We start from the raw sequence: 230,686 nt of genomic DNA, 5'->3' as shown, positions 1-230,686 counted from the left end.
GAAGCCGCCAGGATCTGCCGGCAGAAAGACGCCGACAACGCCAATGCCCCCGGTGATGCGCACGGACTGAATCAGCCGATTCAGAGTCATGGCGGGATCTTCGGTGCCCTGTGGATCGTGGGCCTGATAGCCCACGCATTCACAACCACGGTCCGCGCCGATACCCTTGGTCTGGTCCAGTACGAACTGAACCGGGTCCGTTTTTGAGTCATCAACGGCGATCGCGCCGATCTGCTCGGCGAGGGCCAGCCGGTCCGGGCGTCGGTCCACAACCCAGACTTTACTTGCGCCCTTGATCGTGGCAGATAGGGCGGCCATGAGCCCGACCGGACCCGCACCGTAAATCACCACTGTGTCACCGGGGATTACGCCGGCCATTTCGGTAGCGTGGTAGCCGGTAGGGAAGATGTCCGACAGCATCACATAATCGTTTTGCTTTTCTATGGCGTCTTCACCCAGGCGCAGGCAGTTATTGTCGCCGTAGGGCACACGCAGCATTTGGGCCTGCCCGCCGGGATACGGACCCATTCCCGCGAAGCCGTAAGCGGCGCCCGCGCCGACCGGGTCCGGTTGAGTGGTCATGCAATAGTTGGTGAAACCGCGTTCGCAATTCTTGCAAAACCCGCAGGAAATATTGAACGGCAACACGACGAGTTCGCCCACTTTGACCTTGTCGACGCCGTTACCGACCTCGATGACCTCGCCCATGTTCTCGTGACCAAACGTGCGTCCCACCTCGAAATCGGTGCGTCCCTCGTACATGTGCAAATCTGAACCGCAAATATTTGTCGCCGTAATGCGTACCAGAACGTCAGTGGGACGTTCGATCTTGGCATCCGGAACATCTTCAACCTTGACCGAGTTGGGCCCCTTGTAAACGACTGCCTTCATTTCTCTTCACTCCCTGAATTTCATGACCGTGAACACGGACGGTCCGTCTTCACTTTCGGAGGTGTTCAATCGATGATTGTCCGGACAGTCTTAGACCGCGCGGAAAGTCTGCATGGCTTTTGTCTATCACGATCGCGCGTGACCCGCCACTGTGCGTTCGTGCGGGGTGGCCGGCAGTGCGTTGGCCGGATCAAGAGAACCCGACTCGGCCAGAGGCGCGCATCAGGAGAAAGCAGACAGCGTCACGGAATATCGAGCTGTCGCTTGTCTCGAGGGCCGATACCCGTCCCTTCAAAGATCCACTCGGTGACGGCCTCGCCAGCGCCGTCGGCACGCAGAGCAGTGCGTTCGCGGACGCTCTCAGGAGCGACGCAGACGCGCTCCCCGGCACCTATTGGGATGGTGCTGCTGATCCGGCCCTACTCGGCCTCGCCACTGGCGGCCTTGCCTTTTCAAACGTTCGAGAGAACGCAAACAGCGTAATCTTCGACGCCCTCATCAGTTCTGGCACACGCAACCCCGGCGGCGACAGATTCGCCGACTCAGAGAATTATTTTGGGCCATCTTCGATCTACACGTGTTTCACGTGTGGTCATCAAATCTGCCTCTGAAGCGATCACCGAGTGGACCTACGTGAACGCTGATTGCGCATCGGATCTTGTCGCTACCCTGACCGATGGGGCGAAGTTCTATCCAGTGGCTGAATTCAACGGATGACAGTGGCCCGCTAGTTCCGAACGAAAGTCACAATGTCCTGGCATCTGGGCATCGCAACTAGTCATCCGTCGCCGGACTTTCGAGGCGGGAGAGGAGGGCTGCGAGCGCTCGGGCGATATCCATCGCGATGGATATCGCGGCGCCCATCGACGTCGCCGAAGTGGAGTCCTTTCTGTCGTCAAGCTCGGCCATGAGGGACGCAAGCGCATCCGCGGCGGCGGCGTGGGCCGTCAGATCCGTATTTCCCGCATCCCAATCACGCAGCGCCGCAGCCATCGCGTCAAGCGCCAGGCTCACCGACGGGCGCAAGTCCTCTCTCAGTTCCACCTTGATCGGGGTGCCCCACACTGCCCCGGCCAATACCTCCGTGAGATCCCTCACGTGAAAGGCGATGGTTTCGAGCGCGGCCAGGTCCTCGTAGTCGGCGCTCAGGTCTCGGTGGCGGTGGATTCGAGCCCGCGGATTGACTTTGCGGCTTTCGTCGGCTTGCTGCAGCGCAGTGCGCAGCCCGCTGGAAAGGTTGATGAGCAAGTCTTTGCGCGACGCCCAGCCGTCCCGCTCCGGTGGCCAGTGCTCGGCGAGGGCTTCGGCGACCTCGGATAGGTGATCGGCCAGCGCTGAGCGATAGTTCGAGAGCTTCTGGCCCACGCCATTGAGGTTCAGCGCGGGAAAGACCAACATGTTGACCAGGAGCCCGATGACGATGCCGAGGCTGATTTGCACGATATAACCGATGGAGTAGGAGTCCGCGTCGGGGCCGCCCACTATCAGCACGAACAAAACCGTCACCGGTATGTATTCGCGGTTGTTGCCGAACCATCCTGTCGCGGCGATCAGCGCGCCGATGCCGACGGCGACCGAAATCGTCACCACGTTCGGCTGGCTGAGAACGAGCACAGCCGCGGCCAGCACAATTCCGACTGCGAGACTGCCGAGGGTCTGCAGAGCATTCCGAACCGAACCCATGAGCGTGGGATACATGCTCACGAGGGCGCCGAGCGGTGCGTAGTAGGGGTAATTGTCGGCGACCCCGGGCAAGTGCGGAGCGATTGACCATGAAATGCCGACGGCTACTGCGGCTTTGCCGGCCTGCAACATGCGCGACCTGGTTATCTGCGATTTCAGCTGCCACGCCGTGTGTGTAACTGATGCCAGCGTGGTGCCTGTCATTATAGTTCCATTCAATCACGGTGCCCACCGGGCGTATGTTGCTTCGTTACGGTACTGACCGAACCGGAGAATTTCCCGGCAATGCACTCCGTTCGAGTTGCCCGGTCATCGTTGTAGGTCGGTTGACAACAAATATCTGCGAATTCTCGAACCGCACCGCTCAGCTCGCCCCCAGCACGGGAGAATGAGCCCGTGACCGCACCGAAAGAAACGGCCCCGCAGCTTTCGGCATCCGTCGGAACCTCCTACGGCCCGACGATTCAGAGTGCGCACTCTGTCGCCTACATCGAGATTTTCTTCGACCTCATCTCCATCCGCGCGCTCACCCAGCTCTCCCGGCATCTCCTTGACAACCAGTCGTTGATCGGTTGCCCTTGAATCCGCCGTGCTCGAGCTCGCTTCTGGTGGATTTGGATCTACACGACCTGGGCGACCAACTGGCTCGACCCGGTGCGATTGCCCGTACGCGGCGCGATCATCGGCCTCGTGATGAGTCCGTCCGTCTAGGAGTCGTTCGGTGACCGGGGCGCTGGTCTTAACCGTCTCCTATGTCACCTTGCAGCTCGAACGCACCGGGTTCGTGTTGCTGGCGGTCGCCCGGCACGACAGGGCGCTGCATCACACCTACCTGCGGATATTCGTCTGGATCCCGGTCGCCGGGAACTTGTGGAGTATCGGTGCCCTTCGTCCGCTCGAATGGCGACTACCGCTCTGGGGCATCGCCCTGGCCACCGAATACCTCTCCGCCAGCCTGAGTGTCGGCGCGCCCGGTCTGGGAAAATCCAACGCAGACGACTGGGACATCGCCGGCGCCCACATCGCCGAGCGGAGCGCCCTATGAGTAATCCTCGCCCTCGGGGAGTCCTTCCTCTTCACCCGTTTCGCATTCATCGACCAGGACATATGACGTGACGGCGTCCTCGGCCTGCTCGTCGCCTTCGTCACCGCCGTCACCATGAGGTGGCTGTACTTGGATCACGGCGAGCGCGTCGGGAGCAGGGCCATCGCGTCGGTATCGAAGCCCGGCTGACTCGCCCGACTCGCCTACACGTATGTGTACGCGATCATCATCGCGGGGATTGTGCTGAGCTCCGCAGTCGACAAGAAAAGGGTGAAGCATAGGAACCGCACTCGCGAGAGCAGTCCCGCCCGCCCGCGCGTCCATCTGGCTTTGTCGAGCCCCGGGTTTGGTGAAGGCCCGGTTAGACCCGTCCATGCCGGTCCAATCCGCGAGACGATCGCAAGTATCAGGAAAAGCTACGACCTCCTCGACGTCATGCAGCCCTCAGACAACGAAGAGCGTCAGTGGAACATTCACGCCGAAACCGTTCCGGAGCTCTGCCACGCCCCGAAACGGCTACTCGATTCGCAGTCTCAAGTGAAGACGCTCACGCCACCTGGACCAACCAACAGCCCCACGACGATGAGCACAATACCCCAGAGAATCTGGCGTCGAAATAGCGCGACAATGCCTGCAATAACGAGGACTACCGCAATGATCCAGAGAATTGTTGCCATGGTGCTGCTCCATTTCATTCAGCGCCGACGGGCCGTACGCCCACAGCGGTTTTCGATCTGTTAAAGCGAACGTACCCCTGCTCGATCTCTGACCCATGTGTTTTATCCAGCATGTCTTGGAGGTGAGACTCTGTCATCATCTGTTAGCGGCCATGCGAAACGACCAAGAGAACCCAGGCACGGTCACGTCCCGCTGAGTGGTGGAGTTTCTTAACACCGTGCGGGACGTGACCTAACGGCTAGCGCTTGGTGGCGTCGTCACGTCCCAGAGTCTCGTCAGCAGGTTGATCTGGCAGTAACCCGAGGACGCGCGCCCGGCGGTAGAAGGTCGCTCCGGACATTCTAAGATCGAGCGCGACCTGCGCCGCTGTCTCTCCACCGTTTATGAGCCGGTGGGCGTTTCGGATTTGACTGTCGGTAATGAGTCTCGGTCGCCCGCCCAGATTTTTTCCGGCGGCGCGGCGCTTGATGATCGAGTCGACTACGCGCTCTCGCTTGATTTCGTGTTCCATTTGACCGGGCGCCGCCATGATCGTGAACAGCATGGACCCCATCGGTGTCGCGGTGTCGACGTCGTCGCCGCCCAGGTTGAGCGCCCTCAAGCCGGCACCGCGGGCGCGGAGCTCTTCGGCGAAAGCGAGCATGTTCTGCGTCGATCGCCCGAGCCGGTCCAGAGCCGTGATGACGAGAGTGTCGCCCGCCTCGAGGGCGTCAAGCGCGCGATCGAAGCAGGGCCGCGATGTGCGAGCTCCTGAGATCCCATGGTCGACGTAGACGTCATCACGCCGGACGCCAGCGGCGAGGATATCGACTTGCTGTCGGTCGGTGGATTGCTGACGCGTCGATACGCGCGCGTAGCCGATCAGTTGGCCCTGCCCCCATTGAGTGGACACCCCACAAAAGAGAATGTTCACATGGGAAAGACACGCAGGGAGTTCACTCCTGGGTACAAAGACGAGGCCGTAAAGCTCGTGATCAACACCGGCAGGGCGATAGCGAACGTGGCCCGCGAGCTCGGCATCAACGAGGCATCGCTGGGCCGGTGGGTCAGCACATTCAAGGCCCACAACGACACCGCTGGTCTGATTCGCCTTGACAAATTCAGCGAACATGATTGGCTCGTGTTACGTGACAATTTCCGGCACAGAGTTCGACCGTGAAAGGAGGTGGCCCGTGAGCCACCATGCCGTGATCAACCCCGCCACAGGCGAGACCATCAAGACGTACCCCCAGATTTCGAGTGATGAACTCGAGCAAGTCATCGCAACGGCGGATGAGGCTCACTACGGCTGGTCTCGGAACTCTTCCGTCGACGAGCGAGCCGCACTCCTGCGGAAGGTCGGCGAATTGCATGCGGAACGCCGCGATCAACTGGCGGCCGCAATCGTGCGCGAGATGGGCAAGCCCGTCGATCAAGCGCTCGGCGAGGTCGACTATGCCGCCAACATTTACCGGTACTACGCCGACAACGCGCAGGAATTTCTGAAGGACGAACCAATCACCCTGCTCGGCGGAGAGGGTTCCGCGTTCATGCGCTCCAGTTCTGTGGGTGTGCTCATTGGCGTCATGCCGTGGAATTTCCCGTACTACCAGGTTGCGCGCTTCGCTGCACCGAACCTCATGACGGGCAACACGATCATCCTCAAGCATGCGTCGCAGTGCCCGGAGTCGGCCGCAGCGATTGAACAAATCTTTCACGACGCAGGCTTCCCGGTCGGCGCCTATACCAATGTGTACGCGGACAGCGAGCAGGTCGCCACGATCATCGCCGACCCGCGGGTACAGGGCGTCTCCCTCACCGGTTCGGAGGGCGCCGGCGCGGCCGTTGCTGAGGTCGCCGGTCGCCACCTCAAGAAGGTCGTGCTGGAGCTGGGCGGGTCAGACCCGTTCATTCTGCTGAGCACCGACGACATGGCCGCCGCAGTGGATGCCGCCGTCGCCGGTCGCCTTCGCAATGGCGGACAGGCCTGCGACGCCGCCAAACGATTCATCGTGATCGATGGACTTTACGATGAGTTCACGGAGAAGTTCACCGCCGCTATCCTGGCGAACTCACCCAGCGACCCGACCGTCCCCGGGGCAGACTACGGCCCTCTCTCGTCGCTTGCTGCAGCCGAGCATCTTGAGGAGCAGGTAGAGCGCGCAGTCGCGCAGGGAGCGACCCTGGCGAGCACAGGTAAGCGGTCGGGTACCTTCTACCCAGCGACGGTGCTCACCGACGTAACGCGAGACAACGACACGTACCACGAGGAGTTTTTCGGGCCCGTAGCATTCGTCTACCGGGCAGCCTCAGAAAATGAAGCTGTCGCCCTCGCAAACGACACTCCCTTTGGGCTGGGCTCCTATCTGTTCACGACCGATCCCGAGCAGGCCCTTCGGGTCGCCGACCGCATCGAAGCTGGCATGGTGTTCGTCAACCTCGTCGATGCCGGCAGCGCAGAGCTACCGTTCGGCGGAGTGAAAAGAAGCGGCTTCGGGCGCGAACTCGGACGCTTCGGTGCCAGCGAGTTCGTGAACAAGAAACTCATTCGCATCGGCTGACACATAGACGAAATCCTCAGCCGACGCGGTAAAGACCGTTCAGTTGCCGATAGGGCCGTGTGCCGACCCAAACGCGACCCTTCAGCTAGTGAGTCCGTACAATGCTGCCGTCTTCGTACTCGAAGAGAATCTCTCCACCTTCTGGGCCAAACGGCATATCTAGGCAAAATTGATGTGTGAGCCACGCGAGATGGTGTCTACTGTGTTGTGTGGTGCTAGATGCTGCGGTGGTCGCGGACGGCGAGTTCCAGGGCTTCGAGGCCGGGTGCGAGGGCGGCATCCACTGCCATCGGGTCGGTGATATTGAGTTGCTGCATCTCGCGACGACCCTCTGGTGCGGTGTTGATTTCGTGCTCGCCGGCCTCGAGGGCAGTAATCAGGTCAGTGATGACGTCGCCGAGTGGTCGGCGTCCCCAACCGAGTTCAGCGCCAGCGGTCTGTGAGGTCATCATCGCGGTGTCGGTTGCGCCGGGGTACACGGTCGCAACATGCATGCCCGTTCCGGTCAACTCGCGGCGGAGTGACTCGCCGAACTGTGAAATACCCGATTTCGTTGCCGCATAGACCGAATAGAACGGCATTCCCACGAGCGCAATCCGGCTGGAAATGTTCAAAATGATGCTCCCGCTCCCCGTCGCGCTCTGTCGAAGCGCGGGCAGCAGGGTCTTGGTTAAGAGAATCGGGGCGGTGAGATTCAGATCGATCATCGAGTGGACGTCCGCATTGCTGGTCAATTCGAGCCGGCCCGCCCGCACATTCCCGGCATTATTGACGAGGAGGTCGACGGTGCTCCACGAAGCGACTGCGTGCGCGATTCGTTCAACAACGCCGCTCTGAGTGAGGTCCTCGACGAGGATCTCAGTGGTTCCGCCTTCGGCGGCAACGAGACGTGCGGTTTCGGTCAATGTAGCGAGCTGGCGCCCAACTAAAAGGAGGTGTCCTCCTCGTCGTCCGAATTCGAGCGCAAATGCCCGACCAATGCCCTGCCCGGCGCCCGTGATGATTCCGCGTCGGTTGTTGAGATTCAGACTGTTCAGGTACATCAGGCACGGTCGAAAGCGGTGGATTTCACGGCCGCCGACATGGCCGCCTGGAATCACGGATGGCAACCACTCCGTAAGGAACGGGTCTCGGCACGCGGCGCTGAAGTTCCGGATCCTGGAAGGCGGCGGTTATGGCATTGACATCAGCCAGTGTCGGCGCCTGCAAAATCAGCCGATCGGTACTGAGTTTGATCTTGTCCATTTTTCCACACGATCGGTTGACCATGCCGCCGATTTAGGAACCCGTTTGCGGTCTGTTCGACATCGCAGTACCTGAGGCGTCAGGCGCTGATGTCATCCCATTCGAGCGGGGTCGTCGTTCCCGACTCCCAATCCCGTCGCAAAATTGCGTAGCCGAAGGAGGCCATGGGGACGCGACCAGCAACCGGCCACCCGTCGCGGTAGCAAGCTTCCTGAATGAAGCCGGCACGTACGAAGGTCTTTCGCATCGCGATGTTGTCGGAGCGGGTGTTTCCCTCGAAGCGATTGACCTCGGGCATCGACGAGAAGACGTGAGTCGTCAGCGCGTTGAGGACCGGCGACCCGAGGCTGCGCCGGCGATATTTGGTTGCCAGACGCAGATCGAACAGCGGCGCTCCGTCGGTCAGGTCATCGAGAACCGCGTATCCGACGCGGCCCAGCGTGTCGACGTTGATCCAGAAACCGGCGTGGTCCGGCCCCTCGAAGCGTCCCCCAGAAATTCGATCCTCGACCTCGCCAATAGTCAGTCTGCCGCCGCCGTGGAACGGAAAATCGTTTTCTGTCAGGAAGCGAATCAGCTCATCCCGGTCCCCCGGCAGATTCATGGGGACCAGGTCAATTTCCATGGAACGAGCCTATCGGCAGACATCAGGCGGCAGACGAAGCTCCTACGCACAGCGAGCGGTGCCCCGGAGCAACGCCTTTAAGGCTTACTCACGATCTACTGAAGCAGCTTCTCGAAAACGATATTGACAGGGGTGAACCCCTCTGCCTCGAAGAATCCATGAGCGTGCGTGTTGAAGTGCCAAGAATCAAGGCGGAGCGTCGTAACGGCCAATTCGCCAGCGAGTTTCACGGCAGCGTGCATGAGCTGTCGACCTACACCGCCGGATTGTTGCTCCAACTCGACAGCGATGTGGTGGATGTACAGGATCGAGGAAGCCACCTTGAACGGGTTGGCAGCACGAGTGGCGTGTTCGGCGAGGAGATAGCCGACCGCGACATGGGCATCCGTTTCTGCGAGGAGGATATGACTGCCATCTGAAAAGCGGGCGCGAAAGTAATCGTGCAATGCGTCGCCGGATGGTTCGACGAACAAGTCCGGTCGGCCAGCCGCATGCATCTTCTGAATACCGAGCCCCAGCCGTACCAAGGCGACCAAGTCACGCCCCGTTGCGGGCCGAACGGTCGTTGGCGGCGGGTACCTGCTGCTCGCGTTCCAAGCAGGCGACGAGCCACGGCACCTGGCGCACGCCTATGGCCACGACATCGATCTCATGGCGTATCGGTTGCCGCCTGATCGCATCGTCGACCTGTTGGCCGCGGCGGGACTGGCCGTGCAGAGTCAGCTCGTACGCGCTCCGGACCAATCGGAGAAAACCCCCCAAGTCTTCCTCCTGGCACGCAAACACTAATTTATAACGTTCTTAGGCCGCTGAGTCAGTACGCGCAGGAAGTGTCGGAGGTCGTCGATGAGGAGTTCTGGCTCTTCGAGGGCGGCGAAGTGGCCGCCGCGGTCTTCGATGTCGGTCCAGCGCACGATTGTGTTGGCTTGAGTCGATTCTGGGCGATGCCGACGTCGTGAGCGAATTGGGTCGCAGCTGTCGGGTCTCCGGAGTTCGCTGGCGCGGCACCCCAAGAGTTCTGGGCGTAGCCGACATACGCGGACGAGCCCCACTACCGGTGAACCAGTACAGCGAGGCGTTTGCCAGGATCCACTCGCGTCCGAGGATCTCATCGGGCAGCGTCTCGACCGGCCAGGTCCAAGCCCGGAATTTGTCGAGCATCCAGGCCAACTGTGCAACTGGTGAGTCGGTTAGGGCTATGCCGAGGAGACCGGGCCGGGTTGATTGGATGGCGATGTAGCCGCACTCGTCGTTCATGAACGTGCCGACGCGCTTCAGCCGGTCCTGGTCAAGCTGGCTCATCGCATTCCGCGCCGTGTTGACGATCTGGCCCGGGAAGCTAATGCTCCGCTGACGTGAACGCCGATCACCCGGTCGGGTGCTACGCGGGCGCTTTCTGGGGAGATGGTGGCGCCGAGGTCACCGCCATGGGCCGCGAAGTTCTCGTAGCCGGCGCAAGAAGAAGTAGCTGCGGGCCGTGGCGGCCAGAATGCATTCAAACATGGTGCGGCCTTTGAGATGTTCGGCAACAAGAACCTGAAAGGACTGAACGTCGTGCCATTGCAACGAGAGACAGCGCGTAATAGAGGTTGTCTACCAAGACTGCAGAACCGGATGCCCGCAGGCAAAAGAGCCGCGCAGGCCATTTCAGAGCAGTTGCTCCCGCTGGCCCCGTAGCTGTTGTCGCGGGGTTGGTCGTGACGCCAAGGGCACCAGCTCGTCGATCCGGTCGAGGATCTCCGACGCAGCACCATATCGGTCGCGGGCAGCTGCGGCGACGGCCCCCAATGCCGCGTGCTCCTAGGATGGGGGCATGAAGACGGTTGCGGTGTACAGCACCAAGGGCGGGGTCGGCAAAACAACGGCAGCCGTCAATCTGGCCTGGGAGGCGTCTCGGGAGTGCCGGGTACTGCTCTGGGATCTCGACCCGCAGGGTGCCTCAACCTATGTGCTCAATGTAAAGCCGAGGGTCAAGGGCGGCGTGAACTCCCTCATTCGAGGGAAGACCGAGATGGATGCCGCGATCCGATCGACCGTCTACGAAAATCTCGCCGTACTGCCAGCAGACGAAACTTACCGAGATTTGGATCTGGTCCTGGACGCGGCGAAGAAGTCCACGCACCGTATTGCCAAGGCGCTTGAATCGGTCGCAAGAGAATATGACGTCGTGATCCTGGACTGCCCGCCCGGGGAATCCCGTGTCGCCGAGAACGCGCTGCACGCCGCCGACCTCGTCGTTTTGCCCCTCGTTCCGTCGCCGCTCTCGCTTCGGTCACTGGCCCAAGTCAACGAGATCATCGCGGATTCCGACAGTCCCCCCAAGGTCTTTGCATTCCTGTCGATGGTGGACCGCCGCAAACTTTCGCACCGCGCTGCTGCCGAGAATCTGCCGCGTGAATATCCGCAGGTGATCGACCTCGTGGTCCCCGCGACCGTTGTGATCGAGCGGATGGGTTCAGAGCGCGCCCCGGTCGGATCGTACGCTCCCGACACCGAGGCGGCCCGCGTGTTCGCGGAACTTTGGGAGTATGTTCGCACCTCGTCCAAGGTCAAACGGGCAGCACCGTCAAAATTGCGTGCGCGCTAACATCACAGCCACGCGCGCATCGAGATGCTCTCGTGCAGCGCCGAATGTATGAATCGCCGTGCACATCGCCGTGTAATCAGCACTGTGGAGAAACGGCGGACTGCCGCGACCTAGGGGAGGTGCGCAGATGGCCCAGACTGAGACGAAAAAACAACGTCCGTTTCGACCAATAGTATGCACAAGCAAGCCAAGAAGGCCTTAGTACGCGCCGAGAAATCGGTGCAGGCCGCCCGCGAAGCCGTCGCCCACGCCAGCGCGAAGTTGCGCAAAGAGGCGCAGGCCTTGTCGAAGCAGACGCAGAAGTTAGCGACGAAACAGGAAAAAGCAGCAGGCAAGCTTGCCGCCGCCACAGAAAAAGCCGGGCACAGGCCTCGACCATAAAGAAATCGAACCGTCCGGCCCTGCCGACACCAGCGCCGGTCCGTCCCACAAAGTTGCGGCGCAGACTCTGACCGAGCAACGCGGACATCCGCGGGGCTTCAGCGGGACGAACGGTTCCTGTCACCGAGAACAGGACCATATCCTCGGCGATCAAGGTAATCCGCGGGTGAACTGCACCCGATGAATCGCTGAGGATTTCTTAGCCGCGAACCGCGGTCGCGCACCCTGACATTACGCCTCGTGCAGGGCTGTGTATGGCGCTGGGCGTCGTTCGGCGCGCAGCTGGGACCGCGCTGCGTGTTCAACGAGCACGGGAATGAAGTCCCGGATGGGCTTATCGTCGAGCGAGGCGTGGCACGCCGACACGACGGATTTGACCCGACCCGTCGGAAGATCGGCGTACCTGACCTCGAGCCGACGCACCACATCGTCGACCGCATTCTTCTCCTGCTTTGAGTCCATATCTCATTGTGACCGTCTTTCCATGTCGATTCGAACCAGATCCATCCCCTAAAAGGGGTGAAGAACCTCAATGGCGTTGAATAGCCTGCGGCCCCAGGGGGTGCAATCTACTTCAAGGGTCATCGCCCTACGGCTCCACCGATAGCCAGGCATTGTCCGGCTCGTACCGACCGCGCGCAGCTCGAGTATTCTCGAGCTGACGAGGAGTTCTTCGGTCTAGAGGCCTGCGTTCTCTCGAAATAGCTGGACTGACTTCGGCCTGTTTCGCGGCAATGAACGTTAAATAAACGTGCGTGCGTCAAATCTCACCGCGAACGGCCATCGCGACCCGGCGCCTTTCCGAGATCAAGCAGGGCCGAAATTCTAAAAGACCGCCCGAATGTCGTCAAGAGTGCACGTTGACTCTTAGAAAACCTCCGCGTAACTATATTCATTGCTGACGATTTTCAATCGCGTTAACAGCTTGCACCGCATCGGCGCGAATGGCGTCGGGATGCCCGACTTCGAGAAAGCCTGGGTCGCAGCCCACGACACTCCTGGCTGCGCCGGCACGTTCCTGTGTGAATATTCGGTCTTCACGCTGTTGGTCATTGACGAGTAGCCGCTGGACTGGCCAGCGGAATCGAAACGCGACGCGCTGCTGGGTCGACGCGCTTCTGCACTCAGTATCAGCAGAAGGGCTGACACCAGCGCCTCCGCCCCGGAGTTCATACAGACGCGATCATGGGCCGGGCCATCCACAACACGGTCTGCGTGGTAACCCGCCCTCTCCTCTCGAGCCGCCTTGAAATAGACCCAGCCGCACCCAGCGACCCGGTGGCCCTGTGGCCCTGTGGCCCTGTGGCCCTGTGGCCCGAAAATATGCACCCGCTCCGCCGCCACCCAGACCGGGGAGAGCCATGGTCCTTTTCCCCTAGGACCAACGTTCATCGCGACCACGACGACCGCGAAAGCTGCGACGACCGTTGCAGTCCCCAGCGAGCGACAACACCATCAGACGTGAGTCCGCTCAAGCGCTCCGGGGGGCTGCCCGCAAGGGCGCGCGCACGGGAGTCGCCCACAAACCGGCCAGTCGTACCGCTCGAAGGGCGGTGAAAAGTTCGGCCGCCTGCACGGGTTTGGCTACGGAACGCCCGGTCATTTCGGTTATACGCCCCAGTCGGTGAAGTACCGTATTTCGGTGGCAATGAAGTTGCTTGCCGCACTCGGCGGTCGAACCGTCGGTGGTGAACCAGCATTCAAGCGTGTCCAGAAGCACGCGCGCATCGTCTGGATCAAGGTCAGCCAGCCCGCCGAGAACGCCATCGCGGAGTTCGGCAGCGTATGCGGGTTGAGACACGAGAATGGTATCGATCGGGGCCGCGCCGTAGAGATGCACTCCCACCGCGGCGGGGGCGATGCAACGCATGGCCAAAAGCGCTTGTCGCACCGCGACAGGCGCGCGCTCGAGGGCTTGTATCGGCAGGCTCACCCCGATTCGTGAACTGACGGTTCCGACCAGTGCGTGCGCGGCGGCTGAAGGGTGCGCACCCGCCACACTTCCGAGCAGGCCCAGATACTCACCTTTCCACGGAGCCCAGGCGGAGCTGACCCCCATCCCCCGCAGTCGGTCGGTTATGGCGGGAATTGGGTCATCATCTGAGTGCCGCATCTCAACGGCAAGAACGACGAAGGTTGCCTCCTTGGGAAGGCCAAGAGCACGAACCGCTCGACCGGCATCCCCCGAGAACTCGCCTTCCAGAATCGCGAGCAGCACGACGTTCTTGCTCTGCTGGTCTTTGCGTTCCCGTTCGTCGACGACCTCTCGGTACGTCTCCGCGGCGGCGTTCGAGTACCGGTCGATAATGCCCCATACTCCGGATGACGCGGTGAGCAGCGCTGTTGCGTGTTCGGGCGTCGTCGCCTTCGCCATCAACGCGTCCCACAGGTGCAGACCGGCAAGCCGGTATGCGTGCAGGAGACTCGCCATGGGGATGCCGTGCTCCGCTTTCACGCGGCCGGCATGGCGGGGTGCGGCGAGCGAGTCGTTGATGCCGAGCAGGCACTGCAGGATCGACTCGAGGTTGTCATGCACGATACCTTCGAGCACACCGGCGCCGAGCACGCTCTCGGCGTAGTCGTGCTCGCCGTTGATGATCTGGGCAACGATGCTGTCTGATAACTCGCCGACCGAGTCGATCATGCCCGAGAAGAGCTCGCGAGCGCCGTCCACCATGACATCCTGGGTCGGCATGCTCTGCGGCGCTTCATTGCGTTCCATTTGCACAGTGTAATCCGGTGACTCTTCCGTTTGGTTGTGCGGCCGCACAATGCACAGTTCCGAAATCGCGGCGGCGGCCCATCGCTATCGCTGACGGTGGAGCCGAGACTAGCCTGACACCGCAACCCGGAATCCGGGTCGCCGTCAGGCAACAATCAAAGGAGATTGATGACTACCACCGATCCGATGTCGAGGACACAGCCCATTCGGGCCCTCGACCAGCAGCAGCGCGACCAACTCGACGCCGCCATCATCGAGCTGGCCTCGGGTGCCAAGCGCTGGGCCAGCACCCCACTTTCCGAACGAGCCGCATTACTGGGAGCTGTGCACGCAGCCATGACGGGGGCCGCTCAGGAATGGGCGGAGACTGCCGCTGCGATCAAGGGACTAGACCCGTCATCGCAGCTCGTCGGGGAAGAGTGGATCTCCGGCCCGTATGCCAGCCTTTCAGGCGCCGGTACCCTCGCTCAGTCCATCGCAGCCCTCGCTGCGGGGAGGAGCCCCCTTGCCAGCAGCCGCTTCGGAACGGCCCCCGGCGGTCGCGTCATCGTCCCGGTACTTCCGACCAACGGGTACGAGTGGTTGCTGCTGCACGGATTCAGCGCTGAGATCTGGATGGCTCCTGGCCGCTCTCCCGAGGAGGTACGGGCCAGCGCTGGCCTCGGTGAGCTCACGCCGACAACGTCGGGCGGAGTGGGACTCGTGCTCGGCGCCGGCAATATCACGTCGATTCCGCCGCTCGACGTGCTGTACGAGATCGTCGCGAACAACCGGTCGGTGCTGCTCAAACTCAACCCGGTCATGGCTGGAATGAAATCCGTTTTCGATAAGGCTCTCGCCCCCCTGATCAAAATCGGAGTGCTTCGTATCGTGCAGGGCGCCGGCGACGTCGGTGCGTATCTCACGCAGCACGATGGCATCGCGCACGTGCACATCACCGGGAGTGCGGCAACACACGATGCCATCGTCTGGGGAACGGGTGCGGATGCCGCGAGCCGCAAAGCAACGGGCACCCCGTTACTAGGCAAACCGATCACCAGCGAACTCGGCGGAGTATCGCCCATCATTGTGCTTCCGAGCGCATGGACGAAGCGTGACCTGCGCTATCAGGCCGAGCACGTCGTTACTCAGCGCCTGCACAACGGCGGATACAACTGCATTGCCGGCCAAGTGGTTGTCGTCAGCAGCAACTGGCCCCAGAAGAAAGCGTTCCTCGCCGCACTCCGACGGGCACTGGCGGCAGCACCTCAACGCCCCGCCTGGTACCCCGGCAGCGATGGGCGCATGAGAGCCGCATCGGCCGCGTATCCGACCGCCGAGCGGATGGGTCAAGACGGCTGCCGCCTGCTGATCGATGTCACAGCCGAAGACGACGCATCGAACGTGATCACCACGGAATATTTCTCCCCGGTGCTGGGCGTTGTCGAAGTGCCGGGCACGGGGCAAGCCTTCCTCGACGCCGCCGTCACGCTGGCCAATGACGAGTTCGTCGGCACCCTCGGTGCGAATCTCATTGTCGAGCCCAAGGTCATCCGGCAGCTCGGAACCGGGTTCCTCGAGTCCATTGCACGCCTGCGCTACGGCACGATCGCCATCAATGCGTGGACCGGCCTCGGCTTCCTCACAGCAACCGCGTCGTGGGGCGCCTTCCCCGGTGCCACCATCGACAACGTGCAGAGTGGCATTGGAACCGTGCACAACGCCCTGCTCATCGATCGGCCCGAGCGCACGATCGTTCGCGGCCCGTTCCGGCCGTTTCCGCGATCGTTCGCACACGGAGAATTCACTCTGTTCCCGAAGCCGCCGTGGTTCGTGCAGGCGCGTTCCGCCGCGACGACCGGACGTCGTCTCGCGGGCTTCGCGGCCAAGCCGTCATGGCTGAAGATGCCCGCCATCTTCCTGGCGGCATTCCGGGCCTGACCCTCCGGTCATCCCGCACGCTCCCCCACACTCATCCCCAGCCAGAAGGCGAGCCGCCGTGTTCACCAGTCCCTTTCCCGACGTCGAAATCCCCAATCTCAGCGTCTTTGAACACCTCTTCGGTTCACTCGAAGTCGCATCCGCGAACCACATTGCCCTGGTCGACGGGGCGACCCGTGAGACCACCACGTACGGCGAGTTGGTGCGCCAGATCGAAGCAGTTGCGGGGGCACTCGCCGCTCGTGGCATCGGTGTGGGTAGCGTCGTGGCGCTGCATTCCCCGAACCGACCCGCTTTCGCCGTGGCGTTCCATGGCATTCTGCGAGCTGGCGCCACGGCGACGACCGTCAACGCACTGTCGACGGCCGGTGAGATGGCCACGCAGCTGGCCGACTCCAGAGCGGTAGCCATCATCGCAGCGGATATGCTGTTCGCCGTCTCTGCGGAAGCCGGCGATCTCGCCGGTGTGGCAGCAGACCACATCATCAGCATCGGTGAGGTCAGCGGGAGCACGAGTCTGGCCGACCTGATCGCGGAGGCGCATCCCGCGCCCGAGGTATATTTCGATCCGGCAACGCACCTGGCTGTGCTGCCATACAGTTCGGGCACGACGGGCAAGGCCAAGGGCGTCATGCTCACCCACCGCAATCTCGTGGCCAATGTTGCGCAGTCGGCACCCATCATCGGCGTGAGCGCCGATGATCGCGTTCTGGCTGTGCTGCCGTTCTTCCACATCTACGGCATGACGGTGTTGCTCAACATCTCTCTGGCACAACGAAGCACCCTCGTGACCATGGCACGATTCGATCTGACTGATTTCCTCAGTCTCATCCAGTCCGAGCGCATCACCTACGTCTTCATCGCTCCTCCCATCGCGGTGGCGCTTGCGAAGCATCCGCTGGTGAGCGAATTCGACCTGTCGAGCCTGCGCACGGTGTTCTCAGGGGCGGCGCCCCTGGACGGCATCGTCGGCGGCGCTGTTGCCGAGCGGCTGAACTGCGAGGTTCTCCAAGGCTATGGAATGACCGAGATGAGTCCGGTATCGCATGCTTCACCCCGAGGTCGAACCGATATTCCCCTGAACTCGGTCGGTCTGACGGTGCCAAACTTGCAGTGCCGTATCGTTGACCCGCTCACCGGAGACGACATCGAGATCCCGGCCGTGGGCGTGAGTGAGCCCGGCGAATTGCTGTGCCGCGGCCCGAACATCATGGTGGGCTACCTCGGAAACGATGAAGCAACCCGGGCGACCATCGACGCCGACGGTTTTCTGCACACCGGCGATATCGCAACGGTGAGCGCCGAGGGGTACGTGACTGTCGTTGACCGACTCAAAGAGCTCATCAAATACAAGGGATATCAGGTCGCGCCCGCAGAGCTTGAGTCGTTGTTGCTGGGGCATCCCCAAATCGCCGATGCCGCAGTCATCGGTGTGATCGACGCGGATGGTGAAGAGGTGCCGAAAGCATTCCTGAGACTGCAACCGGAGGCCACGCTCACCGGGGAGGACATCATGATGTGGGTCGCCGATCGGGTAGCCCCGCATAAGAAGGTTCGACAGGTGGAAATGATCGACTTCATCCCGAAGTCGGCGTCAGGCAAGATCCTGCGCAAGGATCTGCGGTCAAAAGGAGCGCTCGTATGAATACCAACACTGAAGAATTCGACTACATCGTCGTCGGTGCCGGATCGGCCGGAGCAGCTGTCGCAGCTCGACTCACCGAAGACGCGAGCATCTCCGTTCTGCTGCTCGAAGCCGGTGGTGTCGACGATAAGCAGGAAATCGTCATCCCGGCCGCGTTCCCGAAGCTGTTCAAGTCCGATGCCGACTGGAACTACCAGACCGAGCCGCAGGCCGAGCTAACGGGGAGGTCGATCTACTGGCCACGTGGCAAGGTGCTCGGCGGCTCATCCTCCCTGAACGCCATGATGTGGGTGCGCGGATTCGCTGCCGACTATGACAACTGGGCAAGGCTCGCCGGGGACGGCTGGTCGTACGAGGCGCTCCTGCCGTATTTCCGCAAGGCGGAGGCAGTGGAGGGCAACAGCGATCCCGACCAGGGCACGGACGGCGCGAATTCGATCTCGCACCAACGCAGCCCTCGATCGCATACCGCAACCTTTCTTGTGGCTGCCGCCGAGGTCGGAATGCCCCTCGTCGCGCCGAACTCGGCAAACCCGGAAGGGGTCAGTCAAACGATGGTGAGCCAGCGTGGCGGCATGCGGCACAACACGTCGGCCGCCTACCTTGCGCCGGCAGCCGAGCGCTCCAACCTGGTCGTTCGCACCGGGGCACACGCCACTCGCGTGCTGTTCGACGGAACCCGCGCTGTCGGTGTCGAGTACCTCAGCGAGGGCACCCCGACCTCGGTCTTCGCGCGCCGCGAGATCGTGCTGAGCGGCGGAGCGGTGAACACACCGCAGTTGCTCATGCTGTCGGGCATCGGCGATGCGACGCACCTCCGCTCCCTCGGAATCACCGTGCTCGTCGATGCTCCCGAGGTCGGATTGAACATGCGCGACCACCTGTTCGCGGCGCTGGCAGTCGAGACCGACGATGACACCCTCTTCGGTGCCGAGACCGAGGAGCAGCTCAACGACTTCGTCTCGCAGCAGCGCGGCATGCTCACCTCCAACGTTGCGGAGGCGTACGGTTTCGTCAAGACCGACCCATCGCTCGCCTTCCCCGACATCGAGGTGCTCTTCGCCGCCGTGCCGTATATCGGTGAGGGGCTCGTGGCCGCGCCGCGGCACGGCGTCAGTGTCGGCGCTATTCTGCTGCGGCCCAAGAGCCTCGGAACCGTGCGACTCGCCTCCGCCGATCCGCTCGCGAAACCGCTGATCGATCCGAATTACCTGAGCGATCCGAACGGAGAAGATCGTGACACCTTGCTCGCGGGCCTCGGCGTGTGCGAGCGTATTCTTGCCGCCACGGCGTTCGCTCCAACGCGGACTGACGGCAAGTTCATCCAACCCGCCGGGTCGGATGCTCAGACCGCGGCCGAGCGTGATGCCACGGTGATCAATGAGTTCTCGCAGACGCTCTACCACCCGACGAGCACCGCTCGCATGGGATCGGATGCTGGATCGGTGGTCGACCCGGAGTTGCGTGTGCGCGGCGTGCAGGGACTTCGCATCGCCGACGCGTCGATCATGCCGGAGATCATCCGGGGGCACACGAATGCTCCATCCATCATCATCGGAGAGAAGGCGGCCGATCTGCTGCGCGCATCGGTGCCGACCAGAGTGGAAGCGGCTTCAGTTCATTGAGGTGAGTCCGGCGGCGAGGATCGCGCGGCAGCGCGCATCCTCCCGGCGCGGGATCACGGTCGCGGCGAGAGTCTCCCTCGCGACCGGCGGTGGCGCGAATGAGAGGCTGGTCAGCGATGTTTGCGAACAGATTGGGCTTCATCCGCACGCATTCCGTTCCCTGTTCCCTACCGATGATGTGCTGTTGGATGCGGTGAATGATCTCCTCGTTGAGGAGTGTGCGCAACGACTTCGAGGTGGGGTTTCGGCGTTCACCCCAAAAGGTGATGGTGTGATTCTCGACACCTGGGAGCGATCCTTTGAAGCTTGGCTTCTCGACGGGTATACCGAGTCGAACTTCTCCGAGTCCCCCTATATCACCAGAACACTGCCTGCGCTGCTATAGCAGGTCAGCGAAAGGCGGTCGTAGTCGAGTAAAACCGCGAGGTGGCAACGATGATGCCTGTCCAGATCGGAAGCGTGCATTTATCGCGCCCCGCCATGCGCTCGCTACTTTCCGGTGGCATCGGGCCCGTGACCCTCCGGTGGATTGCTTGACTCCAGAATCGCGCTCTTGCGCCGTCCCCAGCGGATGAAAAGCCCCAGAGCCACGACGATCCCAACCACAACGAGAACCTGAACCTCTCCGGGTCCGCATCCCGCCTGGCCGCAGCCCGGGCGTTCACCTCGTCATAGTGGGCCTCGTAGTAGCGGTTGTAATACTCGCGCACCTTCTCGCAATTCTCCGCCACCCATCGCTGCTGATACTCACGCCGCCCCTCGCGATTCTCCGCCACCCATCGCTTCACCCGCTCCCTCCCCCTCGCACGCACCTCCGCCTCACGATGCCGACGCGCAGCGGCCCGACGGATCGAATCCCGATTGAGCTCCCGGGCCCGGTCAAGGTGTTCCGAGCGCCAGAGACGATTTAGCTCACGGATCCTGTCGCGGTTCGCCGCCACATACTGCCGCCGCCGCTCCGCCGCATCATCAACAGACGGATGCTCCGCCAGCGACTTCTGCGCGCCGGCGGCTTCCTCAGACGGGACGTTCCTGATCGCGTCTACTCGGCAGACGGCGGCGGAGCCAGCTCGATGACCAACGCAAGCAGTTCAGAGCGATGCGCCGTCGGATTCGTGATCACACGCCCGACCACGACGCGCAGCCGCTCGGCATCCTCGTCTCCGATCCCGGCGACGGGCTCCAGGCAATACGCGATGTCATTCTGGAGGTTGTGGCCGTCATCGTCGACGGCGATCTTCGGATAGTAGAACAATGCAGCGAGCGCGGTGCGGCTGAGCAGGTCGTCGAACTGCTCCTGCGGAATCGTCTTAGTGAAGCCTCCTGAGGCGGTCGTGTGTGAGCCAATCATGCCGCTACCAGGAGGTACGCTGGCCGTGACTGGCTGGGCCGTCAACTGCGCCTCGACGCGAGCATCGGCTCGTCTATGCGCTCCATGTCGACGTTTTCGGCGAACAGGACCTTCGCCATTCGACGGCGCGCCACACTTTCACGAACTCGCACCGATACCAACCGCATCAGGCTGACGGGCCCGACCCCAAGAAACTTGAGAGTGTTCCAGACAAACAGCAGCACGAGGAGGTTCAGCCAACCGGGACCACCGGCTTCGAGCAGGTCCGCGCAGTACGCCGCTGCGATCGCATACAGAGCGGCAAGCAGCATCGCCGGCACGCCCCACTTGAGACCACGCCGGGTGTGGATGGCGTTGGTCACAATGTTGGTCGGCATGAACCGACGCAGGAAGTAGTAGCTGCGGGCGAGGACGCCCACAATGAATTCGAACACGATCCAGCCCTTCAGATGTTCGGCAACAAGAACCTGAAAGGACTGAAAGTCATGCCATCGCAACAAGCGGCGGCGCGTTTTAGAGGTTGCCCACTAATACTGTAGAACCGGATGCCCGCGTGCGAAAGTATCGCGCGTGCACCTTCAGAGCGGATGCTTGCCCCGCTCCCCTCCGCTCACACGGTCGAGCCCAGCCGCCCAACGGTATTCTGGACACCATGACGGGCGAGCGAACGTATCCGGTGCTTCCGTGCCCCGATCTGGACAGTGGTTTGGATTTCTACCGGGCTCTGGGCTTCGAGGCCACGTACTCCCAACGCCGACCCTATCCCTGCGCCGTCGTCGCCCGCAGCGACCCGCAGATCCACCTTTCGGCGATCGACGGATTTGATGCCTCTGCCTCGTATGCGAGTGTCATCATCACGGTGCCCGAGCCGGACGAGTTGTATGAGGCATTTTCCGCTGGGCTCCGCGCACACTACGGGAAAATTCCGATGAAAGGGATCCCTCGCATCCTGCCGATCCGGCGATAAGCGGGGACAGCCACGGCGTTCTGCGTCGTCGGCGTTGGGGGCAACTGGCTCCGGTTCTACCGAACGGGTGCAACAGTGGATGAACTGCCGGCCGGCCGGGGTCGGTCTCAGGCAAGTGATCGACGTGGCCGCTCGGCAGGGCGACGCACGCGGCGATGAACGTCAGGCCATCTCCGTCCTCGACGCTGGACTCACCCGCCTCGCGGATGCGCCCGCGATCGAACGCTTTGACGCGCTCCTCTACCCCGCTGAGCTGTGCATGCGGATAGATCAAGTTAGCGCGGCCGACCTGGCCCAGGCGGCGGACCGTCTCCGCGATCATGCTTTGGGCGCGGAAGCCGAGCAGCAATTGGCGCGACTTCGGGAATCGCTCGACTGACCACCGGGTGCGCCCGGCTGGTCCTAGGGCGTGTCTCCCAATGCCCATTATTGTCCGGAGGACAACTCCGCCGCGGTAGGTCAGCCGCTCTCCGCCGAGGCGTGGTGTCCGCGGGCTCCCGGGCACCTCGGGGAACATGGGCGAGTCGCCGCTTTGACCTGGGCCAGGAGAAGAGCCAGCGGGCGCAGGTTACCCTGTTCGGATCAGCCGGCTGGTCGCAGCAGGCGCGGAGACTGCCGGATCGGTCAGAAGTGCTTCGGCGCGAGGGAAGCTTATGACCGGCCCATCAGGGCGTATCCCTAACGATGTTAGGTTCCGTCGTCTCAGCTTCTGCTTGGGACTCAAAAAGCCAGGGACCGGGAGCGAAAGCTCCCGACCCCTGGCCGGTTTCGGTGAGGCGGTTTTAGTTGTCGGCGTTGACTTCGCCGTCGACCTTCAGGTCGATGTCGGCGTCGGCGCCCTCGGCTGAGGCAGTGGCGTCAGTCGTTCCCTCAGCCGAAGACTTCGCGTCGAGGCTTGACTGGATCTGTTCGGTGACCTTCTGAATCTCCGGTCCGTAGCCGCCCTCGAGCGCGGAGGCCAGGAGGGCCTCGGCCGCAGCGGCCTGCTCGGCTGCGGGGAGTGCCTGCTGCTCGGCGAGGTCTGCCGTGAGCGCTTCGGGAAGCTGGGCGAGTAGGGCCGGGTTCTTGGAGATCGTGGTGGCAATCTTCTCGGGCGCACTCGCGGCATCCGTTCCCTGCGCGGCGTCAACGGCCAACAGGCCACGCAAGGCTGCAGCGAGCGGATGTGCCGGGTCCTTCTGGATCTCCTCGGCCAGCTTCTGGATGTCCACGCCGTAGCCGCCCTCGAGCGCGGTGATCTCGATCTTGTCGGCAGCGGCCGTCTGCGCGGCGGTCGCGGCGCTCTGGTCGGCAGTGGCGGCGTTGAGCGCGGTCAGGTCGGCCTGCAGGTTCGCCGGGAGGCTCTCGAAGAGGTCCGGGTGGCTCGCGAGCGTGTCAGAGACCTGCTTCGTGGTCTCTGCGTTGTTGGCGCCCTGGAGGTCGGCGCGCAGCTCCTTGGTCAGCGAGGCGAGCCCGTCGTGGCCCGCGTGGGAGCTCGTGCTCGACGTGTTGTCCGCGGTCAGCGGGGTGGCGTTCGCTCCCGCGACGCCGAGACCGAGAAGTGAGCCGACGGTCATCACGGTGACCGCGCCGACGGCGATGCGCTTTCGGGCTGGCGAGCCGAAGGCCGTGGAGGTGTTGTTCGAAGTCATATGTGGATCCTTTCGATTACTTGCGGTAGTCCGACGAATGCCGGACCAGCCACACTTGGGCACGGCCCGAGCCTAGGTTTCGGCCGTGCCGCGAAACTCCGTGGAGGCTGACCGGTGAGGGAATCACGTGTTCCCGGGAGTTGGTTCGATTCGGCGATATCGCTCTGATCAGCATAATAGATACTGAATCAGAAGTTTCTATCCGTCGGATAAGAGTCTTCCCCGAGACCGCTGGGCGCCCGGACGGTCGGTCGCGGCCCGGCGATGCCGTGGCATTTCGGGCGAGCCCCATCCCGGGAGACCGCTTGAGAGGCGGGAGCAAGACTGATCTTGCTCCCGCTTCTCAAGGGTGCTCAAAAGACAAGCAATAATCATTTCGGTACTGGTATTAGGAGACACGCCCTAGTCGTCGACGACGGCGAGCCCTTCGCGGGTCGGGGTAGCGAGAACGTTGCGCATCGACTGCACCTGAACTGGCGAGTGCCCAATCCAATCCCCCTGTTCTCCCACCACCTCCACCGGCTCGCGGGTGCGGGTGCGGGAGGACTGAGTCGGATTGCCGGGGAATTTCTGATCCGCCACATTGGGGTCATCCTCGAGGGCCCCTTCGGTACAACGAAGTAGAACCGTCCCCGGCCTTCCCCGACGGCCAAGTCAGCCCCCCAAGTTGCGGCGTCAAGCGTCGCCGTCAGATAGACAAGGTTCGTCTGCCTCCCGGCTTCGAAGTTCGAGTCGCGACCGGGAACCAACAGATCCGCGACCGCCAAGTCCGCTTTGGTCCCGTGCAACAGGACACCGAGTTCGTAGTCCTCTGATGGTTTGGGCTCGCTGGCCATAGTCACCCCTAACTCGAGTGTTGCGACGTTGGCTAGAAGACGCCACGCTAAACCGGGGCCAAATCAACTTGCTATATCCCGTACTCCGAGATGGACGGTAGTAAACGCCTTAGTCGGTGAGTTTGAACACTTTGGACAATTGGTCAATGGTGAATTGATTCCGAAGCTTGCAGGCGCTGTTCTGGTTGGCAAACAAGCCGACTTGCCAGTGAGCCTGCTCTAACGCCACGGTTCCGATCCACATGACCGGAACGACGTACTCGGCGGAATGAATTCCCTCACCGCCTGAGGGGTGGCGGTACGTTCCTTGCAACTCCAGCGATCGGAAAGCTTGATCAGTCCCCTCGACATTGAGAACTGCCTCATCCGCTGACTGCACGCGTCCTTGGACGATGCCAACGCCGACGTACCCGCGTTGTGGGACGTGGACAAACACTCGACCTCCTTCGGGAAGGCCCCTGAGGGTTCTGGAATACCAGTCGCCTCCGCCTGCGGAAACGAAACCGTATTTGCGCGCGTCGTCCCATGTTCGCGAGTCCCCCTCGACACCAAAGGAGACGTACCAGTCATTCCCATTCCAGCTGGCTTTGGTTGATTTGCCTTGAGCAGTGCCTGGTGCAGTAGCGGGGGCGGCCCCGTCAATGAGCCATGTTCGCGCCAGATGCGGGGCGCATCGCGCGCCTGCAAGTGTCGGAGCGCACGCTGCCCGATTCGGGCACCGGGCTGGCCGAGTGGTGGGAGGGGCACGGCACCAACGATGGCAGCTGGGCCGCAACCACCTACCGTGATCTGATCGAGCGGGCCGGGCCTGCCGGTGAACGCCATGCGACGACGATCGCCCTCTCCCTCGATTTGAGCGCGGCGTCTCGGCAGGTGCGCACGCAGGGGGGCGGCATGCGCGGCGCAGCGACCGTGCTGCGCCAGGAAATGACAGCCCTGACCGGAGCGCTGCGCGCGGCGGACCTCACGGTCGGCGGCTGGCTCACCGCCGACGAGCTCGCTGTGGTTTTACGAACCGCCTACGACCCCGCCGTTGGTATCGATCTGGAGCGGCATCCGCTGGTGGGGCGGTCGCTGGCCACGGCCGGGCCAGTCGCGGTCGCCGAGAGCTGGGATCACCTCCGCACGAACAGCGCGTTTCACGCGGTGCTGTGGATCAGCGAATGGCCCCGGTCGCAGGTTTTCCCCGGGTTTCTGTCGCCGCTGGTCTTCACGAACGGCATCCTGCGCACGGTGTCGCTGCATTACCTGCCTGTTCGCGCCGACCAGGCCGCGCGCGACCTGCGCAAGAAGAAGACCGAGCTGATCAGCGACGCGCACCAACGCACCCGTATCGGCCAAATAGAGGATGCCTCCGCCACCGCCGAATACGATGACCTCCTGCACCAGGAGGCCGATCTCACCGCCGGCCACGGAGTGCTGCGCACGACCGGACTCATCTGCGTGACCGCACCCACGGTCGATGAGCTCGACGCCGCGGTGGCGTCGATCGAGCAGGCCGCCATTCAGGCCTCGTGCGAAACGCGCCGGCTCGTTGGTCAGCAGGCGCAGGCGTTTACGTCTGCGGCGCTGCCGTTGTGCCGGAGCGTGTGAGCGACACATGGCTTCGAGCGGCTGGATGCCAGCATCTACGATGCCCTGCAACGGTTTGCGGCTTACTTGGACGCAATAGTGACTCGCATGGACTCGTCACTCATCCTCGGATAAACATGGCAAAGGCCCGGGTGGTACTAATTGGAAGCTGACCAGTCGACACGCTGGTTTGAACTGACCATGAAGTCAACTTCCACCCAGTGGCGGCGATTTTGGCGAGCGCGGATTCCCATTCAACGTTGCGCCCAACCATTCCCATCGGTTCCGTGAAATCTTCCAGTATCCACTTGATGCCTCCATCCCTCAAATCAATAAAGGTTGGCGCGTAAAATGACTGCCCTTCGTCCCACGCCTGCTGGGCGTCCAGCGAGATCTTCTCAAGAGCACTGGGAGTTTCCTCGGTCATTGGAGATCCTTTCGATAAAGCGGATTGACTTCGCTGTCCATACTCGTCGCCCCGTCGATGGCTTCGACCAAAGATCTCAGTATCCTCGCAGACGCACGGCACGGGGCTGCCCCCTGGTCGTGATCAGAGGCCGTCGCGCAGCCATACTCAGTCGGGCATGACGCCTCTCACTTAACTGAGTCATCGCATTTTCCGGCCGCGTAACGCTTTGCGCACCTCCACATCAAAGCAAGACGTGATGGGAGCGACGCATGGCTGGGTACGAATCAAAGAACCGCGCATCTCGATGGATCAGTGTGGCCTTCCTGCAAGGAGCTGAGGCCGACGTGGTGCTCGCCATGATCGACCGAAGTGGAGCATCCGCTGCGTTCGACTACCTGCAGCCCCGGGACATGGGCGAGGCCACGACCGATGCCGCCCTCGAAAAAAGGTACGTCTACGACGACGTCCCGGCCGGCCGAACCGACCACACCATCGTGCACGACGGCTCGCCGTATGCTCTGACCTACAGCAGGACGTACAGGTACGTTTCACTGCTGCGGTGGCATCCACTTGAATCTGAAGTGCAGCCAACCCGCCCGGGTTCCCGTCAAAGCGACAACTGGGCCGCCCCGCGGTCAACGCGTCAGACCGAGCGAACGCTCACGCTGTGAAAGACACCGCAACCGAGCGGATGCACACGGCCGCGTTGGTCGAGCCGCGCGGCGAGCTGCGCCGCGACCGTCGCGCCCGGCGGCGAGAGGCCGCCAAAATCGAAGCGGATGCGCAGAAGGCCACGACCCTCGCCGCCCGTACGCGGTGGCACGCCGAGCGGGATGAAGCGCGATCGGGCGCCTACCTACCCAGATCGGGCGAACTCGGCCCGGCCCAACTGCGAACGCCCGGACGACTCAAACTGCCCAAGCACCAGGACACCACGGCGACGCTGTCCGGCCACTATCCGTTTCTCGCCGAGGCCGGACTCGGTTCGGCGGGCGTCTTCGTCGGGAAAGATCTCTACTCGGGCGGATCCTTCGTCTACGACCCATGGGTGCTCTACCAACAGGGCATGATCACCGCGCCGAACATCGTGCTGGCCGGCATCGTCGGCTCCGGCAAGTCCTCGCTGGCGAAGTCGCTCTACACCCGCTCGCTCCCCTTCGGCCGACGCGTCTACGTGCCGGGCGACCCGAAGGGCGAGCACACCGCCGTCGCCGAAGCCGTCGGCGGCAAGGCGATCATCCTGGGCCACGGCCTGCGCAACCGGCTCAACCCCCTCGACGAGGGCCACCGGGCAGCATCCGTTTCGGACGCCGAGTGGTCCGCGCAGCTGGCCGCCCGCCGTCGTGACCTGATCGGTGCTCTCGCCGAGACCGTGCTCGATCGTCCGCTCAGCCCGCTTGAGCACACGGCCATTGACCTCGCCCTGGCCGATGCGGTGCGGAGCGCCGATGTGCCGATCCTGCCGATGGTGGTCGATCGCATCCTCTCCCCCAACCCCGAGGACGACGAGGGCCGCCTGGCCGCGGACGGACGCCTCGTCGGCCACGCGCTGCGCCGACTTGTGGCCGGCGACCTCGCCGGACTCTTCGACGGACCCTCCACCGTGCGCTTCGACCCGTCGCTGCCGATGGTGTCGCTCGACCTGTCGCGAGTGGCCGAGAACTCGACGCTCATCTCCGTACTGATGACGTGCTCCTCGGCGTGGATGGAATCCGCCCTCGCCGACCCGGCCGGCGGCCAGCGCTGGGTCATCTACGAAGAGGCCTGGCGGCTGATGGCGTATCCGGCGCTGCTGCGCCGAATGGATGCCCAGTGGCGGCTCGCCCGGCACTTCGGCATCGCCAACATGCTCATCTTCCACAAGCTCAGCGACCTCGACAACGTCGGCGACTCCGGATCCGCCATGCGCGCCCTCGCATCATCACTGTTGGCCAACGCGGAAACCCGCATCGTTTATCGCCAGGAGACGGACCAGCTCGGGTCCACGGCGAGTGCGCTGGGGCTGAGCCGCACCGAGCAAAAGCTACTACCCGCGCTCGGCACCGGGCAGGGGCTCTGGCGGGTGAAGGATCGCAGTTTTGTGGTGCAGCATCAACTGCATCCCGACGAGCGCGCGGCGTTTGATACGACGGCGCGAATGACGTCGGGCCAATAGCCCCCACAGTATTCGCCTGTACTCATCCAACTAATCGGGCCCCGACTGTACCGCCAAGCATTTTCTAAACTGGCGTAAGGGCCGTCGGCCTCCAACGCTAAGGTCACTCTCATTTTAAGGTGAACGTCGGGTGGACAAAGCAGTGCCGAAAAGCGAGAGCAACATCCCAGCATCCGTCAGCAATCGGGATCGAACGGGCCCGGAGTGCATTTGGTCTGCCGGGATGTCACACCGAATGACGGGGCCCCCGCCACCCCGAGCCATAGCTAGCTCGATTTGTTCGAGCCTGACGCGGTTCGATGGCTCGTGGCCGCAATAGTGAGGCATACGCCGGCGGAAATAGCGACACCAACGCCGACCCACCAGTCATCCGCCCGAGACTGCCACGCGGAGATAAGGCTGAAAATAGCCATCACGGCTAAAACTCCTCCCAGTATCCAAAGCACGAGCCTGAGAGGGCGCGGAATTGTTCCATTCATGTGTTGAACCTTTCAGTTTTCCAGCCTTATTCGATCATAGGCACCAGAGAGAGATGAGCCACTTGTACATGACACCCAGCCCAGCCTTGAGACCTCCCGCAGCGGCGATGACGCCTCCGACTGGTCCGCTAAAGAGCGCAGCCACACCTCCCGCTGCTGCGACCAGAGTGCCAATAGCGATCTCGCCCTCAGCGTACTTGTTGAGGTACCAGCAGAAGTCACGAGTCGATGTGGCAGCGCGAGCGGAAACCGTGTCAGAGTCCGAATTACCCTCGACCTGTGATTGTCCCGTGAAGTTCAAATCGGCTGGATCGATTTTCACCCCATTTGTCCAGGAAGTCATCGTGGCATCGGTGTGATACGCGATCTCCACAGTCGATATCTGTGCGCCATCCGTATCAAAATACGCTCCGAGGAATGAACGCACCTCCGTCTGAGGAGAATCAAGACCAACAGAAACGAAAGAGACCACACCGGGGATCGACCATCCCTCGACGTCTGTGGGGTCCAGCACATACGTGCTGGCGGCTTGGTCCGGAAGATCGGCCTCCAGCAGCAATGCAGACGCCTGGGAATCGGTGAGAGTGACCTGTTCACTGGACATAGGTGATACTTCCGCGGCGTTAGCGGGAGACGCGCCAAACGCTGCGAAAAGGCTTCCTAATGCAATTGCAGTCATCAATCCTTGGGACTTGCGTTTCTTCTTCTGCGTCATAGTCATGAAATTACGCTACTGCGCCAAATTGGATATAACAACCCAATTTGGTATCGACATGGGGGCTCGGTTTTTCCCGTTGTCAATCCCTGAGATTGTCCCACTTTTCAACGGAAAGCCGCGCGTTCTACATACCGCTGATCTTTTATTCACAACTACGGATGGAATAGTTTTCCTCACCCAGAATATCGGCCTCGCTGAATGTAAACAATTCTATGGACAATCATCGAAACACTGTTGATAACGAGGTTACCATCGCACGTCCCGATGACTGATCAAACGAAGAATCCAACTAATCCAAACCGCCAGGCGGATATCGGCTATCACGGGATATCCACCTCTGTGAGAGGATGCGGATTTGCCTCAGGGTCCAGCTCTGATGCTGAAGATAGGCGAATACAAAATACGTGGCCAGAGCCATCGAACACTTAGGCGACTCCGGGTCCGCCATGCGCGCACTCACGTCATCGCTGTTGCCCAACGCGGAAAACCCTCATCGTCTACCGGCAGGAACCGGACCAGCTCGGATCCCATGCGAACGCACTTGGGATGAGCCGAACCGAGCAGAAACTCCTGCCAGCCCTCGTCACCAGTCAGGGGTCGTGGCGGGTGAAGGATCGCAGCCTTGTGGTGCAGCACCACCTGCATCCTGATGAGATGGTGGCCATTGAAACAACGGCGCGAATGACCGCACGGCGATAGCTGCACACCTGATATCTGAAGGAGCAAGTCTGGCGATGGAAGGATATGCGCATGACGCTCGCGTCACTGACCGAAAAGTGCAATGCGACGTACCTGCCGGGCTTCGCGGCCGAGTCTTTCGGGCGACCGCGTCGTCCTCCACGCGACGGTCATCAACGCCGATCCGGGCCTGAAATTCTAAGCAGATGACCTCCCAGCGACCGCAGACCGACCTCGGCGACGAGCTCACCAACCTCGGTATTGGACTCCTGATCGGTGCGGCAGTGTTGGCCCTGCTACTTCGTGGCTCGGGTGCTGTCGCGGCCTGGCAACTGGGACCGCGCAGCCCACCGGCGGAGCGGAGACCGGGCTCGCCGTGCTTCTGCACCCAGACAACCCGGCAGCAGCGCTGCGGGCACCAAATCTGAATCCGGTCGCCTTTTGGGCGACGATGATCTTGCTGGTGGGGCTGGCATCAGCTTTGGCATTTGTGTTGTGGCGGATATTCAGAGGCGTCACGAAGAAGGTCGACCCGTTCCGCATCGCTGGCATAGCGACCCGTGCCGAAGTCGCATGTGCCGCGTCGCATGCGGCCATCATGAAACGCGCTGCGCACCTTCGACCGTCGCTCGCGAAGGCTGATCCGAGCGATGTTGGGTATCGCATCGGGCGATCACGCAACACTGCGGTTTGGGCGAGCGTAGAGGACTCGATCCTGGTGATCGGCCCGCCGCGCTCCGGCAAAGGCGCGCACATTGTGATCAACGCCATCCTCGATGCGCCAGGCCCAGTCGTGACCACCTCCACCCGCCCCGACAACCTCACCACCACGCTGCGCGCACGGCAACGGATCGGACCGGTAGCGGTCTTTGATCCGCAGTAACTGGCGGCGGGGGTGCCGGTAGGACTGCGGTGGTCGCCCATTCGTGGGTGTGAGGATCCGCTCACGGCGATGATCCGCGCGGCCGGTCTCGCTGCCGGAACCGGACTGGCCGCGGGCGGCGTCGACGGCGGCGGATTCTGGGAAGCCAAAACCCGCACTGCACTGCAGTCGATGCTGCACGCTGCCGCGCTCGACCGCTGCTCTCCGGCGGACCTCTTTCGTTGGACCCTCGACCCGGCCGCCGCCCACGACGCCGTCTCCATTCTGTTGAGCACTCCCGCAGCGGCCACCGGCTGGGGCGACTCTCTCCGGGCCACGCTCGAGGCCGACCCGCGCACGCGCGACTCCATCTGGCAGGGCGTTTCACTTTCGCTCGGTGCCTTGGCTGACCCACGCGTATTGGATTCCGTCTCCCCGCCGGAGGGCGAGGAGTTCGACCCCGAAGCGTTTCTGAGTAGCAACGGCACCCTCTACCTACTGGCCACCGGCGCCGGCTCGAACAACTCAGCCGCTCTCGTGTCGGCGTTCGTCGAAGACCTCGTCGAGACTGCTCGCCGTATCGCTGCCCGGAGTGCGGGCGCACGGTTAGACCCGCCGCTGCTGCTCGCCCTCGACGAGATCGGCAACCTTGCGCCACTCCCCTCGCTCCCCACTCTCATGGCCGAAGGCGGTGGCACCGGGATCACCACCATGCCCGTGCTGCAGTCGCTCGCTCAGGCCCGCACGAAGTGGAGCGACAACGCCGCTGGCACCATCTGGGACTCGTCGATCGTCAAAATCGTGCTGGGCGGCGGCTCCAACTCCCGGGACCTGCACGACCTCTCGACCCTGATCGGCGACCGTGACGAGACGACGGACTCGACGACCATCGGCGACCGCGGTTCACGCTCATCGCAGCGCGCGATCCGCCGTGTCCCGATCATGCCGCCCGACACCATCCGCACCCTGCCCTTCGGCACCGGCCTGATAATGCTCCGCGCCGCCCCGCCGATCATCGCGAGGCTTCAGATGTGGACCGCCCGCCCCGAGTCCAAGGCGCTGCGGGCGAATCGCGAGGAGATCGAGGGGCTGATGCGCGTCCCCGCCGCCGATCCCGAGGAGCCGTCCCGCCCAGACGATTGATCCGGCCGCGCTGGTCCGACTCAGACTAAAGCTAACGATCATTGATGCAGTCAATCCGATCCGCGGCTAGCGCCCTGGCGACCGCGCAATGAGACAGAAAACCAACAAACAGTGTCGTTATTGAGCTCGGTGCTGGGCGACGACTACGTGGGTAGGACCTTTCCGCCGAGGTTGACGACCGCGCCACTATTGACGAAGACGCGTTCGACGAGAAGCGAGCCGTTGTCGGGAAGTGGAGGCAATATGCCGGTGCGTGGATCGGGATGATCCCGACTAGATGCCGCCCAGGTGAGACGCCCAATAACTGCATCAGCATTGGAAACCCACCAAAACGAGCCATCAAATACGACCTGGAGCATATCGCCAATATCGATGCTGCTCACGGATGGCGTTATTGATTTTCGGAAAAGGGAGCTGACTGTCGGTGTCCCAGCCGCCATGAGATCGGCTGCGTAGCCGGAGGACGTCCCGTAAAGGCGGTCACCGTTCTTGTGCGGCAGGCCGATTGGTAAGTGCGACATCCAGACAGGATTCGAGTTCATGCGGATCAGCCTACTGAGGCCACCGGTGGCAAAGCCGATCGGGCCACCTGTAGGTCCATCGGGAAACGACTCGGATGGTAGCCATGGCGCGAAACCGGGACCCGCAGGTTTCGTATGGCGCACCTCATAGTGAGCGCGGACGACTACGGTCCGCCCCAATCACAGGAGGTCAAGTCCCATGGCATTTCACACCCAGCAATCGCTGTCCGGTTTCATCGCTTCAGACCCTCAGCAGTCGGTCACAGAGAACGGCGACACCCGCTTCTACGTGCGCGTAGGGCAGCCGCACTTCCGCCACGAATGCACTGGAAGCTTCACCGCGCTCGAGCCAACGTTCCACGACCTCGCCGCCTACCGCGCCACCGCCGACCGGGCTCTTACCCGCTTCGCCAAAGGCGACAGTTTTGTCGCCGAAGGGTACGTGCGCACCTTCCAGGTCGAACGCGACGGCGAAACCATCCAACGCGAGGAGTTCGTCGCCAAGAAAATCGGCCACGACCTCGCACGCACCAACTATCAGGTCGACCGCACCCATCGCACAGGCTCGGACACCGAGGTCGAGCACGAGGCGGAAGCGGCTCACACTGGATCCAGGCGGTGAACCAGCAATGTCGGAGTCACTCGTCGAATGGGCATCCGGCGATCACGACGACGCCTCCTGGGACGACCTCGACGCGCACATTGCGGAGCCGCCACATCCGATCAACTGGAACCTGCTCAGCGCCGATAACGCTGAGGCCGAATGGATCGAACTCAACCACTGGGTGAACTGGCTGAGACGCACCTACGGGTTGCCGGCATCCGTCGTGCCGCCGTTCTGGCATCGGCACCCCGAACTCGTCTGGGAACTCTCCGCACTGCACCTGCACTGGCTCGGCGCCTATGACCCTGATCAGCACGGCTCGGCTCCGTTCGGTTGGCATCGCGACTTCGCGGATGCCCGCCAGCGGCTCCGCGACTGGGTCGCGATGTCGGGCACACGTCTGGAACGCGACCGACACACTCGACAGACGGCGTGGCCCGGGGAACCGCCTGCAAACGCCATCAAGGATGTCGTGATCGGCGATCGCGACGAGGACTTCGTGCAGTTCGTCGTCGACGATGTCACGCGTCGCCGTGATGCCGAGGCATCGCTCTACTCTCGCGGTTAATCTAGTTGATATCGCCAAGCCTTGGCTCTTGCGAAGGGCGCAAAGGCCCTGCGTCGCTGTCGCAGTTGACGCACCTGAGCGCGACTGATCAAAGGGCAGGGTAAACGCGACACTCTCGGGCTCGTGACCCGCAGAACCCAGTATTCGTGCGGACGCGCCCGCTCAGCGTCCGGCTTACGGAACGGCGGGATACAGCGGAGCGGGCGCGCTGAGGAAGGTCTCGCCGTGTAGTTTCGCAGAGGGCCGTGCGGTTCTTTGGGCGGCCGCGGCCCGGTTAGTCGTCTTCGGGTGACGCAGCGAACGCCGTCTTGGTGGAGGAGTACCAGTCCATTGATCGTTTTGGGTGCTTCCAACGATCTTTCATATCCTTGTGCGCTTGCTCGTGGGTGGTGTCTCCGGCCTTGACGGCGTCTTTGAGGTGGCGGTCCTGGGCCTTGATTACCTCATCAGCAGTATTGCCGTGCAACGGTTCTTCGCACGGGCCGCCCAGCTGGCGGCAGGTCATTGTTTTCATCGACTCGAATCCTAACTGTGAACGCGTTGCCCCGTTTGAGGTTTGCTACCTGTATAACGATGCAACGCCAGCAAGTGTGACCGCTGACAACGGGTTCGATTGTTGCAGGCGGCCGGTCAGCCCCGCTGTCCTCCTGCGTCGCGGCGGATGAGGTGTTCCAAAACGGCCGGATCGGCGCGGAAATCGATCCGAGACACAACCCCGCCGACGACCCTGAAATCAAACGCGACCCGCGGCGAGCCACGATGAAACCAGGCCGCGCCCGGGCGGCCGTCGATGAACACCGGCAACGCGGCTTTGGCCGCGCCGTTGAACATCGTCGCGACGGCGCTCCGTCCTTCTATCCGGGTGGGGGTTCCCGCCGAGATCGCCGCTTCATCACCGGCAACCACTACTCCCGGCGCCAGCAGGGCCAAGAGCTGCTCAAAATCGCCCTGTCGTGCGGCGGCGAGGAACGCGTCCACGACTTCCCAGTCAGCTCGGCGGCGCTGCACGCCCTGCGGGCGGACCTTGCTACGCGCTCTCGAGGCGAGCTTGCGGGCGGCGGCGGGAGTGGTGCTGAGGATCGCGGCGATCGTGGAGAAATCAAAGCTGAAGCTGTCGTGGAGCACGAACGCGACCCGCTCGCTGGGCGTGAGGCGGTCCAAGACCACCTGGAGCGCAATGCCAACCGTGTCGGCCAGGGCAAATGCATCGGCGGGATCTTCAATCAGCGAAGGGAAAGCCATGTCGTCGACCAGGATCGGTTTCGGGGCGCGCAGCCTGTCCAAACAGAGCCGCGTGGTCACCGTGGTCAGCCAGCCGGGCAGGTTGTCAATGACAGCCTCGGTGGAGTGAAGGCGCAGCCAGGTTCGCTGGACGATGTCTTCGGCCTCTGCGTTGTCCCGCAGGATCCGCCCGGCAATACGCAACAACCGGGGGCGCTCCCGCTCGAAAGCTGCAGTCTCGTCCATCCGCGTCACGCTTCCTTCCGGGGTCTCATACTATGGGTGACGTGCGGGCTGCGCCCGGTGTGACAGAGAGGTAGCGGAGATTCCGATGACGTCGATTGATGAAATCATTGCCGCGTTGGGTGGCTGGCGAGGCGACATGCTGGCCCGCATTCGCGGCTTGATCCTTGAGGCCGAACCGAACGTGGTCGAAGAGACCAAATGGAAGAAGACGACAAACCCGCTCGGCGTGCCGACCTGGAGCCTCGATGGGCTCATCTGCACCGGGGAGACCTACAAGGACAAGGTCAAACTCACCTTCGCGAAAGGCGCCTCGCTCGACGACGCGGATGAACTCTTCAACGCCAGCCAGACCGCCAGAGTGAGGCGAGCCATCGACCTACACGAGGGCGACAAGATAAACGCCACAGCATTCCAAGCGCTCGTCCGCGCAGCGGCAGCGCTCAACAAGTCATAGACGAGCGCACCCCGATCCTCGTTGGCTGCCCACGTGGATCGCTGTGATCGACCGGAAGAGGTTCCTCTCTGACACGACCTCAGGGCATTGGGCAGTTATATGGATCAGCGCTAGATCTGTCGCATTGGTCGTCCCCCTTGCGGACAGCATATTTGGCGACGGCGACCGCGATTCCTGGCTGGTTTTATTGACTCGGCCCGCGCAGGAGCCTTGAACTTAGTACGTCTTGGATCGAGTCCTCCGGATGTTCGTAGGTGTGCCGATCGGCGTGTTCGATCACCATGATGTTGGACATTGTCGCCAATCGTTGCGGACCTTGCCAGAGAAGATCATCGCCCTTTTGAATCTTGGCTTTGGCAGGGAGAATCTGGAGAAGGGTGAAGCGATCGAGCGGGATGTGCACGAGTGGAGCGGAGAGAAGGTGAAGTCCTGGCTCCCGAATGTTTTCTCGGATCGGAACGATTGGGCAGTCGGAGGTTACAAGGACTGGATCGTCAAATCGGAACAGATGCCAAGGGCGTTCGAAGAGCTTTTTTGAAGCGTCGAACACAAGATTCCTAAACCAGCCGACGTGAGCGTTCCGTGGTTGGGAGCCCTCCGGTACATAATAAGCGAGCGTTTCTGCCCATTTGCTATCTATTTCTTCATCGGTCCAGCCCAATACCCGGATCTCATCGCGCAGGCGGTTTACCGACGATTCGTCTAGAGACGATCGAAGGCTGTTCATTTGCGCCTCCAAAAAGCCGCGGGATCGTGGGGTCCTGAGATACTGTGCGCTCACCCACAAGGAGAGTCGCTGGCGCGATCTGTCGTTAAGGGGCCAACGACGAGCTGTGAGAACCTCGTTCAGTGCCCGAGCCGCGTCTGACTCGATTCGGCCGAGAATGTCTTCAAAGCCGTCCAATTCGACCCCATGCTTGTCATCGATTGTGTAGAGATCCTTGATGACCGTTGCATGCCGTACTGGTACCAGTAAGCCTCGCTGCGTGTTCATCGACCATTCGCGGACCATTCGTTCTCCGTCTGCAAAGCGACGCAGATAGAACTGCGGGACCACGTGATGGGCGTGCTTGGCTGCCACTGAACAAAACTACCGAGCAGCGTCCCGATCCTGAGACTTAGCGCGCAATCTCAATGAGGGTCTGGAGCGCTTCACATCGAAAGGTTCCCTTGCGGGCACTTCCGCGAGATACCGCGCCGTCGGCGGATTCAGCCGTTCGGGCGCCCGTCAGCCGTTGCGCTTTCGGGCGTTGGCTGCACTGTTGCTAACTGTAGTTTCTATGAGGTTCTCGCATTTAACTCACGCCGTGCTGGTTCACAAAGTCCATAGGAACTACAGCTGATCGGACTCAATATTGGGTTCCACGTAACGAGCAGCTAATCCGAGGTTGTCCCGCGAGCCACTCGTGTCCACTATCTGCACGGCATGATTCATGTCCGGAGAGCTGCTCATGATCGAGTCGAGCAGCTTCGCTTCTTCCGGAGAGACGAGAACCGCCAGCGCTTTCCCATGCCGGGTAAGAGTGATGCGTTCGTGCCCGTAAACGACTTCGTTGACAAGATTCGACAAATCCGCGCGAGCTTGAGTAACAGGAACTTCTTTCATCATCGTCTCGCATTCTGTACAAAATGTACATTCTTGGATTTAGACTAATCCGTACATTTTGTACATCTCAAGCGTAAGGGGAACCATGACGAATGCCCAAGCAGCTTTGCGGGCTCGCTACGTCCAATTCTGGATCGCGGCGACAGTGTCGGCGCTCGGCGACGGCGTGCGAGTTGCAGTTCTTCCGCTCTTGGCAGCATCAAGCACTCGGGATCCTGTGGCCATTGCCATCGTGACTGCGGCAGGTTTCTTGCCATGGCCTGTCCTTGGACTGCTCGGAGGAGCCGTATCGGACCGTTTCGACCGGCGCCGACTGATGTGGATAGTCAACGCCACTCGGGCCTTGATCGTCGCCGCAGCCAGCGTGAACCTTCTCTCAGAAAGGACACTTCCCATTGCAGCGCTCGCGATTCTCGCATTCACGCTCGGAACGGCCGAAACCGTGTACGACAACGCAGCCGTCGGATTCCTCCCCCAGCTGCTCCCGACCGAGCTGCTCCCGATTGGGAATTCGCGCCTATTCACGAGCCAACTCAGCGCCACACAGCTCGTAGGGCCACCCTTGGGAGGCCTTCTCTTCGCCCTCGGTGCAGGCATCCCCCTCGCACTGGACTCGATCAGCTTCGCCCTCAGCGCCCTACTCATTGCCTTTATGCCGCGCACGCCGCCGGGAGTACCTCACGTGCGGAAGAATCTTCGGCGCGACATCGCCGAAGGGCTCACCTGGCTCTGGCGCAATCCCACGCTCCAAGCCATGGCATTCATCACCACCGCTCTCGGCGCCATCAGCGGCGCACTCCTGGCCATGCTCGTGATCTACGCACGCCAGCAGCTACACCTGACGAGTTTCGGTTACGGCCTCCTCCTTGGAGCGTTCGCGATTGGCAGTGTCAGCGGCGCTCTGGCCGCCCCACGCGTCATGCGCCGATGGCCTCTTCCTCAGGTCTTAGCCGGAACTGTTCTTGTTGCCACCGTCATCTTTGCTTGCCTGGCAGCAACCTCGAACTCCATCGTCGCCGCGTTGCTACTCGCCGCTTTAGGAGTCGCCGTGAGCACCTGGAATATCGCCTCGGTCACCACACGACAACGCATCGTTCCCAACCGACTCCTCGGTCGCGTGAGTAGCGCCTACCGAGCCAGCGCCCTCACCTTCACTACGCTCGGAGCACTAGGGGCAGGGGTTCTCACTGCAACAACATCTGTTGCGGCAACCTTTTGGGCGTGCTCTGCCCTAGCGCTCGTGGGACTCGGTATGGGCGCACGAGGACTCATAAAAATTCACGATGACAACTGAAAATCCTTCGCTCCCCGGGAGCGACCAGCATTCTTCACTCGCCATTGTTCGCTCGTTGTGACCATTCACAGATCGAAAAAGGTGCCCGTAAGAGGCTCGGCTTTCGGACACGACTGTCGTAACCAGTCCCGGTCAATAGAATTGCGTTTGTCCTGCGCCGGCCGGACCGGTCAAGCCCCGTGAGGAACCATGACATCTGACAACCGCCTCGAATTCGATCTCGCCACTATTTTTACGGCCCGAGATCGCGACGATATGGAACCCACCATCCGGGCCCTACTCACAATCCTCGACGAGTATCCCGAGGAACCGTCGGTGCTGTACGAGGTTGGCGGCGCATACGACACTGCTGGCCAAGAAGAAGCAGCCCTCGGCTACTACGAGCATGCGCTCGGCAACGGTCTCCACGGCGACATGCTGCGCAAATGCTATCTCCAGTACGGAAGTACCCTCCGCAATCTCGGCAGGATCAACGCTTCAGTCGCTGTCTTCGCTCGTGCCCGAACCGAGTTCCCCGACTCCGAATCGCTGGCGATCTTTGAGGCACTCACTCTTCACGCGGCAGGCCGCCCGAGTGCGGCCTTGGGGTACGTGCTTGAATTAATCGCGGACCGCTTCCAGTCTGAGGAAGTCACGCGTTACGACGCGGCGATCCGCGGTAATGCCGCGTACCTCATTGCCCTCGACTCCCCGGATACTTCGGATGTGACGAAAGCCCAGTAGAGGTTCCCCTTCTGGGCTTCGCAGAAATGAGAAAATTGGATCATGACTGTGGGAACCGGCGATTTCGAGTTGACCATGGACGAACTGCGAGTCGTGGCACGCTTTGTGGTGGAGGCAGCAGAGGAAGTGCTTCCGGTGTTTGAGGCCGCCCATCCAGATGACCCTCGGCCACGCGCGGCCGTCGACGCTGCGTGGGAGTTTGTCAACGGCGCAAAAAGGACCAACCTGCAGCGTGTCACAGCTTCAGACGCACACCGCGCCGCACAAGAAACCGCCACCGAATCAGGACGACTTGCCGCGCGCACCGCGGGCGACGCCGCAGCCGCCGCCTACCTGCACCCAATTGCGAAAGCCACTCAGGTCAGTCACATCCTGCGCGGTCCCGCAAGTGCAGCGCGTATCGCTGAGTTGGTCGCGGGTGACAATCCCGAGGTTGGCGACAACTTCGTTGAGCGAGCCAAAAACCACGCCACCCCAGGCCTGATTGATGTTCTCAGCCGTTATCCAAACGCACCAACGGGAAAGAGTCGCGTCGATCACCTTATGAGCAAGTTGGACTCCAAGCTACGCAAATCCCGCTGAGGGTTCCGCGAGCGGACACCTTACGGATACTCCTGGACGTCGACGAGCCAGCCCTCCAGTGAGCGTCGGTGTTGCTCGGGCGGTAGGACAGCAAACTCTTCGACGTCAGGTTCGGCGTCCTCATCGATGCGCAGCCGAACGCCCTGAGCCGGGGCCAACATCGCTGTATTCGCAACTGGCACGATCTCGATCATGTATCGAGAGGGCAAAGTCCCCAGGAACGCACCATTACCGAGGTCGCGGCCAACCATCGGCCACTCGTCGCCGTCCGCCGGCATGATCGATTCGGGCGGCGCGCCGTGGCCGGGCCGACGTAGCGACCGACGCTCGATGACGTCCTGCGTGACCGCGTGCACTGCAAGGACCCTGCCGCGCACACGATCGGTGAACTCTTCCTCATGGTGCGACTCCATCGCGTCCACCGTGGCCATGAGTTCCGGTCCGAGCATGTCAGCGAGACCAGCAGGCGGCGTTCGCGTCTCGATACCGAAGTCCACCCCATCGCCGATGGCAAAAGCATCGCCGCAGCACGCCCATTCCCATTCCGTCAGCCACACGCGCGTCATAACCCCACGCTAGCCCAACGCCCAAACAGCGACTCGGCCTGCGCTTTAAGGGATCCACGACCGGAACGTTGCAGCTGTCTCGCTCAGGGTTCCCCCGAGAAACAGTTCAAAACGGGGTTTGGGCAATTGCGGCAGTGTGGCACCGGGACGGAGTTGTGGGAATGTTGACCAATGGGGGAATCTAGTGCTGGGTGTCGACAGCGAAGCACTGGTTCAGGTCGTTCACGGTGAGCGCCCGTGGAGCAGTCGGCTCGATGATGGCGGCGACTCTGGTTTCCAGGGCGCTGGGCTTTGCGAAGGCCATTCTACTGGTGGCCGCCATCGGCGGAACAAGTACGGCCGTCGCTGGTCAAACGTTTGAAATCGCGAACTCGGCGCCGACCTATCTGTTCGCCTTGATCGCCGGCGGCGTCCTCGGCGCCGTACTTGTTCCCCAGATCGTTCGGAACCTGCACGCTGGCCCCGCGGGTCAGGAAGACACTGACCGCCTTCTGACGATCATCCTTATCGGCGGGGCTGGCGCCACGGTCGTTCTTACCTTGTGTGCGCCGGGCATCGTCTGGATCTACGCCACGACGTGGTCCGCGCCGTGGCTAGGGCTTGCTACGTCGATGGCGTATTGGTGCCTGCCGCAAATTTTCTTTCTCATCGCCTTCGCCGTCTTGTCGCAGGTGTTGAACGCGCGCGGCGTGTTCGGTGCCCCAGCCTGGGCACCTGCAATCTCGAACGTCTTTGGCATCGGCGGCATCCTGGTGTTCCTCGTCGCTTTGCCCTCCGGACTGGGTGACGCTGGCTCGTGGACCCCACTGATGGTCGCGGTCCTCAGCGGGGCCGCGACCTTGGCCATCGCCGTCCAGTCCCTTTTGTTGCTGATTCCGCTGCGTTGCATCGGTTTCCGTCTGCGCTTCCGATGGGGCTTTGCCGGTCTCGGCCACATGTCCTCGCTGGCCGGCTGGACTCTGGGCGGGGTGTTTGCCAGTCAAGTGGCCTACCTGGTGACGGCGAACGTAGCCAGCAGCGCCGGAGAGTCACTCAACCAATTAGGCATCGACGGGCCAAGCCTGAACTCCCTCTCGATCGCATACCTGCTAATACTTCTGCCCCATGGAATTGTGACCGTGTCATTGACCACGGCCCTCTATACACGCATGAGCGGGGCGGCCGCACGCAACAACTTCGTTGAAGTCGAGTCCCTCTCCAATCTCGCGCTCCGACCTGTCGCGTATGTGTCACTCGCCGCCGCGGCAGTTTTCGTCGCTGTCGGGCCGATTCTGACTGAGGCGATCTTCGGCACGCCCCTCATCGGCCACGTCTTGCAGGTGCTGGCGGTCGGCCTCGTCGGCTTCAGCCAGGCCTACGTCCTCAACCGGACATCTTTCACGCTGCAAGACGCCCGAGGCCCGTTCATCACACAACTCACCATCGCCGTGCTATCTGCAGCCGGTGCGCTGGCAGCGGCGATCCTGCTGCCCCCGCAGCTGACCGTGATCGGAATCGCCGCCGGCATCTCGATCGCAAACATTGCCGGATGGTCGACAGCTCACGTCCTACTCCGACGAACTTTCCGAAAACGCGGACACGAACCCGACTCCGAGCCGGCCGCGGTGTGGGGTCTGACCCGGCTCTTGGCCACGGCAATGATCAGCGCCGCAGCCGGGCTGGCCACGACGACGATCATCGGCACGCCAGCCAGCTTCATCGGACACGCCCTGCTTTTCCTCCTTGCATCCTCGATCGTCAGCGGGGTGTTTGTCGGGATCAGTTGGCTCTTGGGCGACCGTACAATCAAAGATCTCCGGCGGTAGCCGCAGCAAGAACTGTTTCCGCGATCCGACCGCCATTCTCAGATGCGTAAGCTTCCATCGGGAATCCCGTTGAGGGTTCCCCTCTCGAAGACGAGCGATTGCTCTTAGCCCCCGATTTGAACGAAAGTACGCAAAGGAGTCGGGCTGAAGTCACTTCCTTCGACGAAGCCCAGGGATTCGTAGAATGCGCGCTGGCCAGATTCGTCATCGGTTAGAAGTACCTTCTGTCGAACGTGGACGTAGCGCTCCAGGACCTTTTCTACCAGGGCCTTGCCGAGGCCGGCGCGTTGTTGACTGGGGCTCACAAGGATGTCTTGGAGATAACAAATAGTGCTGTCGTCGGAGACGACGCGGGCCAATCCCACAAGTTCGCCGTCCGCGTTCCTCGCCGTCAGGACGTACGACGACTGCTCCAGCGCACGGACAAGGGCATCTGGGTCGCTCGCGTACGCCGTCCACCCGACGCTTGAATAGAGACCAACGAGATCATGTCGCAGGAGGTGCTTCGACTCGGAAAAGGTAAAGGTGGGCATGGGACATGCTGTCACACGTCTATGCGGGCCCAAGCAATGTCCCGCTGACGGTTCGTGATGGGGCGTGCAGACTCCCCGTATCCCCCCTGTGCGCGCTCTTCTGTTGCGCGTCGTCGGCGCATGCCCCGGCCGGGTAGGCCGGACCGTAGACTCACACTGTACGAGCTGGCGATTGGCAGAGTCGCCAAGCACAGCCGTGACCGAAGGAGGGGGTGCTCTTGCGTCGATCTGGTCGCTTTCCTAGGGCGTGGACATTAGCCGTGGCTGCATCTATGGCGTCCGTCTGCGTATCTCTCACTGGATGCGCGTCGACGACGGGCGCGGATTCGGCGAGCCTGGATTCGATCGCCGAGCTCGCGAGAGCTGTTGGTATCACTCCTGAACTCGTGTACACGACTGAGGTGGACGGCTACGATCTCGCACCGCAGTCGGTCGGGCCGGGTGCTGCAGACGGGATGTCGGCTACCTGGTTCAACAGCAGCACGGGTGCGATGCTGACCATCCGTAGCGATTCCGGGGAACTCACGGAAGCGTCGTGTGCTGCGACACCCCTTTGGGATACGCCCGGCGGAGCGGTGACGTGTGCCAATGAGGATGGCGTCTGGCATCGGTCGGCTGGAGGCATCCACGAGTACGTCGCGGTGCGAGACGGTGCGCTGATCTGGGTATCCGGAATGAACGACGCGTCGCCAGCGAATCTTCTGACAGCCGCGAAGAAAGTGCACGTGCCATCGGATGCGGAACTCGAACTGCTCTTCTCCGACGTTCCCAAGACCCCGGGCGAACCGGTGGAGCGCGGAGACCTACCTGAGGATGGCGACGGTGCGCCGATCGATCCGACCGGGCCGGGTGGTTAGTTCCACTCCGCCGAATGCGGCCGCTTGCCGGGCCGCTCCTCATATCTCTAGCCCTAATCCTCGTGGCCGGCGAGGCGCCGTCTGAGCTCTAAGTTCTCACCCTGCGCCTTGGCCAGCGCGAGTTGGAGCTGGCTCAGTTCCCTCCGGTAGGCCTCGCGTTCGGATTTCAGCCGGGCCGAAAGACCGCAAGGCAGCGGACGTGCTGGGGCGCTCGTCCGCTCCCGGCGCGGTTACGCGGAGGAGGTGTTTGCTTCGAAGCTGTTCGATACCGGCGTCACCCCTGATGACATCCGACCAAACCAGCGCCGCCCTCGGCATTAAGCGGGACGTTCACCGGACGGTAAACCGCGACAGTCGGCATCGCTTGTCGACGCTCTTTGAAAAGTACACCGTGGGCGTTATTGTCCTGCTTCTCGAATACTAAGTGACCACGTGGGCGCGGAGTGTCAGATGGGAACGGCTTTGGGCCGAGGTGACGTTCGCGTTCGGTTTCACGTCAGATCGTCCCGGTGGGGGTTCCCGTTGCGGGCGACTTGCTCAGCGAATCGACTTGAGCGGAATTACGCTTCAACGCGCCCGCTGGTCGTCCGGCTTTCGGGCACATCGAATGAATCGGAGGGCCCCATTCTCGGACTATGGCCACAGCGGGTGTGCGGAGTGCTTCAGGTCGAACATGGCGCTTACCCCGCCGAGGGCAGCGACGCTAACCAGGTGTTGATATCCGGTCCCAATATTGTGGCTTCAGTAGGAGCAAGCAGCACCCCCTCAGAGAGCGCGTTTAACGAGGGGCTGGCTGACCGCACCGGCCGCGAGTCCCCGCTCCGGGCTAGTACCCGGGAGGTGAGTTCAGGAAGTCGGATCCGCTCGGGCCCGGTGATGGTCTTGACGACCGAACCCGGCGCATTGAGGGCCGTGTCCACAAGGACCTTTGCGACAGCGTCAGCAGCGATCGGCTGAATGAGCCAGTCCTGGACAAGCACTTCGCTGTCCAGAAAGGAGACTGCCGAGGGGTTTGTCGCGAATTCATACCACTGCGTGGACTTCACGATGGTCGACTGAATTGGGCCCGCTGCAACAATTTCTTCTTGTGCGCGCTTTGCCGCGTAGTAGGGGAAATCGTCAAAAACGGGGTCTTCCACTCCGGCGATGGATAGAAACACCAGGTGGCCTACTCTTTGAGTGACACAATTCTTTACAACGTTCTGAGTCGCAGTGGTGAGCGCCTCGTGCAGTCCCATCATGGCGTCCTGGGGGAACGTATTGGAGGCGTCGATCACCACATCGACTCCGCGCAGTGCATCACTTAGTCCCTTGCCGGAGATTAGATCTACGCCAGCCGAACGGGACACTTCAACCACGGAAATGCCCTTCTTCGCAAGTAGGTTTACCGTGCGCGTGCCGGCGGTTCCGGTAGCTCCCAACACTGCGATCTTCATAAAATTGGACCAACTTTCACGTTCTTATTCTCAACGAATTCGTTCAGATTCTTGCTGCTGACTGCGTCGACACCTTGGACGAGATCTGTGATCGAAACGGCGGCTAAGCTATGTCGCCACGCCTGCTCGGCCGTCCACATCGCGGCCGCAATGGCACACGATCCACTCGCGCGAATCTCGGCAGAATGCGGTTGAAACAACCCGTCGCACCGTATTTCCGTGCATCGGAATATCGGTCCACCGCCTTCGAGCGCTTCAACGACGTCAGCAAGAGTGATCTCAGATGCGGGACGTGACAACGTAAATCCTCCGGCCGATCCGGGCATCGAAATCAGCAAGCCGTGCCGTGTCAGAGCCTGGAGATGTTTATTCAAGTAGGTCGGCGAGAGGCCATAGACCTCCGCCAAGGTCGAATTTGCGACAGGGTGATCTTCGGTCAATCGTTCCAAGACGACAAGGCAATGCGCGGCCCACTCGACCCCTTTTGGAAGCTGCATGATGTCGAGCCTATCAACCTGGACATTTTATATCCAGATTGAAGCAGGTCGATGCAAGGGGTTCACTCTTCAGTGAACCGTTCCTTCTCTCGGGCGCTGTCGGCGTGATCGCGGCCCTCGCACGGCCTTCGCCGCAGCCCGATTGATCCACGGCGGCGTCAGCATCGGGCCAACAACGATTCGGATTCGCAGAATCCAAGTCCCGTAGACGGTTCGGCTTACGGGCAGTGACCAAGCCGATTCAGGTCGCTGACTCCGGTCGAATTCCTCACCTGCGACGAGCTAGCCGTCGCGCGTTCCTCGTTTGCGTCCCAGCATCTGTCGCCACCGATAAGTTGGCAGCCGTGAGTATCTTCCTTGTCGGAGGCGGCCCGGACACCGCTACTTCCTCCGAGATATTTGACCAGTTTGTTGACGAGGTACTTGAGCGAGGAGCGACGAGACACCGGGTTCCGAAAATCGTCGTCGTTATCTTTGACGAGGGAGGAAGCGCGACGCACTTTCTACCGGCCTACACAGCACCGCTCGAAAGCCGCATGCCGTGCGAAATCCGACCAGTGTTGGTCTGCCGTGACAAACAGGTGGAATCGGCCAGCTTCGATGACGTCGATGCGATCCTTGTCGCAGGCGGCCCGACACCCGCCTATTTGAATGCTCTCCAGACATCGATCGACGCGATCGCGAGGGCGATCGTACAAGGAGCGTCCTACATCGGGTTTTCGGCGGGCGCGATGATCGCACCGAAGGTGGCCTTGATTGGGGGGTACACGATGAATGGAACAGAAGTCTGCACCGAAGAATGGGCGGAAGGGCTCGCGGAGATAACGCTGAAGGCTGGCCTTGGCGTGGTCCCATTCACGGTCGACGTTCACGCAGCCCAGGCCGGAACCCTCGGTCGCGCACTCTCCGTAGTCGTCAATGGTCTCGCTGATCGGGTCGTTGCCATTGACGAGAACACGGCGGTTGTCACAACGCTCCACGATCCTGCCAGCATCAGGATCGTCGGGGGTGGCAATGCGTGGACGTTCGAAGCATCTGATGGGCAAGTCACAAGTTCGATTCGGAGGGCGAATTAATCTCGTCCAGTGGCGGTACCTTTTCCGACGGGTTCCGCGCCCGTAAGGGGTTCCTCTCTGACACGGCCTCAGGGCATTGGGCAGTTATATGGATCAGCGCTAGATCTGTCGCATTGGTCGTCCGGCTTGCGGAACGGCGGAGCAGCGCGCGCGTAACGACAGAATCTGTTTACCCAGTGTCGGAGGTGTGCTGGCCGGGTTCATGGAACGGGTGAGCGAGAAGACTGGAGCGCGCGGCGACTTCCGCGTCGAGAGCAAAATCTTCTTTTCACCGCGTCACGGGCAGGCGTCGCTCAGCTTCATGGCCGCGAGCGGACTCGCCGAGCTATCGCGGGCGATAGGTAAAGTACGGGCGATGCTGCTTCATCATGAACACTGCGAGTCAAGTGTTGATTCTGAGCCCGTGACCATCGCAATCCTGCTAACGCCACGCGGTCGCTCCGGAGGCCACTGGGACACAACTGTGATCCGGTTGCGGGACTAATCAACGCTGGACGCGGCCGAAAAGGCTGGCTATCGGGGATTCGTGGCGGCAGGTTCACTGGTGCTGCCGACTGGTGTCTGCCGGTGAACGCTCACTATCCGTCCACCACCGTGGCCGCTGTCGCGCCCGCAAAATCGATGGTCATCGACTGGAAGAACCCCGGGAAGAAAATCCCCGACGGGCGTGGCTTCAACGAGCTGTCGGTTGCCGTCGTCACCGAGCCGCGATAACCAAGGGCTGCCGCACCTGAATTCTCGAGAAGTTGCGCCGGCGTCGGCCCAGTTCGGGGTGCTGGGTACGGTGCCGGCAATCCATCAGTCGTGCTGCCATGGCGCGCAGCCGCGACATGAAACACCGATGCATAGACCCACGAAATCATCCATGCTTCCGCCAGGACCGCAGGCGGATCGACACGCAGCGACGTCGCTTCGAGCCCCTGCTTCCGGGGTGGATACGGCCGCGCGAGATATGTGACCAACGGACGGTCGAAAATGACGATGGATTTGCCGGGGCCAAAGCTACTCAGGGGAACTTCTCCGTCTTCACCGGGTCCGGGACCCGTCATCAGTTCTAGGCGCACGTCATCCCGTGTCCGGATTGCGAGGCCGTGCTTCAACTTGTTATGGGCCGCGTTTACAGTCAACTCGTTGTCTGTAAGGAGCTGCGCTGCCCGCAGTACCCAAGCCCACGCCACCCCAAACGCCTCAATATCAGCCGCACTCTGCACCGATTTAGGTGGAAGGAACGCTTTTGCAAATGCACCGACGTCTGAGTTCATCGCGGCTGCCAGCTCATCTGTCACCTCATGAAGGCCAATAGGGCCGTCGGTGAGAGTGGCCCAAGTGCAAGCAGCGTCCCCGGTTCGAGGCCTTGCGACGACCACCGCGTGAAGCATTCGGATAAGCGCTTCTGCTGCATGGTGGCGAACCGAAACAGAATCGAGTGCCACTTGGAGGTCTCGGTCGCTGTCCCCGTGCTCCAAGATATTCGCCAGCTCCAGATCGCCAAGCGCCTTGAGAAACCCAACCGCGTCACCGGCAGTGACCTCGTTCTGCTCGCTGCTTGCACTGAGAAGTGCCGATATTCGCGCGGAGAAGTAGGCCAGCGGACGTGCCTGAAAGAACTCGTCATCAAGGATCTTTGCCTGCTCGGATGTGAGGGCTGACCCGCCCGGGATGATGTGCAACATGCACCTGATTATCCCGTCAGAGAGCCACCGAGTCGACAAAGCAGTCGCACACCGCTTGCTCGTCACAGTAGATAATGACTTCACCGCCGGCCACCAGCTCGCGGATCGCTCCGGAGAGCAGCTGTCTCTCCCGTTCTGCACCGCGGACGACGCATCGACGCGTAATAACCACAACGAAACCTAGTCGATCCATCTCCAAGACATCACGGTCCGATTCCCGGACGGGGTTCCCGTTTGGAGCATGGCGGAGCTCGCTTGCGGCTCGCCCGTTTCGTATAAGCGAGCGCAACGAGCATCGGCACCGGGACAGCGTTCAGCGGTCTTGCCCCGTGCGTCGGCGGCTCACCCGCCGGAAAGAGCGGACACCTCCGACGATGGCGGCGAGCCCGCCGATCATTCCGCCTATGACCGCGCCCTGGGCCATTCCGCCCAAGAACCCCTCGCCTGGGGTCACCTCGAGCGATGGCGTGGGCAGCATCGGCTCCCCCGTGAGTACCGTGTAGGTCATCGCGGCGAAGGTCAGCACCATCGCGACGCCGTAGATCATGATGCCGACCATTGTCGATCGGGCGCCAGCGTTCTCGGCGAGCTTCTGGAGGTTGACGTTCCGCCGACTCGCATACCACAAGGCCGCGACCGACGGCACGACGGTCACGACCAGCAGGACAACCGGCAGGAGAATGAGCCCGAAAAGTGAGGCGACGAGGGCTGCCAAGAGTCCGACGTAGAGCCCGGCCGTCAGTCCGAAGGCACTCGACTCCATTGACACGGCGCGTTCGCGTTCGTCGCCATATGCCGGGCTGTCGAGGTCCATGACCCGCTCTGTCCATCGGTCCAGCAAGTTTCGTCTGCGCGTCATGTGTCAGCTCCTGTCTCGTTCGTGAAAAGTTCTTCGACGGTCCCACCCAGGGCACGGGCGATCCGCAACGCGAGATACACAGATGGGGCATAGTCGCCTTGTTCAACGGCGATGATGGTCTGCCGGCTCACGTTCACCTGCTCGGCGAGCTCGGCTTGGGTGATCCGCCGCTCCTTGCGGCGCTCCCGCACCGGGTTCGCCGTGGCGGAAGCGGAATCGTGGGGACACATACACATATGTTAAGGATCATTGACATCTAATGTCAAGTATCATTGTCATCTGGGTGCGCTGCGGGAGAGCGTTTTTCGACGCTGGTCGCGCTAGACGCTCCAACAGATAGCCGCGCTCACGGTTGCCCTTCCGAGTCGCAACCGGACGCCGTCCTCGATATTTTCAAGCGACGGCGTGGGGATGTGTCCAGCCGGAGATCACCCCATAATGTCAACGTCGCCTTGACGGTAGGCTGAATGTCAATGTATCCTTGACGCATGAACTCGTTGACAAAGATTCGCACTGCGCGAACCGCCCTCTGGGCCCTCTTGGCTTTTGGCATCTGCTTGGTATTGTTTGCGACGTTCATAGGCGCTGGGCTCCCCAGTTTCATCGTGGGCGTAGCTGGTTGGATCGCTCTAATTGCTGGCCTAATTGGACTCGTCTCATTTTTCATCCAGAAGTCCAAAGCAGCTTCGCGATCGGATTCCTGGCGCCCAGCGGACGACGACGAACGATGACCGGAGCAGCCGACGCTGCCTTGTCGGTACAGTTGTCCAAAATTGCAGCCGACAGAGGAGTAGCCCTCAGTAACCGTGACGAGGATCAATCCCCTGACTTCCTATTGCACTCGGTCACTGTCTTCGGGGACCTGGCACGCGTTGCTGCGCAGCTGCAATCTGAAGCCGTGGCATCAGCCCAGGAATCGGGACTGAGTTGGGCGAAGATTGGCAAAGCCCTAGGAACGTCCCGGCAGGCAGCTCAGCAGCGTTTCGATAGCCGTCGCAACACCCCCGTTGCTAACACCGAAGCCACTCGGATTGTGGGTCCAGTATCGCGCGCCGAGGAAGTCGACCACATAAACGCGGCTGGGCGACGGGGCTGGAAGTTAGTCCGGTCCCTGCACGGCGAACATGTTCTCGAACGGGATGAAGGCTCATGGGAGGTCGCACGCGTCTCCATCTTTTCACCGCGCGCTTTACCCTCGGCCGCCGACGGATGGGAGGCCGCCTCGACTCGGTTCCCTGACTGTTTCTATATTCGGCAGCAGGGTCGCTAAACGGACTCTCTCTTTTTCCGTGCCGTACCCGTCCCGTAGCAGGTTCGGCTTACGAAGACCTCAGGACTCTGCCATTGTCAAAGAATGGACTGGCCCACAACTGAACCCATTGCTTCTGTGCGACTTTTGTTGGAACCGCTGTCGGTGGAGCATGCGCCTTCGATGATCGAGGTTCTGGCCGACCCTGCGCTCTATGAATACACCGGCGGAGAAATACCGTCTCTGACGGTGTTGGAAAAACGCTATGCCGCGCAGGCCGTTGGGCACTCTGATGATGGTTCGCAGTGGTGGTTGAACTGGGTTGTCACACAGCTAGACTCCGGGAAGCCGGTGGGATTTGTACAGGCAACCGTCGAAGACGATGGGTCGAGTCTCGTGGCTGACATCGCTTGGGTCATTTCACCCGACTGGCAAGGGCAAGGAATCGCTTCTGAGGCCGCTCAAGCGATGATCGCCTGGTTGCGATCAAACGAAGTCTGCCGCCTCACAGCGCACATTCATCCCGATCATCAGGCCTCCATGAAGGTGGCGCAAAATCAAGCCTTACACGCGACCTCATCGAAGAAGGATGGTGAAACTCGCTGGGAATCCCAGCAACCCTAGAGCGCCCGTTAGGGGTTCCTCTGTGACACAGCGTCGGCGAAATCGGCCGACGGGTGCTGTGGCCCTAAATCTGTGTCGTTCAGCGTCCCTCCTATGGAACGTGGGACGGACCTCTTGGGACGGATCGCGGGAGCCACGTTGAACTTTTCGCAGTTGGCTTGGGTCGCAGTTTGCGCTGTGGTTGACCACGATCGGGGTAATTTGTTCTAGTGATGCTGGATCACGGTCGCGGATGTCCCGAGACCTGTCCACTGTTCGTGTCCGCCTCGCCCATATTTGCGGTGATTTCTCGCAAGGCTGCTATGTGCGCCCGGTAGGCCTTCCGGCCCTTCGTGGTGAGGGCGAGAGAAGTCCGCATGTGGGAATCAATGACGGTCTTTGTGATGTTGACGTAGCCCGCTTCACCCAGCGGCTTCACGTGCTTGCTGAGAACGGAATCGCTGACACCCAGCAGATCACGGATGATGGAAAAGTCCGCGCTCTCGACGGCCGACAGCGCGGCCGTTATGCGCAGCCTGTTGGGTGCATGGATCACTTCATCGAATGCCGCGCGCATCGTTACGTTCCTACTGCTGTGCGATGAAGATCTCGCTCCCACCACCAGGGAACCGCAATCATCACCAGTGGCACTGCGATCGCCAACCCCACGACGGCCCAGAAGTAGTCTGTGTACGTTCCAATGAGGATTCCGGCGATCGGGACCAGCACCATCACGCCGACAAGGATCAGTCGCCCTGCAAGATGCTGACCTGGCTGGGCCAGGAGGCGGCGAACTCCAGCACGCTCGAAGAGCCAGGCCGAAACGATTATGGCAATGAACGCGACGACTGCAACGACGAATGACACCTCTTGTGGGAGTAAAACGGCGGCGGTAATCGCGCCACTGGCTAGTCCGACGATGGCGATGGATGGCCTGATCGAGCGGGCGCGCCGCCGCATGGCACCTTCTGCTGCTTGAGCGGATGCTAATGCATCGCCTGCAGAGATTGGGACCTGTTCTTCGTTTTGCATCGTGACTCCACTTTCCACTTTCTGCTTCGGACTTTCCTTTACGGAAAACCTAGCACTTTCCGCAACGGAAAGCGCACTGCGGGATCAGAGTCTCGATGGTCTCCCGCACCTTGTGCTTCACTATTAATTCCTGATGGGCCCGACGATCAACGTCCTGTAGTGCCCGTGGAAAACGGCTGTCCGCTCCAAAAGCTTTAGTGTCCCGCCGAGGGTTCGGCTTGCGGCAGAACTTTTATCCAGCTTTCACGATACAGGCCAGCGTAATTCCCCATTATTATTCTGCGCCCATGACATCCAAGGTCCTTCGGGGTCATTTAAAGCGCGTAGAAGTTGTCCGCGATGCCGGCCGCTCGGGGTGCGCTGGGGGTCGACCGCGGGCGCGGCTCAGGGAAGAGGCTCCAGCGCGCGAATGACGAGTAGATAGTCTGACTAAATAGTGACACTATGTAGTTATGCGTGCAGCGTTGGAGGAGAAAGTCATGGGCGCCAAACAGTGGTCAAGCGATTGGATGCGGGCAGCCCTCGGCCTGTGCGTGCTGCGCACTCTCGCCGCCGGCCCGACCTACGGGTACGCCATCGCGGCCGCGCTGGAAGAGAACGGATTTGGCACGATCAAAGGCGGCACGCTGTATCCGTTGCTGACTCGCTATGAAGTGGCCGGCTGGATCGCTGTCGAGTGGCGGGTCGGCGCCGGCGGCCCCGAGCGGAAATATCTGTCGCTGACAGATACCGGACGCGACGAGTTGACAACCCAGACCGCCAACTGGCGCGATTTTACGGGCACGGTCCTGGCGCACCTCGACAACACACCCACAAGCAGCACCGCACTGACCACGGAGACGGCTAAATCATGACGACCAGCAATATTCGCGACGCACACGACCGCGACACCGAAAACGAGAAGTGGTTGGAAGGCCTGACCATCGAGCTGCGCCTGCTCGACGTCAATGGAACGCGGATCGGCGACGCCGTGGCGACCGCGCGCGAGTTTCTGGCCGACTCCGGGGCACTAGCGGAAGAATCTTTCGGCAGCGCTCGTTACTACGCCGCGGAGCTGAGCCTTCCGGCAACCGCAGATGCCGCAAAAGGGGTGTGGGGTGCCACCCTGCGCAGCGGGCTTGGCCTGCTCGGGCTGATGGCGCTCATAGAGACGGTCGTTCCGCTCAGGCATCAGACAGACGTGACATTCGGGCTCGGGGTGGTTCTGATTACGATCGCAGTGCTCGCGATAATTGCGTTCCTGCCACGAATCCTCCCCATCATAATCGTCCGGATAGTTTCGCACGGGAAGGGCAGAGCGTTCATTGAGGGGGCGGCAGTTGGGCTTGTCACTACGCTGGTTTTTGTGCTGTTATCCCTGTGGTCAGCGGACCGGATCGTGTTCAGTGTTCCCGCGCTACCGGTCTTCATTGCGGCGGTCGTGCTACTCATCGCCCCGCCTCTGTGGGCCCAGTTTCACCACTCCTATCAGGCTGACCCCATCGTGCCACCCGGCTCCGCGCCGGCCGACACGCCACGGATATCTATCGGCGTCCGGCTATTTCTGGTCGCCACCAACTGGTTGCTCGTCATCGTGAGTGTCATCCTCTGCGCCCTGGAGCTGTTCATGGACACCCTAGCTCGCTGAAACCCGGCGGGGGTGTCCCTAAACAACACGGAATCGTGTAATCCCAACTCGCTACAGGCCGAGGCGGGTGGGCAACGACAGAGTCCAAGGTGTGTCCAATCAGCGCGGTCGAGCGCATCGTGTGCCACACGCGTCGCGGTCGTGATGCGGCGGCTTGAGATCACAAGGAGAACGCGTGGTCCCGTGAGGGATTCCCTGTGCGGGTGTGGAACTCGACCGGCAGCGTCGCAAGAATCCCCGAGCGAGGAAGTAGAAGCAACGCACGGCGTTCACCTCCATCCCGATGAGAGTCCGGAATTCCTCGAATCAGTCTGCGCGGCCCACGGCTTCCGCCGCGTCTATGAAGGCTAACCAGAGACCGCGCAGCGCCTCCCTCTGCGCATGACCGGTCGCCGTGAGCTCATAGACCTTGCGGGCAGGACCAGACTCGCTTTGCTCCCACCGGGCGGCGATTGCTCCTTCGTCCTCGAGTCGGACGAGCGCGGGATACAGTTGCGCGCCTTTGATGGGTTGCAGTCCGGCGGATGCGAGCGATTGAGATATGCCGTATCCGTGGCGTGGTGCGACCGAGAGAACGTTGAGAATGAGCATCGGAAGGGAGGCGCGCTGCCAGGCGGCGGTGCTCATCGCTGCTGCACCCACGGTCGGCGGCTCCAACCTACGAGAGGGGTGACTATGGAACTGAGCAAGAGCAGACTCGCGATGGGGATCGTCAGATTACCCCAGCTCTGCGCAGTGACGACCAGGGCGGTGCCGACGAGGGGCGATCCGGTACCGGCAAGGATCCACAGCCACCAGAGACGTAACCGTGACGTTCGATCGGCGTCGGCAATGTCACGAGCCAACACCAGCGGGTGCCCGTATTCCTCATAAGCTAATTTGTCACTGACGGCCAGAGACTGCTGGATTTCCGAGACATGGCCACGCGCGATGTCTGCTGGTACGAATCGCGCGCGAAGGCCACCCCGCAGGCGTCGCAGCCAGTCAGAGTCGTCCCAACTCGTGCGGAGAACCTGGCGCTGCATCCGGCTCGCCCGCACCAGTATGACGATGCCCGGGGCGATGAGTGCCAGGCCCAAGATCGGGACGGGCACCGCGCGGGCCACGATGTGATCGTTGCCCAGAGCAACTGCGGAGGCGATGCCGGCCAGGGCAATGACGCCTGCCGTCACGAGCACACCCGTCATTGCGACGGATCGTCCCGCCGAGAAGAATGCACGAGCGGCAATCCAGCCCATGAACGGAACTGCGACGCTGACCGCCACCAGGAGGTGCGCAATGTTGAGGTCAGCAGACCAACCACTGCGAAGAGCAAGAAGCAACACCGAGACAACGCCCATGCCGAGCAAGGTGCCGCCAGCGTCTCTCACGGCGTGGTGCGGACCCCCGCCTTCAGATGTTCGCACCGCTTCAGCGGTGGTAGCAAGTTCGAGAACATCTTCCGCTGCGAGCGTGGGGGCATCGCCGAAAAGATGGGCCGCGGGTAGATCTGCTTCCCGGACCGCGTTGAGCAGCTCGCGCTCGCGCTCGTCGAGGGCAATGGCAGGCACATGCTTGCCCGCCATCGACGCTCGATAGCGCGTCACCCACGCCTGGTCGGTCTCAGGCCAGATATCTCTATTCCTCATGATCAAGCATCCTCTATCTAGATCGCAACTGTATCTAGATACAAGCACACTCATCAGAGTGACTGCAAGCCTGCGCGAGCTCCAGCGTCCCGCCTGGGGTTCCCGTGTGACACTATGTCGGCGCACTCGGCCGCCGGGTGGTTTGGCCTCATATCTGTCGCAGTGGGCGTCCGGCGTTCGGGCGCGACAGCTCGGCGTGCTGCGCAGATACTTCTCTAGCTACCGGTCCGGGGAGAATGCAGCCTGAGGGCGGAAACGGTGGCCATTGTGGCGCCGACAAAGATCGGAGCCACGCTGACCGCACCGAATGCCACTGCGTTGAAAGGACTCATTCCAGTGGCATTGGCCGGAGAATATACGATTCGTCCGGTTGCCGCCCACGTTACAGCCCACGCCACGACCGCGATAATGACGATGCCGGCAGTCAGTCCAACAAGCGGCCGGTGCCATCCGATGGCGACCGCGAGTGCACCGACGATAGCGCTCATGGCCAAAGTCAGAGGGTTGATCGTGAGGTTGCTCGGGAACGGAGCGGTCACCGCCAGGACAGTGACGTAGTAGGTCAACACTCCCATCACGATGCCAAGAGCCAGCGACACAACCGTCTTGAGAAAAGTGCTTCGTATTCCCATCATCTCAGCGGGAACCTCGGATGAAACCATAATGCCCTCCCCATTTCAGTAGCCTCACCAGTATCCCGGATCTCACAAGGCGTTGCCCATTCGGTACTAGAGCGGGACGTGTCGATCGAGTGACCAGAGAGCCCAATTGATGTGCGGAACCTGCGTGCAATAGTTCGGTTAGGCGTAGCTCTCCGGGCGCGTTCGGCGTCGGACTTGGTGAGCGTAAACCTGGCCCCGTCTGACGTGGCCCTAGGCTGTGACTGGGGGCGCGAGCATCCGTTCTTGAGGAATTTCTACGGGCAAGAGCACGGGGCGAATCATGGAATACATCGAAAGTCGCGTCATCAATGCATCGAGGGCGACGATTGCGAGCATTCTCGCCGATATTCGCCGCCTGCCGGAATGGAATCCCGCGATACTTTCTGTCACAGCGGTCGATCCGGTTGCGCTGCTTGGCAAGCACTATCCGATTCGAGCCAAACTGCCTGGTTCACCCACGATCACTTACGAACAGGTGTCTACGGATTGCGTCGTCTGGCGCCTGGACGGACTACAGGCGCATGAAACCGGGACCTGGAAACTCGTTTCAGTTGCTGATCACAAGACCGAGGTGACCCACACCATCACTCACAGCGGAGCAGTCTTTCGCATGCTTGCCGGTGCCTTTCGGACTGTGCCCGGTCTGAGGCTCGATCGTTTGCAGCGCCGAGCAGAAAAGGCTCAGGAGCGCACCAGATCACGGGACGTGAACGATCGTCCCGACGTTTCGGGTTGATTGCTTCAACGGCCTTCATGCGAGCAGGTACACCGTGCATGTAAGTGAATTCGGCCCCTCAGACGGACCTCCGGTGCTTCTGTTACACGGTGGCGGAGTAGCAGGGTGGATGTGGACCTCGCTTCGACGAACCCTCGAAGCGACGTACAAAGTAGTCGTGCCCGATCTTCCGGGCCATGGTCACAGTGCCGATGAGCCGTATCAATCCCACACCGAGACGGCAAACGCTCTCAGCCAGTTACTGGTGCGTGGCGGTTCGAATCCCACGGCAGTCATCGGATTCTCCTTGGGCGCACAGCTCACCATCGAACTCGCATCTCAGTACCCCGAACTCGTAGATCGCGTGATGATAGTCAGCGCCCAGGCAAAAGCGATGCCCTTTGCCGGGCTCACCCTTCGCGCACTCGGGGCCGCTGCACCCTTAGCGCAAAATCGCAGGTTCGCCCGACTTCAGGCCCGGGAGTTGTTTGTACCGGCAGAGTTGATGGAAGAGTACATCGACACGAGTGCTCACATCACCAAAACCACCTTGCTCGCCGCAGTCGGTGACAACATGCGATTCGCGGTACCGCCAACGTGGTCAGAGTTTCACGGTCAAGCATTCGTAATGGTCGGCAGCCGGGAGCGCGCCCTGATGCGTGACTCCGCCAAGATCATTCACGCGGCCCTGCCTAGCAGCGACATGGAAATTGTCCCTGGCCGTGGCCATGGAATACCACTGGAATGCCCAGACTGGTTCAACCCTCGCGTTGCCGCTTGGCTTGCACTGCAGTAGCTGCATCCAGTGCACAGAATCGTGCTCCCGACCGCTTCTTCGTCGCGGACCACTAACCGTGGGGCCGCAGAACAGCATCGCTAAGAGACGGGGTCGCGTCCCTGTCCCGTAGGGGGTTCCGGCTACGGACGCCTGTGTGCCAGGCCGTGACGGGTACGCTGAGCGGTAAGAGAAGTGCGTGAGGGGGCATGGTGCTGCAAGAACTTTACATGATTTGCCATTTTGCGCTCGTTGTTGCCAGCCCGCATCTGACGTTGGGTCATCAGGTTTTCGTCATCATGGTCGCCGTCGGAATTCTCTTGAGCCTCGCCGTGATCGTGGCCCTGTTGGTTTTCGTTGTGGCGCGGGAATTCGACCTGCGCGCGTCGTCCACGAAAAGCGGGGGAGCTCCGCCGCGTTCGCACTTCACACCACAAATAACGCGATGTGGCAGAGGCACTCCTATGCCGCGCGCGCCCACAAGTCAGACGCCCGTCGCCTGACCCTTGATGGAGCACGTCGATTCATCGTGCACCTCTCTTTTGGTAGTCGGCCGGCAGATACAACTGTGCGCCGCTATCTGTAGGAGAAGTAATGCTAGCGACATCAAAAGAGCCGCGACTAGATCCACACCGGAACGTGCACGCGAGGCGAACGCAAGAATTTTTGACGCGCGCCTGGTGGAAACTTAATGACCTCGCAGCTGCGATGTATGTCGGGGCAGCCTCGCTGATCGGCTTCGAAGCTCTTGCGCTGATTCTCGTATTCACCACCGCTTGGCCAATTGCCATCCCTATCGTTGTCGGGCTGCTGGCGCTGCTTTTCTTCGCCCGCCGATTTCTCGTCCGGGTCTGGTGCCTGATCCTGCCGGCTCGGTCTGGAAGCAAAAATCCCGGACCATAGTCCGACGGGAATCGAATCGAATCTGAGAATTTAGCCTCTTTGTGAATTGGCCTCAGAATGCCGTCCCGCAAGGGGTTCCCCTACTGCGACACCTCACTTGGGCGGCGCGAGCTTCTGCAGGACTGCGGCAGGGCCGGGCCTGACAGTACGGTCGGGCTCGGCGTAGTGCGCCTTCGCCGTCGAGGTGGACGTGTGCCCGAGCATGTCGGCCGTTGCCTGCATGCCGAGCTCGTTGGCAAGCAACGTCGCGCCCGTGCGGCGAAACGAATGCGGAGTGATGTCCATCCCCTCGAGCCCGGCATTCCGCAGCATTCCCCTGAAGGTGCGCCTCACGTTGTACGGCGTCAGCGGGGTGTTGTTTCGGGAGAAGAACAGCAGGTGCTCTGGGTCGTCGGGATCGAGCAGCGCCAGTCGCTGGCGAATCACGTCGGCCGCGAACTCCGGCACGGGGATGATCCGATTCGACTCGTGCGTCTTGGGGTGCTCCTGGCGGTGCACGGCGGCCCCCTTATGAACGACGATCGTTCCGCTCACGCTCACCTGCGGCGGATCAGCATTCAGGTCGACGTCGCATCGTCGAAACGCGAGCACCTCGCCGATGCGCGTCGCCGTACCGAGCATCACCTCGATGATGTCGCGCACCTGGCCGTCGGGCCGAGGCCCCATCCTGCCCTCTTGCGAGCGCCACTCGCGCGCCGCGAGTCGGATGGCGGCTATCTGCTCTGTCGTCAGCGCCTTCGGGGGTATGCGGAGGCTTCTTCATGCGCGAGGCCTCTGTGACGGGATTGCGTGCAATGATCTCTCGTCGAACGGCGAAGGCCATGATCATGCCCAGGATCGTGCGTGAGCGCTTCGCCTGGGTGTACGACTTCTCGCGCTGCTGCTTGAGATAGCGCTCAACCCGGCCGACACTCACCTCTCGAATGGTGAAGTGCTCGAAAAAGGGCAGCACCAGTGTTCCCAGTTGACGCTGATACGTCTCTTTGGTGCCTTGAGAACGGTCAACGTCGTGCTCGACGTCGTCGAGCCAGGCGGCGGCGAGCAACGGGAACGGCGACCCTGCGTTCAGAGCGTCGTCGAGTCCACCGGCACGCATCCGTGCGGCCAGGTCGACCTTGAGCGCGGCTTGCGCAGCGTTTCGACTCGAGCTGGTCGTAGTGACCTTGCGAGTCTGGCCGTCCCAATCACGAAAGACGGTCACGGCTCGAAACACGCCGGGGTTGACCTTGCGAATTCTGATCGTGCCACCCGTGCTGATGGGTGTGCGTGGTCGCCCCGCCATTAGAGATCGGATCCGAGAGCGCGGCGAAACCGATCCGGCTCACGAAGACTCTCGAGCCAGCTGAGAACATCAGATACGTGGTAACGAATCTCCCGTCCGACGCGAAAGCCGGTCGGTCCGCGGCCATCATTACGGAGATCGTAGATTGCTTGCACGTGCACGCCGAGATAGTCGGCGAGCTCGCTCGTCGTGAGTACAGGCTCGAGACCGAGCCGAGAGAGGGTGTGAGTGTCCATAACCCACAGGTGGGCGAGGCCGATCCAGAGCACTCGAACTCGGGCGTGCACCTCCATCAGAGGTGGCTGTGAGGGGTCAGAATTTTTGAATAAACGGATAATAAACGGATACTTCATCAAGTCTTGCTCCTATGGTGAGAACAAGAAACCCTGATCAAACGATGTTTCGAGTAGGGCGGCCGGGACTTGAACCCGGGACCGACGGATTATGAGTCCGCTGCTCTAACCAGCTGAGCTACCGCCCCAAAAGGCACAACCAACGATTGTACCAACGCATACTACTCGGGCGACTGCGACGAGGCCCCATTGGGGACCAGATCGCTCACCGGCTCCCCACGATACAGGCATTCGAATGTGTTCAACGTTCGCTTGATGTCGTGCGCGGCAATGAGCTTGAGTGACTCTCGCTTGAGCTCCGCCAGGCGATCCGGCGGCGCGGTGAGAACCACGGTCAGCTTGTCGGCCAGATCCTGCGCGTCGCTCGGCTTGAATAGGTACCCGTTCGCCTCATCGTGCACGAGGTGCGGCAGCGCCATGGCATCCGCCGCGACAATGGGCAGTCCGGAGGCCATCGCCTCCATCGTGGCGATACTCTGCAGCTCGGCGACAGAGGGCATGGCAAACACCGTGGCGCGCGAATAGGCGGCGCGCAGCTCGTCATCCGTCACGTAACCGGTGAACGTGACACGCGAGCGGATGCCGAGAGTGTCGGCCAGGTGCTCCAGGTTGCGTTTCTGATCGCCCCCGCCGACGATTTCAATTTGAGCATCGAGATCGGCGGACAGCAGCGCTGCAGCCTGAAGTAGGACGTCGATCTGCTTCTCACCGGTGACGCGACCGACGAAGAGGATGCGGTTCTCGGTGCGCGGCTCAAAATTCGGTGCGTAGTTGTCGGCATCGATCCCGCAGGAGATGGCGTAGACCCCGGTGAGGCCGGTGTATTTCTCAAGAAACTGGGCGGCGCGGCGGGTCGGAGTCGTGACCGCTGCGGCGCGCCCGAAGGTGCGGCGGGCTGCCCGCCACGCGGCCTTGATGACTCGATCCTGCAAACCGACCGGAACGAGGGAGAACTTCACCATGTTCTCCGGCATGAAGTGGTTGGTGCCAACCAAGCGGATGTTGCGCTTCGCCGCCTCGATGGACACGCCACGCCCCACGTTGATGTGCGACTGAAAGTGCACGACATCGGGGTGGAACGAATCGAGAATGCGCCGGCTTTCGCCGCGAATCAGCCAAGGCAGGGCGAATCGCAGCCAGTCGTGCGGGTACCAGCGCCAGCTGTGCAGGCGATGCACCACCATGGGCTGGCCCTCGTGCATCTCAGTCCAGCTGCCGTGCTTGCGCGACGCGGCCGGCGCCATAATCTGCACTTCGTGGCCGCGGGCGACGAGGCCAGCAGCGAGCCGCTCGGCAAATCGTGCCGCACCGTTCACATCGGGTGCAAACGTGTCGGCCGCAATGAGCACGCGAATCCGAGGTTTCTCGGTCGGCGCATCCGTCGCGCTCTCGGGCGCATCGCCCGGAGTCGGGCTGCTCAGCAAGTCGGTCGAATCTGACAAGTGGAGTGGTCCCTACGTTGTTGGGCCGGGGATCATCGTCCGGCAGGATATCTCGGGTGCGCGCGGCAAGAAATGACGCTGCGCACTCGAACCCTATTCTAAACCGTGCCACCCGCGCGGCGCCCCGCACCGTGGCGGCCGAAATTCGCAGGAGGTCAGCGATCGAGTTGTGGGTGGTAGCGCGCGAGCAGGAAGACGCCCCAAATGGCGATCGCGCCGGCAACGACGAAGGCGATTGCGGCTGCGGGTGGGGCTTGGCTGGCTTCACCCAACACAACGATTCCGATTCCCACCGCGACGAGCGGGTCGACGACGGTGAGCCCGGCAATGACCAGATCGGGCGGTCCGGACGCGTAGGCGTTCTGCACGAAGTAGGCCCCGAGCGCTGCGGCCAACAGCAGACCGAGCACACAGGTGAGGGTCAGCCACTCGAAGTTGCCGTGCTGGGTGCGGTTGATCACGACCTTGGCGAGGGTGGCGACGAATCCGTACAGCACACCGGCGCCGAGAATATAAAAGATCGCCTGGGACCGTCGGCGCAGAAACCCAAAGGCGAGCCCAAAGGCCAGCAGTACGGCCGCAAGCACGAAGAGGATGGTCACCAGGTTTTGGTCGGTGACCGGCTTGTCGACTGCGGTGAACGCGGCAACGGTGACGAACAGGCCGACCCCGCCCACGCACATCGAGATGGCGATAATGCTGACCCGATTGAGTTTGACTTTGCTGACTCTCGCGTTCAGCACGGCGGTGATCACGAGGGCGACTGCCCCGAGCGGCTGCACGACGATGATGGGGGCGAAGGCGAGGCTGGTCAGTTGGAACACGATGGCCAGGCCGAGCATGAGCGAACCGAATACCCACGACGGCCGAGCCAGCAGCAGGGTCAGCTGGCGTACGTTGAGTCCGCCGGTGACCTCTTCGGTGCGCGCCTCGACTTTGGTGACGCCGCGGTGCTGGAATTGAGCGCCGAGGGAGAGAAAAACCGCACCGACCAAGGCCAGCGGAATTCCGATGGCCTGACGTGGATCGATAGCGATTTCTGTCGCCAGATCGGTTAGGTCAGAGGTCACTTGATGACCCTATCGACAAGCTTGCCGATATTCTGGAGAAATGGCCGTACGCGCGATAGTAATTTCAGGTGACCCCGTTCTCCACTCCCCCGCAGCTCCCGTCGTCGATTTCGACGATAATTTGCGCGAATTGGTTCGAGACATGTTCGAGACGATGGATGCCGCGCCGGGGGTCGGTCTCGCCGCCACTCAGGTGGGGGTTGGGCTGCGCATTTTCACCTACAGCTACCAGGACGACGACGAGGTATCGTGGCGCGGCGTTGCAATCAACCCCGAACTGTGGATCACGCCGGTGTCGGCCGAGCCCGTCGATGACGAAGATGTCGACGAAGACGAAGGCTGCCTGTCATTTCCGGGCGAGCGTTTTCCCCTGAAGCGATCCCAGTCCGCCATTCTGCGGGCCGTTGATGCCGAGCAGCAACCCTTTGAGATTCGAGCTGATGGCTGGCTCGCCCGCATCTTCCAGCACGAATACGACCACCTCGACGGCACGCTCTATGTGGATCGCCTGGAGCACGTCTATGCGAAAATGGCGGCCAAGGTCGAACGCAAGAAGAGTTGGGGCGTGCCCGGCCTGAGCTGGACCCCCGGCATCGACGACCTCGAGGGCTAGCTAGATCAGCGCGCGCAGCCCCGCGGCGACCAGCGCCGCCACGATCACGACGACGATGAACGGCGTTTTGATCGCAAGCAGCCCGGCCGCCACGATCACGGCGGGAATGCGAGCGTCCACGGTGAGTGCCTGCCCGCTGCCGAGCGTCTGCACGGCAATCAGCGCCGCCAGCAGCGCCACCGTCAGCAGGTCGGCGATGCGCGACGGCGTGGGCTTCTGCAACAGGGCCGGCGGCACGAGATAGCCGGCCAGCTTGAGCGCGAGCACGGCGATGGAAGCCGCAATAATGATCTGCCACAGGGTCATGAGCGCAACTTCGTTCGAGCGGATGCCCCGCCGGGCACGGTCGGCCCGCCCAGCCAGTTGAACAGTCCGACCACGACCGCCACGAGGGCGGCGACCAGCACGGGCAGACCCGGCATGAGCACGGGGGTGAGCGTGGCGGCGACGACCGCAGCCGCGACGGCCACCGCGACCGCCTGCATCCGCTTGAGGCGGGGCCAGAGCAGGCCGACAAACGCGGCCGCTGCTGCAGCGTCGAGCCCGTATGCCCGGGTATCGCCGAGGGCATCGCCGATCAGTGCGCCGATCAGGGTGGTCGCGTTCCAGCCTATGAAGACCGCCAGGCCGGTGACCCAGAAGCCGACCCGGCGGCTGTGCGGTGTCGGCTGGGCGAGAGCGACCGCGGTGGATTCGTCAATGGTGATCCACCCGGCGGCCAGGCGTTTCCAGAGGCCGGCGCCGACGATCGGCGCGGTACGCATGCCGTAGATGCCATTGCGCACACCGAGCAGCGCTGCGCTCGCGATGGCTGCCGGGCCGGCGGCGACCCCACCGGCAGCGAGCACGCCGATGAGGGCGAATTGGGAGCCCCCGGAGAACATGACGATGCTAATGAAACTGGTCTGCCAGATGTCGAGCCCCGCGGCGACCGAAAGTGCACCGAACGACACCCCATAGGCAGCGGTCGCGAGCCCCACGGCCAGACCTTCACGAACGGCCAGGCGTTGCTGGCGTGTCTCGTCGTCGGGGTGGGACGCAGGCACGGTGAGGAGGGGTGCCGGGGTCACCGGGTGAGGTCGACGCCGTGCACGCCGTTGTGAAAGCGCAGTGACGGGAACACAGCCGAAACCGAGAAACCCAGACCAGGCACCGTTCCGGCGTTGAACACGCCGCCGAACAGCTGGGCGCGCTCCCGCATCTGCGTGATGCCGGGGCCGGCAATGCTCTCGCTGAGGGCTTTGAGGTCGTCCTCGATCGTGTACGGGGTGCGTGCGGCTTGCTCGCCGGAATCCTTGCCGTCCCGACGGGCTGCAGCACGGATGCCGTCGTCGTCGACGAGCAGCTGCAGGCCGTCGCGGGTCCAGGTGAACGACACGCGAGCTTCGGTACCGACGCCGCCGTGCTTGAGCGCGTTGGAGAGGGCACTCTGCAGAATGCGGAAGATGGCGAGCTCGGCGCCCGCCTTGAGTGCGAAGCGTTCGCCCGATTCGATGAAACTCACCACGAGCCCGGCGTCGCGCATCACCCGAAACAGGTCACGGGTCGACTGCGGGCCGGGCTGGAGCGCGCCGACGGTCTCGCCCTCGCGCACGATGGTCAGCACGCGGCGCATGTCGGCGAGAGCCACCCGGCCGTCATCGACGAGCGCCGTGGCAGCGCGCACAGCCGTCGACGGGTCGCTCTCGGCGGTGTAGCGGGCACCCTCGGCGCGGGTGATAAGGCGGGCGATGGTGAGCACGGCGCCATCCTGCAGCTCGCGGATGATGGCTAAGCGTCCCTGCTGCTCGGCGAGCGAGAGCTCCAGTTCGATGCGCACGCGTTCGGCGGCATTGCGGTCGAACAGTACCCGGCGTGAGCGAATTAGCGAGATGGCCCACAGCACGAGCAGCGCCCCGGAGAGTACGCCGAGTGCTGGTACCAGAAGTTGCGAGAAATCCACTGCTGACCGCCGTCTCGTGTGCCAAGCCCGGCGCACTGTCGAAATTGGAAGAACCTTTTTTGTCGGAACAAAACGAACCGACAAAAAAGGCCACCCGGGGTGGAGCCCTGAGTGGCCTTTCGCTCCCCGACTTGGACTCGAACCAAGAACCTGCGCATTAACAGTGCGCTGCTCTGCCAATTGAGCTATCGAGGAATGCTTGAACAGCGTTGCTACTTTACCAAGGTTTCTTGCCTGTCCCAAACCACGTCGACTGCCGATCGGCTCTGACGTGCCCGATTTGCCAGTTCAAAGGCCCTGCATCGCCCGAAAGGTGGGCCGCTTGCAACAAATGAGCAGTCTGACGCGCCAAAAGCCGGTCGGGCGTGTCGGGCCGGCCGCGACCGATCGCGCATCAAGCGGATGCGATCGGTCGCGACCGGCGATCAGCTCGCGGCTGCGGCATCCGTTTCATCGTCGCTGGCGGTGGCTGCGGCGGTGTCGGTTGCAGCGCTTGCGGGATGCTGCAGGGCGGCGGCGAGTCCGCGCACGTAGGGATGCCACGGGTCTCGAAAGACGTCGTCGATGGTGCCGAGGCCGACGAGCACGCCCTGATGCATGACACCGATGCGGTTGGCCACCCGCTGCAGCACGGCCAGGTCGTGACTGATGACGAGAGCCGAGAACGACCGTTCCTGCTGTAATTCGCTGATCAGGTCGATAACCGCGTCGCGCACCAGTACGTCAACGCCTGCTGTGGGCTCATCAGCGATCAACAGCGCCGGACCGAACACGAGCGCACGGGCCAGCGCCACACGCTGTCGCTGGCCGCTGGAGAGCTCGTAAGGGTATTGCCCTAGAACCGTCAGGGGCAGGCGCACCGCGTCGATCATGGTGGCCACCTGGGCGCCGAGGGCGCGACGGTTGTAGCGTCGATCGCGTTCCAGCACGGGCTCAGCGACGATCTCGGCCACCGTCATGGTCGACGGCAGAGTATCGGCAGCGTCCTGGGCCAGCAGCCCGACCCCGAACGTGAGCCGGGCCAGCTTGCGCTTGCTGATGCGGCGCAGGCCGAACCCCAGCACGGTCGCGTCTCCCCCGGTGATCTGCGGACGGATGCCGGTCACGTCGCTCACAAAAGCGTCACCGGAGAGCACCCGGGCCACGGTGCTCTTGCCGGAACCGCTCTCGCCGAGCAGCCCCACCACCTCACCGGGCTCGATGCGCAGGGTGAACCCGTGCACCGCGACAAACGCCGGGCTGGCACCGTGGGGTGGGTATTCGATGGTCAGATCGCTGGTCTGGATTGGGGGAACGGATGCCGCGCCATGCCTCATGCGGGCTATCCCGCCGCCCGCAGAATGCGGAGTTCGTTCCGGCGCAGCGCCTGGGCAGCCGGATCCGGAACCGGCAGCGAGGCGAGGAGACGCTGGGTGTAGGCATCCTTCGGGGCACCGAGCACCTCAGCACCAGTACCTTCCTCGACCAGTTTCCCCTTATACAGCACGGCAATGCGGTCGGCGAGAATGTCGACGACCGCGAGGTCGTGGCTAATGAACAGGGCTGCGAAGCCGAACTCCTTCTGCAGTTCGGCGAAGAGCTCGAGCACCTTGGCCTGCACCGACACGTCGAGCGCGCTGGTGGGCTCGTCGGCGATCAGCAGACTCGGTTCCAGCGCGAGGCCGCGGGCGAGGCTGGCACGCTGGCGCTGACCACCGCTGAGCTCGTGCGGGTATCGGTCGCCGTAGGCGCGCGGAAGCTGCACCGCCTCGAGCAGTTCGTTGACCCGCTTACGGGCGGCCCCGGCGTTGGCGGCGCGCCCGTGCACGACGAGTGGTTCGGCGACGCACTCGGCGATCGTGAGAAGCGGGTTGAAGCTTGACGCCGGGTCTTGAAAGACGAAGCCGATGTCGCTGCGCACCTTCTTGAAGGCGCGTTCCTTGAATCCGTTCATCTCGTGCCCGAGCACACTCAGGGAACCATCAGTCACCCGGGTGAGTCCGGCCATGGCACGGCCAATCGTGGTCTTGCCCGATCCGCTCTCGCCGACCAGACCGAGCACTTCGCCAGAGCGGATGACGAAACTCACGCCGTCGACGGCGGTGAAACCGGGTTTCCCCAACCGGCCCGGGTACTGGATCTTCAGGTTGTCGGCCACGACGACCGGGGGTTCGGCTGCCCAGCCGGGTTCGCGGGCCAGAGCGCGCTGGGTCGCGCGAATGGTGCCCTGGCCGACGTGGGGCACCGAGCCGAGCAGTCGCTTGGTGTAGTCGTGTCGCGGTGTTGAGAAGAGCTCGTGCACAGGCGCCTCCTCCACGATCTTGCCCTCGTACATGACGACGACGCGGTCGGCGAGGTCAGCGACGACGCCCATGTTGTGCGTGATGAGCACGATGGCGGTGCCGAATTCATCGCGGCAACGGCGCAGCAGGTCGAGGATCTCGGCCTGCACCGTCACATCCAACGCGGTGGTCGGTTCGTCGGCCACGATCAGCCCAGGGTCGAGCACGAGTGCCATGGCGATAACCACGCGCTGCTTCTGGCCGCCAGAGAACTGGTGCGGGTAGTAGTCGACACGGCTCTGCGGGTCGGGGATGCCGACGCGGCCGAGAATCTCAATGGCCTTCGCGCGGGCTTCCTTGCGGCTGAACTCACCGTGGGCGCGAATACCCTCGGCGATCTGCCAACCGACGGTGAACACGGGGTTCAGGGCGGTAGACGGCTCCTGGAACACCATGGAAACATCCGTTCCCCGCAGTTGGCGCAACTTTTGCTTGCTCACCGCGAGAACGTCGTTGGAATCAGAACCGTCCTTGCTGCTGAGGATGACGGCACCGTGCGCGGTTGCCGTTTCTGGCAGCAACCCGAGGATGGTCTTGGCCGTGACGCTCTTGCCGCTGCCGCTCTCCCCCACGATGGCGAGAATCTCGCCCGGAGCAACCCGCAGGGTCACCCCGTCGACTGCTTTGACGGCACCACCGTCGGTGGCAAACGTCACATTGAGGTTGTCGATGCGAACGACGTTGGGAAGGGACTGAGCGCTCATTATTTGGCCTCAAATGGGTCGTCGTTCGGGTGCGGGTTGTCGGCTGGAGCGTCGGGTTCGAGCCCCTCGATTCCTCCGGGGCCGGCGGACAGGGTTCCACCGGCAACAACGCTCGTTGCGGCGACGACGGCGGCGGTTTTGCCGGGAGCACGTCGACTGCGCAGGCGCGGGTCGGCGAGGTCGTTGAGGCTTTCACCCACGAGGGTGATGCCGAGAACCACGAGCACAATTGCCAGACCTGGGAACAGGCTGGTCCACCAGATGCCGCTGGTCACGTCGGAGAGTGACTTGTTCAGGTCATAGCCCCACTCGGCGGCCGACGACGGTTCGATGCCGAAGCCGATGAAGCCGAGTCCCGCGAGGGTCAAGAGTGCCTCAGAGGCATTGAGCGTGAAGATCAGCGGCAGGGTGCGGGTGGCATTACGCAGTACGTGACGGAACATGATACGCCCGTTGCTGGCACCGAGAACGCGGGCCGACTCCACGTAGGCTTCCGCCTTGATGCGCACTGTCTCAGCGCGAATCACCCGGAAGTACTGCGGGATGAAGACCACGGTGATCGAGATCGCGGCGGCGAAAATTCCGCCCCACAGACCGGATCGGCCACCGGAGATGACAATGCCCATTACAATTGCGAGCAGCAGGGCTGGAAAGGCATAGACGGCGTCGCAGATGACCACGAGTACCCGGTCGAGCCAGCCGCCGAAGTAGCCGGAGACGAGACCCAGGGCCACGCCGGCGAAAATCGACAGCACGACAGCGATGACCATCACGGTGATCGCGGTCTGCGACCCCCAGATGACACGGGAGAGCACGTCGTAACCACCGACGGTGGTGCCCAGCAAGTGAGCGCCGCCCGGTGACTGCTGGGCGCCGAAGGTTCCGTTCTCATCGCGGAGCTGGCTAAAGCCATAAGGCGCCAGGAGCGGGGCGAAGATCGCGGTCAGGATGAAGATTCCAGTGATCACGAGGCCGACGACGAGCATGCCTCGTTGCAGCCCAACGCTCTGCCGGAGCTGGTGCACGACGGGCAGTCGTGTCCACAGTGGAGCTTTGGGGGCGTGGGTGGTTTCAGTGAGCGTTGTCATGGTCAGTACCTCACTCGCGGGTCGATGAGCGCGGCGATGATGTCCACGATGAAGTTGGACAGGGCCACGATCACGGCGAGAAGGGCAACGATTCCCTGCACCGCTACGAAGTCACGGGCCTTGATGAATTCGATGAGCATGAAACCCAGGCCCTTCCATTCGAAGGTGGTTTCGGTCAGCACGGCTCCGCCCAACAACAGCGCCACCTGCAATCCGATGACGGTGATGATCGGAATCAGCGCGGGCCGATAGGCGTGCTTGCTGACCAGACGGAATTCATTCACTCCCCGGGAGCGAGCGGCATTGACGTAGTCCGTGCCGAGGGTTCCGATGACGTTGGTGCGCACGAGTCGCAGGAACACTCCGGCCGTCAGGAGTCCGAGCGCTAACGCGGGAAGCACGGCGTGCAGCAGAACGTCACCCAGTACGGCGGGATCGCCCGTCTTGATTGCGTCGATCAGATAGATACCGGTCTTGTCCGGAAGAAACTGCATCTGCAATTCGGAACCGACGGTGGCTCGGCCGGCAACGGGTAAGGCCTTGAGCCAAACCGCGAAGACGAGCTTGAGAAGTAGCCCGGCGAAAAATACCGGGGTGGCGTAGCAGAGGATGGCGAACACGCGGAGAAAGGCATCCGGTGCTTTGTCGCGCCAGTACGCAGCGACCATACCGAGTGGGATTCCGACGATGAAGGCTACGATGAGCGCGTAGAACACGAGCTCGGCCGTCGCGGATCCGTAGGTGAGCAGGACTTCAGACACGGGACGATTCGTGCTGATGGTCGTGCCGAAGTTGCCGGTGAAGACCTGGCCGAGGTATTCGAAGTATTGAATAATAATCGGTCGGTCGTAGCCGGCCTCGTGAATGAGTACGGCAAGCTGATCCGGACCGAGCTTGCCGCCGAGGGCGGCGGTGATCGGGTCTCCGGTCGTACGCATGAGCCAGAACACCATCGACACCAGGATGAAAATGGTGGGGAAGATGAGCAGGAAGCGTATGAGAAGGTAACGGCCTATTCCACCGCCCGGGCTGGATTTCTTCTTGGGAACACGCCCGGCCGCCGGTACGGGCGGCTTCATCGCCACAGTGGTCATTACTACCTCACAATTGCAAAAAGAATCGGGGGCATCCAGCGATCGTGTCGCTGAACACCCCCGGTGATCAAACTAGAAAAAACTCTAGTCGCTGTACGGTCTAGCCCTTAGCCAGCGCGCCGTAACGGAACTTGAAGGAAGCATCAAGTGTGTCCCCGGTTCCGGTGATGTCTGTTCCGGTGACGGCAACCTGGGCGCCCTGAAGAAGCGGCACGGTCGAGAGCTGCGCCGCAACCTTGTCCTGGATCTCCTCGATGAGAGCGGTACGCTCTGCGGCGTCGGTGGTGACGGCCTGCTTCTGGATCAGGGCAGTAACGTCGGCGTCGTCGTAGTGGTTCTTGAGGAAGTTGCCCTCGGCGAAGAACGGGGCCAGGTAGTTGTCAGCGTCGGAGTAGTCCGGAAACCAGCCGAGCTGGTAAGCGGGGTACACGTCTGCTACGCGGTCCTTGGAGTACTGCACCCACTCGGTCGACTGCAGGCTGACCGTGAACAGACCGGAGGCATCCAGCTGGTCTTTGATCAGCGCATATTCGTCGCTCGAGCCGGGGCCGTAGTGGTCGGCGTTGTACTGAAGGTTGAGTGCGATCGGCGTGGTCACGCCGGCTGCGGCGAGGTCAGCCTTGGCCTTTTCGACGTCCGGCCCGCCCTGGCCGTCTCCGTAAAGACCCTTGAGCGATTCGGTGGCACCGGTCATTCCGGCGGGAACGTAGGAGTACAGCGGGGTGTAGGTGCCCTTGTAAACCTGATCGGCGAGCTCGGCGCGATCAACAACGTCGGCGACTGCGGCACGAACGGCGAGGGCCTTGGCCGGGTCGGCGTCAGCGGTTGTCGTGCCGAAAGGCTGCGTATTGAAGTTGAAGGTGATGTAGCGGATTTCTCCACCGGGGCCGTCAACGACCTTGACAGCGTCGTTGCCTCGCAAGTCGTCAATGTCGGTCGAGGAAAGGCTGCGCCATGCGACGTCGATGTTGCCTTCCTGCACGTCGAGCTTCAGATTCGAAGCGTCGGTGTAGTACTTGACGTTGATGACATCTGTCTTGGCAGCGCCAAGCAGACCTTCGTAGCCCTCGTACGCCTTGTAGGAGAGGAGGTTGTTGAAGTCGTAGCTCGTCAGCACGTACTGGCCGGCAAAGGCCTCAGCGGCAACGATGTCATCGTCGGAGGTGACCTCCGTTGCGGAGAAGGAGTCCTCATCCACGATCACGCCAGCGGGGCTGGATAGAATTTGCGGCCAGATCTGGTCGTTACCGGCCTTGAGCGTGAAGACGACGGTCGTGTCATCCACAGCAGCAGTGCTGTCGAGGTTGTAGAGCAGCGACGACGGGCCGGTATCGGCCGCGATCGCCAGCTGGCGGTCGAAGCTGAACTTGACGTCCGAGGCGGTGAGTGCGTTGCCGTTGGCCCATTTAAGGTCGGGCTTGAGGGTGACGGTGTATTCCGTGGGCGCTGTGAACTCGGCGCTGACGGCGATGTCGGGTTCGACATCCGCTGTTCCGAATTTGCTGCTCATGAGGAATGGGAAGACCTGGGTCTGCACCGAAAAAGAGCCGTTGTCATAGGAGCCGGCCGGGTCGAGCGTGGTTACCTTGTCGGTCGTGCCGATCGTGATCGGGCCGCCGGTGGCCGCCGGGGTGGTGTTACCGCCGGACGCGCAGCCGGAAAGAACCAGTGCGGCGACCGCGAGTCCGGTTGTGGCAACGAGAGCACGCTTGCCGTTGGTGAATGCGGATGTCATATCCGTCGTCCTCTTCCTGTAGAAGTCTCATGAACCGGAACACCCAAAAAATGGGCATAACTTTTCATTGCTGTTAGGTAAGAATTAGCACAGAATTCGCAGGTAGCCACGCTCAGCCGCAGCTTCTTTACATATCTGCAACAAAGTCGGGCTCATATGTTGCAGTCTGAAATTCAGTGCTCAGATGTTGCTTCGAGTGTGCGCGCCAGCGGGCGTGCTAGTCGTCGCGAAGGGCTCGGCGCTCGGCCTCGACCCGCACGAGTTCACGCTGGAGGGTGCGGTACATCTCGGTGTCGTCGGCATCCGCTCGCTGCAGGCGACCGAGTAATTCGGCTTTGAGCCTCAGTAGGTCCTTGTCGATGAGCACGATCGTGATGTCGCGCACGTAGCGGGCGACGTCTTTCTCAGTGCGCTCGGGCAGGTTCGCCATGGCGAGTTCCTGCACGAGGTTCTTGAAACCGTCCGGCACCTCGGCGACGACCCGCTCGAGCCAGTCCGCCGCCTCGAAGTGCGACAGACTCGCGGCAATCGCATCGCGAACGACCGCGAGGGAGGTATTCGCGAAGGAGGTCTGCACCGCACTGTCGAGAATGTCCCGGCCGATCAGCGTGGGTCGCTGCAGCATGGCCATGAGGCCGTCGCGTTCGAGCCTCGTGACCGGATCGGTGGGCAGTTCGACCAGCGAGAACGGACGTTCCGGCACGACTTCGATCACGCCGCCGTGCCGGGGCGCGTTCGGCCCGCCGCTCGCCGATGCGCGTGCGCCGGACTGGGCGTTCGTCACCGCTTTGGCGACGTCGCCCATGTCGACGCCGAGCATGCGGGAGAGTTCCCGGGTGTAACCGGGTCGCAGCACCGGGTCGCGAATCTCGCCGACGACGGGGGCGGCGGCGCGCAGGGCGGCCGTTCGGCCCTCGACGGTGTCGAGGTTGTACTGGGAGAGAATCTGTCGAATCATGAACTCGAACATGGGCTTCTTCGAGTCGACCAGGCGACGCACGGCATCATCACCGCGCTGCAGGCGCAGGTCGCAGGGGTCGAGGCCTTCCGGCCCCACGGCCACGTAGGTCTGGGCGGAGAAGCGCTGTTCCTCGCTGAAGGCGCGCATGGCGGCTTTTTGACCGGCGGCATCCGGGTCGAAGGTGAAGACGACCTCGCCGACGCCCGAGTCGTCACCGAGCACGCGGCGCAGCACCTTGATGTGGTCAACGCCGAACGACGTGCCGCAGGTTGCGACGGCCGTGGTGATGCCGGCCAGGTGGCAGGCCATGACGTCGGTGTAGCCCTCGACCACGACCACCTGGTGGCTGCGGGAAATGTCACGCTTGGCGAGGTCGAGTCCGTAGAGCACCTGGGCCTTGTGGTACACCGGCGACTCCGGGGTGTTGAGGTATTTCGGGCCTTTATCGTCGTCGAGCAGTTTGCGGGCGCCGAAGCCGATGGTCTGCCCGGTGATGTCGCGAATGGGCCAGACCAGGCGGCCCCGAAAGCGGTCGTAGATGCCGCTGGATCCCTCGCGGCTCGAGACCAGGCCGGCGAGGGTGAGCTCGTCGGTGGTGAAACCTCGACCGCGCAGGTGGTTGGTCAGTTCGTCCCAGCTCTTCGGAGCGAAGCCGACTCCGAACCGGGTCGCCGCTGCGGCATCGAAGCCGCGCTGGCCGAGGAAGGCCCGGCCGACCTCGGCACCGGCGCTGCCGAGCTGTTCGATGAAGAAATCGGATGCCGCCTGGTTGGCAGCGAGCAGGCGGGCACGGTTGCCGTGGTCGGGGGCAGCGCCGGAGCCGTCTTCGTAGTGCAGGTCGAGGCCGACCCGGCCGGCCAGGCGTTCGACGGCTTCGCTGAAGCTGACATGGTCCATCTTCTGCAGAAAGGAATAGACGTCGCCGCTCTCGCCGCAGCCGAAGCAGTGGTAGAAACCGACCTGCGGGCGCACGTGAAAGCTGGGGCTGCGTTCGTCGTGGAAGGGGCAGAGGCCCTTCATCGAGCCGACACCGGCAGACTTCAGGGTGACGTAGTCACCGATGATGTCGGCGATATTGGTGCGGGCCTTGACCTCTTCGATGTCACTTTGTCGAATAAGTCCAGCCATATATAAATTCTATCTTCTTGGTCTGACAGGGTGCGTTGCTGGCGCCGGGCCCATGTTGTGACCCTGGGCCCAGTTTATAAACTGGGCCCAGGGACGGGGCCCGGGCCCCGTCCACAGTAAAGGCGGGGCAGGGGCGGGGCTAGCCCTGGACCAGGCGCTCGTACCAAGCCAGGGCGGATTGGTCGGTCAGGCTTGCCACCTGGTCGACGATGACACGCTTGCGGGCGGCATCGTCGGCGGCAGCGTGCCAGTCCTCGCGGAAGCCGGGGTCGAGGTGTTCGTCACCGGAGTGGTGCAGAGTCTGGGCGAGCAGGGTGAGTACCTGACGCTGCTGCACGTAGATGGGCTTGCGGGTGTTGCGGGTCATGACGAAGGCCGCGACGATGCCCTTGAGTACCGCGATTTCGGCCTGGATCTCGCGGGGCACGATTACATTGGCCCCGAAGCGCAGCATGTTCGCGCCCGGGTGCGCCTCCTTGGTGGCATGCACGGCGGCACCGCTGAACCGACCGATGAGCTGGCTCGTGAGGTTCTTGAGGTGGCCCTGGTCGCGGCGCCCGGCCGTCCACGAGTCCATCCAGACATCGAGCGAGTCGAGCCGGTTGAACGCCGTCGCGAGGTCGTCTGCACTGGTTTCGTCGCCGATCCATTCCGACATGGTCGCAAGGAGTTCGTCGTGGTCGGTGCGGCTGCTCAGGGCAGCGACGTCGACGTAGCCGTTGACAATGGCATCCTCGAAGTCGTGCACGCTGTAGGCAATGTCATCGGAGAGGTCCATTACCTGCGCTTCGATGCAGAGCTGGCGGTCGGGGGCTCCCGCGCGCAGCCACTCGAACGCGGCAATGTCGTCCTGGTAGAACCCGAACTTGGCACGCCCGCTCGGGTCATAGACCGAGGAACCCTCCGGCCAGGGGTACTTGCAGCTGGCGTCGAGGCTCGCCCGGGTGAGGTTGAGTCCATAGCTGTGACCGTCGGGCCCGAATACCTTAGGCTCGAGCCGGGTGAGCAGGCGCAGGGTCTGGGCATTTCCCTCGAACCCGCCGATGTCTTCCGACCACAGGCTGAGTGCCTTCTCACCGTTGTGGCCAAAGGGCGGATGCCCGATGTCGTGCGCCAGGCAGGCGGTATCGACGATGTCGGGGTCGACGTTCAGACGCGAGGCAATCTCCCGCCCCACCTGGGCGACCTCGAGCGAGTGAGTCAGCCGGTTGCGGGCAAAGTCGAGCCCCGCCGTGGGGCTGAGCACCTGCGTCTTGGCCGCGAGGCGGCGCAGGGCGCTCGAGTGCAGTAAGCGTGCCCGGTCGCGGGCAAAGTCGCTGCGCCTGGAGTAGTGCTCTTCGGGAAACCAACGGGCCTCGTCGTTCTCGCTGTATCCGTTTGAGTTAGCCACCGCTGGTGTCCCCTTCGCCCTCGGTCAAATTCACTCGCTCCGCACCGAAAAGATCCTGCGATTCGAGCCAGCGCTCCGGCAGAGACGGCTTCTTCGGTGTTCCCGCCCGACCGCGCGGGCCCTCGACATCTGCTCCCGGGTAGGGCAACGAGGCGTCAAGGGTGCCGAGCAGGTCGTCGAGCTGCGCGAGGGACTGCACCATGGCCAGGCTGGCCCGCAGGTCACCGCCCACCGGGTAGCCCTTGAAGTACCAGGCAACGTGCTTGCGAATGTCGCGGCAGGCGCGGTCTTCGCTGTCGAAGTATTCGGTGAGGAGTTCGGCGTGGCGGCGGAACGCGTTGATGACCTGGCCGAGGCCGGGTTCGGCCTTGAGTTCCTGCCCGCGGAAGGCCGCGGCAAGATCGCCGAACAGCCACGGTCGGCCGAGACAGCCGCGCCCGACGACGACGCCGTCGCATCCGGTCTCGCGCACCATGCGCAGGGCGTCATCGGCTGACCAAATGTCGCCGTTGCCGAGCACCGGTACGTCGCTGATGGCGTTCTTGAGCTTCTCGATGGCCGACCAGTCGGCGTGGCCGGAGTAGAACTCCGCAGCCGTTCGACCGTGCAGCGCGATGGAGGCGACGCCGGCTCCGGCGGCAGCCTTACCGGCCTCGATGTAGGTGAGGTGGTCGGCGTCGATGCCCTTGCGCATTTTCACGGTCAACGGAACCGCGCCGGCGGCGGTGACGGCGGCTTCGACGATCTGACGAAACAGGCCGATCTTCCACGGCAGGGCCGCTCCCCCGCCCTTACGGGTGACCTTGGGCACCGGACAGCCGAAGTTGAGGTCGATGTGATCGGCGCGGTCTTCGGCGACGAGCATGGTCACCGCTTCGGAGACGGTCTTAGGGTCAACGCCGTAAAGCTGAATGGAGCGGGTGGTTTCACTCTCGTGGTGTGTGATCAGCCGCATCGTCTCGGCGTTGCGTTCAACGAGCGCGCGTGAGGTGATCATTTCGCTGACGAACAGTCCGGCGCCGTATTCGCGGCAGAGCCTGCGGAACGCCGTATTGGTGATGCCGGCCATTGGAGCGAGCACCACGGGCACGTCGAGCGTGAGCGGTCCGATTCGCAGCGGTCCGGTCGGCGCCACCTGGTCGACAGGTGGACCGACAGTGCGGGTGGGTGAGGTCATGTTGCGTCAATTCTCCCAGAAAGCGAGGCATGCTTCGAATCGTTGGTGGAACGGATGCCGCAGCCCACGCAGAAACGCAGCTGCCGCGCCTGGTGACCAGGCCTGCGGCAGCTGCGTTCGTGTTGAAATGAGTTCAGATTAGCTGCAGCAGCCGCCACCGCAGCAGGAGCCGGCGGCCTCGTCGGTCGCAGCGGGGGCGCCCAGGAGCTCAATGGTGGGACGGCCGGCAGCGTCGGTGAAGACGGGCGGCGTGGTGGCGATGGTGTCAGTCATGAGTTATCTCCTGAATCAATTGGGTGGATCGGTGAAAGTCTTACCTGTCAGGCTACGCGATGCGGCTGGGTATCGCTGCTACGCGGAAGCAGCGCCGGTGGAAGTATTCGTGGAAGCATCCTTCGAACGATCGGCGCGAGCCTGGTCGAGGGCCTGGGCGAACGCCGTCGGGTCCTGCGCGCCCGAGATACCGTAGCGGCCGTCGATGACGAAGAACGGAACGCCCTGGATGCCGTAGGCACCGGCCTGCGTGACGTCCGCTTTGACCGCGGCGAGGTGCTCGTTGGCGGTCAGTGACCGCACGACGTCGGCCCGGTCGAGTCCGATCTCCGCGGCCAGGTCGGCGAGGTCTTCGACCCGGCCCACATGGCGGCCGTCGATGAAGTAGGCCTTGAGCAGGCGTTCCATCATGTCGAGCTGGCGGCCGTGCGCTTTGGCGTAGTGCAGCAATTCGTGCGAGATGACGGTGTTGGTCTGGTGCACCGAGTCCCAGTCGTAGTCGAGGCCGACGCTCGCGGCGATCTCTGTGACGTTGGCGAGCATCTGCTTCACCTGATCGGCCGGCATCCCCTTGTGTTGGCTGAGATAGTCGACCGTGTTTCCGACAAAATCGACCGGGGTGTCGGGTGAGAGCTCGAAGCTGTGGTACTCAACCTCGACGGCGCCGTCGAACTGGGCCGCTCCGGCTTCAAACTTGCGTTTGCCGATGTAACACCAGGGGCACTGCACATCGCTCCAGATATCGACCTTGATCGGGTCGGAGCTCGTGGGGGCAGAAATGTCGGTAGTAGTTGTGTCAGTCACACTCGGGCCAACGGGGCCCTGCGCTCGTGTATTCCCCGCAGGGAATATTGGCAGGCGGCATTCAGGACGTTGGGGCGTCGACCGCTCCGCCGTAGCGTCGGTTGCGCGAGGCGTACAGTTCGACTGCTCGCCACAGGTCGACCCGGGTGAAGTCCGGCCACAAGGTGTCGAGAAAGACCATCTCGGCGTAGGCGCTCTGCCAGAGCAGAAAGTTGCTCGTGCGTTGCTCCCCCGAGCTGCGCACGAACAGGTCTACGTCGGGGAGTTCGGGCACATAGAGCTGCTTCGCGATGGCCTTCTCGGTGATGCCAGATGGCTTCAGCCTGCCGGCGGCGACGTCCTCGGCCAGCGCTCGCACGGCATCCGCTATTTCGGTGCGTCCGCCGTAATTCACGCACATGGTGAGGGTGAGTACGTCGTTGCCGGCAGTCAGTTTCTCGGCGAATTGCAGTTCGTTGATGACGGATGCCCACAGCTTCGGCTTGCGCCCCGCCCACCGAATTCGCACGCCCCACTCGTTGAGCTGATCGCGGCGGCGATGCAGGACGTCACGGTTGAAGCCCATGAGAAAACGCACCTCCTCGGGTGAGCGCTTCCAGTTCTCGGTGGAGAAGGCGTAGACGCTGAGGTGTTTGACGCCGATCTGGATGGCGCCGGCCACGACGTCGAGCAGGGCGGCCTCGCCGGCTTTGTGCCCCTCGATGCGGGTGAGGCCCTGGCCATTGGCCCAGCGGCCGTTGCCGTCCATGACGACGGCGACGTGCTCGGGCACGACCTTGCGGGCCAGATCGGGCGGGTAGAGGCCGGTCCAGTCGAGCGGTTTGAATGGAACGGAATCTTTGTGCGTGGCACCCTTGAAGCCGAACAGGCTCGCCATCATCGGGCGACGTGTTCCAGCGAGCGAAGCCCGCGGCCCAGGTGCCACTGCGTGTAGGCGGCTACGACGCCGGCCGCCTGGCTTTGGGTACGTTCGGGGCTCGCGCTCGCGTGTTCCCAGTCGCCGGTGAGCAGAGCGCTGAGCAGGGCGATCGTCGCAGCGTCGAGCCGGGGCGAACCGGGAGGGGCGCAGTCATCGCAGACGAGGCCGCCCATCTGCACGACCATGGCACTGTGTTGCCCCCCGATGCCGAGTTCGCCGAGGGCGCCGCAGCGGGCACAGTCCTGAAAGCTCGGCGCCCAGCCTGCCATCGACACGGCGCGCAAGAGATAGGAGTTGAGGGTGAGGTGGGAGCCGTGTTCCTGGCGGGACAACGATCGCAGGGCGCCGACCAACAGCAGGTACTGCTGCAGGGACCCCTCGGATTCGGTGAGTTTGTCGGCGGTTTCGACCATGACGCTCGCGGCGGTGTAACTGCCGTAGTCGGCGGTGATCAGGGCGCCGTAGGAGCCGAGCGACTCGGCCTGGGTGACGATGTCGAGGCTTCGGCCCTCGTAGAGCTGCACGTCGGCGACCATGAACGGTTCGAGCCGGGCGCCGAATTTGGACCCGGTACGCCGCACGCCCTTGGCGACAGCGCGCACCTTGCCGTGCGCTCGGGTGAGCATGGTGACGATGCGGTCGGCTTCACCCAGCTTGTGGGTGCGCAGCACGACGGCTTCATCTCGGTAGACAGGCACAGGTAATTATCCCACCCGGTTGCTGTAAGAACGGTCACGGCTGACCTCCCCTACAAAACGGATGCTCATTTAGCCCTGAAATTTTGTCACTAGTCTGCCCTGGCTCTGGTTTTTCGGGCCGGACGGGGGGACACTTAAGGACACTTAGTCCCCGTGGTATGGAGGTTTTCATGAAACCAGTCCAGGGCAGCCTGCCCGACATTATGCCCGTGCTCTCACGCGGCAAACACCGCACTCCGAAGAGCGGCGGCTGCTTCATGGAATTCGCCTCCTACCTCGCCGGCGAGTCCTGGAGTGACCACCCCGCCTGCACCCACCCGGTGCTCGCCTCGCTTGCTCGCATGGTCAATGACTGCAGTTCCGACGACGCCAGGTCGCGGCTCGCGCTGCTGATTCCGTCAGTCATCGGGCTGACCGGTTCCGATAAGCGCGTTGAGGTTGCTGTTGCCCTGCGCGCCGGGTGCGAAGCCCTTCCAGTGGCGAGTCTGGAACGCCAGCGCGCGCTCGCGGTGGGCGTGCTGACCTGCGAGCGGAACACATCCGGTCTTGATCTGGCGTTGGCCGAGCGGATGCGCCCGCTCATTCGGGCCGCTCTCGATGAAGCACCGGATGCCGAACGTTGGGCGCGTGACTTCATCGGAGGTGTGCATTCCTGGTCGCACACCAAGTTCACTCCGCGCACCGCCGACACGATTATTCGCGTTGCGGTGCAGGGTATCGGTGAGGCCTGCATTGCCGACCCGGACGCCCGGCTGTACACCCTGTTGGACCACGCGATCAACGATTGCCGCGCCCTGCTCGGTGCACGTAGCACGGATCGCGCGATGCACCTGCCCGCCCTGGCCTGATCAGGGCAACCGATCACACTAACCCCTGCACAGACCAACACCAGGCCGCACCCGGATGGTGCAACGAAAGCCCAGAACCGAACTGACGGTTCTGGGCTTTCGTGTTGGTGCGAAAAGTGGATGCTGCTAAACGGCGGCCAGCTCCAGGTCGCTGACCTCGGCCCGGATGCCCCGGTTGACCGCAGACACCACCGACTTCAGCGAGGCAGTGGAGATGTCCGCGTCGATGCCGACGCCCCAGTACCGCTTGCCGTTCACGTCGAGCTCGACGTAGGCGGCCGCCTGCGCGTCGCCACCGGCGGAAAGCGCGTGCTCGACATAGTCGTACAGGGTGATGGCGATGCCACGCTCCGCCATCACTCCGAGGAACGCGTTGATCGGGCCGTTGCCGGACCCGGTGGCCTGCGCCACGGTGTCGCCGTCGCGCAGTTCGACGGCGAGATCCACCGTGCCGGTCAGATCGCTCGAGGTACGGGTGGAGTGCAGTTCGAACCGACCCCACTTGGATTCGGGGTGCTTGATCGCCGCTGGCAGGTACTCATCGTTGAAGATGTCCCAGATCTGCTCGCTCGTGACCTCGCCACCTTCGGCGTCGGTCTTGGCCTGCACGACGCCGGAGAATTCGATCTGCAGCTTGCGCGGCAGGTCGAGGGCGTGGTCGGTCTTGAGCAGGTAGGCGACGCCACCCTTGCCCGACTGCGAGTTCACCCGAATCACGGCCTCGTAGCTGCGACCCAGGTCCTTGGGGTCGATCGGCAGGTAGGGAACGGCCCAGACCAGGTCGTTGACGGTGCAGCCCTGCTTGGCGGCGTCGGCATCCATTGCTTCGAAGCCCTTTTTGATGGCATCCTGGTGCGAGCCGCTGAACGCGGTGAAGACCAGGTCTCCAGCCCACGGGTTGCGTTCGGGTACCGGCAACTGGTTGCAGTACTCGGCGGTGCGCTTGATCTCGTCGATGTTGCTGAAGTCGATCTGCGGGTCGATTCCCTGCGTGAACAGGTTGACGCCGAGCGCGACGAGGTCCACGTTGCCGGTGCGCTCGCCGTTACCGAACAGGCAGCCCTCGATGCGGTCGGCACCGGCCAGGTAGCCGAGCTCGGCAGCGGCGATGGCGGTTCCGCGGTCGTTGTGCGGGTGCAAGGAGATGAGAATATTCTCGCGCTGGGTCAGGTGACGGCCCATCCACTCAATGGAATCGGCGTACACGTTGGGCGTGGCCATTTCGACCGTGGCCGGCAGGTTGACGATGACCTTGCGCTCCGGAGTGGGCTCCAGAATTTCGACGACCTGGTTGGTGATGTCGACGGCGAAGTCGAGCTCGGTGCCGGTGAAGCTCTCCGGCGAGTACTCGTAGTAGATGGTCGTGCCGGGAATGGTCGACTCCATCTGCTTGCAGAGGCGCGCGCCGTACAGGGCCAGGTCGACGATGCCTTGCTTCTGTTCGCGAAAGACAACCTCGCGCTGCAGGATGCTGGTGGAATTATAGAGGTGCACAATGGCTTGCTTGGCGCCGGTGATCGACTCATAGGTGCGCTTGATGAGGTGTTCGCGGGCCTGGGTCAACACCTGGATGGTGACGTCATCGGGGATCGCGTTCTCGTCGATCAGGCTGCGCACGAAGTCGAAGTCGGTCTGGCTCGCCGAGGGAAAGCCCACCTCGATTTCCTTGTAGCCCATGCGCACGAGCAGATCGAACATGATGCGCTTGCGCTCGGGGCTCATCGGGTCGATGAGCGACTGGTTGCCGTCACGCAGGTCGACCGCGCACCAGCGCGGAGCAACCGTGATGTGCTTGCTCGGCCAGGTACGGTCGGGCAAGTCAACGGCGAACTGCTCGTGGTACGGGCGGTAGCGGTGGATCGGCAGTGTGGATGCGGTCTGATTGTTCTTCATGGTCCTGTTTCCTCGTGGGTGTCGTACAGCCAACGACGAACGCCGCGACGAGGGAGGCCTTTAGATTAGGACTCGTCGCGGCAGCTAAGGAGGAGCGCACCGTTCAACACATTTTCAGGCTAGCACCGTTTGGCAGCGCTGATACGACCGTTACTGGCGCCGCCTCGGCCAACGGATGCTACTGGCTCAGCCCGCGCATCAAGGTGACGACCTCCCGCATAGACAGACTCGGCAGGTAGGCACGGGCCAGGGCCAACCCGATCTCCGGCAGTGCGACCGGGTCGGGAAAAGCCATGAAAACGGGCGCGAACTCCGGCTGGAACTTACGTTTGAATGCGAGCAGCGACCGAAACCCGTACACCGGTTCGAGCGTGCGCCCGAGGTATTCGAGCAGTCGATCGGCCACTCCGCCCGGCCGGGGCCCGGCAGCCGGGGCGAGCGGCGCTATGGACAGGCTGAGAAACTCGATCTGCGCACTCTGCTGCATCCGCTCGGCCGTTTGGGCGATCAGAAATTCCATCACCCCGTTGATGCTGTCCGGGCGGCGCCGCATGAAGTCGAGAGTGTAGCCCACAATTTCACCGTCGTGGTAGGTCGGCAGCCAGCTGGTGACGGCGTGCACGAGCTCTGCATCGTCGACGGCGAGCATGAGCCGCACGGCGGGGTCGCGCAGTTCGTCCAGGCCGCCGAGGGTGAACCCCAGTTCGGGGAGTTCTTTCTCTTGAACCCACTGCTCCGAGATTTCGGCGATCTGCGCTGCCTGCGCCAGCGACAGCGCCCGATAGCTGGTCCAGACCGCCCGCACACCGGCGCGGTCGGCCCGATTGACGGATGAGCGGATGTCTTGCCACTTCTTTCCGGTGGTGTTCCAGACGCTCGGATTGAGCAGTGTCTCCTCCCCCACCTGCATGGTGTGCCAGCCCATCGCGTTGAAGACCGGGTGCCAGCTCTCATGCAGGCTGTAGAACACCGGCACCCAACCGTGGTCGTCGCACATGCGGGCAAAGAAGGCCACGGCCTCAGCGGCCTCGGAGGGCGGTCCGACCGGTTCCGACGTGGTGATGGCGATGCCGTTGACCACGCGATAGGCGATCGCCGAGCGCCCACTCGCGGTGAACCAGAGGGAATTACCGGTCCAGGTCGTCATGAACCCGAGCGATCCGCCGCCGTGGTCGGCGAGCAGGGTGCGTAGCCGCTCCGGCGCGTCGGCGGTCGGGCCGACCGACGCGCTCCGCAGGCAGAGGATCGCCCCGACGAAGACAACGATCCAGAATGCAGCACCGACACCGTCGTACAGGGCGGTGGCAAGCGGGTCGGCCGGAAGAAAAGACACCCGCTCCAGGCGCAGGAACCCGACCGGAATGAAGCGCTCCGGCAGGTCCGCGAGCAGGTCGAGCAGCGTGACGGCTGGGCGAAAATGGTCGCGGAGCAGCCATCCGATGCCGATGTAAAACGCGGCGAGCGCAGCGAGGCTACCCAAAGTCACGAGCACGAACCGACGTCGCACGCCGGTGCGGGAAGCAACGGGAAAACGGCGCAGATGGCCGAGGATAACGAGGGCAACGGCGAGCGGCACGAGCACCGACACCACGAGGATGAGGGTGACCTCCCAGTACCGGCCGGATTGCCACTGCCAGACGTAGGCCTGCCCGGAGATCGGCAGCAGCCCGTAATACCAGGCGGCGAGCAGGGCCAGCCCGGTGTTGATGGTGATCGCCAGCCACGCGGCGAACCGCCGTCCGCGGGACAGCCCGAACGCGGCAACGACGAGGGTGAGCAACGGCAGCAGGCTGACCAGCACCGGGCCGGCCCCGCCGATGCGTTCGAGGCTGAGTTCCTGCACGCACTGCCGGGTCACGTCACCCAGCAGACAGCGGTCGACGACCTCCCCGGCCGTAGGTACGTCCTGGCTGAGCAGCATGCCGAGCGGCGCGAGCAGACCGAACCGGGCAGCGGAGAAGATGGTGATGACCGGTCCGACCGCGACCATGCCGACGATGGCGGACAGCAGCGTGCGAGTTTCGTGGTCGGAGCTGCGCCGCCACGACGTGACACGCAGCGGCGGGCGCCACAGCCAGCCGACGCCGAGCCCGACGACCGCGGCCAGCATCCGGTAGAGGTCGGAGGGCTGGCCTGAATACAGCACGAGCACGAGTACCGTCGACAGGCCGAGCACCCGAATGCGTCGCCGCCAGAGCGGCCCGGCGAAGTAACTGGCCGCCATAGCGCTGCCCAAAACTGGGGTAAAAGGGTCAACCGCCCACAGCTCACTCACACCCCGTGACCACATCTCCCCGCTCGCCACGCCGAGATACTGCACACCGAGGCCGATCGTCGCACCCAGAATCGACGTCGACAGAAAAGCGATCACGGTGCGGCGGGTGCCCATCATCCGTTCGGCGAACCCCAATATAATCACTATGCCGGCTAGCGCCAGCACCAGTTCGGCGCCGTTGTCAACGAAAAATACCGAGGTCAACGGCGACCACCAGTGACCGTTTTCGATGACCGACTCGTAGCCGGTTCCGAAGAGTAGACGGATGTCTCGCGACGGCCCCGTGATCACCCCACTGACGAGTGCCACGCCGAGGAGGGATACGGCATAGGCCACGGCGAACGGCCGCTGGCCGGCAAACCGTCCAAGGGAATCGAACACGTCGCGCCGTACCGGGCGCGATCTGGTGGGGTCACGCTTTCCGGAGTCGCTCTCGATTTTGGTTCCGGTCATCCTGTCATCCCAACGTTGTCGGGCGCAAGCAAAGCGGTGCGGGCTGCGATGATGGGCAGGGCTTTGGTCCAGGCGTAGTCAACGGTGTGCCAGTCGTGGGCCGTGCCGGGGGAAACGAACAGGTGGGTGTCAACGCCGGCGCGCGCGGCGGCGTCCGCGAGCGTGCGCACCCCGGGCAGAAAGCGCGGGTCACCGTCGCCAGCGACGAAGATCGCGCCGAGCGCGGTGTACGGCGCATGCACGGCCAGGATAGCGGCCGGTGCTGCCGCGGCGTAGGCGGCGGCGTCACCGTAGAAACCGGCTGCCACCGTATGCGCCTCGCTTCCGTTTCTAGGAACAAGCTCTCCCGCGATGTCCAAAATATTACCGTACAGTTCCGGATGCGCGGCCCCAAGTTGAATGGAACAGGTGCCGCCCTGGGAGAAACCGGCGATGGTCCAGGCACTGGGCTGATCTTTCACGTGCAAGTGCGCGCGGATCCAGGCCGGGACATCGATGGTGAGGTAGGTGTCCACCCGGCCGCGCGCGGAATTCACGCACATTGGATTACTAGTCGGAGAACCGAGCTGGTCGGGAACCACGACGATGGGGGCGAGGCCGGAGTGCGCCTGGGCATACCGGTCGAGAATGCGGGCCAGGCCGCCGGCCGTGAACACGTCGCTCGGGCTGCCGGGTTGGCCGGACAGCATCTCGACCACGGGAAGCGCCGGCGGGTTGGCTGCCGTCGCTGCGGGCGGAAGATAGACTAGGGCGGGTCGTGCGGCGAACCCGGAGACCGTCGCCGGGATGGTGACGGTGCCGACGATTCCGTCGCCCGTGCTGGTCGTCGTACCGGCCGCGAGAGTGTCGCTGCGAGCCGTCGCCAGAGCCTGGTCGAGCTGCGGAAAACTAGCCAGACCGAGAGCCACTCGTAGCGTGGGAAATTGGCCGACGTCGGCGTTGATCCCAGCCGCGGCGCTGAGCAGGCAGAGCGGCAGAGCGCACATAGCGACGACGCGTCGCCACCGAACCTGGCCGCGCAGATTCAGCAGCACAATGGCGACGCTGGCACCCAGTGCTTCGGTCCAGAGCCGGGTGCCGATCGACAGCGACACGCCCCAGGGATCCCAGACGTCGCTGACCAGCCAGGCCAGAAGCCAACCGGCGGCTGCCCCGACGACGGCACCGATGACGGTCATGACCGGGCGACGCACGCCCGTCGGACCGAGCAACACGAGCAGCAGTACAAGACCGGTGACGCCATAAAGCGCTGCGAGGAGGGGTGCGTCGATGAGGTTGAGATCGAGCGGGTTAATGTCCGAGAGCAGCGAGTTCATCCAGAGCCTCCGAGACCACTCTGGCACCACCGGCAGGTTCGTAGACGGGCATCGCTGAGTTATCAGCCAGTGCCCGGAAAAGTCATGGCTGGCTGACAGCCCGCTCCCAGCCGGCAAGCGGATGCCGCGCCTGCCGGTCGCGGGATGGGCGCGCCTACTCCCCGACCATCGGCGCATGCTCTGCGGGCTGAGCGTCGCTGCGCCAGCTCTTAGCGCAGGTCCCGCAATCGATCAGTAATGCTGTTTTCTTCACCCGCTCGGCGCTCATAGGTGACGGCGATGATAAGAAGCACGGCACCGACGACGGCCAGGGTGATCCACCACGGCATCGACTCGATCCCCCGACCGATCTGCACCAGGAACACGAGAACGTTTTCGAGCGGAAGCACGATGATTCCGATCAGGAACGGGGCCGCGAGCCTGCGACTCGAGCCGATCAGAATGGCGACGAGCGCAATGATGATCACGAGGATCGCCCGCCAGGTCTGCGGGTCAGTGAAGGTGGCCGTGACCGACGCCGACAGTAGGGCCACGATTCCGGGGGCGAGCAAGGGCCAGGAGCCGTTCCAGCCGGCCGGCCAGCTGCTGACGGTGCCTATCGTGCTGGCATCGACTGGATGCACGCGCGCGGCATCCGCTCGCGCACCATTCAGCACCAAGGCGCCGGCCGCCAGCAGAAAGAGGCCAAGCGGCAGCGAGAACCATTCGACGCGCAGGTCTCGCGGACTCCACGCCACGATCGCCGTGACGAACGCGATGGCGAAGACGAACCACACGGGTGGCAGGCTCGTTGTTCGGGCGCGCAGCCGCCAGGCGATGACGACGACGGTCACGAGGTAGGCGAGCATGAGAGCCCACATCATCCAGATTGTGAACCAATCGCGCTCGATCGATGACCAGGTGGCGACCGCGACGAACACCGCCGGGGGCGCATAGAGCCAGCGAGTGCGGGCCCACCGCGACCCCTCCGGCGCGACCCTGCGGATGGCGCCCGCGCCGAGGGCCGCCGGCAGTGCTCCGGCCAGACCGATTCCGAAGCAGAGCAGAACGAGCGGCACACCTCCGGTCAGGATCGGGTCGGCACCGAAACCAAATCTGACCCCCTGAATCGCGCCGGCCGCCCCGGCGGCAATCGCTACGCCCAGGGTTGGAATCTGCAGCGCTCGGAGCAGTTCGGCACGCACCGAAGAGCCTCGGCCGAGCACACGGCCGACGCCAAGCAGGAGCCACGATGCGACGACGAGCCCATAGCCACGCCACGGAGCCAAGGCGGCAGCCCCGGTGCCGGATACCGCCAGCATCACCAGGATCGGTGCGAGGGCCACGACGAGGCCCAGCGCGTAGAGGGGCACGGCGCGGGAACCGCGTGCGGTGAGGATCAGGCCGACAATTGCGGCGGCCAGGGCCGGCGGGAGCAGGTATGGTTCGAGCGCGCTGATTTCGGCGAGGGCCCACAGGCACCAGAGTGCGCCGGTGAATGAGGCGGCGGCGACCCACCACCCGTAGCGGCGTTTCGCCCAGAAAGCTGTGGCTGCCGTGCCGAGCCCGAGGATGACCAGCACGATGAAGGTCGTCGGCAGCCCGGCAGCGACGCGTACGAGCGCCAGCTGGACCGCGATCACCGCGGTCAGCAGGGTCGACGATTCAATCGCGATCCGGGCCGCCGCGGTATCCCTCGACCCAATCCCCCGCAGGCCCAGCATCGACCCAATCAGGCCGGTGCTCGGGAGCACGATAGCGACAATGGCCGCGATCACCGGCAGCGTCACCGGAGACGCGCTGCCAAGGAGCACCTGCGCGCCGAGGCAGATCACCACGACGGCAAGAGCGGGAACGAGGAGGCCGGCGGCGATCGTGCGGAGCACGATTCCGAGGCCCGCGCGTCGAGTATTGAGGAGGGTGAGTGCCAGTAAGAAGATGAGGGCGGTCGAGAGGGCTGTCCAGCCGCTGCGCTCAAAGAGCACCTGCGCAACGCCGATCATGAACGGCACGATCGTCACGACCAGAATCGCGTACCAGGCCGGAGGCCCGACCCGTCGCAGAAAGGTCGCGGCAATCGCGCCGAGCGAGCCGAGCGATGTGGTCAGGCAGAGCACGGCGATGGTGCCGAGGCCCAGTTGGTCAAGTGCAATCGCGACGATGACGAGCGCGTAGGCATAACCCGCGCCGACGTGCAGAAACCGTATCCCGGGCGGCACGGTCTGCGCAATGACGGCGATGGTCGCGACGATAGCGATGCCAGCCCAGACGGTGACACCATCATCGGCCAAGGAGAATATAACGGCCAGCAGCACCGCGAAATGGATGCCCAGCACGAGTGGCAGCCGCATTCTCAGGGCGGCACTGCGCAGGCGCGGAACGGCGACGAGCGCACTGCTCGTTGCCACGGCCAGGCACAGGGCGATCGTGATGCGCGACCAGAGCGGCAAGATGGGCTGACAGGCAAAGACCAGCCCGGCGAGGGCGGCGAGCCAGATCGCTAGTGATCCGGTCCACGCTGCCAGCTTCGGGGTAGCATCCGTTTTCGCGGTATCACCGCGACTGGTTAGCACCGAGAACGCTCCGAGTCCGGCCGACATAGCACCCAGTCCGAGCACAACGGCGAGAAAGCCGTGCGCGGGCATGAGGCCGATCGCACCGAGGTCCGAGCCGCTCAGCGAGGCGAGTACCGTTGCGGCCCCGATCAGCACGGCGGAGAGAACGGGCACGAGCACGCTCACCCCCGCAATGGCGAATGCACCACCCAAGAATGCTCGGCGGTCGAGGGCGCGGGCTCTCGGAGCACACGCCTGGAGCACGAGCAGTGCGGCGGCACCCGCTGCGGGAGCGACGGCCTGGTACCACTCGCCCGCGCCGTGCGCGCCGAGGTCGAGGGCGAAGGGCAGGCTGACAGCGGCGGCCATCGCGGCAGCGCCCGTGAAGGCGCTCCAGAACAACTTGGCCACCTGCCGAATCGTGAGCAGGGCGAGCAGGGCGACACCGGTCAGCACTGCGGTAATCGTCAGCCAGTATTCGGTTGTGGTGGTGAACTCAGTGAACCCGATCTGGGCCAGCAGGATGCCGGTCGCGACGATTTGGATCGTCGCAAGCGTCATCCGCTCAAACCGGAGGAGCCCATCAAATCGCTGCGCCAGCATCGGTGTCGTCCTGAGCAGGGCGAGCGCGACGAAGGCCACTCCGAGGTGTCCCAGGATCGCCGCCAGTGTGGATTCGCCCGCGTAGCCCAGCATCGCTGGAGCGAGAGTGAGTCCGGCGAGCGAGATCCAGAGCCAGCCGCGAATGCGCGCGAGCGTCGACACCATGACCATGACACCGCCACTGACGAGTGTTCCGGCGGCGGCGAGCACCCACGGGCTAACCCCGCTCGGCGCCAGTTCCGAGAACGCGTAGACGTCGAGGGCCACGAAGACCATCCCGAGGCCGCCGACGGCTTCGGCCGAGAATTGCAGCTTGTGGCGGGCCAGCAGCCACGCGCCGCCGAGGAAGAGGACGGTGATCAGCCCGACGATCACGCTGCGTAGGGCGTGATCTTTGAGGTCGGGGTTGAAGAAGGTGAAGACGACCGCGGAGACGGCGAACAGTCCAGCGCCCGCGATGGCCAGCACGGACTGCACCGTCGCGCTCGACCGACGGCCCGCAGTGGCCGAAGCGCCCGCGCCAGGTTGCGCGGGCATCCGTTCTGGAATCGGTGCCGGCGTCGGCACGGCGCTGTCTTCGGCGTCGATCGCACGCGGCGGATGCGACACGAGTTCAAGTGCCTCTTGTCGTGCCACGAGCGCCGCGGCGGCCGCCTCCGAAGCTGACCAGAGTTCTGCCGCCAGAACACCGACGAGTTCGGCACCGCAATTGCGACAGGGGCTGTCGGGCAGCGCGACCGCGCAGACGGGGCACGACGTGCGGTCGAGCAGATGGCGAATCGCGACGTCGTTCCAAGGCTGAACAGCTCGCGGCATGCTCATGACCCCGACACGGAAGCCTGCGCGGGCGTACTGGCTTCGTCCTCTGGCACCCACATGAAGATGTCGCCGGGCTGGCAGTCGAGCACACGGCAGATGGCGTCCAGGGTTGAGAATCGCACGGCTTTCGCCCGACCATTCTTAAGAACGGATACGTTGGCCGGTGTGATGTCGATCGCTGCGGCGAAGTCGGCGACCGACATCTTCTTCTTAGCCAGTTCGACGTCGAGGTTGATCACGATGGGCATCAGACCACTTCCGCCAGGTCGCGTTCGAGTTGGGAAGCCTGATGGAGGAGCCCGCGCATGACCACGATCATCAAGGCCAGTCCCGAGCCGACGACGATTCCGAGCGAGCACAGCATGATGACCGAGGGCGAGGCAACACCGGCGACCGCCAGAGTGATGAAAGACCCGAGGATGAGGAGGGTCGCCAGGGTGACCAGGCCGAGGATGATATTGACATACCTGAACGCGTTTTCCCTGAAAATGATGGATGCCCGCACCAGCGATAGCAGCCGCCACACGCAGACGAGCGCGACCTGCACGCAGAGCACGAACCCCACCGTGACCATGATCCCGGGCACCTGGAGATAGTCGAGTGGGGGAGATTTTTCGACCATCTGCTGCGCGACCGCTGGGATCACAAAGACCTGGCACGCCAGAAGCAGTGTGATCAGCACGAAGATGAGTGTTTTCAGGGTGACGATCGCCGAGCGATGCATGTGAATCCTATCGTTTATCGGTGTTAATCTATCGATAAACAATATACACACATTCTTGCGAGCGACACGAGCACGGGCATACTCCGCGACCGAAATTCGCCGCCGGGACAGCGTGCGCACGCACAGCCCCTAGGCTTCAGAGATGCCGGATACCGTCGAGGACCCTGTTCACGACGCTGAGCTGGCTGTTTTCGAGCGTAAGTCGTTAGCCCTGGATGCGGCGGCGGCCGGAGGGTTACCGGGCGCGTTCGAATCATTCCGCCTGGGCGGCCTGCGGGCGAGCATCGCAACGGCCGATCAATACGGATTTCTCAACACTGTCGAGGGCCTGAACGAACATTCCGTCGAGCACCTGCCTGAGGTTCTGAACCGATTCGCGAACCGACACCAAATAACCATCATCGCAACATCGCCGTCGCAGGCGCTCAACGACCGGATGCTCGACCAGGGTTACGAGCTCGCCCCCGTGCGTCCCATTGCCGTCCTGCGTGTGGGAGCAATCCGCCCGGACGGCGCGGACCGGAACCAGTGGGAGATACGCGAAGTCTCTTCCGCCCCGGATGCAGCACTCTTCGCGGACCTACTCGACGCTGGGTACGCGGCAACGGACAACGTGCGATCGCTGATCCGAACGGAACACGCCCTTCCGATGGTTCGAGCATTCATCGCTTTCCGTAACGGCGAGCCCCTCGCCGCTGCGGCCATGTCCGTGCAAAATGCCGTCGCGGTGCTCGGCGGGGCGTCCACACTCCCGGCAGCACGAGGCGCTGGAGCCCAAAGCGCCCTCCTCGGGCACCGAATCCGCGTCGCAAGAGCTTTCGGCTGTCCACTGGCTGCGGCCACCGCGGCTCCCAGATCACCGAGCGTTCGAAACCTGGCCAGATTGGGATTCACCATCGTCGAACGCACGGCCTGGCGCGTGAAAAGTACGACCAGCGACGAAGTAAGAGGCTCCTGGTCGCCGGCAGAGCCGTCAGCAACGCGTGGATAGGATCGCGGCTGCGACGAACTCGCGATCAGGGTGCTGCGTCGGTCGCCACAGCGCGGCGAGCAAGCCAGACCACCGAAGCCGCGCCCATGACGGTCAACACCAAAACGACCACGGCCGGGTCCGTGCCTCCGCTCTGCGCGACGATACGCCCGACGACAGCGCTCGCCAACGTGGCGGCCACCGCTGTTGCAATAGCCTCGACCAGGATCATCGCCGTGGCGGCGCGCGGCAGATTTCTCAGCTGACGCAGCATGAGCATCTTGCGCAATGGGCTTCGATACGTGACGGGCGACATATCGCCGAAAGGCTTCCGTGCCATCACGTTTATCCCCCCAGATCGATCGTGCCCGCCCTCGCAGGCTACTGCAACCCGGACGTCGCCCGCCGTCTCAACGTGTCTCGGACGACCGTGCAATAGCGATCTCGGTGCCTACTTTCATGCAGCAGGCCGGTGCGGGAGCTTCCGGCACGGACCTCGCCGGGGACGTGCCGGCTCTCAAAACATTTCTTTGGGTATTCTTTGCCGGATTCGGTCGATTTAGGGCATATAGGCGTGATTTTTCCTCGGGAATGTCGGTGGTCGGGTGTTGAGTTGAAGCATGAACATCATGGCGATGGAGCTCACCCGGGCAGCAGCGGCCGTCGCCGCGCTCGGTAGTTCCAGCGCTCAGTTCAGCACCCTGACCGATGCGCAGGTACTCGCCGCTCGCGGTCCGATCGCCGACCTCCTGCGACTGAGCAACACGGCGGCGGCCCTTCTGGCCGGCACGATCGCGCACCGGTCCCGCCCGGAGCTGGGCCAGTCGGGCCTGGCCGCCCGGCACGGGTTCAGCACTCCGACGCTGATGGTGCAAGACGCCACCGGACTCAGCCGTATGGAGGCCGGCCGACTGCTGGCCGTCGGCGTCCTCATGAACGAAACCTAAACCGCGGAACGACGGGCGGAAGAAGCCGAGCGGGTCGCGCAGGCGACCGCCGATGCCCTCGCGGACGCCGAGCGCGCCGCCGAGCTGGACGCCGTTCGAGAGGCGGAGCGCGCGGCGGCGTGGGCGACGCTGCACCCCGACTTGCCGCCACTGCCCGTGGCCGCGCCCCGCCCGGTACTACCCATGGCAACCGTGGATCCGGTGGAGCCGGTGGTGGTGCCGTGGCAGGCACCGATTCTGCACGCTGTCACCGCCGGCACATTCTCGCCCGGCGTCGGCGACGCCCTGCTGCGAGGTCTGGGCACACTGGATCAGGCCATCACCGCTGAGAAACTCGCCGCCGCTCTCCGAGTGTTGCTGGTCGAGGTACCAGGCATGCACACCGAGCAGGCCTACAAGCGGGCGCGGCGCATGCGCGACGACCTCGACGCCGCAGGCATTCAGGCCAGGGAAAAGCAGGCCCGCGACGACACTACCTGGTCGTTGTGGCGGCGAGCCGACGGCATGGTGACCCTGCACGCCCTGTTGGCACCCGAGCAGGGCGAAATGTGGATGGCAACCTACGACGCCCTGACCAGCCCGCGACGCGGCGGCGTGCGGTTCGTCGACCCCGAACGCGCCGCCTGGGCACAGCGCGTCAAGGACGACCCGCGCACCCTCGACCAAATCGCCGCGGATTCCTTCACCCAACTGCTCAAACTCGGCGCCGACGCCGACCCGAACACCATGTTCGGCGGACGCCGCCCGGTCGTGCAGATCATCGTCACCGAACCCGACCGCCCCACCACCATTGCTGACCCAGCAGCCGACGCAACGGCGGCACCGGCAGCCGGCCCGGCAGCCGGCCCGACAGCTGGCCCGGCCCGCACTGGCCCGGCCCCTGCGGCTGGCCCGACCCCCGCGGCTGAAACCACGGAAAGCGGCACGACGCAGAGCGGCATTTCCGGGATCCGAAGCGCCACATCAGCCTTCGGCTACCTCGAAGGCAACCCCGCTCCGGTGTCCGCGGAGACGATCGACCGGCACCTCTGCGACACCGGATACCTCGGAATCCTGTTCAGTCAGTCCGGGCAACCCCTCAACGTCGGACGAGACGAACGTCTCTTCAACCGTGAACAACGCCGAGCCCTCGCCGCGCGCGACGGCGGATGCCGCTGGCCCGGCTGCGACCAACCACCATCGTGGACAGAAGCTCACCATATAAAAATGTGGTCTGATCAGGGACCTTCCAACATCAATTTCGCCATCTCACTGTGTGCACACCATCACATGCTGTTGCACAACCGACACTGGACGATCCATCTCCAGAACGACCAGTACTGGCTACAACCCCCGATCGAAATCGACCCCGAACAAACGCTGATCGCCCTACCCAGCAAGAATCCACTCATGGCCGAACACCTCCCGCTCGACCAGCTCCTACCGACGCCCCCGGGGCAGACACCGCAGACAGCCACCCGTCACGGGATGGCGGTCTCGACCAGCTCGACCAACGGGACGGAGACGACCCGAGACCGGGTCGCCCGCCCGACGACGACCGAAACTGAACTTTCACGGTGCCCGGTGCCCGGCATCCTGCCACTGGTGCCGCTGCCAGCCGGGCATGACGCGGGTGGGTGCGGTCTCGATCACTCGTTCCTCGCGCCTCGACCAGCGCGGTACTGACGGCTACCGAAGAGCTGTTAGAAGCCGAGGCGGCCGAGCTGCTTCGGGTCGCGCTGCCATTCCTTGGCGATCTTCACCCGCAACGAGAGAAACACACGCTTGCCGACGAGCGGTTCGATCTGCTTGCGGGCGCGGGTGCCGACATCCTTGAGCCGGCTGCCCGACTTGCCAATGATGATGCCCTTCTGGCTGTCGCGCTCGACGAACAGGTTGGCGTAGATCTCGACCAGTTCCTGGTCGTCCCGCTCGATGATGTCATCGATGGTGACGGCGATGGAGTGCGGCAGCTCGTCAGTGACGCCCTCGAGGGCGGCCTCGCGGATGAATTCAGAGATGCGGGACTCGAGGGTCTCGTCGGTAACGGTGTCGGCCGGGTAGAGGGGGGCATCCGCGTGTGGCAGCAGGCGCAGCAGCTCGGTGGCGAGCGTGTCCAGCTGGATCCGGCTGGTTGACGAGATCGGAACGATCGCCTCCCAATCCCGCAGTTGGGAGACGGCGAGCAGCTGGTTGGCCACGTTGGTTTTAGAGGACGCATCAATCTTTGTGACGATGGCGACCTTTTTGGCCCGCGGGAAGGCATCCAGTTGTTCATTGATGAACTTATCGCCCGGGCCGATCGGCTCGTTGGCCGGGATGCACAGGCCGATCACGTCGACGCCGGCCAGGGTGGCGGTGACGAGGCTGTTGAGGCGCTCACCGAGCAGGGTGCGCGGGCGGTGGATGCCGGGGGTGTCCACCAGAATAAGCTGGCCGTTCTTCTGGTGCACGATGCCGCGGATGGCCCGGCGGGTGGTCTGCGGCTTCGACGACGTGATCGCGACCTTCTCCCCCACCAGCGCGTTCGTCAGGGTGGACTTGCCCACGTTGGGGCGTCCCACAAACGAGACGAATCCCGCTCGGTAATCGGCGGGGTGTGCCGGTGTCGCTTCGGTCATGACCGTTCTCCTTCATCATCAGACGCTGTGCTTGTGCTGCTGGTGTTAGCAGTCGGTACCGTGAGGAATGCGGTCTGCGCATCAATCAAAGCTTCATCGCGTTCCACCAGCACGGTGCTGATGCGTCTGCGCCGGCCTTCGGTGCGTTCAGCGGTGAGATTGAGTCCACTGACCGACGCGACCGAGCCGGCCACGGGCAATCGCCCGAGGGCTTTGGCCAGCAGGCCGCCCACCGAGTCGACGTCGTCGTCGTCGAGTTCCAGGTCGAACAGCTCACCCAGTTCGTCGACCGGCAGTCGGGCGCTCACCCGAAAATGGCCGTCGCCGAGGTCTTCGACCTCGACCACGTCACGGTCGTACTCGTCGGAGATATCGCCGACGAGCTCCTCGATCAGGTCTTCGAGGGTGACCAGGCCGGCGATTCCGCCGTACTCGTCGACGACCATGGCCAGGTGGTTGGACTCCAGCTGCATCTGTCGCAACATGTCGTCGGCCTTCTTCGACTCGGGCACGAACACGGCCGGCCTGGCCAGGTCGGCCACGGTGAGCTGCAGCGCGTTGATCGGCCGCTCGAACACCAGCCGTGCCACGTCACGCAGGTACAGGATGCCGGCAACGTCGTCGACCTCGCCGTCCAGCACGGGCACCCGCGAAGTGCCGCTGCTCAGGAATAGGCCCATGGCCGCGTCGATGGTGGCGTCGGCGTCGATGGTGATCATGTCGGTACGCGGAATCATCACCTCGCGTACGACCGTCTCGCTGAATTCGAAGATGGAGTGGATGAGCTCGCGGTCATCTTCCTCGATCACGTCCAGCTCGGTAGCCTCGTCGACCATGCTGAGCAGCTGGTCTTCGGACGTGAAGGTGGCCAGTTTGGTACGCCCAGGTGTGACCCGGTTGCCGAGGGCGACAAGGGCATTGGCTACCGGTCCGAGCAGCACGCGGGCGACGTGCACGAGCAGTGCGGTCGCGGTCAGCAAATTAACCGGATGCGCGCGGCCCACGCTGCGCGGGCTCGCCCCGACCAACACGAACGAAACCGAGGTCATGATGAGCGCGGACAGCAGAAGTGCCAGCCAGAGGGCATCGATCGTGGTTGCAAAGACCAGCGTCACCAGCACGGCGGCGGTGGTCTCGGCGGTGATCCGAATGAAGTTGATCGCGTTCAGGTGCGCGCCGGTGTCGTCGGCGATGGCCTGGAGCGACCGTTTGGCGCGATGATTCGCCACCAGGCTCGCGATGTCGGCCCGGGACTGGGTCGTGATCGCGGCATCAACGGCGGCCATGAGCCCGGCGAACACCACCAGGATGACCGCCGCATAAATAAACCACACGTGGAGCATCAGTGGCGTTGTCGTTCCTGCATGGCGAAGCCGATGAGAATGTCGCGTTGAATGCCGAACATTTCCTTTTCTTCGTCGGGTTCGGCGTGGTCGAAGCCGAGCAGGTGCAGCACGCCGTGGGTGGTCAGCAACAGCAGCTCGTCGAGGGTGCTGTGGCCGGCGGTTTCCGCCTGTTCCTTGGCGACCTGCGGGCAGAGCACGATATCGCCGAGCAGACCCGGCGGGGTCTCCTGTTCCTCGGTTCCGGGGCGAAGTTCGTCCATCGGAAAGCTCAGCACGTCGGTGGGGCCGGGCTCGTCCATCCACTGCACGTGCAGTTGTTCCATCGCGCCCTCATCGACGAGCACGATGGCGAGTTCGGCGTCGGCGTGCACGTGCATGGTGTCGAGCGCGAAGGCAGCGAGGCGCTGGATGGCCGCCTCATCGACCGGGATGGCCGACTCGTTGTTGATTTCGATGCTCAACTGGAACTCCGTTTCGGGTTGCGACCGGCGGCGCTGGCGCGCTGGGGACCGCGATTAACAAATTCACGCGCTTCGGCGCTCTCCTGGCGAAGGGCCTGCTTTTTCTCGTCGTACTCGGTGTAGGCGTCGACAATGCGGCCGACGAGCGAGTGACGCACCACGTCGGCGCTGCTCAAATAGGCGAAGTGGATGTCGTCGATCCCGTCGAGAACGCGGGTGACCAGTTTGAGACCGCTCGTGCCGGCCGGCAGGTCGATCTGGGTGACGTCGCCGGTGATGACCATCTTCGAACCGAAGCCGAGCCGGGTCAGGAACATCTTCATCTGCTCCGGCGTGGTGTTCTGGGCTTCGTCGAGCACGACGAAGCTTGCGTTGAGGGTACGCCCGCGCATGTAGGCGAGCGGTGCGACCTCGATGGTTCCGGCGGCGAGCAGCTTCGGGATGAGTTCGGGGTCGAGCATCTCACCGAGCGCGTCGTAGAGCGGCCGCAGGTAGGGGTCGATCTTGTCGGTCAGGGTGCCGGGCAGAAAACCGAGCCGTTCGCCGGCCTCGACGGCGGGCCGGGTCAAAATGATGCGCTCGACCTCCTTATTTTGCAGGGCGCGCACCGCCTTCGCCATGGCGAGGTAGGTCTTGCCGGTTCCGGCCGGGCCGATACCGAACACGATGGTGTTCTCGTCGATGGCGTCGACGTAATCCTTCTGGCCGATCGATTTAGCCCGAATACTCTTGTTGCGCGCCGTGAGGATGGGGGCACCGAGCTGGGCGGAGGGGCTCACAGAGCTGTCGGCGGCAAGCATCCGTGCCGAGGTGGCGACCTCGGTTTCGCCGAGGTCGTGGCCGGCGCGAAGGGCACGTTGCAGTTCCTCGATCAGGCGGCGCACGGCTTCCACATCATCGGCTGAGCCGCTCAGGGTGACGTCGTTGCCGCGCACGTGCACGTCAACGTTGGGGTACTCGGCCTCGATCGTGCTCAGGAAGCGGTCTTCAGGGCCGAGCAGGCGCACCATGGCGACGCCATCGACGGTGAAACGCAATTCAGAGTGTGCCAAGCGAGTCCTCCCCGAGATGGTCGGTCAGTTCCGGGCTGCCCATGACGTGAGCGTGCACGTGGAAGACGGTCTGGCCGGCGGCCGCTCCGGTGTTGAAGACGAGACGGAACTGCCCGTTGGTGCGCTCCGCGGCGATCTGCTCGGCCACGGCCACGAGTTCAGCGAGCAGGACCGAGTTTCCGGCGGCGAGCTCGACCACGTTCTGGTACTGCGGGTCTTTGGTGGTGACGACGACGTGCACCGGTGCTTTCGGGGCGATGTCGAGGAACGCGATGATGTGCTCGGTCTCGGCGACAATCGTCGCCGGAATCTCACGCGCGATGATGCGGCTGAAAATGGACGGCGGGGAACCGGAAGAAGACATGCCTCTATCTTAAGCGGCGCTACCAGCGGCCGAGCGTCGCGTTGAGGATGGCGAGAGCGGCTGGTCCGGCGGTCGACGTGCGCAGCACGGTGTCGCCAAGGCGCACCTGGGTGGCGCCGGCCTGCTCCAGCAGGAGTAGTTCGGCCGGGGAAATTCCGCCCTCGGGGCCGACGACGAGCAGAATGTCGCGGTCGTCGGTGGGCGGGGCGACCTTGGTGAGGCGACCGGTCGCGGTCGGGTCGAGAAGCAGCATCCGTGTCGTGACGGCCAGCAGGGCCAGCTGTTTGGTGCTGGCGAGCGGCGCGACGCCCGGCAGCCAGGCGCGAATCGACTGTTTGCTGGCCTCGCGCACGATCGTGCTCCAACGGTCGTGGCCCTTGGCGACTTTGGCGCCCTCCCACTTGGTGATGGAGCGCGCGGCGGCCCAGGGAATGACGCCGTCGACGCCGAGTTCGGTGGCGGCCTGAATGGCCAGTTCGTCACGGTCGCCCTTGGCCAGGGCCTGCACCAAGCGGATGCGCGGCGTCGCCGCCGCCGTCTCGCTCGCCTCGTCGACGCGCAGGGTCAACACCGCGGCGTCCGCCGTCAGCACCGTTCCCTCGAGCAGCAACCCGGCCCCATTACCCAGGCGGAGCCGGTCCCCTGGACGAACCCGGCTGACCGTGACCGCGTGCCGTGCTTCGGCGCCGTCGACAGAAACGACCTGCCCCGGGCGACACTGCGCCGCCCGGAGCGTTTCCTGCAGGTAGAAATGTGCCACGTTAGCCGAGGAACCGGTCGCGCAGCTTGGCGAACAAACCCTGCTGGTACTGGCTCAGGGTGGGTGCGGGGGCTGAATACCGGGCGGCGAACTGTTCGATCAGGTCGCGTTCCTTGTGGTCGAGCTTGGTCGGCGTGAGTACGTGGATGCCGATCTTGAGGTCGCCACGACCGCTGCCGCGCAGCTTGGTGATGCCGCGGTCCTTGATAGTGAGCACCTCTGAGCTTTGCGAACCGGGGCGAATCTCCACCTCGATGTCACCGTCGAGGGCCTTCACGGTGACGCTCGTGCCGAGAATGGCACTGGTCATTGGCACGTCGAGCGAGCACATCAGGTCGTCGCCATCACGGCTGAACACGTCGTGGTGGCGCACCTTCATCTCGAGGTAGAGGTCGCCGTTCGGGCCGGCCGCCGGGCCGGCCTCACCGCTCCCGGGCATCTGCAGGCGCAGGCCGGTGTCAACGCCGGCCGGGATGTCGACCGGAACCGTGCGGCGGGCGCGCACGCGGCCCTGGCCGGAACAGGTCATGCACGGCGTGGCGATGATGGTGCCGTAGCCGCGGCAGGATCCGCACGGGCTCGACGTCATGACGTTACCGAGCAGGGAGCGCACTGCGCGCTGGATGCTCCCGGTGCCGTGGCAGATATCACAGGTGATCGGTGACGTGCCGGGCGCGCAGCACGAGCCCTTGCAGGTGTCGCAGACGATCGCGGTGTCGACCTCGAGGTCGCGGTGCGTGCCGAAGATGACCTCGTCGAGGTCGAGCTCGACCCGAATGAGGGCATCCTGGCCGCGTTCGCGGCGGGAGCGCGGGCCGCGGCTGCTGCCGCCTCCCCCCCCGAAGAAGGTCTCAAAGATGTCACCGAAGTTGCCGAAGTTCTGCCCGTCGAAGCCGCCGTTCTGGCCGCCGCCCTGGTCGTACTTCTGGCGCTGTTTCGCGTCACTCAGCACGTCGTAGGCGTGCGTGATGCTCTTGAACCGTTCCGACGCCTCGGCGCCGGGGTTCACGTCTGGGTGCAGTTCGCGGGCCAGGCGACGGTACGCCTTCTTGATTTGATCGGTGGTCGCGTCGCGGTCAACGCCCAGCGCTTCGTAGTGGTCAGCCAAAGGTGGCTCTCCTTGAGTTGTGATGGTTGTTCGAAATGATGAAGAGGCCGCCGGGCGGCCCGAGCTCTAGGTCTCGCCGAGCAGGCGAGACAGGTAACGGGCGACGGCGCGCACCGCCGCCATGTTGTTGGAATAGTCCATGCGAGTCGGCCCGAGCACGCCCAGACGGGCCAGGTTGCCGTTGGCCGTATAGCCGCTGGTCAGCACGCTCGCCTCCGGTAGCCCGAAGGCCGCGTTCTCGCGGCCGATACTCACCGACACGCCGTGCTGGTCGGTCTCCATCTCGCCGAACAGGCGCAACAGCACCACCTGCTCTTCGATGGCCTCGAGCACCGGGTAGATGCTGCCCGAGAAGTCCTCTTCGGTGCGAACGAGGTTGGCCGCACCGGCCATGACGAGCTTGTCCTGCCGGTTGGAACCGACTTGGTCCGCGAGGGTGCTCGTGATGAGGTCGACGATCGGCTGCAACGCTGGTGACCCCGGCCAGACGCTGGCGGCGAGGGCAGCGGATGCCTCGGCCATGCCGAGCCCGACCACGGCAACATTGAGACGGGCACGCACCTCGCCGAGTGTCTGCTCGTCGAGCGCGCGCGGCAGATCGATCACGCGCTGTTCGACGCCACCGGAATCGGTGATCAGTACCGACAGGATGCGGGTTTCGGTCAGCGGTACGAACTCGATGTGGCGAACCTTGGCGCGCGACAGAGAGGGGTATTGCACGAGCGCAACCTGGTGGGTCAGCTGCGAGAGCAGCCGCACACTGCGCACGAGCACCTCGTCGAGGTCGGCGGAGTGGCCGAGGAACGTTTCGATGGCCTGACGCTGTGCCGGGGTGAGTGGACGCAGATCAGCGAGGTGGTCGACGAAAACGCGATACCCCTTGTCGGTGGGTATACGACCGGAGGAAGTGTGCGGTGCCGCGATGAGCTCTTCTTCTTCGAGCAGGGCCATATCGTTGCGAATGGTGGCGGCGGAGACGCCGAAGGAGTGCCGGTCCACGATGGATTTGGAGCCGACGGGTTCACGGGAGGCAACGTAGTCCTGCACGATCACGCGCAGAACATCGAGGCCACGGTCGGAAACCATTGCACCCGCCTTCCTGATTCTTGAGGTAGAGCTTCGGCCCAACGGATGCCGCTCGCCTCGCGCGCCCTGGGCACCATGGAACGCAGGTTTGCCGGCACGCCGTTGGCACTCGCATCCACTGACTGCCAATCCTATCGCGACCGGCCGGGTTCCGGCTGAGTACACCCATTGCCAGTACCCCGAAATGAGCGTTTAATTACCGCTATACGCTCCCACCTCTTTGAGCGAAAGGCACGATCATGAGCGATCCACAGGCACAACCTCCCGGTGATTCCAACTACCGTGAGCCCAACGTCGGCCAGCCGCAATATGGCCAACCGCCGAACAGCCAGCCCGGTGCAAGTCCCTATTCCACGCCGGTCGTGGCGGCCCCGCTCTCGGAGGCCGACGATCGCCAGTGGGCTTCGCTGGCACACCTCGGCGGCATCCTGAGTTTTCTTCCGTCCCTGATCATTTGGCTGGTCTTCAAAGACCGAGGGCGCTTCACCAACACCGAGGCGAAGGAGGCGCTGAACTTTCAGATCACCCTGCTGATCGCCTATGTCGCGATCACCGTGGTGTCGACGTTCCTCGCCCTGGTCACGTTCGGCATTGGCGGGCTGCTCGCGGGCCTGGGCTGGATCGTCTGGCTGGCCGGGGTCATCTTCTCGATCATGGGATTTGTACAGGCCAAGGACGGAAAGAACTACCGGTACCCGTTCGCGCTGCGCCTGATCAAGTAGCGCCTCCTGGCTCCGACCGACGGCGGGGCGATTAGTCTGGAGGTCACTGGCACCGCCGTGCCAGTGACCGGCCGTACAGCGAGAGGCCCTCATGTCTGAGCAGAATCCGTACCAGTCCACCCCCGCCACCCCGATGAGCCCCGCGGACGAGAAGTTGTGGGCGACGCTGATCCACGTCGGTGGGATTATCTTCAGCGCGGCAGCCCTGGGTTTCGTACCGGCCCTCATCGGCTACCTCATGCTGCGCGATCGCGGACCGTTCATCCGCGCGCACACCGCGACCGCCCTGAACTTTCAGATCTCCCTCTTGATTTACGTGGCGGTACTCGTTCCGATCACGATTGTCACGATCGGCATCGGCGGCATTCTCTACATACCGCTCGCGATCGTGGCCGTCGTGTTCATGATTCTGGCGGCGCTGGCCGCGAACCGCGGACAGGGTTACACCTACCCACTCACGATCAAGTTCGTCAGCTAAGCCCCGCTTTGGTCGCTCAGCTCTAGTCGCTCAGCCGCCGCACCACGGCGTCGGCCAGCAGCCGTCCGCGCAGGGTCAGTTCGATGGTCCCGGCGAGGGCCGCTTTCGCGTTGATGAGTTCGTCGGCGATAAGGCTGGCCACCTCGATCCGGCCCGCAGCAGACAGCGACGCCACCGAAATTCCGGTGCGGATGCGGCTCTGCAACAGGATGCGTTCGAGCTCGCGGGTGGGCGCGTCGAGCGTCTCGCGGCCGGCGGCCGGGGACAGGCCGCCGAGCATCCGTTCGGAATAGGCGGCCGGATGCTTCACGTTCCACCAGCGCACCCCGCCGACGTGGCTGTGTGCGCCGGGGCCGACGCCCCACCAGTCCTGGCCGGTCCAGTAGGCGAGGTTGTGGCGGGAGCGGTGCGCGTCGCTCGTGGCCCAGTTGCTGACCTCGTACCAGTCGTACCCGGCGGCGGCGAGAAGCTCGTCGGCCAGTTCGTAGAAGTCGGCCTGCTGGTCGTCGTCGGTCGGCGCGATCTCGCCGCGGCGAATCTGCCGAGCCAGCTTGGTGCCGTCTTCGACGATGAGCGAATACGCGCTCAGGTGGTCTGGGTGCAGGCTGAGCGCCTGCTCGAGGCTGGCGCGCCAGTCGGCCAGCGACTCCCCCGGCGTGCCGTAGATGAGGTCAAGGCTCACATCGAGCCCGGCGGCCCGGGCCCACTCGACCACGAGCGGAACCCTCTCGGGATCGTGGGTGCGCTCGAGCGTCGCGAGCACGTGCGGCACAGCCGACTGCATGCCGAAGGACACCCTGGTGAATCCGGCATCGGCGAGGGCACCGAGGTAGGCGGCGTCGACCGAGTCGGGGTTGGCCTCGGTGGTGACTTCGGCCCCGGCGGCCAGGCCCCACTGGTCGCGCACTGCACTGAGCATCTTCGCGAGGTCGGTCACCGGCAGCAGCGTTGGCGTACCTCCGCCGAAGAACACGGTGGCGACGGAGCGTTTGGGAACGCCCGATGCGGTCAGGATGCGCCCGGCCGCTTCGACCTCGAGCACGGCCTGGCTGGCGTAGTCGCTCTGCTTGACGCCGCGCAGTTCGGTCGCGGTGTAGGTGTTGAAGTCGCAGTAGCCGCAGCGCACCCGGCAGAACGGCACGTGCAAGTACACGCCGAAATCGCGCACGAAGGCGTCAACGGCCGCCGACGCGGGAAGGAGGCCATCGTCGGGTGCGGGATCGCCGACGGGGTGGGGTCCGGCCATGGGTGGTGCTCCAGTACGTTCTATTTGATGGCGCCAACGGGGTGCAACGCCCGCAGGTAGAGCCGGGTGAATTTGGCCTGCTGAAAACGCAGCACCGGCCAGGCCAGCCGGTAATACCAGGTGCTGGCCCGCGAGAACGAGCGAATAGTCAGCCAGACCGAGTCGTCCTCCCGGAGCTCGACGATGAAGGATTCCTCGCCGCTTTCCGGGTGACCGGCCATGGTGCCGTAGGCGAACCCGATGCGGGCCGCCTCGTCGATCACGTAGACAACGCGGACCCGCGCGGTGACGCGGAACAGCCACACCTTCATTTTCAGCGTCGCCGTCATGCCGTTGGCGATGTACGGGGTGCCGTCATCGGCAAAGGTCGCTTCGTTGACCGGATGCTGCTGGCCGACCGCCGGGGCGCCGTCGGGCCCAAAGGTCACCGGCGTGTACTGCACGCCGGTGCCGTTTTCGAGGTCGGTCACCTCCATGCCGCTGCCCCGCTGGATTCCCCAGGTCATCAGCAACTTGGTCGCGGCCTCGAACCGATCCTGGGAGCTGCCGAGCTTCACGCTCTGCTCCATCGGACGGTAGCCGCGCGGCGGATAGCTCATCAGGTCGGGCGCGAGCGTGCCGCCGATGGCAGCGTAGCTGACGGCGGCGTCGGTGAAGGTGGTTCTGCGCATCCGCTCTACTTCTTATCTTTGGTCTCGATATCGCCGCTCAGAGCGGCGATGAAGGCTTCCTGGGGAACTTCGACCCGGCCGACCATTTTCATGCGCTTCTTGCCCTCTTTCTGCTTCTCCAGCAGCTTGCGCTTGCGCGAGATATCACCGCCGTAGCACTTGGCGAGCACGTCCTTGCGCATCGCCGAGATGCTTTCACGGGCGATGATGTGGGCACCGATCGCGGCCTGGATGGGCACCTCGAACTGCTGGCGCGGAATAAGCTTGCGCAGGCGACCGGTCATGAGCGCCCCGTAGGCGTAGGCCTTGTCGCGGTGCACGATAGCACTGAAGGCGTCGACCTGCTCGCCCTGCAACAGAATATCGACCTTCACCAGGTCGGCTTCCTGCTCGCCGGAGGGCTCATAGTCGAGCGAGGCGTAGCCGGCGGTGCGGCCCTTGAGCATGTCGAAGAAGTCGAACACGATCTCACCGAGCGGCATCGAGTAGCGAATCTCGACCCGGTCTTCGCCGAGGTATTCCATGCCGAGCAGGGTGCCGCGGCGACTCTGACACAGTTCCATGATGACGCCGACGTAGTCTTTCGGCGCGAGAATGGCCGCCTTCACCATGGGTTCGAGCACCTTGGCGATCTTACCGGTGGGGTATTCGCTCGGGTTGGTCACCGTGATGGTGCGCTTGTCGTCGGTGGTGACCTCGTAGGGCACGCTCGGCGCGGTCGTGATGAGGTCGATGTTGAATTCGCGTTCGAGACGCTCGGTGATGATTTCCAGGTGCAGCAGTCCGAGAAACCCGCAGCGAAAACCGAAACCGAGCGCAACGGATGTCTCCGGCTCGTACCCGAGACTGGCGTCAGACAGCTTGAGCTTGTCGAGGGCCTCGCGCAACGCCGGGTAGTCACTGCCGTCGATCGGGTACAGGCCGGAGAACACCATGGGCTGGGGTTCGTCGTAGCCGGGCAGGGCGTCGGTGGCGGGGCGCACGGCGGTCGTGATGGTGTCGCCGACCTTGGACTGGCGCACGTCTTTCACGCCGGTGATCAGGTAGCCGACCTCGCCGACGCGCAGGCCCTTGCTCTCCACCGGTTCCGGCGAGATTACGCCGATCTCGAGGATCTCGTGGGTCGCCTTGGTCGACATCATCTGAATTTTTTCGTGGGCCTTCAGGTGCCCGTCGATCATGCGCACGTAGGTGACGACGCCGCGGTAGCTGTCGTAGACCGAGTCGAAGATCATGGCGCGGGCGGCGGCATCCGGGTTGCCTTTCGGCGCCGGAATCATGGTGGTGGCGAGGTCGAGCAGTTCCTCGACGCCGGCGCCGGTCTTACCGGAGACGCGCAGCACGTCTTCCGGGCGCCCGCCGATGAGGCTCGCGAGTTCGCGGGCGTACTTTTCGGGGTCGGCGGCCGGCAGGTCGATCTTGTTGAGCACGGGAATGATCGTGAGGTCGTTCTCGAGGGCGAGGTAAAGGTTGGCGAGGGTTTGGGCTTCGATGCCCTGGGCCGCGTCAACCAGCAGAATGGCGCCCTCGCAGGCGGCGAGACTGCGGGAGACCTCGTAGGTGAAGTCGACGTGACCGGGGGTGTCGATCATGTTCAGCGCGTAGGTGACGCCGTCCAGCTCCCACGGCATGCGCACGGCCTGGCTCTTGATGGTGATGCCGCGTTCACGCTCGATATCCATGCGGTCCAGGTACTGGGCCCGCATGGAACGCTCGTCGACGACGCCGGTGATCTGCAGCATGCGGTCGGCGAGCGTCGACTTGCCATGGTCGATGTGGGCGATGATGCAGAAGTTGCGGATGAACTCGGGGGCCGTGGCGGCCGGTTCCAGCGCGTGAAGGGCTCTCGGTGACATAGTTCGTCCATTGTCCCATGCTCGGAGCGGTTGTACCGTCTCTGCGCTCGGTCACCGATCGGAGATCTACCGGAACGACTGACACCGGCCCGTTCGTCCACCCGGCCGTCACCGACCGCAAGCTGATGCTCGCCGGGGCGCGGGCCACCTGCTCGGCCCGCGCCCCGGCATCCGTTCTGCTGGTCAGGCCTGGGCCGTGTCGCTGCCCGGGGTCTGCCATTGTCCATCCCGGAAGATGACCGCCGACGGGCGACTCTCGACGGCGCCGTAGAGGGCCGCCGGACACTGCCGCGCCCAGCCGATGGCGGCATCGAGTGACTTCGCGTAGGCGTCAAAGGCCTTGCGACCCCATTCCATGGCCGCTTCGTCAACCTGGGCGTCGCCGGCTTCCTGGCTCAGGACGAGCAATGAGCACTGCAGGGTGATTTCCCTTCTGATCATTTGATAGTGACACCGACATGACGATCGAGACAGGCCGGAATCGACACTCCTGCTCAAGAAAAATTAGGCGCGATTGGCTCGCTCGACGACCTGGCCGAAGCCGTCGCTGTAGCGGTAGACCGGGGTGCCGTCGATGAGCACGAGTTCGGCGCGCGAACCGAGGTCGAGCGGGTCGCCCGACCAGATCACGACGTCGGCGTCGAGGCCGACGCTGAGGGAGCCGACCCGGCTGTCGAGCCCGAGGATGACGGCCGGGTTGACGGTGAGAGCCTCGAGCGCGGTCTGCACCGGCAGTCCCTCCTTCACAGCGAGGGACGCCTGGTGCACGAGAAAGTTCACCGGAACGACGGGGTGGTCGGTCGTGATGGCGACGAGCACGCCGGCGGCGGCGAGCACGGCGAGGTTGCCGATCGCCCTGTCGCGGAGTTCCACCTTGGTACGCGCGGTGAGCATGGGTCCGAAGATGACCGGAATCTTCTTCTCGGCCAGCACGTCGGCGATCTTGTGGCCCTCGGTGCCGTGATTGATCACGAGGCGGTAGCCGAATTCTTCGGCCAAACGGATGGCCGTGGCAATGTCGTCGTGGCGGTGCACGTGCTGGTCCCAGGCCAGTTCGCCGGAGAGCACCCGGGCGAGGGCCTCCTTGCCGAGGTCGCGGGTGAAGGTGTCGCCCTTCTCGGTGGCGGCATCGCGCGCCGTCACATAGTTCTGGGCGTCGACGAAGGCCTGCCGAATGATCAGGGTCACGCCGAGGCGAGTGCTCGGGGTCTGCTTCTTGTCGCCGTAGACCCGCTTCGGGTTCTCGCCGAGGGCGCTCTTGATGCTCACCGAGTCGCTGATCACCTGCTCGTCAATGGTGCGACCGCCCCAGCTCTTGATCGCGACCGACTGGCCGCCGATCGGGTTGCCGGAGCCGGGCTTGACGACGACCGTGGTGACTCCGCCGGAGAGTGCGTCACGAAAACCTTCGTCGTCAATGTTGATGGCGTCGATGGCGCGAACCGCGGCCATATTCGGGCCGGTCATCTCGTTGGTGTCATCGCCGGCCCATCCATTTGCCTCTTCGTGGATACCAACGTGCCCATGCGCTTCGATGAAGCCGGGAAGCACCCATTTGCCGGTCGCGTCGATGATTCGCGCGGCGGGCGGCACGGTCAGGTCGGCGCCGATCGCGGTGATCTTGCCGTTCTCGATCAGCACCGTGCCGTTCGGGATGGGGTCGCCGACAACCGGTACGACGTGGGCGTTGATGATGGCGGTCAGGGTGGACGCGGGAGCAATAGTCATGGTTCTACCCTAAACATGGTGCTCGGAAGCCCGGCGGCCCGATCGAGGATCGCCAGGAGTCCTGCGTCCCGGCGGTGCCCAGCCGACTGTCGCCGCGGCTGACTAGGCTCACGCCATGGAGATTCCCGAGGCCCGCGTGCCGGTTCTGCTCGTGCACGGCATTCGCGCGTCGGCCACGATGTGGCGTTTTCAGGAGCAGAAGCTGCGGGCAGCCGGGTATCCGGTGCTGGCGATCGATTTGCCCGGTCACGGGCAGCGCATGAATGAGCCCTTCACAGTGTCGGCCGCGCTCGCCGCCATCGACGCCGGGGTGGAGACGCTCGGTGGCCGGGTCCTGCTCGTGGGGCTGTCGCTCGGCGGTTATTACGCCGTGGCTTACGCTGCCCGACACCCCGACCGCGTGGCCGGACTCGTCGCCGCCGGTTGCAGCGCCGTTCCGAAAGGCCCGCTGCTTGAGGGGTATCGACTGCTGGCCCGTTCAATTCATCGCCTGCCCGATCGAGGGCTGTGGCTGCACGAAACCATGGCGCGCCGGCTTCTGCCCGCGGCGGGCGCGCGCGATGTACTCGCCGGCGGGGCGGCGCTCGACGTAATGGATGCCGGGCTGCGCGCGACCTCGACGCTGACTCCTCTGGCGAGCCTGGCGGCGTATCCGGGCCCGATCTGGCTGGTCAACGGTGCCCTCGATCATTTTCGGCTGAACGAACGGCGCTTTCTCGCGGCCTGCCGAAACGGGGAGGTCGTTGTGGTGCCGGGGGCGACGCACCTGTCGAGCCTGGCCCAGCCCGAGCGGTTCACCGCGATCCTGCTGCGGATCGCCGAGCAAGTGTGGCGGGCGGACTGAGGCTGCAGCATCCGCTTGGCCGCGCCCGATCTCGGCCCGAATGACCTCGTTGCGCTCCGCAACCGCGTGACCGCGCCCGATATGGGTGCGGGCTATGGTAACCGGCGTTGCGGCTACCCGTATCGGGCGCGGTCATGGCTCAGTGCGCCGGTGGAGCAGCGCGCCGCCGAGTTCATGCGGATGCTCCTCGACCCACGAGTGCGCGCTGTCGTTCCGCCCTGGGGCGGCGAGACGGCGATCGATCTCATCGCGCACCTGGATTTCGATGCCATCGCCGCCGCTGATCCAACCTGGATCGTCGGCTATTCGGACATCTCCACGCTGCTCATGTCCCGCTTGTGCGGAGAAACGGATATCGCCACCCTCGTCTACATCGAGGCCGCCGGTGACGAGGCGACCGCCATCTGCCGATACCTGCACGGGATGCGACTGGCCGGCTTCTTCGACGGAGCGGCCGCCGTGCTCGTGGGCCGGACCGGAGCGAAGGACTCCCCCACGCTGACGCAGTTGGAGGCCGGGCTGGACGCCCTGGGTACGCTCGGTCTTCCCATCATCGGAAACGTCGAATGCGGGCACGTCCCGCCGCAATTGCCCATCGTCAACGGAGCACTTGGCCGGCTAGTCTTCACGGAGACTGAGCAGTATCTGCAGCAGTCCCTGCGGTAGCGCGGCATCGGCATGGGTGCGCCCGATACGGGCAGACGCTACGGTAAGCCGGCGTAGCGCGCACCCATATCGGGGGCGGTCATCCGCTCACGAGGTATTCGCTCGCGCGGGCACAGCCGGTTTGGGGGTCGGGACGATTGCTGGTAGCGTTAGTGGTTGGCTTGCGTGTTGGGTCCCACCCCGCACGATTTTCGCCGTTCGAGCGCCCTCTACCGCTTTCGCGGCTGTCCATACAAAATCTAACGAAAGCGTAAAAAACGTGGCAAATATCAAGTCGCAGATCAAGCGAATTGGCACCAACAAGAAGGCCCAGGAGCGCAACAAGGCCGTTAAGAGCGAGTTCAAGTCCGCGATTCGCGCGACTCGCACCGCGATTGCCGCTGGCGACAAGGATAAGGCCGTCGTCGGTCTCGCCTTTGCTTCCAAGAAGCTCGACAAGGCCGTCAGCAAGGGTGTTATCCACCAGAACCAGGCTGCGAACAAGAAGTCGGCCATCGCGAAGGCCGTTTCCGCACTCGTCTGATCCGTTCTGGCTCCACCCGCGCGTCGGTAACCGTGTCGGCTCGCACAGAGCGGATGCCGCTCCTCGTCGCACAGAAAACCCCCGCCATCACGGCGGGGGTTTTCTGCATTCAGTCGAGCCCGGCCGGTTCAACCCGCACCCGAACGGACCCCACCGGTGACCGCTGTGCGCTCGTGCGACACACCCCGAATGATCCTGCTGGCGGCGAGCGGGATGGTGCGCGCGACCCCACTAGACTGACGCGGTGAAGAGCACCCCACCGGCCAGTTTGATCCCCGATAGCAGCGGCCCCCATCGACGCGCACACGCTCGGTTTCTGGCCGCGCTGCTTTGCGCCGCCGCCCTCGCCGTTGCCGTGTGGCTGGCACTCAACACGGGCGAAGATGTTTACGGCGCTACGCGCACCCAGCTGTTCCTCGCACTGGCCTCGATCGCGCTTCTACTTATTGGAATCACGTTCTACCTTGCGGCATCGATGGCCACTGCCCGCTCGATCAGCTCGGATTTGGAAGTCGACCGGGCGGCGCGAACGATTCGACGTATTCGCTCGCTGTCGGGGTTCGGTGCCGTGTTCGCTATCGCTGCCGTGATGGCGATTGCCGGACTCGGGGCGCTGCGCATTCTGGCACCCCCGGCCGAACGACCAGTCTCGGTGCAGTTCTCCGAGGTCACCGGCCGAGTGCAGCTGGAGTACTGCCCGAGCCTGCCGTCCTCGTTCGAGGCCCTGGCCAAGCCGACCGATCTGGCCAGTTCGTCAACCCTGCTGCCGGTGTGGGTTGCCAGCCGGGTCTGTGGCAACCCGAGCTTTCAGCACGGAGTCTGGCTCTACCTGAACCGTTCCACCATCACGGTCGCGGACGCCGGCGACCGCTGACGGGAAAGAGCCGCATTACTCCTCGCCGCGACGGGCGATGACGCCGATCAGGCGTTCGAGGGCGAAGACCGGGTCGCGCCCGGCACCCTTCACCGCAGCATCCGTTTCAGCCAACATCAGGATGCAGCGCGCGAGACCCTCATCGCTCCATCCGCGCAGGTCTTTTTGCGCGCGTTCCACCTGCCAGGGAGCGAGGCCGAACTGAGCGCCGAGCTGCGCCGACCCGCCCCTGGCCCCGAATACCTTCGCCATGGTGCGGATCTTCATGGCGAACGCCGCGACGATCGGTACTGGATCCGCCCCGGAACTGAGGGCGTGCCGCAGGGTAACCAGCGCCTCGCCGTTGCGACCGGCAATGGCCCAGTCGGCGACCTTGAAGGCGTTCGTTTCGACCCGACCGCCGTAGTACCGGTCGACCGTGGTCTCGGTGACCTCGCTGGTCGCATCTGAGATGAGCTGCTGGCAGGCGGCCGAGAGTTCGGCCAGGTCGTCGGAGAACGCCGCAACGAGCTGACGCAGGGCACTGGCCGTGACGCGCTTGCCCGCCGCTTTGAACTCGTTGGTCGCGAATTCGTACTTCTCGGTGTCTTTCTTCAGCTCGGTGCAGACGATTTCGATGGCGCCGCCGAGTCCGCTGCGAATGGTGTCGAGCAGCTTCTTGCCGCGCACTCCCCCGCCGTGCCGCAGCACGACATAGGTGTCGTCGGCCGGGTTCTCGAGGTAGTCGAGCGCTTCAGCCATAAAAGTGTCGCTGCACTTCTCGACATTGCTGACCCGAATCAGGCGTGGCTCACCGAACAGTGACGGGCTCGCCAGGGTGAGCAGCTCACCGGGCGCATAGCTGTCGGCCTGCACATCGCTGATTTCCAGGCTGGGATCTTCTAGTTTGAGAAAGTCGCGCAGTTGGCGGATGGCTCGCTCGGCGAGGAACGTTTCGGTGCCGGAGACGAGCACGATCGGTGCCGGACGCACCTGATGCCAGCCCAACTGGGGAATGACGGTGCCCTTACTGGTGCGGGCCGGGGCAGCCTTTCCGGACCGGGAACCGGTCGTGGCGGGTCGTGCGGCCAAAGTGATCTCCTTGGGTTTCGTGCGGCTGTCGACCAAGCCTATCCCGCACCACCGACGCTCTCGGCAGCCGGCGTGGGGTTCGCCGGCGAACCACGGTCGGCGACCTTCTCGGTCCAGAGCACGAGCGTGCCGCCCGGCCCCGGAGCGACCACCGCTATCCCCTCCCGATCGGTGCGCACCGACAGCGTGCCCACCGAAGCGAGAATATTCAGCAGTTTCTCGGTCGGATGCCCATAGGTGTTCTTTACCCCCACCGAGATCAGCCCCACCCGCGCCCGCAGCTCCGCATACAGTTCGGGGCTTTGATCGGCCGAGCCGTGATGCGCGACCTTCACCACATCGACCCGGCCGGGCGATGATGCGCGACGCAGGCCATCCTGCGCCTCCTGCCCGAGATCGCCGAGAAAGATAGAACGGATGCCCCGCCCGTCGAACATGATCGTGACACTTCCCGGGTTGCCCACCTGCATCGTCGTCGCTCCCCGAATAGGCCAGAGAATGTTCCAGGTGAGGCCGCCCAGGGTACCGGAATCGCCGCGCGCGGCCTGCCGAACGGCGGCACCGCCCGCGGCGAGCCGCTCGTGCAGGCTTACGTCCTGGGCGTTCTCCGGCACGCCGACCAGCGCGGTGTCCACCCGTCCGATCACGGCGTCGACTCCGCCGATGTGATCGAGGTCGTAGTGAGTGAGCACGAGCAGGTTGATGCGACTGACGCCGAGGGTGCCGAGGCAGGCGGAAAGTAGTTTAGGGTCCGGCCCGACGTCGACGAGTCCGTACTGATCGCCGTCCCGCACGACGACGGCGTCACCCTGGCCGATGTCGCAGGCGGCGATCTGCCAGTCGGGCGGGAAGGAGACGACACGGCCGATGCCGGTTCCGATGAGCGACCCGGCGTAACCGCCCAGGCCGATGAGTAGCACGACCAGTACCGCGGCCGGCCAGCGGGCCGGAGTGGCGGCCCGGCCACGCAGCACGACCACGAGGGTGAGCACCGTGACGACCACGAGCAACAGCACGCCGGGTGCACCGCCGGGCCAGGGCAGCCGGGTGCCGGGCAGCATCGACACCGTCTGAGCGACCGCGGCGATCCAGGCCGACGGCAGCCAGGCCACGGCGAGCAGGCCCGCGGCCACGCCCGGCAGGAGCGGCAACATCATGCAGGCGATCAGCCCGACCACCGTCGCAATCGGCGCGGCCGGACCGGCGAGAATGTTCGCAGGAACTCCGTACAGCGGCAGGCTCGGGTTCAGCAGAATCAGCACGGGCTGGCAGGCCAGTTGGGCGGCCAGGGGAATCGCGATGATCGCGGCGAGTGCAGACGGCATCCACTGGGCCAGAACGCGTGCGAGGGGACCGGCGAGGAGTAACAGCCCGGCCGTTGCGAGTACCGAGAGTGCGAAACCGTAGTTGCGGGCCAGCCACGGATCGCTCACCAACAGGGCGATGACAACGACGAGCAAGGTCGGCAGGCCGCGCCCTGGGCGACCGGCACCGATCGAGACCAGGGTGAGAGTGGCCATGACCGCCGAGCGCAGCACGCTCGGCTCCGGTGTGACCAGGATGGTGAAACCGAGCAGGGTCAGCAGCGACAATGCGATGCGCCAGGAACGACGCAGCCGGAGGTAGCCACCGAGCAGCATGATGGAGGCGATGACGATGGCACAATTGGCTCCAGACATAGATGACAACAGGGGTGGGTGCCTAATTGTGAGGCGGATCAAGTCGCCCAAGAATTGGCGGACGTTGGCGTGGTGCAGTGCCGGTCAACGGTCGCGGCCGCGGGGGTCTTTGGCATGTGCTCGTCTAAACCCGTCGGGTGCACGTTCTACGAGACCGCCACTGGAACGTTCGTTGTGGGCGGCATGGACGATGCGAAGGAGACCCTCGGTCGAGTCGGGGCCGAGTTCTAGCAACTCGATGTCACGTAAGGTGAACCGCTGAGCGCTCTTACATCACGTTCTGCGCGCGGTGATAAGCCGACCGACCGTTCGGTTTGAAATTAAGGACCTGGTCGGTCTCGGCGTGCGCATTCATTTTCGTCTGCCCTCAACACGGCGTACAGAGCATCGTCGATCCGTTCGACGATAAGCGCTAGTCAACGGCGCAACCGTCGAGAACATCAAAGGCCGGAGCGTGCCCGCGTCAGTTGCCGATGCGATCACTGGGCTGAGGTATTTCGCGCATCGATCGCCTGCGCAAGGGTGAGATTGCCGGCGACGTGCTCTCGTACAGCCATTCCAGCCTCGTGAGGCAACGCGCCGTTGAGGTCTCAGCTGGCGAGGCAATCGATTATCGACTCGCGACGCCCTTCAGCCGGATCAACGTCCATAATCACCTTGAGCGTTCTGGAAATTTGAGGTATCCGCGGTGGTGCGCATAGAGCCCTCTACTGATTCGGCTTCGATGCCCTCGAGGCCGTCGTCCTGCTCGAGCAACATCTTGCCTCCCACGAAGACCACGCCTCCTTAGCTAACTGCGCCGGATGCCCAGCCGAAGAATTGGTTCGCCAGCTCCACGACGCCATCAGCCGCGATATTGCCGGCGACGCCACCGGCAAGCGCCACCGCTCCTGCCTTGACGCTCTGTGCAAAGCTAGCGAGTCGGCCTCGCTTCTCGTCATCGTCGCCCGATTCCGTCAGAATTTTCGACAGCGCAGTGACCGCTTCGTCGGCCAAGAACGACTTCGCCGCAGTCAGTGCGCCGGCCAGATCACCGACCTTTACTGTCACCTTCTGCCGAACTTCGTTTCCTTGAGCTAGGCCAGTCACAGAGCCGTAGATGTTGTTCGTGATGTGCGTAACCGCCGCCTTGACCGCGGGCTCTTCGACCGTGGGGCCGCCGACCTCACCGGCATCGGGAAACTCGGATTGGAGATCCAGCGCCATCTCAAGTGCTTTCGTGCGCACGATATCGACGATGCCCTTGAGCGTGGATGGCGGTACGGTCTTGGTCGCGCTGTAGACGCCCCAGTACTCCAAGAAAGGCACCTTCCCCGCGTCGATCCATCCGTTGTACATCCCAACCACTGCTGGATCCCAAGGCATGCCGACAGTGTCCGATGCCTCGGCCAATGACTGAATGCCGGCCAGCGGGTCGAAAAAGGAGATCTTAAACAGGCCTTCGAATCCATCAGGCACGCCGTGTGAGCTAAGTGTGTTCGTGCCTTTGGAGCCCATGGGCCCGGTGATCAGGGCTTGGACATTGACGTGCATCGGTCCGCGGTATGACGGAAGGTCGTCCTTTGACTCGTAACCGTTCAGTTCGTTCTTCACCCACGTGAGCAATGGAGCTGCCTTGAGACGGTGCGCCACGATCATGAGCTTGCGCAACATCGCTGTGGCCTCACCATCTGATGCTTGGCTGATCACGTCGTCAAGTAAGGTCATGACCCAAGCATCTCAGACACTGATGACATACATATGAGCGATTCCATACGAGGCATACATTCAATGGCCACGTGCTCCGGTACTGCGTCGAACTCGCGTGGGTTCAGCTGCCTCAGGTCATCCCTGAGTGCCTATCATCCAGTGGCACTGGGTCTCTCGTTCACGCCGATTGCGAACAGTAAAGCAAACGGAAGTGGCGTGGAAGGGTGGTTCGGTGTTTGCTCAGCAGGCAGCTCGCCGGCGTCTGTCTCGAAGCACTGACGGCCAGGGAGTCGGAGAAGGAGTCGAAAAGGTCTACCTAACCGAGCACGACGACCGCCGTCTGTGCTCGATCGAGGCTGTCGTTCCATTCCGCGCGCAGCGTCGCTGTTGGCGGATCCGTCATGCCTCCACCAAAGTGGATGAAGACCGGCTGCCCAGCAGCAACATCACGGAATTGAAGGCCGTCCTCCATCTGTACATTCTCTTCGTTTACTGGCTCAAATTCGACATCGCTGGCCACGCCCCCCGTGTTATTCGACACACGCCAGCGACCGCCGCCGACTTTCGCCACGCTCCATTGCGTTCGTTGCGCGTCGCGCGCTTGCTCCCGACGGTTTGCCGCCTCAAGCGCCTGCGCCGCCCGCTTCTGAGCCGCAGCGGAATCGGTCGCTGCCGCAGCAGCCTCCCGAGCATGAGCCAAAGCTTGAGCCTCATGAACGGCCGCGTCGTCGCGTGCGCTCTGTGCGTCACGCACGCCTCTCCAGGCCACGATGGCGGCAATGACGGTTGCTAAAAATATTCCGAGGTTGACAAGAATGCTCGCGAGATCCACGACAAGAAGGCTACTCGATGCGGTTCTTGCCTGCCCGGAAGGCGGTCGTCCAGCGGACACCTGGAGACGAGCCTGGACACCGCATAGATTCGCGATCGCCCGCGTCCTGTAAGGGGCGCCCGAGATAGGGCCAGATGACGGGACCTAAATCGCTACAGTTGGGCCATGAAGATCGGATACGCGCGAGTTTCGACAGCACAGCAGGACCTCACCGCTCAGCTCGACGCGCTGAAGACTCTCGGCGTCGATGAGAAGCACACCTATGTCGACCACGGGCTCACCGGGATTGGCCGCGCTCGGCCAGGCCTGGAGAAGGCGCTAGCCGCTGTGCGCGCCGATGTCCAGCTCGTGGTCACCAAGCTCGACCGCCTGGCGCGCTCCATCGGTGACGCCCACAACATCGCGAAGGCGCGAGCCGAGAAGGGTGTGGCCCTCAGCCTCGGCGGCAGCGTCTACGACCCGACGGACCCGACCGGCAAGCCGCTGTTCAACGTATTCGAGATGGTTGTTAAGTTCGAGGCGGACGTCATCCGGATGCGAAAGGGCAAGCAGGTCGCCAGGGCCATGGGGCGCCTGCGCGGCAAGAAGCCGAAGCTCTCCCCCGCTCATGAGGAGCACCGCGTCGCCCTGTACAGGTCTAGGGAGCATACGACGACGGAGCTCGCGGACGATTCCGGCACCGCGCGATCGACCGTGCATCGGGCAGTCGAGCGCGCGGGCAAACCATGATGATCGACGTACTCGTGAACGGTTCGCCCGTGCCGATCGATCGGGCTGTGTTCACGCTCTTGCTCGACAACTCCGTTGCGGGCACGTACGTGGACTACGACCGCGCGCTCGCGTCCGGAAGCATCAAGCTGCGTAGGCTGGAGTTCCTCTGTCGGCGGGGCGACATCCCGCTCCCACTGTTCTTCGCTCCTCTGGCGCTTGCCGATGCCCAAGTTACGGCGAAGACAGACAAGCTCCTTGCCGGTGTGAGCAAGGACACGTTCTCGATTGGCTCGCGAGCGAAGGTGGAACTCCGCGACGTGGAGCTCATCGTGAAGGATTTGGTTCGCAAGCAGGAGCTGCTCAGGAGGCATGACAGCACACTCGGAAAGAATAGAGTCGTGGGCGTCATCAGCAAGGCGGCCCCCACTCCCGAAGAGGACGCGGCGAAGCTGATGGCCGCGATCGGACTCTCGCACGAAGCGATCCGCGCCTGCCGCAAGAAGGGCGACGCGCTCGAACTCATGATCGAGCGGCTTGAAGCGAACCAGGTACTGGTCGCCCGCAGTGTGCAGCACTACATGCCCCAGCGACTGTCGCACGTGAAGTTCAGCGGCATGACGATCCGAGACAACAAGGTGCCCTTCATCTTCCTCGCTGGGGGCGACCACGGCGACCAGCAGGAGCCTGTCGGACGCACCATCTTCACGCTCGCGCTGATGGCTGTGCTCATCGGTCGCAGGATCTTCGCCCCCATGACGTGGGACGGTGGCAGCGCGGAGACTGACCTGGGGCGGGAGTACGACATCGCCGGTGCGATGCTCCTGCCAGCAGAACAGCTCCGGTCGATGAGGCCTACGTCGCTGGACGACATGAAACGCGCCTCCGACGAGTTCAACGTCACCGCGAGCGCTGTGGTGGTACGAGCCATGCGCCTCGGTCTCATCAGACCCGACGCCGCCACGGACTACCTCGCCGAGCTGCGGAGCGAGTTTTCCCAGATTCCCTCTGGCGGCCCGCGCAGTGCGATCCTGCCGGAGAACGCCGTCAAAAGGTACGGTGGGCGCGAACTGTCACGGCGAATGCTGCGCGCGTTGGACGCGTCGAGCATCTCGCAGCGCGAGTTTTGCCGGGCAGTGTGTCTGGACCGCCTCAAGCCGAGCCAGATCATGGACCTAAGGCGGGCCGTGGGATGAGCGGCTATGGGCAGAGGTATGTGTTGGACACGAACACGCTCAGCCAGATCGGTCGGCGCCGCCGAGAAAGCGATTTCTTCAAGGAGAACGTGGTGCTTCCGGAGGAAGTGCTGCACGAAGCGAGGGAGTTCCCTGACGTAGGCAGCCTGCGAAGTCTCCTCTACCCGACGACGGCGCAGGTCCTCGAATGGCTGATCCAGGTCATGGCCACCGTTCCTGTCGACGACACGAGGCTCGTCGATCTCTACCGGAACAAGGGCGGCGCGGATCCATTGCTCGTCGCGTGCGCGCTCGAGGGCCAAGCCAGGGATAGCGTGTACCTGGACGCACCCGAATGGGTCGTCGTCACAGCGGATTACGCAGCCCGACGGAAGGCGAAGGAGTTCGGCCTGACCACATTGAGCAACACGGAGTTTGCCGCGCTCATCGACAGGTCAGAGTCCCCAGTCGACGCGGATGGGTTAGAGCTATCGCCTACCGACGGCGACCCCGTGTACAGAATTTGCTCGAAGTGTGGCGCGGACTGCCGACCAGAGCCACTCGAGGCTGACGATGGCTTCAGGATCGCCTTCGTGTGCCCCCAGCACGGCGTGCACAGCGCGGTGGACCCGTTCGAGGGCGAGCGGTAGCCGGGGCGTCCCATCATCGCGAGGTCGACTCGGGGCCATAGGTCTTCCTACGATCCCATGATCGGCTCCAGTGCCGTGTACGAGACCGCAGACTACGACGTCGAGTCCCAGCGGGCGGATCTGAGCTCCAAATCCTGTGCAGCCAATTCAATGGTTTTTAAACCCATACACCTGAGTAAATTTTCACTCCGAGCCAGGTGCGCAAACGGCTTCGGTGTCTAAACGTCGTCCGCCCGCCCATTGCACGGCACGGATTCGAAGCTTTTCACTGAGCACTGCGAGGCCGCAGATCGGAACCCGGTGAGATCATTCACCATGAGCACACGTGGTTACCGACCGCCCCCAACGCGTCGTGCTTAATCCCGCCTCCTCTCAGTTCCCGCATGACACAGTCACCCCATAGGGTCAGTAACGTGCTGGATGATCAAAACCTACGTGTGCGGGAGTATCTGCGCGTCTCACTCGACCGCTCGGGCACAGGTAAGAGCCCAGATCAGCAACACGAAGAGATGGCCGCAGAGGCGCATCGGCGCGGCTGGCAGGTCCACCCCACCCCATACCGCGACGACAATCGCAGTGCCAGTCGCTATGCGACCAAGCGGAGAGAAGGCTTCGCTCAATTAATCGCGGATCTCGACGAGGGCCGGTTCGAAGCCAATCTCTTGGCGATCTGGGAGTCGAGCCGAGGTTCTCGCCGGACAGGCGAGTGGATCGATCTCATCGATCTCTGCCGTGACCGTGGGGTTCAGATCTGGGTTCTCACGCACAATCGCGTGTACGACCCGAGCAATTCCCGCGACCGTCGTAGCCTGCGCGAGGACGCATCTGACGCCGAATACGAGTCCGACAAGACCAGCGAGCGGCTTAAACGAGATATGCGTGCTGCCGCCAAGAGCGGGCGGCCTCACGGCAAGAACGTCTACGGATATCAACGGATTTACTCAGTGAAGCCCAACGGCATGCGGGTCCTCGACAAGGTGGTTGAGCACCCCGACCAGGCATGGGTCGTAAAGGAAGCCGCAGCAATGGTGCTCGCAGGCCGCTCGTACTACGACATCGCGGCTACCTTCAATGAGAAGGGCATCCCGCCACGACGCCCGGCGCGCGAGGTACACCGCAAGTCGATGGGCTGGACCGCGCCCGCTGTGAAGCAGATGCTCACCATGTCCGTGTACACGGGCATGCGCATGCACAATCCAACCGAGGGTGAACTCGCAACGTACGAAGGCATCTGGCCTCCTCTGATCACCCCGGAGACATGGGAGAAACTTCAGCTGGCGATGAATTCGAGGGGTTTCAAGTCCAACAACTGGCCGGCCAAGCATCTACTTTCCGGCATCGCCCTCTGTGGAGAGTGCGGTGCCCGCACCCGTGTCGGCCGCCAGAACGGCGGTGTTCAGCAGTTTGGCAAGAACGGCGAGCGACTCCCACGCCCTCGCTACCACGCATACCAGTGCATCGGCGTGCCGGGGCGGCCAGGCTTTCATGTTTCGATGCGCGAGGAGCACCTTGACCTGATTATCACGGAGCTCGTGCTGGCTCGCTTGGAGCGCCCTGATTTCCTGGCTACGTTGGGCGAACAGGACGAAGACGTTAATGCAGAGCGCGATGCGGTTCTGGAGGAGATCCGAGGTCACCAGGAGTGGCTTGACCAGGTTGCGATGGAGGCCGAGCGTCGCCGCGACCTGCGGATGCTCACAGAACAGCGCGATCTTGTGGAACCCAAGATCGAAGGTGCACGGAAGAAACTCGAATTGCTGGCAGCAGCTGACCCCCTGGTGCTCGAACTGGCTCAGTCCGGACGGGTGCGCGAGATGTGGGCAGAACGGGAGGAGTCCGGTGACATCGTGTGGCAGCGCCACGTGATCAGAGAACTGATCGTGCCAAGGATTCACCGTGTACCGCCGGAGGCGGTGGGGCGAAAGGGCCCAAATCCTGGCAGAGTCACCTACGACTGGCGTTAGCTCGGAACAGATACATCGGTGCCGGCTCCACCTCGGTGCCGGCCCCACCTGGGCGGGGTACGCCGGACTGGGGACGCCTCTCGCCCTCGATCAGGTCAGGCCGGCGGCCCGGGCCCGTGCGATCCAATTGGTGGCGGTGCGGGCCTGGAGACAAAACGTTTCGGCCACCGCCTTCGCTGGCGGATACCGCACAATCGCCGCGAGGCGATATACAGTTCCAACATCCGTCAGATCGATGCTCACCGATCCCCCGTTAGACGCCTTCCGATATGGCTTGAGCTCTGGAGCGACGAAGTCCACGACGGGAACGCTGAGCGCCGAAGCGTCGAGCTGGAAGGTACGCGGAAGTATCCAGCGCATGACCCCGAGCGGCGTGACCGTGCGCAGTAATGTCCCTGTAACTTCCTCATCCTCTGGCGCAACGACGGAGAAGGAGCGCAGGGTGTAATGGCCAAGCGCCTGACTGAACGCAGCTTCGATCTCAAGTCGGAAACCCTCGTCGACGGTCGCTCCACCTGGTTCGACTGACGCCGCGCTACTCAGCGGCCCCCACGCGCGCACGAGGCGCGGGATCGCCACGCCCGGGTGAACGTCGATGAGCCCATGTGACGCACTGACGTGCCAGTTGCGCTCCCGTAGTTCGGTCTCTGGAGTAATGGGCACGAATTGAATCCTTTTCCTAGTGTTGACATTGATAGGAAACGTAACTAATGTAACGAACATAACAGAAAAGCAAGATCCGGCGGAGCCTTCACTCAACACAATCCATGGCTGGAAAACTCAATCTCGTTGCGGCGGCCTCTTCGGGACACGACCTACTTAGGAGTGTTCCGTGATACCCAGTGATGCATCGACACCGACATACGACGACCTGCGTTGCGCGCTCACCGTACCGCAGGCGGAGGACACAAGCGGGCGATCGAGCTTCGTCCTTCGCGATGATATCCGCACCGGACGGCTACCTGCCTACAAGGTGGGCGGGCGCTGGCGGATCCTTCCCGCCGACCTCGACGCGTACCTGGAGGCGCTCGTAGCCCCCTCGCGGGGCACCCGATGACCGCCGCGGTCCTTGAGCGAACCAGGACGTCGCCGCCGATGACGGAACTTGAGGCGATTCGCGCGTGGGCGCGCGCTGAGGCGGCTTCCGCGCCGGCCCTCTCTGCGCAGCAGGCGTTGCGACTTCGCGGCCTCTTTTTGGTCGGCGGTGGTCACAAGTGAGCGAAATCGGCGGACGGCCCGCAGGCCAAGGCTTCGGTGGAGGCCCCACGACCCACACACCCGTTACAAGCCGCGCATTCGAGTATCCCGGTACACACCAGAGCGACGACTCCGCACTCCCGCGAGTCCGATGGGGTCTCGGACAGTCTCCGGTTTCGAGGATCGACTCGACCATGGCAAGGACGCCCAGCCACTCGGGTGTCGCGCGTGGCTGGCGAGCGAAGCGGGGCTCCACTGGGCGAGCAAACGGAGAGCGGGAGAGCAAGGGGAGAGCAGCAGAATCACCCTTGCTCTCCGCCGAGTTGCGCGCCACGACTGGGAAGTACATCACCTGGGAGAGCTGGAGAGCAGGAAGTGGAGATCTCTACGCGGGGAAGTGTGTGTGCACGCTTCTGTGCGTGCGTACGTGCCTTACGCACACGCACACGCACACGCATACTCGTGATGGCCTGAGGCACGCCGTCTTGCTCTCCTGCTCTCCCACACCGTGGAAACGGCCGCTGCTCTGGGGAAATACTCGGAGAGCATGACGGAGAGCAGTCACCGGGCGCGCCCTCCCGCTCTCCTCAGCGAGCATTTACCTCGCGCGTTCGCGTCCGTTCGCACAGCCACCGCGCCATTCAAGCCGCCTCAGCGAGCTTCTTTCAGCGCTTTCGCGTCGCCCGCGCCCTGCGCTCGAGTTGCTGCGACTTCAATGCCTTGTCGTGCCGGCGTCCTTCTGACGTCCCGAAACGCACCGGCTACCTAAATACATATAGGGCCCCGCAGCAGCTGGAACTGCTCGGGGCCATGAAGGAAAGACGTCCTCAATGACCAATCTAGACGGAAACGACGAGAATCGCGCCGGATCTGGTGACTCTGCCACCGATGTCGGCTCGCCCCTCGACGACTACCTGAATCTGACTCGCGAGCACGCGCAGGAGCTTCGCAGCAGCGCGATCCCTGCGTCCGTGGCGGCCGAGCAAGGCATCCGCAGCGCGTACGTGCGCGATGACCTGCCCAAGTATGCACAGTGGATCGCCAATCGTGGCGACGGCGTGTTCCCGACGCTTGTTTTCCCGATGACGCACCCGGACGGATCCGAAACCGGGCAGGTAAAGCCAGCCCCAGACAGCGTGACCACGCCCGCGGGACTGTTCCGCAAGTACGTGTCCCCTGGCAAGGAGAGTAACCCTCCGACGCTGCCGGAGCTGCGCGCCGTGAAGGACGCCGAGGTCGTCCTCATCGTCGAGGGCGTCAAGCAGGCTCTGGCTGCACTCGCTTGGGCCCCTGACACGTGGTCTATCTACCGCATTGCCGGCATCTGGGCTTGGCGAGTCGCTGGTGATGGCGTTGACGAGTCCGGCTCCCCCACGCCGTTCCTGGCCGTCGTCCGGGGACGCCCAGTAGTGATCATCCCCGACGCGGACGCGAAGACGAACATCCGCGTCTACGACGGCGCTGCGGCGCTCGGCGAGGCATGCGAGGGGTACGGCGCCGCAAGCGTCAAGTTCGCTCGGCTGCCCGGAGCCGACAAGGATGGGCTCGACGACCTGCTCGCGCGGCAGTCCGGCGACGACGCCCGTCACGAGCTGCTGCAGGCCTGGGTTACGAACGCCAAGTCGCGACCTGCCGATCTTCCCCAGCGCCAACGAGACCAGATGCGCAAGGCAATCCGGGACAGGGCAGCCACCGGGATCGCAAACCTCGCAACCACCGGCAACCAATTCGACGGCCGCGTTGGCATTGACGTCAGCCGGGACATGCGGCAGGTGTCCCTGGACCTGCTCGATGCTCTTATCCAAGGCAGCGGCGGAGTGCGGGTGTTCCAGCGCGACGGCGAGTTAGTCCGAGTGCGCCGTAGCCGAGACGGCAAGAATCAGAATGGCGTGCTGAAGGCCAGCGCACTCACCCGGAGTGCGCTGCGTCGCGAGCTACTTGACGTCGTGTACCCGTACACCACGCCGAACGGGTCGATTCTGCCCGCCGGGCTGGCTGACGCGCTGGTCGACCTAGTCGCGGACCACAGCGACCGGTTTCCGTGGCTGTCTGGGATCACTCGCTCCCCCCTCGTCCTGACCGACGGCGCTGTCAGCACCACCCCGGGCTACAACCCGGAAAACGGCGTCTTCCTGGACTTGACTCCCGATGTCCAGGGCATCGTCGTGCCCGAGCATCCAACCGATGCGGACATCGCTGCCGCGGCGGCACTCATCCGCGACGATCTCTTCGCGATGGATGGTGTGGGCGGGCGCGATGGGTGGGCGTTTGCGTCTGAGGCGGATCAAACGCACGCCATCGCCGGCCTGATCACACCCGTCATCCGAGCGAACGTCGGCAAGGTACCCATGCTCGTCTTCGACGGAATTCATCGCGGTGTCGGCAAGGGCGGTTGCCTCGACGTCATCCACCGCGTCGCGTTTGGCGTGCCCGCGTCCATTCAGACAACGCCGAAGTCGGACGAGGAAATGGACAAGCGAATCACTGCCAAGCTGCGGGTCAGCGCAGACACGATCAACCTGGACGAGGTCCAGGATAAGGACGGCACATCTCGTCTCGATTCGAACTCATTGGGCGCTGTGCTCACCTCGGAGATATATGAGGGGCGCAAGCTCGGGACGTCTGAGGTCCTGAGCTTGCCGAACATGGCGAGCTGGTACGGGCTCGGCAACAACGTTCAGATCCCCGGCGACATGATTCGCCGCGTGTACACCTGCCGCCTGGCCTCCGACCGCACCGACCTCGAGACGCGGGATAATTTCAGGCACGACCTGGACTCGTGGGTGCCTGAGAACCGTGCAGAGCTCCTGCGCGCCGTACTGATACTTGTTCGGGCCTGGTACGCAGAAGGGCAGCCCGAAGCTACGAAGCCGTTCGGATTCAAGTCCTTCACGGAGTGGCAGCGAGTCGTCGGCGGCATCCTGCATCATGCCGGGATCAACGGCTTCCTGTCGACCGTGCTAACGGTCAGAGAGACCGCCGACAGCGAGGCCGTGGACAACGGTGAGCACTGGAAGTGGGTCGAAGGCCGATTCCCTGTCGGCACAAAATTCGGCGCTTCCGAGGTTCTTGCTCAGGCGAAGGCCGACCCGGATGCATCCCCGCCGTACGGCAAAGCGTGGGATGAATTGGACGCACGCAAGCTCTCGATGTACTACGGCCAGCACCCCCGCTGGTATGACCGCATCCGCATCCGCCAGGACGGGAAGGTGCATGCGGGGGGTAAGGCGTACGTCATCGAACAGCTTCCCGCCGGTGTCACCCCGCTACCTACCCCCTCCTCTCCCCCTACCCCTGCCCCGGGTCCCGCTGCGGCCCCTGCACCGGCAGGCCCGCGTCCTGCCGCCGGCGCTGCGCCCGGCGAGCTCATCGAGTTCACGGGTCGCAAGGGCTTCACGCAGCGGGTCGCTCGGGCGATGCCTCCGATGAGCGGGAAGACGATCGCGGAGCTGGGCGGTGATGCGTCGTGAGCACCCTTTACTTGGACCTTAAAACCGCCGACGCAGATCGGCTGTGGGACTACGGCCCCGGCTTCGTTCGACTCGCCGGCTTCGCCGTTGGCGATTCCCCAGTGGTCACGACCACGAACATCGCCATGGTGGTCGAGATGATCGAGAAGGCCGACCTCGTTGTCGGGCACAACGTGCTCGGGTTCGACCTGCCTGCCTTGGAGCTGTACTACGGCCTCGATCTGGCGGGTCTGGTGCGCGAGGACCGCGTGATGGACACACTGCTGGCTGCCCGACAAAACGATCCACCGCTTTCGGGGAAGGTTGACGCGCGCCGGTACAACTTGGATGCCCTCGCCAAGCGCTTGGAACTTGGCGGGAAGCTCGCGGGAGACTGCGGCTCCGCGCTCAAGGCACTAGCCCGTGAGTTCGAGGGGTACGACAAGATCCCCGTGGACCATCCGGACTACGCGCGGTACCTCGTGCAGGACGTTGAGCTAGTGCGCGAGCTGTCCAAACTCTTAGTCGTCGATGACTACCTGCGGCGAGAACACCAGGTGATGTGGAGACTGGGTCACATTGCGAAGCACGGTTTCCGTCTTGACCTTGATCTTGTGCAGCGATTGATCGCCGAGCGAGCTGCTCGCGTTCAGGCTCTGAAGAAGCGGTTGTATACCGTGCACGGTCTGCCGCTGGAGGGGAAAAAGCCGCACACGACGACGGCTGGCATCTTGGCTCTTGAGAAGGCGTTCATCGACCTCGGCGTCACGCCACCTCGGACACCAACGGGTGCGTTGGCGACGGGTAAGGAGGCGCTAACCCAGCTTGAAACCCAGCACCCGGAGAACGTGGGATTGATGGAGCTGTGCCAGACACTGCGAACTTTCAACGGGGAGCGGTCAATGGCACAGACCCTGTTGGAGCACTCAAGCTCAGACGGGCGCGTGCACCCGGGTGTTGCGGCGGTACAGGCCACGGGACGGATCAGCACTACCGACCCCGGTCTGTCAGTCATGGGCAAACGTGATCGTGGCAACATCTGCGAGCGAGCGATGCTCTTGCCCGACGTCGGGCACGTGCTCATCGGTGCGGATCTGTCGCAGATCGATGCTCGTGCAATGGCGATGCACTGCCAGGACGAGAACTACATCGCGGCGCTGGCGCCGGGCAAGGACATGCACGACGAGATGGCAGCGGCGGTATTCGGTGAAGACGGTTGGGTCCGTGGCGCCGGCCATCACCCTCGGCGCGGTGACGCTAAGGCGATCACGCACGCAACAACCTATGGCATGGGGCCAGCGGCGCTGGCGGCCAGTGCCGGATACAGCCTTGCCGACGCTGAGAGGCAACTCGCGACGCTGGAACTGAAGTTTCCAGGCTTGGCTGCGTTCAAGACGTGGATACGCGCTGATGCTTCCCGTCAGGTAATCGCCAATGCGTTTGGTCGCCGGATGCGGGTGCAGCCGGGCAAGGAATACACCCAGGCGCCTGCGCACATCGGGCAGGGCACAGCACGCGATCTGATGATGGAGGGCGTTTTGCGCCTGCCTGAGTGGTTGTTGCCGGGCCTACGAGCCATCGTCCATGACGAGATTATTCTCTCCGTGCCTGAGCACCGTGCCGATGAGGCTGAGGCGGCCGTGCTGGACGCACTGCAATTCGCCTACCGGATCGCGCCGGATGCGGCGTCGGTTCTGGTTCTGGCCGACAGGTCTGATCGAGGGCGCGACTGGGCTGATTGCTACCGCAGCGAGAAGAAGGGATGGCCCGAAGCCGCCCGCGACCACCGAGAACTTTTGACGTGCACCCATGTGGGCTGCACGTGGCACACGACTGACAACCAAAGCAAGGAAGGAAGAGCAGCATGAATACCACGAGAGGGGCTGCAGCTCCGGTTCGCGTCGACCGTTGGCTGACCGCGGTGGCCACGGTTTTGGTGGCTGGGATTTCCATTCTCGCCTTTGTCCTGTCGTTCGAGGTGTTGCGCGACCTCGCGTCCCGCTCAGGCGTTCCTGCCGATATTGCGTGGGCGTGGCCGTTGATCGTGGATGGCAGCATCGTCACCGCGATGCTCGTGATCTTCGCGTGGCGCGGTCGTTCACGCCGTGCGACAGCGTGGCCATGGGTCACATTGTCGGGATTCGCCACCGTGTCGGTGGTTGGAAATGGTGTGCACACAGCAGCCGTGTACGACCAGGCCCAGGGCATCTCGATGGCGTTCGCAATCTTCGTGGGTGCAATCCCGCCGGTCGGGCTGTTGCTGTCCAGCGAGATGCTCGTGCGCCTACTGACACCGGCAGAAGAGCTTGTCGCGGAGCTGGTGTCTACCCGGGACGCTGTCGTGCCAATGACATCTGTGCCTGTCAGCTTGACAGTGGTGGATGACACGGCGGTCGCGGACACTGTCGCCGCGGTCACCGTCCTCGATACGGGCGCGGCAGAGGTTGTCGCGCCTGACGCGGTCGCTGTCGCGCCTGCCACTCGTGCGCCGGAGGTTGTCACGCCTGTGGATCAGGTGACGCGCTTGCACGCAGTGGAGTCAATCCCGATTGACCGGGCAGGACAGGTCAATTGGATCGTGTCGCGCGCCACGACAGGGCACGACGTGACAAAGGAAACTCTGGTACAGCAGTTCGAGGAATCAGGAAAGCCCTTGACCGACCGGACAGTGTTGCGTCGTCTAGCGGATGCGCGCAAGCAGGCTCCTGACATGTTGCGCGCCAACGGGTGAGTAGTTTCCGAACTACTGGAACACGAGAAGGAGAACTGGCATGACACCAGCGATCGCCGCACACCATCAGGACCCCGCGCACGTCTCCGCTTTCGAGCCCGGCAAGGACGATCACGCCTGCCGTGCCTGCGGGCGATCAAGCATGACGAAATTGTTCTGTCGGTCCCGGCGGACCGCGCTGAAGCACTGCACGTGGCACATCGAAAAGAACGATACGAGGAGCGTGAGAGCCACCGGCTCCGCCCCTCGGTCCCGCACCCCATAGACCGGGCCCCTCTGGAAGGGGCCGACCACTACAACGAATGAACACAGGAACGGATCTCTGATGAATGACTTCCACAGCACCGCCAACGCGACGCAGGCAGGCCCTTGGGCAACGAAGGTCGAGCCTAGGCGTAAGGCGCCGAAGAGCGCTGAACAGCTCCTCGCCGAAGCCGAAAAGCGGATGGGTCTGCTCCGCACGAAAGTGATTGCGAACCGTGATCGGCAGCGCATGGAGCTGGTCGCCGACCTGTACGCGAAGTACGGCGTTGAGGCCGTCACGGACGACATGAGCGAGACGCAGCGGCTCCTGACGCTCCGGACCAAGCTCGGCCTGTAGCGGCTGCCTGGCACGACGAAGCCCCGCATCACCGTTCAGGTGTGCGGGGCTTCGTCGTGCTATGCAGCGTCACGGGAGGGCAGCGCCCTCCCGCACGGGTGAGAGTATCGAGGGGGGCAGCGCCCGCCTTGATCGGGGTCGAGTGGGCAGCGCCCCCGCATGCAAAGGGCAGTCCATCGAGCGGAGCGAGAGGGACTACCCGGTCCGACCGAATCATGGAGCGCAGCGATAATGATTTCGGTCGGATTGCTTGCCAGTGTCCTGTCAACTAGACTGTTGAGCACGGGTCCAAGCTTCGAAGAAGCGAAGAACCGGATGCGAGACAGGCTTGTTGACAGGACACACGGAGGGCGCGGGCTATGAGCGAAGCGAAGAGCTGGGAGCGCCCGACGATGGCCGAGGCGGACACCCCTCAGGTGGCCGCCGAGTCCTCTGCCGTAAGCCGCAGCGCAGCTGCGAGCGAGAGGGCGAACGAGCGCAGCTCGGCCCGCCCGGTGAAGGGCATTGTCGTCACCGTGAGGATGACGACCGACGATGCAGATGACCTGGCGTTCGTTCAAGCCGAGCTCGGCGCTGCGTCGGGACCCGACGCGGTCCGTGAAATGATCAGGCTCGTCGCGGCGCTACAGCACGACGAGACGCACCAGTCCGCGAAGACTCAGCGCCCCGTGGCCGCCGTTGACGAGGCTCTGCTCGCGGAGGTCCGCGACGCAGTCCGAGAGGTCACGACGAGCTACAACGAGCGCACGCGCCAGCTCCACTTCATTGGCCACAACTGGAACCAAATAGCGAAAGTCGCCAACGCTACGGGCAAGGTCAACACCGACGCCCTGCTCGGCGTCGAGCGGGCCTTGGTCGAGATCCGGCGACAGATGACGGCGGATGCCGAGCGCGACGCGAAGGTACTGGCGGTGCTGCCATTCCAGTCGTAGTGATCGGTAAGACGGCGATCGCCGCGCGCCTACTGCGCTACACCGAGAAGGAGAAAGCCGGGGGCACTGAACCCCGGGTTTTGTACTCGGAAGGCATCCGGTGCCGTGTCCCCACCGCCGAGCGGGAGTTCGCTGCGGTACGTCGTGTGCACGGCAAGCAGGGCGCGAAGCGGAAGGTCTCAGCGAAGTACGAGCTGCCCGAGCCTGGCGAGGTCGCGACGCATGTTCGGCGCGCGCGCCCGAACGGACGAAAGTACTGGGCGGTCGCGGCAGGCAGCACCGCGGCGACGCACGTCCGCCGCGAGGGCGACGGCTACGTCGACGAGATTCAGGCGGTGCACGTGATCGTCAGCTTCGGCCTCGACGAGGTGAACCCCGACGATCCCGAGCAGGTGCGCCGGGCATTCGAGTTCGTCACGACGATGATGACGGGCCTCTACCCGGGCGTCCAAATGAAGTGCGTCGGCCAGGCAGACGGTTTGGGTGCGGCAACCCTCGACGGATCACCGGGCAGAGCGTTGTTTCACGTTCACGTCGTCCAGAACGCCGTCGTCGTCGAGCGCATGGAGATCGACGGTCAGGTGTGGGAGGCCGGTCGAAAGATGTCCGGCGCCCTCACTGACATCCGCCGGCTGCGCGAGCGCGCCGACGAGTTCATCGCCCAGCGCGGCGCCGAGTACGGCGTCGAACAGAAGCTCCCCTCAGTGGCGGAGCAGAGAGCCGAGAAGCGTAGCACGCGTGACCGGCGCATGGCCGCCAAGGGTGCGATCTCGAACCACGACATCATCCGCGCCGCTTTCGAGGACTCGATGGACGACCCTCGCTCCGCGGACCTCGACGGCTTCGTCGAGGTAATGTCCGAGTACGAGGTGACCGTCAACCACCGCGTCAGTCGCGCGGGGAAGCCCGACGAGAAGCATGCGCTGTCGTACCGACTGGACGATATGAAGACACCGGTCCGCGGCACGACCCTGGGCGACCACTACGCCTTCGACAGCACCTTGCAGCAGCTCAACGCGAAGTCCTCCGGTCAGCAGCGAGAGCGGCGCCCCGAGCAGCAACGTGTCGGCGCTCCGAAGCCTCTTTCCGTGCCGACGACGCAAGAGTTGGCCGATGCTCAAGCCGTCGTGGCGCGGCTCGCCCACGATGAGCACATGACACAGACCGAAGAGCGCGCCGCACAGATCGAGAAAGAAGCGGACAACGACCTTCTCGATGCGATGATCGAAGACCTCGACGCAGCCATTCACGCCAGGGACTTCGGTGACTTCCGCGAGCTGGCACGCCTCGCAAACACGACCCTTGAGAAAGAGGCGCGACGGAAGTCTCAACGAACCACCGCGGCTTCCTCCCCCAAAGCCACAGTGCAGGACCACCACGTGAGAGCCCCCGAGCCGCGGCAACCCGCCCCTGCGACGAAGCCAGCTCAGCAGAAGTCGTCCATCGAGGAACGAAGGACGGCCGCGCTAGATGAGGGTCACGAACAAGCGGACGCTAAAACTCAGGGCGAGGTCCCTGATTACATGCTATCCAAGGCCTCTGATGTCGGGACACAGACCGACGAGGCCCCCGCGCCGCTCGAGCAGAGCGCTACCTTGCCGGTACCCGACGGCGTATCACTCTCAGCCCTCCGCGAAATTCAGGAGGCCCGGGCGGCCACCCAGATGACTCCCGTGGCAACCAGTGAGCAAGAGCTCGCTGAAAGGATTACGAACACACCCACAGCCGAAGAAGCTACCGAGAAGCTGCGCAAGATCAACGAGCGTATCCGGCACCTAGGCCTTCCGTCCGTGTCGCCGGAGCAGCACGCGGCGAACCAAGCGATGACGCCCGAGCAGCGTAAATGGAGAATGGCGTATCCCGAGTTGTTCGAAGACACCACGCCAGGCGCGAATCCCAGTCGGGAGCGAAACGGACTCACAGACTGACGACACCGTTGCGCCGCCACCAGATGACTCCGCCCATATCCACTCCCAGCCTGTGAGTCTTCTAGGAAGCTATGAGCCGCCGAGCCAAGGCCCAATTTTCCCGATCCTCGTATCTGAGAATAATCCGCACCATGGAGAGACAGGTGACCTTTCGGAGGCCTACCTACGCAGTCGCAACGGCGCCGAAGTAGGTCTAATCTGCCGTTCATGACCCCTTTCGCGTCCGCCCAGGACAGCGCCGATGGACGAGTCGGTCCGCCGGTCTTGAATGACGCCCTGCGACAACTCGGAGAAGCCATAGACCACCTGGCAGGTGACTCGGACTACATCATCCGTGCCCTCACCGACATGCTGCTTGCGATGAGACCAGCCTCAATGAAGAGGCTGACCAGGCAGCAGGAGGCCTTCTTGATCGAATCGGGGGCCTTCACCGCCGACGAGTTGGTCTCGACGTCGCGAGAAGTCGACAGAGGATCCCTGCTGCTGGGCGCAGCCGAGGTCTGGTTGTCGAACCTGTTCGCAACCATGTCGCTCGAGAACGTCACAGGATTCCTGGGCTGGGACGAAGACGCCGTGCGGGCGGCAACCTCCGCGGAACGCCTGTACGCGATCGAGATCTCCGGGCGGCTCCGCTTCCCGGTCTGGCAATTCAACGTCGGACATCCCGACAAGCGTATTCCCGGGCTCACCGAGGTCATCGAGGTCGTCACCCCGCGGTGGGACTGGCAGAGCGTCGCCGGATTCATGGCGACACCCCAGCCAAGCCTCGTCGCAAATGGGCGCAAGACGCCCGTCGAGTGGCTCCGCGACGGCGGCGACGTAAGCGCTGTGAAGCAGATCGTCGAAGCAGACGATTGGCAATGAGAATCGTGGCCGTCACCTGCCGATGACAGCGGGGTCGGCTTGAACTATATGACCAAGTGACTGGAGAAGGAGTGATCAACAGGACCATTAAGAGAGTCATTGCCAATATTCTCGTCGACTGCACGTCTGTCGCAGCGACCCATTACCTTGGGGGTCCTGGCCAATGGGCGTAGCGATGGGGCTGTGGCGGGTGGACGGGAACAACCTCACCCGCGTCACACCTGCGTCCGTCTCACGGGAGTGGCAGCTGGATTCCGCCATCGAGTCGGACCCGTCAATTCTGGGCGATATCCTCCTGATCAAGCGACAGGCCAAAACCTCCTTTGGTGGCCGCATCGATTTTCTCGCGATGGACGGGACAGCTACAGCCATTGTGGTCGAAGACAAGCGCGGCATGGCGCACCGCGACGTCATCGGGCAGATACTTGGCTACGCCACTTGGGCCGCTCAACTGAGCCGGGCCGAACTCAGTAGCATCTTCGCCGCCGATCACCCGGACACCACTCTGGCGGAAGCTTTCTACAACAAGTTCCACCGATTGCTACCAGCGGAAGTCGGTGCAACCCCGATTCTCACAATCGTTGCAGCCTCCATTGACGCCGAAACCGAATCCATCTTGCAGCTTCTCAGAGACCACAACCTGCCTATCAACGTCTTCTTGTTCCGACGCTTCGACGACCTTGGGACGTCATACCTCGGAACGTGGCTCGTCGAGAACGATGCCCAGACAACCGAGATTGACTCGACCGCACGACTTACAACACGTCAGGGGCCCTCCAGCTCAGACAAGTCAGCATCCCTCAAAGAAATCACAGCGATGAGCGCCGCGCGTGATCGAATCGATCAGCAAATTCGCTCACACGTTAATGAGCTTCGCGCAGATCCCCACAGCGCGCGCTCCTGGGCGAATATTGCCGATGCGATCGGGGTACCGTCAGCCGCCGTCGCCCGACAGCTCTACGGATCTGATCTCACCCGCGCCGACGACCAGGTGCTGTCGTATTGGAAGGCATTCGTCGCGCGTTTCACCTGGGACTTCCTCCCTGCCGGCTTCCTCTACGCTCTCTACGAATACTGGATGAGCAAAGAATTCCCCGAGGACACGCCCGTCTTGAAAGAGCCATTCACTCGACTACTGTACGCCGCAGCAACCGCATCAGGCGGGTGGATCCATAGGCGGTCCCGTCCCGGTTCTCTGATGGACGCAGTGGAGCCTCTGACCGAGCTGGTGCCCCATTGGACGCGCAACCGATCCAACGCTGCCATGCACGGCCTACGCAGGCTCAAATCCGTGCGCAGCTCCGTCGATGCGGCTGAAGCGTCGCACCGTTGAGCAAACGCTTTGGCTGTCTGTCTTCTTCTCGATTGCCAAGCCTCTGGACTATCGGCGGAACTTTGTTCGAGAACCGAGTTTGCCGTCAGACTTTTCCTGTCGAACGGCTGGTCAGCAGTCAGCTGTGCACAAATATATACGCTCAACAGCGGTTCCGTGACCCGCCGACTCGAGCGCGCTATTCAAGCTCGACGGCCTTTTCGACCTTCTGCAAACGCGAAGTGTGCATCGCTTCCTCGCATCCGACGAGACGCAGCCCGGCCAGCTAATCCGCGGCTACGTCGATGAGAGAAGGCCGATCGCCGGATACGACCAGGACAACGATCCGACGCGCACCGATCTCGGAGGGAGTTCACATACGCACCCGCGGCGGGCCACACCCGCAAAAGTACACAAAGTCCACAATGTGATACACTGTTGGTATGAATAGTGATGATGACCTCAAACCCTTTCTGAACGTTCGCGAGACCGCGAGACGTCTTGGCGTGCACGAGAACACGGTCAGGAACTGGGTGACAGCAGGCACGCTGGTGTCGGCTCGGGTTCCCGGCTCGACGCAGCATCGATTTGCTCGAGACGAGGTGCTTCGGCTGCAGAAAAAACGGGGAGCGACCGCCTCTTCGGTGGCACCCGCGTTACGTACTGACGGACCTGAGCTCGTCACCGCTAACGAACTGAACATTTGGGCGTCGCGAGATGACGCAAAGGGCGCCTTCCCAGAGTTGATGCGCCGCCTCCTCTCGGTTACGCCGGGCATCACCAACTTGGATGTGCGCGCTCACGAGGGTGTTGCGGCGCCGGGCTGGGACGGGTCTGCAACGTCCGCGGGCAGCACCTATCTTCCGGCCGGCGAATTGCGATTCGAGTTTGGCACTGAATCCAACTCGAAGGGGAAAGCGCAGAGCGACTACGACAAGCGGGTGCTTGCGCTGCCCGTCGACGCGGCCTCCACCTTTGTGTTCGCCACGCCCCGCAACTGGGCCGGCGCCAAGGCATGGGCATCAGGTCAGGCAACAGAGGCGAAGTTTTCAGGCGTAAAGGCCATCGATGCACACATTCTTGAAGGCTGGCTTCAGGCGTCGCCGCCTGTGCACTACTGGATTTCCGAAAGACTGGGCTACTTGCCCAAGGACGCGAAAACCATCGAACAGTGGTGGAAAATGTTCCAGGGACGCACCACGGTGAAGCTTCCCTCGGGCTTCTTCGCCGCAGGACGCACCGCGGAAGCCGAGGAGCTGCGTACCGCCATCACTGGCGCGGGACCGGTCGACGCGATTGTCGCCATCCAGGCCCCTTGGCGTGATGAAGCCCTCGCGTTCATCTTTTCTGCACTGGCTGCGCACGGCGAGTTACTTTATCGCACCCTTGTCGTGACGGAAGACAAAGCCTGGCAACGGTTGGTCGAATCCTCCATCCCTTTGATTCTCATCCCACTGTTTGCTGGCGAGCTCGACTTGGCAGCCGCCGTCGATCGCGGGCATCGGGTGCTATTGATCGCCGAGCCTGACGACATCATCCGGAACGCAAAGAAGATCGACCTCAAGAAGATTGACCGGGCTGCGGCGCGCGAAGCGCTGAAGGCGATTGTTTCCGACTCGAACAGAGCGGAGGCAATGGTCGCACTCGCGCGTCGCAGTGTCCCCGCGCTGGTTCGTTCGATCGCACGGGAGCCACGTTTCCGCGCTCCTGAGTGGGTCGCTAACCCCGAGCAAGCTGCGGTCCTCGCCCCGCTGCTGTTGGCTGGGTCCTGGACGAGCAGTGAGGGCGATCTCGCCGCGATCGAGAAGCTGACCGGACGATCAAAGGACGATGTCGAACGCCTGTTGAGGAGTCTCGCCAACCGCGCAGACGCGCCATTCGTTCGTTCGGGTGGGGTGTGGCGTTTGACATCGCCTGCAGAAGCCGCGCTCCTCCTCCTTCCGAAACTCACCGACGGCGATCTGACGCGGTGGAATGAAGTGGTCTCGGAAGTCCTGCTCGAACGTGATCCGCACCAAGATATGGATCCCGTAACTCGACTGATGGCGAGCGCGCAAGGCAATAACCCGACTTACTCTGAAACGCTCAAGAATGGCCTCGCGAGCAGCATGGCGCTGACGGCTGCCAGCGACGAGGAACTTCCACCTGAGCTGGCAATGCAGGGCCGCGTCAGCAGGGTTGTCTACGAGTTGCTCGGTACGGCCAACGCGGACGAAACCGGGGCAACATGGGCGAGGCTCGCAAGTGCGCTTCCGAGCCTCGCTGAAGCGGCCCCCGAGGTCTTTCAGGACGCAGTCGAGCTCGACCTGAATCGCGTTGGCCCGGTCCTTCAAACCATGTTCAAAGATGGCGGAGCAGACACCATGTTCGGTCCGTCTTCACCCCACACCAACCTCCTGTGGGCGCTTGAGACTCTTTGCTGGTCCCCGCTTTACTTCGGCCGATCCGCGAGTCTTCTCGGACGCCTGTCCTCTCTGGATCCCGGCGGTCGGCTCAGCAACCGACCAATCGGGAGTCTGCAGAACGTCACGGCGGGCTGGATCTCTCAAAGTGGCGCAAGCGTCGACGAAAAACTTGCCATCATCGAACGCCTGATGCACCGCGAACCCGAGGTCGGATGGAAGCTGTCGATGGGCGTATGGCCCAGCAGCCACGCGATCGCTTTTCCGCCTTACAGCGCGACATATCGCGACTGGACACCTGCGAGTCAGTCGGTCACGTACACCGATTGGGGTCGCTTCGTTCACGGGGTGGTGGTCCTTGCGATTGCGGCGGCAGGCACAAACGCAGCCCGCTGGAAGGAACTCGTTCCCCAGATCGATGAGCTCCCGCCCGATGAGCGGGGTGCTGTGGTCGCGAAGCTGCGCGAAGTTGTCGACGCTCAGAACTGGTCATCCGAGGACGAGTACGCGGTCTGGGAAGCGCTCAGCAGTGAAGCGGATCGACACGAGGAATACGCCGACGCAGCCTGGGCTATGCCTGCCGATGATGTAGCGGCGTTTCGCGCACTTGCCGATGCTATTGCGCCTGCTCAGGATGCGCGCCGCTTCTCCAACCTCTTCGACTGGCGAGCCCATGTTCCTAACCTCAGGCGGGGCGACGAGGGATACGACGTCGAACTCGCGCGCCTACAGCGACAAGCTCTCAACGAGGTACTCGCTCGCGGCCCGGACTCACTTCGGTCGCTGACGATCGACGTCAAGACGCCACACATCATTGGACATCTGCTCGGCACAACGGCCGACCTTCCCGACCAGGAGATTCTCGGATGGCTGAACTCGACCGAGCCGAATCTCCGGCAGGCTGCACTGACATTCGCGAGCGCGAAAATCAACGCGGATGGCATCGCCTGGCTGACGAGCGCCCTATCCAGCCCAGCACTTCAAGAGGCTGAATCGCGAGAGATCCTGATGGCGGCTGTCCCGTTCTCCCGTGAGTACTGGGCAGAGGTGCCTTCACTCGGCGAGGGGCTCGAAGCGGCGTACTGGAAACACGCTCAGCACTACCAAGTTCCGCCCGGCGACCAAGCCGACGCCGTTCGGCTACTCCTTCAGCACGATCGCCCTTGGGAGGCCGCTGCCCTTTTGAGTGCCATGTTGCACGACCACCAGGAGCCTGACATCGATCTCCTCAAGAATGTTTTCAACGCGCTGCGACAAGGAACGGAGCCCATTCAAGACTCGACAATGAGCGGCTACTACGTCGGCACTCTCCTTGAGCACATGGAGCAGCGGGTTCCCGACGATGCCGAGCTTCCCGGTTATGAATTCATGTTCTTCGAACTCGTCCACGACCATAAGCCGTCCGGCGCCCTCTATCGGGCGCTGGGCAACGATCCAACGGACTTCGTCAACATGATCAGCGCGATATTCCGCGCCGAAGGCGGACCAAAGCGGACCCCCACCGCTCAGGAGCAAGCGTTCGCGCATCTGTCCTTCTCGGTGCTTCACAAGTGGCAGAAGCTCCCAGGTCTCGCCGAGGACGGAACAATTGACGCCGACCATCTGATGGAGTGGGTCAGGGCCGCGCGCCTGGCTCTTTCGGATAGCGGACGAGCATCAATCGGTGACGAGCAGATCGGCCAAGTTCTTGCATCAAGCCCCGTTGGATCTGACGGCGTTTGGCCCGCCGAAGCCGTCCGAGAGATCATCGAGAACGTTGGCAACGCACGGATCGACACCGGTCTGCACATCGGTAAGACGAATCAGCGAGGAGTCACTTCGCGTGGCATCTTCGACGGAGGCGACCAGGAGCGTGAACTGGAAAAGGAGTACCGAGACATGGCTGCCAAGATCGCGACCCGACGGCCGCGCACCGCCCGCGTGCTGCGAAGTATTGCAGACAGCTACCAGCACGAGGCCCGCCGCAACGACGCAGAAGCAGAGCGTATGGGGGACGACGGCTGACCGCGCTTCGCTGAGGCGATCGGGATGGGGACGTGAAGAAGCTCGGCCGCATCCCGGACGGCGGCGGTTGACGAACCCTGGGACATACCGTCGGCAGGAAGAATCGGAAGAAGTCCATGCCGATCGGGAGTTCGTTCCTACACTCAGCGATCCATGACGACTCCCGCGTGACGTATTCAGAGATCCTGACCGACGAGAAGAGCACGACCGCAGCAGGGTTCTGGGAGCGCTCCAACGCGTACTACCTCTCGTTGGGCGTCACGGTGCTGCGCGTGATCAGCGACAACGGCTCCTGCTACCGCTCCGGCGTGATCAACACGGCCCTCGGCGACATCAAGGACAAGTTCACCCGGCCGTACCGGCCCCAAGCCAACGGGAAAATCGAACGCTTCCACCGCACCCTCTACTTCGAATGGGCCTGCGCCCACCACTACGCCTCAGACCGAGCCCACTCGACCACTTACCAAGACTGAATCCACGGCAACAATCACCACAGACCCCATACCGGTATCGGCGGCAAGTCACCCATCGACCGCGTTCACAACGTCCGTAGGAAGAATAGGGCCGAAGCTTCGTGAGGTTCTGGGCCAGTTGGCCGTGAGCTGGTCGCGAAATATATCTACGCAGTAGAGGCCGCCGTTAACTTGATCAAGCGCCCAGGCGACGTTGGGTCAGTGGCTTAGCTCGTCAATGTGGCCCGCCCAAGCCTCTGGAATGGTGTCGAATCCGCGGCCTGAACGGACTATTCAGACCATTGCGCGCTGGTTGATAAAGTTATCACCGCGCGCGGCGGCTGAAAACTTTATCAACCGCTCTGGTTCCTGCGAGGCGCCGATCGGCAGCGGGTCAGAGGCTTGCTTGTGAATCTCTATTAACTTGCATTAAGGCTATTAACATCGCCCGGCCATTCGTCGCCTTCCCGGAGGCCTGTCGTAGATCCAGCACGCGGCAGCGGCGGCGAAACCTGGGCGGCCTTCCAGCCCCTCACGGAAGCTGTCGAGAGAGCGTCCCTGGGGCTGACGAGCGTCGATACGGTGGCCTCGCACGAGCCGTCGGCTTGCACACCCACTACTCGAGAATCATCGATCCCTCCTCCAGTCCCAGGTCGAGCGACTGCGACACCAAGCGCAGCGTACGCTGCGCATCCCCACACCAGGACGTCAACGCCATCTCAGTGAACACTGCCGGCGTCGATTGGGTTCGGGCCCAACGGTCATAATCACCGTGCAAGTGCCGACCGTAGAGATCATCGATCGCAATGCCAGCTTCACCTCTAGGCGCTTCGCCATCGACGTTGTAAATCGTGTGGGTGCGTTTCGCTAAATCGCCGACACCCTCGCGCAGGGCTGCAAAGTGGTCCCGTTGATTCGGCTGCTCCTCCACGATGAGCTCCACCATGCTATCGATGACTTTGGCGAGGTGGAGGTGGTCTGCACCGTAGAAGTACTTGCGCAGAAGCGCCAGATGCATGACGTGGCGCCAGTAGTCGGCCGGATCTCTCGTCACGCCGATGACGAACGATGCGGAAAGGGGAAAGATGTCACTCATAGCCTCGTAGTCGGCCACCGAGGACACAAACATGCGAACGCGATCATTAGGTGTCGGCGGCACGCGACCTGCTGCGGCCATCAGAACGGGCTGATGTCCCCGAGGAGCTTTTGAACCTGTCGCTCGGTCTCTGCCTCGATCAGCGCCGCCTCTTCAGCATCGGACAGTCCGTCTGGGACTACAACTTCGAATTCGCGCTTGATCTCGTCCATGGCATACCCCGCTCAATTTTCGCCAGCAGTCTGCTGAACGGCACAAGCATGGCAGCTACCCCCGACACGTCGGGTATGCGACGTGTGTGTGGGCCAGTTGAGGGTGAGGCTGCCGCGCGGGTCACCTGGGCGCCTTTTACGCAGGGATCCACACTGCTACTCCAAACGAAGCGTTGCCATAACCTCTGCTGCCAACTGGGATTTCGAGTAAGGCCGCGGGAGGTTGAATACGCGGGCGCCCCGGGACGTCAACTCGCTCTGGTAGCCAGGCTGTACCTTCTTTTCCAATAGCCTTGGACGGGAGGGGCATAGATTGCGATGACGAGCGGAACCTCATGCGCAGCCATCTTCGTTTCGAACTGCGCTCTGCCGTACTTAACCTCGTTTTTGGGCAGGTCAGCTGCGCTCGGGGTCGGCCGTCGGACGAGGTCTGCAAAACCGACGCCGGCTTCACGCGCAGCTCGCTCGAACTGACGCTCGCCATCGTTGACCTTCAGCAGGCCAGCTTTCACCAGCATCATCATTCGACCGCGCGCGCCCTGGCCCTGATAGTAATGACCCGCCGTGACGCTCGTCAGCGAGGGATTGATCCCCAGTATCACTGCCCGCGGTCGAGGAGGCCAGACTTCAGCGAGAGTGAGCACCTCAGCACCCATCCACTCGACGCGCTCCTGGTACCCAATGAGGTCGGTCATACTGTTGGCCTTCCGCTTTGCCACTCGCTGCGCCGAGCGACAGACAACTTCTGCCCGTCGTCGTGACTACTTGGCGGTACGCCCCAGTGTAGGGATAAGTGCGATTATCGGGGGTAAAAAACGAGACCCTTGAAGTGAGATGAGGCTGCGCAGAAAAAGGGGTTGGGAGCGCCCCAGATGAGGTGACATTTCTCATCAATCGCGCATCTGTGCTCGTTTACGAGCTGGAAGGTGTCCGTGTCAGGCAGCTGTGTCGGTGGTTGCTGCCATGCTGTCCACGACAGGAGTATCCAACGGCGAGGGGACCGATGACGTGAGTGAGATAACTGGGGAGCTTGCTCGGGTCGCCGACGCATTCAAGAGGCCGACGCTGTCGCTTTTGAACCAACGGCAGGCACCGGTGGTCGTCGCTGTTCTGAATACCTGCTTCTCGCGCGATATGCGGATGGTGCCGACTGCGAGGCTCCACGTCCTGGTCGAAGGCCTGCTCGCCGAGATGGCCACCTCAGGCACTGCTGAGGTGCCCGCGGGGTCCGGTCGCGAGGTGTGCATGCGTTGGACAGCGGCCCAGTGGCTCATTAGGTCTACAGCTCAGGATGGCAACGAGGTCTACTCGCTGACCTCGCACGCACAGCAGGCGCTCGACTTCATCGCGAACCTCCGTCAGGAGCGCACGGGCCTGAGCGAACACCGTATCGCGAACATCGTCGCGACGGCGAGGCGGATCAATCGCGAGAGCAACCCTGATCGTCAGGCGCGCATCGCCATTCTGGCCGCAGAGATCATCGAGTTGACTGTAGAACACGATCGACTCGAGGCCGGCGGCGAGATCAAGGCGATGACCGAGGACCGGATGCTCGAGGGCTTCGACGAGCTGCTTTCGCTCGTCTCGCAGCTCCCGTCGGATTTCAAGCGCGTCGAAGAGGCCTTTCGCACTGTACGTACCGACATTCTGGAGGACTTCCGCGCAGAACGTCGAGTCCCGGGAGAAGTCATAGATCGGTACCTCGAGCGCATCGACCACCTGATGACCGCCACGCCTGAAGGGCGCGCGTTCGATGGCGCCTTCGCGCTCCTGCGTGATGACGATCTCTTGAATCAGCTCCGCAGTGATGTAAATGTCTTGATAGGTCAGGGCGAGTCGTTCCTGGTGGATAGCGATCGTGTGGGGCTGCGAGGCATTGTGCCCCTCATGCGGCAGGGGCTGGACTCTGTGTTGGATCAGCGAAGCCGGGTCACGGAGGTGCTTCGGACCTACATCACGACGAGGGACGCTGCCAAGGACCGAGAGCTCGACCGTGTACTGAGGTCCCTGCAAGGCGGGGTCTCCACGTGGCTGTCGACGGCAGGACCACGGGAGAGCGTGCCGGTCGGCCTGCTGCCTGGGCAGATGGAAATCGAGCACCTGCGAGAGCGGTACTACGACCCTTCCGACGACGTGCCACTTCCGGATCTTCCGGAGGCCGATGACGAGCAGCCTGAAGGGCTCTCCATGGAGGAGCTTCGCCGCCGTGGTGGCCCGCGGATGGCGGAGCTTGATGCTGCGCTTCAGGCGGCACTGGAAACAGCGATGGACCGATCAGGCGGGTGGAGCCTGGGCCAGCTGTTCTCCGAGTTACCAGAACCGTTGCGCCGGCCAGTGGACGTGCTGGGTCTTCTGCATCTGGCAACCAACAGCAATGATCTAGCCCTCATTCCCGACACCGAGCCGTATTTTGCCATCCGCTCCGATGGGACAACGCGGGTTTTCCAAGTTCCGGTGCTTGCGCCGGGTAGCTCTCCTGAGGAGGAAGAACTGTGAGCCCTATTGAGCAGATCCGTGACAACGTGGCGCAGCCCGACTGGGCTGACGCACCTGTGACTGGTGTCGAGGACCGCGTCGGCGACCGCGTCGAGGACACGGCCGAGTACCCCTCCTACGACGACGGAAGTGCGAGCGCGGGTGACGAGGATGTTGAACCACCGTCCACGCATGCACTCTTTGATGGCGACGAAGGTGGACTGGAACTTGATGAACGCCGCGTTCTGGTCTTGCTATTGAAGAACCGGTTCATCACATCCGAAAGCCATCCGCGAGAGTGGAAGACGCTCGTCGCCTCCCGGCAGGTGATTGCGCGGCAACTCAATAACCTCTTTCTCGAGCTGAAGTTCGACTCGAAGCGCGAGGTCGCCTACAAACGCCCCGTCACCTCCGACACCGGGGGTCGCGATTTCCCCACCCTCGTGCACGATACGATCTGGCAGCGCGAGGAGACCGCACTGCTGGTCTTCCTTCGGGTCCGGGCCCGCAACGACGAAGTTCGTGGCGAGGTTCAGTCCCGGGTCAGTCAGGCAGAGATGCTGGAGTACCTCCGCGAGAATCGGCCAGAGTCCGCTACCAACCAGGTCTCCGACGACCGCAGGGCGGACAGGGCAACAACTGCGCTCAAGAGCGCCGGGCTTCTTGTGCGCACTAGTGAGGACGGCGTGTTTCGCATCTCGCCGGCGATCGAGCCGATGCTCCCGATGCCCACCTTGAACAATTTGCTGACGTGGCTCAACGTGCGCACGAAGGACGTAAGCACGGAACACGTCAGCACTGAATCCGGTGGTCCCACTGATGACGAAGCAGTAGGAGAGGAGCTCTCGTGACCTTGGTTCAGCAGATCTCGGCCATGATCGAGACGAACGAGCCGCAGTGGCGGGCCGAACAACTCCAGGTCGTGAACTGGGGCGGCTTTCACGGGCACGCCAGCGTCAATTTTGCGCCCGAGGTGACCGTGATTAGCGGGCTGTCTGGCGCGGGTAAGAGCTCACTGCTGGATGCATACCTCGCACTAATGATGCCGCCGAACGTGGCGTTTAACGGTGCCTCGAACGACTCCGGCTCAGGGCGTGCTCGCTCGGCCGACCAGCGGAACCTGCTGAGCTATCTCCGCGGCAAACTCGACGACACACTCGAAGAAGGCGAAGTCGTCGACCACGTTATGCGGGGTCGCGGTACGCCCACCTGGGGTGCAGTGGCGATGACGTTCGTCAGCGACACTGGTGAGCGCTATACGGCGATGCGCGCATACTTCGTTCCCACGCGCGCCTCGCGCGCATCCGAGATCGGCGTTATGCGCCTGATGGCGATTGCCGGCGAATTCGACCTGCGCGACCTGAAGCCGTACGCCATAGTCGGAGAGCACCATTTCCCGCCGCGTCAGCTGAAAGCGACGTGGCCCGATCTGGCCACCTTCGACTCGTACAACTCTTTTGCGCAGGCGCTCTTCGTCAAACTAGGCATCGGCATGGGCGGTGACGGCACGAACGCGCTGCGGCTGCTGGCACGCATCCAGGCCAGCGAAGACATCTCCACGGTGGACAAGCTGTACAAGGATCTCGTGATCGAGACGCCCGACTCGTATGAGAAGGCAGACGCGGCGATCGAGCACTTCGACCGGCTGGAGGACGTCTACCAGGAGATGGTGACTGCCCAAGAGCGCGCCGAGCTGCTTGAGCCAATCACAAGCGCCTACGCGGCGCTGGTCGGGGCACAACAAGCGATCGAGAATGACGACGAGCTCGGTGCGCTGGATGCTGAATCCACCCCGGCGGGGCTCTGGCGTATGCGTCGGCACAGCGAGATCCTCGCTCGCGCCATCGAGAAGAACCGCATGGCTGTTCGTGTCGACCGCGCGACGCTGGACGAACTCGTCGAAAGCGAGGAACGACTCAAGCGCCAGCTCGCAGCAGCACAGAAAGAGCACAGTGACGCAGGCGGCGACCTGCTGATCGAGTTAGGCATTCAGATCGAGACAGCCAAGCGTCAGGTAGAGGCTCGCGAGGACCGCCGGGGCCGACTCGTCAAGGCCACCATGTCGCTGAACGCGTCGATAGCATCCCGTATGGAGTTTGACAGCCTCCAAGAGAAGGGACGCGAGTTCCTCGGCGAGTATCAGGACAAAGCGGACCGGTTGGTCGAGCATCGCGACGAGGTGACAGGTTACAGCTGGCCGCTCAGGGATCGCATGAAGGGCATCCGCGCGGAATTGGAGTCTCTCGGCAACCGCTCCGGCCGGATCGACCAGTACCTGGACGACATGCGCCAGGCGGCCGCAGAAGCCTCTGGGCTCAATCTCTCAGATCTTCCTTTCGTTGCCGAGCTGATCGACGTTCTGCCCGACGAGGAGCACTGGCGTACCGCGATCGAAACCTCGCTGTACAGCGGCGGCCGACTCATGCTGGTTCCCCTGGAGCATCTGGAGCACTTCTCTCGGAGCATCGATGCGTTGCACCTGAGGGGGCGTCTGAACTTCGAGGGCGTGTCCCAGTCGCAGACCCAGCAGCAGCTGATCCTCGAGCCCGACCGCATCGCCGGGAAGCTTCTTTTCAAGGACTCGCCTTATCAGAGCTGGGTCACCGACTACGTGTCGCATTCCTCACGCAACGCGCTGTGCGTCGCCGGACCTAGCCAGCTTGGTGGCAACGATCTCCGGATCACGCCTGCCGGTCAGACCCGGAGGGGAAGGCGAGGCAGCCATGGCCGTCAGTCTTTGCGCAATGTCATCGGCTTCGACAACGCCGACCTGAAGGTCGAACTTGCTGAGGAGCAGCAGAGCCTCGAGGCGCAGCTGACGGCAACTGAAAAGGAGGCTGATCGGATCGGGGCAGAGATCGCGTCCCTCAGCTCGAAGAAGGAGGCGTATGCCCGTGTCCTGGACGAGAAATGGCTCGATCTCGACGTTGCCGCTGTGGTGGTGGAGATGCAGGAACTGTCGCGACGTCGTGACGAGATTCGCGACAACAACGACGTCCTGGGCGAACTTGACCGCCAGATTACGCAGCTCGAGAGCGACCTTGAGGAAGTGCAGGGGCTGCGTCACGGGTTGAACGCTGCGATCAGCACGCTCGACGGCAAGCATGGAGACTACGTCGATCTCGAAGACAAGATCAATCCCGTCCTTGCCGGCGTCGAGGATGCCGGCGTCGTTATCCTCCGTGACGAGTTGGCGCGTGATCTGGACGCCCTATGGGTGAAGGTGCTCGCAGGCGAGGCTGAATTTCCCGAGTCTTTCGAGCAGCATCTCAAACGCTTGCGCGATGAACTGACGCAGCGCAGTGACGCAGCCAGCGCCGAGGTGACGCGGTTTACGCTGGAGATCGAGACGATCTTTAGGCGGTACAAGAAGCTGCCGGACGACGACTCGAATGTCGGCACGACAGTTGCCTTTTACGACGATTACGCAGCCATCCTCGATGGGATCGTGCAGTCGGGTCTGCGCGAACGGCGCGATGAGTGGCGGCGACGGTTGCTGGTGTGGAGTGGCGAGCACTTGCAGCAGTTGGCCACTGCTTTAAGCTCAGCTGTCGAGGAAATCGAGGATCGCCTCGATCCCATCAACCTGATCCTCAAGGACTTGCCGTTCGGCGCCACGAACGACCGGCTCTACATCGACTTGCGCCGACTGCAACCCGAGGCCGTGGTGAAGTTCCGCAAGGAGCTCCTCCAGCATGCCCGCATGGCGACAACGGGTCTCGCTGATGAGGAGCTGGAACTTCGTTTCAAGGCTCTGCGGCGTTTTATGGCGCAGATCCGGGGCAAGGACGACGTTCGGCTGCCGCAGGATCTCCGGGACGTGGCGGATCGCGACAGGCTGCTCGATGTTCGTCGAAACGTCGAGATCACCGCGCAACGCCGGGGCCTCGACGGGGAGCCGCTCAGCATCTACCGGTCATTGCAGGGAAAGAGCGGCGGCGAGATGCAGGAGCTGATCGCCTTCATCGTCGGCAGCGCTTTGCGGTTCCAGCTCGGCGACCAGCAACGCTCACGACCGAGGTTTGCCCCGGTCTTTCTTGACGAGGGATTCATCAAAGCGGACGGGCAGTTCACGTCGCGCGCGGTCGAGGCCTGGCGCGGCCTCGGGTTCCAGCTGATCATCGGTGCTCCGGTCGACAAGGCCCCCTCTCTTGAGCCACATGCAGATGTCATTGTGGAGATCGCTAAGAATCTCGCCACGCACCGGTCCTACGTGCTTGAGATGCGCGGGCTCAATCGCGGGCTCGATAACCCAGCCACCACAGGATGAAAACGCCAGCTGACATCGGTAAGGAGATCGAGCGCCGGCTGGTGAGGACCTGGGCACGAGCGCTCACCAACGAGAGCAACGGGAGCGACGAAACAGCGTGGTGGCCGCACCGGTTCCCGCTTTTGGGCGGCTCGTCACACACCATCGAGGCGGATTTCTCCGCGGATTTCGCCGCCGTGGTTGGACTCATCGACGACTGGCGCGCCTGGGCGCGGAGATTCGACGTTGAGCTCCTGGACCGTGGCAAACGCATCGGTGGGGTCACCTATTCGATTCCGTCGCACCTGGTCGCACCCTCGCTCGATGACGCTGCACGCATCTGCGGCGGTGAGTGGCCGAAACGTCTTGAGAGGGGGCGTGCCCGTCTACAGGCTATGCGTCTGCGGTTTCCGGAGCTGGGGGAACTTTCCGGTCTGCTCAGGGCTGTCGACGGCTTCACCGACGTCGACTTCGAGCTGCTGCTGAGGGCCGGTGCGTGGTTCGCTGAGAACTCTGCGGAGGGTCTCACACCGCGCCAGGTGCCGTTGGAGGGCTTCCATGCAAAATGGCTGAACACCAGGCAGCATCTGGTGGCGACCCTCGCTGGGAAGCCAGACCTCGGGCTTGCGCAGAATCACCCATCGAGGATCCACTTCACCTACCTCGACCCTAGCCATCTCGCGAGCGGAGGTCGCAAGCACGACAGCGCCACTGTTGGAGACAGTTTCGAGCCGGCGTATGCGCCGGAGGTTCTGATCATCTCCGAGAACAAAGACACTGCCGTCAACTTCCCAGAGATGACGGGTGCAATCAGCGTCGAAGGCGACGGCCGTGGCGGCGGGACTTTCGCGTCCTTCGGCTGGCTCGTACGGGCCCCGGTCGTCATCTATTGGGGCGACATGGATGCCGACGGGCTGGAGATCCTCAACGGTTTCCGGGCGGCGGGCGTGCCTGCGCGCTCGATATTCATGGATACAGCGTCATTTGATCGCTGGGAAAGGTACAGCACCAACGTCGACAAGAGCGGCGCCATCCTGACCTGGCGCGACCCTCGCGCTGTGCCGCACATCATTGGCGACGAGCTCCGGCTCTACCTCGACCTGGTACATACCGCGTGGTCACGGAATCGCCGAATTGAGCAGGAGAGGATTCCGCTTATGGTGGCTCACGCAACAGTCGTGGCTACCGTGGCGGCCGCAGCCACCGCCACCGCGGTATCCGTGTCAACTTGACCTGACGGGTTATTTACCCGCCTCGGCAGCGGGTATACGCGCAATTAGAGCAGCGAGCGTCTCACGCAGCGTCTGGCTGGTGGCGCGCTCCTCGGCGAACTCCTTCTCTAGCTCCACCTTTGCCTGTTCAGCGGCCTGGAGCTCTGCCTTGGCACGGGCCTCGTCGGTCCGAGCTAGGAGTAGCTCAGCGTCGTGGGCGGCGCGCTCGCTTGTGTGAGCCTCGGCGGTGGCGCTTGCGGACCGGTCGGCCTCGTCGAGATTCTCGACGAGCTCAGCGATCTCGACCTCAAACGTCGCTGCCTGCGCCCGCCATTCCCGCTCAACGGCAGCGTGTGATGCCGAAGCCAATGACGACGCTTCCGTCCACATCAGGCCTGCGACTCGTTGCGACTGCTCCACGAGCGCAGCGGGAAGCGCCGCGATCGTCGCGCCGGATGAAGCTCGTCCCTCGCGCCATCCACGGAGATAGCGGGTGGCATCCGCGTTGTTAACTCCAGCGCGCTCCCGGACAGAGGCGACAGTAGGCTTCCCCCCTTCTCGCTCGATGTCGTCGGCTGCTGTATTGATTCGCGCTTCGGTGCTGGCCTCGGTCATGGTCCCTCACATCACGTAGTAGTAGTAGTAGTAGTAGTAGTAGTAGTAGTAGTAGTAGTAGTAGTAGTAGTAGTAGGAATACTACTTCAGCGCAGCTGATCCCGCCTATCTGGTGAGCCAGTACGACCCAGACCCCCGCGTCCGAAGCCTGACGCTTGGTTCTAGTGAGATGCCAGCGTGCCGACCCTTGGGGGGCGCCAACCACCCTGAAGTGAGATGAGGCTAAGTTGAAAAGGCGGGTTGCGACTGTCGACCCTTGACGAGAGTCCGTGCATATCGGCGTCGGACTACGGATCCGCGACGAGACACGCCAGACTGGCTACGAGCCGGTTCACGCGCCGCCGAGAGGAACTCGAGAATGACTGACCAACGCATTTGGAGCAACCACGCAGGTGGCTACAACGTATGCAGTCACTCCCCGTGCAACAAGAAGACAGACTGGCAGATCCCGGATCATGACTGCTGTGGTCGGTGCGGTCAGGGACGCATCCATCTGAAGGAGGCGATGAACAGTTATGGCGGACCGGGCGCCTTCCCCCACAAGTATTGGGAATCGCTCCCCGGCGCCTGCGCAACCTGTGGCTTGGCCAAAGATGCCCACTGAGCGTTTTGTCGCAATGTCTACGCCAGGGAAGATCACGCGCATACAGCCGCACGTGATACGGCCCGGTGTGCCCTTGCTGCGCGACTTGAGCGACCAGAAGGTGCGTGACCATATCTTCGAGGAAGCACGCAAAGACGCGAACTCTTCGCTTTTCCGGAACCGGCGCGCTGCGACTCTTAGGAGACAAGGCGGCTAAGTCTTCAGCGCGAGGGCAGGGCGACGCGGGGATTATCGCTTCGCGCGACGTTCCGACTCTGCGACCAGTTTCGCGGCGTGTTCGACGAGCGCCCGGGCCGCAGCGTGTCGGACACCGGCTGTCCCGTACTGGTAGCTGCTTTTATCGGCCAGCAGCGCGTTGAGATGCTTGCGCAGCGCAGCGTCCGGCTGAGTCGCTTCCACGAGAAGGGCCACGGCGTCGTTGTGGTTTCCGCTGCGGGAGTACTCTCCCAGGACAATGCCGCAGATGACGTCTGAGGCCGCGATGCCCGCGTTCACCGCATTAGAGCCGGCCACCTTCCAGGCGGACACGGTGTCGTCTTCGACGAACATCTCGGCTGCCTCGAGGAACTTCCGTGCGTCTGCGAGCCGAGCTTCGATCGCGGGCCGGTCGATGTTCTGGCGCTTGCTACCCTTGCGGGCCATTACTGGTGCTGGACTACCGTCGGGAGTTCACCGATCAGGACTTCGCTGTCGTTCAGCCACAGATCGACAAGCGCATCACCACGTCCTGCGGATTCCACGAGGCCGTCCACGGTGATCTGAATCACCTGTGCGGGATTGCCGGTCCAGAGCTCTACGCGTCGCCCCAACTCGTCGACGAAGTCCTCGCGGAGGCTCGCTGGTGTGTCGTCCGGGTACACGACCAACAGGTCGACGTCGGAGTCGGCTGTGGCTTCACCTCGTTCGACCGACCCATACAGCACTACAGCGGTTCCGTTCGGGGCGCCCTCGTTGGCAAGATCGCGGATGCGCTGACGGAACTCAGTTAAGACATTCATCGCCGTCTCCACGGTCGACCAGAGTAGATGCGCCCGATTCGCCCGGTAGAGCGTCTCCGCCTGTCGGGACGCTGTCAGCACGAGCCCGGCCCGCGTCAGACGCGCCAAGGCTCCCTGCACGCCTCTGATGCTCACCGTTCCGCCGAGGAGACGTTCGATCTGGCGGCCGTTCACCGACGCCGACCCGCGCGCGAGGGCGGTCAGGACTGCGCCCTCAGTTCGACCGAAGACAGTGACAAGTGGCATCCCGAGATCCATCGAATCCTCCAAGCGGGCTGTGAAGCTGATACCTCCATGATACACGTGATACAAAAATGGCTCAAGTCTTCAGGTAACTCTCGGATAGAGGCCTGGACATCGAAGCGCCGTTCTACACCGCTCCCTGTTACCCAGTGGCACACTGGGTCCGCTCTAATTCGTGTTTACCGTTGCTAAACACAAATTAGAGCGGGACTAGTGGTGGTTGTCCTTGGCAAACACGAGATGCGCCATTGCGGATTTACGTCCGGCTCGTCCTCTGTCTCTGGGATGCTGGTGTTTCTGGCATGCTGGGCGGATGGGCCCGGTACTCGACAATCTGCGCGACTTCTGCGGCACGTACCTCTTCTGGTTCCCGGATTTCGCACAGTCTCCCGGATTCGCAGGGTGCTTGGCCGTCGTCGCTGCCGTTATCGCTTACATCGCGACGACGAAGAACTCCCGCAAGGAGCAGTGGTGGAAGCGCGCTGAGTACGCACTAAACCTGACCCTGGCGGAGGAGGAGACCACGCAGATAACCGGCCTCGAAATGCTCGACGCGCTCGAGTCGAAGACCGAGCCAGAACGAGCGTTTATCAAAGCGGCAACGCAGTGGTTCCTGGACAAAGGGCTCACGGAGGTATCCGCTGGTCCTGCCGACGAAGCATCTGCCAGCGAAGTACCGTCCGCTGACGACGATGATGCGCCCATACCAACTGGCAGCCGCGCTCGAATCTTCAGTGCCATACGTGGTATTTTCAGGATCCCGCGCGCATAATGGATACAGGATCAGGAGGCGCACCATGACGATCAACGAGATTCAGCAACGTCAGAGCGACAGCCGACCTAGCCCGAGAGCTCAGGCCGTAGCCGCGCGTGTTCGAGTGAACGCAGATCGCCGCGGCGGCGTAGCGACGCCAAAGTGGATCGTCAAGCTGTCTCAGACACCCGCCGCGAAGTAGTTTCTTTTCTCGCCAAGACAGCGAGCTCGTAACCGGCTAGATGTCTTCCTCGAGTGCGTGCCGCGGATCGACCGCACGCCGCCGCGCTCGACTCGTTTGCGCGACTTGACCGAGCAGAGCGTGCGCAACCAGATCTTCGAGGAAGCCCGCGCAGACGCGAACTCTTCGATGCTCCGGAACCGGCGCGCTGCGACTCGTGCGAGCCAGGCCGGCTAGCACAGAGCATCGTAGTGCCGGCCGTTCCGGCTCAAGTCAGGGCTGGCCACACCGGGGCCGGTTTGGACCGTGGCTCGGAGACGTTCACCAACCTTCAGGCGGTGACTCAGCGAGCGATCGCCGCGACCACCTGAGCTGCACGGATCGGCACGCGTTCGACGAACCGCGCGACGATGTCAGTTTGGAGGTGCGCTGGCAGCGCCGACGCAGCGGCGGTGCTCAGTTGTGGCACAGAATCCGCGACCGCGCTCGCCCAGTCAGTGACCAAGACACGGCTGAGGCCGGCCTCTCTGGCGATCGCGCCCCACTCGAACCAAGATTGCTGACCAGCTGGATAGTCTGCTGCAATGCGCATCGAGAGGTTCGTCTTGCGGAATGCAGCGTCCATTCTGCGGCGATCGTCGTCCGGGCGGCCGGCATACGGGATGCAGCTGCTTATCGCCCCGCTTCCAGGTCGCCGGGGTCGACGCTCGTTGTGAGGGCAGGTGGGGCTGCACTCAGGCCCGAGGTCCAGCCTGCGCTCAGGCCCGAGGACTCTTTGCGCATCTGGAGTAGCGCACGCACCGTATCTGACGCGATTAGCGACTGCCGCCAGGTGCCTTCACGGGCAACCTTCGCCGCGCTGTCGGGCTGCGGGGGCCGGATCTCGAGATTCAGCTCCAGAGCGTCGAGGACCGCGAGCAGCCGGGCGGTGCCGATGTCGTTCTTGCCCTTCTCCAAGCGCGAAACCCACTGCCTGGTGGTGCCGATCTGCTCTGCTAGGTCAGTCTGCGAAAGACTGAGTTCGGCTCGGCGCCGACGGATGAGCTCGCCGAGCCCGACCAGGTCGTTGATGAGCATATCTACCCCCAATGGGATACGAGTATTCCATGTCTCAAGCATGGAACTCTGCTGTTCCATAGGACCAAAAAGCTCCGAAATGGAACAGCAGAGTTCCAGGACTGCTGAATGCCGTCAGGTCCTGTCGACACAGGTCTGCGAGCACTGCTGGAGCAGATTCGCGCGGTCACCCGCTAAACGAATCGTCAATGAGGGCGTCGGCGGCGCGACTGACCTCCTTGAGACGATCCTCGCGGATCGCATTCGTCGGAGTGTCATAGTGAAGCCACGGGTTGGCGCCGATGAACCACACCCGGGCGACGTGCTCACCCTCGGCCTCGGAGACCTTCTGCCACTGCTCGTAGGCAAAAGCGAGTCGCTTGATTGCCTCGGGTCGCGGCTGAGGTCCGCCCTCTTTGGCCCATTTGTGCGAGGCCTTGGTATCCTTCGAGCCAGCCAGTGCAGCGACGAGCGTCCCGCCCAGGGCAGCGTTCAGTCGCCTAGTGATCTCTCGGATACTCAGCACAGCGCTGATCTGTGGGTGGTCGTTCATATGGCTCCCTGTGCAGCCTGGATCCAGTGGGTCGCGGCTGAGCATTCGCGCGCATCGCCGTACATGTACAGAGCCAACGCTTCGAGAACTCTCTGGTGCACCTCCTCGCCTTCAACAACAGCAATGTCGCCGGAGTTATCGAGGCCCAGACGTGCCCTTCTGGCCGCACGGCTGGCGTCCTGTGAGACCAGTATGCCCAGTCCGCCACCAGCGGAGAGGCCAAGCTCACTGGCCAGCGCGGCTACGAAACGACTCTTGGCCTCGTCGCTTGCCGCTCGTCGCAGAGACACGCGGCCGCGTAGGATCTGGCCGGCCAGCGCGCCGACGTCCATGCTTCGGATGCGCTGCTTCAGTCGGCTTCGCTCGGTGCTGCTCAGCGCTGCGTTGGTTAGGTCAGAGGTTTTCTTAGTAGCGAGCAGGTCAAGAGCAGCCATCTGCACAGCGTCTGTCCAGTTACGACCTCGGTGCGCTGTGCGTTCGAGAGCCTGAATCTGTCGCTGAGAGAATGCGTGTGAGCTGCCGTACTTGGTGGCAACAACGCGTCCGCTGGCAGCAGATCGCCTCACCTGCCGGGGGGTGACTCCCAGCTCTGTCGCGGCTTGAGACGTGGAGAGATGCATACATATATAGTCCCATTACGGACTATATATGTCAATTATGCGTTGATAACTTTATCAAGCAGCCCGGCGCGGCCGGATGCCTCTCGCATCCCCGCCCGGCTCGGCCGGAGGACGAGCACGTAGAGCGCATCCGCTCCGTCAGCTCGCGTCACCGGTGTAACGCCGCACGACGTCGTAGAAGAGCGCAGCCTCCACCGCCTTGTCGAGCAGCACCATGTTGAGAGCTGCCTTATTAGCAAGCGACCGCGGATAGAACTGCCGCCGGCGTCGGCTAGCATCCGCTCAACTCGCTCGTGATCGGCCTGGGGTCGAGGCGGGATACCTCTGTCGCAGCACTTCAGTGGAGTTCAGTCATCCGTTTCAAGCGTCCTGCCAAGCACCCTGCGCGTCTCAGCGTCTAGCTCAGCCTGTTTTGGCGGCAATTTTTTGAGCAGCTGCTCGATTTCCTTCACGGAGTAGCCGTCTGCGTTTATCTCAACCCCGTCGATTTTGAGGCCAAACCGCTTGCCATCATGCCGATGACCAAACTTGCTGATAACTACCGCGAGGGCGGCCAAGCCTGTTACTCCCGCTGCGCCGAGCACGTCCACGACTTCGATCCACTCGGCTGGCCCCGCAGACATCTCGAGGGCCGTGTTGTGGCCGATGCCGTTCTCGTCGAGGAGAGACAGAAGCTCCTCTCCGTACTCTGGGGGGAACCGTAAGTTGAGGCTGTCGTCACCGGTGTGTCCAAGGGTGACGCGAAGCGGGATTGTTTCGGCATCGGCTGTCATAGTGCAAGTGTGGCATCTAGAGACCGGCCACCGCCGACCCTGATCTCCTGCCTGAGACATTCGGCGAGCATGCGGGGATAATCTCGACGCGGACGCTGGCTGACACCTTCGAGTCCAACCACGACCTGTGGGCGGACGTCAGCGAGTAAGGGACCCTGCAACGAACCACTACGATCGCACCATGGATGATTTCGTGACCCCCGCCGATCTTGCGCGCGAGCTGGGGGTCAGTCAACTGCGCATCCGAAATTTCCTACGAACCATGCTGGGAAAGCTGACACCGCCAGAAACGCGTTGGCGGTTGGATGATCACCAGGCCAATGCGGTGCGCGAGCAGTTCCGCTGATCGTCTGAATTCGGCACTGCGGCACGATCCGAGCGAGGCCGCCGCGTTATAGGTTCCGGTCACCCCGTTTAGACGAGCCGAACGAAACCGGACTCTAAGCAGAACCTCGGTAACCAGAGGAACCAACACCCTCCTGAAATTGCGGTACCAAGCACCGGTCAACCTCTCGACCTTCGAGTGAATCGTGGCCGTTGACCTCAGGGCTAGACGTCGTGAGAGAACTGGGGCGTCGGAGCGAGGGTTCCTCCACGGAGCCTTTCGATCATTGCCTCTGCCTTGTCGATGCCGATCACGCCGGAGTTCCAGGTTCCAAGCAGTGCTCCGGCGGCGGAAATGCGATGGACAGTTACCGATGTTTCGAAGTAGTCGTCACCGCTCGGCCCGTCCTCAACAAATGCGAATCCGATCTCACCCGTGGGGTTGAAGCGGGCGACGGGAAGCACGGTCTCGAAATAAGGGAAATGCTTGCCAAAGGGAGCGACTTCCAGGACTCGAGTATCGACCTCGATGCAGAACGTTTCGGTTGCGAAGTCCCACACACAGAACAGCGGGTGGCCCCCGCCGAGCATGTCAGCACTGGGAGACAGTGATTTTGTCATGATGTCAGTCTGCTGGATCTTGGGCGAATGCGAGGCACTTAGGGCGGATCCGGCAATCGGCTTGCCATCCAACGCGCTACTCCGTCCTGGCCGCAGGCCGGATAAGTTCAGGATCCTCGCTGTCGAGGGTGCGGACATCGTTGACTCCCCGAGACACCGGGTACGCCGTCACGGTCTTGGCACCAGCGACGGAACTGCGGTCGAGCATGGAGAGGGCCTCCTCCTTGTCGCTGATCGTCTCCGGGCTCAGCCATTGGCCCCACACGTCCGGGGTCAAGAACACGGGCATGCGATCGTGGATCTCTCCGGACGCGTCCCGTGCTGCGCGCGTGATGATCGTGAACGAGATCTTCCACACGTCGTCCTCCTGGCGGGCCGCGCAGAGGCCGGCCGCAGCCAGCACGTCACCATCACCATGGATGAAGTAGGGCTGTTTTCCGTCGTCCATCTGCTGCCACTCGAATGCCCACGACAGGGCGGAGCTCCAGGAGATGCTCGCCTACGTGCGCGATGGCGACAAGGTTCGGGTGAAGTCACCGGACCGCCTGGCACGTTCAACGACTGACCTACTCGCGCTGGTCGAACAGCTCAAGGCCAAGGGCGTCGCGCTAAAGTTCGTTGACAACCCCGCCTTGAATTCAGACACCCCGCAAGGTGAGTTCATGCTCACGGTCCTTGCCGCGATCGCTCAGCTGGAGCGTAAGACAATCCGGGAGCGTCAGGTAGAGAGCATCGCCATCGCTAAGCAGGACGGTAAGTACGAGAAGGCTCCGAAGCTCGCGCTGGATCAGATCGATGAAGCCCGCGAGCGGGTCAATGCCGGGGTGCCCAAGGCGTTGGTGGCCCGAGACCTCGGGGTATCGCGACAGACGCTCTACGCCGCCCTCAACGGCGCGGGGAAGTATGCCAAGGACGACAGCGCCTGACCATAGGCGAGCCTACTGACGACGAGTACGGCACGTGCAGTGCGCGTCATTTCTGCGAGGCTTAGATGGAGACCTGGCGATCCACGCGCTGGCGGTTTATTTGTGGTGCTACGTAACCGGTAGGGTCATCCCATGCGAGCCATTCCAGAGTCAGTCGATAACACTGCCGCAACTGTCCCCAAGGACTCTGAGTCCGGTGAATTGATACGTCATCTTCGCGTAGATGCACGAGCAGGCAGGGTATTTGACATGGCGACGGGAGTTACTGACCTGGACCTGCGTCGGCGGGTTAGCCATCATGGACTTCCGCGTCTCAGCGCCGAGGCGCTTCGCGAATGCCTCACTGACGGCCAGCTTTCTCCGGACCCAAGAGGAGTCCATATTCGCGGTGTGGAGATCTACGGGGACCTAGATCTATCGCATTGCGTTTTCGACTTTCCGCTCCGCTTCACGGGGGTTCGCTTCACCGGTGACCTTCACCTGAAGAATTTTCAAGCACCAGAATTCGGCCTGCATTCAGCCTCTGTCCTAAACATCAGTGCGCAAAATACGATCATCGCGCATGACTTCATGATGATCAACTGCCGGATTGGCGGGCGGGTGAGTCTGGTCAGGGCTAAAGCCGCCTCAATGGACCTAAGTCATAGCCAATATTTTGCACTTCCAACTTCTGAGTGCGGGCTGGACTTCAGCCTGGCATCTGTTGACGGTGACGTGGTCATGGATGAATCACACTTTGTCGGTTCTGTGAACGGATCAGGGGCCGACATCAGAGGATCTCTTCAGCTATCAAAATGCACGATTGCGATGGGTGGGTCGGCCACAAAGACGCAGATCGGGCTGCAACTCGAGGCCATCGAAGTCGGGGATTCAGTAGTCGGAGAAAGGATGAAGGTCGCCGGTAGCCTGAGAATGCATGGTGCAAGAATCGGCAGCCAGATAAGCCTGAGGGGCTCACGTTTTGAATGCCTGGACTCGCTAGATCCTGCCACTCCTATGAGGTATCCGATCTTCCTCTCAGACACGAAAGTGAGCGGAGGTATATTCCTCAGGGCGATAGTCGGTGCCACCCTCAACATTGACTCTGCATCCACTGGGTATCTAGAAATTGACCAATGCGACCTGGAATCCGTCGATGCTAGCGACTGCAATATCGCAGGCAATATTGATCTGGACGGCGCGCAAGTCGGCGCGGGGCTGAGCCTGAGAGGAGCCTTCGTTGGCGGAGACATTGTTGTTCCAGCTGATTCCGGCAAGCAAGCCAACCTGGGGCACTTCAACCTAGCTGCCGCCGAGGTGCGTCGCGACATCCAGCTCGATACAGCATTAGTGACCAAGGTGGAGCTCACATCGGCAAAAATCGCAGGCATTCTGCTTATTGCAGAAATTCAACCGGCAACAGAGCAGTCTAAGAAGAAGCTCGTTGACGCGCGCGGCGCTACGATCGAACGCCTCGCTTTAAACAGTGGACTCTCGGGGGTTACCTACGACTTCACCGACGCGAACCTGGGAACACTTGAAGTAGAAGACGTGGGGCTCGATGCAGATGGAGTGGCGAAGATCCCGAAGTTTTCGCTGACCGAGTCCATCTCCGTTCGTTCGATTGCGGGCGATCTTGGAAGCCGTGTGGCCTTGGTCGAAGGATGGCTCGACGCCGGACCAAACGAGCCCTTCCACTCTCAACCGTGGTTCGAATTTGCGAATGCTTATGACCGAGCGGGGAGGTTTGCGGATGCCCGTCATCTTCGCTATGTCGCCACAGACAAGCTACTCTTTAGGCAAAATTGGCTCGTGAAGTTCGTCTGGCGCCCTCTGACCAAGTTGACAATCGGTCATGGTTACTACTCCTTTCGAGCACTGGTGGGGCTTGCGCTGTGTTTCGTCGTGGCGTGGGGACTCGTCGACTTGAATAGAGAAGCATTCAACCCAACTGAGCGCTCAGTGGCTGTCGTCGCGCGCGACGCGATTGAACACGTCACGACAGCGGAGACTGCTCCCACACCCGTCGCGTATCCGGAACTCATCCCGCACTTGTATGCGTTGGACGTAGTACTGTCTCCGCTGGGTGCTGGGCAGTCATCGGCATGGTGGGTCTCAGGCACGGAATGGCTCAGCAACTCCTTGATGGCAGTGAAACTTATGTCTTGGCTACTGCTAGGTCTGTTCATCACAGGCGTGTCTGGGCTGATCAGCAAGAAGTAGCGACCTCTCGTGGGTGTCAGATGGACTGTGTATGGGGTTCCAGAATCATCCAGCTGACCGATGATCACGCCACTCCGCTTCCGACAAGCCCGTTCAACAAACGGTCGTATCTCGAACGCTGAACAGTCCAATGCGAAACGAGCCGACCACGCCACCGAATCGTTCATAAACCCGTTCAATAACTGATACGTTGAATAGGTATAACGGAACACGTTTATTGAACGGAGATCGATGTGGCACTGGTTGGATTGGTACGCGTCAGCACCACGAAGCAGGAAACCGAACGCCAGCACGATGCGCTAGATAAGATCTGCGTCAAAGTCTTCGAAGAGAAGGTCAGTGGCAAGCTCGCCCTTGACCAGCGCCCGGGCCTTAGCGCAGCCATCGACTACCTGCGACCCGGTGACATGCTCGCGGTGCAGGAGGTTGACCGCCTTGGCAGGAACTTACTCGAAGGCCTCATTGTGCTCAATGACTTATTCAAGCGTGGCATCGCGGTCAAAGTGCTAGATGGCATCGCCACCGGAGAGCACACGGAGCGTGGCTTCATCCTGGACATGGCTTTGGCCTTGGCGGAGGACCGCCGGCGTGACATCGTGCGCAAAACAAAGAATGGACTTGCCGCGGCACGGCAGCGTGGCTCGGTTGGCGGCCGCCCCAGTGTGATTGACGATGACAAGCGCGCTGTGATCATGTCGCGACGCGATAAAGGCGAGTCCATCAGGGAGATCGCGAAGGCGCTGGGCGTCTCGGTTGGTACTGTGCACGCCGTACTCACGAACGAAGCGGCAGGGATTGCATCATGATCAAGTACCCGATGGGCCAAGAGCCCGACTTCTGGGAGCCGAACCCCGGAGTACCGCCTCACCGCTTTGCGTTGGGGAACGTCGCAAATGTAGCCGTCGGCACCCAACCGCTCGTCGTGATCGGCATGAATCCCTCACACGCGAAAGAATCGGAGGCCGACAGAACTGTCAAGCGGGTTATTGAGGCCAGCGAGCATCACGGCTACACAGGCTGGGTCATGCTCAATCTCTATCCAGAGCGCTCACCTAAACCAAGCAAACTCTCCAGCTTCGATCCGGCCTTGTCGGCATTGAACTGCGCTGCGATCGAGCAGGTCCTCGTGCACCACGGTGCAACCGAGGTTCTCGGCGCGTGGGGAAATATGCCCCACGCGACCCTGAAACGAGCGAAGACCACCGTTCAGGCAATGCTCGACCGGAGTGGCGTCCGAGTATTCACCTGGGACCTTCTGACCAACGAAGGCAATCCGCGGCACCCAAGTCCGCCCGGCCCACGCCTACCGATGCTCGGTCCGAAGGTTTACTTGAGCTGACTATCAAAAAGAGTGCAATCGTTCATGGCCCGCGGAACACTTGAGACATGGAGTACCACGAGCTCGAGGGACCAGGTGGTGTGCCGATCCGTGTGCCAGCCAGCGAGGACTACCGGACGTGCTCCGAGTGTGGCGGAGGCTGCTATCAGGCCCCCAGCGTCGCCGTCGACGGGCAGGGTGCACGCATCGCGTTCATTTGCCCGGAGCACGGGGTCAATAGTGTCGTTGGTCCATTTGAGGGTCGGCGCTGACGACAACGCGGCGACGGATACCAGCAGGGCTTCTTGGAAGCTGCAACAACACTCCCGAGCCACAGTCGGCCAGGGCGCGTCGCTGAATCCCACCGATAGGATTAGAGACGACTGGGTCGTCTTGCTTTCTGTCCCGTCATTAGGAACGCGAGCCGACTACGGAGCGCCTGCGTAGAAAAGGTGATCTAGCGATGGCGAAGCTCAATCTGAAGGCTGTTGAAGAGCGTGTGGCTCCGCTCGCAGGCCGGGAGTCATACGACCGCGAATTCATCTTTGACCTGCTGCTTGCGTATGGGAAGCCGCGTGGAAACGTCACCCGCCTCAAGAACGGCACGTCCCTCAATGTCGCAGCTGACCCGACGCGCGAGGTCGCACAGAAGAACGTCCTCTACTTCCGCGAGTCTGCTGGCGACCCGCTGGTGGAGCTCCATGAGCTGAGCACGTCACCTGTGGTCGTGAAATACAACCCGCGATTCGTGATCGTCACCGACTACGACGAGGTTGTCGCGACGGACACAAAGGTCGGCGAGACCATCGGTTTCCCGATCAGCGAGATCGACAAGCACTTCACCTTCTTCCTTCCCTGGGCTGGAATGGAGAAGGCACAGTACGTCGCGGAAAAGATCGCTGACGTCAAGGCAGCCGAGCGCATGGGCAAGCTCTTCGACGAGCTGATGACGGCGAACCCCGACATCATGGAGCAGACGAACGGTCGGCATTCGCTGAACGTGTTCTTCACGCGATTACTGTTCTGCTTCTTTGCCGAAGACACTGAGATCTTCGACGAGAGCCAATTCACCAACGCCGTCGGCTCACACACTCAGACTGATGGCTCTGACACCGCTGAGTTCATCCGGGCCGTCTTCCTGGCTCTTGATACCGAGCGGGCTGAGGATAAGCCGCGTCACTTGGCGGCGTTCCCGTACGTGAATGGCCGACTGTTCACGGTGGCTGACGACGAGGTCGTGCCTGCGTTCACGAAGACCGCACGGCAGTTGCTCATTGAACTCGGCACGTTGATCTGGCGTGAGATCAACCCGGACATCTTCGGCTCGATGTTCCAGGCCATTGTGACACCGGGCAAGCGCTCGGACCTCGGCCAGCACTACACCTCGGTGCCGAACATCCTCAAGACGATCGAGCCGCTGTTCATGGACGAACTGCGCGAGCAGTTCGAAGTTGGTTATAACAGCACCAAGAAGCTGAGCGCACTGCTGGAGCAGATCAGCGAGATAAAGGTCTTTGACCCTGCCTGTGGGTCAGGCAACTTTCTCATCATCGCGTACAAGGAACTACGCAGGCTTGAGCATGGCATCCTCGAGCGTCTGGCCGAGCTCGACCAGAGGCACCAGGTGCTCTACGCCGAGTCGCGGATCAACATCGAGAACTTCTTCGGCATCGAGATCGACGATTTTGCCGTTGAGGTGGCGATCCTGTCGCTCTGGATCGCGAAGCACCAGATGAACGCCGAGTTCAAGGAGAAGTTCACACTTACGATCCCACTGATCCCGCTCAAGGAGACAGGGCAGATCAAGGCCGGGAACGCGACGCGGGTCGACTGGAACGAAGTCTGCCCGAACGACGGCAGTGAGATCTACTTGATCGGGAATCCGCCGTATGCCGGGGCAAAGGTTCAGACAAAAGAGCAGAAGGCCGACTACGCCTTCGTATTTGGGCAGCGACCGTTCTCAAAAAATCTCGACTACATCGCCCTCTGGTTCATCAAAGGCTCCGACTACATCGAGGAAACGCGTGCCGAACTGGCCTTCGTGACTACGAACTCAGTTGCGCAAGGGGAACACGTCGGATTGATGTTCCCGATGATCTTCGAAAAAGGTCTCGAGATCGGGTTCGCTTACACCTCGTTTAAATGGGAAAATAACGCCAAACGAAATGCAGGTGTCACAGTTGCGGTTATTAGCCTCCGAGTAGTTCGAGAAGGCGGCAGATACATTTACACCGATGGTGTTCAAATTACTGCAGACAATATCAATGGCTATCTGGCGGACGGGACCGCTATCACCATCGAAAGACGAAAGACTCCATTGGGGAGTTCCCTACCTGACATGGTTTTTGGTTCGATGCCTCGCGACGGCGGCGAACTAATTCTCTCGGAGATCGAGCGTTCGATGATGATTGAGTCTGACTCTCGGTCCGAGGAATTCATTAAGCGCTACTTGGGCTCAACCGAGATGATAAATGGCGGGGAACGCTATTGCTTGTGGATTCCTGACAGCCGGGCAACCACCGCCCGAGCCATCCCTGTGATCGAATCACGACTTCAAAAAGTCGCGTTCGAACGCTCGTCCAGTAAAGCTGCCAGCACAGCAGCATTTGCTGCGCAACCGCACCGATTTGTCCAACGGAGTTATCGCGTTAGTGAAGCCGTTTTAGTGCCGGCGGTGTCATCCGAAAACAGAGAATACATTCCGATGGATTACGCGGGACCAGAAATTGTACCAAATAATCGAGTATACGCTGTTTACGATGCTGATCCGTGGGTGTTTTCGGTCCTTACCTCTCGTATACACATGGTGTGGGCTCGTGCGGTTTCTGGCCGCTTAGAGACGCGATTCTCGTATTCCAACACCATCGTCTACAACAACCTCCCGATGCCACCGCTCTCCGATAAAGCCAAGGAAAAGCTGACGGTCGCTGCCCTGCGGCTGCTCGATGTGCGGGAGTACCACTGCGAGCAGACGCTGGCTGAGCTGTACGACCCGGACAAGATGCCAGTGGATCTGCGTGCGGCTCACACTGAGGTCGATGCGCTGGTCGACTCGATCTACTCGAAGCGCGGCTACGAGACCGACGAACAACGATTGTCAGACCTCTTCGCTATGTATGAGGAGATGACGGCTGCCGAAGCCGCGAAGGGGAAGAATAAATGACCAAAAGCGAGAACGTCGTCGATGTAACCTACGCCCAGACAGGCGCATCGGTGCACACCGATGCGCTGGGCATGCGTGAGATGCAGCAACGCGTCTTCGAGAAGCGTGAGGCCCAGCATCTGCTGGTGAAGGCTCCCCCGGCATCGGGCAAGTCACGTGCACTGATGTTTGTGGCGCTCGACAAGCTCTACAACCAGGGCCGCAAGAAGGTCATCGTCGCGGTTCCCGAGAAGTCCATCGGTGCATCGTTTGCCACCACGCCGCTGACCAAGAACGGCTTCTTCGCCGACTGGGAGATCAAGGACGAACACAACCTCTGCACGCCTGGGTCATCATCTGGCAAGGTCAAAGCCTTCGTAGAGTTCCTCAACGGCCCGGACGCGACGCTGGTGTGCACACACGCCACGCTTCGGTTCGCCTTCGAGAAGCTCGCACCCGGGGCGTTCAACGGCACTGTGCTGGCCATCGACGAGTTCCACCACGTCTCTGCAGACACCGAATCAAACCGGCTCGGCGCATTGCTGCGTGACGTCATGGCTGGCTCGGACGTGCACATCGTGGCCATGACCGGCTCATACTTCCGCGGCGACTCTGTGCCGGTGCTGTCGGCCGACGATGAGGCACAGTTCACACCAGTGACGTTCAATTACTACGACCAGCTGAATGGCTATGAATACCTGAAATCTCTGGGTATCGGTCACCACTTCTACCAGGGGCGTTACACAGACGCTATTAGCGAGGTGCTGGATCTAGACAAGAAGACGATCCTGCACATCCCCAGCGTCAATTCCGGCGAGTCGACTAAGGACAAGATCGAAGAGGTCGGTTTCATCATCGACGCCATCGGTGACGTCGTCGACACAGAGGCAGACACCGGCATCATTCGCATCCGTCGCAAGGACACCGGTGAGATCCTTCGCGTCGCCGACCTCGTCGACGATGCGAACGTAAAGCAGCGCGCCGATACGCAGCACTACCTCTCGACTATTGCGTCGAAGCAGCGTGACGCGGTGGACATCATCCTCGCGCTCGGTATGGCCAAAGAGGGCTTCGACTGGCCCTTCGCAGAGCACGCGCTCACTGTCGGGTACAGGGCTTCCCTGACCGAGGTCATCCAGATCATTGGCCGGGTCACCCGTGACAGCCCTAACAAGGAGCACGCGCAGTTCACAAACCTCATCGCTGAGCCAGATGCCTCGCAGAGCGAGGTCAAGGGGTCGGTGAACAACATGCTCAAGGCGATCACAGCGTCGCTGCTGATGGAGCAGGTCCTGGCACAGAACTTCACCTTCAAGACCAAGCGTCAGGGTGATGCGCCTGAGCCAGGCACGCTGCGCATCAAGGGGTTCAAGGAGCCCTCGACCGCCCGCGTCAAGCAGATCGTTGACACCGACCTGAATGACCTGAAGGCGACGATCCTGCAGGATGATACGTTTGCTCGTGCCGCAGCCGGCAGCGTCGACCCTGAGACCACGAACAAGGTACTCATCCCGAAGATCATTCGAGAGAAGTACCCGGACCTGACCGAGACTGAGGTCGAAGAAGTACGCCAGCAGGTCATCGTCGACTCGGTGATCAAGAACGGCGAAGTGCGCACTGTCGGTGACCAGCGGTTCATCAAGATGAGCGAGAAGTTCGTCAACATCGACGAGATCAATATCAACCTCATCGACTCTGTCAACCCATTCCAGCGGGCTTTCGAGGTCATGTCGAAATCGGTCACAACCAACGTGCTGCGAATCATTAGCGATGCCATCTCGGCGACGCGGATCGAGTTCACCGAGGAAGAGGCACTCGCCTTGGTACCGCGGATCAAGAATTGGATCAAGGTCAATGGTCGTAAACCTGACTCACGCACAGAAGACCCGACAGAAAAGCGTTACGCAGACGCGCTGATCTGGCTCCAGCGAGCCAAGCAGAAGCTCGAGGCAGAGAAGCGATCAACAGAGATGGTGACTGGCGAATGACAGAGAACGAAGACGAGTTCGAGACTGCACCAGCATCGCTACAGGACCTCATCGACAACGACCTCGATGGCTTGCTGGACGTCCCAGAAAAGCCAAGGAAGGCAACGGCGACTGATCGGCTTCAGCGCGCGTTCCTGGAGATCGTGGAGTTCCGTAGGACTCATGAACGCTTGCCAAGTGCCACAACCCGTGACATTGCTGAGCGCAAGCTCGGAGCCCGGCTCGATGGCATCCTTGCTGATGAGGCCAAGATTCAGGAGCTCACGCCGCTCGACGAGTTCGAGATGCTTGAGGTCCCCGAGGCACCGTCATCCCTCGAAGATCTCCTTAACGACGACGATCTCGACGACTTGCTTGGCGACGAAAGCGGCATCCTTGATGTATCTGATCTTCCGGTACTCAGGCGCCCTGAATCGCCGGACTCGGTCGCTCAGCGAGTGAAAGCCCAAGACTTCGACCTCTTCGAGCCTCTGTTCAAGGCAAAACATGCCGAACTCAGTGACGGAACGTTCCAGTTGATGCCGTTCACCGGCATGGATCTCATCCGAGAGGGTGTTTTCTTCGTGCTCAACGGTGTGATGTGCTTCGTGGCCGATGTCGGTGAAGATGTGGATCTGGTTGTTGGTGGCAAGCCGAAGCAGAAGCAGCGCCTGCGCGTTGTCTTTGAGAACGGCACAGAATCCGCGATGTACAAGCAGAGCCTCATGACGCGCCTGTACGAGGCTCAGGGGCAGGTACTGGCTCGCACGGGACACGATGCTGCTGAGATTCTCGATGCGGACATCGAAAGCGGCCACATCTACGTGCTGAGCTCGCTGAGCGACGATCCTGTGATTTCGGGAATGAAGGATCTGCACAAGATCGGGTTCTCGACCACCAGCGTCGAACAACGTCTCAAGAACGCAGAGAAGTCGCCCACGTATCTGATGGCCCCTGTCAAGGTGCTGGCGGACTACCGGCTCTACAACGTAAGGGCATCCTGGCTCGAGCACTTGCTGCATCGGGTGTTTGCCGAGGTGCGCCTCGATCTGACGCAGATCGACCAGAAGGGTCGCGACTACGATCCCTCGGAGTGGTTTGCTGTACCACTGGAAACGATCAATACGGCTGTCGCCATGATCATGTCCGGCGAGATCACCGACCACGTGTACGACAGGACGCTGCAGAGATTAGTGGGGGCCCAAGCATGAACAATTCACTTGGTGATGGCAGCGACGGTACAAATTCAACGTCGGCGACCGAGCCCGTGAGCTATGAGGATGACGGGGAATTTCGGCACCTTGATGCCTGGAATTCGTACCAGTTCGATCCGCCGCTTACTCACACGGATGCTCTCAAGCTTGTGTCACACGCGGATGAGCTTGGGTATCGAATGCTGTTCCGACGAGCCGACTATTCAATCGAACAAATCCAACAACAACTAGTTGACCGAGGGCCTGGATCATTCTTGAATATGGTCTGGCTCCAGGAAGACGTCTCCCCTAAGGAGCCTCCGAAGACAGCGGAACAACGAATGGCAGGCCGCCTTCAGGGGCTGGCCCCTATCGGGGAGCTGGTCATCACAGATCCATATCTGTACACAAGCTCCCGGAAGCGAGACAGCCAAGATTACGCCGCCTCGGTAGCGAGAATGCTTTCACCCGCTTTGAAAGATGGCCTGCGCCTCACAACTGTCGTGAGTCCTTCTCAGAATGATGAAACAGTACGGACGGCTGTTCTCGAGCATCTACATGCTCAAGGCCGAGATCTAGAGGTCAACGTAGTTGAGTCCAACGATTTCCACGATCGATTTTGGATCGCAGATCGTAAACGAGGTCTGATCATTGGGACCTCGCTGAATAAGATCGGTAGCCGAATATTCTTTGTCGATGAACTCAGCCAATCTGACGTTGCCGCAGTTCTCGCTGAAGTGGATACGATCGTCGGCTCAACTGAATAGGTAGTTTCAGCTAGCGAAACTGAGAGACCCTTGCAGACAATATTGCAGACGTCATCCGTCTCTCCGTGCCTGCTCGCCCACCCGAGACGCCAACATTATTCCCGGTCAGAATGCAGCGCATCCCTGCTGGATCCCAGTCAGGGCAACAAATTTATCACCCACCTTATATTCAAACAGTGTCCCCGGATACCGCGGTGAGGTGGCTGAGTGAGCTGGTTTTCATCGCGGTATCCAGGCCGGGGCTGACCGCGCTCGTGTCACCGATAGCCAGGCCGGGCAACAGGTCTCCCCCGTCGCCGGCGAGGCTCGTCGCCGCTGTCTTGAACCGGGCCCGCAACTCGTTGGCCCACTGCAACCACCACGGCGGCGGGGCGACACCGCGCGCCGTTTCGTTCACAAACAGCAGGGCGACCGTGGCATCGCCCGGTTCGGTCGTGCGCAGCGTGCCGCGCACCACGAGGCTCGAACCGATCTCTGGTTCAGCCCCGCTCCGGGACGCTTCGGCAAAGACCACGACCGGGCTCGAGACGGGCGTGGTCTCGCCCCGGCTCTCAAGCTGCGTGAGCGTGGCCTTAAAGCGTACCCGCCCCGAAGTTCCGCTGCCGATGAACGCCTTGGCCGCCACCGGAACCGACCACACGGTGATGGTGGCCGTGATCGCCGCGTGCGATTCGGCAGCGCCCCGCACCTCGGATGGCAGTCGCACCGGTGCCCAGACACCGACGGCGGTGGCCACGAGCGCCGCGCCGGTACAGCAGAGCACCAGGGTGCCACCGAGGGTCTGCCACCGCCCGGCCCGCGGGGCCCCCGGCCACTGGCCGCGCCGCGGCATCCGACTGAGGACGAGTAGGGCGGTGCAGCCGCCAGCGAGCAGCCAGAGCGTCACAGCAACGACCCCGACCGCCTCGGGAGTTCCAATCAGGAGGCCGGCCGTCAGCCATACGGCGAGGGCCGGAACCGCCAGCCGCAGGTCGAGGTTCATACCGTGATGAGGTCTTTGAGAGCCTCGAAGGTTTTGTCGCCAATCCCGGTGACGTCGCGGAGCCCGTCGACGCTGGCGAACCGGCCGTTCTTGGTGCGGTAGTCGATGATGCGCTGCGCCATAGTGGGGCCGATGCGGGGCAGGGAATCCAAGTCGGCCACCGTGGCCGTGTTGAGGTTCACCTTGGCCGCTGGGGCACCACCCCCGCCGCCGCCTCCGGTCGCGCCTGCCGCCGGGAGCGCCGGGAGCGCCGGCGGCACCTCGCCCTGCCGGGGAACGTAGAACTGCTCGCCGTCACCGACGATGCGGGCCAGGTTCACTCCGGCCGGATCAGCCTCGGCGGTCAAACCGCCGGCAGCGGCAATCGCATCCATGACCCGGGCACCATCGCGCAGCTGAAACAGTCCGGGCTGGGCCACCGCTCCGAGGACGTGCACGAAAATGATGGCGCCGCCCCCGCCAGCGCCGGTGTCGCTCGGCGCTGCACTCGCACCCGCGTCGAACGGCTCAAAGGTCGAGGTCGAACCCGATGGTATCGCCGCCGATCCGATGCCGACGGTGCGCTGACCGGCCTGCTGGCCGATGGCCGACACGATGACGGCCACGATGAGGGCGAGCAGCAGCAACACAACGGCCGCACCGACGCCGACCCGAAGGCGGGGGCGCCCGCGGGCAGCGGGGGCGAGGCGCTCCAGGTCGAAGGGGGAACGGTCGGGCTGCATGATGGCAGGCTAGGCCGCGCGCAGAATCCACTTGCCGCCGGTCACCCGATCTGTGCACAGCCCGGCCAAGGGCAGCCCTGTGGAGGACGCCCCGACCGGGGCCGGTCTGTCGCTGCGCCCTACGGGCGCGTGACGAACGAAACGAGCTTCGGCACGCGCACGATCACCTTGATGATCTCGCGATCACCGATCGAGCGGATGACCGCGGCCGCGTCCCGCGCCATTTTCTCGAGGTCTTCGCCGGAGATTTTCGGCGAGACTTCGAGAAGGGTGCGCATCTTGCCGTCCACCTGAACGACCGCCGTCACCGATTCCTGCACGAGCAGGGTCTGTTCGGCCTTGCGCCACGGCACGAGGGCGATGCACGGCTCGTAGCCGAGGTGAGCCCACATGTCCTCAGCTGTGTAGGGGGCGAACAGGTTCAGCGCCATGGCGGTGGCCTCGGCGGCTTCGCGCACGGCGGCATCCGCCGGCCCGGCGCCGGTGTCGATGACCTTGCGGGTGGCGTTGACCAGTTCCATCAGTCGAGCGACGACCACGTTGAACTTGAACGATTCGACCAGGCCAGGCGCATCGGAGAGGAAGCGGTGGGTGACGCGGCGCAGGGTGAGGTCGCCCGTCTTCCATTCCACGTCGGGGGCACTGGTGACGTCGCGGGCGACGCGCCAGGCGCGGGCCAGAAACTTGGCCGAGCCGACCGGGGACACGTCGGACCAGTCGATATCGTCTTCCGGCGGGCCGGCGAAGGCCATCGTCAGGCGAACGGCGTCGACGCCGTGGCGTTCGATTTCCTCGGTGAAGTAGACCAGGTTGCCCTTACTCTTGCTCATCTTGGCGCCGTCGAGAATGACCATGCCCTGATTGAGCAGCGCGGTAAACGGCTCGGTGAAGCTCACATAGCCCTCATCAAACAGAAACTTTGTGATGAAGCGCGCGTACAGCAGATGCAAAATGGCGTGCTCGACACCGCCGACATACTGGTCGACCGGCGCCCACTTCTCGGCCTCCTTCGGGTCGAAGGCCTTGGTGTCGTCCTGCGGGTTCAGGAACCGGAGGAAGTACCAGGAGCTGTCGACGAAGGTGTCCAGGGTGTCGGCATCGCGGCGGGCTGGCGTGCCGTCGATCGGGTTGGGCACATTGACCCAGTCGGTCGCTCCGCCGAGCGGTGAGGTGCCCCGCGGCTTCAGGTCGAGGCCCTCAGCGGGCGGCAGCAGCACCGGCAGCTGGTCTTCGGGCACCGGGATCTCGGTGCCGTCGGCGCCATGGATGATCGGGATCGGAGCGCCCCAGTAGCGCTGGCGGGAGACCAGCCAGTCGCGCAGACGATAGTTTTTGGCCGCGCGGCCCAAGCCGTCGGCGGCGAGCTGCTCGACGATGCGCTTGATCGCGGTGATCTTGCTCAGGCCGTTGAGCGGGCCCGAGTTGATCAGCCGGCCTTCACCGGCCAAGGCGATGCCGGTGCTGAGCGGGTCGAGCGAGGGCAGCTCCTCGGTGCCGTCGATCATGCCCTGGGTGATCACCGGGATCATGCCGGTGGCCGGAGAATTGGTGTCGACGACGACCCGCACGGGCAGGTCGAAGGCGCGGGCGAAGTCGAGGTCGCGCTGGTCGTGCGCCGGCACGGCCATGATCGCCCCGGTGCCGTAATCGGCCAGCACGTAGTCGGCCGCCCAGATGGGCAGGCGTTCGCCGTTGACCGGGTTGGTCGCGTAGCGGCCGAGGAACACGCCGGTCTTGGGCCGGTCGGTGGCCTGACGTTCGATCTCTGTGCTGCGCTGCACCTGCACGAGGTACTCCTGGAAGCCTTCCTGCACCGCAGGTGAGGAGTCGGCCACCAGTTCGGCGGCGAGATCCGAATCGGGGGCGACGACCATGAAGGTCGCGCCGAACAGCGTATCGGGCCTGGTCGTGAACACGGTGACGCGCTCGGTGCGGCCCTCGATCGCAAAGTCGACATCCGCTCCGATGGAGCGGCCGATCCAGTTGCGCTGCATGTTGAGCACCTTGGCCGGCCAGGTGCCCTCGAGCTGGTTGAGGTCATCCAACAGGCGGTCGGCGTAGTCGGTGATCTTGAAGTACCACTGGGTGAGCTTCTTCTTGACCACGACGGCGCCACTGCGGTCGCTCGTGCCGTCGGCCAGCACCTGCTCGTTGGCGAGCACGGTCTGGTCGATCGGGTCCCAGTTGACCCAGCTGTCCTTGCGGTAGGCCAGGCCCTTCTTGTAGAGCTGCAGGAACAGCCACTGGGTCCACTTGTAGTACTCGGGGTCGCTCGTGTGCAGTTCGCGATCCCAGTCGAAGCTGGTCGCGTAGAGCTTCATGCTCTTCTTCTGCTGCGCGATGTTGTCGTAGGTCCAGCCGCGCGGGTCGATGCCGCGCTTGATGGCGGCGTTCTCGGCGGGTAGCCCGAAGGAGTCCCAGCCGATCGGGTGCAGCACGTTGAAGCCCTGGTGGCGCCAGTAGCGGGCGACGACGTCTCCGAGCGCGTAGACCTCGGCGTGGCCCATGTGCAGGTCGCCCGAGGGGTACGGGAACATGTCGAGCACGAATTTGCGCGGACGGGTGTCACCCTCGCCGCTCGTCTTGAACGGGGCCAGCTCTTCCCAAATGGGTTGCCACTTCGCCTGGATCGCCGCGAAGTCGTACACTTCTTCGCCGCTCTCATCGCGCGCGTCAATGCGTACGCTTTCGTGCTCGTGTGCCACGTGACTCTCATTCATTGCAGGGGTTGAACATGATCGATGCGGGAGCATTCGCTCGGGCGCACGCGCGACGAAGCGCACGTGTACAAGGTCTAGATTACTAGGGCCAGGCGACACCGAGGCTCGCAAGCAGGGCGGCCGCCTTGATTCGGGTCTCCTCGATCTCGTCGGCGGCGTTGGAGAGGGCCGTGATTCCGCCGCCCGTGCCGATGCTGGCCCAGCATGAATCGAGCACGATACTGCGGATGACGATGGCCAGGTCGGCGACGCCGCCGTGCCCGATATAGCCGAACGCCCCGGAGTAGACGCCCCGCGGCCCGGTCTCCAGCGAGTCCAGAATGGTCATCGCGCTCCGCTTCGGTGCGCCCGTCATGGACCCGGCCGGAAAGCACGCTTGGATGGCGTCGACCACCGTGACGCCCGGTGACAGAAGCGCTTCGATGGTGCTGACCAGCTGGTGCACGTGTGGGTAGCTCTCCACCGCGAGCAGGCTGGACACCGCCACGGTGCCGAGCTCGGCGATGCGTCCGAGGTCGTTGCGCATGAGATCGACGATCATCAGGTTTTCGGCACGTTCCTTGTCGCTCTGGGCAAGTTCGACTTTCAGCCGCTCGTCCTCGCCGGGCTCCTTCGAGCGCGGCCTCGTGCCCTTGATCGGCTTGGTACGCACGCGTCGATCCCGGCCCACGTGCAAAAACTGCTCCGGACTCGCGCTGAGCAGCGCCAGGTCACCGAAGCGCAGCACGCCGCCGTGGTGGCTGGGGCTGCCGGCCCGCAGCACGCCGTAGGTCTCGATCGGGTGCCACTGGCCCGGCACCCGAATCTCATTGGTCAGGCACAACTGGTATGCGTCGCCATCGTGGATGGCCGCCAAACAGGTCTCGATCAGCGCGGCATACTCGGTTTCGTCGTGCCTCCAGTGCGCTGAAGCGGCGGATGCCCGGGGCACGGCCGCACTGGCGGCGAGCCCGCGCGGGCTCGCCGCCAGTGCTGCGGCGGTCTGGTCGAACCACTCGGTCACGACCGAGCTGGGATCAGCCGAGCTCGAATCATCCGCGCCCCGGCTCGCCACAAGCGTCACGGTGCGGGAGTCGTGGTCGAACCGGATCATCCGGTCGACCTCCAGCAGGGCAGCATCCGGGTAGCGCGATTCGTGCACGGGCGTGCCGACGGTGTGCGCGCCGAGTTCGTAGCCGAGCCAGCCGACCCAGCCGAGGTCGAACCCCTCGATCCCAGAGAGGCTCGACGTTTCATCATCGGCCAGGTCGCGGCGGAGGAACTCGAAAACGGTCTCCTGCGTGACGACCGGCGGCGCAGCATCCGCTGGAAAGACGGACGTGACCGTTCCCTCGATCACCGACGCGGTCACGAACCGGGAGCGGGGCGAGGCTGCGCCGAGGTAGCTGACACCGGTGCGAGCGCCCGGGCCGGCATCGAGCCAGAACGCGTAGGGAGCGTCGGAATAGAGGGCCGCAAAAGCCGTCGCGGGGTCCGTCCAGCTACTTAGGAGTCTGCTCTGCACGGGGCCGGTCACCAGAACAGCCTAGCTTTGCACGGTGCCCGTACCCGAAGGCGGCCAGCGCGACTTGTTGAATCGCGCCGAGCACGTAGGCTGGGCGAAATGAATGACATCCTCACGTGGATCCTCGACACCGTCTCCGGCGTCGACCCGGTCATTCGAACGCTTCTGGCCTTTTTGGGCATGCTCCTGGAGACCTCGGTGCTGGTGGGACTTGTCGTTCCCGGCGACACGATCGTCATTGTGGCCAGCACGGCGGTCGACGGCCCGGTCGAGTTCATCACGCTTGTGGCGGCCGTGATCGTCGGCGCCCTGGCCGGGGAAAGCATCGGCTTTGCCCTCGGACATCACTTCGGACCGTTCATTCGCGGCAGCAGACTCGGCCGACGTATCGGCGAACCTAACTGGATTCGCGCCGAGAATTACCTCGACCGGCGCGGCGGTGTCGCCGTGTTCATCTCCCGATTTCTGCCGGTGCTGCACTCACTGATTCCGGTCACCGTCGGCGCGAGTCGCATGCGCTACCGAACCTTCATGGCCTGGACCGTGCCGGCTTGCGTCATCTGGTCCCTCGCCTATGTCAGCGTGGGGTCGGCGGCGGCCGGCGGTTACCGCGAGCTGAGCGGCCGGCTGCACTTCGCCGGCTACCTGTTCGTCGGCGTGATCGCGCTGTTCGTCCTCGCGGTGTTCCTGATCAAGAAGTGGCTGCACCGACGCGAACAGCGCCACATGGACTGACGTCTTATCGGCCCGGCAGGGTCACCCGCGCTGTTACGAGCTCGTCCGGTACGGGGGTGTGCGAAATGAGCAGCACGGCACGGTGCGCGTCGGCGGCGGCCGTCAGAATGTCGCGCACGAGGGCATCCGCCCCCGCACTGTCGACGTTGGCCGTGGGCTCGTCGACGATGAGCACCGGAAAATCGGCTAGCAGGGCCCGGGCGAGGGCGATGCGCTGGGCCTGTCCACCGGAGACGAGCGCGCCGCGCTCGCCCACCCGGGCCTCGAGTCCGCCGCGCTGGGCAGCCCACGCGGCCAGGCCGACGCGGGCGAGCACAGCCTCGAGTTCGGCGTCAGTGGCCGTGTCGCGGGCGAACAGCAAATTCTGACGGATGCTGTCGTCAAACAACCAGGGTCGCTGCTCGCACAGTCCGACCACGCGTCGCACCTCATCCTGGGCCAGCAGGCGCGCCTCGACCCCGTTCAGCCGGTAGGAACCGGTGTAATCCAGAAAGCGCACGAGCGTCTGGGCGAGAGTCGTCTTGCCGGCGCCGCTTGGGCCGGCAAGGTGCACGCGGTCCCCCGGCGCGAGTCGCAGGGTCACGCCGGCCACAGCAGCGTCGACCTGGCCGGGCCAGCGCGCGCCAAGATCGGTCAGTTCCAGTACGACCGGGCCGAGGGCCTGGTCGGGAGAAAAAAGCTCCTGCGGGTTCACCACGTCGACGGGAATTTCGGCGGGCACAGCCTGCGGAACGACGTCGGCGACGCGACGCGCGCTGACCCGCACCTGACGCCAGGCCCCGGCCGCGAGGGGAATCATGCCGAACACCTCGAACACGGCCATCGGCACGAGCACGGCGACGACGAGGGTCGGCACGAGCAGGTCCGGGCTGAGCAGCCCACCCCCGCTCTCGAGCGCTGGGATCCCGAAGTAGAGCGCGCCGAGCGTTGCTGCTCCGGCGAACAGGGCCACGACGGCGGACTGCACGCCCACCCCGGCCGACCGGCGCAGCGTGGCGCGCCGCAGGCGCTCATCGGTGCGTGCGAGCTGCGCCAGGCGCGGGCTGAGGGCGTCGAAGGCGGTGAGCACATCGAGGTTCAGGGCGATTTCGAGCACTTCGTCGGCGAGGGCACCGCGGAGCGGGGCGAGCTCGCGGTCGGCCCGAGCGGCCAGGCTGCGAGGCAGCACGGTTCCGAGCACCCCGGCCAGGAGCAGGCAGACGAGCAGGGTGAGGCCGGCCAGCGGAAGGATCAGCCAGATGCCGATCACGCTGAGCCCCGCGGTGACGCCGGCCACCAGCAGGGGCTGTACGACGCGCAGTGGGAGGTCCTGCAGGTCGTCGACGTCACGCACCAGACGGGTCAGCAGGTCGCCGCGACCGGTGCTCGCCAAGCCCGCCGGTGCTACCGGAACGATGCGGCGAAAGATGCCCAACCGCAGTTCGGCCAGCTGCCGGAAGGCAGCATCGTGGCTGGTCAGGCGTTCCAGGTAGCGCAGCACGGAGCGAAAGATGGCGAAGGCACGCACGCCCACGACGGCCAGGCCGAGAAACGCCAGCGAGGGCATCTCGGCCGCGCGGGTGATCAGCCAGGCTGAGCAGGCGAGCAGCGCCACGGCCATGACGGCGCTCCCGATGCCGGCCAGCAGCCCGGGGGCAAACCAGCGCGGGCGCGGCTGGGCGAGGCGCAGCACGTCGCGGGAAGCCGTGGTGACGTCAGACATGGATGAGCTCCTGCAATTCGATCACGTGGTCTGCGGCAGCGACGACGGCCGGCCGGTGACTGACGACGATCACGACGCGTCCCTGGTCGGCGAGGTGGCGGAGGCCGGCCAGCAGACCGGCTTCGGCGTCGGAGTCGAGCGCTGAGCTCGGTTCGTCGAGAATCAGCACGTGGCACTCGGTCGCCAGCGCACGGTAGATGGCGCGGGCCGCGCCGACGCGTTGCGCCTGGCCGCCGGAGAGCCCGTCGCCGTTCACCCCGAGAACGTTGCTGGGCAACACCTCGGCGGCTCCCGCCCAGTCGAGGGCCTGCACGATCAGGCCGGGTTCAGCGGATGCCGCCCCCAGCGCCACATTCTCGGCCACCGTTCCGCGGAACAGGCCCGGCCGCTGGCCGGACCAGGCCAGCCAGGGGCGCGGCGCGCCGGCCGTGACGGCCTCGCCGCCGAGCGTGAGGGTACCGGTATACGGCACGAAGCCGAGCAGGGCGGCTACGAGGGTCGACTTGCCGACCCCGCTGACTCCGCGCAGCACGCTCAGCTGGCCGGGGGCAAATTCCGCGTGCAACTGGTGGATCACCACGGAGTCGCCCCGCCGAACGGTGACACCCGCCAGACGAAGGGCGCCGGCTGCCTGCCCGAGTTGACCCGCGTGGGGTGCTACGAGACCGGCGCCGGCCGCGGCATCCGCTGTCGAGACAGCCGAGACCGTCGCGACGGAGTCATCGTCGAGAATGGTGAACAGCTCTTCGGCGGCCGCGAGCCCGTCGGCGGCAGCGTGAAACTGTGCGCCCACCTGGCGCAGCGGCAGAAACGCCTCCGGGGCGAGGAGCAGAACGAACAGACCGACTCCGAGCAGCAGGGCACCGTCGATGAGCCGCAGGCCGATCGACACGGCGAGGAGGGCGACCGAGAGGCTCGCGGCGAGTTCGAGCACGAAGCCACTGAGGAACGAGACGCGCAGCACCTTCATGGTGCGGGTGCGATATTCCTCGGTAATGGAACGGATCCGGTCGAACTGGCGTCGTTCCCGACCGTAGATCTTGAGGGTGCCGAGGCCCCCGACCACGTCCAGAAATCCGGTGGAGAGGCGCTGCAGCGCCTGCCATTGTTCCTGCTGCACCGACTGGGTGACCTTGCCGATGAGAATCATGAAGACGGGAATCAGCGGAATCACGATGATGACCGTGAGGCCGCTCGCGAGGTCTTGCCAGAGGATGACCGCGATCAGGATCGGTGTGGCGATCATGGTCAGCAACAGTTGCGGCAGGTAGCGGGCGAAGTAGTTGTCGAGGGCGTCGAGACCGGTCGTGACGACGGTCGACAGGCGAGCGCTCTGCTGGGAGGCGACCCAGTCGGGGCCGCGTTCGGCGAGCTTGGCCATGACGCGGGCCCGCAGTTGGCTCTTGACCTGGGCGGCACCGCGGTTGGCCGCCACTTCGAGCAGCCAGATGAGCACCGAGCGCAGCACAACGACCCCGGCGAGGGCGGCCAGGGTCGGCATGATCGTGCTCAGGGGCTCCCCCGCGACCGTGAGCGTGATCGCCCGGGTCAGCAGCCAGGCGAACGCGATGACGACGAGGGTTTGCGCGAAGCCCAGCAGCGCGCCGATCAGAAGAAATCGGCGCGCTGCGTGGGCGTAACGAAGAAGGCGAGGATCGAGGGGGCGCACTGGCTCAGTCTGCCACAGCGCTAGTGTACGGCGACCTCAATCTGCGCCCGGCCGATGCGCTTGCGGAACACCCAGTAGGTCCAGCCCTGGTAGAGCAGGATGACGGGCATGCCGATCAGTGCGGTCCAGCTCATCACACCGAGCGTGTAGGTCGACGAGGAGGCGTTCGTGATGGTCAGGCTGTTCGCCGCGTCGTTGCTGGCCGGCATGACGTCGGGAAACAGCGAGGCGAACAGGGTGAGCACGGCGAGACCGATCGTGGCGGCCATCAGGCCGAACGCGAGCCGTTCGGCACCGCGCAGGTTGGCCAGGAAGGAGGCGATCAGCGCCACAGCGGCCAGAGCGGCGAAGATAGCGGATGCCACGGTGCCATATGCGAAGGTTGTCCACACCAGGAAGCTGGCCGCGACCACTATCGTCACGATTCCGGCCTTGGTGGCGAGCTTTCGCGCCCGAACCCGAATGTCGCCCTCGGTCTTGAGCGAGACGAAGACGACCCCGTGCACGAAGAACAGCAGCAGCGTGGTGACGCCGCCGAGCAGGGCGTACGGGTTCAGCAGGTCGAAGAAGGTGCCGATGTAGTCGTGGTTGACGTCGAGTTTGACGCCCCGCACGACGTTGGCGAAGGCGACACCCCAGAGCAGCGCCGGAACGGCCGAACCGACGATGATCATGCCGTCGAACCATTTCTTCCAGGTGGATTCGGGGCGCTGGTGGCGGTATTCAAAGGACACACCGCGCAGAATCAGTGCAACGAGAATGAGCAGCAGAGCCAAGTAGAAGCCGCTGAACATGGTCGCGTACCACTCGGGGAACGCTGCGAAGAGTGAGGCGCCGGCGACGATGACCCAGGTTTCGTTGAGGTCCCAGACCGGGCCGATGGTGTTGATGAGAACGCGGCGATCGGTGTCGTCCTTGCCGAGAAATGGCAGGGACATTCCGACCCCGAAGTCGAAGCCATCGAGCACGAAGTACCCGATGAACAACGCAGCGATGATCCAGAACCAGAGAATTGTGAGATCCATTGTGTATTCCTGTTAGTAGACCGTGGCAGCGTGCGTGACTTCGCCGGATTCGGCGTCGGGTACCGGTGCATCGTCCGGGCCTTTCTGAACGGCCTTGAGGATGAGTCGGAACTCGACTACCGCGAGAATTCCGTAGAGCAGGGTGAAGGCGATCAGCGAGATCAGAATCTCCACGCCGCTGACGCCGGGCGAGACGCCGTCTTCGGTTTTGAGCATTCCGAACACGAGCCAGGGTTGGCGACCCATTTCGGTGAACACCCAGCCGACGCTCATCGCGAGCAGGGAGAAAGGGAAGCTCCAGATCGCGACCTTCCATACCCAGGTGCGCTTCGGGCTGCGCCCCTTGCGGGTCAGCCACAGGCCGACGACGGCAACGAGCATGTGCGCGAGACCGAGGCCGATCATCCAGCGGAACGCCCAGTAGGTTATCCAGATGGTCGGGGTGTAGTCGCCGGGGCCGTACAGGGTGACGTACTGCGACTGCAGGTTGTTGATGCCCTCGACCGTGCCGTCAAAGGTGTGGGTCGATAGAAAGGAGAGCAGGTAGGGAACGCGCACGGAGAACAACTCGTGCACGCCGTCCGGCGTACCAAGGGTGAAGATGGAGAAGCTCGCGTTGGCACCGGTCGCCGTGTGGTACAGCGCTTCGGCAGCGGCCATCTTCATCGGCTGGGCCTCAACCATGGCCAGGCCCAGCTGGTCTCCGGCGAGTGTCGTGAGCACGCCGGCGATGACCATCATCCAGAGGCCGAACTTGAGCGTCGGACGCATGGTGTCGAGGTGTTGGTTGCGGTACAGGTGCCAGGCAGCTACCGAGATGATGAGTCCGGCCGAGACCATGAAGCAGGCGAAAATCGTGTGCGGGAAGGCGGCGAGGGCAATGGGGTTGGTGAGCAGTTCCCAGATGCTGGTGAGTTCGGCACGCCCCTTTTCCTCGTTGATCGTGTAGGCGATCGGGTTCTGCATGAAGGCATTCGCGGCGAGGATGAAGTAGGCCGACGCGATCGAACCGATCGCGGTGAGCCAGATCGTGGCGAGGTGAATCTTCTTGGGTAGTTTGTCCCAGCCGAAGATCCAGAGGCCAACGAACGTAGCTTCGAGGAAGAAGGCGACAATCCCCTCGAAGGCGAGCGGAGCGCCAAAAACGTCACCGACGAAACGCGAGTAGTCCGACCAGTTCATGCCGAACTGAAATTCCTGCACGATGCCAGTCACGACGCCCATGGCGAAGTTGATCAGAAAGATCTTGCCGAAGAAATGCGTCAGCTGCAGATATTTAGCCTTGTCGGTACGTACCCAGGCCGTTTGAAAGATCGCGACCGTGAGGGCCAGACCGATCGTGAGCGGGACGAAAAGAAAGTGGTACACGGTCGTGAGACCGAATTGCCACCGTGACAGGAGTAAAGGATCCAACCACTCGTTCATATGCCCTCCAGCATTATTGTGCAGCGCCCATTTTCTACGCTACGTAGAAGATTACTCTTCTACACTGTGTAGAAAACACAGTTTCGCGACGTAATATTAACAACATGGGAAATTTGGGTGTGCTCGAACGGTTAATGATGGATATCCTGTGGGACTCCACGGCACCGTTGACAGCGAACGAACTCAAGGATGCTCTGCTGCGGCCCGCAGCTTCAGCCACGCCGGGCAAGCCGCTGGCGACGACGACCGTTTTGACGGTGTTGTCCCGGCTGGAAACGAAGGCATTCGTCACGCGCGATCGCAGCGTGCGTCCGCACGCCTATTCCGCCGTAATGACCCGCGCCGAACACACCGCTGGCCTCATGCACGAGGTGCTCGGGCAGGTGCCCGATCGCCAGGCAGCCCTGGCCCGGTTCATCGGTTCCGTTTCGCCGCAGGAAGCTGAGACCCTGCGGCACCTCCTCGGCGTTGCGCCGTCCGACAATGCCTGACACTGCGTGCCTGACGCTGCGTCCCTGACCACCCGACCACGCGCGTGACCATCGCCGCCCTGCTCCTGGGTACCATCGCCGTGCTGCTGGCCTGGCCCGTTCCGCTCCTGCTGGGGCGGTCGCGCTGGCCCGCGCGCTCCCCCGGTGTGGCACTGGTGCTCTGGCAGGCCATCGCGTTGTCCGGCGGCATGTCCATGATCGGGTCACTGCTGCTCTACGGCCTGACCCCATTCGGCACCACCCTTGCCCAGAGTCTGGTCGCACTCGGCGGCAACCTCACGGCCGGCACGCTTCCCGATGGAACGAGCTTCACCCACATGCTCGCCATCGGCGCGGCCATTCTGCTCGGTGGTCACCTCCTGCTCAACCTGCTCGCGACGTTCGTCCGCGCCGAGCGGCAGCGCCGACATCACCACACCCTCATTGCCCTGCTCAGCGATCCCCTGCACGGTCAGCCTGGCATGCGGGTCATCGACCATCCGGCGCCAGTCGCCTACTGCCTGCCCGGGGCCGGACAGTCGGCGACGGTACTCTCCAATGGCCTGCTCCGGCTGCTCGACGCCGACCAGGTGCGTGCCGTGATCGCGCACGAGCAGGCGCACCTCGTACAGCAGCACCACCTGGTCTTGCTCGCTTTCAAAAGCTGGCACAGCGCGCTACCGTGGTTCCCCATCGCCAACCGCGCCGAAAATGCCGTCGCCCTGCTGGTCGAGATGCTCGCCGACGATCATGCCCGCCGCATCGTTGACGACCAGACCCTGGCCCGCGCGATCGCTCTCGTCGGTTTCACCCTGGCCGGCGCTACTCCCCCACCAGACAAAGAAGCGGATGCTGCGGCGCAAGCCACCGCATCCGCTTCAGACCGTAACCGGGAACTCGCGGTCGAACCCGAGCACCCGGCGCACCAGATCCTGCCGCGAGTGGCGCGGCTGGTTAATCCAACCGTGCCGCTGCACTACACGGCCACGGCCGGAGCACTCACCGTGTCGGCGGTGCTCCTGGTCGGGCCGGCCCTCATCCTGTTCGGTGCCTAGAACTGCCGCAACTAGATCAGCTTTGCCTTGGTCAGCCAGGCCGTCGCGATCTTGTCCGCCGAGAGCTGGTCGTTCTTGCTCTGGGCGTTCAGGTCAACGAGGGTGTCTGCCGTCAGCGCGGCACTGACCTTGTTGAGGATCGCTGCCGCGCTGTCGTCGATCTTCTGGGAGACGACCGGCACGACGTTGTCCGGGAAGAACAGTCCGTCGGGGTCGGAGAGGGCGACCAGGTTGTTGGTCTTGATGTTCGGGTCGGCCGTGTAGATGTTGGCGAGCTGGATATCACCGTCGACCAGGGCCTTGACGGTCAGCGGTCCGCCGCTGTCCTCGACCGGTACGAACCCCGCGATGCTGATGCCGTACTTGTCCTTCAGGGCAGTCGGCCCGTACGGCCGGGTCTCGAGCTCCGAGTTGCCGCCGACTGTGATCGGTTCGGTGACGTTGGTCAGGGAAGCGATATCGGTGAGGTCGTACTTGCTCGCGAAGTCGGCGGTGACCGTCCAGGAGTTCTGGTCGGATGCTCCGGCCTGGTCAAGAACCCGAAGGTCGTCGGGCAAGGCTGTCTGGAGCTCAGCGTAGGTCGCGTCGCTGGTGCCGCCGACGGCGGCCTTGTCGAGGGCCTGCAGCAGGCTTCCGGTGTACTCGGGGAACACGTCGATCTTGCCGGCCTCGATATCGGGCAGGTAGACCTCGCGCTGGCCGATCTGGAACTGTCGGTCAACGGTGAAACCGCCGGCCTCAAGCGCCTGGGAGTAAATTTCGGCGATGATCTCGTTGGAGTAGTACGCCTGCGAGCCGACCACGATGGTGGAGCCGCCGGCGCTACTCGATGGTTCCGCCAGGGGGTCCCCCGACGCACACCCTGCAAGGGCTACGACGGCCCCAACCGCGACCACGCCGATGAGCGTGAGCCGGCCTCTATTCGCTGTGAACATGACTGTTTCCTTCCTCGATGGTGGATTCCATCACCGGGCGGGATCGGGATGACCCGTCGCGGATGTCTGTGGGGAGTCCCGCTGTGACGCCGCGGGGAACAACCAATTTTTGCACGAGGGCGAACACGCCCTCGAGCACGATCGCCAGCAGGATCACCAGGATCGATCCGCCGAGCATCTCGCCGTAATCGCGGATTCGCAGTCCCTCAAAGAGGTACCGACCGAGGCCGAAATTAGCGATGTAGGCGGCCAGAGTAGCCGTGGCCACCACCTGCAGGGTTGCCGAGCGAAGCCCTCCGATGAGCAGGGGCAGCCCGAGCGGCAGCTCGACCTTCAGCACGATCTGGGCCTCGGACATGCCCACGGCCCGTGCGGCATCGATGATCTTGCGATCAATTGCCTCGAAACCGGTATAGGCACCAGCAAGAATGGGCGGGATGGCTAGCACGGTCAAGGCCACGTACGGGGCGTTCAGGCCGATGCCCACCCAGAGGGCCACCAGGGTGAGCAGGCCCAGGGTAGGAATGGCTCTGAATGCGCCCGACAGTGCCACGGCCAGTCCGCGGCCGCGGCCGGTATGGCCGATCAAAAAGCCGATCGGTACGGCAATCAGCGCGGCGACGAGCAGGGTCACGAGCGTGAACAGCAGGTGCTGGGCGAGGCGGGTAGGAATCCCGCCGGCGCCGACCCAGTTTGCGGGATCGACCAGCCAGGCCAGGGTTTCGGTCAGAAAGCTCACGTGGTGACCTCCTGTCGCGCGACAGCACCGGGTCGAGCGACGACGCCGATCGCGCTGCGCCTGGTCCACGGCATCAGCAGTCGCCCGATCAGGACGAGCACGGCGTCGAGGGCCAGGGCCAGCAGCACGGTGGCAAGGATACCCGCGATGATCTCCGCCTGGATTCCCCGTTGAAACCCGTCGGTGAACAGGCTGCCGAGGCTCTGGGCGCCGATCACGGCGCCGACCGTGGCCAGGCTCACCGTGCTGACGGCTACGACGCGCAGCCCGGCCAGCAGCACGGGGCCGGCCAGCGGCAGCTCAACCTGCCAAAAGGACGTCCAGCCGGAAAAGCCGACGGCGGTCGCGGACTGCTGCACGTCGCGGTCGACGGAACCGAGACCATCCGCTACCACCCGCACCATCAGAGCCACCCCATAGAGGGTCAGCGCGATGATGAGGTTCAACGGCGAGCGGATGCTGGTACCCACGATAAAGGGCAGCACGATGAACAGCGGCAGCGACGGAATTGCGTAGAGCAATCCGACCGTGGTGAGGATCACCGCCCGGCTCGCCCGATACCGGTGAGCCAGCCAACCGAACGGGAGGGCCATGAGGAAACTAAGAATGATCGAGGGCACGCTGAGGATGAGGTGATCGAACGTGCGATCCCAAATGAGGTCAAGATTCGACCAGATCCAGGTCACCGCGAATCCCCACCCTGCGCCGAAGCACCCGGTCCGCGAGGGCCGGCCTTTGACTCTGAGCTGACAGTTGACGGCGACGCTGAAGGGCCGGAGCCTACGAGAACGCCGGCCAGACGACCGGTCTCGTCAACCACGATGTCGCCATCGCCGTGGTTCTCGAGGTGCAGGGATCGCTTGCCGCGATCGGCGCCGACAAACGTTGCCACGAACTCGTCAATGGGGTTCGCCAGGATCTCCGCGGGTGAGCCGACCTGGGCCACCTTGCCGCCGGTGCGCAGAATGACCACCTGATCGCCGAGCAGAAAGGCTTCGTCAATATCGTGGGTGACGAAGACCACGGTCTTGCCCAATTCCCGTTGCAATCGCAGCAGTTCCTGCTGCAGTTCGGCGCGCACGATCGGGTCCACCGCACCAAATGGCTCGTCCATGAGCAGAATATTGGGGTTGACGGCGAGGCCGCGCGCCACGCCGACGCGTTGCTGCTGGCCGCCGGAGAGCTGGCTGGGATACCGGTTGGCGAGTAAACGGTCCAGTCCGACCGTGTCGAGCAGCTGGAGAGCTTCGTCACGGGCCTTCTTCTTTGACATTCCACGCAGCATCGGCACCGTGGCGACGTTGTCGATGACCCTGCGGTGGGGAAGCAGCCCTGAGTTCTGCATAACGTAGCCGATGCCGCGCCGCAGCTTGACCGGCTCGAGGGTACCGATATCGGCTCCGTCGATCTCGATCGACCCGCTGGTCGGATCAACCATGCGGTTGATCATGCGTAGCAGGGTTGTTTTCCCCGACCCGGACGTTCCGACGAACACGGTGGTCTTGTGCGAGGGCAGAACGAGGCTGAAATCATCGACGGCAAGGGTGCCGTCGGGGAACCGTTTCGTCACCGAGTGGAATTCAATCATCCTGGTGGCTCGCTCCTCGCATCAGTTCAGGTCGGGTCAACACAAACCAGATGCTAAGCCAATCACTATTCGAAGCGACAGGCAAAACGCTGGCTCACAAAAGATTTATCCAACAGCGAACACGCGAGGCCCACAAACCCAAGAAAGCCGGGCGACCCAGTGGGTCGCCCGGCGTGTGACGCCCGTTAGGACGCGGTTGCCAGCAGGTTCAGTGCTTGCGGGCCGTAGAAACGATCGAGGTAGTCGCGCAGAACCAGGCGGCACTCGGCGATGAAACGCTCGTCACCGAGCGGATCGGTGTGGAAGGCGCGGGCGAGCAGCGCGTCGGCCATCTCGACGGCGACTTCGAGTCGAAAAATCAGGGCCTCGCCGGCCGGCAGATCGAACTCGTTGACGAGCACGTCAGCCAGGCGGCGGGCGAAGAAGTCGGCATCCGCTACCGCGTCAGCGGCGGGAGCGGCGTCGCGGTCGTCGAAGTTCACGATACGAAAGCCTGGTTCGGAGCGGTACAGGCAGACAAAAGCCGTCACGACGCAGTCCACCGCGTCCCACCAGGAAGTGAGGGTGCTAGCGCCGAGCTCATCGACCACGCGCTGCCGAAAGCGCACCACGGCACGCTCGTGCAGGGCGTGCAGTACAGCAACCCGATCCGGGTAGTAGCGATACACCGTTCCGATGGATGCACCGGCGCGTTCCGCGATCATCGCGGTCGTGATGCGGTCGAAACCGACCTCGTCCACAACGGCGGCGGCCGCATCGAGCAAACCGGACAGACGTGCAGCGCTGCGCTGCTGAATCGGCTCGGTGCGCACTTGCTGAAGTGCTGCACCGGTCTCTTCACCCAATAGGCCACCAAGCGACATTTATCCCCCTTGAAGATAAGTCACCATACTACGGGGTAAAACCCCTTTTCTACAGGGTTGATCGGGGGATGCACAGCAAATATGCCAGAATGAGAGGGTGCCAGAGTCCCCAGACGCCACGCCGAGTGCGCCGAGTCCCGAGCGAATCATGCACCGTGCGGCCCGTATCGAAGACTGGCTGCACGACCGTCGGGAGCATTCCGCTCGTCGCCGCGGCTACCAGCCCACCGTCATCCCCTACACCGGCTACGGCTCGACCGCCTGGGTTCGCATCCTCTGCCGGGTACTTCTGGCCAAGCCGGAAAAGCCGGCGAAGCGTACCAAACGCCCCCGAGCGGATGGCCGCGACGCCGGTATTCGAGGCTGGCGCAGCTTCACGAGCGTGCCGGTCAACGACGTCACCGTCACGATTGAGATCGACGGCCAGACGCATCGGGTGCAGGCGGATCGCGGCGGCGTCGTCGACACCGTCGTACCGGTATCCCTGCCTGCCGGCTGGCACGTGGCCCGGCTACACACCGAGTTCTCCGCCGTGGCCGAAGCGCCGCTCTTCATCGTGGCCCCCACGGTCGGCTACGGCGTCGTCTCCGATGTCGACGACACGGTGATGGTCACCACGCTTCCCCGCCCGTTGCTGGCCGCCTGGAACACGTTCGTGCTCGACGAGCATGCCCGGGTTCCGACCCCGGGGATGGCCGTGCTCCTGGAACGCCTGGCGTCGTTCACGCCCGGCGCCCCGGTCATCTATCTCTCCACCGGTGCCTGGAACGTAGCACCGACCCTGTCGCGTTTTCTCTCCCGCAACCTGTATCCGGCCGGGGCACTGCTGCTGACCGACTGGGGACCGACGCACGACCGCTGGTTCCGCAGCGGCAGCGCACATAAGCGGGACAACCTGCGCCGCCTCGCCGAACAGTTTCCCGACATGCGCTGGATTCTGATCGGCGACGACGGCCAGCACGACGAAGCCATTTACAGCGACTTTCAACGCGACTATCCGGGCAGCGTCGCGGCCGTGGCCATCCGTCAGCTGTCCCCGAGCGAGGCCGTGCTGGCCGGCGGGCGCTCGCGCGACGCCGTGCTGATCGACGGCAGCCCCGAGGCCCCGTGGGTCTACGGGCCGGACGGCTCCAGCCTCGCCAACCAGCTCGTCGCACACGGCCTGCTCTAGCCCGGCTGATGGGCGCCCGGTCAGCTCGTGATGCTCTGATCCATGCTCATGCGGCGCAGCACCAGGTTTTCCACGACCTGCGCCAGGCCGTAGAGCGTGAGGGACACGATGGTGATCACCACGACGGATGCCCACACCTCCGAGTTCTGCACCTTGGCGACGGCGGCGACAATCGAGTTGCCGAGGCCCTGGCCGGTCGTGAGCCACTCGGCCAGCAACGCTCCGGTGATGGCGCCGGGCACCGAGATCTTCACCGCGGCGAAGAACGAGGGCAGGGAGCTCGGCAGGGCCACCTTGCGCAGCGTCGTGAAGGCGCTGCCACCGTAGACGGTGATCACGTCGCTGATCTGGGGTGACGAGGAGCGCAGCCCGAAGGCGATGTTCACGAGTGCCGGGAACAGCACAACGATGGCGCCCATGACCACGGCGGTGGTGAGTCCGCGCCCCGTGATGAGGCTGATTATGGGCACGAGGGCCACGAGTGGCACCGAGCGCAGCAGCAGGGCGATGGGCATGAGGGCATGCTCGATGCCCCGGAACAGGGTGAAGATCACGGCCAGCAGCAGGGCACAGGTGAGTCCGGCGACGAATCCGAGAAACGCGTCACTCAGGGTCACGACGAGGTTGCCGAGGACCATGGCCCGATTGTCAGCGGCTTCGGGAACGGTGGCGAGCCACTTCCAGACGTCGAGGGGTCCCTTGGCCAAAAACGGCGACACGTCCAGCAGCAGGAGCAGGCCCTGCCACGCGACGAGTACGAGAACGAGGGTGATAAGCCCGGTCAGCAGGCCGCGCGCCACCGTCAGGAGCGCCACGCGTGCAAAACTCATCGGCTGCTCCGCCCGGTCGTCCACGGGGTGGCGAAACGCAGGATGACGGCAAAGATCGCGTAGCCGAGACCCGCCGTGACCCCGGCGACGAGCGCGAGGCTCCAGACCCGGTCGACGTTGGCCGTTGAACCGGCCACGAGCATGGCGATTCCCAGCCCGCGGCTGACACCGCCGAGGTACTCGCCCAGGATGGCTCCGATGAACGCCGCCGGTGCGGCGATCTGCAGCGCGGTCAGCACGCTCGGCAGTCCGGCGATCAGGCGCACCTTGCGAAACTGGGTGAACTTGCTGCCGCCGTAGACGGTGATGAGGTCGAGGCTGGCGGCATCCGCTGCCTTGAGACCGACCAGTGAGCCGATGACGGTCGTGAAGAACACCGACATCGCGGCGAGAAAGACGGCTGTACCGGCCGGGTCGCCCGCGCTCGGTGCCCCGATCACGATGTAGGCGATCGGGCCAATGGCGACGATGGGAATGCAATAGGTGATCACGGCGATCTGCATCGCGATCTTCTCGATGCGCGGCAGCAGCAGCACGAGGGCGGCGAGGGCCAGTGCCAGTCCGTTGCCCCAGGCAAAGCCGATCAGCGCTTCGAGCACGGTGACACTGACGTGGGACAGGTAGAACGCCGGGCCGTCGCTGACGAGCTGCACGACCACGTCCAACGGGGTGGGCACCGCGCCTCCGGGCATGGAACCGACCTCGGCGAAAACCGTGACAGCGCCCAGCCACCACAGGGCGATGACGATCGCGCCGCCGATCAGGCCGGTCGCCCAGGCGGGCAGGGCGCGCAGCGAACCTCGGATCACTGGTCGGCGCCCGGCGCGGCGGCATCACTAAACAGCAGGTCGGAGGCGCGGTCGTGCAGCGCGTGGAACTCGGGCGAACGCATCATCTCGGGCAATCGGGGCCGCGGAAGGTCGACGTCGATGACTTCCTTGACGCGGCCGGGCCTGGCGCTCATGACCGCGACGTGGTCGGAGAGGAAGATGGCTTCGGCGATGCCGTGGGTGACCATCAGGGTCGTGGCCGGCTTCTGGGTCCAGATGCGCAGCAGCTCGAGGTTGAGTCGCTGCCGGGTCATATCGTCGAGGGCCCCGAACGGCTCATCGAGCAGCAGCACAGAGGGCTTGAGCACGAGCGACCGAGCGATCGACACGCGCTGCTTCATGCCGCCGGAGAGCTGCGCCGGCTTGGCTTTCTCGAAGCCCGTGAGGCCGACGAGGGCGATCAGTTCGTCGATGTAGGCCTCGTCGACGGGAACGCGGGCGACCTCGAACGGGAGGCGGATGTTCGAGCGCACGCTGCGCCAGGGCAGCAGCGCTGAATCCTGGAAGGCGATGCCGAGCTGGTGTCCCTGCCGAAGTTGCTGGGGGCTCTTGCCGTCGACCCTGGTGGTGCCGCTCGTGGGCTGTTCCAGGCCGGCCAGAATACGCAGGATGGTCGATTTTCCACAGCCCGATGGACCGAGCAGGGAGAGAAAGCTGCCCTTGTCGGTGTGTAGGTTGGCGTTGTCGAGGGCGACGACCTCTTTGCGCCCGACCGCGAAGACCTTGTGCAGCTGGGAGATGTGCAGGCCGGTGCCCGACGCTTCGCCCCCGGCACCGCGCTCCGTCACCGAGTCACGAATTCCGGCATCAGTACTACTCACGTGGTTCGCTCCTTGGCGCTGGCAGATCTGCACGGCTGGCGGGTCTGCATGGTATTTCGGGCAGGTGCCTATTTTAGGTTCCACCCGGGCACCCGCTGAAACGCTCGATGCGTTCTGGCGGATGCCCGGCCGGCCGGGCGCCGCTGCTACTTGCTGTAGGCCAGCAGGTCCGGGTTCTCGGCGTAGACCTCGTCGAGCAGGGTCATGTCAAACAGCTGGCTCGCGGTGATGGTGAGGCCCGTCGCGGCGAGGGTATCGATGCTCTGCTGCTGCAGTTCCTTACTGATCGAGAACAGGCCGTTGGCCACGGTGTCCGCGCTCACGACGAGGTCGGTGGATTGGATCTCGGCCTGACGGGTCTCCTTCTCGATGGTCAGCTCGAAGGTCGGGCCGTAGGTGTCGACGGTGAGCTTCGCGGCGGCATCCGGGTCGTTGATGGCGTCGGTCCAGCCGCGAATCTCGGCGACGAGCAGGGCCTTGAGCTTCTCGCGGTCGTTCGTGATGGCATCGTCGGTGACCGTGAGGGTCTCGGCGACGAATGGCAGGCCGAAGTCGGCCAGCGGCAGGTTGACCGGGCCCAGGCCCTTGAGCTCGGCGTCGATGGATTCGTTGGTGAGGTAGGAGAACCAGCCATCGACCTCGCCGTTGAACAGCGGGGTCGGGTCGTACTGCACCGGGAGGGTGGTCAGGGACTTCTCATCGATATCGTTGACCTTGAGGAAGGCTTCCCACAGGCTCAGGTTGCTCGCCTGCACGCCGATCGTCTTGCCCTTAAGGTCGTCAAGGGTGGCAATGTTGCCCTTGTCGGCGAGCGACAGGATGGTGAAGGGGTTCTTCTGGTAGGTGGCGCCGATGATCTTCAGCGGCGCGCCCTCGTTGGCGATGATGGTGCCGGTGGAGATCGCATTGCCGATGCCCATGTCGGCATTGCCCGAGATGACGGCGGCTTCGATCGAGGCGGGGCCCTCGATCATGTCGACCTTGTCGAGTCCGGCCTCGGTGAAGTAGCCGTTCTTGTCGGCGAGGTACTCGCCCATGAATTCGGCGTTCTTGATCCAGCTGAACTGAATGCTCGCGTCACCGAACGATGCCGCGGCACCATCGGCTCCCACTTTCGCGTCGTCACTGCCCGCGCAGGCAGCAAGCGAGAGGGCCAGCACGGCCGCGACCGCGACACCGCGCACGACCCGGGTTGCCGTTCGACGATAGAAAGAGCCTCTGGATGGGGTCATTGCGGGGGTTCCTCTCGAGGGTGCAAGGGCTCTGTGGGATTACAGCAGCTGTGGTACTGAAACGCGGGCTGACGGGAATTGTTGCGAGTGGAGAACGCTCGGAAATGGCAGTCTAGGCGTGTCATATATCAGTTCGAGTTCGACTTTGTTTCGAACGGATGTCGAAAAAGGGAGGATAGCCTCCGCTAGACCAATTCTGCGGGCTCTGCTAGCGGCCGGTTCCGGCCAGGATGCGGTCGAGTCCGCGGTTGATCTGGCGCGCCCAGAGCGGACCGCGGTAGAGGAACGCCGTGTAGCCCTGCACGAGGGTTGCTCCGGCCGCGAGGCGCTCGGCGACCTGGGCCGCTGTGTCCACTCCGCCGACCGAGATGACGCAGAAATCGGCCGGGACGACGGCGCGGATCTGCAGGAGAATGGCCAGTGACCTCGCGTGCAGCGGGGTGCCGGACAGTCCGCCGTCTCCGGCGGCGATGACGGTGGCGGCATCCGTTTTCAGACCGGTGCGGGAGATCGTGGTATTTGTGGCGATGATGCCGTCGAGGCCGAGGTCGACGGCGAGGGTCGCGATGCGGGCGACCTCCTCATCACTCAGGTCGGGCGCGATCTTCACGAGCAGCGGCGTGGCACCGGCGGCACCCTTGACCGCGGTGAGCAGCGGCGCGAGCTGGTCGAGCTCCTGCAGTCCGCGCAGGCCCGGGGTGTTGGGTGAGCTCACGTTGACCACGAGATAGTCGGCGAGGGCGGCGAGGGTCCGGGCGCTCTGCAGGTAGTCGGCCGTGGCGCTCTCGACGGCCGTGACGCGGCTCTTGCCGATGTTGATGCCGAGCACCGGGCGATGCGGCGCAGCGCGAATTCGCCTCAGCCGGGCGACGGCCGCAGCGGCGCCGTGGTTGTTGAAGCCCATGCGGTTGATGACGGCACGATCGGCCACGAGCCGAAACAGGCGCGGTGTGGGGTTGCCCGGCTGGGCTACGGCGGTGAGCGTACCGACCTCGACGTGGCCGAAGCCGAGCTGGCCGAGGCCGAGCACGGCCTCGCCGTCCTTGTCGAAACCGGCCGCGACGCCGAAAGGAGAAGTGAAGTGCAGGCCGAGGGTGTCGACCCCGAGGTCGGTGCGCGGGCGGGTGAAACGGTGCACCAGGCGACCGATGCCGAGCGTCGGCAGCAGCCGGATGACGGTGAAGGCGAGGTGGTGGGCACGCTCGGGATCCAGTCGAGTGAGCACGTACTTGAAGAACAGCGGATACATCGAGCCCTGGGCCTTACGCTTTCGAGGAACTGGTGGCGGCGGACGCGTCCACGGCATCCGCTGTCTTGAGGCTGTTCGAGCGGGCCGTATGCTCGGTGCGCAGCTGGGTGATGGCCGCTTCGAAGTCGTCGAGGGAGTCGAAGCCCTGGTAGACGCTCGCGAATCGCAGGTAGGCGACCTCGTCGAGGTCACGCAGGGGCGGCAGGATTGCGAGGCCGATGTCGTTGGCGTCGACCTGGGAGGCGCCGGTCTGGCGAATGGTTTCTTCGACCTTCTGGGCGAGCATGGCGAGGTCGGAGTCGGTGACCGGTCGGCCCTGGCACGCCTTACGCACGCCGGAGACGATCTTCTCGCGGCTGAACGGCTCGACCACGCCGCTGCGCTTGATGATGTTCAGGCTCGCGGTCTCGGTGGTGCTGAAGCGACGGCCGCACTCCGGGCACTGCCGCCGACGGCGAATCGAGAGCCCGTCGTCGCTCGTGCGCGAGTCGACGACTCGGGAATCGGGGTGGCGACAGAACGGGCAGAACATTGTGCCTCCAGCCTAGCGGCCTGCGCCCCTGAGGTTCGCGAGAGCGGGAATTATGTTGCTTCGGTTGGGCTGAAGTTACGAAATTCCCGCTCTCGCGGAATGGGGCTCACTCGAAGCGAGCGGTGACCGCGTCTCCGTGCGCGGGCAGCGCTTCGGCGTCGGAGAGCGCACGGATGTGACCGGCGACGGCTTCGAGCGCCGCACGGTCGTAGCGCACGACCTGCTGCGGCCGCAAAAACGTATAGGCGCCGAGGCCGGAGGAGAACCGGGCCGCTCCCGCGGTCGGCAGCACGTGGTTGGAACCGGCAACATAGTCGCCGAGGCTCACCGGCGAATACGGGCCGAGAAAAATAGCTCCGGCGTTCTCGATTTCGGCCAGCACGGCGTCGGGATCACTCGTCTGGATTTCGAGGTGTTCCGGTGCGAAGGCGTTGCTGAAACCGGCCGCGACGTGCAGGTTATCGACGAGCACGATGGCCGACTGGCGGCCGCCGAGCGCCGTCGTCACTCGCTCATTGTGGGTAGTGGATGCCGCCAGCACGGCCAGGCGCGCCGCCACGGCATCGGCGAGTTCGATCGAATCGGTCACCAGCACGGTGGCGGCGAGCTCGTCGTGCTCGGCCTGGCTCACCAGGTCGGCGGCGACGAGCAGCGGGTCGGCCGCGGAATCCGCTATCACGAGGATATCGGTGGGGCCGGCCTCGGAGTCGATGCCGGCCTGCCCACGGATGAGCCGCTTCGCGGCGGCCACGTACACGTTGCCGGGGCCGGTGACGATCTGCACGGGTTCGAGGCCGATGTCGGGGACGCCGTAGGCGAGGGCGCCGATGGCACCGGCGCCGCCCATCGCGTAGATCTCGTCGACGCCGAGCAGGCCGGCGACGGCGAGGATGGTGGGGTGCACGCGACCGTCGAAGTGGCTTTGCGGCGGCGAGGCGAGCGCGATCGAACGCACCCCGGAGACCTGAGCGGGCACGACGTTCATCACCACGCTCGACGGGTAGACGGCCTTGCCGCCGGGAACGTAGAGTCCGACCCGGTTCACCGGCTGCCAGCGCTGGGTGACGGTGGCTCCGGCCTCGATCGTGGTCGTCACGTGCGGCGGCACCTGCGCAGCACTGGCCAGACGCACCCTGCGTATGGTCTCGGTGATGGCGGTGCGCACGTCCGGGTCGAGCCCGGCGACCGCGTCGGCAATGTGGCTGGCCGGAACGCGCACCTGGCCCGGGCGTACCCGGTCGAGGCGTTCGGCCTGGTCGAGCAGGGCGGCTCCGCCCCGCGCTCGCACATCGGCGATCAGCTCGGCCGCGATATCGGCGGCGACGGCCACGCTGGTCAGGGCGCGGGGAACGGAGGCCAGGAGCGCGGCCGGTGTGGGCTCGCTTCCGCGAAGGTCAATAGTCTGGATCATCGTGATCCAGCCTATCCGTCCATGAGGCGTAACACTCAGCGCGCGGGAATAGGCTGAGGTTGAAACAGATTGTTGGTTGAGTATGCAAAGCAACGTTGAACCCCCACTGACTACTCTCCCGGCAGCCCCACCGCTGGCCGCCGACCCCAATGCGCCCGACGACCTCGCCGCGTTCAAACACGCGTTCCGCCGCCACGCTGCCGGCGTCGCAGCGATCACGACACTCGCGCCCGACGGCAGCCCCGTCGGGTTCACGGCCACCTCCCTGGCCTCGCTGTCGGCGGTTCCGCCACTCGCAACGTTCAACATGGCCAGGTCGGCCAGCTCGTGGGCTGCGATCGCCGCAGCCGACCGCGTGGCCATCCACATGCTGGGTGCCCACAACCGGGCCATCGCTGAGAAGCTCGCCGGCCCGCACGCAGAACGTTTCGTCGGCGATCACTGGCAGCCTGGCCCGTACGGGCTGCCCGTGTTGACCGGGGTGACCAGCTGGATGATCGGCCGCGTTGTCGAACGTGTTTCGGTGCACAACAACGCCGTCGTGGTCGTGCAGATCGAGGGCGGCGGCATGGGCGCCGACGACGAGGCCCTGCTTTACCACGAGCGCACCTACCGGGTTCCGGGCGCCGCTGTCTAGACCAGCCCGGCCACCGCGCGGACCGCAGGGGCAACTCTGGCGCGAGATGCCACTTTCGGCCCTATCTTCCGCGGGACTCCCCTGAGCCTGGACACACTTTAGACAAGAGCCACTGCATGCTCGAGGAGCGCGGCCGTTACTGCATGCCGGCCAGCTTCTCGGCAGCCTTGCGACGACGGCGTTCAGCCTCGGCCACCGCCGCCTCCGCCGGAGTCGGCGCCGTTCCGCCAAGGTGCGCCGGCTGCCACCACTGGCCGGTACCCGGCACCGAATACTCCGCCTGCACGGCATCAACCAGGGCCTGCAGGGTGTCGTGGAGCCGTAGCGTGGTATCCGCGACGTCGTCGTCAACGCGGCCAGCGGCATCCGCTGAAAAAGGTTCCCCAAAACGGATGCTGACCGGCACGCCGATCCGCTCCCTCAGCGTCGAACGATGGTTCTTGGTCATGAGCCGATGCCCGCCCCACACCGCCACCGGAATGATCGGCACGTTCGCGGCCAGTGCCATGCGCACGGCACCGGTCTTGAGCTCCCGCACGGTGAACGAGGCGTTGACACCTCCCTCGGGAAAGACTCCCAGCAGTTCGCCGGCGCGCAGGGCCTCGACGGCCTGGGCGTAGGCCGCGCCGCCGCTCTCCATGTCGACCGAGATGTGCTTCATGCCGCGCAGCAGGGGCCCGACCAGCTTCTGGTCGAAGGCGCCCTTCTTGGCCATGAACCGGATATGGCGGCGGTTGTGCAGCCAAGTCACCCACTCGACCAAGGCGAAGTCCAGGTACCCGAAGTGGGTGATCGCCAGCACGGCACCGCCACTCGCCGACAGCTGCTCGAGCCCGGTGACAGTGCGGCGCACCCGAAGCAGGCCGAACAGGGCTCGCCCGGCTCCAATGGCGGCCTGGTAGATCGGCTCTCGCTTGTGCATGCTGCCAGCCTAGGCTCGCATCCTGTCAGTCATCTGCGGTCTACGGTGACGAAATCCGGTCCGAGGATCAGGTCAGGCAGTTCGGGCCGAGAATGCTCTTGAGTTCGCCGAACAGGTCTGCGCTCACTTTCACCCGGTGCGGCAGCTCGAACACCCGGGCCACATCACCCTTGACCAGTTTGAGCCGTACCTCGGCGTCGCCGGCATGGCGCTTGAGAATCTCACCGAGCGCACTCACCGTGTCGGTCGTCGCACGGGCCTCCCCCACGGTGATCGAGACCATGCTCTGGTCTGAACCCTGCCCGAGCTCCGGCTGGAACACGCTGAACGCGTGCAGGTTCATGCCGTCGTCGCGCAGGCTCACCCGCCCGCGCACCACGACGACCGAGTCGCTGATCAGTTCCGGCGCGAACTCGAGGTAGGCCTTGCCCATGAACATCGCGGTGATCTCACCGCCGAAGTCCTCGACCTGGATCATGCCGTACTGGTTGCCCGACTTCTTCGCGATGCGATGCTGCACACTCGTGATCAGGCCGGCCACGGTCACCGTGTCGCCGTCCTCGGTCGACTCTGAGGCGATCAGGTCGGCGATCGTGGTGCTGGCATGCTTGGCGAGCGGGATCTCCAACCCGGCGAGCGGATGGTCGGACACGTAGAGCCCGAGCATGTCGCGTTCGTAGGCGAGCTTCTCCTTCTTGCTCCATTCCGGCCGGTCCGGCACCTGCTCAGTGTCCTGCGGTTCGTCGAACAGGCTGTCGAAGTCGAACCCGATGTTGCCGTTGCTCTCTTCGCGCTTGATCTTGACGGCCGATTCGACGGCGGATTCGTGAATCTCAACCATGCCGCGCCGGGTCGCGCCGAGCGAATCGAACGCCCCGGCCTTGACCAGAGATTCGATCGTGCGCTTGTTGGCGACCGGAAGCGGCACCTTGCGCAGAAAGTCGTGGAACGACTCGAAGCGCCCCTTCTCCTCGCGGGCACCGCGAATGGCCTCGACCACGTTGAAGCCAACGTTGCGCACGGCACCCAAACCAAAACGGATGTCCGTGCCAACGGCCGCGAAGAACCCGATCGACTCGTTCACGTCGGGCGCCAGCACCTGGATGCCCATGCGGCGGCACTCGTTGAGGTAGAGCGCGAGCTTGTCGCGGGAGTCACCGACGCTCGTGAGCAGGGCGGCCATGTATTCGGCCGGGTAGACGGCCTTGAGGTACGCGGTCCAGTAGGAGAGCACGCCGTAGGCGGCGGAGTGTGCCTTGTTGAAGGCGTAGTCGGAGAACGGCAGCAGGATATTCCAGACCGTGGTGACGGCGTCCATTGAATAGCCGCGGTCCTGCATGCCCTTGGAGAAGCCCTCGAACTGCTTGTCCAGCTCGGACTTCTTCTTCTTACCCATGGCGCGGCGCAGCAGGTCGGCTTCACCGAGCGTGAAGCCGGCGAGCACCTGCGCGATCGACATGACCTGCTCCTGGTAGACGATCAGGCCGTAGGTGTTGCCGATGACATCTTTCAGGGCTTCCTCAAGCTCTGCATGGATCGGGATGATCTCCTGCACGCCGGTCTTCCGCAGCGCGTAGTTGGTGTGCGAGTTGGCGCCCATGGGCCCGGGGCGGTACAGCGCGATGACGGCCGAGATGTCTTCGAAGTTGTCGGGCTTCATGAGCCGCAGCAGGGCGCGCATCGGCCCGCCGTCAAGCTGGAACACGCCGAGGGTGTCGCCGCGGGCGAGCAGTTCGTACGCGGCGGGGTCTTCCAGGCCGAGGTCTTCGAGTACGGGTCGGTGGCCGCGATTCACGGCGATGTTGTCGAGGGTGTCGTCGATGATGGTGAGGTTGCGCAGCCCGAGGAAGTCCATCTTGATCAGTCCGAGCGCTTCGGAGGCGGGGTAGTCGAATTGCGTGACCACCTGGCCATCCGCTTCACGTTTCATGATCGGGATGATGTCGATCAAAGGGTCGCTCGACATGATCACGCCGGCGGCGTGCACGCCCCACTGGCGTTTGAGGTTTTCGAGGCCGAGGGCGGTGTCGAAGACGGTGCGGGCCTCGGGGTCGCTTTCGATCACGGCCCGAAAGTCGGCTGCTTCGCGGTAGCGCGGGTGGTCTTTGTCGAACATGCCGGTCAGTGGCACGTCCTTGCCCATGATGGCTGGCGGCATGGCCTTGGTGAGCTTGTCGCCCATGCCGAACGGAAAGCCGAGCACGCGGGAGGCATCTTTCAGGGCCTGCTTGGCCTTGATGGTGCCGTAGGTGACGATCTGGGCGACGCGTTCCTCGCCGTACTTCTCGGTGACGTACTTGATGACCTCACCGCGGCGACGCTCGTCGAAGTCGACGTCGAAGTCGGGCATGGAGACACGGTCGGGGTTCAAGAACCGCTCAAAGATGAGGCCGTGCACGAGCGGGTCGAGGTCGGTGATGCCCATCGCGTAGGCGACCATCGAGCCGGCACCCGAACCACGGCCGGGGCCGACACGGATTCCCTGCTGCTTGGACCACATGATGAAGTCGGCGACGACCAGAAAGTAGCCGGGGAACCCCATCTGCACGATGATGCCGATTTCGTAGTCGGCACGCTTGCGCACATCTGCGGGGATGCCCTTCGGGTAGCGCTTGGCCAGCCCGATCTCGTTCTCCTTGATGAACCAGCTTTCCTCGTTCTCACCCTCCGGGCAGGGAAAACGGGGCATGTAGTTGGCTTGGGTGTTGAATTCCACCTCGCAGCGCTCGGCGATGAGCAGCGTGTTGTCGCAGGACTCGGGGTGGTCCTGAAACAGGTGCCGCATCTGAGCGGCCGTCTTCAGGTAGAACTCGTTGGAGTCGAACTTGAACCGGTTCGGGTCGTCGAGGGTCGATGCCGACTGCACGCAGAGCAGAGCGGCGTGCGCGGTGGCGTCGTGCGCGTGGGTGTAGTGCAGGTCGTTGCTGGCCAGCAGCGGCAAGTCGAGCTCTTTGGCCAGCTTGAGCAGGTCGGTCATGGTGCGGCGTTCGATGTCGATGCCGTGGTCCATGATCTCGCAGAAGAAGTTCTCCTTGCCGAAGATGTCCTGAAAGTCGCCGGCGGCTTTCTTGGCTTCCTCGTACTGACCGAGGCGCAGGCGGGTCTGCACTTCGCCACCGACGCATCCGGTCGTGCCGATCAAGCCTTTGGAGAACTGGCTGAGCAGCTCGCGGTCCATGCGCGGTTTGAAGTAGTAGCCCTCGAGGCTCGCCTTCGACGAGAGCCGGAACAGGTTGTGCATGCCCGCCGTGTTCTCGGAGAGCAAAGTCATGTGGGTGTACGAGCCGGCGCCACCGACGTCGTCACGGTTCTGCCCGCTCGTGCCCCAGCGCACCCGGGTCTTGTCGCGACGATCGGTGCCGGGCGTGATGTACGCCTCGGTGCCGATGATCGGCTTGATGCCGGCGTCGGTCGCGCTCTTCCAAAAGTCGAAGGCGCCGAACACGTTGCCGTGGTCGGTGATCGCGACCGCCGGCATCCCCTGCTCCACCGCAGCTTTGATCAGGGGTTTCACCCGGGCGGCGCCGTCGAGCATGGAATATTCGCTGTGCACGTGCAGGTGGACGAAATTGTCAGTGGCACTGACCGGGTTACTCACAGGGACTCCGACGAGTTGGTGAAACGATTAGGGACGAGTCGGCCTCGGTCAGTCTCCGCGCAGCACCGCGAGGGCGTGCGAGAGGTCGGCCGGGTAGTCGGCGTTGTAGGTGACCCACTCGTGACTGTCCGGGTGAGTGAACGCCAACTGTTTAGCGTGCAGCCACTGGCGTTTGAGACCAAGCCGGGCGGTGATCGACGGATCGGCTCCGTACATGGCGTCACCGACGCACGGATGCCGTTGGGCCGTCATGTGCACCCGAATCTGATGGGTGCGCCCCGTCTCCAGGTGCACCTCGAGAAGGGAACCGTAGGGGAAGGCTTCGAGGGTCTCGTAGTGGGTGATCGAGGGCTTGCCGTCGGCCATGACCGCGAACTTCCAGTCCGACCGCGGGTGGCGGCCGATCGGGGCGTCGATGGTGCCGGTAAGTGGGTCGGGGTGGCCTTGCACGACCGTGTGGTAGATCTTCTCGACCTCGCGGTCGTGGAACGCCTTCTTGAGTGCGACATAGGCCGTCTCCGACTTGGCGACGACCATGAGACCGCTCGTGCCGACGTCGAGGCGGTGCACGATGCCCGCGCGCTCGGCGGCACCGGAGGTGGCGATGCGAAAACCCGCAGCGGCGAGGGCCCCGGGTACGGTCGGCCCGGTCCAGCCGACGCTCGCGTGCGCGGCGACACCGGCCGGCTTGTTGATCACGATGATGCTCTCATCGTCGTGCACAACGGTGAGGTCGGGAACGGCGATGGGGATGACGCGGAGTGGCTGTTTGGGCTGCCAGGTCACTTCGATCCAACTGCCGGCCCGCAAACGGTCGGACTTGCCCACCACGGTGCCGTCGAGCACGACTCCGCCGGCCTCGGACACCTCGGCAGCGAAGCTGCGGGAAAAACCGAACAGCTTGGCCAGGCCGGCGTCGACGCGCACTCCTTCGAGGCCGTCGGGGAGCGGCAGTGATCGCCGCTCCGGGGGGCTGGACAGGCCCGGGGAGCCGGTCATGGCCGGGCCTCGGCGCCCGGGGTCGGCCGTTCACGGGTGGGGGCAACGGTGTCGCTGGTGGTGGTATCGGGGGTCACAGCATCCGTTTGTTTCAGTGTTGGCGTGGCGGTCTTGCTTTCGGCCACGACCTTGTTGCCGTCGAGACCGATGCCGCGAATGGTCAGGATCATGAAGATGACCATGCTGCTCACGATGGCCATGTCGGCGACGTTGTAGATCGCCGGCAGCAGCCACGGTGTGGAGATGAAGTCGACGACGTGCCCGACGCCGAAGCCGGGTTCGCGCAGCAGCCGGTCGGTCAGGTTGCCGAGCACTCCGCCGAGTAGGAGTCCGAAGACCAGTCCCCAGGTGAACGAGTGGATGCGCCGGGCGAACCAGGCGATGAAGATGACGACGGCCGCGGCGATGATCGAGAAGATCCAAGTGGAGCCGCTGGCCAGGGAGAACGCCGCGCCCGGGTTCCGAACAAAGTGCAGTTGCAGCACGTCGTTCAGAACCCGAATCACGGACCCCTCGGTCATCGAAGCGACGACGAGGTACTTGCTGACTTGATCGAGCGCGTAAACGCCCAGCGCGACGAGGGCTAGAACGATAAGCGCTCGCGAACGCTTCTTCGTTCGGGCCCTAGGCTCCAAAGCCCTGGAAGCTGGGCTTCGGCGCGTTGCCGGCGTCCACCGAGGTCGCGTCGAGGTCGTGGAGCTGGCCCTCGATGTAGCTCTTGAGCTTCAGGCGGTACTCGCGCTCGAACGTACGCAGCTCGTCGATCTTGCCTTCGAGCGTTGAACGCTCCTGGTCGAGCTTCTGCAGTTGCACGCGCTGCTGGGTCTCGGCTTCGGCAATGACGCGTGCTGCTGTGGCGTGGCCTTCAGCGATCAAGGCGTCGCGCTTCTCGGCGCCTTCCTTGACGTGCTCTTCGTGCAGGCGGCGAGCCAGCTGCAGCAGGTTGGTCGTGCCGGCCGTCTCGTCGATTGGTGCGGCGGCGACAGGAGCGGCGACGGTTTCGACCACGACGGGCTCAGCGACCACGGCAGCGACCGGAGCAGCCTCAGCTGCCGGGGCAGCGTCAGAGCCGACCTGGCCCCGCAGTTCCTCGTTCTCCTTGGTCAGGCGACGCAGTTCGACGACGACCTCGTCGAGAAAGTCATCGACCTCGTCCTGATCGTATCCCTCACGGAACTTGGTCGACTGGAACCTTTTGTTGACTACATCTTCCGGAGTTAGCGCCATGGCTTTCCACCCTCAAAACTTGTATTTATTGTGAACATTTGACTGACTCAAGCCCATGAGTGGCTCAAGTATTTTATTGACTACGGGCTGCCGACGAGCGAGTACGGGCTCACGGCGAACCAGTCATCCGACAAGGATACATGCCCCGCTAGGCGCGTTGTATTATTCCTGCCACGGTCATGCCGACGATGCAGCAAAGCATCGTCAGTGTGAAGCCGAAATCCAAAGCGATGGGCCCGATGCGAAGCGGCGGAACCAGACGACGGAAGAAACGTACCGGCGGATCGGTCAGCGTGTAGACGAGTTCGACGAGCACCAGCAGGAAACCCTGCGGGCGCCAGGCCCGGTTGACGCCGCGCACGAGATCGATAATGAATCGACCCCAGAGCACGAGGAAGTACATGAAGAATACGAAATAGAGAAGATTCCCCAGAATTGATAGACCAGTCACACTTAAGTCTAGCCTTGCGCGAAGAAGGAGCTGTCTTCAGCGCCCTCTTCGGTGGTGCTGTCGCCGGAGACGACGACGTGGGACGGCGAGAGCAGGAAGACCTTGGCGGTGACGCGCTCAATCTTGCCGTACAGGCCCTGCGACAGGCCGCTCGCGAAGTCGATGAGGCGGCGAGCATCGCCGTCACTCATCTGCGACAGGTTGATGATGACCGGGATGCCTTCGCGGAAGGACTCGGCGATGACCTGGGCGTCCTTGTAGGCGCGGGGGTGAACCGTGAGAATCTCATTCATTTCAGACGCAGCCACATTCTGGGGGGTCGAAGTCTTACGCAGGGGGGTCACCGGTGCACGACCGGCATCATGGTGGGCCGCGTTGGCATGAGGGGCATTGCTGTCGTGCCCGCGTGCCGGAACGGCGCTCACGTGATTGGCAGCGGCATGGTTACTGGAGCCGCTGTTGGAATTGCCGGTACCGGCGGGTGCCTGGTACTCCAGCTCTTCGTCTGCCAGACCCAGGTAGACCATGGTTTTCTTGAGCGGGTTGGACATGTCGACCTCCGTGTTGGTTTGCTACTTCGAGATTATTAGAGCACCGGGCGATTGCCGGTGATTGCAGTGCCAATTCTTAGGTGTGTCGCCCCTTCGAGCACGGCCGCCGCGTAGTCCTGGCTCATGCCCATGGACAGTGCGGTGGCTGCCGGGGCCTGGCCGCGGATCTGTTCGCTGAACTCGCGTACCTGGGCAAAGGCCCGTCGCGGTTCAGCGCCGAGCGGTGCCACGGCCATGAGGCCGAGCAGGACGAGGCCCGGTGTGGCCTGAACGCTGTCGACGAGGGCCGGTAGGTTCGCGGGATCCACACCGCCGCGAGCCGCGTCATCCGTTAAATTCACCTGAATGAAGCAGTCAACGCTCGCTTGCTCCGAGCCGAGAGCGGTCACCAGTGACTCTCGATCAATCGAGTGGATGACGTTGGCATAGGCCCGCACCTGGCGCGCCTTTTTGCCCTGAATCTGACCGACGAAGTGCCAGACGAGGTCGAGATCAGCGAGCGACGCTGCCTTGCCCTGCGCCTCCTGGTGCCGGTTCTCCCCCAGGTTGCGAACACCCAGGGAGTAGAGCTCTTCGATCAATGAAATCGGGTGAAACTTGGTGACGACGATCGTGGTGATGTCGGCCGGGTCACGGCCAGCCTCACCCGCGGCATCGGCGACGCCAGCGCGCACGGTCTGCAGACGGGTGGCCAGATCGCTCGGTGGCGTTGTGCCCGGTGCCGGTTCGGCCGCCGCGTCAGGAAGTGCCATGCTCATGCTGCTCTGTTCGTCACGTGCGATTAAGGCAGTGCGCCCGGGGTCGACATTCTGACACATCGTCCCCGGGACTACTGTAAACGCGCCTTATTTGAGGAAGTCAGGGATGTCCAGGTCGTCGGCCTCTTCTTCAAAGGCCGGGTCGGCCACGGTCACGCCGTTGCCGGCGTCAGAGCCGCCCCAGACGGAGGCCGCGAGCTCGCCGTCGCTGTAGCTGCCCGAGTCGGTCGCTGGGGCTCCCGTGGCGCTCCCAGCGGATGCCGCAGCTCCAGCGGCAGCCGTTCCGGCGCCGGCCGCGATGCCAGCCGCGACGAGGTCGGCACGGCGAACCTCGACCGCCTTGGCGCCGGGCTCGCCGCCGTCGAAGCCGGCGGCGATGACGGTGACCCGTACCTCGTCACCCAAAGTGTCGTCGATGACGGCACCGAAGATGATGTTGGCTTCGGGGTGCACGGCTTCCTGCACGAGACGGGCCGCGTCGTTGATCTCGAAAATACCAAGGTTGGATCCACCCTGGATCGACAGGAGCACGCCGTGCGCGCCGTCGATCGAAGCTTCGAGCAGGGGCGAGGCGACGGCCAGTTCGGCCGCCTTGATGGCACGGTCGGCGCCGCGAGCTGAACCGATGCCCATGAGGGCCGAGCCAGCACCCTGCATGACCGACTTGACGTCGGCGAAGTCGAGGTTGATCAGGCCGGGGGTGGTGATCAGGTCGGTGATGCCCTGCACACCGGCGAGGAGCACCTGGTCGGCGGTCGCGAAAGCTTCGAGCATGCTGATGCCGCGGTCGCTGATCTCGAGCAGGCGATCGTTGGGTACGACGATGAGCGTGTCGACCTCGTTCTTGAGCGAGGCGACACCGGTCTCGGCCTGCGCCTGGCGACGCTTGCCCTCGAAGCCGAACGGCTTGGTGACGACACCGATGGTGAGGGCGCCGATCGACTTGGCGATGCGGGCGACGACGGGGGCGCCACCGGTTCCGGTGCCACCACCCTCGCCGGCGGTGACGAAGACCATATCGGCCCCGGCGAGGGCTTCCTCGATCTCCTCGGCGTGGTCCTCGGCGGCGCGGCGACCCACCTCAGGGTCAGCACCGGCACCGAGGCCGCGGGTGAGGTCACGACCGACGTCGAGCTTGACGTCGGCGTCGCTCATGAGCAGGGCCTGGGCATCCGTATTGATGGCGATGAACTCGACACCGCGGAGGCCCAGTTCGATCATGCGGTTGACGGCGTTGACGCCGCCACCGCCGATGCCGACAACCTTGATGACGGCTAGATAATTTTGATTGTTTGACACGTCCGGCCTCCGGGTGGAACCCTAAACCTCTAGTCGAAGTTTAAAGTTATGCTGAGTATGCAATTCCTGATTACGAAAGTATGCGGGCGCGGCGCGTCGCTGGGGAGGCGCGCCCGCGTGTCGCGAAGAACTCGAAGAATCCGTTGCCGCGACCCGTTGCGCGGCTCCGCGCGAACCCCTTCACGCCCATTTTGGGCTTCACGCGCCCATATGCTGCTCGCGCGCGCGGCACGCCAGCAGCGCCAGCCGCGCAAGCAGCGCCAGCCGCGCAAGCAGCGCCAGCTGCGCCAGCCGCTTTCAGTCGCTCGTGCTGCATAGCGGCGCGCCGAATCTTGCCGAGCGGTTGCCGCCCTTCACCGCGACCGAAACGGGTGGCCGTTACGGCGGTTACCGTAGCACGCATCCGTTTCGGGCACGGTCGCCAGGCGGAACGCCGAAAATCAGCGCAGCACGGCGCTGTCGGGCGAGGAGACGTCGTATTCATTCACGGTGCCGGCTGGGTGTCCCACCAGCAGGGCGGCCAGCACGACGGCCTTGTACTCGGATTTTTCCGGGCTGCCCCAAACCACGCGTTCGCCACCGAGCAGGCTCAGGGTGACGTCGTCGGTAGTGACCGCGGTCACCGAGTCCAGCTGGGTGCGAATGCTCTCCGGCAGCACGGCGAGGACCGCGGCAGCGGCCTTGAACCCGGCGCTGGAGATGCCGTCCGGCGCGTCGATCAGCGGGTAGCCGACCGCGCGTTCCGGCGTCGTCTCGATGACGACACCGGCGGCATCGACCAGGTCGAATCCGGTCGGTCCGGTCAGCACGCCAACCGGCACCCGCTCGACAATACGCACCACGAGTGTGCCGGGCGGGCGACTCTCCGTGACGTAGCTCTGGATGAGCGTGAACTTCGACAGTTCGCCCTTGACCACGCCGCTGTCGATGAGCGGCAGCGGGGTGCCGAGCTGATCGGCGAGGGCAGCTGACACATCCGCCGCCGGGATCCGGCTGGTGCCGACGACCTCGATCGTGCGCAGGGCCATCAACGGTGAGTAGGCCGCCCCGATGATGAGCCCGAAGGCAAGCACGATCGAGCCGACTCCGAGAATCCACGCGGTGCGCCGGCGCCGGGTGCGTCCGGTGAACCGTCGCACCTCGGCGCGTTCGAAGCGTTTGCGGGCGCGCTGGGCCGCCCGCAGCACCGACCGGGCCGCGCGGGCGCCGGGCGTGCCGCCGGAGGCCTCTCCAAGCGATTCTGCCTTTCTGCTCGCCCGTGCCGATGACGGGGCCGAGTCAGACGGCACCGGTTTGACCGTGACCGGCGAAGCGGATGAGCCTCCCCCGGCCAGCACGATCGGTTCCGTCGTCGTGTCGGAGGGATCAAAGGGTTTCGGCGTAGTTTTGAGCGCTGCGACGCCGCCGCGCGCTTTCTTCGGTTTCGCCGGCGCTGGAGCCCGTTTCGTCGGCGCTGGAGCCCGTTTCCTTGGCGGTCGGGCTGACGCCGGAGCGTCGTCAGATTCTGCGAGTGGCTGCACTGCCGGCTTGGCGCGCGGCGATTTCGCGGCCGGGGCCGCGGTCGGGGTCGGGCGCGCTGGCTGCGGCTCGTTCGGTCGGTCGAAGCCGGCCGGCCGCCTCACCGCCGCCTCATCCGCGTACTTTTTCGAGCGAGGCGAGCAGCTGGGGCACGATGCGGTTCACATCGCCGCAGCCGAGGGTCACGACGAAGTCTCCGTCGCGGGCGATGCTGGCAAGGTAGTCGGCGGCATCCTGCCAATCGGGCACGTAGGCGACGTGGGACGGGTCGCGGAATCGTTCGGAGACGAGCGCACCGGTGACCCCGGGCTCCGGGTCTTCGCGGGCGCCGTAGATGCCGAGCACGATGGTCTGGTCGGCGAAACTTTCGAGGGTCTCGGCGAATTCCCGCGCGAACAGACGGGTGCGGCTGTACAGGTGCGGTTGGTGCACCGCGATGATGCGTCCCTCACCGACCACGGTGCGGGCGGCGGCGAGGGCTGCGGCCACCTCGGTCGGGTGGTGGGCGTAGTCGTCGTAGACGCTGACACCGCCGACCGTTCCGTGCAGCTCGAACCGGCGCTGGGTACCGCCGAACCCGACGATGGCATCGAGGCTGGCCGCCGGGTCGAAGCCGAGGCCGACCAGCACGGCGAAGGCGCCGGCCGCGTTGATGGCGTTGTGCTTGCCGGGGATTCGCAGGGTCGCGTTGTAATCCTGACCACGCCAGGAGACGCTGAAGCTGACCGGACCCGTCGTGGTGATGGAGTGCACGCGCACGGTGGAATCCGGGTGCTCGCCGAACGTCATGACGCGGGCGGCGGCATCCGCTGCGCTCAGGCCCGCAGTGATGGCCCCGGTGACCCGGACCGCGCCGACGTCGTCGGAGGAGATCACGACGAGCTCCGTTGCGTTGCGGCTGAATTCGACGAAGGCGGCCTCGAAGGCTTCGAGGGAGCCGTAGTGGTCGAGGTGGTCTGGATCGACGTTCGTGACCAGGGCGACGGCCGTGTGGTACAGCAGAAAGGAGCCGTCGGATTCGTCGGCTTCGACCACGAACAGGTCGTCGGTGCCGCTGGCGGAACTGACTCCGAGCGATTCGATCACGCCGCCGTTGACGAAGCTGGGGTCCTGGCCGAGGCCGAGCAGACCGGTGACGATCATGCCCGTGGAGGTGGTCTTGCCGTGCGCGCCGGCCACCGCCACGAGCCGGTGCGCTCGAATGAGCCAGGCGAGGGCTTGCGCCCGGTGCAGCACCGGAAGGCCGCGTTCATTGGCGAGCACGTACTCGGGGTTGTCCTGCCAGAGCGCTCCGGTGACCACGAGGGTGTCGGCGTCACCGACGTTGGACGCATCGTGCCCGATGAACACGGTCGCACCGAGATCACGCAGCGCCGTGACGTTGGGCGAGTCCTTCGCGTCTGAGCCGGTGACCGTGTAGCCCTGGTCCAGAAACAGACGAGCAATACCGCTCATGCCCGATCCCCCGATGCCCACGAAGTGCACACGTCCGAGCTGGTCGGGAATGGTCAGAGTGAGGTCTGGTGCGATCACGGTTGTGCTCTTTCTCGATAGCAGTTAGAAGCAAGTAAAACGGATGCTGCGGGAACTACGTTACGCGTGCGAACGCCCGACGGGCACGAGCGCGCCATGCACCAGGTCGAGCATGCGGGCCGTTCCATCGCGCGCGCCAACGGATGCCGCCCCCCGCGCCATCACGCCCAGCCGCGCCCGGTCACCCAACAAGGTCACCAACTCACCCTGAACGAAGGCCGGCACGAAGTCCGCATCAGCGATCACCACGCCCCCTCCCGCTGCCAGCACGGGCGCGGCGTTGAAACGCTGTTCACCATTGCCGACCGGATACGGCACGTAGACCGCCGGAATACCGAGCGCACACAGTTCGCTCACCGTGGCAGCGCCCGCGCGCGTCACGGCGAAATCGGCGGCGGCGAGGGCGAGATCCATGCGGTCGCAGTACGCCAGCAGGTGGTAATCCGGCAGCTCGGGGTCGGCGACCTCGGCTTTCGACCCGGTGATGTGCAGCACCTGCCAGCCGGCGGCCACAATCTCCCGCGCCGAGGCGACCATTGTGGCGTTGAGTGTGCGAGCACCGAGCGACCCGCCGGTGACGAGCAGCACGGGGCGTTCCGGGTCGAGGCCAAAAAATGCCAGCGCCGCGGGCCGCGCCGCCACCCGGTCGAGTTCTTCGATTTCGGGCCGCAGCGGCATGCCCACGAACCGGGCGTGCCGAATTGGCGTGCCGCTGAAGGCGACTCCGACGTGCCGGGTGAAGCGAGCGCCGAGTTTGTTGGCCAGCCCGGGCCTGGCGTTGGCCTCGTGAATGACGATCGGCACCCCGGCACGGCGGGCGGCGAGGTAGGCCGGTGTGGACACGTACCCGCCAAACCCGACGACGACATCGACGTGCCTTGAACGGATGACGTCTCTCACCAGTCGCACGGCGGCGCTGAAGCGCGGCAGAAAGCGCAGGGCGGCCCGATTCGGACGGCGTGGAAACGGCACCCGGGGAACGGCGATGAGTTCGTAGCCGCGCGCGGGAACCAGGCGAGCCTCGAGGCCCTCGGCGGTTCCAAGAACCAGCACCGTGGCATCCGCTTCAAGAAAACGGATGCGGTCGGCGACGGCGAGCAGGGGGTTGACGTGGCCGGCGGTTCCGCCGCCCGCGAGAAGGTACGTGGTCATGCCCGGTTAGCCTCACTGGAGTCGGTGAAATCGTTCTGGGGTTCGCTCGAGCGGTCACCGCGCGCAAAGGAGAGCACGATGCCGATCGCGACCAGGGTGGTGAGCAGAGCGGTGCCACCGGCCGAGATCAGCGGAAGCGGTACGCCCAACACGGGGAACACTCCGAGCACCACGCCGATGTTGACGAAAGCCTGTCCGATGATCCAGACCATGGCGGCGGCCGTGGAGACCTTGGCCTGCACGGTCGTGGCGGTGCGCATGACGCGCAGAAAGGCGAAGGCCAGCAGAATGAACATGCCGAGCACGACTATGCAGCCGATCAGGCCGAGCTCTTCGCCGATGATGGCGAAGATGTAGTCGTTGTCGGCGGCTGGCAGCCAGGACCATTTGGCCTTGGAGTTGCCGAGGCCGACGCCGAAGACGCCGCCGTTGGCCAGCGCCCAGGTGCCGTGCAGCGGTTGCCAGCAGCTCGAGGAGATCTCACCGCTCAGCTCGGTGCAGCCCTCGTTGAGAAAGCTCATGATGCGGGTCAGACGGTTGGGGCTGGCGATGGCCAGAACGATAGCGCCACCCACTCCCACCAGCAGGGGCACGGCGAGCAGGCGCAATTTGACGCCGGCGAAGAACAGAGCGCCGAACAGAATGCCGGCCATGATCATGGTGGTTCCGAGGTCGCCGCCGATCATGACGAGCAAAGCGGCGCCGCCACCCACCCCGAACACCGGAATGAACACGTGCTTCCAGTCGTCGAGCTGGTGCTGTTTCTTCGACAGGATCACACCGAGCCAGATGACCAGGGCTACTTTGATGCCCTCGGACGGCTGGAACTGAATGCCGAAGATGTTCAGCCAGTTGGTGTTACCGCCGGTACCGCGGCCGAGCCCGGTAGCCACCACCAGAAACTGAAAGAAGCAGGTGATGAGCATCGCCGGCCAGGCCACGCGCCGCCAGAACGCGAGCGGCAGTCGGCTGACCACGAGCATGAGCGGAATACCGATCAGCGCGAACATGCCCTGACGCAGCAGTCCGCCGAAGAAGCCCATGTCGGCCAAAAACGAGTCCACCGACGACGACGACAGCACCATGACGAGGCCGAAGATCACCAGGAACAGGGTGGTGCCGAGCAGCAGAAAGTAGTTGCCGCCCTCGGACTTGAACACCCGCCCGAGGTTGATCCGCACCTGTGGTCCGCCCGGGCCGTCCGATGCCGCCGGTTTTTCGGGTGCCCCGGGCGGGCGCCCCGCAGCGGCACGGGAACCGGAGGCCGGCCGTGATCCGGGCGTGGATCGTGAACCGGCAGCAGGTCGTGAGCCGGAGGCCGACGCCTGCGCCTGCGTGGTCGGCCGGGTGCGGGAGGAGGGGTTACGCGGCACCTGTACCATCCGCGTCACCTACCCAAAAAGTCGTGTACTGCCTGATTGAAAAGTCGCCCGCGTTCGACATAGCTCTCGAATTGGTCCATCGATGCGGCGGCCGGTGCCAGCAGCACCGTGTCACCGGCCCGAGCGAGTTCGGCGGCCAGCCGCACAGCCCGCGTCATGACTAGTTCAGTGTCATCCGGGTCGATCTCATACACGGTCAGGTCGGGGGCGTGTCGCGCGAATGCCTGGCGTAATGCCAGGCGGTCCACGCCGATGATGATCGCGCCGCGCAACCGGCCGACGTGCTTCTGCACGAGCTGGTCGATATCCACGCCCTTGAGCAGCCCGCCGACCAGCCAGACCACCGACTCGTACGCGGCCAGGGAGGCGTCGGCGGCGTGCGGGTTGGTGGCCTTGGAATCGTCGACCCACTCGACGCCGTCGCCGATGGCGACCGTTTCGATGCGGTGGGCGTCGAGGTGGAAGGTTTCCAGCGCCGTGTGAATGGTGGCCGGCAGGGCTCCGTACGAGCGCGCGAGGGCGCTCGCGGCAAGCACATCCATGATCACGTGCGGCGCACCGAGTCCGGCCGCGACCAGGTGCGGCACGGTGGTCAATTCCAGGGCGCGTTCGAACCGGTCCTCGAGAAAAGCGCGGTCGCAGACGATGCCGTCGACGATGCCCAATTCGCTCGGTCCGGGCACGCCGAGGCCGATACCGATGGCCCGGGCGCCGTCCTGCACGTCGGCGTCCTGCACCATCGCGAGGGTCGCGGCATCCGCTGTGTTGTAGACGCAGGCGACAGCCGTGTTCGAGTAGACCTTGGCCTTGGCAGCTCGATAGGCCTCGGCCGACCCGTGCCAGTCCAGGTGGTCGTTGGCAACGTTCAGGCAGAGGCTTGCCCAGGGCCGCAGGGCGCCCGGACCGCTCAACGGCAGGTGGTGCAGCTGGTAGCTGGAGAGCTCAACGACGAGCACGTCCCAGCCGGCGGGATCGCGGATGGCGTCGAGCACGGGCACACCAATATTGCCGCAGGGGGCGACACGGCTGCCGTGGGCGGCGAGCATGCTGGCGGTGAGCTGCACGGTGGTGGTCTTGCCGTTGGTGCCGGTGACGAGCAACCACTCGGCAGGCGAGCCGACCTTGTCGCGCAGCCGCCAGGCCAGTTCGATGTCGCCCCAAACCGGCACGCCGTTCTCGTGCGCCCAGACCAGCAGTGGGTGGTCGGGGTGGAAGCCGGGCGAGACGATGATCACGTGCGGATGTTGCGCCGCGAGTTCCGCGGGCACCTCGCGCAGGTCAGCCTGCACGAACGGCACGCCGAGCACCGTGAGCAGGTCGAATCGTTCGTCGGGGCCGGGCGACGCGAGCACGAGCACGTCGGCGCCGAGTTCGGCGAGGGTGTCGGCGGCGGCGAAACCGGTCACTCCGAGGCCGAGCACGGCGACGCGCAGGCCCTTCCAGTCGGCGTGCCAGCTGGTGAGTGTGTTCAGGCGATCAGCGTCGCTCATTAGCGAGACAGCCACTCGAGGTAGAACGACCCGACGCCGGCGGCGACGAGCAGGCCGCCGATGATCCAGAACCGCACGACCACCGTGACTTCGGCCCAGCCCTTGAGTTCAAAATGGTGATGGATCGGGCTCATCAAAAAGATGCGTTTACCGTGGGTGATTTTGAAGTACGCACGCTGCACGATCACGGATCCGGCTTCCATCACGAAGAGGCCGCCGATGAGCACGAGGAGCAGTTCGGTACGGCTGAGAATAGCGAGGGCGGCCAGCGCGCCACCGAGGGCGAGCGACCCGGTGTCGCCGAGGAAGATCTTGGCCGGTGAGGTGTTCCACCAGAGGAACCCGATCAGCCCGCCGACGATGGTCGCCGAGACGATGGCGAGGTCGAAGGAGTCGGGGCCGAGGTAACACTTGAACTGGTCTGAGGCATCCGCTCCCCCAAAACAGCTCTGGTTGGACTGCCAGAACCCGATCACGACGAAGGAACCGATGGCGAAAATGGAGGCCCCGGTGGCGAGGCCGTCGAGGCCGTCGGCTACGTTGACCCCGTTCGAGGTCGCGGCGACGATCAGGCAGATCCAGAGCAGGAACACGGCGATACCGATGAAGGTGCCGAGTTTCATGAAGTCCAGCGGCAGGTCGCGAATGAACGAGATGCTGGTCGAGGCAGGCGTCTGGCCGTTACGGTCGACGAACTGCAGCGACAGCACACCGAAGGCGCCGGCCACGATGACCTGCCCGAGTACCTTCGACCAGCCGCCGAGGCCGAGGCTGCGCTGGTTGCGGGTCTTCAGAAAGTCATCGAGAAAACCGACCAGGCCGAGGCCCACCATCATGAACAGAACGAGCAGCGGCGACGGGGTGAACGGTCGTTGTTCGATCAGCATGGCTGTGAAATAACTGATCAGCACGCCCAGAATAATGATGATGCCACCCATGGTGGCGGTGCCGCGTTTGGCGTGGTGACTCTTGGGGCCGTCGTCGCGAATGAACTGACCCCAGCCGAACTTCTTGAACAAACGAATGAACAGCGGGGTCAGAAACAGAGTGAACGCGAGCGAAAACGCTCCGGACAGCAGAAGGACTCTCACGAGAACAAGTCTCCCAGTCGATCGCCGAGGAATCGCAGACCCGCGGAGTTGGATGACTTCACGAGCACGGTGTCCCCCGGATTCACGCTGGTGCGCACGAGTTCGAAGGCTTCGTCCGGCGTGTCGACATACGCCGATTCGCCGTCCCAGGACCCCTCGTTGATGGTACTGATGTGCATACGGCGGGCGGCGGGGCCGACCACGATTATCTGGGAGATGTTCAGGCGCACGGCGAGCAGTCCGATGCGATCGTGCTCTTCACCGGCTAGTTCACCGAGTTCGGCCATCTCGCCGAGCACCGCGATGGTGCGCCGTCCTGGAGTGCCGATCTGGGCGAGCGTCTTGAGCGCTGCGCTCATCGAGTCGGGGCTCGCGTTGTAAGCGTCGTTGATGACGGTGACGTCATCCTTGCCGCCGAGCACCTCCATGCGCCACCGTTCGGCCCGGGTGGTTGCCTCGAGAGCGGCGACGATATCACCGAGTGATACCCCGAGCACCTCCGCAGCGGCGGCCGCGGCGAGGGCGTTCATCACGTGGTGCTCCCCGAGCACCGGGAAGGTGACCGGTGCGCTCTGCCCGCTCGCCAGGTGCAGGGTGAAAGTGGTTCCGGTGCGGCCGGAGTGCAGGTCGCTCGCCCGCACATCAACCTGACCATATTCGCCGAAGCGAACGACACGGGCCGGGGTCATCGCCTGCATCTGCGCGACGCGCGGATCGTCGGCATTCAGCACCGCAACATCCGTGGAAAGAAGGTGGGTGACCATTTCGGATTTGGCGCGCACGGTGGCGTCGAGGTCGCCGAACTCGCCGGCGTGGGCGAGACCGATGGTGAGCACGATGCCGACGTCGGGGCGGGCCAGACGCACGAGGTGCGCGATGGCGCCCTCGCTGCTGGCACCCATCTCGATCACCAGGAAACGCGTGCTCGAGGTCACCTCGAGCATGGTCATCGGCGCGCCGACCTGGTTGTTGAAGGAGCCGCGCGGGGCGACGGTCGGGCCCACCCGCTCGAGCATGCTGCGGAGCAGGTTCTTGGTCGTGGTCTTGCCGTTGGAACCGGTGACCGCCACGATCTTGAGCGCTCCGTCAGCGCGCACGCGGGCGACGACCGTGGAGGCGAGGGCGCCGAGTGCGGCGACGACGTCGGCGACGACGATCTGGCTGACCGGCAGGTCGAGCAGGCGTTCCACGATGAGCAGCGCGGCGCCCTGCGCGGCGGCGACGGGCGCGAACACGTGCCCGTCGGTGACGGCGCCGGGCTTGGCGACGAAGATCGAGCCGGGTTCGATCAGGCGGGAGTCGGTCTGCACCGATCCGTCGATCAGGTCAGCGGCGGTGGCCGCGCCGGTCAGGTGCAGCGCACCGTCGACGGCGTGGCTGATCTCGGCCAGGGAGAGGGCGATCATTTACAGCCACCCAGCGTCGCGGAGCGCCTGGCGGGAGTCATCCCTGGCCGAATACGGCAGTTTCACGCCTTGTACCTCGTGGTAGTCCTCGTGGCCTGGGCCGGCGTACAGAATGGTGTCTCCTTCGTGTGCGAGTGACAACGCCGTACGGAATGCCGTACGGGGGTTGGCCACCTCGTAGAACTCGCCGTCTGGCACGGCGTCGCGCGCTGCTTTCAGCAGTACGGCGCGGATGCTCGCGGCGTCTTCAAATCGCGGGTGAAAGTCGGTCACGACCACGATATCGCTGCCCTGGGCTGCAATTCGGCCCATATCGGCGCGTTTCGTGGTGTCGCGGTCACCGTCGGCGCCGAACAGCATGATCAGCTTGCCCGGCGTGAACTTGCGCAGGGCCGCGAGGGTGTTCAGGAACGCATCGGGGCTGTGTCCGTAGTCGATGTAGACGAGCGGGCCCAGGTCGCCGGAGATGCGCTCGGCGCGCCCGGGGATGAACGCGACGATGCCGCCGTCGCGGTTCAGCGTGTGCTGGATCGCGTCGAGGTCGAATCCGCTCTCGACCAGCATGACGATGGCCAGGGCGGCGTTGGCGGCCATGTACCAGCCGAGCAGCGGCACCCGGGTGTGCAGGCGGCGACCGTCGGGACCGTCGAGTACGAAGTCGGTGTGGGACGCGGTTTCACCGACCACGGTCATGCGCCAGTCGGCGTCTACATCGGCCCGGTTGGTGATGGTCGTCACCGGAATGCGGCATTCGTCGGCGACGCGGCGGCCCCAGTCGGTGTCGACGGTGATCACGCCGCGGTGCGAGCGGTCGGGTTGGAATAGCTCGAGCTTGGCCTGGAAGTAGTCGTCCATCGCGGCGTAGTCGTCGAGGTGGTCGTGGCTGAGGTTGGTGAATGCGGCGATATCGAAGACGAGGCCGTCGACCCGGTAGCGGCTGAGGGCCTGCGCCGAGACTTCAATGCCGACGGCGCGCACTTCGGCCTCGTTCATGCGGGCCAGCAGGGCGTGCAGTTCGCTGGCTTCGGGCGTGGTCAGCGAACTCGTGACGGCGAGGTCGCCGATACGGCGTTCGGCGGTGGAGGTGAGTCCGGAGACGACGCCGAGTTGGTTCAGGATGCCGAATAGCAGGTAGACGACGCTGGTCTTGCCGTTGGTGCCGGTGACGGCGAACAGGGTCGCGGGGTTGTCGTCGGTGCGGTAGATCCAGGCGGCGACGGCGCCGAGCGCGGCGCGGGCATCCGGTGTCAGCAAAACCGGCAGGCCGCTCGCCGCAGCGAGCAGCGCTCCGGCCTCGTCGGTCAAAATAGCCACAGCCCCGGCTTCAGCGGCCGCCGCGGCGAAGGTGGCACCGTGCTGGTGTGCCCCGGCAACGCCGACGTAGAGGTCGCCCGGTTGCACCGTGCGCGAGCTCAGGCTCACTCCGGTGACTTCGAGACCGTCGATGTCTCCACGTACTTCCAGATCAAATTCGGCAACCAATCCCGACAAGGACCGCGGAACGGGGTGCTCGGGACGGAGAGCCGACGGCGCCAATTCAGACACGCAGGGCTCGCTTTCTTACCAGGTGGAAGGGAGGTCAGGCGCAGTCGCGCCCGAGGGAACCGCCCGGTACTTTTTCAACACCTGGCTCATGATCTCCTGGAAAACCGGAGCCGGTGCGGCAGACGTATTCAGTTTAACAGGGTCGGCGATGCTGACCGAGACGACATACTGTGGATCGTCGGCCGGTGCGAAGCCCGACACCGACACCAGATACCCGTTGGAGTACCCGCCCTTGCCGTCCGGCATCTGCGCTGTTCCGGTCTTGGCGGCCACGCGGTAGCCCGGAATATTCCACGTACTCTGCACCCAGCTCTTCTGGTACACCATCTCGAGCACGTCGCTGGTTTCGTTCGCCGCCGTCTCGGACAGCACCCGGGTTCCGGTGGCATCGGGCACGTTAGTCATGGTGCCATCAGCCTGACGGCAGCCCTCGACCAGCTGTACCGGCATGCGAACACCGTCATTGGCGATGGTCTGGTAGATGCTCGCGACCTGCAGCGCGCTCGTTGTCAGACCCTGTCCGAACATGGTCGCGTAGCTGGTCTGGTTGTCCCACTCGTCGACCGGGTGCAGGATTCCGCCGTCTTCGCGCGGAAAGCCGGTTTCGGTCGGAGTGCCAACGCCGAACGCCTTCATGTAGTCGTAGCGCTGCTGGTCGGTGAGTTTCTCACCGAACTTGGACATGCCGGTATTGCTCGAGTCGATCAGCACGCCGGTGAGGGTCATGTTCTGGTCCGGGTGCGAGTGGCTGTCATTGATGTTCGCGCCGTTGGCCGGCAAATACCGGTAGGGCGCGACGATTCCGGTCTGCAGGGTGGCGACGCCGGAATCGAGAACGGATGCCGCGGTCAGCGCTTTAAAGGTCGAGCCGGGTTCGAAGGATTGGGTGAAGGCCCGGGAGCCGCGGTCTTCGGGGTTCTCGGTGCCGCCGACGTTGTTCGGATCGACCGAAGGGTAATCGGCAACGGCGAGGAGCTTGCCGGTCTTGGCGTCCAGCACGACTGCGGTCGCCCAGGCCGCCCCGGTTTCCTGCGCCCGGGCCGCGAGGGTCTGCTGCACGAACCACTGGAGGTCGGAGTCGATGGTGGTGACGACGTCACCGCCGTCGACGGCGGCGGTGCTCGTGACGCTGCTGCCGGGGATGCGCACGCCGTCGGCACCCTTTTCATAGGTTTCCTTACCGTTGGTCGAGGCCAGGCAGGCGTCCTGCCCGGATTCGAGGCCGGCCTGCGGCACGCCCTCCCCCGAAAGATAGCCGAGCATATTGCCGGCGACGGCGCCGTTCGGGTAGACCCGACTGGGGCTGTTCTCCGAGTAGGTCCAGGGAATGTGCAGGTTTTGCACGGCACGGAGTACGTCGACATCGACTTTCTGAGCGATGTAGGCGAAGTTGGCCTCGGCGTTTGCCTCGAGGGCGGTGGAGATGGTCAGCAGAATGGCGTCGCCGGTCTGGCCGGTGGCGGCACCGATTTCGGCGGCGGCGTCGGCCACAGAGATTTCGACCTTCTTACCGTCGACGGTTCGTTTGAAGGGCGTCGCGTTCACGGGCGACATGGTGATGTTGTACCGCATGACCGTTCCGGCCAGCACGACACCGTTGGTGTCGACGATCTCGCCGCGGGAACCGTAAACGACCTGGCCGACCGAGCGGTTTCCTACTGAGTCTTTGGTGAGCGAATCGGCCTGCACGACCTGGATATCGACCAGGCGCACCAGGAACACGGCGATGACGGCAAACAGCACGAGGATGGTGACAAGGGTGCGGCGACGGCTGGACCGCGAATTGGTCGGGTTGTTTCGGGCACTACTGCTTCGGGTATTGCGCACGCTCATCTGCCCATCATGGTCGAGTCACGGAAACTATCGGGTAGTGGGCGCCGCGAGTCCCGCAGGAACTACCGGTGCGCTCGTGATCGCAACAGCACCGGCAGCCGCCGGATCCGCCGGAAGCTGTGACAGCAGGGTGCTGCCGTTCAGCAGGGCGTTGGGAACAAGGCTGGCCGCTCCGGCCTGCGAGCCCGACGCCGAGGCCGGAGCGCCCAAAACAGCGCCGTCAGAGAGGCGCAGGTAGACGGGGTTGGAGTTGCTGACCATGCCGAGGCCCTCAGCGTTGGCGGCGAGGCTCTGCGGGGAGGATACCCGCACGAGGTCTTCGCTCACGCTCGCGGCCGTGCGGCCGAGTTCCGACTGACTCGACTGCAGGCTGGAGATTTCATACGCGCCCTGGGAGATGCCGACGCTCAGCAGCAGCTGGGCGACCATGATGGCAGCCATGCCTGCTACCGCGGTGAGGGCGTAGAAGATGCGCGGCCGGGCACGGCGGCTCGGCGTCGGCGAGACCAGTCGAAACCCACGCCGTGCCGGTGCGCTGGTCTCAAACGGTTCAGGTTCGAAGGAAAAGGCGACGCGTGCCAGGTTGTCGCTCATGCGGCGGCCCTTCTCAGTCGAACAGCAGCGCGCAGCCGAACCGGCGTCGCGCGGGGGTTGAGTGCTTTTTCTTCGTCGGAGGCCAGTTCGGCACCGCGAAGCAGGAGGGTAAACAGCGGCTTGTGTTCGGGCAGTTCCACCGGAAGCCCGGCCGGAGCGGTGGAGCCGGATGCCGCGGCGAGTGCCCGCTTGACGATGCGGTCTTCGAGTGACTGGTAGGCCATGACGACGATGCGGCCACCGACCTGCACGCGGTCTAGCGCAGCCGGAATGGCCCGTTCGAGCACGGCCAGTTCCTGATTGACCTCGATGCGCAGCGCCTGGAACACGCGCTTGGCCGGGTGGCCGAGACGCTGGATGGCGACCGGGGTGGCCTTGGTGATCACGTCGACCAGTTGCGCGGACCGCACGAACGGTGTCGTTTCGCGGGCTTCGACGATGGCCTTGGCATACCGGGCCGAGAGTTTCTCTTCGCCGTAGTCCTGGAAAATGCGCTTGAGATCGCGTTCGCTGTAGTCGGCGAGGATGCTCTCGGCGGTGAGGCCGGCTGTGCCGTCCATGCGCATGTCGAGCGGGGCATCCTTGGAGTAGGAGAAACCGCGTTCGACGCGGTCGATCTGCAGGCTGGAGACGCCGAGGTCGAAGAGGACGCCGGCGACCTCGGTGATACCGAGTCCGTCGAGCGCGTCGCCGATACCGTCGTAGACGGTGTGTACGAGGTGCACCCGGCCTGCGAATCCCTTGAGGCGCTCTTCGGCAATAGCGAGGGCCTCGGTGTCGCGGTCGAGGCCGACCAGGGTTAGTTCCGGAAAGCGCGACAGGATCGCTTCGGCGTGGCCGCCCATGCCGAGTGTGGCGTCGACGAGCACGGCGCCGGGCTTCGTGAGTGCCGGAGCGAGCAGCTCGACGCAGCGTTCGAGCAGTACCGGGGTGTGGATTTCATTGCTGGGGATTTCGTTACTGGCCATAATGCCGGGCTAGTCCGTGAGGTCTGATTCCCCTCCATTTCGTCCTGGCACCGGGGAAGTGTGTCAGGGCAAAACGGCTGGGAGTCAGGCGCCAGGGGCTAGAAAAGTCCCGGAATCACCTCCTCCGTCGTGTTGGCGTACGAGGTTTCCTGCTCGGCGAGGTAGGTGGCCCACGCTTCGCTGTCCCAAATCTCGACTCGGCTGCCAGCACCGATGACGGTCAGTTCTCGGTCAAGCCCCGCATAGCTGCGGAGGTTGCCGGGGATGGTGACGCGGTTTTGTTTGTCGGGTGTTTCCGAACTTGCGCCCGACAGGAACACCCGGAGGTAGTCGCGAGCCTGCTTGCTCGTGACCGGCGCCTGGCGGATCTTGTCGTGCAGGGTTTCGAATTCGCGGGTGCTGAACACGTAGATGCAGTGTTCCTGCCCCCGCGTCATCACCACACCGGTGGAGAGCTCTTCCCGAAACTTCGCGGGAAGAATAATGCGACCTTTTTCGTCGAGCCGGGGGGCGTAGGTGCCAAGGAACACGCTCACCCCTTTCTTCCGGCCAGATTCAGGTATGGCTCCACTTTACTCCACCTTCAACCACTAACCTAGGTTTTTGCGCTAATTTTCAGAATTAATCGCCAAATTCTCCCGAAATCACTGGGGACTGACAGTGGAGGGAAATGGAGCAATAGTTTTAAGAACGGATGCTTTCGACCCACTTTTGGGCACAAAAAAAGGGCCGATCAGATGATCGGCCCTACAGCGCAACGATTTATTGAGTTATGGGTGCCCGGTGGAGGGTGGAGGTTAGCGCGAGTAGCCGCTACTGACCATCCTGGCGACGGTCCCACCGGTCGTTCAATCGTTCCATGAAACCCTGGTTGGACTTGGCCTGCGCCGGACGGCGACCGGGTGACGATGGTCCGGGCATCGAACGAATGGCCTTGCCGGGCGTCACGGCGATAAGCACACCGCCGAACATGACGATGAAACCGAGAATGCCGAGCCACAACTGCGCAATGGCTACACCCGCGATGAGAGCGACAATGCCGGCGACGGCGAGCAGTACGCCGATCGCGATGGAACGATAGTTCGGGCGAAGCCTGGACACTCCAACGCTGGCGACAAAGTCGGCATCGTTGTGATAAAGGCTGCGCTCCATCTCTTCAAGGAGTCGCTGCTCCTGTTCCGAAAGCGGCATCTCATTCCCTCCAGTTACGGGATCGAGCGGTTGGGTAGACAAATCCGAACCGACCAGACTCGAATGACCCGGTTCGAATTACCTCATTCTAGCCCCGCCAGGATGGCTAGGCTATACGGGTGTCTGAAAGCAAACGCCTGGTCGACTTGGTTCAATCTCGCATCGACGAGTACCTCATGTCCCGCGAACCAATTGTGACCCTGATCAGCTCCGATTTGACTCCTCTAATCGACTACTCACGGCAGTTTCTCAGCGGTGGAAAGCGGTTTCGAGCCCAGTTTTGCTACTGGGGTGCGCGGAGCGTTCTGCCGCAGGATTCCGGCCCCGAATCGGGCCAGCCAACGGCCGGTCAGCCGTCAGTCAGTGCGGACGACGAGGCCACGGCATCCGCTGCCCCGGCACCCGCCGCAGGCGGCCTGGCCGCGGTGGTTTCGGCCGCCAGCGCGCTGGAGATTTTTCACGCCGCAGCGCTCGTGCACGACGACATCATCGACAACTCAGACACCCGTCGCGGAGCTCCGAGCGCCCACAAACTGTTCGAAAGTTTGCACGAGCGAGAGGGTTGGGCTGGCGACTCCGCCTCGTATGGTCGGGCGTCGGCGATTCTGCTCGGCGATCTACTTCTGGGCTGGAGCGATGAGCTGCTCGACGAGGGGCTGGACGAGCTGGCCGATCGGGCTTCGGCACGGCGCGCCAGGCTCGAATTCAACTTCATGCGCACTGAGGTCACGGCCGGGCAATACCTGGACATTCTCGAGGAGCGCGCTTGGCTGGCCCAGCCGGAAGCCGAGTTGCTCGATCGGGCACTGCGCGTGATCGTCTACAAGTCAGCCAAGTACAGCGTTCAGGCCCCGCTGGTGATCGGAGCGGCTCTGGCCGGAGCCTCGGCCACCCAACTGAACTCGCTGCGTGCCTTCGGCCTGCCGCTCGGTATGGCCTACCAGCTGCGCGACGACCTGCTCGGCGTGTTCGGCGACGCCGCCGTGACCGGCAAGCCGAGTGGCGACGACCTGACCGAGGGCAAGCGCACGGTGTTGATCGCTCTGGCGCGGGAACGTCTGAGCGACGCCGACCGAGCATCGCTCGACGCCCAGCTCGGCAACCCCACGCTCAATACCGCCCAGATTCGCGCCTTGCAGCAACTCATCAGCGCCAGCGGTGCCGTCGACCGGGTCGAGGCGCTCATCGAAGCTCAGGTGGCTGAGGCTCTCGCGGCGCTCGAGACCGCGCCGATCAGCGCCGGGGCCAGGCAGAAGCTGCTGGACCTGACCGATCGGGTGACGCGCCGGGCGTTCTGAGGGGCGGTTCGGCCGGCGCCCCGGCCGGTCCGGGCGAGTGCCCGGTTAGGCGAGTGCCTGGGCGACGCGACGTACCTCGGCCTTGCGACCGGCCCGAAGGGCTTCGATCGGGGGCACGCCCAGGCTGTCGTCGACCTCGAGCAGCCAGGTCATGGCCTGCATGTCGGTGAAGCCGTCGTCGGCCAGCACGAACAGCGTGCCGCGAAGTTCGGGAACGGGAGCGCCGTCACGCAGAAACAGGGAAGGAACCGACACAACGTTGTCCCGCCGGATGGCCAGCAGGTACTTGTCGTCGATCAGGTGCCGCACGCGGCTCTGGCTCATTCCGAGCAGGTTGACTAGGGCAGGAATAGTAAGCCACTCGGGCTCTGAAGACACATCACTCACTCTTTTAGCTTCCCATGATTTGGGTCCGAGGCAAAACCTTCGGGCACTTTTTCCTCGCGAACCGGCCATTTCATGTCGCCCATTCAATTGACTCCCCCTCAGAATTGTGAAAACCTCGCAGTGGGGATTGCTGCATTCGAGACGATGCTGTACGAACTTGCTGTACGGATAGCGCGCGTGCGCACAATGAACGGAGCACCATGTCGACCAAGGTGAAAACGAATACGACGGATGCCGCGGCGTCCGCCGCACGAAACGCGACCGTTCCCGAGACGGTTGGCGTGGCCTTCTCGAGCAGTGACGCTGCTGCGACGCGGCGGGCGAAGAAGCCCGGTGACTCGCATTCCCGCTCGGCATTGCTGACCGTGCCGATCGTGCTGGTCAGCACGCTCGCGATCAGCCTCAACCTGGCGGCGCCGGCCCAGGCTCAGGCCCTGGCTAAGAAGCCGCTCAAGTCGAAGCTCGCCGAGGCCACTCCCGTTCTATCGGTGACCGCAGTGGCAGCCGCCGTTCAGGTTGCGCCCGCCCAGTATTCGGTCGTTGACGGTGACACGGTGAGCGGAATTGCCGCCCGGTTCGGCCTGTCGACGGCGGCCGTGCTGGCGCAGAATGGTCTCGATTCCCGGGCCCTGATCTTTCCGGGCCAGGTTTTGACCCTGACCCAGGCGGCGGCGCCGGCCGCCGTCGTGGCCGCGCCGGCGGCATCCGCTGCCAGCTACTCGGTGCAGAGCGGCGACACCATCAGCGGTATCGCCGCCGCGCACGGGCTGAAGACCGCTGACGTTCTGGGTGCCAACGGCTTGACCGGGGCCAGCGTCATCTACCCGGGCCAGGTCATTGTGCTCGCCGCAGCACCAGTGTTGGAACCGGCCGCCTACGTCGAGCCGGTCGCAGAGATTGCCGCAGCAACGACTCACACCATCGCGTCGGGCGAGACCATCACCACCGTGGCCAACGCGGCCGGGGTGAGCGTGCAGGCTGTGCTCGACGCCAATGGCCTCGGCTGGTCAAGCATCATCTATCCCGGACAGGTTTTGACCCTGCCGATCACGGTGGCGCCGGCATCCGTGGCGGTCACTTTCCCGGTGGCGACGTCGGGGGTGGTCACGCCCATGTCGGAGCAGATGCGACAGAACGCGCAGACGATTGTTTCGGTTGGGCGGGGCGCCGGCGTGAGCAATGCCGGTCTCGTCGTGGCGCTGGCTGCGGCCGCCCAGGAATCCGGGCTGCGCAACGTGGACTACGGCGACCGGGACTCCCTCGGTCTGTTCCAGCAGCGGCCGAGTGCCGGCTGGGGTACCCCGGAACAGGTCATGGACCCGGTGCGGGCCAGCCTCGCCTTCTTCGGCGGCGCGAGCAACCCGAACCCGAACGTGACCCGCGGTCTGCTCGACATCGCGGGCTGGGAATCGATGACCGTGACCCAGGCGGCGCAGGCCGTGCAGATCTCGGCCTACCCCGACTATTACGCCAAGTGGGAGGCGTCAGCGCAGGCCTGGCTCAGCCAGCTCGGCTAGCCGGGCGGTCGGTCCCGACCCGCATGCCGCGCCCCTGCGCGCCGTGCAGTGGTGCCGTCGCCGAATTCCGTAGAATCAAGGAGTGAGCGTTCCCTCGACCGACCCGATGATTGGCCGTCTTATTGACGGCCGGTATCAAGTGCGCTCGCGAATTGCACGCGGGGGCATGGCCACGGTGTACCTCGCCACCGATCTGCGCCTCGAGCGCCGGGTCGCGATCAAGATCATGCACGGCCATCTCGCCGATGACAGCGCCTTCAAGATTCGGTTCATCCAGGAGGCGCGCTCGGCTGCTCGCCTGGCCCACCCTAACGTTGTGAACGTCTTCGACCAGGGCCAGGACGCCGACATGGCCTACCTCGTCATGGAATATCTGCCCGGCATCACCCTGCGCGACCTGCTCAAGGATTATGGCCGGCTCACCCCGGAGCAGACCCTCGACATTCTCGAAGCCGTGCTCAGCGGCCTGGCCGCCGCGCACAAGGCCGGCATCGTGCACCGCGACGTCAAACCCGAGAACGTGCTGCTGGCTGACGACGGCCGTATCAAGATCAGCGACTTCGGGCTGGCGCGCGCGGTCAACAACAACACCGCGACCGGCCAGGCCCTGCTCGGTACCATCGCCTACCTCTCCCCCGAACTCGTCACCCGGGGCATCGCCGACGCCCGCAGCGACATCTATGCGCTCGGCATCATGACCTTCGAGATGCTCACCGGCGAGCAGCCTTATGTGGGCGAAGCTCCGATGCAGATCGCCTACCAGCACGCCAACGACACAGTTCCGATGCCGAGCAGTAAGGTCGCCTCGGTTCCGCACGAGCTCGACGAGCTCGTACTCTGGGCTACCGCGCGCGATCCGGAGGACCGTCCCCGTGACGCCAGGGTCATGCTCGACCAGCTGCACGATGTGAGCGCGCTCGTGCGCGGCGGTACCCAGGAACTGGCCCTGCAGTCGACTATGGTGCTGCCCGCCAGCCTGCGCACCGGGGCGAACGCGGTAGCGGATGCCGAAACCCAGGTGCTCGGCGCCAAGCTCGCTCCCACAAAACCTCCCGCCGCGACCCTGCTGGGCCTTCACCCGGCCGGCACCGGCCCGGTCGGTCCGCCGGACAGCGGCGACCTGCTCAGCAAGAAGGCCGACAAGCGCAAGCGTCGCGGCTTCTGGCTGTTCGCCCTGGTGATTCTTCTCGCCGCCGCGCTCGGCGGAACGGGCTGGTATTTCGGCTCCGGCCCGGGCTCTGACGTGTCCGTGCCCGACTTCGCCTCGGGCTCCCCCGAGGCTGCGTCCGCGCAGCTGACCGAGCTCGGCCTCAAACCCGAGCTGGCGGGTGCTTTCAGCGCCACCATCGCCGAAGGGCTCGTCATCGGCACCGATCCGGATGCCGGCAGCCGCGTCCCCAAGGACAGCACCGTCACGGTCATCGTCTCCCAGGGGCTGCAGCCCATCACGCTGCCCGCGCTGGCGGGTTTGACACAGGAGGCGGCATCCGCTGCGATTACGGATCTGAAAGCCGTCGTCGGCGCTGTGGACCCGGTCTTCAATGGTGACGTGGCGGAGGGTTCGGTCATCTCGGCGAGCAAGGAATCTGACGGCGCCGATGTCTCGGCCGGCGGTGAATACTTTGAAGGCCTGACCGTGAACCTGGTCGTGTCGCTCGGCGCCATTCCGAACGTCGACGGCAAGACGGTTGCCGAGGCCACCGACATCCTGGTCGGCAAAAACCTGCTCGTGGTGTCGGGAGAGCAGACCTACAACGACACGGTCGCTGAGGGTGACGTGGTCACGTCGCAGGTGCCGGAGGGGACCCTACGTGAGGGTGCCACGATCACCCTGGTGATTTCGAAGGGTCCGGAGCCGGTCATTGTGCCCAATGTCGTGGGGATGTCCTGGGCGGACGGCAAGGCTGCGCTGACTGCGCTCGGCTTCAAGCTCACCTACAACCCCGGTGCAGACGCACCGATATATTCGTCTCTAATTCAAGTAGCGTCGACAGATCCTGCTGCTGGTACGTCTTTGCCAAAGGGCAGCACGATTTCGCTCAAGCCGACAAATCCGTTCGGATAATCAGCAACGACACCGACTGAGCCGTACGCTCTGGCGCTGGACATTGGTACATTCCCGAACGCACAGATATCTGCGGAATTGACCTACGCATGGCGTGAGCTTAGACAGTAGCGTGCGCGCCGGGTCGGCTCCAGTACAAAAAGCAGCCAAATACGAGGCCACATGGCCCCGATCCTTCCGGAGCAAGTGACGTCGTCAAAGGGGTGCGGAAGATCGCGTGTGCAGCATCCGCTCGCCGACCCGTGAGTTTTGATCACCGAGGTGTGAGTTTCGGCCCGATTTCGGCTGTTGAAACGTTCAAAACTCACACCTCGACGACGCCCCACCTCGAAAACTCACGGCTCGATCAAACCCGTGGCTTCAGAGCGGCTTCGGGGAAGTGGCGGAGGCGGGTTGTCTGCGGGGTTGCGAGTTTTGCGGTGTTTCGGCGGTCGTGCGCACGCTGGTTGTTGAGCCTGTCGAAACACGCGCAAGGCCACCGGAACATCGCAATGTTTGAGCGAGGAGCGGATGACCCGCCTCCTTGTGCTGGCCGCCTCATGAACGTTCCGGGCGGCACGACGCAACTCGCCGCATCCGCTCACCGGGCCCACTTTACGTCCCCGGGCCCAGTTTATAAGCTGGGCCCGGGGACGGGGCCTGGGCCCCGTCCAGAGAATGGGGCGGGCGGGGCTAGCGGGCGGCCAGCTCCTCGGCCACCAGGAAGGCCAGTTCCAGGGACTGCATGTGGTTCAGGCGCGGGTCGCAGAGCGACTCGTAGCGGGTCGCCAGGGCGGCCTCGTCGATGTGCTCCGACCCGCCGAGGCACTCGGTGACGTCGTCGCCGGTGAGCTCCACGTGAATTCCGCCCGGGTGTGTGCCGACGGCGCGGTGCGCCTCGAAGAAGCCCTTGACCTCGTCGACGACGTCATCGAACCGACGGGTCTTGTAGCCGGTCGGTGTGGTGACACCGTTGCCGTGCATCGGGTCAGTCACCCACAGCGGTGTCGCCTCGCTCGCCTTGATGGCTTCGAGCAGCGGCGGCAGGGCGTCCCGAATCTTGCCGGAACCCATGCGCGTGATGAAGGTCAGGCGACCGGGTTCGCGGTTCGGGTCGAGCTTGTCGACCAGGCGCAGCATGTCGTCGGCCGAGGTGGCCGGGCCGAGCTTGACACCGATCGGGTTGCGTACCCGCGACAAAAAGTCCACGTGCGCGCCGTCGAGGTCGCGGGTACGCTCCCCGATCCAGATGAAGTGGGCCGAGGTGTTGTACGGAGTTCCGGTGCGGGAGTCGATGCGGGTCATCGGGCGCTCGTAGTCCATCAGCAGGCCCTCGTGGCTGGTGTAGAACTCCGTTCGGCGCATCGCCTCGAAGTCGGCGCCGCAGGCGATCATGAATTTGATCGCGCGGTCAATCTCCTTGGCCACCTTCTCGTACTGCTGGTTGGCCGGGTTGGCGGCGAAGCCCTGATTCCAGCTGTGCACCTGACGCAGGTCGGCGAAGCCACCCTGCGTGAACGCACGAATCAGATTGAGGGTCGACGCCGACGTGTGGTAGGCCTTGACGAGCCGGTCCGGGTCGGCCTCGCGCGACTCGGGCGTGAACGGGTAGCCGTTGACGATATCGCCGCGGTACGCCGGCAGCGTCACGTCGCCGCGGGTTTCGAAGTCGCTCGAGCGGGGCTTGGCGAACTGGCCGGCCATGCGCCCCATCTTGATCACCGGCATCGACGCACCGTAGGTGAGCACGACGGCCATCTGCAGCACGGTCTTGACCCGGTTGCGAATCTGATCCGCTGTGGCCCCGCTGAACGTCTCGGCGCAGTCGCCGCCCTGCAGCAGGAAACCCTGCCCGCCGGCCGCCTGAGCGAGCCGGTCGCGCAGAATGTCGACCTCACCGGCGAAGACCAGCGGCGGCTGCGTCGCCAGTTCAGCGGATGCCGCAGCCACCTTGGCCGCGTCGGGCCAGGTCGGCTGCTGCTTGATCGGTAGGGTGCGCCAGTGGTCCAGACCCGTGATGACAGAGGCTTCTGCGGCAACAATGGGCTCGGTGGGGTCTACCACGGGATAGTTCCTGTTTTCTGTACTGGACCGGTGACGCGCACCGAACCGAAATGGATGAGGTGCCGCAGCGCGCAAAGCGCAGACAGCACTTCTGGCAGCCTAGCGCGAAAGGCTGGCCCGCTTCTCTTTGACCGAGGAGGCGTAGACGTCGACGTACTCCTGCGTGCTGAGTCGCTGCAGTTCGTACATGAGCTCGTCGGTGACGCTCCGCAGCACGAACCGGTCGCCCTCCATTCCCTCAAAGCGGGTGAAGTCGAGCGGTGTGCCGATCACAATGCCGATCCGCCGCACCTGCGGAATCCTGGTGCCGGTCGGCATGGCCTTCTCGGTATCAATCATGGCCACCGGAATGACCGTCACGCCCGATTCCAGCACCATGCGGGCTACCCCGGTGCGCCCGCGATACAGGCGGGCGTCCGGGCTGCGAGTGCCCTCCGGATAGATTCCGAGGATGCGACCCTCGCCGAGTACCCGCAGGCCGGTATTGAGCGAATCCTCCGAGGCTTTACCGCCCGACCGGTCGATCGGAAGCTGCCCGGCGGCGGTGAGAAACTGCCGGGTCGCCCAGCCTTTCAGGCCTTTGCCGGTGAAATAGTCGCTCTTGGCCAGAAACGCCACGCGGCGCGGCACGACCAGCGGCAGAAACACCGAGTCGATGAACGACAGGTGATTGCTGGCCAAAATGACCGGCCCGGTCTTGGGAATGTTCTCCAGGCCGATGATCCACGGTCGAAACAGCGAGAGCAGCAGCGGGCCGATGACGATGTTCTTCATGATCCAATAGAACACTCGCACTCCTTCATCCGACTAGAAAAGCTTAGTCCGCCCGCCGCGTCGAAGCGGATGCCGCCCCGACGTCCATAGCGCCCGATCAACGCACCGCGTGCAGCCGGGCCAGATCGGCCGCGCCGACCACGCCGGCGTCATTCACCAGCTGGGCGATGGCGAACTCCGCTTCGGGGTGGTAGCCGCGCGCCGGCAGGTAGTCGAGGTAGGCCGCTCGAATCGGTTCGAGCAGCAGGTCGCCAGCGGCCGCCACTCCCCCGCCGAACACGAACACCTGCGGGTCGAGCACGGCGCCGAGGCTCGCGCAGGCCTGTCCGAGGGCACCGCCGAGCTGGCGCAGGGCAGCGAGGGCGCCGCCGTCACCGTCCTGGATCAGACGCCCCACCTCTTTGCCGGTGAGTTTGCCGCGCCGCTCCCTGGCGCCGGCCAGGCCGAGACCGATGCCGCCGGCATCCGCGAATTCGTTGGCGATGCGCAGCAGCGCCCTACCGGAGCCATATTGTTCCAGGCAGCCGTGCGCGCCACAGCCGCAAGGCAGCCCGTCGGGAACCACCCGGAGGTGGCCGAGTTCGGCGCCGGCACCGAAGCCGCCGCGGAACAGGGCATTATTCGTCACGATCGCCCCGCCGACGCCGGTGCCGACGGTCAGGGTGACCATGTCGGTGTACGGCCGGCCCGCGCCGAAGCGAAACTCAGCCCAGCCGGCCGCATTGGCATCGTTTTCGATGATGATGGGCAGGTCGAGCCGAGCCTCGAGCTTGTCGCGGAACGGCTCGTTGCGCCAGCTGATGTTCGGCGCGTAGTAGACGGTCGACTGGGCGGCGTCGATGAACCCGGCCGCGGCCACCCCCGCAGCGACGACAGCTTCACCCTCGGACAGAGCCAGAATCATTGCGACGACGGTGTCTTCGATCTCGCCCGGGTTGCCGGGCGTGGTCGGCTGCCGGTCAGAGCGGATGATGGTGCCCGCCTCGTCGACCAGCGCCCCGGCAATTTTGGTGCCCCCGATATCGATACCTATGGCGTGCACGGGGCACCTTTCGTTCGGGGCGATCGGGAAGTGGGCTCGCGGCACGGGGCGGCTGCCAGTGACACCCTCTAGAGTGTAGTAAACCAGTTTGCCGCTGGACGAAACACCCGCTCAACGCAGAATTCTTCGGCGTTCGGGCAGTTGGCACGTTCAGCCGGTACCAAAGGAGTTGCCGTGAAACAGTTTGATATGCCCGCCGTCGTTCCCGCCGATCCTGGCGCCAACATTACCGACCTGCTCATGGACCGCCTCAATGCGACTCCCGATCTCGTTCTGTTTTCGCTGCCGCGGGGCGGCCAGTGGCTGCCCGTGACCACTCGGGAGTTCCACGCCCAGGTGGTGGCGCTGGCCAAGGGTTTCGTCGCCGCAGGCATCGAGCCCGGCGACAAGATCGGGCTCATCTGCAAGACCCGCTACGAGTGGACCCTGATCGACTTCGCCGTCTGGTTCGCCGGAGCAATTCTGGTACCGGTCTATGAGACCAGCTCGCCCAGCCAGGTGCAGTGGAACCTCAGCGACTCCGGCGCCATGTCGGTCATCGTCGAAACCGCAGACCATTTCGCGCGCTTTGACGAGGTACACCCGGAGCTGGCCGCCATTCGTTCGGTCTGGCAGATCGACCTGGGCGACCTCGACAAGCTCGTGGCCGGGGGCGTCGAGGTGACGGACTCCGAGATCGAACGCCGCCGCAACCTCGCCGTCGGTGACGACATGGCCACCCTCATCTACACCTCCGGTTCAACCGGCAAGCCCAAGGGCTGCGTGCTCACCCACGCGAACTTCCTCGAGACCAGCCGCAACGCTGCGGTAGCCCTGAAGGAAGTCTTGGTTCATCCCGAAGGTGCCTCGACCCTGCTGTTCATCACGACTGCCCACGTCTTTGCCCGATTCATCTCGGTCTTGTGCGTGCACGCCGGCGTGCGCGTCGGGCACCAAGCTGACACCAAAACGCTCCTGGCCGCGCTCGGCAGCTTTCAGCCGACCTTCCTGCTCGCAGTGCCGCGGGTGTTCGAAAAGGTCTACAACTCGGCCCAGCAGAAGGCTGTCGCCGGCGGCAAGGGCAAGATCTTCGATGCTGCGGCCCACGTGGCCGTTGAGCATTCCAAGCTGGTGCAGGCCGGAACGGCGATTCCGCTCGGCATGAAGATCAAGTTCGCGCTGTTCGACAAGCTCGTCTACAGCAAGTTGCGGGCCGCGATGGGCGGCAAAGTCGTCTGGGCGGTCTCCGGTTCGGCGCCGCTCGGTGCTCACCTCGGTCACTTCTTCAAGAGCCTGGGTATCGTCATTCTCGAGGGCTACGGCCTGACCGAGACGACGGCCCCGGCCACCGTTGGGCTGGCCACCCGGGCCAAAATCGGCACTGTCGGGCCGCCCCTGCCGGGTGTCTCGGTGCGCGTCATGGACGACGGCGAGATCGAGGTCAAGGGCGTCAACGTCTTCAAGGAGTACTGGAAGAACCCGCAGGCCACCGCGGACGCCTTCGATGACGGCTGGTTGAAAACCGGCGACATCGGTGACTTCGACGCCGACGGTTTTCTCACCATCACCGGACGCAAGAAGGAAATCATCGTGACGGCCGGCGGCAAGAACGTGGCCCCGGCGGCGCTCGAAGACCCCATTCGCGCGAATCCGCTGATCGGCCAGGTCGTCGTCGTCGGCGACCAGAAGCCGTTCATCGGCGCGCTCATCACGCTGGACCCCGACATGCTGCCGGTGTGGTTGAACAACAATCAAGAGGATGCCGGAATGTCGCTCGCGCAGGCATCCGTCAATAAGACTGTGCTCGCGGAGATTCAGCGCGCGGTCGACCATGCCAATGAGGGTGTGTCGCGGGCGGAGTCGATTCGTAAATTCACGCTGCTGGCGATTGAGCTCACCGAGGACAGCGGGCATCTGACGCCGAAGATGAGTATCAAGCGCAATATCATTCTGCGGGACTTCGCCGGTGAGATTGAGGCGATGTACTCTGGCGCGCCGGTCACCGAGGGGATTTCGCTGCGC

At 63.6% G+C, this 230,686-nt stretch carries 217 protein-coding genes, 2 tRNA genes and 5 pseudogenes (2 of these 224 only partly in view); 82 read left to right on the top strand and 142 right to left on the bottom strand.

Going from position 1 to position 230,686, the window contains the following annotated elements; all coding sequences use genetic code 11:
- A protein-coding gene (locus E3T35_RS06910) for a glutathione-independent formaldehyde dehydrogenase (RefSeq protein WP_134378216.1) crosses the window boundary here: on the bottom strand, positions 1–891 show its 5' portion. The gene continues 252 nt to the left of window position 1, outside the view; only the first 891 of its 1,143 coding nucleotides appear in the window; its start codon is at positions 889–891; its stop codon lies beyond the left edge, outside the window.
- A 774-nt stretch (positions 892–1,665) separates the two neighbouring features.
- Positions 1,666–2,778: an aromatic acid exporter family protein gene (locus tag E3T35_RS06905; RefSeq protein ID WP_134378215.1), complete on the bottom strand. Its 1,113-nt coding sequence runs from the start codon at positions 2,776–2,778 to the stop codon at positions 1,666–1,668.
- Between the two features lie 192 nt (positions 2,779–2,970).
- On the opposite strand from E3T35_RS06905, the gene E3T35_RS06900 reads away from it, so the two are divergent.
- Together E3T35_RS06900 and E3T35_RS06895 are read left to right on the top strand one after the other, a co-directional pair.
- Positions 2,971–3,156: a hypothetical protein gene (locus E3T35_RS06900; protein ID WP_134346846.1), complete on the top strand. Its 186-nt coding sequence runs from the start codon at positions 2,971–2,973 to the stop codon at positions 3,154–3,156.
- 139 nt (positions 3,157–3,295) lie between these two features.
- Positions 3,296–3,619, top strand: a complete 324-nt coding sequence (locus tag E3T35_RS06895; RefSeq protein WP_134378214.1) for a low temperature requirement protein A — start codon at positions 3,296–3,298, stop codon at positions 3,617–3,619.
- A gap of 533 nt (positions 3,620–4,152) precedes the next feature.
- Here the strand turns inward: E3T35_RS06895 and E3T35_RS19205 are convergent.
- Together E3T35_RS19205 and E3T35_RS06890 are read right to left on the bottom strand one after the other, a co-directional pair.
- Positions 4,153–4,296 carry a GPGG-motif small membrane protein gene (locus E3T35_RS19205; protein ID WP_166789862.1) on the bottom strand — a complete coding sequence of 48 codons (144 nt, stop codon included), beginning with the start codon at positions 4,294–4,296 and terminating at the stop codon, positions 4,153–4,155.
- Positions 4,297–4,535: 239 nt separating this feature from the next.
- Positions 4,536–5,189 (bottom strand): recombinase family protein, encoded by a 654-nt coding sequence (locus tag E3T35_RS06890; RefSeq protein ID WP_134378213.1) that lies wholly within the window; start codon positions 5,187–5,189, stop codon positions 4,536–4,538.
- A 21-nt stretch (positions 5,190–5,210) separates the two neighbouring features.
- Between E3T35_RS06890 and E3T35_RS20175 the strand changes: the two genes are divergently transcribed.
- Positions 5,211–5,456, top strand: coding sequence for a transposase (locus E3T35_RS20175; protein ID WP_166789861.1), 246 nt, complete (start codon positions 5,211–5,213; stop codon positions 5,454–5,456).
- Between the two features lie 13 nt (positions 5,457–5,469).
- Positions 5,470–6,837, top strand: coding sequence for an NAD-dependent succinate-semialdehyde dehydrogenase (locus tag E3T35_RS06880; RefSeq protein WP_166789860.1), 1,368 nt, complete (start codon positions 5,470–5,472; stop codon positions 6,835–6,837).
- A gap of 215 nt (positions 6,838–7,052) precedes the next feature.
- Here the strand turns inward: E3T35_RS06880 and E3T35_RS06875 are convergent, their stop codons facing one another.
- The 5 genes from E3T35_RS06875 to E3T35_RS06860 all read right to left on the bottom strand — a co-directional run bounded on the left by E3T35_RS06875 (position 7,053) and on the right by E3T35_RS06860 (position 9,469).
- On the bottom strand, positions 7,053–7,880 hold the full coding sequence (locus E3T35_RS06875) for an SDR family oxidoreductase (protein WP_198420999.1): 828 nt from the start codon (positions 7,878–7,880) through the stop codon (positions 7,053–7,055).
- A gap of 25 nt (positions 7,881–7,905) precedes the next feature.
- Entirely contained in the window at positions 7,906–8,082 is a 177-nt protein-coding gene (locus E3T35_RS19195) for a hypothetical protein (RefSeq protein WP_166789859.1), read from the bottom strand.
- Between the two features lie 79 nt (positions 8,083–8,161).
- The gene (locus E3T35_RS06870) at positions 8,162–8,707 is read right to left on the bottom strand and encodes a GNAT family N-acetyltransferase (protein ID WP_134378210.1); all 546 of its coding nucleotides are present in this window, start codon (positions 8,705–8,707) and stop codon (positions 8,162–8,164) included.
- A gap of 95 nt (positions 8,708–8,802) precedes the next feature.
- Positions 8,803–9,243, bottom strand: a complete 441-nt coding sequence (locus E3T35_RS06865; RefSeq protein ID WP_134378209.1) for a GNAT family N-acetyltransferase — start codon at positions 9,241–9,243, stop codon at positions 8,803–8,805.
- 1 nt (position 9,244) lies between these two features.
- Positions 9,245–9,469 carry a hypothetical protein gene (locus E3T35_RS06860; protein ID WP_134346839.1) on the bottom strand — a complete coding sequence of 75 codons (225 nt, stop codon included), beginning with the start codon at positions 9,467–9,469 and terminating at the stop codon, positions 9,245–9,247.
- A 1,051-nt stretch (positions 9,470–10,520) separates the two neighbouring features.
- Between E3T35_RS06860 and E3T35_RS06855 the strand changes: the two genes are divergently transcribed.
- The gene (locus E3T35_RS06855; RefSeq protein WP_134346838.1) at positions 10,521–11,294 is read left to right on the top strand and encodes a ParA family protein; all 774 of its coding nucleotides are present in this window, start codon (positions 10,521–10,523) and stop codon (positions 11,292–11,294) included.
- Between the two features lie 174 nt (positions 11,295–11,468).
- Positions 11,469–11,675, top strand: a complete 207-nt coding sequence (locus E3T35_RS06850) for a hypothetical protein (protein ID WP_134378208.1) — start codon at positions 11,469–11,471, stop codon at positions 11,673–11,675.
- A 231-nt stretch (positions 11,676–11,906) separates the two neighbouring features.
- Here the strand turns inward: E3T35_RS06850 and E3T35_RS06845 are convergent, their stop codons facing one another.
- Positions 11,907–12,137: a three-helix bundle dimerization domain-containing protein gene (locus E3T35_RS06845; RefSeq protein WP_134378207.1), complete on the bottom strand. Its 231-nt coding sequence runs from the start codon at positions 12,135–12,137 to the stop codon at positions 11,907–11,909.
- Between the two features lie 433 nt (positions 12,138–12,570).
- Here E3T35_RS06845 and E3T35_RS19190 point away from each other — a divergent pair, with 433 nt between their 5' ends.
- Positions 12,571–12,738 (top strand): hypothetical protein, encoded by a 168-nt coding sequence (locus E3T35_RS19190; protein ID WP_166789858.1) that lies wholly within the window; start codon positions 12,571–12,573, stop codon positions 12,736–12,738.
- A gap of 408 nt (positions 12,739–13,146) precedes the next feature.
- Here the strand turns inward: E3T35_RS19190 and E3T35_RS06840 are convergent, their stop codons facing one another.
- Positions 13,147–14,397 (bottom strand): CdaR family transcriptional regulator, encoded by a 1,251-nt coding sequence (locus tag E3T35_RS06840; protein ID WP_134346835.1) that lies wholly within the window; start codon positions 14,395–14,397, stop codon positions 13,147–13,149.
- A 168-nt stretch (positions 14,398–14,565) separates the two neighbouring features.
- Between E3T35_RS06840 and E3T35_RS06835 the strand changes: the two genes are divergently transcribed.
- The 3 genes from E3T35_RS06835 to E3T35_RS06825 are packed head-to-tail and all read left to right on the top strand — an operon-like array spanning position 14,566 to position 19,587.
- Positions 14,566–16,317: an aldehyde dehydrogenase family protein gene (locus E3T35_RS06835; protein ID WP_241988749.1), complete on the top strand. Its 1,752-nt coding sequence runs from the start codon at positions 14,566–14,568 to the stop codon at positions 16,315–16,317.
- 58 nt (positions 16,318–16,375) lie between these two features.
- Entirely contained in the window at positions 16,376–17,962 is a 1,587-nt protein-coding gene (locus E3T35_RS06830) for an AMP-binding protein (RefSeq protein ID WP_134378206.1), read from the top strand.
- Positions 17,959–19,587, top strand: a complete 1,629-nt coding sequence (locus E3T35_RS06825; protein ID WP_134378205.1) for a GMC family oxidoreductase — start codon at positions 17,959–17,961, stop codon at positions 19,585–19,587. The genes E3T35_RS06830 and E3T35_RS06825 overlap by 4 nt, the downstream gene beginning before the upstream one ends.
- A gap of 1,042 nt (positions 19,588–20,629) precedes the next feature.
- Here E3T35_RS06825 and E3T35_RS06820 read toward each other — a convergent pair.
- Positions 20,630–20,938, bottom strand: a complete 309-nt coding sequence (locus tag E3T35_RS06820; protein WP_134346832.1) for a hypothetical protein — start codon at positions 20,936–20,938, stop codon at positions 20,630–20,632.
- Between the two features lie 41 nt (positions 20,939–20,979).
- Positions 20,980–21,372: a sulfate permease gene (locus E3T35_RS06815; protein ID WP_370449304.1), complete on the bottom strand. Its 393-nt coding sequence runs from the start codon at positions 21,370–21,372 to the stop codon at positions 20,980–20,982.
- A gap of 218 nt (positions 21,373–21,590) precedes the next feature.
- On the opposite strand from E3T35_RS06815, the gene E3T35_RS06810 reads away from it, so the two are divergent.
- Positions 21,591–21,905 (top strand): hypothetical protein, encoded by a 315-nt coding sequence (locus E3T35_RS06810; RefSeq protein WP_134346831.1) that lies wholly within the window; start codon positions 21,591–21,593, stop codon positions 21,903–21,905.
- Between the two features lie 115 nt (positions 21,906–22,020).
- Complete coding sequence (locus E3T35_RS06805) at positions 22,021–22,284, top strand: hypothetical protein (protein WP_134378204.1); 264 nt, start codon at positions 22,021–22,023, stop codon at positions 22,282–22,284.
- Between the two features lie 403 nt (positions 22,285–22,687).
- On the opposite strand, the gene E3T35_RS06800 is transcribed toward E3T35_RS06805, so the two are convergent.
- The 3 genes and pseudogenes from E3T35_RS06800 to E3T35_RS06790 form a co-directional block, all read right to left on the bottom strand.
- Positions 22,688–23,536, bottom strand: coding sequence for a hypothetical protein (locus E3T35_RS06800; RefSeq protein ID WP_134378203.1), 849 nt, complete (start codon positions 23,534–23,536; stop codon positions 22,688–22,690).
- A gap of 402 nt (positions 23,537–23,938) precedes the next feature.
- A pseudogene (gene arr, locus E3T35_RS06795) lies at positions 23,939–24,372 on the bottom strand (NAD(+)--rifampin ADP-ribosyltransferase).
- Positions 24,373–24,481: 109 nt separating this feature from the next.
- On the bottom strand, positions 24,482–24,808 hold the full coding sequence (locus E3T35_RS06790) for a hypothetical protein (RefSeq protein WP_134378202.1): 327 nt from the start codon (positions 24,806–24,808) through the stop codon (positions 24,482–24,484).
- Positions 24,809–25,035: 227 nt separating this feature from the next.
- On the opposite strand from E3T35_RS06790, the pseudogene E3T35_RS06785 reads away from it, so the two are divergent.
- Positions 25,036–25,965 (top strand): annotated as a pseudogene (locus E3T35_RS06785) (SCO6880 family protein); the annotation flags it as partial.
- A gap of 100 nt (positions 25,966–26,065) precedes the next feature.
- On the opposite strand, the gene E3T35_RS06780 reads toward E3T35_RS06785, so the two are convergent.
- Entirely contained in the window at positions 26,066–26,371 is a 306-nt protein-coding gene (locus E3T35_RS06780; protein WP_134346826.1) for a hypothetical protein, read from the bottom strand.
- A gap of 296 nt (positions 26,372–26,667) precedes the next feature.
- On the opposite strand from E3T35_RS06780, the gene E3T35_RS06775 reads away from it, so the two are divergent.
- Both E3T35_RS06775 and E3T35_RS06770 read left to right on the top strand, forming a co-directional pair.
- Positions 26,668–27,024, top strand: coding sequence for a hypothetical protein (locus E3T35_RS06775; RefSeq protein WP_134378200.1), 357 nt, complete (start codon positions 26,668–26,670; stop codon positions 27,022–27,024).
- 20 nt (positions 27,025–27,044) lie between these two features.
- Positions 27,045–28,508: an ATP-binding protein gene (locus tag E3T35_RS06770; RefSeq protein ID WP_134378252.1), complete on the top strand. Its 1,464-nt coding sequence runs from the start codon at positions 27,045–27,047 to the stop codon at positions 28,506–28,508.
- A 513-nt stretch (positions 28,509–29,021) separates the two neighbouring features.
- Here E3T35_RS06770 and E3T35_RS06765 read toward each other — a convergent pair.
- The gene (locus E3T35_RS06765; protein WP_134346824.1) at positions 29,022–29,708 is read right to left on the bottom strand and encodes a hypothetical protein; all 687 of its coding nucleotides are present in this window, start codon (positions 29,706–29,708) and stop codon (positions 29,022–29,024) included.
- A gap of 543 nt (positions 29,709–30,251) precedes the next feature.
- On the opposite strand from E3T35_RS06765, the gene E3T35_RS19185 reads away from it, so the two are divergent.
- Positions 30,252–30,404, top strand: coding sequence for a hypothetical protein (locus E3T35_RS19185; RefSeq protein WP_166789857.1), 153 nt, complete (start codon positions 30,252–30,254; stop codon positions 30,402–30,404).
- 185 nt (positions 30,405–30,589) lie between these two features.
- Positions 30,590–32,388 (top strand): annotated as a pseudogene (locus E3T35_RS06760) (type IV secretory system conjugative DNA transfer family protein).
- Between the two features lie 143 nt (positions 32,389–32,531).
- Here the strand turns inward: E3T35_RS06760 and E3T35_RS06755 are convergent.
- A complete protein-coding gene (locus E3T35_RS06755) occupies positions 32,532–32,930 on the bottom strand; it encodes a hypothetical protein (protein ID WP_134346823.1) in 399 nt (132 codons plus the stop codon).
- A gap of 178 nt (positions 32,931–33,108) precedes the next feature.
- On the opposite strand from E3T35_RS06755, the gene E3T35_RS06750 reads away from it, so the two are divergent.
- Positions 33,109–33,531, top strand: coding sequence for a single-stranded DNA-binding protein (locus E3T35_RS06750; RefSeq protein WP_134346822.1), 423 nt, complete (start codon positions 33,109–33,111; stop codon positions 33,529–33,531).
- Positions 33,532–33,538: 7 nt separating this feature from the next.
- Positions 33,539–34,081 carry a DUF4913 domain-containing protein gene (locus tag E3T35_RS06745; RefSeq protein ID WP_241988748.1) on the top strand — a complete coding sequence of 181 codons (543 nt, stop codon included), beginning with the start codon at positions 33,539–33,541 and terminating at the stop codon, positions 34,079–34,081.
- Positions 34,082–34,355: 274 nt separating this feature from the next.
- On the opposite strand, the gene E3T35_RS06740 is transcribed toward E3T35_RS06745, so the two are convergent.
- Both E3T35_RS06740 and E3T35_RS06735 read right to left on the bottom strand, forming a co-directional pair.
- The gene (locus tag E3T35_RS06740; protein ID WP_092342623.1) at positions 34,356–34,595 is read right to left on the bottom strand and encodes a hypothetical protein; all 240 of its coding nucleotides are present in this window, start codon (positions 34,593–34,595) and stop codon (positions 34,356–34,358) included.
- Between the two features lie 116 nt (positions 34,596–34,711).
- The gene (locus E3T35_RS06735; RefSeq protein WP_134346821.1) at positions 34,712–35,548 is read right to left on the bottom strand and encodes a sigma-70 family RNA polymerase sigma factor; all 837 of its coding nucleotides are present in this window, start codon (positions 35,546–35,548) and stop codon (positions 34,712–34,714) included.
- Positions 35,549–35,633: 85 nt separating this feature from the next.
- Here E3T35_RS06735 and E3T35_RS06730 point away from each other — a divergent pair, with 85 nt between their 5' ends.
- Entirely contained in the window at positions 35,634–36,002 is a 369-nt protein-coding gene (locus E3T35_RS06730) for a DUF1801 domain-containing protein (protein ID WP_134378199.1), read from the top strand.
- Between the two features lie 184 nt (positions 36,003–36,186).
- On the opposite strand, the gene E3T35_RS06725 is transcribed toward E3T35_RS06730, so the two are convergent.
- Together E3T35_RS06725 and E3T35_RS06720 are read right to left on the bottom strand one after the other, a co-directional pair.
- Positions 36,187–37,083, bottom strand: coding sequence for a DUF4238 domain-containing protein (locus tag E3T35_RS06725; RefSeq protein WP_134346819.1), 897 nt, complete (start codon positions 37,081–37,083; stop codon positions 36,187–36,189).
- A gap of 252 nt (positions 37,084–37,335) precedes the next feature.
- On the bottom strand, positions 37,336–37,611 hold the full coding sequence (locus E3T35_RS06720; protein ID WP_134346818.1) for a type II toxin-antitoxin system Phd/YefM family antitoxin: 276 nt from the start codon (positions 37,609–37,611) through the stop codon (positions 37,336–37,338).
- Positions 37,612–37,693: 82 nt separating this feature from the next.
- Here E3T35_RS06720 and E3T35_RS06715 point away from each other — a divergent pair, with 82 nt between their 5' ends.
- The 3 genes from E3T35_RS06715 (at position 37,694) to E3T35_RS06705 (ending at position 40,207) form a co-directional block, all read left to right on the top strand.
- Positions 37,694–38,902 (top strand): MFS transporter, encoded by a 1,209-nt coding sequence (locus E3T35_RS06715; protein ID WP_134378198.1) that lies wholly within the window; start codon positions 37,694–37,696, stop codon positions 38,900–38,902.
- 189 nt (positions 38,903–39,091) lie between these two features.
- Positions 39,092–39,625, top strand: a complete 534-nt coding sequence (locus tag E3T35_RS06710; RefSeq protein WP_134346816.1) for a tetratricopeptide repeat protein — start codon at positions 39,092–39,094, stop codon at positions 39,623–39,625.
- Positions 39,626–39,667: 42 nt separating this feature from the next.
- A complete protein-coding gene (locus E3T35_RS06705) occupies positions 39,668–40,207 on the top strand; it encodes a putative immunity protein (RefSeq protein ID WP_134378197.1) in 540 nt (179 codons plus the stop codon).
- Positions 40,208–40,227: 20 nt separating this feature from the next.
- Here E3T35_RS06705 and E3T35_RS06700 read toward each other — a convergent pair whose 3' ends face one another.
- On the bottom strand, positions 40,228–40,773 hold the full coding sequence (locus E3T35_RS06700; protein WP_134378196.1) for a DUF6578 domain-containing protein: 546 nt from the start codon (positions 40,771–40,773) through the stop codon (positions 40,228–40,230).
- 181 nt (positions 40,774–40,954) lie between these two features.
- Positions 40,955–41,077: a hypothetical protein gene (locus tag E3T35_RS20020; RefSeq protein WP_255575407.1), complete on the bottom strand. Its 123-nt coding sequence runs from the start codon at positions 41,075–41,077 to the stop codon at positions 40,955–40,957.
- A gap of 7 nt (positions 41,078–41,084) precedes the next feature.
- On the opposite strand from E3T35_RS20020, the gene murJ reads away from it, so the two are divergent.
- A complete protein-coding gene (murJ, locus tag E3T35_RS06695; RefSeq protein WP_206750657.1) occupies positions 41,085–42,578 on the top strand; it encodes a murein biosynthesis integral membrane protein MurJ in 1,494 nt (497 codons plus the stop codon).
- Between the two features lie 104 nt (positions 42,579–42,682).
- Here murJ and E3T35_RS06690 read toward each other — a convergent pair whose 3' ends face one another.
- Entirely contained in the window at positions 42,683–43,111 is a 429-nt protein-coding gene (locus E3T35_RS06690) for a GNAT family N-acetyltransferase (RefSeq protein ID WP_134346812.1), read from the bottom strand.
- Positions 43,112–43,497: 386 nt separating this feature from the next.
- Here E3T35_RS06690 and E3T35_RS06685 point away from each other — a divergent pair, with 386 nt between their 5' ends.
- On the top strand, positions 43,498–43,968 hold the full coding sequence (locus E3T35_RS06685; RefSeq protein ID WP_241987883.1) for a hypothetical protein: 471 nt from the start codon (positions 43,498–43,500) through the stop codon (positions 43,966–43,968).
- A gap of 680 nt (positions 43,969–44,648) precedes the next feature.
- On the opposite strand, the gene E3T35_RS06680 is transcribed toward E3T35_RS06685, so the two are convergent.
- A complete protein-coding gene (locus tag E3T35_RS06680) occupies positions 44,649–45,404 on the bottom strand; it encodes an SDR family oxidoreductase (protein ID WP_134378194.1) in 756 nt (251 codons plus the stop codon).
- Positions 45,401–45,901 carry an Rrf2 family transcriptional regulator gene (locus E3T35_RS06675; RefSeq protein ID WP_134346811.1) on the bottom strand — a complete coding sequence of 167 codons (501 nt, stop codon included), beginning with the start codon at positions 45,899–45,901 and terminating at the stop codon, positions 45,401–45,403. Before E3T35_RS06675 ends, E3T35_RS06680 begins: the two co-directional genes overlap by 4 nt.
- Positions 45,902–46,245: 344 nt before the next feature.
- Here E3T35_RS06675 and E3T35_RS06670 point away from each other — a divergent pair, with 344 nt between their 5' ends.
- On the top strand, positions 46,246–46,977 hold the full coding sequence (locus E3T35_RS06670; protein WP_134346810.1) for a Type 1 glutamine amidotransferase-like domain-containing protein: 732 nt from the start codon (positions 46,246–46,248) through the stop codon (positions 46,975–46,977).
- 578 nt (positions 46,978–47,555) lie between these two features.
- Here E3T35_RS06670 and E3T35_RS06665 read toward each other — a convergent pair.
- The 3 genes from E3T35_RS06665 to E3T35_RS06655 all read right to left on the bottom strand — a co-directional run bounded on the left by E3T35_RS06665 (position 47,556) and on the right by E3T35_RS06655 (position 49,739).
- On the bottom strand, positions 47,556–48,650 hold the full coding sequence (locus E3T35_RS06665) for a hypothetical protein (protein WP_134378193.1): 1,095 nt from the start codon (positions 48,648–48,650) through the stop codon (positions 47,556–47,558).
- Positions 48,651–48,963: 313 nt separating this feature from the next.
- Entirely contained in the window at positions 48,964–49,509 is a 546-nt protein-coding gene (locus E3T35_RS06660) for a hypothetical protein (protein WP_134346808.1), read from the bottom strand.
- Positions 49,506–49,739 (bottom strand): helix-turn-helix transcriptional regulator, encoded by a 234-nt coding sequence (locus tag E3T35_RS06655; protein WP_134378192.1) that lies wholly within the window; start codon positions 49,737–49,739, stop codon positions 49,506–49,508. The genes E3T35_RS06660 and E3T35_RS06655 overlap by 4 nt, the downstream gene beginning before the upstream one ends.
- A 1,124-nt stretch (positions 49,740–50,863) precedes the next feature.
- On the opposite strand from E3T35_RS06655, the gene E3T35_RS06640 reads away from it, so the two are divergent.
- Positions 50,864–51,382 (top strand): GNAT family N-acetyltransferase, encoded by a 519-nt coding sequence (locus tag E3T35_RS06640; protein WP_134346804.1) that lies wholly within the window; start codon positions 50,864–50,866, stop codon positions 51,380–51,382.
- Between the two features lie 220 nt (positions 51,383–51,602).
- Here the strand turns inward: E3T35_RS06640 and E3T35_RS06635 are convergent, their stop codons facing one another.
- On the bottom strand, positions 51,603–51,938 hold the full coding sequence (locus E3T35_RS06635) for a transcriptional regulator (protein ID WP_134378191.1): 336 nt from the start codon (positions 51,936–51,938) through the stop codon (positions 51,603–51,605).
- Between the two features lie 2 nt (positions 51,939–51,940).
- On the bottom strand, positions 51,941–52,393 hold the full coding sequence (locus E3T35_RS06630) for a hypothetical protein (RefSeq protein WP_134346802.1): 453 nt from the start codon (positions 52,391–52,393) through the stop codon (positions 51,941–51,943).
- A gap of 479 nt (positions 52,394–52,872) precedes the next feature.
- On the opposite strand from E3T35_RS06630, the gene E3T35_RS06625 reads away from it, so the two are divergent.
- Both E3T35_RS06625 and E3T35_RS06620 read left to right on the top strand, forming a co-directional pair.
- Positions 52,873–53,247, top strand: coding sequence for a PadR family transcriptional regulator (locus E3T35_RS06625; RefSeq protein ID WP_241987882.1), 375 nt, complete (start codon positions 52,873–52,875; stop codon positions 53,245–53,247).
- Positions 53,244–54,020, top strand: a complete 777-nt coding sequence (locus E3T35_RS06620; RefSeq protein WP_134346800.1) for a hypothetical protein — start codon at positions 53,244–53,246, stop codon at positions 54,018–54,020. Before E3T35_RS06625 ends, E3T35_RS06620 begins: the two co-directional genes overlap by 4 nt.
- 306 nt (positions 54,021–54,326) lie before the next feature.
- Here the strand turns inward: E3T35_RS06620 and E3T35_RS06615 are convergent, their stop codons facing one another.
- The 3 genes from E3T35_RS06615 to E3T35_RS06605 form a co-directional block, all read right to left on the bottom strand.
- Positions 54,327–54,647, bottom strand: a complete 321-nt coding sequence (locus E3T35_RS06615) for a PadR family transcriptional regulator (protein ID WP_134346799.1) — start codon at positions 54,645–54,647, stop codon at positions 54,327–54,329.
- Positions 54,644–55,648, bottom strand: coding sequence for a hypothetical protein (locus E3T35_RS06610; protein ID WP_134378190.1), 1,005 nt, complete (start codon positions 55,646–55,648; stop codon positions 54,644–54,646). The genes E3T35_RS06615 and E3T35_RS06610 overlap by 4 nt, the downstream gene beginning before the upstream one ends.
- 215 nt (positions 55,649–55,863) lie before the next feature.
- Positions 55,864–56,310 (bottom strand): hypothetical protein, encoded by a 447-nt coding sequence (locus tag E3T35_RS06605; RefSeq protein WP_241988747.1) that lies wholly within the window; start codon positions 56,308–56,310, stop codon positions 55,864–55,866.
- 280 nt (positions 56,311–56,590) lie between these two features.
- Here E3T35_RS06605 and E3T35_RS06600 point away from each other — a divergent pair, with 280 nt between their 5' ends.
- From E3T35_RS06600 to E3T35_RS06585, 4 genes are all read left to right on the top strand, one after another.
- Positions 56,591–57,046, top strand: a complete 456-nt coding sequence (locus tag E3T35_RS06600) for an SRPBCC family protein (RefSeq protein ID WP_134378189.1) — start codon at positions 56,591–56,593, stop codon at positions 57,044–57,046.
- Positions 57,047–57,080: 34 nt separating this feature from the next.
- A complete protein-coding gene (locus E3T35_RS06595; protein WP_134346796.1) occupies positions 57,081–57,821 on the top strand; it encodes an alpha/beta fold hydrolase in 741 nt (246 codons plus the stop codon).
- Between the two features lie 188 nt (positions 57,822–58,009).
- Positions 58,010–58,303: a hypothetical protein gene (locus E3T35_RS06590; RefSeq protein WP_134346795.1), complete on the top strand. Its 294-nt coding sequence runs from the start codon at positions 58,010–58,012 to the stop codon at positions 58,301–58,303.
- A 163-nt stretch (positions 58,304–58,466) separates the two neighbouring features.
- Positions 58,467–58,703: a hypothetical protein gene (locus E3T35_RS06585; RefSeq protein ID WP_134346794.1), complete on the top strand. Its 237-nt coding sequence runs from the start codon at positions 58,467–58,469 to the stop codon at positions 58,701–58,703.
- 93 nt (positions 58,704–58,796) lie between these two features.
- Here E3T35_RS06585 and E3T35_RS06580 read toward each other — a convergent pair whose 3' ends face one another.
- From E3T35_RS06580 to E3T35_RS06560, 5 genes are all read right to left on the bottom strand, one after another.
- On the bottom strand, positions 58,797–59,345 hold the full coding sequence (locus E3T35_RS06580) for a site-specific integrase (RefSeq protein WP_166789856.1): 549 nt from the start codon (positions 59,343–59,345) through the stop codon (positions 58,797–58,799).
- 639 nt (positions 59,346–59,984) lie between these two features.
- Positions 59,985–60,278, bottom strand: a complete 294-nt coding sequence (locus tag E3T35_RS06575; RefSeq protein ID WP_241987880.1) for a helix-turn-helix domain-containing protein — start codon at positions 60,276–60,278, stop codon at positions 59,985–59,987.
- Positions 60,279–60,392: 114 nt separating this feature from the next.
- Positions 60,393–60,466, bottom strand: a tRNA-Ile gene (locus E3T35_RS06570).
- A gap of 33 nt (positions 60,467–60,499) precedes the next feature.
- Positions 60,500–61,780 carry a glycosyltransferase gene (locus E3T35_RS06565; RefSeq protein ID WP_134346792.1) on the bottom strand — a complete coding sequence of 427 codons (1,281 nt, stop codon included), beginning with the start codon at positions 61,778–61,780 and terminating at the stop codon, positions 60,500–60,502.
- A gap of 155 nt (positions 61,781–61,935) precedes the next feature.
- On the bottom strand, positions 61,936–62,850 hold the full coding sequence (locus tag E3T35_RS06560; protein WP_134346791.1) for a DMT family transporter: 915 nt from the start codon (positions 62,848–62,850) through the stop codon (positions 61,936–61,938).
- A gap of 40 nt (positions 62,851–62,890) precedes the next feature.
- Here E3T35_RS06560 and def point away from each other — a divergent pair, with 40 nt between their 5' ends.
- A complete protein-coding gene (def, locus tag E3T35_RS06555) occupies positions 62,891–63,463 on the top strand; it encodes a peptide deformylase (RefSeq protein ID WP_134346790.1) in 573 nt (190 codons plus the stop codon).
- Here the strand turns inward: def and E3T35_RS06550 are convergent, their stop codons facing one another.
- The 16 genes from E3T35_RS06550 to recO form a co-directional block, all read right to left on the bottom strand.
- On the bottom strand, positions 63,464–63,769 hold the full coding sequence (locus tag E3T35_RS06550) for an AzlD domain-containing protein (RefSeq protein ID WP_134378187.1): 306 nt from the start codon (positions 63,767–63,769) through the stop codon (positions 63,464–63,466).
- Entirely contained in the window at positions 63,766–64,509 is a 744-nt protein-coding gene (locus tag E3T35_RS06545) for an AzlC family ABC transporter permease (protein WP_134378249.1), read from the bottom strand. Before E3T35_RS06545 ends, E3T35_RS06550 begins: the two co-directional genes overlap by 4 nt.
- Positions 64,510–64,529: 20 nt before the next feature.
- A complete protein-coding gene (locus E3T35_RS06540) occupies positions 64,530–65,405 on the bottom strand; it encodes a sensor histidine kinase (protein ID WP_092339830.1) in 876 nt (291 codons plus the stop codon).
- A gap of 122 nt (positions 65,406–65,527) precedes the next feature.
- Positions 65,528–65,600: transfer RNA gene (locus tag E3T35_RS06535), tRNA-Asn, on the bottom strand.
- Between the two features lie 230 nt (positions 65,601–65,830).
- On the bottom strand, positions 65,831–66,721 hold the full coding sequence (locus E3T35_RS06530; RefSeq protein ID WP_134346789.1) for an ATP-binding cassette domain-containing protein: 891 nt from the start codon (positions 66,719–66,721) through the stop codon (positions 65,831–65,833).
- A gap of 5 nt (positions 66,722–66,726) precedes the next feature.
- The gene (locus tag E3T35_RS06525; RefSeq protein ID WP_134378186.1) at positions 66,727–68,430 is read right to left on the bottom strand and encodes an ABC transporter ATP-binding protein; all 1,704 of its coding nucleotides are present in this window, start codon (positions 68,428–68,430) and stop codon (positions 66,727–66,729) included.
- Complete coding sequence (locus E3T35_RS06520; protein WP_134346787.1) at positions 68,430–69,518, bottom strand: ABC transporter permease; 1,089 nt, start codon at positions 69,516–69,518, stop codon at positions 68,430–68,432. Before E3T35_RS06520 ends, E3T35_RS06525 begins: the two co-directional genes overlap by 1 nt.
- A gap of 2 nt (positions 69,519–69,520) precedes the next feature.
- Entirely contained in the window at positions 69,521–70,612 is a 1,092-nt protein-coding gene (locus E3T35_RS06515; protein ID WP_092339826.1) for an ABC transporter permease, read from the bottom strand.
- Between the two features lie 100 nt (positions 70,613–70,712).
- Positions 70,713–72,347: an ABC transporter substrate-binding protein gene (locus E3T35_RS06510; RefSeq protein ID WP_134346786.1), complete on the bottom strand. Its 1,635-nt coding sequence runs from the start codon at positions 72,345–72,347 to the stop codon at positions 70,713–70,715.
- A gap of 217 nt (positions 72,348–72,564) precedes the next feature.
- Positions 72,565–74,436, bottom strand: a complete 1,872-nt coding sequence (gene dnaG / locus E3T35_RS06505) for a DNA primase (protein WP_134346785.1) — start codon at positions 74,434–74,436, stop codon at positions 72,565–72,567.
- 139 nt (positions 74,437–74,575) lie between these two features.
- Positions 74,576–75,826 (bottom strand): deoxyguanosinetriphosphate triphosphohydrolase, encoded by a 1,251-nt coding sequence (locus E3T35_RS06500; RefSeq protein WP_134346784.1) that lies wholly within the window; start codon positions 75,824–75,826, stop codon positions 74,576–74,578.
- Complete coding sequence (gene dusB, locus E3T35_RS06495) at positions 75,819–77,003, bottom strand: tRNA dihydrouridine synthase DusB (protein WP_134346783.1); 1,185 nt, start codon at positions 77,001–77,003, stop codon at positions 75,819–75,821. Before dusB ends, E3T35_RS06500 begins: the two co-directional genes overlap by 8 nt.
- A gap of 138 nt (positions 77,004–77,141) precedes the next feature.
- A complete protein-coding gene (locus tag E3T35_RS20015) occupies positions 77,142–77,276 on the bottom strand; it encodes a hypothetical protein (protein ID WP_255410059.1) in 135 nt (44 codons plus the stop codon).
- Positions 77,277–77,354: 78 nt separating this feature from the next.
- Positions 77,355–78,080, bottom strand: a complete 726-nt coding sequence (locus tag E3T35_RS06490; RefSeq protein ID WP_198417784.1) for a DsbA family protein — start codon at positions 78,078–78,080, stop codon at positions 77,355–77,357.
- Positions 78,081–78,141: 61 nt separating this feature from the next.
- Positions 78,142–78,960: an isoprenyl transferase gene (locus E3T35_RS06485; RefSeq protein WP_233206245.1), complete on the bottom strand. Its 819-nt coding sequence runs from the start codon at positions 78,958–78,960 to the stop codon at positions 78,142–78,144.
- A complete protein-coding gene (gene recO / locus E3T35_RS06480) occupies positions 78,957–79,697 on the bottom strand; it encodes a DNA repair protein RecO (protein ID WP_134346782.1) in 741 nt (246 codons plus the stop codon). The genes E3T35_RS06485 and recO overlap by 4 nt, the downstream gene beginning before the upstream one ends.
- 170 nt (positions 79,698–79,867) lie before the next feature.
- Between recO and E3T35_RS06475 the strand changes: the two genes are divergently transcribed.
- Complete coding sequence (locus tag E3T35_RS06475) at positions 79,868–80,545, top strand: hypothetical protein (protein WP_198417783.1); 678 nt, start codon at positions 79,868–79,870, stop codon at positions 80,543–80,545.
- A gap of 126 nt (positions 80,546–80,671) precedes the next feature.
- On the opposite strand, the gene leuA is transcribed toward E3T35_RS06475, so the two are convergent.
- The 6 genes from leuA to E3T35_RS06445 all read right to left on the bottom strand — a co-directional run bounded on the left by leuA (position 80,672) and on the right by E3T35_RS06445 (position 91,282).
- Entirely contained in the window at positions 80,672–82,438 is a 1,767-nt protein-coding gene (gene leuA, locus E3T35_RS06470; protein WP_134346781.1) for a 2-isopropylmalate synthase, read from the bottom strand.
- Positions 82,439–82,616: 178 nt separating this feature from the next.
- Positions 82,617–85,166, bottom strand: a complete 2,550-nt coding sequence (locus E3T35_RS06465) for a bifunctional lysylphosphatidylglycerol flippase/synthetase MprF (protein ID WP_134378185.1) — start codon at positions 85,164–85,166, stop codon at positions 82,617–82,619.
- Positions 85,163–86,482, bottom strand: a complete 1,320-nt coding sequence (locus E3T35_RS06460) for an alpha/beta hydrolase family protein (protein ID WP_166789854.1) — start codon at positions 86,480–86,482, stop codon at positions 85,163–85,165. The genes E3T35_RS06465 and E3T35_RS06460 overlap by 4 nt, the downstream gene beginning before the upstream one ends.
- Positions 86,483–86,691: 209 nt before the next feature.
- Positions 86,692–90,441 (bottom strand): SCO7613 C-terminal domain-containing membrane protein, encoded by a 3,750-nt coding sequence (locus E3T35_RS06455; RefSeq protein WP_134378183.1) that lies wholly within the window; start codon positions 90,439–90,441, stop codon positions 86,692–86,694.
- On the bottom strand, positions 90,438–90,686 hold the full coding sequence (locus tag E3T35_RS06450; protein WP_134346777.1) for a helix-turn-helix transcriptional regulator: 249 nt from the start codon (positions 90,684–90,686) through the stop codon (positions 90,438–90,440). Before E3T35_RS06450 ends, E3T35_RS06455 begins: the two co-directional genes overlap by 4 nt.
- Positions 90,686–91,282 (bottom strand): DUF2975 domain-containing protein, encoded by a 597-nt coding sequence (locus E3T35_RS06445; protein WP_134346776.1) that lies wholly within the window; start codon positions 91,280–91,282, stop codon positions 90,686–90,688. The genes E3T35_RS06450 and E3T35_RS06445 overlap by 1 nt, the downstream gene beginning before the upstream one ends.
- Before the next feature lie 22 nt (positions 91,283–91,304).
- Here E3T35_RS06445 and E3T35_RS06440 point away from each other — a divergent pair, with 22 nt between their 5' ends.
- Positions 91,305–92,153, top strand: coding sequence for a GNAT family N-acetyltransferase (locus E3T35_RS06440; RefSeq protein ID WP_134346775.1), 849 nt, complete (start codon positions 91,305–91,307; stop codon positions 92,151–92,153).
- Between the two features lie 25 nt (positions 92,154–92,178).
- Here the strand turns inward: E3T35_RS06440 and E3T35_RS06435 are convergent, their stop codons facing one another.
- Positions 92,179–92,448 (bottom strand): hypothetical protein, encoded by a 270-nt coding sequence (locus E3T35_RS06435; protein ID WP_134378182.1) that lies wholly within the window; start codon positions 92,446–92,448, stop codon positions 92,179–92,181.
- 304 nt (positions 92,449–92,752) lie between these two features.
- Between E3T35_RS06435 and E3T35_RS06430 the strand changes: the two genes are divergently transcribed.
- Both E3T35_RS06430 and E3T35_RS06425 read left to right on the top strand, forming a co-directional pair.
- A complete protein-coding gene (locus E3T35_RS06430) occupies positions 92,753–93,079 on the top strand; it encodes a hypothetical protein (RefSeq protein WP_134378181.1) in 327 nt (108 codons plus the stop codon).
- A 21-nt stretch (positions 93,080–93,100) separates the two neighbouring features.
- Positions 93,101–94,744: pseudogene (locus tag E3T35_RS06425) on the top strand (DUF222 domain-containing protein); the annotation flags it as partial.
- A gap of 17 nt (positions 94,745–94,761) precedes the next feature.
- Here E3T35_RS06425 and era read toward each other — a convergent pair.
- The 8 genes from era to hrcA form a co-directional block, all read right to left on the bottom strand.
- Entirely contained in the window at positions 94,762–95,679 is a 918-nt protein-coding gene (era, locus tag E3T35_RS06420) for a GTPase Era (protein ID WP_092339811.1), read from the bottom strand.
- Positions 95,676–97,022 (bottom strand): hemolysin family protein, encoded by a 1,347-nt coding sequence (locus E3T35_RS06415; RefSeq protein WP_092339810.1) that lies wholly within the window; start codon positions 97,020–97,022, stop codon positions 95,676–95,678. Before E3T35_RS06415 ends, era begins: the two co-directional genes overlap by 4 nt.
- Complete coding sequence (ybeY, locus tag E3T35_RS06410) at positions 97,022–97,486, bottom strand: rRNA maturation RNase YbeY (RefSeq protein WP_092339809.1); 465 nt, start codon at positions 97,484–97,486, stop codon at positions 97,022–97,024. The genes E3T35_RS06415 and ybeY overlap by 1 nt, the downstream gene beginning before the upstream one ends.
- Positions 97,483–98,496, bottom strand: coding sequence for a PhoH family protein (locus tag E3T35_RS06405; RefSeq protein WP_134378248.1), 1,014 nt, complete (start codon positions 98,494–98,496; stop codon positions 97,483–97,485). Before E3T35_RS06405 ends, ybeY begins: the two co-directional genes overlap by 4 nt.
- A gap of 28 nt (positions 98,497–98,524) precedes the next feature.
- Positions 98,525–98,902, bottom strand: coding sequence for an HIT domain-containing protein (locus E3T35_RS06400; protein WP_134378179.1), 378 nt, complete (start codon positions 98,900–98,902; stop codon positions 98,525–98,527).
- Positions 98,903–98,921: 19 nt separating this feature from the next.
- Complete coding sequence (locus tag E3T35_RS06395; protein WP_134378178.1) at positions 98,922–99,662, bottom strand: 16S rRNA (uracil(1498)-N(3))-methyltransferase; 741 nt, start codon at positions 99,660–99,662, stop codon at positions 98,922–98,924.
- Between the two features lies 1 nt (position 99,663).
- Positions 99,664–100,770 carry a molecular chaperone DnaJ gene (dnaJ, locus tag E3T35_RS06390; protein WP_092339806.1) on the bottom strand — a complete coding sequence of 369 codons (1,107 nt, stop codon included), beginning with the start codon at positions 100,768–100,770 and terminating at the stop codon, positions 99,664–99,666.
- A gap of 66 nt (positions 100,771–100,836) precedes the next feature.
- Entirely contained in the window at positions 100,837–101,856 is a 1,020-nt protein-coding gene (gene hrcA, locus E3T35_RS06385) for a heat-inducible transcriptional repressor HrcA (protein ID WP_092339805.1), read from the bottom strand.
- Between the two features lie 239 nt (positions 101,857–102,095).
- Here hrcA and E3T35_RS06380 point away from each other — a divergent pair, with 239 nt between their 5' ends.
- Together E3T35_RS06380 and E3T35_RS06375 are read left to right on the top strand one after the other, a co-directional pair.
- Positions 102,096–102,578, top strand: a complete 483-nt coding sequence (locus E3T35_RS06380; RefSeq protein WP_092339804.1) for a DUF4870 domain-containing protein — start codon at positions 102,096–102,098, stop codon at positions 102,576–102,578.
- A gap of 91 nt (positions 102,579–102,669) precedes the next feature.
- Positions 102,670–103,056: a DUF4870 domain-containing protein gene (locus tag E3T35_RS06375; RefSeq protein ID WP_233197512.1), complete on the top strand. Its 387-nt coding sequence runs from the start codon at positions 102,670–102,672 to the stop codon at positions 103,054–103,056.
- Between the two features lie 22 nt (positions 103,057–103,078).
- On the opposite strand, the gene hemW is transcribed toward E3T35_RS06375, so the two are convergent.
- From hemW to E3T35_RS06350, 5 genes are all read right to left on the bottom strand, one after another.
- The gene (gene hemW / locus E3T35_RS06370; protein ID WP_134378177.1) at positions 103,079–104,302 is read right to left on the bottom strand and encodes a radical SAM family heme chaperone HemW; all 1,224 of its coding nucleotides are present in this window, start codon (positions 104,300–104,302) and stop codon (positions 103,079–103,081) included.
- Positions 104,303–104,322: 20 nt separating this feature from the next.
- Positions 104,323–104,973 (bottom strand): DUF1990 family protein, encoded by a 651-nt coding sequence (locus tag E3T35_RS06365; RefSeq protein WP_134346766.1) that lies wholly within the window; start codon positions 104,971–104,973, stop codon positions 104,323–104,325.
- A gap of 5 nt (positions 104,974–104,978) precedes the next feature.
- Positions 104,979–106,829 (bottom strand): translation elongation factor 4, encoded by a 1,851-nt coding sequence (lepA, locus tag E3T35_RS06360; protein WP_092339801.1) that lies wholly within the window; start codon positions 106,827–106,829, stop codon positions 104,979–104,981.
- Positions 106,830–107,012: 183 nt separating this feature from the next.
- Complete coding sequence (locus E3T35_RS06355; RefSeq protein ID WP_134378176.1) at positions 107,013–107,270, bottom strand: hypothetical protein; 258 nt, start codon at positions 107,268–107,270, stop codon at positions 107,013–107,015.
- A 63-nt stretch (positions 107,271–107,333) separates the two neighbouring features.
- Positions 107,334–108,557 (bottom strand): amidohydrolase, encoded by a 1,224-nt coding sequence (locus E3T35_RS06350; protein WP_134346764.1) that lies wholly within the window; start codon positions 108,555–108,557, stop codon positions 107,334–107,336.
- Between the two features lie 115 nt (positions 108,558–108,672).
- Between E3T35_RS06350 and E3T35_RS06345 the strand changes: the two genes are divergently transcribed.
- The 4 genes from E3T35_RS06345 to E3T35_RS06330 all read left to right on the top strand — a co-directional run bounded on the left by E3T35_RS06345 (position 108,673) and on the right by E3T35_RS06330 (position 111,464).
- On the top strand, positions 108,673–109,401 hold the full coding sequence (locus E3T35_RS06345) for an alpha/beta fold hydrolase (protein ID WP_134378175.1): 729 nt from the start codon (positions 108,673–108,675) through the stop codon (positions 109,399–109,401).
- A 15-nt stretch (positions 109,402–109,416) separates the two neighbouring features.
- Entirely contained in the window at positions 109,417–110,067 is a 651-nt protein-coding gene (locus E3T35_RS06340; RefSeq protein ID WP_241988746.1) for an LD-carboxypeptidase, read from the top strand.
- Positions 110,068–110,326: 259 nt separating this feature from the next.
- Complete coding sequence (gene rpsT, locus E3T35_RS06335; protein ID WP_092339797.1) at positions 110,327–110,590, top strand: 30S ribosomal protein S20; 264 nt, start codon at positions 110,327–110,329, stop codon at positions 110,588–110,590.
- Between the two features lie 244 nt (positions 110,591–110,834).
- On the top strand, positions 110,835–111,464 hold the full coding sequence (locus E3T35_RS06330) for a hypothetical protein (protein WP_134346762.1): 630 nt from the start codon (positions 110,835–110,837) through the stop codon (positions 111,462–111,464).
- Positions 111,465–111,479: 15 nt separating this feature from the next.
- Here E3T35_RS06330 and holA read toward each other — a convergent pair whose 3' ends face one another.
- The 5 genes from holA to E3T35_RS06310 all read right to left on the bottom strand — a co-directional run bounded on the left by holA (position 111,480) and on the right by E3T35_RS06310 (position 116,735).
- Positions 111,480–112,535, bottom strand: coding sequence for a DNA polymerase III subunit delta (gene holA, locus E3T35_RS06325; protein WP_134378174.1), 1,056 nt, complete (start codon positions 112,533–112,535; stop codon positions 111,480–111,482).
- 38 nt (positions 112,536–112,573) lie between these two features.
- Positions 112,574–114,214 carry a ComEC/Rec2 family competence protein gene (locus E3T35_RS06320; protein ID WP_134378173.1) on the bottom strand — a complete coding sequence of 547 codons (1,641 nt, stop codon included), beginning with the start codon at positions 114,212–114,214 and terminating at the stop codon, positions 112,574–112,576.
- A 639-nt stretch (positions 114,215–114,853) separates the two neighbouring features.
- Positions 114,854–114,994 carry a hypothetical protein gene (locus E3T35_RS19175; RefSeq protein WP_166789853.1) on the bottom strand — a complete coding sequence of 47 codons (141 nt, stop codon included), beginning with the start codon at positions 114,992–114,994 and terminating at the stop codon, positions 114,854–114,856.
- Positions 114,995–115,000: 6 nt separating this feature from the next.
- Positions 115,001–115,921, bottom strand: a complete 921-nt coding sequence (locus tag E3T35_RS06315) for a hypothetical protein (protein ID WP_134378172.1) — start codon at positions 115,919–115,921, stop codon at positions 115,001–115,003.
- Between the two features lie 298 nt (positions 115,922–116,219).
- On the bottom strand, positions 116,220–116,735 hold the full coding sequence (locus tag E3T35_RS06310) for a hypothetical protein (protein WP_134378171.1): 516 nt from the start codon (positions 116,733–116,735) through the stop codon (positions 116,220–116,222).
- A gap of 165 nt (positions 116,736–116,900) precedes the next feature.
- On the opposite strand from E3T35_RS06310, the gene E3T35_RS06305 reads away from it, so the two are divergent.
- The 4 genes from E3T35_RS06305 to E3T35_RS06290 all read left to right on the top strand — a co-directional run bounded on the left by E3T35_RS06305 (position 116,901) and on the right by E3T35_RS06290 (position 121,232).
- On the top strand, positions 116,901–117,464 hold the full coding sequence (locus tag E3T35_RS06305; protein ID WP_134378170.1) for a recombinase family protein: 564 nt from the start codon (positions 116,901–116,903) through the stop codon (positions 117,462–117,464).
- A complete protein-coding gene (locus E3T35_RS06300; protein WP_134378169.1) occupies positions 117,461–118,639 on the top strand; it encodes a hypothetical protein in 1,179 nt (392 codons plus the stop codon). The genes E3T35_RS06305 and E3T35_RS06300 overlap by 4 nt, the downstream gene beginning before the upstream one ends.
- Positions 118,636–119,268: a hypothetical protein gene (locus E3T35_RS06295; RefSeq protein WP_134378168.1), complete on the top strand. Its 633-nt coding sequence runs from the start codon at positions 118,636–118,638 to the stop codon at positions 119,266–119,268. Before E3T35_RS06300 ends, E3T35_RS06295 begins: the two co-directional genes overlap by 4 nt.
- A gap of 413 nt (positions 119,269–119,681) precedes the next feature.
- Positions 119,682–121,232: a recombinase family protein gene (locus E3T35_RS06290; RefSeq protein WP_166789852.1), complete on the top strand. Its 1,551-nt coding sequence runs from the start codon at positions 119,682–119,684 to the stop codon at positions 121,230–121,232.
- 90 nt (positions 121,233–121,322) lie between these two features.
- On the opposite strand, the gene E3T35_RS06285 is transcribed toward E3T35_RS06290, so the two are convergent.
- Positions 121,323–121,895, bottom strand: a complete 573-nt coding sequence (locus E3T35_RS06285; RefSeq protein ID WP_134378166.1) for a hypothetical protein — start codon at positions 121,893–121,895, stop codon at positions 121,323–121,325.
- 169 nt (positions 121,896–122,064) lie between these two features.
- Here E3T35_RS06285 and E3T35_RS06280 point away from each other — a divergent pair, with 169 nt between their 5' ends.
- The 11 genes and pseudogenes from E3T35_RS06280 to E3T35_RS06230 form a co-directional block, all read left to right on the top strand.
- The gene (locus tag E3T35_RS06280) at positions 122,065–122,289 is read left to right on the top strand and encodes a helix-turn-helix domain-containing protein (RefSeq protein WP_134378165.1); all 225 of its coding nucleotides are present in this window, start codon (positions 122,065–122,067) and stop codon (positions 122,287–122,289) included.
- A 970-nt stretch (positions 122,290–123,259) separates the two neighbouring features.
- Positions 123,260–125,899, top strand: coding sequence for a DUF3854 domain-containing protein (locus E3T35_RS06275; RefSeq protein WP_134378164.1), 2,640 nt, complete (start codon positions 123,260–123,262; stop codon positions 125,897–125,899).
- Positions 125,896–127,746: a DNA polymerase gene (locus tag E3T35_RS06270; protein ID WP_134378163.1), complete on the top strand. Its 1,851-nt coding sequence runs from the start codon at positions 125,896–125,898 to the stop codon at positions 127,744–127,746. Before E3T35_RS06275 ends, E3T35_RS06270 begins: the two co-directional genes overlap by 4 nt.
- Positions 127,743–128,609, top strand: coding sequence for a DUF2637 domain-containing protein (locus E3T35_RS06265; protein WP_134378162.1), 867 nt, complete (start codon positions 127,743–127,745; stop codon positions 128,607–128,609). The genes E3T35_RS06270 and E3T35_RS06265 overlap by 4 nt, the downstream gene beginning before the upstream one ends.
- Positions 128,610–128,934: 325 nt before the next feature.
- Entirely contained in the window at positions 128,935–129,210 is a 276-nt protein-coding gene (locus tag E3T35_RS06260) for a hypothetical protein (RefSeq protein WP_134378161.1), read from the top strand.
- 359 nt (positions 129,211–129,569) lie between these two features.
- Positions 129,570–130,142, top strand: a complete 573-nt coding sequence (gene mobC, locus E3T35_RS06255) for a plasmid mobilization relaxosome protein MobC (protein WP_134378160.1) — start codon at positions 129,570–129,572, stop codon at positions 130,140–130,142.
- Positions 130,142–132,070, top strand: a complete 1,929-nt coding sequence (locus E3T35_RS06250) for a relaxase/mobilization nuclease domain-containing protein (protein ID WP_166789851.1) — start codon at positions 130,142–130,144, stop codon at positions 132,068–132,070. Before mobC ends, E3T35_RS06250 begins: the two co-directional genes overlap by 1 nt.
- A gap of 207 nt (positions 132,071–132,277) precedes the next feature.
- The gene (locus tag E3T35_RS06245; RefSeq protein ID WP_134378158.1) at positions 132,278–132,934 is read left to right on the top strand and encodes a hypothetical protein; all 657 of its coding nucleotides are present in this window, start codon (positions 132,278–132,280) and stop codon (positions 132,932–132,934) included.
- 163 nt (positions 132,935–133,097) lie between these two features.
- Positions 133,098–134,267 (top strand): hypothetical protein, encoded by a 1,170-nt coding sequence (locus E3T35_RS06240; protein WP_134378157.1) that lies wholly within the window; start codon positions 133,098–133,100, stop codon positions 134,265–134,267.
- Between the two features lie 422 nt (positions 134,268–134,689).
- Complete coding sequence (locus tag E3T35_RS06235; protein ID WP_134378156.1) at positions 134,690–138,652, top strand: helix-turn-helix domain-containing protein; 3,963 nt, start codon at positions 134,690–134,692, stop codon at positions 138,650–138,652.
- A 29-nt stretch (positions 138,653–138,681) separates the two neighbouring features.
- Positions 138,682–139,230, top strand: a pseudogene (locus E3T35_RS06230) (integrase core domain-containing protein); the annotation flags it as partial.
- A 490-nt stretch (positions 139,231–139,720) separates the two neighbouring features.
- Here E3T35_RS06230 and E3T35_RS06225 read toward each other — a convergent pair.
- The 3 genes from E3T35_RS06225 to E3T35_RS06220 all read right to left on the bottom strand — a co-directional run bounded on the left by E3T35_RS06225 (position 139,721) and on the right by E3T35_RS06220 (position 141,107).
- Complete coding sequence (locus E3T35_RS06225; RefSeq protein ID WP_134378154.1) at positions 139,721–140,281, bottom strand: hypothetical protein; 561 nt, start codon at positions 140,279–140,281, stop codon at positions 139,721–139,723.
- Positions 140,281–140,412 (bottom strand): hypothetical protein, encoded by a 132-nt coding sequence (locus E3T35_RS20010; RefSeq protein ID WP_255577965.1) that lies wholly within the window; start codon positions 140,410–140,412, stop codon positions 140,281–140,283. Before E3T35_RS20010 ends, E3T35_RS06225 begins: the two co-directional genes overlap by 1 nt.
- Positions 140,413–140,660: 248 nt before the next feature.
- On the bottom strand, positions 140,661–141,107 hold the full coding sequence (locus E3T35_RS06220) for a uracil-DNA glycosylase family protein (RefSeq protein ID WP_134378153.1): 447 nt from the start codon (positions 141,105–141,107) through the stop codon (positions 140,661–140,663).
- 268 nt (positions 141,108–141,375) lie between these two features.
- Between E3T35_RS06220 and E3T35_RS06215 the strand changes: the two genes are divergently transcribed.
- Genes E3T35_RS06215 through E3T35_RS06200 form a run of 4 tightly spaced genes read left to right on the top strand, consistent with a single transcriptional unit; the run spans position 141,376 to position 148,368 of the window.
- On the top strand, positions 141,376–142,908 hold the full coding sequence (locus tag E3T35_RS06215) for a DUF3375 domain-containing protein (RefSeq protein WP_198420998.1): 1,533 nt from the start codon (positions 141,376–141,378) through the stop codon (positions 142,906–142,908).
- Positions 142,905–143,738: a DUF4194 domain-containing protein gene (locus tag E3T35_RS06210; RefSeq protein WP_134378152.1), complete on the top strand. Its 834-nt coding sequence runs from the start codon at positions 142,905–142,907 to the stop codon at positions 143,736–143,738. The genes E3T35_RS06215 and E3T35_RS06210 overlap by 4 nt, the downstream gene beginning before the upstream one ends.
- Complete coding sequence (locus E3T35_RS06205) at positions 143,735–147,157, top strand: ATP-binding protein (protein ID WP_134378151.1); 3,423 nt, start codon at positions 143,735–143,737, stop codon at positions 147,155–147,157. Before E3T35_RS06210 ends, E3T35_RS06205 begins: the two co-directional genes overlap by 4 nt.
- Positions 147,154–148,368, top strand: a complete 1,215-nt coding sequence (locus E3T35_RS06200; protein WP_134378150.1) for a Wadjet anti-phage system protein JetD domain-containing protein — start codon at positions 147,154–147,156, stop codon at positions 148,366–148,368. The genes E3T35_RS06205 and E3T35_RS06200 overlap by 4 nt, the downstream gene beginning before the upstream one ends.
- A 9-nt stretch (positions 148,369–148,377) precedes the next feature.
- Here E3T35_RS06200 and E3T35_RS06195 read toward each other — a convergent pair whose 3' ends face one another.
- The 3 genes from E3T35_RS06195 to E3T35_RS06185 form a co-directional block, all read right to left on the bottom strand.
- On the bottom strand, positions 148,378–148,962 hold the full coding sequence (locus E3T35_RS06195; RefSeq protein WP_134378149.1) for a DNA-binding protein: 585 nt from the start codon (positions 148,960–148,962) through the stop codon (positions 148,378–148,380).
- Positions 148,963–149,794: 832 nt separating this feature from the next.
- Positions 149,795–150,208, bottom strand: coding sequence for a hypothetical protein (locus tag E3T35_RS19550; RefSeq protein WP_198420997.1), 414 nt, complete (start codon positions 150,206–150,208; stop codon positions 149,795–149,797).
- Positions 150,208–150,810, bottom strand: coding sequence for a nucleotidyltransferase family protein (locus E3T35_RS06185; RefSeq protein WP_166789850.1), 603 nt, complete (start codon positions 150,808–150,810; stop codon positions 150,208–150,210). The genes E3T35_RS19550 and E3T35_RS06185 overlap by 1 nt, the downstream gene beginning before the upstream one ends.
- A 310-nt stretch (positions 150,811–151,120) precedes the next feature.
- On the opposite strand from E3T35_RS06185, the gene E3T35_RS06180 reads away from it, so the two are divergent.
- Entirely contained in the window at positions 151,121–151,579 is a 459-nt protein-coding gene (locus E3T35_RS06180) for a hypothetical protein (protein WP_134378147.1), read from the top strand.
- A 506-nt stretch (positions 151,580–152,085) separates the two neighbouring features.
- Here E3T35_RS06180 and E3T35_RS06175 read toward each other — a convergent pair.
- The 5 genes from E3T35_RS06175 to E3T35_RS06155 form a co-directional block, all read right to left on the bottom strand.
- Positions 152,086–152,367, bottom strand: a complete 282-nt coding sequence (locus tag E3T35_RS06175; protein WP_134378146.1) for a hypothetical protein — start codon at positions 152,365–152,367, stop codon at positions 152,086–152,088.
- Positions 152,368–152,414: 47 nt separating this feature from the next.
- Positions 152,415–152,819: a helix-turn-helix transcriptional regulator gene (locus E3T35_RS06170; RefSeq protein WP_166789849.1), complete on the bottom strand. Its 405-nt coding sequence runs from the start codon at positions 152,817–152,819 to the stop codon at positions 152,415–152,417.
- A 166-nt stretch (positions 152,820–152,985) separates the two neighbouring features.
- Entirely contained in the window at positions 152,986–153,351 is a 366-nt protein-coding gene (locus E3T35_RS06165) for a hypothetical protein (RefSeq protein WP_134378144.1), read from the bottom strand.
- A complete protein-coding gene (locus tag E3T35_RS06160; protein WP_134378143.1) occupies positions 153,348–153,785 on the bottom strand; it encodes a hypothetical protein in 438 nt (145 codons plus the stop codon). The genes E3T35_RS06165 and E3T35_RS06160 overlap by 4 nt, the downstream gene beginning before the upstream one ends.
- A 533-nt stretch (positions 153,786–154,318) precedes the next feature.
- Positions 154,319–154,744, bottom strand: a complete 426-nt coding sequence (locus tag E3T35_RS06155; protein WP_134378142.1) for a hypothetical protein — start codon at positions 154,742–154,744, stop codon at positions 154,319–154,321.
- A 181-nt stretch (positions 154,745–154,925) separates the two neighbouring features.
- Here E3T35_RS06155 and E3T35_RS19170 point away from each other — a divergent pair, with 181 nt between their 5' ends.
- Positions 154,926–155,090: a hypothetical protein gene (locus tag E3T35_RS19170; protein WP_166789848.1), complete on the top strand. Its 165-nt coding sequence runs from the start codon at positions 154,926–154,928 to the stop codon at positions 155,088–155,090.
- 203 nt (positions 155,091–155,293) lie between these two features.
- Here E3T35_RS19170 and E3T35_RS06150 read toward each other — a convergent pair whose 3' ends face one another.
- Together E3T35_RS06150 and E3T35_RS06145 are read right to left on the bottom strand one after the other, a co-directional pair.
- Positions 155,294–155,689, bottom strand: coding sequence for a hypothetical protein (locus E3T35_RS06150; protein ID WP_134378141.1), 396 nt, complete (start codon positions 155,687–155,689; stop codon positions 155,294–155,296).
- Positions 155,690–155,765: 76 nt separating this feature from the next.
- Complete coding sequence (locus E3T35_RS06145) at positions 155,766–156,164, bottom strand: SOS response-associated peptidase (RefSeq protein WP_255577967.1); 399 nt, start codon at positions 156,162–156,164, stop codon at positions 155,766–155,768.
- Between E3T35_RS06145 and E3T35_RS06140 the strand changes: the two genes are divergently transcribed.
- The 8 genes from E3T35_RS06140 (at position 156,136) to E3T35_RS06105 (ending at position 167,204) form a co-directional block, all read left to right on the top strand.
- Complete coding sequence (locus tag E3T35_RS06140; protein ID WP_255577966.1) at positions 156,136–156,615, top strand: recombinase family protein; 480 nt, start codon at positions 156,136–156,138, stop codon at positions 156,613–156,615. The genes E3T35_RS06145 and E3T35_RS06140 overlap by 29 nt on opposite strands.
- 132 nt (positions 156,616–156,747) lie before the next feature.
- Positions 156,748–158,817, top strand: coding sequence for a hypothetical protein (locus E3T35_RS06135; RefSeq protein WP_134378138.1), 2,070 nt, complete (start codon positions 156,748–156,750; stop codon positions 158,815–158,817).
- Positions 158,818–159,050: 233 nt separating this feature from the next.
- Entirely contained in the window at positions 159,051–159,623 is a 573-nt protein-coding gene (locus tag E3T35_RS06130) for a recombinase family protein (RefSeq protein WP_134378137.1), read from the top strand.
- The gene (locus tag E3T35_RS06125; protein WP_134378136.1) at positions 159,620–160,156 is read left to right on the top strand and encodes a DUF1643 domain-containing protein; all 537 of its coding nucleotides are present in this window, start codon (positions 159,620–159,622) and stop codon (positions 160,154–160,156) included. The genes E3T35_RS06130 and E3T35_RS06125 overlap by 4 nt, the downstream gene beginning before the upstream one ends.
- A 442-nt stretch (positions 160,157–160,598) precedes the next feature.
- On the top strand, positions 160,599–163,298 hold the full coding sequence (locus E3T35_RS06120) for a DNA methyltransferase (RefSeq protein WP_134378135.1): 2,700 nt from the start codon (positions 160,599–160,601) through the stop codon (positions 163,296–163,298).
- Positions 163,295–165,265, top strand: coding sequence for a DEAD/DEAH box helicase (locus E3T35_RS06115; RefSeq protein WP_134378134.1), 1,971 nt, complete (start codon positions 163,295–163,297; stop codon positions 165,263–165,265). Before E3T35_RS06120 ends, E3T35_RS06115 begins: the two co-directional genes overlap by 4 nt.
- Entirely contained in the window at positions 165,262–166,455 is a 1,194-nt protein-coding gene (locus E3T35_RS06110; protein WP_134378133.1) for a GIY-YIG nuclease family protein, read from the top strand. Before E3T35_RS06115 ends, E3T35_RS06110 begins: the two co-directional genes overlap by 4 nt.
- Positions 166,452–167,204, top strand: a complete 753-nt coding sequence (locus tag E3T35_RS06105) for a hypothetical protein (RefSeq protein ID WP_134378132.1) — start codon at positions 166,452–166,454, stop codon at positions 167,202–167,204. The genes E3T35_RS06110 and E3T35_RS06105 overlap by 4 nt, the downstream gene beginning before the upstream one ends.
- 169 nt (positions 167,205–167,373) lie before the next feature.
- On the opposite strand, the gene E3T35_RS06100 is transcribed toward E3T35_RS06105, so the two are convergent.
- From E3T35_RS06100 to E3T35_RS06085, 4 genes are all read right to left on the bottom strand, one after another.
- On the bottom strand, positions 167,374–168,186 hold the full coding sequence (locus tag E3T35_RS06100; protein ID WP_134378131.1) for a hypothetical protein: 813 nt from the start codon (positions 168,184–168,186) through the stop codon (positions 167,374–167,376).
- Positions 168,183–168,908: a helix-hairpin-helix domain-containing protein gene (locus E3T35_RS06095; RefSeq protein WP_134378130.1), complete on the bottom strand. Its 726-nt coding sequence runs from the start codon at positions 168,906–168,908 to the stop codon at positions 168,183–168,185. Before E3T35_RS06095 ends, E3T35_RS06100 begins: the two co-directional genes overlap by 4 nt.
- Positions 168,909–169,027: 119 nt before the next feature.
- Entirely contained in the window at positions 169,028–171,613 is a 2,586-nt protein-coding gene (leuS, locus tag E3T35_RS06090) for a leucine--tRNA ligase (RefSeq protein ID WP_370449303.1), read from the bottom strand.
- Between the two features lie 97 nt (positions 171,614–171,710).
- A complete protein-coding gene (locus E3T35_RS06085) occupies positions 171,711–173,144 on the bottom strand; it encodes an anthranilate synthase component I family protein (protein ID WP_134378128.1) in 1,434 nt (477 codons plus the stop codon).
- 87 nt (positions 173,145–173,231) lie between these two features.
- Here E3T35_RS06085 and E3T35_RS06080 point away from each other — a divergent pair, with 87 nt between their 5' ends.
- Positions 173,232–173,867 (top strand): DedA family protein, encoded by a 636-nt coding sequence (locus E3T35_RS06080; protein ID WP_092339791.1) that lies wholly within the window; start codon positions 173,232–173,234, stop codon positions 173,865–173,867.
- 4 nt (positions 173,868–173,871) lie between these two features.
- Here E3T35_RS06080 and cydC read toward each other — a convergent pair whose 3' ends face one another.
- The 4 genes from cydC to E3T35_RS06060 are packed head-to-tail and all read right to left on the bottom strand — an operon-like array spanning position 173,872 to position 179,688.
- Positions 173,872–175,569 carry a thiol reductant ABC exporter subunit CydC gene (gene cydC / locus E3T35_RS06075; protein WP_134378127.1) on the bottom strand — a complete coding sequence of 566 codons (1,698 nt, stop codon included), beginning with the start codon at positions 175,567–175,569 and terminating at the stop codon, positions 173,872–173,874.
- Entirely contained in the window at positions 175,562–177,238 is a 1,677-nt protein-coding gene (cydD, locus tag E3T35_RS06070; RefSeq protein WP_134346754.1) for a thiol reductant ABC exporter subunit CydD, read from the bottom strand. The genes cydC and cydD overlap by 8 nt, the downstream gene beginning before the upstream one ends.
- A gap of 20 nt (positions 177,239–177,258) precedes the next feature.
- Positions 177,259–178,263 carry a cytochrome d ubiquinol oxidase subunit II gene (gene cydB / locus E3T35_RS06065; protein WP_134346753.1) on the bottom strand — a complete coding sequence of 335 codons (1,005 nt, stop codon included), beginning with the start codon at positions 178,261–178,263 and terminating at the stop codon, positions 177,259–177,261.
- Between the two features lie 12 nt (positions 178,264–178,275).
- On the bottom strand, positions 178,276–179,688 hold the full coding sequence (locus tag E3T35_RS06060; protein WP_134378126.1) for a cytochrome ubiquinol oxidase subunit I: 1,413 nt from the start codon (positions 179,686–179,688) through the stop codon (positions 178,276–178,278).
- A gap of 104 nt (positions 179,689–179,792) precedes the next feature.
- Here E3T35_RS06060 and E3T35_RS06055 point away from each other — a divergent pair, with 104 nt between their 5' ends.
- The gene (locus tag E3T35_RS06055; protein WP_134346751.1) at positions 179,793–180,179 is read left to right on the top strand and encodes a BlaI/MecI/CopY family transcriptional regulator; all 387 of its coding nucleotides are present in this window, start codon (positions 179,793–179,795) and stop codon (positions 180,177–180,179) included.
- A gap of 44 nt (positions 180,180–180,223) precedes the next feature.
- Entirely contained in the window at positions 180,224–181,213 is a 990-nt protein-coding gene (locus E3T35_RS06050) for a M56 family metallopeptidase (protein WP_134346750.1), read from the top strand.
- A gap of 11 nt (positions 181,214–181,224) precedes the next feature.
- On the opposite strand, the gene E3T35_RS06045 is transcribed toward E3T35_RS06050, so the two are convergent.
- The 5 genes from E3T35_RS06045 to E3T35_RS06025 form a co-directional block, all read right to left on the bottom strand.
- Positions 181,225–182,148: an ABC transporter substrate-binding protein gene (locus E3T35_RS06045; protein WP_134346749.1), complete on the bottom strand. Its 924-nt coding sequence runs from the start codon at positions 182,146–182,148 to the stop codon at positions 181,225–181,227.
- Positions 182,132–182,887, bottom strand: a complete 756-nt coding sequence (locus tag E3T35_RS06040; RefSeq protein ID WP_134346748.1) for an ABC transporter permease — start codon at positions 182,885–182,887, stop codon at positions 182,132–182,134. The genes E3T35_RS06045 and E3T35_RS06040 overlap by 17 nt, the downstream gene beginning before the upstream one ends.
- Positions 182,884–183,573 (bottom strand): ABC transporter permease, encoded by a 690-nt coding sequence (locus tag E3T35_RS06035; protein ID WP_134378125.1) that lies wholly within the window; start codon positions 183,571–183,573, stop codon positions 182,884–182,886. Before E3T35_RS06035 ends, E3T35_RS06040 begins: the two co-directional genes overlap by 4 nt.
- Positions 183,570–184,475 carry an ABC transporter ATP-binding protein gene (locus E3T35_RS06030; RefSeq protein WP_134346746.1) on the bottom strand — a complete coding sequence of 302 codons (906 nt, stop codon included), beginning with the start codon at positions 184,473–184,475 and terminating at the stop codon, positions 183,570–183,572. The genes E3T35_RS06035 and E3T35_RS06030 overlap by 4 nt, the downstream gene beginning before the upstream one ends.
- 185 nt (positions 184,476–184,660) lie before the next feature.
- Positions 184,661–185,338, bottom strand: a complete 678-nt coding sequence (locus E3T35_RS06025) for a TetR/AcrR family transcriptional regulator (protein WP_134378124.1) — start codon at positions 185,336–185,338, stop codon at positions 184,661–184,663.
- Between the two features lie 97 nt (positions 185,339–185,435).
- On the opposite strand from E3T35_RS06025, the gene E3T35_RS06020 reads away from it, so the two are divergent.
- Entirely contained in the window at positions 185,436–186,509 is a 1,074-nt protein-coding gene (locus E3T35_RS06020) for an App1 family protein (RefSeq protein ID WP_370449192.1), read from the top strand.
- 20 nt (positions 186,510–186,529) lie between these two features.
- Here the strand turns inward: E3T35_RS06020 and E3T35_RS06015 are convergent, their stop codons facing one another.
- The 7 genes from E3T35_RS06015 to hisD form a co-directional block, all read right to left on the bottom strand.
- The gene (locus E3T35_RS06015; protein ID WP_134346745.1) at positions 186,530–187,339 is read right to left on the bottom strand and encodes an ABC transporter permease; all 810 of its coding nucleotides are present in this window, start codon (positions 187,337–187,339) and stop codon (positions 186,530–186,532) included.
- A complete protein-coding gene (locus tag E3T35_RS06010; protein ID WP_241987877.1) occupies positions 187,336–188,148 on the bottom strand; it encodes an ABC transporter permease in 813 nt (270 codons plus the stop codon). The genes E3T35_RS06015 and E3T35_RS06010 overlap by 4 nt, the downstream gene beginning before the upstream one ends.
- Positions 188,145–188,957, bottom strand: a complete 813-nt coding sequence (locus tag E3T35_RS06005; protein ID WP_134346945.1) for an ABC transporter ATP-binding protein — start codon at positions 188,955–188,957, stop codon at positions 188,145–188,147. The genes E3T35_RS06010 and E3T35_RS06005 overlap by 4 nt, the downstream gene beginning before the upstream one ends.
- A gap of 179 nt (positions 188,958–189,136) precedes the next feature.
- The gene (locus E3T35_RS06000; protein ID WP_134346744.1) at positions 189,137–190,222 is read right to left on the bottom strand and encodes an ABC transporter substrate-binding protein; all 1,086 of its coding nucleotides are present in this window, start codon (positions 190,220–190,222) and stop codon (positions 189,137–189,139) included.
- 208 nt (positions 190,223–190,430) lie between these two features.
- Positions 190,431–191,471, bottom strand: coding sequence for a quinone-dependent dihydroorotate dehydrogenase (locus E3T35_RS05995; protein ID WP_134346743.1), 1,041 nt, complete (start codon positions 191,469–191,471; stop codon positions 190,431–190,433).
- Positions 191,472–191,484: 13 nt separating this feature from the next.
- Entirely contained in the window at positions 191,485–192,003 is a 519-nt protein-coding gene (nrdR, locus tag E3T35_RS05990) for a transcriptional regulator NrdR (protein ID WP_092339776.1), read from the bottom strand.
- Between the two features lie 106 nt (positions 192,004–192,109).
- Positions 192,110–193,414 carry a histidinol dehydrogenase gene (gene hisD / locus E3T35_RS05985; protein ID WP_134346742.1) on the bottom strand — a complete coding sequence of 435 codons (1,305 nt, stop codon included), beginning with the start codon at positions 193,412–193,414 and terminating at the stop codon, positions 192,110–192,112.
- An 82-nt stretch (positions 193,415–193,496) separates the two neighbouring features.
- On the opposite strand from hisD, the gene E3T35_RS05980 reads away from it, so the two are divergent.
- A complete protein-coding gene (locus E3T35_RS05980; protein ID WP_134378123.1) occupies positions 193,497–194,051 on the top strand; it encodes a flavin reductase family protein in 555 nt (184 codons plus the stop codon).
- A 136-nt stretch (positions 194,052–194,187) separates the two neighbouring features.
- Here E3T35_RS05980 and E3T35_RS05975 read toward each other — a convergent pair whose 3' ends face one another.
- The 22 genes from E3T35_RS05975 to E3T35_RS05870 form a co-directional block, all read right to left on the bottom strand.
- Positions 194,188–194,973 (bottom strand): 1-acyl-sn-glycerol-3-phosphate acyltransferase, encoded by a 786-nt coding sequence (locus E3T35_RS05975; protein WP_134378122.1) that lies wholly within the window; start codon positions 194,971–194,973, stop codon positions 194,188–194,190.
- Between the two features lie 67 nt (positions 194,974–195,040).
- Positions 195,041–198,508 (bottom strand): DNA polymerase III subunit alpha, encoded by a 3,468-nt coding sequence (gene dnaE, locus E3T35_RS05970; protein WP_134378244.1) that lies wholly within the window; start codon positions 198,506–198,508, stop codon positions 195,041–195,043.
- 111 nt (positions 198,509–198,619) lie between these two features.
- The gene (locus E3T35_RS05965) at positions 198,620–199,570 is read right to left on the bottom strand and encodes an RluA family pseudouridine synthase (protein WP_134346739.1); all 951 of its coding nucleotides are present in this window, start codon (positions 199,568–199,570) and stop codon (positions 198,620–198,622) included.
- Complete coding sequence (gene lspA, locus E3T35_RS05960; RefSeq protein ID WP_134346738.1) at positions 199,567–200,205, bottom strand: signal peptidase II; 639 nt, start codon at positions 200,203–200,205, stop codon at positions 199,567–199,569. The genes E3T35_RS05965 and lspA overlap by 4 nt, the downstream gene beginning before the upstream one ends.
- Positions 200,195–200,797 carry a DivIVA domain-containing protein gene (locus E3T35_RS05955; RefSeq protein ID WP_134346737.1) on the bottom strand — a complete coding sequence of 201 codons (603 nt, stop codon included), beginning with the start codon at positions 200,795–200,797 and terminating at the stop codon, positions 200,195–200,197. The genes lspA and E3T35_RS05955 overlap by 11 nt, the downstream gene beginning before the upstream one ends.
- A 148-nt stretch (positions 200,798–200,945) precedes the next feature.
- Positions 200,946–201,248, bottom strand: a complete 303-nt coding sequence (locus tag E3T35_RS05950) for a YggT family protein (RefSeq protein ID WP_174776441.1) — start codon at positions 201,246–201,248, stop codon at positions 200,946–200,948.
- Between the two features lie 8 nt (positions 201,249–201,256).
- Entirely contained in the window at positions 201,257–201,799 is a 543-nt protein-coding gene (locus E3T35_RS05945) for a cell division protein SepF (protein ID WP_092339768.1), read from the bottom strand.
- A 35-nt stretch (positions 201,800–201,834) separates the two neighbouring features.
- Positions 201,835–202,551, bottom strand: a complete 717-nt coding sequence (locus tag E3T35_RS05940) for a YggS family pyridoxal phosphate-dependent enzyme (protein ID WP_174776440.1) — start codon at positions 202,549–202,551, stop codon at positions 201,835–201,837.
- 93 nt (positions 202,552–202,644) lie between these two features.
- Positions 202,645–203,856, bottom strand: coding sequence for a cell division protein FtsZ (gene ftsZ, locus E3T35_RS05935; protein WP_134346735.1), 1,212 nt, complete (start codon positions 203,854–203,856; stop codon positions 202,645–202,647).
- A 440-nt stretch (positions 203,857–204,296) separates the two neighbouring features.
- Positions 204,297–205,193, bottom strand: coding sequence for an FtsQ-type POTRA domain-containing protein (locus E3T35_RS05930; protein WP_241988745.1), 897 nt, complete (start codon positions 205,191–205,193; stop codon positions 204,297–204,299).
- Between the two features lie 292 nt (positions 205,194–205,485).
- Positions 205,486–206,907 carry a UDP-N-acetylmuramate--L-alanine ligase gene (gene murC, locus E3T35_RS05925; RefSeq protein WP_134346734.1) on the bottom strand — a complete coding sequence of 474 codons (1,422 nt, stop codon included), beginning with the start codon at positions 206,905–206,907 and terminating at the stop codon, positions 205,486–205,488.
- Positions 206,908–206,967: 60 nt separating this feature from the next.
- On the bottom strand, positions 206,968–208,059 hold the full coding sequence (locus E3T35_RS05920; protein ID WP_134378121.1) for a glycosyltransferase: 1,092 nt from the start codon (positions 208,057–208,059) through the stop codon (positions 206,968–206,970).
- Complete coding sequence (gene ftsW, locus E3T35_RS05915) at positions 208,056–209,441, bottom strand: putative lipid II flippase FtsW (RefSeq protein WP_134378120.1); 1,386 nt, start codon at positions 209,439–209,441, stop codon at positions 208,056–208,058. Before ftsW ends, E3T35_RS05920 begins: the two co-directional genes overlap by 4 nt.
- Before the next feature lie 5 nt (positions 209,442–209,446).
- Positions 209,447–210,931: a UDP-N-acetylmuramoyl-L-alanine--D-glutamate ligase gene (gene murD / locus E3T35_RS05910; RefSeq protein ID WP_134346731.1), complete on the bottom strand. Its 1,485-nt coding sequence runs from the start codon at positions 210,929–210,931 to the stop codon at positions 209,447–209,449.
- Positions 210,931–212,022 carry a phospho-N-acetylmuramoyl-pentapeptide-transferase gene (gene mraY / locus E3T35_RS05905; RefSeq protein WP_134346730.1) on the bottom strand — a complete coding sequence of 364 codons (1,092 nt, stop codon included), beginning with the start codon at positions 212,020–212,022 and terminating at the stop codon, positions 210,931–210,933. Before mraY ends, murD begins: the two co-directional genes overlap by 1 nt.
- Positions 212,019–213,428 carry a UDP-N-acetylmuramoyl-tripeptide--D-alanyl-D-alanine ligase gene (murF, locus tag E3T35_RS05900; protein ID WP_134378119.1) on the bottom strand — a complete coding sequence of 470 codons (1,410 nt, stop codon included), beginning with the start codon at positions 213,426–213,428 and terminating at the stop codon, positions 212,019–212,021. The genes mraY and murF overlap by 4 nt, the downstream gene beginning before the upstream one ends.
- On the bottom strand, positions 213,429–214,973 hold the full coding sequence (locus tag E3T35_RS05895) for a Mur ligase family protein (protein ID WP_134346728.1): 1,545 nt from the start codon (positions 214,971–214,973) through the stop codon (positions 213,429–213,431).
- Between the two features lie 15 nt (positions 214,974–214,988).
- Positions 214,989–216,806, bottom strand: a complete 1,818-nt coding sequence (locus E3T35_RS05890) for a penicillin-binding protein 2 (RefSeq protein WP_134346727.1) — start codon at positions 216,804–216,806, stop codon at positions 214,989–214,991.
- 27 nt (positions 216,807–216,833) lie between these two features.
- A complete protein-coding gene (locus tag E3T35_RS05885) occupies positions 216,834–217,400 on the bottom strand; it encodes a hypothetical protein (RefSeq protein WP_092339758.1) in 567 nt (188 codons plus the stop codon).
- Positions 217,397–218,368: a 16S rRNA (cytosine(1402)-N(4))-methyltransferase RsmH gene (gene rsmH, locus E3T35_RS05880; RefSeq protein WP_134346726.1), complete on the bottom strand. Its 972-nt coding sequence runs from the start codon at positions 218,366–218,368 to the stop codon at positions 217,397–217,399. Before rsmH ends, E3T35_RS05885 begins: the two co-directional genes overlap by 4 nt.
- A 98-nt stretch (positions 218,369–218,466) precedes the next feature.
- Entirely contained in the window at positions 218,467–218,898 is a 432-nt protein-coding gene (gene mraZ, locus E3T35_RS05875; RefSeq protein WP_092339873.1) for a division/cell wall cluster transcriptional repressor MraZ, read from the bottom strand.
- 283 nt (positions 218,899–219,181) lie between these two features.
- Entirely contained in the window at positions 219,182–219,559 is a 378-nt protein-coding gene (locus tag E3T35_RS05870) for a DUF3040 domain-containing protein (RefSeq protein ID WP_092339756.1), read from the bottom strand.
- Positions 219,560–219,678: 119 nt separating this feature from the next.
- Here E3T35_RS05870 and E3T35_RS05865 point away from each other — a divergent pair, with 119 nt between their 5' ends.
- Complete coding sequence (locus tag E3T35_RS05865; protein WP_134378118.1) at positions 219,679–220,857, top strand: polyprenyl synthetase family protein; 1,179 nt, start codon at positions 219,679–219,681, stop codon at positions 220,855–220,857.
- A 45-nt stretch (positions 220,858–220,902) separates the two neighbouring features.
- Here E3T35_RS05865 and E3T35_RS05860 read toward each other — a convergent pair whose 3' ends face one another.
- On the bottom strand, positions 220,903–221,235 hold the full coding sequence (locus tag E3T35_RS05860) for an Rv2175c family DNA-binding protein (RefSeq protein ID WP_369827365.1): 333 nt from the start codon (positions 221,233–221,235) through the stop codon (positions 220,903–220,905).
- Between the two features lie 209 nt (positions 221,236–221,444).
- Here E3T35_RS05860 and E3T35_RS05855 point away from each other — a divergent pair, with 209 nt between their 5' ends.
- Both E3T35_RS05855 and pknB read left to right on the top strand, forming a co-directional pair.
- The gene (locus E3T35_RS05855) at positions 221,445–222,761 is read left to right on the top strand and encodes a LysM domain-containing protein (protein WP_134378117.1); all 1,317 of its coding nucleotides are present in this window, start codon (positions 221,445–221,447) and stop codon (positions 222,759–222,761) included.
- 82 nt (positions 222,762–222,843) lie between these two features.
- Entirely contained in the window at positions 222,844–224,826 is a 1,983-nt protein-coding gene (pknB, locus tag E3T35_RS05850) for a Stk1 family PASTA domain-containing Ser/Thr kinase (protein ID WP_134378116.1), read from the top strand.
- Between the two features lie 672 nt (positions 224,827–225,498).
- Here the strand turns inward: pknB and E3T35_RS05845 are convergent.
- The 3 genes from E3T35_RS05845 to E3T35_RS05835 all read right to left on the bottom strand — a co-directional run bounded on the left by E3T35_RS05845 (position 225,499) and on the right by E3T35_RS05835 (position 228,685).
- On the bottom strand, positions 225,499–226,869 hold the full coding sequence (locus E3T35_RS05845) for a class II 3-deoxy-7-phosphoheptulonate synthase (RefSeq protein ID WP_092339752.1): 1,371 nt from the start codon (positions 226,867–226,869) through the stop codon (positions 225,499–225,501).
- A 99-nt stretch (positions 226,870–226,968) separates the two neighbouring features.
- Complete coding sequence (locus tag E3T35_RS05840; protein ID WP_134346722.1) at positions 226,969–227,658, bottom strand: 1-acyl-sn-glycerol-3-phosphate acyltransferase; 690 nt, start codon at positions 227,656–227,658, stop codon at positions 226,969–226,971.
- A gap of 82 nt (positions 227,659–227,740) precedes the next feature.
- The gene (locus tag E3T35_RS05835) at positions 227,741–228,685 is read right to left on the bottom strand and encodes an ROK family glucokinase (protein WP_104090716.1); all 945 of its coding nucleotides are present in this window, start codon (positions 228,683–228,685) and stop codon (positions 227,741–227,743) included.
- Between the two features lie 174 nt (positions 228,686–228,859).
- Between E3T35_RS05835 and E3T35_RS05830 the strand changes: the two genes are divergently transcribed.
- On the top strand, positions 228,860–230,686 hold the 5' portion of the coding sequence (locus tag E3T35_RS05830) for a long-chain fatty acid--CoA ligase (protein WP_134378115.1). Its footprint extends 6 nt past the window's final position; 1,827 of the gene's 1,833 nt are visible here — the first part of the coding sequence; the start codon lies at positions 228,860–228,862; its stop codon lies beyond the right edge, outside the window.

The sequence above is a fragment of the Cryobacterium sp. TMT1-2-2 genome, from assembly GCF_004403505.1.
GTDB classification, from domain to species: Bacteria; Actinomycetota; Actinomycetes; order Actinomycetales; family Microbacteriaceae; genus Cryobacterium; species Cryobacterium flavum.
This window is presented reverse-complemented; position numbering and strand designations above follow the sequence as displayed.

Coding starts and splice junctions, on each gene's coding strand:
- E3T35_RS05890 (WP_134346727.1), bottom strand. CDS start 216,806: ATGAGCGTGCGCAATACCCGAAGCAGTAGTGCCCGAAACAACCCGACC.
- cydB (WP_134346753.1), bottom strand. CDS start 178,263: ATGGATCTCACAATTCTCTGGTTCTGGATCATCGCTGCGTTGTTCATC.
- E3T35_RS06620 (WP_134346800.1), top strand. CDS start 53,244: ATGACGACCAGCAATATTCGCGACGCACACGACCGCGACACCGAAAAC.
- E3T35_RS06615 (WP_134346799.1), bottom strand. CDS start 54,647: ATGAGCACCGCCGCCTGGCAGCGCGCCTCCCTTCCGATGCTCATTCTC.
- E3T35_RS06000 (WP_134346744.1), bottom strand. CDS start 190,222: ATGACCCCATCCAGAGGCTCTTTCTATCGTCGAACGGCAACCCGGGTC.
- E3T35_RS05975 (WP_134378122.1), bottom strand. CDS start 194,973: ATGCACAAGCGAGAGCCGATCTACCAGGCCGCCATTGGAGCCGGGCGA.
- E3T35_RS06150 (WP_134378141.1), bottom strand. CDS start 155,689: ATGACAAAATCACTGTCTCCCAGTGCTGACATGCTCGGCGGGGGCCAC.
- hisD (WP_134346742.1), bottom strand. CDS start 193,414: ATGATCCAGACTATTGACCTTCGCGGAAGCGAGCCCACACCGGCCGCG.
- mobC (WP_134378160.1), top strand. CDS start 129,570: ATGAGCGAAGCGAAGAGCTGGGAGCGCCCGACGATGGCCGAGGCGGAC.
- E3T35_RS06810 (WP_134346831.1), top strand. CDS start 21,591: ATGACGGGCGAGCGAACGTATCCGGTGCTTCCGTGCCCCGATCTGGAC.
- E3T35_RS05965 (WP_134346739.1), bottom strand. CDS start 199,570: ATGACCGGCTCCCCGGGCCTGTCCAGCCCCCCGGAGCGGCGATCACTG.
- E3T35_RS06455 (WP_134378183.1), bottom strand. CDS start 90,441: ATGAGCATGCCGCGAGCTGTTCAGCCTTGGAACGACGTCGCGATTCGC.
- murF (WP_134378119.1), bottom strand. CDS start 213,428: ATGATCGCCCTCTCCCTGGCCGAGATCAGCCACGCCGTCGACGGTGCG.
- E3T35_RS06590 (WP_134346795.1), top strand. CDS start 58,010: ATGGTGCTGCAAGAACTTTACATGATTTGCCATTTTGCGCTCGTTGTT.
- E3T35_RS06115 (WP_134378134.1), top strand. CDS start 163,295: ATGACCAAAAGCGAGAACGTCGTCGATGTAACCTACGCCCAGACAGGC.
- dnaG (WP_134346785.1), bottom strand. CDS start 74,436: ATGGCTGGACTTATTCGACAAAGTGACATCGAAGAGGTCAAGGCCCGC.
- E3T35_RS06365 (WP_134346766.1), bottom strand. CDS start 104,973: ATGCGCAGAACCACCTTCACCGACGCCGCCGTCAGCTACGCTGCCATC.
- E3T35_RS20175 (WP_166789861.1), top strand. CDS start 5,211: ATGGGAAAGACACGCAGGGAGTTCACTCCTGGGTACAAAGACGAGGCC.
- E3T35_RS06100 (WP_134378131.1), bottom strand. CDS start 168,186: ATGAACCTCGACCTGCGGCTGGCGGTTCCGGCCCTCGCCGTATGGCTG.
- E3T35_RS06855 (WP_134346838.1), top strand. CDS start 10,521: ATGAAGACGGTTGCGGTGTACAGCACCAAGGGCGGGGTCGGCAAAACA.
- E3T35_RS06820 (WP_134346832.1), bottom strand. CDS start 20,938: ATGATTGGCTCACACACGACCGCCTCAGGAGGCTTCACTAAGACGATT.
- ftsW (WP_134378120.1), bottom strand. CDS start 209,441: ATGGTACAGGTGCCGCGTAACCCCTCCTCCCGCACCCGGCCGACCACG.
- E3T35_RS06215 (WP_198420998.1), top strand. CDS start 141,376: ATGCTGTCCACGACAGGAGTATCCAACGGCGAGGGGACCGATGACGTG.
- E3T35_RS06730 (WP_134378199.1), top strand. CDS start 35,634: ATGACGTCGATTGATGAAATCATTGCCGCGTTGGGTGGCTGGCGAGGC.
- E3T35_RS06160 (WP_134378143.1), bottom strand. CDS start 153,785: ATGGCTGCTCTTGACCTGCTCGCTACTAAGAAAACCTCTGACCTAACC.
- dnaE (WP_134378244.1), bottom strand. CDS start 198,508: ATGCTCGACGGCGCCGCCCGGGTGAAACCCCTGATCAAAGCTGCGGTG.
- E3T35_RS06165 (WP_134378144.1), bottom strand. CDS start 153,351: ATGAACGACCACCCACAGATCAGCGCTGTGCTGAGTATCCGAGAGATC.
- E3T35_RS06800 (WP_134378203.1), bottom strand. CDS start 23,536: ATGACTTCGAACAACACCTCCACGGCCTTCGGCTCGCCAGCCCGAAAG.
- E3T35_RS20015 (WP_255410059.1), bottom strand. CDS start 77,276: ATGACTGACACCATCGCCACCACGCCGCCCGTCTTCACCGACGCTGCC.
- E3T35_RS06510 (WP_134346786.1), bottom strand. CDS start 72,347: ATGACATCCGCATTCACCAACGGCAAGCGTGCTCTCGTTGCCACAACC.
- E3T35_RS06105 (WP_134378132.1), top strand. CDS start 166,452: ATGAACAATTCACTTGGTGATGGCAGCGACGGTACAAATTCAACGTCG.
- E3T35_RS06625 (WP_241987882.1), top strand. CDS start 52,873: ATGGGCGCCAAACAGTGGTCAAGCGATTGGATGCGGGCAGCCCTCGGC.
- E3T35_RS06825 (WP_134378205.1), top strand. CDS start 17,959: ATGAATACCAACACTGAAGAATTCGACTACATCGTCGTCGGTGCCGGA.
- E3T35_RS06630 (WP_134346802.1), bottom strand. CDS start 52,393: ATGCAAAACGAAGAACAGGTCCCAATCTCTGCAGGCGATGCATTAGCA.
- lepA (WP_092339801.1), bottom strand. CDS start 106,829: ATGTCACCGAGAGCCCTTCACGCGCTGGAACCGGCCGCCACGGCCCCC.
- E3T35_RS06025 (WP_134378124.1), bottom strand. CDS start 185,338: ATGTCGCTTGGTGGCCTATTGGGTGAAGAGACCGGTGCAGCACTTCAG.
- E3T35_RS06735 (WP_134346821.1), bottom strand. CDS start 35,548: ATGGACGAGACTGCAGCTTTCGAGCGGGAGCGCCCCCGGTTGTTGCGT.
- cydC (WP_134378127.1), bottom strand. CDS start 175,569: ATGTCTGACGTCACCACGGCTTCCCGCGACGTGCTGCGCCTCGCCCAG.
- E3T35_RS19170 (WP_166789848.1), top strand. CDS start 154,926: ATGGATGATTTCGTGACCCCCGCCGATCTTGCGCGCGAGCTGGGGGTC.
- E3T35_RS06375 (WP_233197512.1), top strand. CDS start 102,670: ATGTCTGAGCAGAATCCGTACCAGTCCACCCCCGCCACCCCGATGAGC.
- E3T35_RS06460 (WP_166789854.1), bottom strand. CDS start 86,482: ATGAACTCGCTGCTCTCGGACATTAACCCGCTCGATCTCAACCTCATC.
- E3T35_RS06380 (WP_092339804.1), top strand. CDS start 102,096: ATGAGCGATCCACAGGCACAACCTCCCGGTGATTCCAACTACCGTGAG.
- E3T35_RS06195 (WP_134378149.1), bottom strand. CDS start 148,962: ATGACCGAGGCCAGCACCGAAGCGCGAATCAATACAGCAGCCGACGAC.
- E3T35_RS06055 (WP_134346751.1), top strand. CDS start 179,793: ATGGGAAATTTGGGTGTGCTCGAACGGTTAATGATGGATATCCTGTGG.
- E3T35_RS06525 (WP_134378186.1), bottom strand. CDS start 68,430: ATGAGCGCTCAGTCCCTTCCCAACGTCGTTCGCATCGACAACCTCAAT.
- E3T35_RS06405 (WP_134378248.1), bottom strand. CDS start 98,496: ATGGTGCGCCTGCTCGGCCCTGAAGACCGCTTCCTGAGCACGATCGAG.
- E3T35_RS06845 (WP_134378207.1), bottom strand. CDS start 12,137: ATGGACTCAAAGCAGGAGAAGAATGCGGTCGACGATGTGGTGCGTCGG.
- E3T35_RS06175 (WP_134378146.1), bottom strand. CDS start 152,367: ATGGACGCTGCATTCCGCAAGACGAACCTCTCGATGCGCATTGCAGCA.
- E3T35_RS05920 (WP_134378121.1), bottom strand. CDS start 208,059: ATGACCACGTACCTTCTCGCGGGCGGCGGAACCGCCGGCCACGTCAAC.
- E3T35_RS06235 (WP_134378156.1), top strand. CDS start 134,690: ATGAATAGTGATGATGACCTCAAACCCTTTCTGAACGTTCGCGAGACC.
- E3T35_RS06200 (WP_134378150.1), top strand. CDS start 147,154: ATGAAAACGCCAGCTGACATCGGTAAGGAGATCGAGCGCCGGCTGGTG.
- E3T35_RS06905 (WP_134378215.1), bottom strand. CDS start 2,778: ATGACAGGCACCACGCTGGCATCAGTTACACACACGGCGTGGCAGCTG.
- E3T35_RS06655 (WP_134378192.1), bottom strand. CDS start 49,739: ATGTGTCCCCACGATTCCGCTTCCGCCACGGCGAACCCGGTGCGGGAG.
- E3T35_RS05945 (WP_092339768.1), bottom strand. CDS start 201,799: ATGTCCAACCCGCTCAAGAAAACCATGGTCTACCTGGGTCTGGCAGAC.
- E3T35_RS19195 (WP_166789859.1), bottom strand. CDS start 8,082: ATGGACAAGATCAAACTCAGTACCGATCGGCTGATTTTGCAGGCGCCG.
- rsmH (WP_134346726.1), bottom strand. CDS start 218,368: ATGGCCAGTAACGAAATCCCCAGCAATGAAATCCACACCCCGGTACTG.
- E3T35_RS06345 (WP_134378175.1), top strand. CDS start 108,673: ATGGAGATTCCCGAGGCCCGCGTGCCGGTTCTGCTCGTGCACGGCATT.
- E3T35_RS06875 (WP_198420999.1), bottom strand. CDS start 7,880: ATGTACCTGAACAGTCTGAATCTCAACAACCGACGCGGAATCATCACG.
- E3T35_RS06700 (WP_134378196.1), bottom strand. CDS start 40,773: ATGACGCGCGTGTGGCTGACGGAATGGGAATGGGCGTGCTGCGGCGAT.
- E3T35_RS19185 (WP_166789857.1), top strand. CDS start 30,252: ATGAGCCGAACCGAGCAGAAACTCCTGCCAGCCCTCGTCACCAGTCAG.
- E3T35_RS06225 (WP_134378154.1), bottom strand. CDS start 140,281: ATGGCCGCAGCAGGTCGCGTGCCGCCGACACCTAATGATCGCGTTCGC.
- E3T35_RS06850 (WP_134378208.1), top strand. CDS start 11,469: ATGCACAAGCAAGCCAAGAAGGCCTTAGTACGCGCCGAGAAATCGGTG.
- E3T35_RS06435 (WP_134378182.1), bottom strand. CDS start 92,448: ATGTCGCCCGTCACGTATCGAAGCCCATTGCGCAAGATGCTCATGCTG.
- E3T35_RS06080 (WP_092339791.1), top strand. CDS start 173,232: ATGAATGACATCCTCACGTGGATCCTCGACACCGTCTCCGGCGTCGAC.
- E3T35_RS06355 (WP_134378176.1), bottom strand. CDS start 107,270: ATGATCAGAAGGGAAATCACCCTGCAGTGCTCATTGCTCGTCCTGAGC.
- E3T35_RS20020 (WP_255575407.1), bottom strand. CDS start 41,077: ATGGCCTTCGCAAAGCCCAGCGCCCTGGAAACCAGAGTCGCCGCCATC.
- E3T35_RS06715 (WP_134378198.1), top strand. CDS start 37,694: ATGACGAATGCCCAAGCAGCTTTGCGGGCTCGCTACGTCCAATTCTGG.
- leuA (WP_134346781.1), bottom strand. CDS start 82,438: ATGAAGAACAATCAGACCGCATCCACACTGCCGATCCACCGCTACCGC.
- E3T35_RS06350 (WP_134346764.1), bottom strand. CDS start 108,557: ATGACTATTGCTCCCGCGTCCACCCTGACCGCCATCATCAACGCCCAC.
- E3T35_RS06265 (WP_134378162.1), top strand. CDS start 127,743: ATGAATACCACGAGAGGGGCTGCAGCTCCGGTTCGCGTCGACCGTTGG.
- E3T35_RS06240 (WP_134378157.1), top strand. CDS start 133,098: ATGGGCGTAGCGATGGGGCTGTGGCGGGTGGACGGGAACAACCTCACC.
- E3T35_RS06515 (WP_092339826.1), bottom strand. CDS start 70,612: ATGACCACTGTGGCGATGAAGCCGCCCGTACCGGCGGCCGGGCGTGTT.
- E3T35_RS06610 (WP_134378190.1), bottom strand. CDS start 55,648: ATGAGGAATAGAGATATCTGGCCTGAGACCGACCAGGCGTGGGTGACG.
- E3T35_RS06220 (WP_134378153.1), bottom strand. CDS start 141,107: ATGACCGACCTCATTGGGTACCAGGAGCGCGTCGAGTGGATGGGTGCT.
- E3T35_RS05870 (WP_092339756.1), bottom strand. CDS start 219,559: ATGCCGCTTTCGGAACAGGAGCAGCGACTCCTTGAAGAGATGGAGCGC.
- E3T35_RS05940 (WP_174776440.1), bottom strand. CDS start 202,551: ATGGCACTTCCTGACGCGGCGGCCGAACCGGCACCGGGCACAACGCCA.
- E3T35_RS06110 (WP_134378133.1), top strand. CDS start 165,262: ATGACAGAGAACGAAGACGAGTTCGAGACTGCACCAGCATCGCTACAG.
- E3T35_RS06780 (WP_134346826.1), bottom strand. CDS start 26,371: ATGACCGAGGAAACTCCCAGTGCTCTTGAGAAGATCTCGCTGGACGCC.
- E3T35_RS06135 (WP_134378138.1), top strand. CDS start 156,748: ATGCGAGCCATTCCAGAGTCAGTCGATAACACTGCCGCAACTGTCCCC.
- E3T35_RS06060 (WP_134378126.1), bottom strand. CDS start 179,688: ATGAACGAGTGGTTGGATCCTTTACTCCTGTCACGGTGGCAATTCGGT.
- E3T35_RS06765 (WP_134346824.1), bottom strand. CDS start 29,708: ATGACTATGACGCAGAAGAAGAAACGCAAGTCCCAAGGATTGATGACT.
- E3T35_RS20010 (WP_255577965.1), bottom strand. CDS start 140,412: ATGGACGAGATCAAGCGCGAATTCGAAGTTGTAGTCCCAGACGGACTG.
- era (WP_092339811.1), bottom strand. CDS start 95,679: ATGACCGAAGCGACACCGGCACACCCCGCCGATTACCGAGCGGGATTC.
- E3T35_RS06740 (WP_092342623.1), bottom strand. CDS start 34,595: ATGAAAACAATGACCTGCCGCCAGCTGGGCGGCCCGTGCGAAGAACCG.
- E3T35_RS06320 (WP_134378173.1), bottom strand. CDS start 114,214: ATGTCTGGAGCCAATTGTGCCATCGTCATCGCCTCCATCATGCTGCTC.
- E3T35_RS06045 (WP_134346749.1), bottom strand. CDS start 182,148: ATGTTCACAGCGAATAGAGGCCGGCTCACGCTCATCGGCGTGGTCGCG.
- E3T35_RS06835 (WP_241988749.1), top strand. CDS start 14,566: ATGACTACCACCGATCCGATGTCGAGGACACAGCCCATTCGGGCCCTC.
- def (WP_134346790.1), top strand. CDS start 62,891: ATGGCCGTACGCGCGATAGTAATTTCAGGTGACCCCGTTCTCCACTCC.
- E3T35_RS06440 (WP_134346775.1), top strand. CDS start 91,305: ATGCCGGATACCGTCGAGGACCCTGTTCACGACGCTGAGCTGGCTGTT.
- E3T35_RS05995 (WP_134346743.1), bottom strand. CDS start 191,471: ATGTATCCGCTGTTCTTCAAGTACGTGCTCACTCGACTGGATCCCGAG.
- E3T35_RS06530 (WP_134346789.1), bottom strand. CDS start 66,721: ATGAGGCATGGCGCGGCATCCGTTCCCCCAATCCAGACCAGCGATCTG.
- E3T35_RS06015 (WP_134346745.1), bottom strand. CDS start 187,339: ATGAGTTTTGCACGCGTGGCGCTCCTGACGGTGGCGCGCGGCCTGCTG.
- dusB (WP_134346783.1), bottom strand. CDS start 77,003: ATGACCTCACCCACCCGCACTGTCGGTCCACCTGTCGACCAGGTGGCG.
- E3T35_RS05855 (WP_134378117.1), top strand. CDS start 221,445: ATGTCGACCAAGGTGAAAACGAATACGACGGATGCCGCGGCGTCCGCC.
- E3T35_RS06770 (WP_134378252.1), top strand. CDS start 27,045: ATGCACACGGCCGCGTTGGTCGAGCCGCGCGGCGAGCTGCGCCGCGAC.
- E3T35_RS06680 (WP_134378194.1), bottom strand. CDS start 45,404: ATGAAGATCGCAGTGTTGGGAGCTACCGGAACCGCCGGCACGCGCACG.
- E3T35_RS06400 (WP_134378179.1), bottom strand. CDS start 98,902: ATGTCTTCTTCCGGTTCCCCGCCGTCCATTTTCAGCCGCATCATCGCG.
- E3T35_RS06260 (WP_134378161.1), top strand. CDS start 128,935: ATGAATGACTTCCACAGCACCGCCAACGCGACGCAGGCAGGCCCTTGG.
- E3T35_RS06415 (WP_092339810.1), bottom strand. CDS start 97,022: ATGCTCCACGTGTGGTTTATTTATGCGGCGGTCATCCTGGTGGTGTTC.
- murD (WP_134346731.1), bottom strand. CDS start 210,931: ATGAGCGACGCTGATCGCCTGAACACACTCACCAGCTGGCACGCCGAC.
- E3T35_RS06605 (WP_241988747.1), bottom strand. CDS start 56,310: ATGGTTTCATCCGAGGTTCCCGCTGAGATGATGGGAATACGAAGCACT.
- E3T35_RS06635 (WP_134378191.1), bottom strand. CDS start 51,938: ATGCGCGCGGCATTCGATGAAGTGATCCATGCACCCAACAGGCTGCGC.
- E3T35_RS06710 (WP_134346816.1), top strand. CDS start 39,092: ATGACATCTGACAACCGCCTCGAATTCGATCTCGCCACTATTTTTACG.
- E3T35_RS06465 (WP_134378185.1), bottom strand. CDS start 85,166: ATGACCGGAACCAAAATCGAGAGCGACTCCGGAAAGCGTGACCCCACC.
- E3T35_RS06155 (WP_134378142.1), bottom strand. CDS start 154,744: ATGACAGCCGATGCCGAAACAATCCCGCTTCGCGTCACCCTTGGACAC.
- E3T35_RS06030 (WP_134346746.1), bottom strand. CDS start 184,475: ATGATTGAATTCCACTCGGTGACGAAACGGTTCCCCGACGGCACCCTT.
- E3T35_RS06095 (WP_134378130.1), bottom strand. CDS start 168,908: ATGCAGCCCGACCGTTCCCCCTTCGACCTGGAGCGCCTCGCCCCCGCT.
- E3T35_RS06840 (WP_134346835.1), bottom strand. CDS start 14,397: ATGGAACGCAATGAAGCGCCGCAGAGCATGCCGACCCAGGATGTCATG.
- E3T35_RS06430 (WP_134378181.1), top strand. CDS start 92,753: ATGAACATCATGGCGATGGAGCTCACCCGGGCAGCAGCGGCCGTCGCC.
- E3T35_RS06705 (WP_134378197.1), top strand. CDS start 39,668: ATGACTGTGGGAACCGGCGATTTCGAGTTGACCATGGACGAACTGCGA.
- E3T35_RS06300 (WP_134378169.1), top strand. CDS start 117,461: ATGATGATCGACGTACTCGTGAACGGTTCGCCCGTGCCGATCGATCGG.
- E3T35_RS06305 (WP_134378170.1), top strand. CDS start 116,901: ATGAAGATCGGATACGCGCGAGTTTCGACAGCACAGCAGGACCTCACC.
- E3T35_RS06575 (WP_241987880.1), bottom strand. CDS start 60,278: ATGGAGGTGCACGCCCGAGTTCGAGTGCTCTGGATCGGCCTCGCCCAC.
- nrdR (WP_092339776.1), bottom strand. CDS start 192,003: ATGTTCTGCCCGTTCTGTCGCCACCCCGATTCCCGAGTCGTCGACTCG.
- E3T35_RS06660 (WP_134346808.1), bottom strand. CDS start 49,509: ATGACGCGCAGACGAAACTTGCTGGACCGATGGACAGAGCGGGTCATG.
- hrcA (WP_092339805.1), bottom strand. CDS start 101,856: ATGGTTTCCGACCGTGGCCTCGATGTTCTGCGCGTGATCGTGCAGGAC.
- E3T35_RS05980 (WP_134378123.1), top strand. CDS start 193,497: ATGCAAAGCAACGTTGAACCCCCACTGACTACTCTCCCGGCAGCCCCA.
- E3T35_RS06640 (WP_134346804.1), top strand. CDS start 50,864: ATGGACTGGCCCACAACTGAACCCATTGCTTCTGTGCGACTTTTGTTG.
- E3T35_RS06720 (WP_134346818.1), bottom strand. CDS start 37,611: ATGATGAAAGAAGTTCCTGTTACTCAAGCTCGCGCGGATTTGTCGAAT.
- E3T35_RS06755 (WP_134346823.1), bottom strand. CDS start 32,930: ATGAACTCGAATCCTGTCTGGATGTCGCACTTACCAATCGGCCTGCCG.
- E3T35_RS06750 (WP_134346822.1), top strand. CDS start 33,109: ATGGCATTTCACACCCAGCAATCGCTGTCCGGTTTCATCGCTTCAGAC.
- E3T35_RS06125 (WP_134378136.1), top strand. CDS start 159,620: ATGATCAAGTACCCGATGGGCCAAGAGCCCGACTTCTGGGAGCCGAAC.
- E3T35_RS06550 (WP_134378187.1), bottom strand. CDS start 63,769: ATGACCCTGTGGCAGATCATTATTGCGGCTTCCATCGCCGTGCTCGCG.
- E3T35_RS06690 (WP_134346812.1), bottom strand. CDS start 43,111: ATGCCCACCTTTACCTTTTCCGAGTCGAAGCACCTCCTGCGACATGAT.
- E3T35_RS06675 (WP_134346811.1), bottom strand. CDS start 45,901: ATGCAGCTTCCAAAAGGGGTCGAGTGGGCCGCGCATTGCCTTGTCGTC.
- E3T35_RS06275 (WP_134378164.1), top strand. CDS start 123,260: ATGACCAATCTAGACGGAAACGACGAGAATCGCGCCGGATCTGGTGAC.
- E3T35_RS19550 (WP_198420997.1), bottom strand. CDS start 150,208: ATGGCCCGCAAGGGTAGCAAGCGCCAGAACATCGACCGGCCCGCGATC.
- E3T35_RS06180 (WP_134378147.1), top strand. CDS start 151,121: ATGGGCCCGGTACTCGACAATCTGCGCGACTTCTGCGGCACGTACCTC.
- E3T35_RS06450 (WP_134346777.1), bottom strand. CDS start 90,686: ATGCCCATCGTGATCAACCTCGACGTCGAACTGGCTAAGAAGAAGATG.
- E3T35_RS06665 (WP_134378193.1), bottom strand. CDS start 48,650: ATGTTGCACATCATCCCGGGCGGGTCAGCCCTCACATCCGAGCAGGCA.
- E3T35_RS06185 (WP_166789850.1), bottom strand. CDS start 150,810: ATGCCACTTGTCACTGTCTTCGGTCGAACTGAGGGCGCAGTCCTGACC.
- E3T35_RS06295 (WP_134378168.1), top strand. CDS start 118,636: ATGAGCGGCTATGGGCAGAGGTATGTGTTGGACACGAACACGCTCAGC.
- E3T35_RS05955 (WP_134346737.1), bottom strand. CDS start 200,797: ATGGCGCTAACTCCGGAAGATGTAGTCAACAAAAGGTTCCAGTCGACC.
- E3T35_RS06485 (WP_233206245.1), bottom strand. CDS start 78,960: ATGATGGCGAGCCTGTTCGGCTTCAAGGGTGCCACGCACAAAGATTCC.
- E3T35_RS06120 (WP_134378135.1), top strand. CDS start 160,599: ATGGCGAAGCTCAATCTGAAGGCTGTTGAAGAGCGTGTGGCTCCGCTC.
- E3T35_RS06600 (WP_134378189.1), top strand. CDS start 56,591: ATGGAATACATCGAAAGTCGCGTCATCAATGCATCGAGGGCGACGATT.
- E3T35_RS05885 (WP_092339758.1), bottom strand. CDS start 217,400: ATGAGCGACAACCTGGCACGCGTCGCCTTTTCCTTCGAACCTGAACCG.
- E3T35_RS06315 (WP_134378172.1), bottom strand. CDS start 115,921: ATGACCTTACTTGACGACGTGATCAGCCAAGCATCAGATGGTGAGGCC.
- E3T35_RS06745 (WP_241988748.1), top strand. CDS start 33,539: ATGTCGGAGTCACTCGTCGAATGGGCATCCGGCGATCACGACGACGCC.
- hemW (WP_134378177.1), bottom strand. CDS start 104,302: ATGGCCGGACCCCACCCCGTCGGCGATCCCGCACCCGACGATGGCCTC.
- E3T35_RS06870 (WP_134378210.1), bottom strand. CDS start 8,707: ATGGAAATTGACCTGGTCCCCATGAATCTGCCGGGGGACCGGGATGAG.
- E3T35_RS19205 (WP_166789862.1), bottom strand. CDS start 4,296: ATGGCAACAATTCTCTGGATCATTGCGGTAGTCCTCGTTATTGCAGGC.
- E3T35_RS06170 (WP_166789849.1), bottom strand. CDS start 152,819: ATGCTCATCAACGACCTGGTCGGGCTCGGCGAGCTCATCCGTCGGCGC.
- E3T35_RS06245 (WP_134378158.1), top strand. CDS start 132,278: ATGACCCCTTTCGCGTCCGCCCAGGACAGCGCCGATGGACGAGTCGGT.
- E3T35_RS06475 (WP_198417783.1), top strand. CDS start 79,868: ATGAAACCAGTCCAGGGCAGCCTGCCCGACATTATGCCCGTGCTCTCA.
- E3T35_RS06520 (WP_134346787.1), bottom strand. CDS start 69,518: ATGACAACGCTCACTGAAACCACCCACGCCCCCAAAGCTCCACTGTGG.